Source organism: Nonomuraea sp. NPDC050680 (assembly GCF_040654555.1).
Lineage (GTDB): Bacteria > Actinomycetota > Actinomycetes > Streptosporangiales > Streptosporangiaceae > Nonomuraea.
On sequence record NZ_JBFAIF010000016.1, the window covers coordinates 1 to 198,556 of the forward strand.

211 protein-coding genes, 3 tRNA genes and 4 pseudogenes are annotated in these 198,556 nt (G+C 68.3%); 127 read left to right on the forward strand and 91 right to left on the reverse strand.

The window, feature by feature from the left end; genetic code table 11:
• Together AB0H88_RS37420 and AB0H88_RS37425 are read right to left on the reverse strand one after the other, a co-directional pair.
• A pseudogene (locus tag AB0H88_RS37420) lies at positions 1-293 on the reverse strand (ABC transporter permease); the annotation flags it as partial.
• 371 nt (positions 294-664) lie between these two features.
• The gene (locus AB0H88_RS37425) at positions 665-1,348 is read right to left on the reverse strand and encodes a carboxymuconolactone decarboxylase family protein (RefSeq protein ID WP_357653016.1); all 684 of its coding nucleotides are present in this window, start codon (positions 1,346-1,348) and stop codon (positions 665-667) included.
• Positions 1,349-1,422: 74 nt separating this feature from the next.
• Here AB0H88_RS37425 and AB0H88_RS37430 point away from each other — a divergent pair, with 74 nt between their 5' ends.
• Together AB0H88_RS37430 and AB0H88_RS37435 are read left to right on the forward strand one after the other, a co-directional pair.
• Positions 1,423-2,064 (forward strand): TetR/AcrR family transcriptional regulator, encoded by a 642-nt coding sequence (locus tag AB0H88_RS37430; protein WP_357653018.1) that lies wholly within the window; start codon positions 1,423-1,425, stop codon positions 2,062-2,064.
• Between the two features lie 115 nt (positions 2,065-2,179).
• The gene (locus AB0H88_RS37435; RefSeq protein ID WP_357653020.1) at positions 2,180-3,391 is read left to right on the forward strand and encodes an MFS transporter; all 1,212 of its coding nucleotides are present in this window, start codon (positions 2,180-2,182) and stop codon (positions 3,389-3,391) included.
• An 81-nt stretch (positions 3,392-3,472) separates the two neighbouring features.
• On the opposite strand, the gene AB0H88_RS37440 is transcribed toward AB0H88_RS37435, so the two are convergent.
• Complete coding sequence (locus AB0H88_RS37440; RefSeq protein WP_219534557.1) at positions 3,473-3,739, reverse strand: hypothetical protein; 267 nt, start codon at positions 3,737-3,739, stop codon at positions 3,473-3,475.
• A gap of 998 nt (positions 3,740-4,737) precedes the next feature.
• Between AB0H88_RS37440 and AB0H88_RS37445 the strand changes: the two genes are divergently transcribed.
• On the forward strand, positions 4,738-4,938 hold the full coding sequence (locus AB0H88_RS37445) for a metalloregulator ArsR/SmtB family transcription factor (protein ID WP_357653022.1): 201 nt from the start codon (positions 4,738-4,740) through the stop codon (positions 4,936-4,938).
• Positions 4,939-5,173: 235 nt separating this feature from the next.
• Positions 5,174-5,749: a dihydrofolate reductase family protein gene (locus tag AB0H88_RS37450; RefSeq protein WP_357653024.1), complete on the forward strand. Its 576-nt coding sequence runs from the start codon at positions 5,174-5,176 to the stop codon at positions 5,747-5,749.
• A gap of 211 nt (positions 5,750-5,960) precedes the next feature.
• Here the strand turns inward: AB0H88_RS37450 and AB0H88_RS37455 are convergent, their stop codons facing one another.
• Positions 5,961-6,989, reverse strand: a complete 1,029-nt coding sequence (locus tag AB0H88_RS37455) for a CU044_5270 family protein (protein ID WP_357653026.1) — start codon at positions 6,987-6,989, stop codon at positions 5,961-5,963.
• On the reverse strand, positions 6,986-7,558 hold the full coding sequence (locus tag AB0H88_RS37460; RefSeq protein WP_357653028.1) for an RNA polymerase sigma factor: 573 nt from the start codon (positions 7,556-7,558) through the stop codon (positions 6,986-6,988). Before AB0H88_RS37460 ends, AB0H88_RS37455 begins: the two co-directional genes overlap by 4 nt.
• Positions 7,559-8,016: 458 nt before the next feature.
• On the opposite strand from AB0H88_RS37460, the gene AB0H88_RS37465 reads away from it, so the two are divergent.
• Positions 8,017-8,184 (forward strand): hypothetical protein, encoded by a 168-nt coding sequence (locus tag AB0H88_RS37465; RefSeq protein WP_357653030.1) that lies wholly within the window; start codon positions 8,017-8,019, stop codon positions 8,182-8,184.
• On the opposite strand, the gene AB0H88_RS37470 is transcribed toward AB0H88_RS37465, so the two are convergent.
• The 3 genes from AB0H88_RS37470 to AB0H88_RS37480 all read right to left on the reverse strand — a co-directional run bounded on the left by AB0H88_RS37470 (position 8,178) and on the right by AB0H88_RS37480 (position 11,114).
• The gene (locus AB0H88_RS37470) at positions 8,178-9,074 is read right to left on the reverse strand and encodes an MBL fold metallo-hydrolase (RefSeq protein WP_357653032.1); all 897 of its coding nucleotides are present in this window, start codon (positions 9,072-9,074) and stop codon (positions 8,178-8,180) included. The genes AB0H88_RS37465 and AB0H88_RS37470 overlap by 7 nt on opposite strands.
• A complete protein-coding gene (locus tag AB0H88_RS37475; protein WP_357653034.1) occupies positions 9,067-9,996 on the reverse strand; it encodes a hypothetical protein in 930 nt (309 codons plus the stop codon). Before AB0H88_RS37475 ends, AB0H88_RS37470 begins: the two co-directional genes overlap by 8 nt.
• 71 nt (positions 9,997-10,067) lie before the next feature.
• Positions 10,068-11,114 carry a transposase gene (locus AB0H88_RS37480; protein WP_357653036.1) on the reverse strand — a complete coding sequence of 349 codons (1,047 nt, stop codon included), beginning with the start codon at positions 11,112-11,114 and terminating at the stop codon, positions 10,068-10,070.
• 166 nt (positions 11,115-11,280) lie between these two features.
• Here AB0H88_RS37480 and AB0H88_RS37485 point away from each other — a divergent pair, with 166 nt between their 5' ends.
• Entirely contained in the window at positions 11,281-11,730 is a 450-nt protein-coding gene (locus AB0H88_RS37485; protein ID WP_357653038.1) for a hypothetical protein, read from the forward strand.
• A 117-nt stretch (positions 11,731-11,847) separates the two neighbouring features.
• Here the strand turns inward: AB0H88_RS37485 and AB0H88_RS37490 are convergent, their stop codons facing one another.
• A complete protein-coding gene (locus tag AB0H88_RS37490; protein WP_357653427.1) occupies positions 11,848-12,156 on the reverse strand; it encodes a hypothetical protein in 309 nt (102 codons plus the stop codon).
• Between AB0H88_RS37490 and AB0H88_RS37495 the strand changes: the two genes are divergently transcribed.
• Positions 12,067-12,381, forward strand: coding sequence for a tyrosine-type recombinase/integrase (locus AB0H88_RS37495; protein ID WP_357653040.1), 315 nt, complete (start codon positions 12,067-12,069; stop codon positions 12,379-12,381). The genes AB0H88_RS37490 and AB0H88_RS37495 overlap by 90 nt on opposite strands.
• Before the next feature lie 301 nt (positions 12,382-12,682).
• Here the strand turns inward: AB0H88_RS37495 and AB0H88_RS37500 are convergent, their stop codons facing one another.
• Positions 12,683-13,351 (reverse strand): hypothetical protein, encoded by a 669-nt coding sequence (locus AB0H88_RS37500; RefSeq protein ID WP_357653042.1) that lies wholly within the window; start codon positions 13,349-13,351, stop codon positions 12,683-12,685.
• A 418-nt stretch (positions 13,352-13,769) separates the two neighbouring features.
• On the opposite strand from AB0H88_RS37500, the gene AB0H88_RS37505 reads away from it, so the two are divergent.
• The 3 genes from AB0H88_RS37505 (at position 13,770) to AB0H88_RS37515 (ending at position 18,664) form a co-directional block, all read left to right on the forward strand.
• On the forward strand, positions 13,770-14,495 hold the full coding sequence (locus AB0H88_RS37505; protein ID WP_357653044.1) for a dienelactone hydrolase family protein: 726 nt from the start codon (positions 13,770-13,772) through the stop codon (positions 14,493-14,495).
• A gap of 327 nt (positions 14,496-14,822) precedes the next feature.
• Positions 14,823-15,290 carry a tyrosine-type recombinase/integrase gene (locus AB0H88_RS37510; RefSeq protein ID WP_357653423.1) on the forward strand — a complete coding sequence of 156 codons (468 nt, stop codon included), beginning with the start codon at positions 14,823-14,825 and terminating at the stop codon, positions 15,288-15,290.
• Between the two features lie 548 nt (positions 15,291-15,838).
• Positions 15,839-18,664 (forward strand): BTAD domain-containing putative transcriptional regulator, encoded by a 2,826-nt coding sequence (locus AB0H88_RS37515; protein ID WP_357653045.1) that lies wholly within the window; start codon positions 15,839-15,841, stop codon positions 18,662-18,664.
• A 188-nt stretch (positions 18,665-18,852) separates the two neighbouring features.
• Here AB0H88_RS37515 and AB0H88_RS37520 read toward each other — a convergent pair whose 3' ends face one another.
• The gene (locus tag AB0H88_RS37520) at positions 18,853-19,092 is read right to left on the reverse strand and encodes a hypothetical protein (protein ID WP_357653047.1); all 240 of its coding nucleotides are present in this window, start codon (positions 19,090-19,092) and stop codon (positions 18,853-18,855) included.
• A gap of 429 nt (positions 19,093-19,521) precedes the next feature.
• Between AB0H88_RS37520 and AB0H88_RS37525 the strand changes: the two genes are divergently transcribed.
• The 6 genes from AB0H88_RS37525 to AB0H88_RS37550 all read left to right on the forward strand — a co-directional run bounded on the left by AB0H88_RS37525 (position 19,522) and on the right by AB0H88_RS37550 (position 25,740).
• Positions 19,522-19,713: a hypothetical protein gene (locus AB0H88_RS37525; protein ID WP_357653048.1), complete on the forward strand. Its 192-nt coding sequence runs from the start codon at positions 19,522-19,524 to the stop codon at positions 19,711-19,713.
• 287 nt (positions 19,714-20,000) lie between these two features.
• On the forward strand, positions 20,001-20,693 hold the full coding sequence (locus AB0H88_RS37530) for a hypothetical protein (protein WP_357653050.1): 693 nt from the start codon (positions 20,001-20,003) through the stop codon (positions 20,691-20,693).
• A 707-nt stretch (positions 20,694-21,400) separates the two neighbouring features.
• On the forward strand, positions 21,401-22,294 hold the full coding sequence (locus AB0H88_RS37535) for a DUF2637 domain-containing protein (RefSeq protein ID WP_357653052.1): 894 nt from the start codon (positions 21,401-21,403) through the stop codon (positions 22,292-22,294).
• A complete protein-coding gene (locus tag AB0H88_RS37540; RefSeq protein ID WP_357653054.1) occupies positions 22,294-22,593 on the forward strand; it encodes a hypothetical protein in 300 nt (99 codons plus the stop codon). The genes AB0H88_RS37535 and AB0H88_RS37540 overlap by 1 nt, the downstream gene beginning before the upstream one ends.
• A complete protein-coding gene (locus AB0H88_RS37545; protein WP_357653056.1) occupies positions 22,590-24,758 on the forward strand; it encodes an FtsK/SpoIIIE domain-containing protein in 2,169 nt (722 codons plus the stop codon). The genes AB0H88_RS37540 and AB0H88_RS37545 overlap by 4 nt, the downstream gene beginning before the upstream one ends.
• A 286-nt stretch (positions 24,759-25,044) precedes the next feature.
• Complete coding sequence (locus AB0H88_RS37550) at positions 25,045-25,740, forward strand: hypothetical protein (RefSeq protein WP_357653058.1); 696 nt, start codon at positions 25,045-25,047, stop codon at positions 25,738-25,740.
• A gap of 277 nt (positions 25,741-26,017) precedes the next feature.
• Here AB0H88_RS37550 and AB0H88_RS37555 read toward each other — a convergent pair whose 3' ends face one another.
• The 8 genes from AB0H88_RS37555 to AB0H88_RS37590 form a co-directional block, all read right to left on the reverse strand.
• Positions 26,018-27,895: an NAD-dependent epimerase/dehydratase family protein gene (locus AB0H88_RS37555; RefSeq protein ID WP_357653060.1), complete on the reverse strand. Its 1,878-nt coding sequence runs from the start codon at positions 27,893-27,895 to the stop codon at positions 26,018-26,020.
• Positions 27,892-28,539: a histidine phosphatase family protein gene (locus tag AB0H88_RS37560; protein ID WP_357653062.1), complete on the reverse strand. Its 648-nt coding sequence runs from the start codon at positions 28,537-28,539 to the stop codon at positions 27,892-27,894. Before AB0H88_RS37560 ends, AB0H88_RS37555 begins: the two co-directional genes overlap by 4 nt.
• Positions 28,536-29,288: a phosphotransferase gene (locus tag AB0H88_RS37565; RefSeq protein WP_357653064.1), complete on the reverse strand. Its 753-nt coding sequence runs from the start codon at positions 29,286-29,288 to the stop codon at positions 28,536-28,538. The genes AB0H88_RS37560 and AB0H88_RS37565 overlap by 4 nt, the downstream gene beginning before the upstream one ends.
• Positions 29,285-30,139 (reverse strand): class I SAM-dependent methyltransferase, encoded by an 855-nt coding sequence (locus AB0H88_RS37570; RefSeq protein WP_357653066.1) that lies wholly within the window; start codon positions 30,137-30,139, stop codon positions 29,285-29,287. Before AB0H88_RS37570 ends, AB0H88_RS37565 begins: the two co-directional genes overlap by 4 nt.
• A gap of 31 nt (positions 30,140-30,170) precedes the next feature.
• Entirely contained in the window at positions 30,171-30,683 is a 513-nt protein-coding gene (locus tag AB0H88_RS37575) for a topology modulation protein (RefSeq protein WP_357653068.1), read from the reverse strand.
• A gap of 78 nt (positions 30,684-30,761) precedes the next feature.
• Positions 30,762-31,817, reverse strand: a complete 1,056-nt coding sequence (locus tag AB0H88_RS37580; protein WP_357653070.1) for a hypothetical protein — start codon at positions 31,815-31,817, stop codon at positions 30,762-30,764.
• Entirely contained in the window at positions 31,814-33,529 is a 1,716-nt protein-coding gene (locus tag AB0H88_RS37585) for a carbamoyltransferase C-terminal domain-containing protein (protein WP_357653072.1), read from the reverse strand. Before AB0H88_RS37585 ends, AB0H88_RS37580 begins: the two co-directional genes overlap by 4 nt.
• 5 nt (positions 33,530-33,534) lie before the next feature.
• Positions 33,535-34,482, reverse strand: coding sequence for a thymidylate synthase (locus AB0H88_RS37590; protein ID WP_357653074.1), 948 nt, complete (start codon positions 34,480-34,482; stop codon positions 33,535-33,537).
• A 199-nt stretch (positions 34,483-34,681) separates the two neighbouring features.
• Here AB0H88_RS37590 and AB0H88_RS37595 point away from each other — a divergent pair, with 199 nt between their 5' ends.
• Positions 34,682-35,887, forward strand: coding sequence for a hypothetical protein (locus tag AB0H88_RS37595; protein WP_357653076.1), 1,206 nt, complete (start codon positions 34,682-34,684; stop codon positions 35,885-35,887).
• Positions 35,887-36,810: a dihydrofolate reductase family protein gene (locus AB0H88_RS37600; protein WP_357653079.1), complete on the forward strand. Its 924-nt coding sequence runs from the start codon at positions 35,887-35,889 to the stop codon at positions 36,808-36,810. The genes AB0H88_RS37595 and AB0H88_RS37600 overlap by 1 nt, the downstream gene beginning before the upstream one ends.
• A gap of 5 nt (positions 36,811-36,815) precedes the next feature.
• Here AB0H88_RS37600 and AB0H88_RS37605 read toward each other — a convergent pair whose 3' ends face one another.
• Entirely contained in the window at positions 36,816-37,241 is a 426-nt protein-coding gene (locus tag AB0H88_RS37605) for a hypothetical protein (protein WP_357653081.1), read from the reverse strand.
• Positions 37,242-38,075: 834 nt separating this feature from the next.
• Between AB0H88_RS37605 and AB0H88_RS37610 the strand changes: the two genes are divergently transcribed.
• The 20 genes and pseudogenes from AB0H88_RS37610 to AB0H88_RS37705 all read left to right on the forward strand — a co-directional run bounded on the left by AB0H88_RS37610 (position 38,076) and on the right by AB0H88_RS37705 (position 51,583).
• Positions 38,076-38,216, forward strand: a complete 141-nt coding sequence (locus AB0H88_RS37610; protein ID WP_357653083.1) for a hypothetical protein — start codon at positions 38,076-38,078, stop codon at positions 38,214-38,216.
• Positions 38,217-38,562: 346 nt separating this feature from the next.
• Complete coding sequence (locus AB0H88_RS37615) at positions 38,563-38,898, forward strand: metalloregulator ArsR/SmtB family transcription factor (RefSeq protein WP_357653086.1); 336 nt, start codon at positions 38,563-38,565, stop codon at positions 38,896-38,898.
• An 11-nt stretch (positions 38,899-38,909) separates the two neighbouring features.
• Positions 38,910-40,139 carry a GNAT family N-acetyltransferase gene (locus AB0H88_RS37620; RefSeq protein ID WP_357653088.1) on the forward strand — a complete coding sequence of 410 codons (1,230 nt, stop codon included), beginning with the start codon at positions 38,910-38,912 and terminating at the stop codon, positions 40,137-40,139.
• 337 nt (positions 40,140-40,476) lie between these two features.
• Entirely contained in the window at positions 40,477-40,704 is a 228-nt protein-coding gene (locus tag AB0H88_RS37625) for an SHOCT domain-containing protein (protein ID WP_357653090.1), read from the forward strand.
• Positions 40,705-40,715: 11 nt separating this feature from the next.
• On the forward strand, positions 40,716-41,087 hold the full coding sequence (locus AB0H88_RS37630; protein WP_357653092.1) for a BlaI/MecI/CopY family transcriptional regulator: 372 nt from the start codon (positions 40,716-40,718) through the stop codon (positions 41,085-41,087).
• Positions 41,084-42,034, forward strand: coding sequence for a M56 family metallopeptidase (locus AB0H88_RS37635; RefSeq protein WP_357653094.1), 951 nt, complete (start codon positions 41,084-41,086; stop codon positions 42,032-42,034). Before AB0H88_RS37630 ends, AB0H88_RS37635 begins: the two co-directional genes overlap by 4 nt.
• Before the next feature lie 423 nt (positions 42,035-42,457).
• Positions 42,458-43,033, forward strand: a complete 576-nt coding sequence (locus tag AB0H88_RS37640) for a hypothetical protein (RefSeq protein ID WP_357653095.1) — start codon at positions 42,458-42,460, stop codon at positions 43,031-43,033.
• Positions 43,034-43,140: 107 nt separating this feature from the next.
• Positions 43,141-43,413, forward strand: coding sequence for a hypothetical protein (locus tag AB0H88_RS37645; RefSeq protein ID WP_357653097.1), 273 nt, complete (start codon positions 43,141-43,143; stop codon positions 43,411-43,413).
• Between the two features lie 121 nt (positions 43,414-43,534).
• The gene (locus tag AB0H88_RS37650) at positions 43,535-43,996 is read left to right on the forward strand and encodes a metalloregulator ArsR/SmtB family transcription factor (RefSeq protein ID WP_357653099.1); all 462 of its coding nucleotides are present in this window, start codon (positions 43,535-43,537) and stop codon (positions 43,994-43,996) included.
• Positions 43,993-44,715, forward strand: a complete 723-nt coding sequence (locus AB0H88_RS37655; RefSeq protein ID WP_357653102.1) for a cation transporter — start codon at positions 43,993-43,995, stop codon at positions 44,713-44,715. Before AB0H88_RS37650 ends, AB0H88_RS37655 begins: the two co-directional genes overlap by 4 nt.
• The gene (locus AB0H88_RS37660) at positions 44,712-45,062 is read left to right on the forward strand and encodes a DUF3703 domain-containing protein (RefSeq protein WP_357653105.1); all 351 of its coding nucleotides are present in this window, start codon (positions 44,712-44,714) and stop codon (positions 45,060-45,062) included. Before AB0H88_RS37655 ends, AB0H88_RS37660 begins: the two co-directional genes overlap by 4 nt.
• A 22-nt stretch (positions 45,063-45,084) precedes the next feature.
• Complete coding sequence (locus AB0H88_RS37665; RefSeq protein WP_357653107.1) at positions 45,085-45,612, forward strand: hypothetical protein; 528 nt, start codon at positions 45,085-45,087, stop codon at positions 45,610-45,612.
• A 70-nt stretch (positions 45,613-45,682) separates the two neighbouring features.
• Positions 45,683-45,835: pseudogene (locus tag AB0H88_RS37670) on the forward strand (PEP-utilizing enzyme); the annotation flags it as partial.
• 155 nt (positions 45,836-45,990) lie between these two features.
• Positions 45,991-46,338, forward strand: a complete 348-nt coding sequence (locus tag AB0H88_RS37675; protein WP_357653109.1) for a metalloregulator ArsR/SmtB family transcription factor — start codon at positions 45,991-45,993, stop codon at positions 46,336-46,338.
• Positions 46,335-47,048: an MIP/aquaporin family protein gene (locus AB0H88_RS37680; protein WP_357653111.1), complete on the forward strand. Its 714-nt coding sequence runs from the start codon at positions 46,335-46,337 to the stop codon at positions 47,046-47,048. Before AB0H88_RS37675 ends, AB0H88_RS37680 begins: the two co-directional genes overlap by 4 nt.
• A 47-nt stretch (positions 47,049-47,095) precedes the next feature.
• Positions 47,096-47,776, forward strand: a complete 681-nt coding sequence (locus AB0H88_RS37685) for a MarR family transcriptional regulator (protein WP_357653113.1) — start codon at positions 47,096-47,098, stop codon at positions 47,774-47,776.
• A gap of 2 nt (positions 47,777-47,778) precedes the next feature.
• A complete protein-coding gene (locus tag AB0H88_RS37690) occupies positions 47,779-48,429 on the forward strand; it encodes an arsenate reductase ArsC (RefSeq protein WP_357653115.1) in 651 nt (216 codons plus the stop codon).
• A gap of 31 nt (positions 48,430-48,460) precedes the next feature.
• Complete coding sequence (locus AB0H88_RS37695) at positions 48,461-48,865, forward strand: arsenate reductase ArsC (RefSeq protein ID WP_357653117.1); 405 nt, start codon at positions 48,461-48,463, stop codon at positions 48,863-48,865.
• 78 nt (positions 48,866-48,943) lie between these two features.
• Positions 48,944-49,753: a hypothetical protein gene (locus tag AB0H88_RS37700; protein WP_357653119.1), complete on the forward strand. Its 810-nt coding sequence runs from the start codon at positions 48,944-48,946 to the stop codon at positions 49,751-49,753.
• A gap of 63 nt (positions 49,754-49,816) precedes the next feature.
• Complete coding sequence (locus AB0H88_RS37705; protein ID WP_357653121.1) at positions 49,817-51,583, forward strand: hypothetical protein; 1,767 nt, start codon at positions 49,817-49,819, stop codon at positions 51,581-51,583.
• 18 nt (positions 51,584-51,601) lie between these two features.
• Here the strand turns inward: AB0H88_RS37705 and AB0H88_RS37710 are convergent, their stop codons facing one another.
• The 4 genes from AB0H88_RS37710 to AB0H88_RS37725 form a co-directional block, all read right to left on the reverse strand.
• Positions 51,602-51,982, reverse strand: a complete 381-nt coding sequence (locus AB0H88_RS37710) for a metalloregulator ArsR/SmtB family transcription factor (protein ID WP_357653123.1) — start codon at positions 51,980-51,982, stop codon at positions 51,602-51,604.
• Positions 51,983-52,089: 107 nt separating this feature from the next.
• Complete coding sequence (locus tag AB0H88_RS37715) at positions 52,090-52,287, reverse strand: hypothetical protein (RefSeq protein WP_357653125.1); 198 nt, start codon at positions 52,285-52,287, stop codon at positions 52,090-52,092.
• A gap of 144 nt (positions 52,288-52,431) precedes the next feature.
• Positions 52,432-53,829 (reverse strand): FAD-dependent oxidoreductase, encoded by a 1,398-nt coding sequence (locus tag AB0H88_RS37720; protein WP_357653127.1) that lies wholly within the window; start codon positions 53,827-53,829, stop codon positions 52,432-52,434.
• 150 nt (positions 53,830-53,979) lie between these two features.
• Entirely contained in the window at positions 53,980-55,065 is a 1,086-nt protein-coding gene (locus AB0H88_RS37725; protein WP_357653129.1) for an NAD(P)/FAD-dependent oxidoreductase, read from the reverse strand.
• A 79-nt stretch (positions 55,066-55,144) separates the two neighbouring features.
• Here AB0H88_RS37725 and AB0H88_RS37730 point away from each other — a divergent pair, with 79 nt between their 5' ends.
• Entirely contained in the window at positions 55,145-55,480 is a 336-nt protein-coding gene (locus AB0H88_RS37730; RefSeq protein ID WP_357653131.1) for a metalloregulator ArsR/SmtB family transcription factor, read from the forward strand.
• Here AB0H88_RS37730 and AB0H88_RS37735 read toward each other — a convergent pair.
• From AB0H88_RS37735 to AB0H88_RS37750, 4 genes are all read right to left on the reverse strand, one after another.
• Entirely contained in the window at positions 55,477-55,800 is a 324-nt protein-coding gene (locus tag AB0H88_RS37735; protein WP_357653133.1) for a hypothetical protein, read from the reverse strand. The genes AB0H88_RS37730 and AB0H88_RS37735 overlap by 4 nt on opposite strands.
• Positions 55,801-56,185: 385 nt before the next feature.
• The gene (locus AB0H88_RS37740) at positions 56,186-57,589 is read right to left on the reverse strand and encodes a phage/plasmid primase, P4 family (protein ID WP_357653134.1); all 1,404 of its coding nucleotides are present in this window, start codon (positions 57,587-57,589) and stop codon (positions 56,186-56,188) included.
• Positions 57,586-58,593, reverse strand: a complete 1,008-nt coding sequence (locus tag AB0H88_RS37745) for a bifunctional DNA primase/polymerase (RefSeq protein ID WP_357653136.1) — start codon at positions 58,591-58,593, stop codon at positions 57,586-57,588. The genes AB0H88_RS37740 and AB0H88_RS37745 overlap by 4 nt, the downstream gene beginning before the upstream one ends.
• A 233-nt stretch (positions 58,594-58,826) precedes the next feature.
• Positions 58,827-59,093 (reverse strand): helix-turn-helix domain-containing protein, encoded by a 267-nt coding sequence (locus AB0H88_RS37750; RefSeq protein WP_357653138.1) that lies wholly within the window; start codon positions 59,091-59,093, stop codon positions 58,827-58,829.
• 522 nt (positions 59,094-59,615) lie between these two features.
• Here AB0H88_RS37750 and AB0H88_RS37755 point away from each other — a divergent pair.
• From AB0H88_RS37755 to AB0H88_RS37765, 3 genes are all read left to right on the forward strand, one after another.
• Entirely contained in the window at positions 59,616-60,164 is a 549-nt protein-coding gene (locus AB0H88_RS37755; protein ID WP_357653140.1) for a helix-turn-helix transcriptional regulator, read from the forward strand.
• Positions 60,161-61,429, forward strand: a complete 1,269-nt coding sequence (locus tag AB0H88_RS37760) for a tyrosine-type recombinase/integrase (RefSeq protein WP_357653142.1) — start codon at positions 60,161-60,163, stop codon at positions 61,427-61,429. The genes AB0H88_RS37755 and AB0H88_RS37760 overlap by 4 nt, the downstream gene beginning before the upstream one ends.
• 231 nt (positions 61,430-61,660) lie before the next feature.
• A complete protein-coding gene (locus AB0H88_RS37765) occupies positions 61,661-61,837 on the forward strand; it encodes a ribbon-helix-helix domain-containing protein (protein ID WP_357653145.1) in 177 nt (58 codons plus the stop codon).
• Positions 61,838-61,931: 94 nt separating this feature from the next.
• Here the strand turns inward: AB0H88_RS37765 and AB0H88_RS37770 are convergent.
• Together AB0H88_RS37770 and AB0H88_RS37775 are read right to left on the reverse strand one after the other, a co-directional pair.
• A tRNA-Arg gene (locus AB0H88_RS37770) sits at positions 61,932-62,004 on the reverse strand.
• A gap of 56 nt (positions 62,005-62,060) precedes the next feature.
• A complete protein-coding gene (locus AB0H88_RS37775; RefSeq protein ID WP_357653148.1) occupies positions 62,061-62,606 on the reverse strand; it encodes a hypothetical protein in 546 nt (181 codons plus the stop codon).
• Positions 62,607-62,739: 133 nt separating this feature from the next.
• Between AB0H88_RS37775 and AB0H88_RS37780 the strand changes: the two genes are divergently transcribed.
• Genes AB0H88_RS37780 through AB0H88_RS37790 form a run of 3 tightly spaced genes read left to right on the forward strand, consistent with a single transcriptional unit; the run spans position 62,740 to position 65,118 of the window.
• Positions 62,740-64,005 (forward strand): histidine kinase, encoded by a 1,266-nt coding sequence (locus tag AB0H88_RS37780; protein WP_357653150.1) that lies wholly within the window; start codon positions 62,740-62,742, stop codon positions 64,003-64,005.
• Entirely contained in the window at positions 64,002-64,628 is a 627-nt protein-coding gene (locus AB0H88_RS37785; protein WP_357653152.1) for a response regulator transcription factor, read from the forward strand. The genes AB0H88_RS37780 and AB0H88_RS37785 overlap by 4 nt, the downstream gene beginning before the upstream one ends.
• Positions 64,629-64,638: 10 nt before the next feature.
• A complete protein-coding gene (locus tag AB0H88_RS37790) occupies positions 64,639-65,118 on the forward strand; it encodes a hypothetical protein (RefSeq protein ID WP_357653153.1) in 480 nt (159 codons plus the stop codon).
• A gap of 107 nt (positions 65,119-65,225) precedes the next feature.
• Here the strand turns inward: AB0H88_RS37790 and AB0H88_RS37795 are convergent, their stop codons facing one another.
• The 3 genes from AB0H88_RS37795 to AB0H88_RS37805 are packed head-to-tail and all read right to left on the reverse strand — an operon-like array spanning position 65,226 to position 67,470.
• The gene (locus AB0H88_RS37795) at positions 65,226-65,684 is read right to left on the reverse strand and encodes a MaoC family dehydratase (protein ID WP_357653155.1); all 459 of its coding nucleotides are present in this window, start codon (positions 65,682-65,684) and stop codon (positions 65,226-65,228) included.
• 11 nt (positions 65,685-65,695) lie between these two features.
• Positions 65,696-66,970, reverse strand: a complete 1,275-nt coding sequence (locus tag AB0H88_RS37800; protein ID WP_357653157.1) for a hypothetical protein — start codon at positions 66,968-66,970, stop codon at positions 65,696-65,698.
• A gap of 14 nt (positions 66,971-66,984) precedes the next feature.
• Positions 66,985-67,470 carry a SigE family RNA polymerase sigma factor gene (locus AB0H88_RS37805; RefSeq protein WP_357653160.1) on the reverse strand — a complete coding sequence of 162 codons (486 nt, stop codon included), beginning with the start codon at positions 67,468-67,470 and terminating at the stop codon, positions 66,985-66,987.
• A gap of 218 nt (positions 67,471-67,688) precedes the next feature.
• Between AB0H88_RS37805 and AB0H88_RS37810 the strand changes: the two genes are divergently transcribed.
• A complete protein-coding gene (locus AB0H88_RS37810) occupies positions 67,689-68,870 on the forward strand; it encodes an ATP-binding protein (RefSeq protein WP_225301324.1) in 1,182 nt (393 codons plus the stop codon).
• Between the two features lie 99 nt (positions 68,871-68,969).
• Here the strand turns inward: AB0H88_RS37810 and AB0H88_RS37815 are convergent, their stop codons facing one another.
• A complete protein-coding gene (locus tag AB0H88_RS37815; RefSeq protein ID WP_357653162.1) occupies positions 68,970-69,761 on the reverse strand; it encodes a MauE/DoxX family redox-associated membrane protein in 792 nt (263 codons plus the stop codon).
• A 5-nt stretch (positions 69,762-69,766) separates the two neighbouring features.
• Entirely contained in the window at positions 69,767-70,708 is a 942-nt protein-coding gene (locus AB0H88_RS37820) for a hypothetical protein (RefSeq protein WP_357653164.1), read from the reverse strand.
• Positions 70,709-70,926: 218 nt separating this feature from the next.
• Between AB0H88_RS37820 and AB0H88_RS37825 the strand changes: the two genes are divergently transcribed.
• Positions 70,927-71,433: a SigE family RNA polymerase sigma factor gene (locus AB0H88_RS37825; RefSeq protein ID WP_357653166.1), complete on the forward strand. Its 507-nt coding sequence runs from the start codon at positions 70,927-70,929 to the stop codon at positions 71,431-71,433.
• Here AB0H88_RS37825 and AB0H88_RS37830 read toward each other — a convergent pair.
• Entirely contained in the window at positions 71,390-71,884 is a 495-nt protein-coding gene (locus AB0H88_RS37830) for a MarR family transcriptional regulator (RefSeq protein WP_357653168.1), read from the reverse strand. The two genes, AB0H88_RS37825 and AB0H88_RS37830, sit on opposite strands and share 44 nt — an antisense overlap.
• A gap of 99 nt (positions 71,885-71,983) precedes the next feature.
• Here AB0H88_RS37830 and AB0H88_RS37835 point away from each other — a divergent pair, with 99 nt between their 5' ends.
• On the forward strand, positions 71,984-72,547 hold the full coding sequence (locus AB0H88_RS37835) for a YceI family protein (RefSeq protein WP_357653171.1): 564 nt from the start codon (positions 71,984-71,986) through the stop codon (positions 72,545-72,547).
• 284 nt (positions 72,548-72,831) lie between these two features.
• A tRNA-Ser gene (locus AB0H88_RS37840) sits at positions 72,832-72,920 on the forward strand.
• A 148-nt stretch (positions 72,921-73,068) separates the two neighbouring features.
• Here AB0H88_RS37840 and AB0H88_RS37845 read toward each other — a convergent pair.
• Positions 73,069-73,212, reverse strand: a pseudogene (locus AB0H88_RS37845) (tyrosine-type recombinase/integrase); the annotation flags it as partial.
• Positions 73,213-73,625: 413 nt separating this feature from the next.
• Here AB0H88_RS37845 and AB0H88_RS37850 point away from each other — a divergent pair.
• Positions 73,626-74,588, forward strand: coding sequence for an NlpC/P60 family protein (locus AB0H88_RS37850; RefSeq protein ID WP_357653173.1), 963 nt, complete (start codon positions 73,626-73,628; stop codon positions 74,586-74,588).
• A gap of 296 nt (positions 74,589-74,884) precedes the next feature.
• On the opposite strand, the gene AB0H88_RS37855 is transcribed toward AB0H88_RS37850, so the two are convergent.
• Together AB0H88_RS37855 and AB0H88_RS37860 are read right to left on the reverse strand one after the other, a co-directional pair.
• A complete protein-coding gene (locus AB0H88_RS37855; RefSeq protein WP_357653176.1) occupies positions 74,885-75,325 on the reverse strand; it encodes a cupin domain-containing protein in 441 nt (146 codons plus the stop codon).
• A 42-nt stretch (positions 75,326-75,367) separates the two neighbouring features.
• Positions 75,368-75,523: a hypothetical protein gene (locus tag AB0H88_RS37860; protein WP_357653178.1), complete on the reverse strand. Its 156-nt coding sequence runs from the start codon at positions 75,521-75,523 to the stop codon at positions 75,368-75,370.
• Between the two features lie 73 nt (positions 75,524-75,596).
• Here AB0H88_RS37860 and AB0H88_RS37865 point away from each other — a divergent pair, with 73 nt between their 5' ends.
• The 9 genes from AB0H88_RS37865 to AB0H88_RS37905 all read left to right on the forward strand — a co-directional run bounded on the left by AB0H88_RS37865 (position 75,597) and on the right by AB0H88_RS37905 (position 84,999).
• Entirely contained in the window at positions 75,597-75,920 is a 324-nt protein-coding gene (locus tag AB0H88_RS37865; protein WP_357653180.1) for a hypothetical protein, read from the forward strand.
• A 65-nt stretch (positions 75,921-75,985) separates the two neighbouring features.
• Positions 75,986-77,605: a VanW family protein gene (locus AB0H88_RS37870; protein ID WP_357653182.1), complete on the forward strand. Its 1,620-nt coding sequence runs from the start codon at positions 75,986-75,988 to the stop codon at positions 77,603-77,605.
• A gap of 145 nt (positions 77,606-77,750) precedes the next feature.
• Positions 77,751-80,159 (forward strand): heavy metal translocating P-type ATPase, encoded by a 2,409-nt coding sequence (locus tag AB0H88_RS37875; RefSeq protein WP_357653183.1) that lies wholly within the window; start codon positions 77,751-77,753, stop codon positions 80,157-80,159.
• 220 nt (positions 80,160-80,379) lie between these two features.
• Positions 80,380-80,751, forward strand: coding sequence for a BlaI/MecI/CopY family transcriptional regulator (locus AB0H88_RS37880; RefSeq protein WP_357653185.1), 372 nt, complete (start codon positions 80,380-80,382; stop codon positions 80,749-80,751).
• Complete coding sequence (locus AB0H88_RS37885) at positions 80,748-81,716, forward strand: M56 family metallopeptidase (protein WP_357653187.1); 969 nt, start codon at positions 80,748-80,750, stop codon at positions 81,714-81,716. The genes AB0H88_RS37880 and AB0H88_RS37885 overlap by 4 nt, the downstream gene beginning before the upstream one ends.
• 108 nt (positions 81,717-81,824) lie before the next feature.
• Positions 81,825-81,995, forward strand: a complete 171-nt coding sequence (locus AB0H88_RS37890; RefSeq protein ID WP_357653189.1) for a hypothetical protein — start codon at positions 81,825-81,827, stop codon at positions 81,993-81,995.
• 84 nt (positions 81,996-82,079) lie between these two features.
• Positions 82,080-82,445, forward strand: a complete 366-nt coding sequence (locus AB0H88_RS37895) for a hypothetical protein (protein WP_357653191.1) — start codon at positions 82,080-82,082, stop codon at positions 82,443-82,445.
• Positions 82,446-82,518: 73 nt separating this feature from the next.
• Positions 82,519-84,069: a multicopper oxidase family protein gene (locus AB0H88_RS37900; protein ID WP_357653193.1), complete on the forward strand. Its 1,551-nt coding sequence runs from the start codon at positions 82,519-82,521 to the stop codon at positions 84,067-84,069.
• Positions 84,070-84,198: 129 nt separating this feature from the next.
• Positions 84,199-84,999, forward strand: a complete 801-nt coding sequence (locus AB0H88_RS37905) for an alpha/beta hydrolase (RefSeq protein WP_357653195.1) — start codon at positions 84,199-84,201, stop codon at positions 84,997-84,999.
• Between the two features lie 141 nt (positions 85,000-85,140).
• On the opposite strand, the gene AB0H88_RS37910 is transcribed toward AB0H88_RS37905, so the two are convergent.
• Positions 85,141-85,725 (reverse strand): DUF305 domain-containing protein, encoded by a 585-nt coding sequence (locus AB0H88_RS37910; RefSeq protein WP_357653197.1) that lies wholly within the window; start codon positions 85,723-85,725, stop codon positions 85,141-85,143.
• An 824-nt stretch (positions 85,726-86,549) separates the two neighbouring features.
• On the opposite strand from AB0H88_RS37910, the gene AB0H88_RS37915 reads away from it, so the two are divergent.
• Positions 86,550-87,137 carry a TetR/AcrR family transcriptional regulator gene (locus AB0H88_RS37915; protein ID WP_357653199.1) on the forward strand — a complete coding sequence of 196 codons (588 nt, stop codon included), beginning with the start codon at positions 86,550-86,552 and terminating at the stop codon, positions 87,135-87,137.
• Positions 87,138-87,194: 57 nt separating this feature from the next.
• On the opposite strand, the gene AB0H88_RS37920 is transcribed toward AB0H88_RS37915, so the two are convergent.
• Positions 87,195-87,824 carry a DUF2218 domain-containing protein gene (locus AB0H88_RS37920; protein WP_357653201.1) on the reverse strand — a complete coding sequence of 210 codons (630 nt, stop codon included), beginning with the start codon at positions 87,822-87,824 and terminating at the stop codon, positions 87,195-87,197.
• 37 nt (positions 87,825-87,861) lie between these two features.
• On the reverse strand, positions 87,862-88,482 hold the full coding sequence (locus AB0H88_RS37925) for a class I SAM-dependent methyltransferase (protein ID WP_357653203.1): 621 nt from the start codon (positions 88,480-88,482) through the stop codon (positions 87,862-87,864).
• A 346-nt stretch (positions 88,483-88,828) separates the two neighbouring features.
• Between AB0H88_RS37925 and AB0H88_RS37930 the strand changes: the two genes are divergently transcribed.
• Complete coding sequence (locus AB0H88_RS37930; protein WP_357653205.1) at positions 88,829-89,662, forward strand: alpha/beta hydrolase; 834 nt, start codon at positions 88,829-88,831, stop codon at positions 89,660-89,662.
• Positions 89,663-89,730: 68 nt separating this feature from the next.
• On the opposite strand, the gene AB0H88_RS37935 is transcribed toward AB0H88_RS37930, so the two are convergent.
• Positions 89,731-90,138 (reverse strand): MerR family transcriptional regulator, encoded by a 408-nt coding sequence (locus tag AB0H88_RS37935; RefSeq protein ID WP_357653207.1) that lies wholly within the window; start codon positions 90,136-90,138, stop codon positions 89,731-89,733.
• Between the two features lie 40 nt (positions 90,139-90,178).
• Between AB0H88_RS37935 and AB0H88_RS37940 the strand changes: the two genes are divergently transcribed.
• Positions 90,179-90,934, forward strand: coding sequence for a methyltransferase domain-containing protein (locus AB0H88_RS37940; protein ID WP_357653209.1), 756 nt, complete (start codon positions 90,179-90,181; stop codon positions 90,932-90,934).
• A 115-nt stretch (positions 90,935-91,049) separates the two neighbouring features.
• Complete coding sequence (locus tag AB0H88_RS37945; protein ID WP_357653211.1) at positions 91,050-91,370, forward strand: hypothetical protein; 321 nt, start codon at positions 91,050-91,052, stop codon at positions 91,368-91,370.
• A gap of 185 nt (positions 91,371-91,555) precedes the next feature.
• Here AB0H88_RS37945 and AB0H88_RS37950 read toward each other — a convergent pair whose 3' ends face one another.
• From AB0H88_RS37950 to AB0H88_RS37960, 3 genes are all read right to left on the reverse strand, one after another.
• Positions 91,556-91,990 (reverse strand): GNAT family N-acetyltransferase, encoded by a 435-nt coding sequence (locus AB0H88_RS37950; RefSeq protein WP_357653213.1) that lies wholly within the window; start codon positions 91,988-91,990, stop codon positions 91,556-91,558.
• Positions 91,991-92,190: 200 nt separating this feature from the next.
• A complete protein-coding gene (locus AB0H88_RS37955; RefSeq protein ID WP_357653216.1) occupies positions 92,191-93,750 on the reverse strand; it encodes an MFS transporter in 1,560 nt (519 codons plus the stop codon).
• A gap of 111 nt (positions 93,751-93,861) precedes the next feature.
• Entirely contained in the window at positions 93,862-96,579 is a 2,718-nt protein-coding gene (locus tag AB0H88_RS37960) for an AAA family ATPase (protein ID WP_357653218.1), read from the reverse strand.
• A gap of 225 nt (positions 96,580-96,804) precedes the next feature.
• On the opposite strand from AB0H88_RS37960, the gene AB0H88_RS37965 reads away from it, so the two are divergent.
• Together AB0H88_RS37965 and AB0H88_RS37970 are read left to right on the forward strand one after the other, a co-directional pair.
• On the forward strand, positions 96,805-96,984 hold the full coding sequence (locus tag AB0H88_RS37965; protein WP_357653221.1) for a hypothetical protein: 180 nt from the start codon (positions 96,805-96,807) through the stop codon (positions 96,982-96,984).
• Positions 96,985-97,020: 36 nt separating this feature from the next.
• On the forward strand, positions 97,021-97,623 hold the full coding sequence (locus AB0H88_RS37970; RefSeq protein WP_357653223.1) for a hypothetical protein: 603 nt from the start codon (positions 97,021-97,023) through the stop codon (positions 97,621-97,623).
• Positions 97,624-97,720: 97 nt separating this feature from the next.
• Here AB0H88_RS37970 and AB0H88_RS37975 read toward each other — a convergent pair whose 3' ends face one another.
• Complete coding sequence (locus AB0H88_RS37975) at positions 97,721-98,623, reverse strand: hypothetical protein (protein ID WP_357653226.1); 903 nt, start codon at positions 98,621-98,623, stop codon at positions 97,721-97,723.
• Positions 98,620-99,162, reverse strand: coding sequence for a sigma-70 family RNA polymerase sigma factor (locus AB0H88_RS37980; RefSeq protein ID WP_357653228.1), 543 nt, complete (start codon positions 99,160-99,162; stop codon positions 98,620-98,622). The genes AB0H88_RS37975 and AB0H88_RS37980 overlap by 4 nt, the downstream gene beginning before the upstream one ends.
• 398 nt (positions 99,163-99,560) lie before the next feature.
• Here AB0H88_RS37980 and AB0H88_RS37985 point away from each other — a divergent pair, with 398 nt between their 5' ends.
• The 3 genes from AB0H88_RS37985 to AB0H88_RS37995 all read left to right on the forward strand — a co-directional run bounded on the left by AB0H88_RS37985 (position 99,561) and on the right by AB0H88_RS37995 (position 102,086).
• A complete protein-coding gene (locus AB0H88_RS37985) occupies positions 99,561-99,839 on the forward strand; it encodes a hypothetical protein (protein ID WP_357653230.1) in 279 nt (92 codons plus the stop codon).
• Positions 99,830-100,225: a type II toxin-antitoxin system VapC family toxin gene (locus tag AB0H88_RS37990; RefSeq protein WP_357653232.1), complete on the forward strand. Its 396-nt coding sequence runs from the start codon at positions 99,830-99,832 to the stop codon at positions 100,223-100,225. The genes AB0H88_RS37985 and AB0H88_RS37990 overlap by 10 nt, the downstream gene beginning before the upstream one ends.
• A gap of 259 nt (positions 100,226-100,484) precedes the next feature.
• Positions 100,485-102,086 carry a serine/threonine-protein kinase gene (locus AB0H88_RS37995; RefSeq protein WP_357653234.1) on the forward strand — a complete coding sequence of 534 codons (1,602 nt, stop codon included), beginning with the start codon at positions 100,485-100,487 and terminating at the stop codon, positions 102,084-102,086.
• A gap of 189 nt (positions 102,087-102,275) precedes the next feature.
• Here AB0H88_RS37995 and AB0H88_RS38000 read toward each other — a convergent pair whose 3' ends face one another.
• From AB0H88_RS38000 to AB0H88_RS38025, 6 genes are all read right to left on the reverse strand, one after another.
• The gene (locus AB0H88_RS38000) at positions 102,276-102,662 is read right to left on the reverse strand and encodes a hypothetical protein (RefSeq protein ID WP_357653237.1); all 387 of its coding nucleotides are present in this window, start codon (positions 102,660-102,662) and stop codon (positions 102,276-102,278) included.
• 194 nt (positions 102,663-102,856) lie between these two features.
• Positions 102,857-103,186, reverse strand: coding sequence for a hypothetical protein (locus AB0H88_RS38005; protein ID WP_357653239.1), 330 nt, complete (start codon positions 103,184-103,186; stop codon positions 102,857-102,859).
• Between the two features lie 177 nt (positions 103,187-103,363).
• Positions 103,364-104,116 (reverse strand): AraC family transcriptional regulator, encoded by a 753-nt coding sequence (locus AB0H88_RS38010; RefSeq protein ID WP_357653241.1) that lies wholly within the window; start codon positions 104,114-104,116, stop codon positions 103,364-103,366.
• A 66-nt stretch (positions 104,117-104,182) separates the two neighbouring features.
• A complete protein-coding gene (locus AB0H88_RS38015) occupies positions 104,183-104,485 on the reverse strand; it encodes an antibiotic biosynthesis monooxygenase family protein (RefSeq protein WP_357653244.1) in 303 nt (100 codons plus the stop codon).
• Positions 104,486-104,619: 134 nt separating this feature from the next.
• Entirely contained in the window at positions 104,620-105,225 is a 606-nt protein-coding gene (locus AB0H88_RS38020; RefSeq protein WP_357653246.1) for a TetR family transcriptional regulator, read from the reverse strand.
• Positions 105,222-106,604, reverse strand: a complete 1,383-nt coding sequence (locus AB0H88_RS38025; protein ID WP_357653248.1) for a hypothetical protein — start codon at positions 106,602-106,604, stop codon at positions 105,222-105,224. The genes AB0H88_RS38020 and AB0H88_RS38025 overlap by 4 nt, the downstream gene beginning before the upstream one ends.
• 260 nt (positions 106,605-106,864) lie before the next feature.
• Between AB0H88_RS38025 and AB0H88_RS38030 the strand changes: the two genes are divergently transcribed.
• From AB0H88_RS38030 to AB0H88_RS38045, 4 genes are all read left to right on the forward strand, one after another.
• Positions 106,865-107,416: an RNA polymerase sigma factor gene (locus tag AB0H88_RS38030; protein WP_357653250.1), complete on the forward strand. Its 552-nt coding sequence runs from the start codon at positions 106,865-106,867 to the stop codon at positions 107,414-107,416.
• Positions 107,413-108,279: a hypothetical protein gene (locus tag AB0H88_RS38035; protein WP_357653252.1), complete on the forward strand. Its 867-nt coding sequence runs from the start codon at positions 107,413-107,415 to the stop codon at positions 108,277-108,279. Before AB0H88_RS38030 ends, AB0H88_RS38035 begins: the two co-directional genes overlap by 4 nt.
• A 199-nt stretch (positions 108,280-108,478) precedes the next feature.
• Entirely contained in the window at positions 108,479-108,652 is a 174-nt protein-coding gene (locus AB0H88_RS38040) for a hypothetical protein (RefSeq protein WP_357653254.1), read from the forward strand.
• On the forward strand, positions 108,649-109,173 hold the full coding sequence (locus tag AB0H88_RS38045) for a hypothetical protein (protein WP_357653256.1): 525 nt from the start codon (positions 108,649-108,651) through the stop codon (positions 109,171-109,173). The genes AB0H88_RS38040 and AB0H88_RS38045 overlap by 4 nt, the downstream gene beginning before the upstream one ends.
• Here AB0H88_RS38045 and AB0H88_RS38050 read toward each other — a convergent pair.
• Positions 109,170-109,652, reverse strand: a complete 483-nt coding sequence (locus AB0H88_RS38050) for a Pycsar system effector family protein (protein ID WP_357653258.1) — start codon at positions 109,650-109,652, stop codon at positions 109,170-109,172. The two genes, AB0H88_RS38045 and AB0H88_RS38050, sit on opposite strands and share 4 nt — an antisense overlap.
• A 292-nt stretch (positions 109,653-109,944) precedes the next feature.
• Complete coding sequence (locus tag AB0H88_RS38055) at positions 109,945-110,529, reverse strand: hypothetical protein (RefSeq protein ID WP_357653259.1); 585 nt, start codon at positions 110,527-110,529, stop codon at positions 109,945-109,947.
• Between the two features lie 59 nt (positions 110,530-110,588).
• On the opposite strand from AB0H88_RS38055, the gene AB0H88_RS38060 reads away from it, so the two are divergent.
• The 5 genes from AB0H88_RS38060 to AB0H88_RS38080 all read left to right on the forward strand — a co-directional run bounded on the left by AB0H88_RS38060 (position 110,589) and on the right by AB0H88_RS38080 (position 116,126).
• On the forward strand, positions 110,589-112,055 hold the full coding sequence (locus AB0H88_RS38060) for a hypothetical protein (protein WP_357653261.1): 1,467 nt from the start codon (positions 110,589-110,591) through the stop codon (positions 112,053-112,055).
• A gap of 286 nt (positions 112,056-112,341) precedes the next feature.
• Entirely contained in the window at positions 112,342-114,720 is a 2,379-nt protein-coding gene (locus AB0H88_RS38065; RefSeq protein WP_357653263.1) for a nitrate- and nitrite sensing domain-containing protein, read from the forward strand.
• Complete coding sequence (locus tag AB0H88_RS38070; RefSeq protein WP_357653265.1) at positions 114,717-115,148, forward strand: roadblock/LC7 domain-containing protein; 432 nt, start codon at positions 114,717-114,719, stop codon at positions 115,146-115,148. The genes AB0H88_RS38065 and AB0H88_RS38070 overlap by 4 nt, the downstream gene beginning before the upstream one ends.
• Complete coding sequence (locus tag AB0H88_RS38075; RefSeq protein ID WP_357653267.1) at positions 115,145-115,546, forward strand: DUF742 domain-containing protein; 402 nt, start codon at positions 115,145-115,147, stop codon at positions 115,544-115,546. Before AB0H88_RS38070 ends, AB0H88_RS38075 begins: the two co-directional genes overlap by 4 nt.
• Positions 115,527-116,126, forward strand: a complete 600-nt coding sequence (locus AB0H88_RS38080; RefSeq protein ID WP_357653269.1) for an ATP/GTP-binding protein — start codon at positions 115,527-115,529, stop codon at positions 116,124-116,126. Before AB0H88_RS38075 ends, AB0H88_RS38080 begins: the two co-directional genes overlap by 20 nt.
• 52 nt (positions 116,127-116,178) lie before the next feature.
• Here AB0H88_RS38080 and AB0H88_RS38085 read toward each other — a convergent pair whose 3' ends face one another.
• From AB0H88_RS38085 to AB0H88_RS38115, 7 genes are all read right to left on the reverse strand, one after another.
• On the reverse strand, positions 116,179-117,225 hold the full coding sequence (locus AB0H88_RS38085; RefSeq protein ID WP_357653271.1) for a hypothetical protein: 1,047 nt from the start codon (positions 117,223-117,225) through the stop codon (positions 116,179-116,181).
• The gene (locus tag AB0H88_RS38090; protein ID WP_357653273.1) at positions 117,222-118,895 is read right to left on the reverse strand and encodes a hypothetical protein; all 1,674 of its coding nucleotides are present in this window, start codon (positions 118,893-118,895) and stop codon (positions 117,222-117,224) included. Before AB0H88_RS38090 ends, AB0H88_RS38085 begins: the two co-directional genes overlap by 4 nt.
• A 217-nt stretch (positions 118,896-119,112) precedes the next feature.
• Complete coding sequence (locus AB0H88_RS38095; protein WP_357653275.1) at positions 119,113-119,541, reverse strand: VOC family protein; 429 nt, start codon at positions 119,539-119,541, stop codon at positions 119,113-119,115.
• 39 nt (positions 119,542-119,580) lie between these two features.
• Positions 119,581-120,027 (reverse strand): AraC family transcriptional regulator, encoded by a 447-nt coding sequence (locus tag AB0H88_RS38100; RefSeq protein ID WP_357653277.1) that lies wholly within the window; start codon positions 120,025-120,027, stop codon positions 119,581-119,583.
• Between the two features lie 30 nt (positions 120,028-120,057).
• A complete protein-coding gene (locus AB0H88_RS38105) occupies positions 120,058-121,005 on the reverse strand; it encodes a DUF3800 domain-containing protein (RefSeq protein WP_357653279.1) in 948 nt (315 codons plus the stop codon).
• A gap of 53 nt (positions 121,006-121,058) precedes the next feature.
• Positions 121,059-121,844, reverse strand: a complete 786-nt coding sequence (locus tag AB0H88_RS38110; RefSeq protein WP_357653281.1) for an SDR family oxidoreductase — start codon at positions 121,842-121,844, stop codon at positions 121,059-121,061.
• Between the two features lie 42 nt (positions 121,845-121,886).
• Positions 121,887-122,459 carry a TetR family transcriptional regulator gene (locus AB0H88_RS38115; protein ID WP_357653282.1) on the reverse strand — a complete coding sequence of 191 codons (573 nt, stop codon included), beginning with the start codon at positions 122,457-122,459 and terminating at the stop codon, positions 121,887-121,889.
• 95 nt (positions 122,460-122,554) lie between these two features.
• Between AB0H88_RS38115 and AB0H88_RS38120 the strand changes: the two genes are divergently transcribed.
• The 6 genes from AB0H88_RS38120 (at position 122,555) to AB0H88_RS38145 (ending at position 127,225) form a co-directional block, all read left to right on the forward strand.
• Positions 122,555-124,360 (forward strand): MDR family MFS transporter, encoded by a 1,806-nt coding sequence (locus AB0H88_RS38120; RefSeq protein WP_357653284.1) that lies wholly within the window; start codon positions 122,555-122,557, stop codon positions 124,358-124,360.
• Positions 124,357-124,782, forward strand: a complete 426-nt coding sequence (locus tag AB0H88_RS38125) for a hypothetical protein (RefSeq protein WP_357653286.1) — start codon at positions 124,357-124,359, stop codon at positions 124,780-124,782. Before AB0H88_RS38120 ends, AB0H88_RS38125 begins: the two co-directional genes overlap by 4 nt.
• Positions 124,779-125,018: a hypothetical protein gene (locus AB0H88_RS38130; protein ID WP_357653288.1), complete on the forward strand. Its 240-nt coding sequence runs from the start codon at positions 124,779-124,781 to the stop codon at positions 125,016-125,018. Before AB0H88_RS38125 ends, AB0H88_RS38130 begins: the two co-directional genes overlap by 4 nt.
• Before the next feature lie 15 nt (positions 125,019-125,033).
• Positions 125,034-125,519 (forward strand): universal stress protein, encoded by a 486-nt coding sequence (locus tag AB0H88_RS38135; protein WP_357653290.1) that lies wholly within the window; start codon positions 125,034-125,036, stop codon positions 125,517-125,519.
• 65 nt (positions 125,520-125,584) lie between these two features.
• The gene (locus AB0H88_RS38140) at positions 125,585-126,343 is read left to right on the forward strand and encodes a M15 family metallopeptidase (RefSeq protein WP_357653292.1); all 759 of its coding nucleotides are present in this window, start codon (positions 125,585-125,587) and stop codon (positions 126,341-126,343) included.
• A gap of 36 nt (positions 126,344-126,379) precedes the next feature.
• Positions 126,380-127,225: an NUDIX domain-containing protein gene (locus tag AB0H88_RS38145; RefSeq protein ID WP_357653294.1), complete on the forward strand. Its 846-nt coding sequence runs from the start codon at positions 126,380-126,382 to the stop codon at positions 127,223-127,225.
• On the opposite strand, the gene AB0H88_RS38150 is transcribed toward AB0H88_RS38145, so the two are convergent.
• Positions 127,222-127,551, reverse strand: a complete 330-nt coding sequence (locus tag AB0H88_RS38150) for an STAS domain-containing protein (protein WP_357653296.1) — start codon at positions 127,549-127,551, stop codon at positions 127,222-127,224. The genes AB0H88_RS38145 and AB0H88_RS38150 overlap by 4 nt on opposite strands.
• A 51-nt stretch (positions 127,552-127,602) precedes the next feature.
• Here AB0H88_RS38150 and AB0H88_RS38155 point away from each other — a divergent pair.
• The 3 genes from AB0H88_RS38155 (at position 127,603) to AB0H88_RS38165 (ending at position 131,790) form a co-directional block, all read left to right on the forward strand.
• Positions 127,603-127,692, forward strand: a tRNA-Ser gene (locus AB0H88_RS38155).
• A gap of 145 nt (positions 127,693-127,837) precedes the next feature.
• Positions 127,838-129,436: an AAA family ATPase gene (locus AB0H88_RS38160; RefSeq protein ID WP_357653297.1), complete on the forward strand. Its 1,599-nt coding sequence runs from the start codon at positions 127,838-127,840 to the stop codon at positions 129,434-129,436.
• 755 nt (positions 129,437-130,191) lie between these two features.
• On the forward strand, positions 130,192-131,790 hold the full coding sequence (locus tag AB0H88_RS38165) for an AAA family ATPase (protein ID WP_357653299.1): 1,599 nt from the start codon (positions 130,192-130,194) through the stop codon (positions 131,788-131,790).
• A 22-nt stretch (positions 131,791-131,812) separates the two neighbouring features.
• On the opposite strand, the gene AB0H88_RS38170 is transcribed toward AB0H88_RS38165, so the two are convergent.
• Entirely contained in the window at positions 131,813-134,146 is a 2,334-nt protein-coding gene (locus tag AB0H88_RS38170; RefSeq protein ID WP_357653301.1) for an AAA family ATPase, read from the reverse strand.
• A gap of 113 nt (positions 134,147-134,259) precedes the next feature.
• Between AB0H88_RS38170 and AB0H88_RS38175 the strand changes: the two genes are divergently transcribed.
• Both AB0H88_RS38175 and AB0H88_RS38180 read left to right on the forward strand, forming a co-directional pair.
• On the forward strand, positions 134,260-135,216 hold the full coding sequence (locus AB0H88_RS38175) for an NAD(P)H-quinone oxidoreductase (protein WP_357653303.1): 957 nt from the start codon (positions 134,260-134,262) through the stop codon (positions 135,214-135,216).
• A gap of 5 nt (positions 135,217-135,221) precedes the next feature.
• Complete coding sequence (locus tag AB0H88_RS38180; RefSeq protein ID WP_225301362.1) at positions 135,222-135,737, forward strand: bacterial proteasome activator family protein; 516 nt, start codon at positions 135,222-135,224, stop codon at positions 135,735-135,737.
• A gap of 5 nt (positions 135,738-135,742) precedes the next feature.
• Here the strand turns inward: AB0H88_RS38180 and AB0H88_RS38185 are convergent, their stop codons facing one another.
• The gene (locus AB0H88_RS38185; RefSeq protein WP_357653304.1) at positions 135,743-136,549 is read right to left on the reverse strand and encodes an HAD family hydrolase; all 807 of its coding nucleotides are present in this window, start codon (positions 136,547-136,549) and stop codon (positions 135,743-135,745) included.
• Positions 136,550-136,772: 223 nt separating this feature from the next.
• On the opposite strand from AB0H88_RS38185, the gene AB0H88_RS38190 reads away from it, so the two are divergent.
• Complete coding sequence (locus AB0H88_RS38190) at positions 136,773-136,976, forward strand: cold-shock protein (protein ID WP_043619750.1); 204 nt, start codon at positions 136,773-136,775, stop codon at positions 136,974-136,976.
• Between the two features lie 429 nt (positions 136,977-137,405).
• Positions 137,406-138,368 carry a hypothetical protein gene (locus AB0H88_RS38195; RefSeq protein ID WP_357653306.1) on the forward strand — a complete coding sequence of 321 codons (963 nt, stop codon included), beginning with the start codon at positions 137,406-137,408 and terminating at the stop codon, positions 138,366-138,368.
• Positions 138,369-138,480: 112 nt separating this feature from the next.
• Here AB0H88_RS38195 and serS read toward each other — a convergent pair whose 3' ends face one another.
• The 4 genes from serS to AB0H88_RS38215 are packed head-to-tail and all read right to left on the reverse strand — an operon-like array spanning position 138,481 to position 142,377.
• The gene (gene serS / locus AB0H88_RS38200) at positions 138,481-139,743 is read right to left on the reverse strand and encodes a serine--tRNA ligase (RefSeq protein ID WP_357653308.1); all 1,263 of its coding nucleotides are present in this window, start codon (positions 139,741-139,743) and stop codon (positions 138,481-138,483) included.
• A gap of 41 nt (positions 139,744-139,784) precedes the next feature.
• The gene (gene pheA, locus AB0H88_RS38205) at positions 139,785-140,705 is read right to left on the reverse strand and encodes a prephenate dehydratase (protein WP_357653310.1); all 921 of its coding nucleotides are present in this window, start codon (positions 140,703-140,705) and stop codon (positions 139,785-139,787) included.
• Between the two features lie 49 nt (positions 140,706-140,754).
• Positions 140,755-141,171 carry a DUF4446 family protein gene (locus AB0H88_RS38210; protein ID WP_357653312.1) on the reverse strand — a complete coding sequence of 139 codons (417 nt, stop codon included), beginning with the start codon at positions 141,169-141,171 and terminating at the stop codon, positions 140,755-140,757.
• A 21-nt stretch (positions 141,172-141,192) separates the two neighbouring features.
• Complete coding sequence (locus AB0H88_RS38215; protein ID WP_357653314.1) at positions 141,193-142,377, reverse strand: glycosyltransferase 87 family protein; 1,185 nt, start codon at positions 142,375-142,377, stop codon at positions 141,193-141,195.
• A gap of 390 nt (positions 142,378-142,767) precedes the next feature.
• On the opposite strand from AB0H88_RS38215, the gene AB0H88_RS38220 reads away from it, so the two are divergent.
• Entirely contained in the window at positions 142,768-145,110 is a 2,343-nt protein-coding gene (locus AB0H88_RS38220) for a hypothetical protein (protein ID WP_357653316.1), read from the forward strand.
• On the opposite strand, the gene mptB is transcribed toward AB0H88_RS38220, so the two are convergent.
• Both mptB and AB0H88_RS38230 read right to left on the reverse strand, forming a co-directional pair.
• The gene (gene mptB, locus AB0H88_RS38225) at positions 144,992-146,638 is read right to left on the reverse strand and encodes a polyprenol phosphomannose-dependent alpha 1,6 mannosyltransferase MptB (protein ID WP_357653318.1); all 1,647 of its coding nucleotides are present in this window, start codon (positions 146,636-146,638) and stop codon (positions 144,992-144,994) included. The two genes, AB0H88_RS38220 and mptB, sit on opposite strands and share 119 nt — an antisense overlap.
• Positions 146,639-146,742: 104 nt before the next feature.
• Positions 146,743-147,642 carry an NmrA/HSCARG family protein gene (locus AB0H88_RS38230; RefSeq protein ID WP_357653320.1) on the reverse strand — a complete coding sequence of 300 codons (900 nt, stop codon included), beginning with the start codon at positions 147,640-147,642 and terminating at the stop codon, positions 146,743-146,745.
• Between the two features lie 118 nt (positions 147,643-147,760).
• Between AB0H88_RS38230 and AB0H88_RS38235 the strand changes: the two genes are divergently transcribed.
• A complete protein-coding gene (locus AB0H88_RS38235) occupies positions 147,761-148,474 on the forward strand; it encodes a helix-turn-helix domain-containing protein (RefSeq protein WP_357653322.1) in 714 nt (237 codons plus the stop codon).
• 45 nt (positions 148,475-148,519) lie between these two features.
• Here AB0H88_RS38235 and AB0H88_RS38240 read toward each other — a convergent pair whose 3' ends face one another.
• From AB0H88_RS38240 to AB0H88_RS38255, 4 genes are all read right to left on the reverse strand, one after another.
• Positions 148,520-148,981, reverse strand: a complete 462-nt coding sequence (locus tag AB0H88_RS38240; RefSeq protein WP_357653324.1) for an STAS domain-containing protein — start codon at positions 148,979-148,981, stop codon at positions 148,520-148,522.
• Between the two features lie 140 nt (positions 148,982-149,121).
• The gene (locus AB0H88_RS38245; protein ID WP_357653326.1) at positions 149,122-150,627 is read right to left on the reverse strand and encodes a PH domain-containing protein; all 1,506 of its coding nucleotides are present in this window, start codon (positions 150,625-150,627) and stop codon (positions 149,122-149,124) included.
• The gene (locus tag AB0H88_RS38250; RefSeq protein WP_357653328.1) at positions 150,624-151,127 is read right to left on the reverse strand and encodes a PH domain-containing protein; all 504 of its coding nucleotides are present in this window, start codon (positions 151,125-151,127) and stop codon (positions 150,624-150,626) included. Before AB0H88_RS38250 ends, AB0H88_RS38245 begins: the two co-directional genes overlap by 4 nt.
• A gap of 61 nt (positions 151,128-151,188) precedes the next feature.
• Entirely contained in the window at positions 151,189-151,785 is a 597-nt protein-coding gene (locus AB0H88_RS38255) for a TetR/AcrR family transcriptional regulator (RefSeq protein ID WP_357653330.1), read from the reverse strand.
• 131 nt (positions 151,786-151,916) lie between these two features.
• Between AB0H88_RS38255 and AB0H88_RS38260 the strand changes: the two genes are divergently transcribed.
• The 5 genes and pseudogenes from AB0H88_RS38260 to AB0H88_RS38280 all read left to right on the forward strand — a co-directional run.
• Positions 151,917-152,516, forward strand: coding sequence for a molybdopterin-dependent oxidoreductase (locus tag AB0H88_RS38260; RefSeq protein ID WP_357653332.1), 600 nt, complete (start codon positions 151,917-151,919; stop codon positions 152,514-152,516).
• A complete protein-coding gene (locus AB0H88_RS38265) occupies positions 152,517-153,242 on the forward strand; it encodes a ferredoxin reductase (RefSeq protein WP_357653334.1) in 726 nt (241 codons plus the stop codon).
• Positions 153,243-153,381: 139 nt separating this feature from the next.
• A complete protein-coding gene (locus AB0H88_RS38270) occupies positions 153,382-153,648 on the forward strand; it encodes a DUF6510 family protein (protein ID WP_357653336.1) in 267 nt (88 codons plus the stop codon).
• Positions 153,649-153,762: 114 nt separating this feature from the next.
• The gene (locus AB0H88_RS38275; protein ID WP_357653338.1) at positions 153,763-155,169 is read left to right on the forward strand and encodes an LCP family protein; all 1,407 of its coding nucleotides are present in this window, start codon (positions 153,763-153,765) and stop codon (positions 155,167-155,169) included.
• Positions 155,170-155,200: 31 nt separating this feature from the next.
• A pseudogene (locus AB0H88_RS38280) lies at positions 155,201-155,452 on the forward strand (cytochrome P450); the annotation flags it as partial.
• Here AB0H88_RS38280 and AB0H88_RS38285 read toward each other — a convergent pair.
• On the reverse strand, positions 155,415-155,585 hold the full coding sequence (locus tag AB0H88_RS38285) for a DUF3073 domain-containing protein (protein ID WP_357653340.1): 171 nt from the start codon (positions 155,583-155,585) through the stop codon (positions 155,415-155,417). The pseudogene AB0H88_RS38280 and the gene AB0H88_RS38285 overlap by 38 nt on opposite strands.
• Positions 155,586-155,671: 86 nt before the next feature.
• Here AB0H88_RS38285 and AB0H88_RS38290 point away from each other — a divergent pair, with 86 nt between their 5' ends.
• A complete protein-coding gene (locus AB0H88_RS38290; RefSeq protein ID WP_225301381.1) occupies positions 155,672-156,004 on the forward strand; it encodes a metalloregulator ArsR/SmtB family transcription factor in 333 nt (110 codons plus the stop codon).
• 201 nt (positions 156,005-156,205) lie between these two features.
• Positions 156,206-157,408 (forward strand): alpha/beta hydrolase, encoded by a 1,203-nt coding sequence (locus AB0H88_RS38295; protein WP_357653342.1) that lies wholly within the window; start codon positions 156,206-156,208, stop codon positions 157,406-157,408.
• A 52-nt stretch (positions 157,409-157,460) separates the two neighbouring features.
• On the opposite strand, the gene AB0H88_RS38300 is transcribed toward AB0H88_RS38295, so the two are convergent.
• On the reverse strand, positions 157,461-158,045 hold the full coding sequence (locus AB0H88_RS38300; RefSeq protein ID WP_357653344.1) for a hypothetical protein: 585 nt from the start codon (positions 158,043-158,045) through the stop codon (positions 157,461-157,463).
• Between the two features lie 76 nt (positions 158,046-158,121).
• Here AB0H88_RS38300 and AB0H88_RS38305 point away from each other — a divergent pair, with 76 nt between their 5' ends.
• The 8 genes from AB0H88_RS38305 (at position 158,122) to AB0H88_RS38340 (ending at position 165,063) form a co-directional block, all read left to right on the forward strand.
• Positions 158,122-158,634: a PadR family transcriptional regulator gene (locus tag AB0H88_RS38305; protein WP_357653346.1), complete on the forward strand. Its 513-nt coding sequence runs from the start codon at positions 158,122-158,124 to the stop codon at positions 158,632-158,634.
• Positions 158,635-158,643: 9 nt separating this feature from the next.
• A complete protein-coding gene (locus tag AB0H88_RS38310; RefSeq protein ID WP_357653348.1) occupies positions 158,644-159,522 on the forward strand; it encodes a 1,4-dihydroxy-2-naphthoyl-CoA synthase in 879 nt (292 codons plus the stop codon).
• A 69-nt stretch (positions 159,523-159,591) separates the two neighbouring features.
• Positions 159,592-160,863, forward strand: coding sequence for a hypothetical protein (locus AB0H88_RS38315; RefSeq protein ID WP_357653350.1), 1,272 nt, complete (start codon positions 159,592-159,594; stop codon positions 160,861-160,863).
• Between the two features lie 101 nt (positions 160,864-160,964).
• Positions 160,965-161,357 carry a hypothetical protein gene (locus tag AB0H88_RS38320; protein ID WP_357653352.1) on the forward strand — a complete coding sequence of 131 codons (393 nt, stop codon included), beginning with the start codon at positions 160,965-160,967 and terminating at the stop codon, positions 161,355-161,357.
• A gap of 161 nt (positions 161,358-161,518) precedes the next feature.
• Positions 161,519-162,535 (forward strand): MBL fold metallo-hydrolase, encoded by a 1,017-nt coding sequence (locus tag AB0H88_RS38325; protein ID WP_357653354.1) that lies wholly within the window; start codon positions 161,519-161,521, stop codon positions 162,533-162,535.
• A gap of 349 nt (positions 162,536-162,884) precedes the next feature.
• Positions 162,885-163,067 (forward strand): hypothetical protein, encoded by a 183-nt coding sequence (locus AB0H88_RS38330; protein ID WP_357653355.1) that lies wholly within the window; start codon positions 162,885-162,887, stop codon positions 163,065-163,067.
• A 211-nt stretch (positions 163,068-163,278) separates the two neighbouring features.
• A complete protein-coding gene (locus AB0H88_RS38335; RefSeq protein WP_357653357.1) occupies positions 163,279-163,827 on the forward strand; it encodes a hypothetical protein in 549 nt (182 codons plus the stop codon).
• A gap of 321 nt (positions 163,828-164,148) precedes the next feature.
• Positions 164,149-165,063 (forward strand): aminoglycoside phosphotransferase family protein, encoded by a 915-nt coding sequence (locus tag AB0H88_RS38340; protein ID WP_357653359.1) that lies wholly within the window; start codon positions 164,149-164,151, stop codon positions 165,061-165,063.
• 97 nt (positions 165,064-165,160) lie between these two features.
• Here AB0H88_RS38340 and AB0H88_RS38345 read toward each other — a convergent pair whose 3' ends face one another.
• Positions 165,161-166,021, reverse strand: coding sequence for an alpha/beta hydrolase (locus AB0H88_RS38345; RefSeq protein WP_357653361.1), 861 nt, complete (start codon positions 166,019-166,021; stop codon positions 165,161-165,163).
• 124 nt (positions 166,022-166,145) lie between these two features.
• Between AB0H88_RS38345 and AB0H88_RS38350 the strand changes: the two genes are divergently transcribed.
• Positions 166,146-166,664 carry a CGNR zinc finger domain-containing protein gene (locus AB0H88_RS38350; protein ID WP_357653363.1) on the forward strand — a complete coding sequence of 173 codons (519 nt, stop codon included), beginning with the start codon at positions 166,146-166,148 and terminating at the stop codon, positions 166,662-166,664.
• An 82-nt stretch (positions 166,665-166,746) separates the two neighbouring features.
• On the opposite strand, the gene AB0H88_RS38355 is transcribed toward AB0H88_RS38350, so the two are convergent.
• Complete coding sequence (locus AB0H88_RS38355) at positions 166,747-167,601, reverse strand: NADP-dependent oxidoreductase (RefSeq protein WP_357653425.1); 855 nt, start codon at positions 167,599-167,601, stop codon at positions 166,747-166,749.
• Between the two features lie 198 nt (positions 167,602-167,799).
• Here AB0H88_RS38355 and AB0H88_RS38360 point away from each other — a divergent pair, with 198 nt between their 5' ends.
• The 3 genes from AB0H88_RS38360 to AB0H88_RS38370 are packed head-to-tail and all read left to right on the forward strand — an operon-like array spanning position 167,800 to position 175,352.
• Positions 167,800-168,354, forward strand: a complete 555-nt coding sequence (locus tag AB0H88_RS38360; protein WP_357653365.1) for a hypothetical protein — start codon at positions 167,800-167,802, stop codon at positions 168,352-168,354.
• Entirely contained in the window at positions 168,354-170,450 is a 2,097-nt protein-coding gene (locus AB0H88_RS38365) for a flotillin family protein (RefSeq protein WP_357653367.1), read from the forward strand. The genes AB0H88_RS38360 and AB0H88_RS38365 overlap by 1 nt, the downstream gene beginning before the upstream one ends.
• 6 nt (positions 170,451-170,456) lie before the next feature.
• Entirely contained in the window at positions 170,457-175,352 is a 4,896-nt protein-coding gene (locus tag AB0H88_RS38370) for a DNA repair ATPase (protein WP_357653369.1), read from the forward strand.
• Between the two features lie 53 nt (positions 175,353-175,405).
• On the opposite strand, the gene AB0H88_RS38375 is transcribed toward AB0H88_RS38370, so the two are convergent.
• Positions 175,406-175,882, reverse strand: coding sequence for a MarR family transcriptional regulator (locus AB0H88_RS38375; protein WP_357653371.1), 477 nt, complete (start codon positions 175,880-175,882; stop codon positions 175,406-175,408).
• Positions 175,883-175,933: 51 nt separating this feature from the next.
• On the opposite strand from AB0H88_RS38375, the gene AB0H88_RS38380 reads away from it, so the two are divergent.
• Positions 175,934-177,079 (forward strand): FAD-dependent monooxygenase, encoded by a 1,146-nt coding sequence (locus AB0H88_RS38380; protein WP_357653373.1) that lies wholly within the window; start codon positions 175,934-175,936, stop codon positions 177,077-177,079.
• 14 nt (positions 177,080-177,093) lie between these two features.
• Here AB0H88_RS38380 and dapA read toward each other — a convergent pair whose 3' ends face one another.
• The gene (gene dapA / locus AB0H88_RS38385) at positions 177,094-177,969 is read right to left on the reverse strand and encodes a 4-hydroxy-tetrahydrodipicolinate synthase (protein WP_357653375.1); all 876 of its coding nucleotides are present in this window, start codon (positions 177,967-177,969) and stop codon (positions 177,094-177,096) included.
• Between the two features lie 71 nt (positions 177,970-178,040).
• On the opposite strand from dapA, the gene AB0H88_RS38390 reads away from it, so the two are divergent.
• Entirely contained in the window at positions 178,041-178,910 is an 870-nt protein-coding gene (locus tag AB0H88_RS38390) for a LysR substrate-binding domain-containing protein (protein WP_357653377.1), read from the forward strand.
• Between the two features lie 124 nt (positions 178,911-179,034).
• Here AB0H88_RS38390 and AB0H88_RS38395 read toward each other — a convergent pair whose 3' ends face one another.
• Positions 179,035-179,649 (reverse strand): helix-turn-helix domain-containing protein, encoded by a 615-nt coding sequence (locus tag AB0H88_RS38395; RefSeq protein ID WP_357653379.1) that lies wholly within the window; start codon positions 179,647-179,649, stop codon positions 179,035-179,037.
• Positions 179,650-179,732: 83 nt separating this feature from the next.
• Between AB0H88_RS38395 and AB0H88_RS38400 the strand changes: the two genes are divergently transcribed.
• A complete protein-coding gene (locus tag AB0H88_RS38400; RefSeq protein WP_357653381.1) occupies positions 179,733-180,692 on the forward strand; it encodes a zinc-binding dehydrogenase in 960 nt (319 codons plus the stop codon).
• Between the two features lie 3 nt (positions 180,693-180,695).
• Here AB0H88_RS38400 and AB0H88_RS38405 read toward each other — a convergent pair whose 3' ends face one another.
• Together AB0H88_RS38405 and AB0H88_RS38410 are read right to left on the reverse strand one after the other, a co-directional pair.
• Complete coding sequence (locus tag AB0H88_RS38405) at positions 180,696-181,649, reverse strand: serine hydrolase domain-containing protein (protein ID WP_357653383.1); 954 nt, start codon at positions 181,647-181,649, stop codon at positions 180,696-180,698.
• Positions 181,650-182,042: 393 nt separating this feature from the next.
• Complete coding sequence (locus AB0H88_RS38410) at positions 182,043-182,372, reverse strand: hypothetical protein (protein ID WP_357653385.1); 330 nt, start codon at positions 182,370-182,372, stop codon at positions 182,043-182,045.
• A 43-nt stretch (positions 182,373-182,415) separates the two neighbouring features.
• On the opposite strand from AB0H88_RS38410, the gene AB0H88_RS38415 reads away from it, so the two are divergent.
• From AB0H88_RS38415 to AB0H88_RS38440, 6 genes are all read left to right on the forward strand, one after another.
• Positions 182,416-182,580, forward strand: coding sequence for a hypothetical protein (locus tag AB0H88_RS38415; protein WP_357653387.1), 165 nt, complete (start codon positions 182,416-182,418; stop codon positions 182,578-182,580).
• Between the two features lie 63 nt (positions 182,581-182,643).
• Positions 182,644-183,039 (forward strand): hypothetical protein, encoded by a 396-nt coding sequence (locus AB0H88_RS38420; RefSeq protein WP_357653389.1) that lies wholly within the window; start codon positions 182,644-182,646, stop codon positions 183,037-183,039.
• Between the two features lie 445 nt (positions 183,040-183,484).
• Positions 183,485-184,465 (forward strand): polyprenyl synthetase family protein, encoded by a 981-nt coding sequence (locus AB0H88_RS38425; protein WP_357653391.1) that lies wholly within the window; start codon positions 183,485-183,487, stop codon positions 184,463-184,465.
• A 197-nt stretch (positions 184,466-184,662) separates the two neighbouring features.
• Entirely contained in the window at positions 184,663-185,613 is a 951-nt protein-coding gene (locus tag AB0H88_RS38430; RefSeq protein WP_357653393.1) for a ketoacyl-ACP synthase III, read from the forward strand.
• On the forward strand, positions 185,610-186,776 hold the full coding sequence (locus AB0H88_RS38435; RefSeq protein WP_357653395.1) for a cytochrome P450: 1,167 nt from the start codon (positions 185,610-185,612) through the stop codon (positions 186,774-186,776). The genes AB0H88_RS38430 and AB0H88_RS38435 overlap by 4 nt, the downstream gene beginning before the upstream one ends.
• Positions 186,773-187,675, forward strand: coding sequence for an NAD(P)-dependent oxidoreductase (locus tag AB0H88_RS38440; protein ID WP_357653397.1), 903 nt, complete (start codon positions 186,773-186,775; stop codon positions 187,673-187,675). The genes AB0H88_RS38435 and AB0H88_RS38440 overlap by 4 nt, the downstream gene beginning before the upstream one ends.
• Here the strand turns inward: AB0H88_RS38440 and AB0H88_RS38445 are convergent.
• Positions 187,630-188,499 carry a class I SAM-dependent methyltransferase gene (locus AB0H88_RS38445; protein WP_357653399.1) on the reverse strand — a complete coding sequence of 290 codons (870 nt, stop codon included), beginning with the start codon at positions 188,497-188,499 and terminating at the stop codon, positions 187,630-187,632. The genes AB0H88_RS38440 and AB0H88_RS38445 overlap by 46 nt on opposite strands.
• A gap of 126 nt (positions 188,500-188,625) precedes the next feature.
• Between AB0H88_RS38445 and AB0H88_RS38450 the strand changes: the two genes are divergently transcribed.
• Entirely contained in the window at positions 188,626-189,993 is a 1,368-nt protein-coding gene (locus tag AB0H88_RS38450; protein WP_357653401.1) for an LCP family protein, read from the forward strand.
• A 52-nt stretch (positions 189,994-190,045) separates the two neighbouring features.
• Here AB0H88_RS38450 and AB0H88_RS38455 read toward each other — a convergent pair whose 3' ends face one another.
• Positions 190,046-190,816, reverse strand: coding sequence for a class I SAM-dependent methyltransferase (locus tag AB0H88_RS38455; protein WP_357653403.1), 771 nt, complete (start codon positions 190,814-190,816; stop codon positions 190,046-190,048).
• Positions 190,817-190,921: 105 nt separating this feature from the next.
• Between AB0H88_RS38455 and AB0H88_RS38460 the strand changes: the two genes are divergently transcribed.
• The 4 genes from AB0H88_RS38460 to AB0H88_RS38475 all read left to right on the forward strand — a co-directional run bounded on the left by AB0H88_RS38460 (position 190,922) and on the right by AB0H88_RS38475 (position 194,125).
• The gene (locus tag AB0H88_RS38460; RefSeq protein WP_357653405.1) at positions 190,922-191,953 is read left to right on the forward strand and encodes an ABC transporter substrate-binding protein; all 1,032 of its coding nucleotides are present in this window, start codon (positions 190,922-190,924) and stop codon (positions 191,951-191,953) included.
• Between the two features lie 5 nt (positions 191,954-191,958).
• On the forward strand, positions 191,959-192,783 hold the full coding sequence (locus tag AB0H88_RS38465) for an ABC transporter ATP-binding protein (RefSeq protein ID WP_357653407.1): 825 nt from the start codon (positions 191,959-191,961) through the stop codon (positions 192,781-192,783).
• A 92-nt stretch (positions 192,784-192,875) separates the two neighbouring features.
• Complete coding sequence (locus tag AB0H88_RS38470; RefSeq protein ID WP_357653409.1) at positions 192,876-193,730, forward strand: ABC transporter permease; 855 nt, start codon at positions 192,876-192,878, stop codon at positions 193,728-193,730.
• Complete coding sequence (locus AB0H88_RS38475) at positions 193,730-194,125, forward strand: Rrf2 family transcriptional regulator (protein WP_225301412.1); 396 nt, start codon at positions 193,730-193,732, stop codon at positions 194,123-194,125. The genes AB0H88_RS38470 and AB0H88_RS38475 overlap by 1 nt, the downstream gene beginning before the upstream one ends.
• 477 nt (positions 194,126-194,602) lie before the next feature.
• On the opposite strand, the gene AB0H88_RS38480 is transcribed toward AB0H88_RS38475, so the two are convergent.
• Together AB0H88_RS38480 and AB0H88_RS38485 are read right to left on the reverse strand one after the other, a co-directional pair.
• A complete protein-coding gene (locus tag AB0H88_RS38480; RefSeq protein WP_357653411.1) occupies positions 194,603-195,430 on the reverse strand; it encodes a hypothetical protein in 828 nt (275 codons plus the stop codon).
• A gap of 133 nt (positions 195,431-195,563) precedes the next feature.
• Positions 195,564-196,091, reverse strand: a complete 528-nt coding sequence (locus AB0H88_RS38485) for a tetratricopeptide repeat protein (RefSeq protein WP_357653413.1) — start codon at positions 196,089-196,091, stop codon at positions 195,564-195,566.
• A gap of 72 nt (positions 196,092-196,163) precedes the next feature.
• On the opposite strand from AB0H88_RS38485, the gene AB0H88_RS38490 reads away from it, so the two are divergent.
• Both AB0H88_RS38490 and AB0H88_RS38495 read left to right on the forward strand, forming a co-directional pair.
• The gene (locus AB0H88_RS38490) at positions 196,164-197,105 is read left to right on the forward strand and encodes an ArsA-related P-loop ATPase (RefSeq protein ID WP_357653415.1); all 942 of its coding nucleotides are present in this window, start codon (positions 196,164-196,166) and stop codon (positions 197,103-197,105) included.
• 77 nt (positions 197,106-197,182) lie between these two features.
• Positions 197,183-197,569, forward strand: coding sequence for an SCO5389 family protein (locus AB0H88_RS38495; RefSeq protein WP_357653417.1), 387 nt, complete (start codon positions 197,183-197,185; stop codon positions 197,567-197,569).
• A gap of 318 nt (positions 197,570-197,887) precedes the next feature.
• Here the strand turns inward: AB0H88_RS38495 and AB0H88_RS38500 are convergent, their stop codons facing one another.
• Both AB0H88_RS38500 and AB0H88_RS38505 read right to left on the reverse strand, forming a co-directional pair.
• Complete coding sequence (locus AB0H88_RS38500; protein ID WP_357653419.1) at positions 197,888-198,166, reverse strand: hypothetical protein; 279 nt, start codon at positions 198,164-198,166, stop codon at positions 197,888-197,890.
• On the reverse strand, positions 198,163-198,556 hold a 394-nt coding region (locus AB0H88_RS38505; RefSeq protein WP_357653421.1), incomplete at its 5' end, for a hypothetical protein. The genes AB0H88_RS38505 and AB0H88_RS38500, both read right to left, overlap by 4 nt.

The window sequence follows — 198,556 nt, forward strand, 5'->3', positions numbered from 1 at the left end:
GTGAGGAACCGCGTGTCCTCGGTGAACATCTTCGCGTAGTTGTCGAGCCCGATCCACTTGGCTGTTTCCAGCATGTTGAAGTCGGTGAACGACAGATAGAGCGACGCCAGGATCGGACCGACCGTGATCACGAACAGGCCGAGGAACCATGGCGCCAGGAAGAGGTAGGCCGTACGGGCCTCTCGCCGCTTGTGGGCGTTCACCCGCTGGGCGCGCCCCGCACCCGGCGGCTTGGCGTGGGCTCGCCGGGGAGCGAGCGCCCGTTCAGGGGTTACCGCGATCGAATCGGACATAGACGCATGCGTCCCTCATTCCTGGCCGTCCGGCACGGCGGGATCGGATAGCGCTTTCCTATAGGTGCACCAAAAGTTTCGTCAACCCTTTGCAGGCGTTACGTAGACGTTACCGATATATCGTGATCTATGTTTTGCCAGCTCATGTGCCTATCTGACTACCTGGCGCCCAGCTAAAATTTTCGACGAACTACAACCGGTTGCACCTTTGTCTCCGCGCTCAGTTCCGCTGCTCTACAGCCGTTGCTCTACAGCCGTTGCTCTACAGCCGGCCCCTAGAAGCAACTCAGGGAGTCCCTTGAGATCAAGGAACTCCCTGGTGGTGCGCTGCCGTACAGCCCTCCCCCTGAGCTGCGACATAACCTCTCACATCAGACCCGGGCGGCGCCGAGTTCGGCGAGCAGGGCATCGAGCACGTGCATGGCGCGCCATGCCTTGGTCAGGCCGAACTGCGCGGAGAACCGTACGACGGCACGGGCCTCCTCCGCTGTGGCGCCGGCGGCGAGGGCGCGCGTCAGGTGGGCGCGGAAGCTCTCTTGCAGGGTCTGGAAGAGCACGTCGACGGTCATCGTGATGAACGCGCGCTCACGGACCGACAGCAACCGCATGTCGGCGCGCATCCGCGACTGCAGATCCATGTAGATGCCGAACGGTGCGTCGAGGGCGGCCACGGCCTGCCGCATCGGCTCGGGGATCGGGCTGCCCGTGCCGTTGGCGTTCACCTCGTGGCCCTGGCCGGTGGGGGCGGGCAGGGCGTGCTCCCGCTCCAGGTCGGCCAGGCGGGCGAGCGCCGCCAGAGCGGCGGGGTAGCCGCTGTCGTAGGCGACGAAGCGGAGCACTTCGCGCAGGTCGTCGGCCGACAGGCCGCAGTCTGCCGCCATCGTCACATGCTGTTGGAAGGGCAGGCCGAGGGTCTGCTGGCAGACGTCGGCTGTGAGGCACAGCAGGACCTTCTCGCGCGTGGTCAGCTCCGGGCTCTCGTCCCAGAGCAGGCGGTCAGTGGCGGCGCTCATCTCGGCGAACACCGAGTCCAGCGCCTTTACCTGGTGATTCATAGAAATCCTCCATATGTGAACAGCTGTAGCGTTACGACTGTAGCGCTAAAGTCGTTCGCCTACAATGGCCCACCATGGACACGACCCACTCGGCTCCGGCCAGCCCTTCTGGCGGCAGGCGGGGCCGCAACCCGCGCGGCCAGGGCGAGCGGCTGCGCGAGGACATCGTCGACGCCGCCCTGCGACTGCTGGACGAACACGGCGACGATCAGGCCCTGTCCATGCGCGCGGTGGCCCGGGAGGTCGGCGTCGCGGCAACCTCTGTCTACATTCACTTCGCCGACCGGGACGCGCTCGTACTGGCCGCTCTGGAGAGGTTCCATCGCGAACTCTTGGAGACCGTTGATCAGGCCGAGACCGGTGCCGCCGATCCGGCGGGGAAGCTGCGTGCCCGCGTCCTGCTGCTGGGCAGGTGGGTCCAACGGCACCCCGGCCTGTACAAGGTGCTGCACGAGAGCACGCTCAACCAGCGGGCGGCCATGTCGTTCAAGCAGGAGATGGCCGAGCGCACCACCGCCGCGGTGCAGCGGTGCATCGACGCCGGGCTCGCCCCGGCCGACGATGCCGCAGTGGTCTCACTGGACCTGAGGGCGGCGGTTCACGGGGCCGTGTCGATGCGGGTCAATCAGCCCGACCTGCCGTGGCCGCCGCTGGAGGAGCAGGTCGATCGTTTCCTGGCCAAGCTTGTCGGCCTCCCACCCGCCATCGGCCGCTGACCGGAACGACCGCGGCCGAAACCCGGTCGAGCTTGGTGACCCGCGATCTGGTCGCCTTCGCGGAGCGACGAGGGGCGCCTTGTCGTGTTCGGCGACCGAGCACCATGATCTGTGCGTGAACATCCGACAGGACAGGAACGCGCAGCGGATGCCCGCCGGGTTGGTCGCGCTCGCGCTCGGCAGCTTCGGGATCGGCCTGACCGAGTTCGTGATCGCGGGCTTACTGCCCCAGGTGAGCGACAGCCTGGACGTTTCCGAGGCCGCGGCCGGATGGCTCATCTCGGGATATGCCCTGAGCGTCGCGATCGGCGCGATCCTGCTGACCGCCGCTACCACCCGCATCCACCGCAAGGCCGTCCTCGTCGCTTTGGTGGCGTTGTTCGTCCTCGGCAACCTGCTGTCCGCCGTCGCGCCCAGCTACGCCGTGGCGCTGCTCGGCCGCGTCATCGCCGCCCTGTGCCACGGCTCCTTCTTCGGCATCGGCTCGCTCGTCGCCCGCCGGATGGTCCCGCCGGAGCGGGCCTCGCAGGCGGTCGCCGTGATGTTCGCCGGGCTGACGATCGCCAACGTGCTGGGCGTACCGTTCGGCGCTCTGGTCGGCGAACACTGGGGCTGGCGCGCCACGTTCTGGGCCATCACCGGGATCGGCGTGCTGGCCCTGGCGGCCATCGCCGTATGGGTCCCGGCCTGGGCGGGCGCCGTGCACGAGGCCCACCGGCCGGCCGGTCTGCGCCCTCAACTGCGCGCCTTCCGCTCCTGGCAGGTCTGGCTGACCCTGGCCGCCACCGCCCTCAGCTACGGCGGCATGTTCGGCGCGTTCAGCTACATCGCGTACACCTTTACCGAGGTCACCGGCTTCACCACCGCGGACGTCGCCTGGCTGCTCGTCGTCTACGGCAGCGGCCTGGTGATCGGCAACGTCGCCGGTGGCCGGGCGGCCGACCGCAACCGCGACCGCACGCTGATCGTGTCCCTGGCCGGACTCGCCGCCACGCTCGCCGCGTTCGGGCTGCTGGCCGACGGGCGGGTCGCGTCAGTGGTCCTGGTCTTCCTGATGGGCGTCTTCGGGTTCGCCAGCGTCCCCGGCATGATCACCCGCGTCACGGACGCCGCGGGCGGCGCGCCACTCGCCGCCAGCGCCAACGTCGCGGCCTCCAACGTGGGCAACGCCCTGGGCGCCTGGCTCGGCGGCCTCGCGATCAGCGCGGGCCTGGGTTACACCGCGCCGCTGTACGTGGGCGCCGCGGTCGTGGCGCTCGGCCTCGCCGTGATGGTGGTCACCGCGCGCACCGGGCGTGGCCGCCTCATCACCGCCGGCCGGCCCTGACCAGGCGACTGGTCGCGCCTGGCTGAAGCGCACCAGGCCACCGAGCGGTCAGCAGAATCAGGCGGCGCGTCGCCTATCACCTCACCATTGGTGACGACGAAACACGCACACGAAAAGGGGACGATCCCCAGTCATCTTGTCTACTTTTAGGGTGTTCACGGTGTCGAGCTTCCACCCCTGGGCTTCAACTACCTCGATGCCACGGCCGAGCTTCTCGATCTCACCGGAAACGTTGAGATGCCCGATCTCACTGATGATCTGAGCCGTGAACACCGTACGTCCCTCAGCTGCGGCGTTTCGGGCACTGGCCGCCAATGCGTCGTTCGTGGCCTGCTTGAAGATCCCCATGCCTACTCCCCTCTCCGCTGGATCCCACAAGGGATCATGGGCATGCCCCAGCGACCCAGACAGCGCAAATTCGTTCAACGCATTGGACGCGCCTCTCCTCCAAACGGTTGAGAGGGTCCGGCGATTGCTCTGCCGTCCACGGTTCATCTCACCGGAAGTCGCGTGCGTGGTCGAGTACCCATTCATCGAATGTGATCGCAGAGCGGCTCGGGACTTCCTCGACAGTGGGCGCCGCCGGGCTGCATGTAGTCCAGGGCTCCTTGCGCTCGACGGCCTGTCATACGCATGAACCCGTATGACGGCGTTGCTGTACCGGTCGCTGTCGTCACTCATTTTTGTCACCCGAGGGACTCGGCAGCATGCCTGGAAACAATCCAGAACACGTACATGTCATGATCTTATGGGTCGATGTCGAACGTGCGAGTCATCATCTTGGCGGTAATTGTGGCGTTGTTCGTCGCGCCAAGCCTGTCCGCGCTCCTGGCAACGATCGGTAGCCTCGAACCCGCTGGCGTGCTGACTGGCCTGGCGGCGGGCTTCCTTCTGCGAAGGCAGCCCTCGATGGCGGCGCTGGCGACCCTATACGGCAGCGCGTCAGCAGTCCTGATCGGCGAACTCTTCGCGCAGGACCTCCTCGACGAGACGGGCTTCGCCGACGCGATGGCGGGCTGGCCGGGCTGGGTGTTGGGAGCTGTCCTCGCCTACCTGATCGCGGCCCAGGGGCTGCCCAGAGGAAAGGCCGGCGAAGTGAAGCCCGCCGTACTCCCGATGGGTGTCGCCGCGTTGATCGCCGCGGTGCTCTCCTGCGGGCAGATCGTCGCGGGCAAGGCGTTCGGGATGACGCAGTGGGTCGACTATCACCCCTACGACGGCCCGGGCTGGTATCGCGATCTCACCAGCGCCACCTGGTATCCCGCGGCTTCGGTCGTGCTCGCTGCGGTGATCGCGAGCAGGATGCCCGGTGGGCGTGAACGGTTCGTCGTACTGCCACTCGCCGCATGGTTCGGCTGTGCGGTGACGGCTGGGCCGCTGCAGTTCCCACCCGGCGCCAGATCCTCGAAGACCTGCGTGACGGCGAGCTCTCGGCCGGGCAGATCACCAGCCGGTTCTCCATCAGCGGGCCGTCCATCTCCCGTCACCTCGGAATCCTCAAGGGCGCCGGCCTGGTCACCGAGCGCCGCGACGGGGAAGAAGCGTGAGGCAACCCGCCTGCCCAGCGTCGTGAACCGAGCGATGCCCGCAACCTCGCCAACTACATCGCAAGATCACTACTCGAGGCCGGCGGGTTCAGACCACAACTACACACTCGGATCGGATGAGCCCGGAAAGTCGTGAAAGAAATCCGGGACGCGTGTCGGATCGGGGCGGTGGTGTTCGTAGCAGGGGTGAGGTCGCCACAAGGGGCGCGCGACCGACTTCCCGCAAGGAGACACCATGACCGCCACGTACACCTTCGACATCTTCTCCACGCTCGACGGCTTCGCCAACCACAACGGCGACTGGGGCGGCTACTGGGGCAAGCAGGGCCCCGAATTCCTCGCCTATCGCGCCGCTGCCTACCGCGACCCGCTGCGCATGGTACTCGGGGCCAAGACCTACTCCTCGAACGCTCCGTTCCTTAACCCAGGCTTCGACCGCAGCCTGTTCGACGGGTGGATCACGCGCATGTTCGACTCCCCGGTCACGGTGCTCTCCAGCCGGCTGACCGAGCCGCTCGAGTGGCCGGACACGACCATCGAGTCCGGCGATCCCGTCGAGGTGGTCACGCGCCTCAAGGCCGAATCCGATGTGCCGCTGCGCTCCCACGGCAGCCTGACGCTCAACCGGGCACTGCTGAACGCCGGCCTGATCGACACCATCGAGGTGACGGTCTTCCCCGTGATCTCCGGGACGACCGGCGTGGACCGGATCTTCGACGGTGCGGACGACTTCGACCTCGAACTGCTCCAGGCCCGGACCTTCGACGGCCACACGCAGGTGCTGACCTATCGGCCGACCCGACACAGTTGATCGGCGACGGGGCGCTCCGCCCTGAGCTTCCGCAACCTCACCGGCTGAGCCGCCCGGTCACTGCTCGAGACCGGCGGATTCAGATCCCGGTTACACCCTCGATCATGAAGACCCGGCAAAGCACGTAGGCGACGGATCTCGGCCAGCGGACGCGGGACGTCGGACCGCGCTTGGGCGTGAAAGCGCGTTCTCATCCCAGCGATCGTCGGGACTAGGTGGCAGTGCACCATTTTCCGCCCTTGAACTTGTCGTCAACCTTGATCTTGGGCGCCGAGTCGGCGACCGAGATCTCGAGTTGCGCAGTGGCAGCCACCAGGGCGCCGGCCGGCGCCTTGGCCGCCTTGGCGTCGACCACCACGCTCCGGTCGCCGAGCAGCGCGTAGGTGTCCCTGTCGAAGATCAGTTCCCAGCGCACCCCGTCCGGGCTCACGAAGCCCACACCTACGCCCTTGCGGCCTGCGGCATCCTGCACCTCCTCATCGATGGTGATGCCGGGGAACGTACTCAGGGCCTGGTACAGCGCACTGCGCTGCGCGGCCGGCAAGTACGTCTGCCACAGCAACCGGCGGGCGGCGAGGTAAGCGAGGAACGGTGTCAGCTTTTCCGCCTTGGGCTTCCACATGGCGTCAAGGTGGGCGCGCATGCCCTCCACGTCGGTCGGCAGGCTTTTGATCGTCGGGTAGTCGTTCTTGGCGTCCTTGCAGTAGACGATGGGGTTAACCGTGGTTCCCATTTTCTTGTAGGCGGACTTCGGAATCGGTTGGCCGGCATAGGCCAGGGGCTCAATGATCGTCTGCTCGTGTACCCCGTCGGCGAACTGCCCCCGCTGCCTTTCGCCCGCCCGCAGCCAGACGGTGTCCTTGAAGCGCAAGTAGTAGTGCTCCTGGGACTTGTCGTAGGGCACCAGTGAGTAGTCGGTGGTCTGCAGGGTTTTCACCACGATGTACTGGTCGTCGCGCGGCTCTATCTCGTCATCAGCGGCCCTCGCCGCGCGGTGGAGTACTTCGGCGGCCGACAGCAGCTTCATCTCGTGAGGCGGGTTCGAGGCGGGCGGGACCTTCACCATGACCAAGCCAACGGCCAGCGCCAGCCCTCCGGCGACGGCGAAGGTGTACGGCTTGCGCCAAGACCAGCGGGACCTGCCGGCCGTGAGAAGCCGATCCCTGGCCATGGCCTTGGTGCCGGGGTCGTAGGGCGCCACTTCGGGCCGGACCTCGTTGATCAGGTCGAACTCGTTCATCGGATGTCCTCCAGGACGTTGCGAATCTTGGCCCGGACCCGGGACAAGCGGGAACGGACGGTGCCCACCGGGATGTCGAACGCCTGAGCCGCCTGCTCATAGGACAGCTCGGCCCACGTGACCAGGAAGAGCAGCTCACGTTCCGCCGAAGAGAGCCTCGCCAGCGCATCGGCCAGGCGGGGACCGAGCCGCTGGGCGTCGATCCGGTCAATGCTGCGCTGTTCGAAAGGGTTGTCGTCGTGACTCGGAACCCTGGCCAGAGCGCGCAGCTTACGCAGCTCGGTACGGCGGTGCTTGGCGATCAGGTTGGAGGCGATGCCGTACAACCAGGGCGCGGCGTCCGGTCTGGACAGGTCGTAGCGGGAACGCTTACGGAACGCCGCCAGGAACGTCTCCGCCGTCACGTCGTCGGCCGTGGAGAAGTTCTCCTGGCCGAGGCGCCTGGTGGCATATCGATGGATCTCATCCGCGTACCTGTCGAAGAGGCTCGCAAAGCGTTCGGGGTCGGCCAGCGACTCCTCGATGAGGGCGGCGTCGGTGATGGCCGCCACTGGGGTGAGTCCTCTCATAGGGGGAAGTCCTTCCGCAGGGCGCGTTCGCACCCTTCACCCCTAACTCACCCGCACCAGCCCTCCAGTTCCCACCGATCTCCCTCGAACTCGGCCAGAAGTGCCCGAAGTGCTCTGGGCGTACTCGGCGTCCGTGGACGCGACGATCCGGCATGCGATTCCCAGCAGCAAGTTGCGGACCTGGAGAAACTCGGTGAGGCCGTCGTCGGAAAGGTCCCGGGCGGCCACACTGCCGCCCCGGGACCGCTCATCGCCGGACGTGGGCCACCGCCTCTAGGATCGTGTTGAGCATCACGAACGTCTGATCCCCGCGCTGGGAGACTTCTATTACGGCGGCCTGAGCCTTGCCTGCGTGGCCGACGTCAGCGCAGCCGCGCGCATGATCGTGCATGGCGGCGTCGCTATACCCGGCTCCTGTACACCGCCCCGGCCAAGGCCCCGCCCGCCATGCGGACGGCGTGGTTCATCGTCAGACGGCCGTCTGCCCGATCTACCTCGAGTTCGCCACGATGATCGAGGAGATCGAGCGGGTGGTCGTCACCCGGGTCGGTCAGGCCAAGAGTGAGGGCCGCACTCGCCGCATCGTCAGCCTCGTCGTCCTGCCGGACGGACGGCGCGGTCAGTAGCGGCTGAAGGGCGCCCACTCCCTGACGGTGTAGGACTCGGCGCGCCGCTCGATCTCCAGCGCGGATCGGCCGCTGAAGTGGGCGGGCAGGACCAGCGCGATGGTGTCGGCGGCCCAGTCGAGCAGGCGGCGCCTGGTCGCGCGGGCCTGGACCGGGTCCTCGCAGAAGCAACTGCCGTGGTGGTGGTGACGCAGTTGCAGCGGCGTGTGGATGATGTCGGCAGCGAACAATGCCCGGTCGCCGCCGGATTCCAGCTTGATCACCGCGTGGCCGGGTGTGTGTCCGGGAGCGGCCTCCAGACGCAGGTTGCCGTCGATGACGTGAGAGTCCTCCCACAGGTGCACCTGTCCGGCCGCGTGCACCGGGGCGATGCTGTCCTCGAAGGCGTACTCGTTAATGCTGCCGGGGATGCCCGGATTGTTGTCCGGATTCCAGTGGTGGAAGTCGGCGGCCGGCATCAGATACGTGGCGTTCGGGAAGGTCGGCACCCACTCGTCGTCGACCAGACGGGTGTTCCAGCCGACGTGGTCGAGATGGAGATGAGTGTTGACGACCAGGTCGACGTCCTCGGGCCGGACTCCGGCCACCGCGAGCCGACCGAGATAGTCCAGTTGCTGCCGGTGCCAGGGTTCGACCGCGGGGCGGTTCTTGCCGTTGCCGATCCCAGTGTCGATCAGGATGGTACTGCCCTCGCTGCGCAGCACCCAGGTCTGCATGGCGACGTGCACCAGGTCGTCGTCGGCGCTCAGGTGATCCGGGACGAGCAGGTCGCGGTGCTCCCTCCAGGCTTCCTCCGGCATGGTCGGGAAGAAGTCCCGGGTCGGCATGATCGGGCCGTGGGTCTCCTCGACGCGGGTGACGGTGACGTCGCCGAGCTTGATCTCATGCATGGGATTCTCCAATGGTGGCCAGGGTCAGGTTGGGGTCGGTGGCGGTGAGGTAGGCGGCGTTGAGCACGTAGAGGGTCCGGTCGCGTACCGCCACCGAGGTGGGGTTCTGAAGTTCGGCGGTGAGAAGGGTCACGGCACGGCCGTCCGTGTCGATGCGCACCACCTTGTTCGGGGCGTTGAGGGCCGCGATGACCTGGTCGTCCCCGTCGCCGGTGAAGGCGATGTCATCGATGCCGACCAGGCCAGTGGCCTTGACCTGTACAGGTCCGGGGCGGCGCTGTCTGATCGGAATTCGAAGCAGGGTCCCCCGGTCGAGATTCGTGGCCCAGATCGCGCCGTGCCGTACCTTGATGCCGTTGGCGCCGAGGAATCCGGCCGCGGCGAGTTCCGGTGCCGACGACCAGACCCGGGCGTGGCCGCCGTGCAGGGGCACCGTGGAGATGGAGCCGAGGACCGAGTCAGTGAGGTAGAAGGTCTTCGCCGGTTCGTCGTAGGCCAGGCCGTTGGGCAGGCCGTTCGCTGGGAGCGCGGCGATGCGCTGAGGTTTCCCCCCTGGACGCAGCCGGTAAAGGCCGGTGGTCGCGGGGTCGCCGCTGGCGTACAGGAAATAGAGCGTGCCGTCGGCGGTGCGGACGATGCCGGCGGTCAGGGCGAACCCGAGGGCCGGTGCACCGCCTTCAGCCGGGGCAGGGAGGGTCGCCAAGATCCGGATCGTGCCTTTGGGGCTGATCTCGGCGACCTGGCGGGCGGTGGCGAAGGTGACATAGGCCGTTCCGTCCGGGGAGAGGGCGATGTTCTCCGGCTGCTGGCCCTTCGTCAGGTCGAAATGCACTGCTATCCGGGACGTCGCCGCGTTCGATGGGGATACGGTCGTCAGGCCGATTCCGACGGCGATTGCGAGGGTGAGCAATCTGGTGCGCATACCTGGTCCTGTCTGAATGAGGGCGTGCGGCATCGGGCGCTCCGGCCGGAGCGCCTGGGGAATGTGCGGGGTCAGTTGGAGATTCGGGTACGCCGCGACGCCTGTCCTGCCAGCACGCTGTGGACGAGCAGCGTCATCGCGGAGTGCGAGGGCGAGCCGGGTTCGGTGGTGGCGACGACCACCGCCTGGTCATCGGTGGTCCACAGGGTCTGCTGGGTCACCCGCATGGCGCCCACCAGCGGGTGTCGCATCTCGTAGGCCGTGTCGCCGCCGGTCTTGACGCGGTGGTCGGCCCACATCGTGGCGAACTCCGGGCTCTTGACCGTCAGTTCTCCGACCAGCGCGGTCAGTAGCGGGTCGTCCGGATGGCGGCCGGAGGCCATGCGCAGGGTCGCCACGACGCCTCGGGCCTTCGCGGGCCAGTCGGCGTACAGGTCTCGGCGTGATCGAGCCAGGCCGCGCGGTGTGTCAGCCGAGGATGAAGCCGGTCCCAGGCGCGCGCCTCGGCCTTGCTGTAGTGGGTGGTGTCGGTCGCGGTGCTCACCGCTGCTTCGGACCAGGTGGCAGGGTCGGCCAGGGTGAACTCTGAACTCTCCGCCGTGCTTGGGCGGACGCCCATTGGTACCCGGCAGCCGTGGTGGAGCGGGCAGGCGCAACACCCGGTCAGAACGGATTCGCCCCAGCAGTTCGACGGGCAGGTCGCGCAGGACGTAGGCCGGGCGGGTGATGTCGTAACCGGCGTCGGTCACGATGAGCATGTCCGGGTCGCCGCTGCTCCACTGCCCGGCGGCGATCAGGCGCTCGACCACGCCGCGTAACTGGGCGGCGGTGATGGCGGTGATGGCGGTGGCGTCGTCGGCCGGCCCCAGCCGCACCACATCCAGCAGCGCCGTCCACGAACTGCGGCCCATCTCCAACGCCGCCACGAACGAGTACGGCCAGCCCGGGATGAACTGCGAGGCGCTCTTGGCCCGGCCATAGACGTGGCAGAACAGGCGTTCGGCCGAGCAGGGCGCGTCCGAGCGCAGCCACGGGGACACATCCACCGCCAGGACGATCCGCCCGTCCGGCCAGCGCGGTAACGGCAGTTCGGCCAGCACTTCACGCAACCGTTCCACGTCGATCCGGCCGTGGTTGAGTCCGGCTCCTCCCCACCGTCCGCGTCCGCCGCTGGCCTGAAGCGGCCGTGAAGCCGATCTATATCGCCGGGAGCTACCGTCAGGTCCCGATGACTGGCAGCAGTACGTGACGCCGTACCGCGTGAATCGGAGAGGCAAGCCCACCATGTTGAGAAGCGCCATAGCCGCCCTGGCCGCCGCCGTCCTGTCCCTGGCCTGGCTGTCTGCGCCATCGTCCGCGCAGGCCGCCTCCCCTGAGTGGGACTGCGCGAAGGAGTTCTGGCAGAACGACGGCGATAGCGGCGGATCCTCGGGCAACGTCAACATCTACCTATCGGGAGCGACGGACCATGAGGCCATTGCCACCTTCAAGGCCGCGGGCGAGACGGTCTCGCTGAACAACGCCTGGGGCAGCGGGGCGAGGGCGAGCGCGGCGCTCTACCGAACGACCACCAACGGCAACATCAGGGTAAGCCGCTACCTCACCGCCAACGGCGGTTCGTCCGATTTCGAGGATCTCAGCCTGGGCGAGGGCCTGAAGGTCTTCGTCGAGCTGAAGATGTCCGACAGCACCGGCCAGTGGGCCACCTGCCGCAGCAGCGTGTTCACTAGCTGACCGGTGGCGTCGGGCTCCGCGTAACGCAGAAGCCCTGGTAATCGCAGCAATAACCAGGACTTTCCGTGATCGCGATCGAGCCCCGCTGTCCCGTAACGTCCGGCTACGACCGACCGTCTACGAATGATCCTTCCCAATCGGCGATGGCAAGCAACTCACCATCACCGGCTCGGCGGCCTTCATCGACGGCGAGCGCATCGAGGGCACCACGAAGAGCGGCCGGAAGCGCATCGTCAGCATCGACGAGCAGACGGCCCAGGTCCTCAGCAACCAGCGAAAGATGCAGGCAGAGGACAAGCTGAAGGTCGCCCTGAGTGGCGAGGCGCCGGCGCGTACGTGTTCACGACCGGCTGGGGCGAGCCGATCCACCCGGACACCGTCAGCTCGCTCTTCCCGATCCTGATCAAGCGCCACAATGCCCACCACCCGAAGGACCCGCTACCCCATGCCCGACTCCACGACCTCCGCCACATCCACGCGACCACCCTGCTCCTGGCGGGCGTCCCGGTCCACGTCGTCGCGGCCCGGCTCGGCCACGCAGACCCCCTCAATCACTCTTCGGGTCTATGCCCACGTGATCCGTGCAGCGGAAGCGTCGGCGGCGGAGATCTTCGCCCAGGCGATCAACGAGTGAGCACGCCTCGGTGTTAGCAAGATCGCGAGATTGTCCTGACAAACACAAAGGCCTGCTCCAGGTTTTCCCTGGTAACGGGCCTTGATGCTGTGTGCGGCCGGAGGTACTCGAAACCCCAACCTTCTGATCCGTAGGGAAGGGCAGACGCCTCGTTCGCGCGCTGCTGCCCTGCTGAGGCGGTGGATAGAGGTCGAAGCCATGAGATCGCGTGAGGCGGGGTTGCTGTACGCGCTGCTGTACAGCACGCTGCCGACGCGCCTCAGCGCTGCTGCCACCCAGCTCGCGCAGGAAAAGAGTCGTGTTGACCTTCCTGGTTTCTCAGCCGGCAACGGACGGATATCGGGCTGCCACAAGATCGTCGGCGAGGTCATGCAGGGAAAGGTCGGCGTTCAGCGCGGCGACCATCGTCTGCGTCAGCGGCCGAAGGGCATAGACGTGCCGCACCGCATCGAGATCCACGGGCACCTCGTAGTAGTCCTCCGCGAACCGCTGGAACGCCTCCGGAGACGGATCGACCAGCCGCGCGAACAGATACGCCGCCCCATCGGGATCGGTGACGCCGTCCGGGTAGTCGATCTCACCCACCCGCCAACAGCCATCACCGACCGCGCGCCACAAGCAGGCGGTCACGACCGGCATGCCGTCCTCGTCGCAGAACGCCGCCTCCCGCATACACCGGCGGAACACCTCAGGGACGGAGTCGAGCAGCCCCGGCCACGGCCCGTCGTTGCCGTACGGGCTCATCACCGCCTCGTGGGCGAAGCCGCGGATGTACGCACCCGCCGCGGAGAAGACGATCGAGTATTCGTCCCCCGAGCCGTTGCTCATCGAGGCCATCTCCTCCCCAGGCCCCCAGCCGGCGTCGTAGGAGTGGTAGCGGCTGGACCAGTCCGGACTCAGGATGGCCTCCAGCACCGCCATGGACCGGCACAGATCACGAAGCACCGGGATATCAGGCAGCAGCCGGGCCACATCGTGAGCAGTCATGAGCCTCATCCAATCGGATGCCAGCGACATCCTCTGTGTCCTTCCGAACAGCATGGGACTATGGCTATGAGGGTGGATCCGAGAGCCTTGTGTCGGTCGGTTTGAGAGCCACGTACTGATCAACTGCCTTGAGTGTTGGTGAAAACGAGAGCCATGCCCGTGGGTCTGGGGCATGGCTCTCGTGACGCTGTGTGAGGGGTGGGCCGGAATATGCCAGAAACCTGCCGCGAGGTCAGTCTCCAGCACCGTGGCCAGGGCAGATGATCCGATAACGCTGCCGCGAGAACGGGGTTTGTGACGGAGCTTGTGAGCCATCGCCGCATTTCAGAGGCACACCCGCGCTGTTCTGCCAGCGGTGAACTCTGCCAGCGGTGAACACCGGCCCGACCGGACTCGACGATCACTACAGTCCAGTCTCATGACGACAGTGACAACCCGCACGGTCGAGTACCCCGCCGACGGCCTGACGATGATCGGGCACCTTGCGCTGCCCTCCGGCACCGGGCGCCGCCCCGCGGTGTTGCTCGGACCAGAGGGCCCAGGGCTCAGCGACGTGGAGCGCCGCCGAGCCGACGCGCTCGCCGAGCTGGGATATGTGGCGCTGGCCTTCGACCTCCACGGCGGGCGCTTGCTCACCGACCCCGAGGAGATGCTGGCCCGTTGCATGCCGCTGCTCGCCGACCCCGACCGGATGCGGGGCATCGGCCACGCGGCGCTCGACGTGCTGCGCGCCGAACCGCGGACCGACCCCGACCGGATCGCCGCCGTCGGCTACGGCACCGGGGGCGCCATCGGGCTGGAGCTCGGGCGCGACGGCGTCGACCTCCGCGCGATCGGGACAGTAAACGCACTGACGACGGGCCGACCGGGCGAGGCGGCGCGCATTCGCTGCCCGGTGTGGGCCGGGGTCGGGTCGGAAGACCCGATCATGCCGCCCGCGCAACGGGACGCGTTCACCGCCGAGATGCAGGCCGCGGGCGTCGACTGGCGCCTCGTGGTCTACGGCGGCGCCTTGCACGCCTTCCACCACCCGCCGGTCGACCACACCGTGGTCCCCGGCGTCGGCTACCACCCACGGCACGCGCAGCGAGCCTGGCGCGACGTCGTCGACCTGCTCGCCGAGTGCCTGCCCGTGACGGAGTGATCTGGTCAGTCCAAGCTCGGCCACCCGCTGACCAGCGCTTACCGGTCACCACGGCAGGTTTCTGGCGTATTCCGGTCCCACCCCTGTGAGTGTGGTCAGCTGACTTGTTCGGCGCCGGCTCGGGTTTGGGCAAGGCGGTAACGCTTCGGGGCATCTTGGCTGGTCAGATGAGGTGGTCAGGGGCGGTCGAACCGCCGACCTTCCGCATTTCAGGCGGAGCAATCACCCTGCTCGGCTGATGGAGACCGTAGTCAGGGGCGTGTGGACGGTGGCGCGGATGTGTCGCCGTGTGAGGACGTTGCTGTCAGCGCTGCTGTCGCCTCAGCCATGGTTACTCGGTGTCGGGGTCCGGGGAAGGAGGGCCTCGGCGTCGATCGCCCCGATGCCCTTGGCCGCGTGTACGTGTTCACGACCGGCTGGGGTGAGCCGGTCCACCCGGACACCGTCAGCTCACTGTTCCCGATCCTGATCAAGCGCAACAACGCTCAGAATCCGAACACCCCACTGCCCAGAGCTCGCCTCCACGATCTCCGCCACATTCACGCGACGACCCTGCTCCTGGCGGGCGTTCCCGTCCACATCGTCGCGGCCCGGCTCGGCCACGCCGGCCCCTCAATCACTCACTCTCCGGGTCTACGCCCACGTGATCCGCGCAGCAGAAGCCTCCGCAGCCGACGTCTTCGCCCAAGCGATCAACGAGTGAGGGCCCTGTTAGCAGAGGTGTTAGCAAGATCCCGAGATTGTCAGGACAAACACAAAGGCCCGTTCCAGGTTTTCCCTGGTAACGGGCCTTGATGCTGTGTGCGGCCGGAGGTACTCGACACCCCAACCTTCTGATCCGTAGGGAAGGGCAGATGACCTGTCAACCTGCGACCGTCCTGCTCAAGAGGTGATCGCGGAGAGTCCGCATGCGTTCGAGTAAGGCGGCGTTGCTGTACGTTCTGCTGTATAGCTCGCGCATCTCGGCAGTGCAGAATGTCGGTCGCCTAGCCTCAGCGCCTGTTCAGTCCCCGCAGTACTGGCAGCCCCGCGCCGGAGTCAAGCACGAGGCGGTCCCCGAGCGGTCCCGTGGCCACTTCGGTTACGGCGCGCAGCGCCACCAAGGCCCGCCACCTTGCCGCCCGCCCCGCCGCCGGCGGGGCAGTCCTGCCGTGGTCTCTCCGGGTGATCGGTAGCCTGGCGAGTCTGATGCAAGTCACATGTAAGCCTGCACGTCTAGACATGCACATGTGAACTAAGACGCCGGAATCCGCACGAAGACGGCGTTCCATCCGTCATCGCCGCGAATGAGCCCGATCATCTCGTTACAATGCCGACTTCGTTGAAGGATGGGAGCGCTCTGCATGGCGCTGGAGATCAGGTTCCTCGGCCCGTGGCAGGTCCTGGCCGGTGACGAACCGGTCAGGTTCGCCGGGCAACGACGAATCGGCGTGCTGGCCAGACTCGCCCTGGACTCCGGGCAGGCCGTACACACCGAGCGGATCCTCACCGACATATGGGGAGACAGCTCCGCGGTGACCATAACCAAACAACTCCACATCGTGATCTCCAAACTCCGCGAAACCCTCGGACCCCACACCACCGAAGAGATCATCCAGACCATGCCCGGCGGCTACCGGCTCGCGCTCGAACCCGACCACATCGACGCCCACCTGTTCATCCGCCTGGCCAAACGCGCCCGCACCGCCCAGGCGCAGGGGGCCAGGGCCGCCGCAGACGCCCTGTTCCGCAGAGCCCTGCAGTTGTGGCGAGGCGAACCACTGGCCGAACTGACCGCCCCCTGGGCACGGATCGAAGCCACCCGCCTGGGAGAAGAACACCTCACCCTCCTGGAAGACCACACCGATCTCCGCATCGCCGTCGGCGACCACCACGCCGTGGCCGCCGACCTGGCCGCACACGTGCGGGCCCACCCACTGCGCGAACGCCCCGCCGCCCAACTCATGCTCGCCCTGCACCGTGCCGGCCGCCCATCCGAAGCGCTCGCCGTCTACCAGAACGCCCGCCGGGTCATGGTCTCCGAACTCGGCATCGACCCCGGCGCCGAACTACGCCGCCTGCACCAGGCTGTCCTGGTCAAGGATCCCGTCCTCGACCTGACCACCCCGGCCCAACAGGTCACGGTCAGCGAGCCGTACATCCCGGCCGAACTGCCCTTCGACACCCACGCCTTCACCGCTCGCGCCACCGAGATCCACCGCCTACGCACCGCACTCGGCCCCGCCGACGGATCCACCCACGGGCCCACCATCACCGTGATCGACGGACCCGGCGGCATCGGCAAATCCGCCCTGGCCGTTCACGTCGCCCACGCCATGGCCACCCGATTCACCGACGGCGTCATCTACCTCAACCTGCACGGATCAACCCCCGGACTCGACCCGCTGACCCCGACCCAAGCTCTGCACCACCTGCTGCGCTCCCTCGGCCTGGACGGCGCCGCCGCTTCCGCCGACCCCGGTGAGGCCGCCGCCCGCTACCGCTCCCTGACCGCGACGTGCAACCTGCTGGTCATCCTGGACAACGCCCGCGACGTCCGCCAGATCCGCCCGCTCATCCCCGCCGGCCTCGGCTGCCGGGTCCTGATCACCTGCCGGGACCCGCTGGCCACCCTGGACAACGCCCGCCACCTCCACCTGGGCGCCCTGGATGTCGCCGACGCCGCCGCGCTACTGTCCCGCCTGGCCGGACCCGACCGGGTACGCGCCGAACCGCAGGCGGCCGAGCGGATCGTCCATCTGTGCGGCGGCTTCCCCCTCGCCCTGCGGATCGTCGGCGCCCGCCTGGCCGCCCGCCCCGACTGGACCCTGTCCGACCTGGAAGGACGGCTGACCGACGCCACCCGCCGCCTGGACGTGCTGGAGTACGCCGACCTGGCCGTACGCGCCAGCATCGCGGTCAGCCACCACCACCTGCGAGAAGAACCCGCCGGTCGTGACGCCGCCCGCCTGCTACCCCTGCTCGGCATGCTCGACCTGCCCACGCACACCCCCGCCGCCACCGCTGCCCTGACCGGCTGGCCCCACCACCGCGCCGAAGCCGCTTTGGAACGCCTGCAGGACGCCCGCCTCCTCGAGGCCGCCGGGCCCGACCGCTACCAGTTCCACGACCTGGTCGGTCTTTATGCCCGCGAACGGGCGCACCAGGATCTGCCGGAGGAGGAACGCACCGCCGCCGTCCGGCGCGCGTTCCACCACTACCTGACCACCCTCTGGATGGCAAACACCCTCCTCAACAAGGATCCCGTAGTGCGATGCCCCATTGAGTTGCCCGACATCACCTTCAAGGAACCGGCCGAGGTGAGCCGATGGGTCCAGGATGAGCGGGACAATCTGCTCGCCGCCGCGCAGCAGGCGTTGGCCGGCCCCGACCCGGCGACCGCCATCGGCCTGGCCATCGGACTCCACTGGCCCTTCTGCTACCAGGGCTGGCACACGCAACTGGCCGACATCTACACGTACGCCATCGAGGTGGCCGATCGCATCGTGGCATGCGAGGACAAGGCCCAGCTCCGCAGCTTCCTGGGTTGGGTCTACCGGGACCAGGGCCGCTACGATGCCGCGATCGCGCAACTGAAGACGGCTCTCACCGACTGGGATCGCGCGCAACTGCCCCGAAGGAAGGTGGGAGCCCTCAGCAACCTCGGTGTCATCCACACGATCGTGGGCCGTCTCGACGACGCGCTCGCTTACCTGGAGTCGGCTCTGACGCTCAACGACGATGCCGAACGCCCTGGGGCCCCGGCTGTGCTCCGCAACAACAGGGTGCATGTCTACTACCGGCAGGGGCGCTTTGACGAGGCGATCGCGGAAGCACGCCAATTGGTGGAGCTGTGGCCGAAGACGGACCCGCTCGCCGGCGCAGGCTCGGCACACGACTCGCTGGGCGACATCTACCTCCATGCCGGTCAGCTGACCGAGGCGGTGGACAGCTACACGACGGCCGTGCGACTGCTCCGCGAATCGGGATACCACCTGAAGGAAGCCAGGTCACGCTGGTGGCTCGGCACCGCCCTGCACGACCTCGAACGGCACGACGAAGCACGGAAACAGTGGGAGGAGTCCGTCAGCCTCCTGCGCGACGCCCGCCTGCTCACGGCCCGGGAGGTGACCGAGATCCTCGCCCAGCCCGTGCCGGAAACACCCCAGCCGATCAAGAACATGCTCTGACCCTCATCCCGGCACATATCCCCACACTGGTCGACTTTGTCCACTTATGTGCGGATTCTTGTTGATGACGGCCGGGCCACGGAGATACCTGGCCGCATGAGAGTGGCTCCATGTCCTTGGCGATGGCCACGATGGACTCGGCGTCGAGCGGTCAGGTCCCGTAGGCGCAGCGTTGCACGGATGCCAGATCAGACGAGGGAGCCGAAGGCGGCGAGGTCTGGGTTGAGGTTGGCGGGGAGGTGCAGGGGTTCGAGGGCACCGGTTCGGGCGTCGAGGGAGAAGTAGCCGTAGCGGACCTCCTGGGAGGCGGCGATGTGGATGAGGAGATGATTGTTGTCCACCCAGCCGAGCAGATCGGTGAAGGTCTTCCCCCATGGCATCTTCGGCTCGTGGGTGGCCACGATGTCCCCGGTGGCCGCGTCGGCCACCCTGATCGGGCCCTCGAAGTCGTCGGCGCGGACGAGAGGGCGACGACCCGCTCTATGCGGCCTACATACTGATCCTCGTCCTGGGCCTGCGCCGCGGGGAGGTACTTGGATTGGCTTGGGACTGCGTGGACTTGGGCGGCGAACAGCTCTGGATCTCTCGCCAGCTCACCAGGGTCGGTCGCCGGCTTCTGCACCGCGAAACGACCAAGACCGAGGACTCGACGGCTTCCCTCCCGCTGTTCGGCCTGTGCGTCTCGGCGCTCCGGCACCGTCACCGCGTCCAGGAGGAAGCACGCAAGGCGGCCGGGACCAAGTGGAAGCCCTCGGACCTGACGTTCACCACTCGGACCGGCACGCCGATCGAACCCAGGAACTTCAATCGGGCCTTCGAGACCCCACTGCCGCAACGCAGGCGTCCCACGCATCCGCGTGCACGACACCCGCCACACGTGCGCCTCACTCCTGGCCGCCCTCGACGTCCACCCGCGCGTGGCCATGCGCATCCTGCGTCACTCGCAGATCTCGATGACCATGGACGTCTGCACCCAGATCCCCAGCCCGGAAACCCGCAGGGCACTCGACCGGCTCGATCAGAGCCTCGACCGCTCAAGCGAGACATAACAAATTTTCCGCTACCGCAAAGCCCCTTTGGGATCACCCTAAAGGGGCTTTGTTCATTCTCGACCTCTTCTCATAGCCGAATAGGCATGCCGGACTGACTACGGCGACCATTTCACTTGTCGGCGTATGTGGTTCAAAGGAATAGGGCTTCCAGCGAGTCGCCAGTTCACATTTCCAAACGTAGCGGAGGGCGAATGACGCACCCTGTGAGTTGCGAACGGGCCAAAGGGCATCAATGCGGATGTTCCGCGTGCGGCGGGGCACAGCATGGCTGGACCCACAGCCTCTTGCTGGCTCGTGACCCCTCTCCCGTGGCTCGTCAAGAGGCGAGAGACGACAGCAACTGCAGATGGGCGGCGGCCCCACCTCCCATCGGACGACGACAGCCATCCAGCCGGAGAAAGGCAGCCGCCACCGATAGCGCCACAGCCGATCTCGTCGACTGGCTAGCCGAAAACCCTGACACGATCGAACGCATCCAGACAGTCGGAGACGTCCTAACCGGCCCCGTAATCGAGGAACTCGATAAGAGGTTCGGCGGCAGCAAGCCACGAGAGGCCAGAAGACGACTTGCCGATCACTTCTGGTGCGACCTCCTCGCCACCCTGGCCGAGGCCATCGAGAAGTTCTCGAAAACCATGGACCAAATACCGGAGTACGTGACGACGGCCATCATGCAGTCCCGAAAGACCGATCGACGCAGCCCTCTCCTCGAACCGCTGGTGGGGCTTGCCGTACGGACGGCGTGGGAGCCCATCAAGAGCATGATCCAAGCCACCGGGATCGAGGATCTGCAACGGACATGCCGGATCCTCGCCGTCCTGATCTGTCCGGCCCCCGAGAATCACAAGGCCGTTCAGGACGGCGCTCTCCTTCCGTTGGCGAAGGAGGGGATGTTGGAGATCAGCAGAGAGCGGCTTGAGCAGGTCTTCCCCGCGGAGTGGGTTCACCGCCTCCGGGAAGGCCTCGGCGGCGCCTGAGCAAGGTCGTCGGCGCCACCTCTGGGGGTTAGAGCACAGGGGCCTGCTGATGCGCGCAGGAATCCGGCTGCATGGGGCGACGTTGCTGTACAACGCTGCTGTACGGCCACGAAAAAGGCCCTCCGGGATCATCCCGGAGGGCCTTTCACCTGCTGTGCGGCCGGAGGTACTCGAAACCCCAACCTTCTGATCCGTAGTCTCGGGCAGGGGGTTTGCCCAGGTATGCGGGGCTTTGTTTCCCCTGGATACGGCGTGGTGTGGACTCCGGCGAACTGGGGTGGACTCCCGCCGGTTGCTACAGCCGTTGCTGCAGCAGGAGCTACAGCGGATTCGCGCCCTACCAGGGAAAGAGCGCCATCCCAGCCGTCACCTCGAACCCCTCGGCATGCCGCCGAGGGCCACGGAGGCGGTTCAGCAAGCCTTCGCGGTCCGGCGGCCCGTGCGTCCGCTCTAGCGGCCTTCCAGTTGCCTGCAGCGCCTCAAAACTCCTTTGGAGCCCATCAGCGTCGCCGCTCGCTCCCCTGTGGGGGATGACCTCACGCGCACGCGCGTAAACGGGGCCGAGAAGTCCGGAAACTTCCGGAGCGCAGCCCGACGGACGACCCCACTGGCCCGCAGCCAGTAGCAGTAAGGCGGCCGAGGCCCGGTGAGCCAACACCGAGCCCCGGCCCACGACCCAGCAACCTGATTGACCCAGGAGCCAGGCCATGAGCCACCCTTCCACACGCCCCACCGCCGAGATAGCGAATCCCGCTGATGCGGCTCCCCCCAAGCGCTCCCGACGCTTCGGTATCAACCTGTTCCGCCCTCGCGGCGCTGCCGCCGTGCCGGTGGCTGCACACCCCGCCAGCGCTGGCACAGGCCACATCGGAGACCGAGCCATTCTCGGTTTCGCGGTGGCCGTTCTTCTGGCCGTTGCCGCGGCTGCGGCCTATGTCTCGTACCACCACTTCTACGGCCTGGCGATCGCTCTCGGGGAGCGGCACGACATGGCCGTGCTCTACCCGGCGATGTCCGACGGCGTGATCGTCATGGCCTCGTTGGTGATGGTCTACTGCTCGCGCCGCAAGGTTCGTGTGCCAGTCCTGGCATGGGTCGCGCTCAGCCTCGGAGGCGCGGTGACCCTGGCTGCGAACGTGGCGCACGGCTGGTCGGGCGGCCTCGGATCGCGCCTGGTCAGCGCCCTGGCGCCTCTCGCATTCGCTGGCGCCTACGAACTCCTGATGTGGATCGTGCGAAACACCCGGCAGCCCGTCAACGAGGTTGCCGAGCCGGTCGCTGAGGAGCACATGTGCCAGCCCGTCGAGACCGTCGTCGAGGTGGAACGGACCGTGCCGGTGCTCCCAGTGGACCGCTTCGAGGCGGCACGCCTCACCTACGAGGACAGCCTGCAGCCCGACTCGAAAAGGGTCGGCCGCAGGGCCCTCGCGAACCGGTGGGGCATCGAGGTCCGCGAGGCGGAGGAGATCATCGCTGAGGTGGATCGGGAGCGCTCTGCGGCCGCCGAGCCGGACGTCCCGGCACGGATCGTTGCGGAGGTCGCCGTGCCGCCGATGGATGCCACTCAGCCGACCGAAACGAGCGAGGCGGAGGCTGCGTGATGACCACCATTCTGATCCCCGCCATCGGTATGTCCTTGTTCCTCCTCTGCGCCACCCGCGAAGCGACTCCGGACTCCCGGAGCGTCGGGCAGATGTGCGCGGCCATCCGCCGCGCCGGTTGGGGCCGCACGGCCTTCACGGTGGCTCGCGTCGCCGTGGTGGTCGTACTGCTGATCCTTTCGGACGTGTGCCGCCTCGTCGGCCAGACGGTGATGGCGGTACGGATCGTGGCCGAGGCGCTCGCCGTGCACGCCGAGATCCTCGGGGCGCTGGTCACTCGGACGGAGGTGAGGGCGTGACCACGACGAAGGAGATGCACGACGGCCTGGTGATCACCCTCGGAGACGGCTCTACGCCGCTCGCCCCCGGGCCCGCCATAAGGAAGCCAACGCAGGAGGTTCCGGAAGGGAACGACGTCCTTGAGGGCAAGGTCGTCCTGGTCGATCAGCCGCATGAGCTTGGCCCGGTGGACCTGCTCGCCGAGTTGGCCGCGCGCCGTGAGGAGCGGTCGCCGCTTGTCCCGGTGTGGTTGAAGTCGCGGGCCGATGCCTTGCGGGTGGTCAAGTGGCAGGCCGAGCACACCGGGTACGTGCTGGCGTACCACGCGCTGCGCACGCCGAAGTATGCGGCCAAACTCGCGGCCCGCTCCCCCGCCGGCGCCTGGCGGCTGCTTGTCGAGCTGGTCCGCTGGCTGTTCGACCTGGAAGGCCGTCCGGTCCGCCGGGCGGCGGCGTCAAAGGAAGAGGCCGCGGAGTATCTGGCGCTGTCCCGGCACCGCGACGGCCGGGTCAAGGCACGGCTGTGGACGGTCCTCATAGGCACGATCACGCTGGTCCTAGTGGGCCTCTTCGTCGCGGTGGCCACGCCGACGTGGGCGCACTGGGCGATGCTCGGCGTGCTCGTCGCTGCGGCGGGTCTGATCGGGTCGTCCGCCGACAAGCCACTGCTGGACCGAGCGGTCGTCCCCAACCACGTGCGGAAGCTCACCAGTGACCAGGTACTGGACGCGCTCGGCTCGCTCGGCATCTCGGCCATCAACCAGGCGCTCGGCAAAACCGGGCGCGGCATCACCTTCCCGGCCCCGATCATGCGGGACGGCCCAGGCTGGCGGGCCGAGGTCGATCTCCCTCTCGGCGTGACTGTGGCGGAGGTGCTGGAGAAGCGCGACAAGCTCGCCTCCGGCCTGCGCCGCGCGCTGGGCTGTGTGTGGCCCGAGCCGGTGTCGGAGGAGCACCCCGGCCGTCTGGTGCTGTGGGTAGGCGATCAGGAGATGCGCAAGGCCAGGCAGCCCGCCTGGCCGCTGCTGAAGTCGGGCCAGGTCAGCCTGTTCGATCCGATCCCGTACGGCAACGACCAGCGCGGGCGCCCGGTGCCGATCCTGCTCATGTTCGCCAACGTGCTCATCGGCTCGATGCCGCGCTACGGCAAGACGTTCGCGCTACGTGTGCTGCTGCTGGCCTGCGCGCTCGACCCGCTGGCCGAGCTTCGGCTGTTCGAGCTGAAGGGCACCGGAGACCTGTCGGCGCTGGAGAAGGTGGCCCACCACTACGCCAAGGGCGCCACCGACTCCGCGAAGGCAGCGTGCGTCGCCTCGCTGGCCGAGGTGTACGCCGAGCTGGACCGGCGAGCCGAGGTTATCGATGGCCTGCCCCGTCACCAGGCGCCCGAGTTCAAGGTCACCCCCGAACTGGCCGCACGGCGAGACCTCGGCCTGCACCCGATGGTGGTCGCGATCGACGAGTGCCAGGAACTGTTCGCCGACGACGAGTACGGCGAGGAGGCCGCCAAATACGCCACGGCCATCATCAAGCGCGGCCCTGCCCTCGGGATCATCCTCATCCTCGCCACCCAGCGCCCGGACAAAGACAGCCTGCCCAAGGCCATCTCGGCGAATGCGGGCATCCGGATCTGCCTGCGGGTGATGGGCTGGCAGGAGAACGACATGATCCTCGGCACGGGCCTGCACCAGGCCGGGGTCAAGGCCACCATGTTCACCCTGAACGACAAGGGCATCTCCTGGGCTGTTGGCATCGCCGAAGACCCGCTGATCGTCCGGTCGGCCTACCTGGACGGCCCCACCTCCGAGGTGATCGCTGAGCGCGCCTACCAGCTCCGTCAGGAGACCGGGACGCTGTCCGGGCAGGCGATCGGCCAGGAGGGGCCTCAGCGGGTCTCCTACGACCTGCTGGCCGACATCCTGACCGTGACGACGGCCAAGGAAGAGAAGGTCTGGAACAGCATCGTCGTGGACCGACTGGCCGACTTCCGGCCGGACGCCTACGGCCAGTGGGCGGACCTGGAGGACGACGCCAAGACCGCTGCCCTGACCGCTCGCCTGAAGGAGTACGGGGTCCAGACGGAGGACACTTGGGGCCGCGACGCCGCCGGTAAGGGCCGCAACCGCAAGGGCTTCAACCGGTCCGACGTCGCCGACGCGTACGGCAAGCGGAAGGCCCAGCCCTAGCACCCAGATCACCTCACCGATCGCCCCTGGAGCCGCTTCCAGGGGCGTTCGCATGGGGCCGCTAGAGCGCTAGATCCCAGCTCAGGACGAGGTTGCACCGCTAGCCAAGCCGCTAGACCTCGCGGCTGCACCCGCTAGAGCCGCGCGTTGGAAAACCCAGTGGTAGCCAGTCAGGCCAGGGCCGACGGCGGTGACCCCCCGGGTCCAGACCCAAGGCCACCCGCCGTCCGGAAGGGCTCCTCTAACAGGTGCTCAGAAGGGGGCGCAAAGCGGGATCATTAACAGCATGACGGACCCGACCACCGCGGCGGTGTTGCCACTTCTGGCGGCGCTTGGCCCTGGCCAGAGCGATCTCTTGATTCATTTCTGTGGTCGCCGACCAGGCTCGAAGTTCACTCCCACCGTCCCAGCGGACATCAAGGCGATGGCCCCTCACCAACGCCTGGACGCCATCCTCAGGACGCAGACTCTCCGTGCTTTCGTTCCTTTCCGCGCCAGCGTTCCGGCCGTCTGCCTGTCGGAGAGTCCCGGGCCTCACCTGCTTCACATGCTCACCGAGCGTGGCATGCCCCCGTGGGGAGTCTTCCTCCATCGACGCAGCGTGATCGCCGCTGGCGGTGGCGCCATCGCCTACCCACCGGAAGCCGTTCACCAACAATGGCCCGCCGAGATCCAGGTCTGGGGCAATCCCATCCGCACCAATGGGCAAAGCGTCATGGACTTCACCTGGGAACGAGAGTGGCGCATCCCCCTGCCTTATGGATCGATCTCCTTGTTACTCGGTGCCGTCGCGGCGGTCCTGATTGGCGACCCCAACTGGACGCCCACGCCGGTGGCCACCGCCTGGGTCAACGGCCAAACGGGCGCGCCCTTGCCTGGTCCCGCCATTCCCGAGGCCATCCCAGTGCCTCAATACCCGGAGGCATGGACCCAGGCCCCACACTTTTATTGGGACGGTTCCACTCTGCAGCACATTCCGTAAGGCGCTGGGATCCAGCGTCAGGCCGTTGAGATCTTTCCCACGCGTCGGCCTCGGTTGGTTGGACGTTCAACCGCCGGGGCTTCGCCATACCGGCTCGTGATCATCGCCTACGGCGCGTTCCTGCTCTCGCCACCAAACCCCCGAAGTGGGCGCGGTTGTCGCCGACTTACTGGGTGGAGCCCCGCTTCGGCCCGCGGTGTGGACGCCAGGTTGGACGGCGCGGGCCGCCTGAGCGTGATCGTGGGCTGGCTTGCCCGCGCCGTGGCTTCTGGGGGCGTTAGACGGCCTCCGCCGCGACGGGAGAAGAGCTGTGGTTGGAGGCCATCCAGTCGAGCTGCGCGGTCATGCCGGTGATCAGGTCGGTGGTCGGAGTCCAGCCGAGCAGCCGACGGGCGGAGGACACGTCCGCGAAGGTGGCGGAGACATCGCCGCTTCGAGCGCTGGTCGAACGGACGTTGACCGGCCGACCGGTGAGCTGGTGGGCCCGATCTACGACGTCGTTGAGACAGGTGGTCCGGCCGGCCCCGATGTTGATCACGCTGTTGGGCAGGTAGACGGTGCCGGCCGCGATGGTCGCGGCGATGGCGTCGTCGATAAAGGTGAAGTCGCGGCGCTGCTTGCCGTCCCCGTAGATCTGGAGGGTCAGACCAGTTGAGGCGGCGGTCAGGAGGCGCTGGACGAACATGTCCTCCCGCTGGCGGGGGCCGTAGACGGTGAAGTACCGCAAGGCCACCACAGTGGTGTCGCAGTCCGATCGGGCCGCGTGGGCGAGGCAGAGCTGTTCCTCCGCGAGCTTGGTCACCGCGTACGGCGATGCGGGGTGCGGGTGATCGGTCTCGGCGCTGGGGCGGTCCCCGTCGGTTGTGCCGTAGACGCTGGAGGAGGAGGCGACGACCAGGCGTGGGATGCGCAGCCTTGTGACCGCGTGCATGAGCCGCTGGGTGGCCGAGATGTTGGAGGCGACGTAGTCGTCGAAGTCGGCGCCCCATGAGGGTTGGACGCCCGGGACGCCGGCCAGGTGGAAGACGACATCGGCGTCGAGGAGCAGGGGCTCGATGGCGCAGGTTCGCAGGTCGCCGGTGGCGAAGATGAAGCCTAGGTGGTCACGGATGTCGGCCAGTTTCTGCGCGGTGCTGTAGTTCTTGGTGGGGTCGCGGCGGTCGACGCCGATGACGGTCACGCCCTGTTCGAGTAGCGCTTGGCATAGGTGCGAGCCGATGAATCCGGCTGCGCCGGTGACGACGGCCCGACGGGGAAGCCTGGTGGGTGCGTTGTTCGAGAAGGCCGGGGCGGTCATGGTGGTCCTTCGCGGTCGGCGGAGATCGGTGATGAGCGTGCGGCCATGGGCGAGCAGCTCCGCGTTGCCTGCTTCGTGGCCGCGTACCAGTGCGGTGATGGCTTCCAGGGCGCTGAAGCGCTCCAGGAGTTCCTGCTCGGCGGGGTCGAGAGGGCGCCCGTAGCCGTCGAGAAACGCTGCACGAAGGTGGGGAGCGCGCTGCCAGTAGCGGTGTTCGAGGCGGCTGAAGTCGCGGATGCGGGCGTCGAGGCGGGTGTGCTCGAAGTCCAGGACGCCGACCTCGCCGGTTGTCCTGACGACCCAGTTGCGCGGCTGGTAGTCCAGGTGGCAGATGGTGGTTTCGAGGGTCTCAGCGGCCATCTGGTCGGCCCAGGTGTGCAGGATGCGGAGGTCGGAGGGGGTGATGAGGGCGGCCAGTTGGGCGCGGGCGGCCCACCAGCGCATGCGTTCAGCCAGGTAGGCGGACACGCCGGTGCTGGGGTGCGGGTCGGGTGAGGCTTGGTGCAACAGCCGGAGTACGCGGCCCGCGGCGCGGTGGGTCTGTCGTTCGGCGGGGGAACCCTCCGGGAGCTGTGCGGCGCGTTGTCCTGGCAGGACAGTCAGCAGCAGGGACAGGCTGTCGGGGTCGGCGTGAACCAAGTGCGGGGCGTGTTCGCCCAGGGACGGCACCCAGGTGGCATAGGCGCGGGCTTCGGTGTGGAACCGGTCAGGGCTGTCGTGGTGCTTGAGGATGTAGCGGTTGCCGTCGTCTGCCGCCAGGAGAAGCAGGTGCGGCGGAAGGTCGAGGCGTGGCAGCCGCGTGACGGGGCCGAGATGGCGGCGGGCCATGGCTAAGAGGTCGTTCTCGCCGGCGTTCACGAGCTGGCCAGCGGGGTCAGATGGGAGGTGTCGTTGTGGCGCAGCAACATCCAGCGTTCGTCGTCGAACCGATTGCGGTGCAGTTGCCAGTGGGTGATGGAGGCGTGGTCGACGGTGAAGCTGGTCATCAGGCCGGCGCGCAGGTCGAGCAGCAGGGCGTGGGTGGCGAGCACGGTTTCGCCGTGGGCGGCGAATAGGACGCGCGCCCCTTGGTGGTTGTGGATGAGGTCGGCGAGGACCTCGCCGGCGAGCTTGAGGTAGCCGTTCCAGGTGTCGGAGCCTGGTGCCCATGGCTGATCGGGGTGGGCGTGTGGGCCGCCGCGGAAGGACGTCTTCACTTCGTGCCAGGGCTTGCCGTCGGCTTCTCCGTGTACGGGGCCGTCGAGCGTGTTGCTGATGGTCAGTGGCACGTCGAGGGTGTCGGCGAGGATCCGGCCGCTCTCAATGAGCCGCCGCCGGGGCCCGGAGTACAGGTGGGTGAAGGGGTTGGCCTCATGCTCGGAGACAAGGCGGGCGGCGGTCAGGGTCATCTGTCGGCGGCCGAGGTCGGTCAGTCCCGTGCAGGTACGGGGTCCGCCGACGACCCCGTCAACGTTGCACTGGGCCTGGCCGTGCCGGACGAAGGTCAGTTCGGTGGCGATCACTTCAGATCCTCCGGAGTGGGGCGGACGGTCGACCATGGGTGCCGGTATCCGCCTTTGCCGAGGTAGGGCAGGGTGAGCAGGTGGTGCAGTTCCGCGTAGCCGAGGAACTCGTCGATGGACACGGGTGTCAGCCCGGCGTCGGTGAGCGGCAGGTTGTAGCAGCTCAGCGCGGCGGTATAGGTCTCGGGCGGGAGCGGTCCGCCGGTCATGGCGAGGGCGACCAGTAGCTTGGCCAGGTCGTAGCCGAATGGCGCCAGGGTGAGATCGTCAAGGTCCACCATGACCGGCCCGCCGCTGGTGATGAGGACGTTGCGCGGGTTGGTGTCCTTGTAGAAGGCGGCTGGCGTGGCAGGGTGCGGGGCCAGGAGCGATTGGACGGCGGTTATCTGACGCACGCTGATCAACCCGGCCTCGCAACGCTTGCGAAGCGCCGCTATCCGCGGCGAGGCGAAGTCGGCCAGTTCGTGGCCCCCGGACATCGGATGCGCGTGGGTGAGCAGGGCGCGATGCAGGTCGCTCGCCCAGACGTCGGCGTGGGCCTGGCCGAGAGTGACGGCCACCGCGGGCACGTCGGCGACCACAGCGTGACGGCCGTCGACGAAGCCCAGTTCGAGGCGGTTGGCGTGCACGGCCACAAGGGGCGGCAGTTGCAGTGACTTGGCGTGTTCAGCGAGCCACGTGTGGTGGGCGACGGCCCGCTCGAGGTCCTTGCGCGTGGAGTACGGCTTGCTGAAGGTGTTGAGGGTCATGGCATGTCGCCTCGCGTGGCGATCAGGTACGTGATGGTGGAGGTGGCCGCTACCGGCCCGTCCTCGATCCGGGCGCGCAACGCCGTGGCGATCGTGTCCGGATCGGCGGCCATGCCGGGCGGTAGCTCGTACTTGGGACTGGTGGCCAGGTAAGCAGCGACGTGGTCCAAGCCGGTGAAGGCGAACCGGTGCTCCTCGTGCTCCGCGCGGATGACCGTCAGGCTCGGCGCGATGAGGGCCTCCAGGTTGCCGCCGTGCGCCGTCTCATACAGGCTCGGCCGCTGCTCCGCGCGGGGGTCTATGCCGGCGGCGGCGACCAGGCGATCGAGCGAGCGGTAACTGTCAGCGGACTTGGTGACCAGGATGGCCATCCCGTCCGGGGCGAGGATGCGGGCGATCTCGGCGATGACAGGACGCGGGTCGGGCGCGTGGTAGAGGCAGAACGCGGCCACTACCAAGGCACAAGAGGTGTTCGCGACCGGCAGCCGGTGAAAGTCGGCCCGTACATACGTGATCGCCGTGGAATCGTCGGCGAGCTGCGCACATCCGATCTGGGCGCGGGCGGCGGCCAGCATCGCCGCTGAGGCGTCGATGGCCAGGAGTCGCTTCGGGCGTAGACGCTCCGCCAGAATCCGGGTGCTGGTGCCGCGGCCACAGCCGATGTCGGCGACGATCGCCTGCCGTGGATCAGTCAACTGGTCGGCGGCCAGGTCGGCGATGACCTCGGCGACGGGCCGTCCCTGAACCTTGGCCCGGTGCAACGCTGAGGTACGAGCGGCCAGGCGGGATCCGTCCCGGTAGAGATCGGAGGTGACGGTTGGGTGGGTGAAGGCGTTGCCTGCCGACGTCACGGGCGCCACCCGTCCATGCCACCAGGACGGGTCAGCGGCTGGCGGCTACCTGCTCCAGCCAGCGGCGCGTTTCGGCGCGGCTGGTGAGGAAGACCACGCGCTTGCCCGCCGCCAGGTCGTTGATCTTTGCGAGCACTTTGGGCCGCATGCGTCTCCGATAGGTGGCCACATAGGTGAGCACGCCCCAGTGGATGCGGTTGTAGACGCCGGAGGTGTGCTGGCCGGCGCCATGCCGGAGCTGGCGGGACAAGATCCCCCGCAGGGCGGCCCAGGTGGGCACGTCCATCATCACCACGGTGTCGCACGCCTGGAGCCGAACGTGCAGGGAGGAGTTGTAGTTGCCGTCGATGACCCAGCGCGGGGCCGCGACCAGCTCTTGCTGGGCGGCCTCGAACTTCTCCGGAGGGAGCGGGTTCCACTCGTCGTCGAAGTACACCGCGTCCAGATGGGTAACCGGTGAATCCAGCAGCCGGCCGAGTTCGCGGGCCACGTGGGACTTGCCGCTCCCACCTGACCCGACGATGGCGACTCGGTTCATCTGCATGGCGCTCCACGATAGCCGGGACGGACGTGACCAGCGATGCAATGGCGAGCGGGTCGAGAAGGGCCCGCGGGGCCGTGCTCATCGGCGTGCCCCGATCGTCTGAGGACGGAGAGGGGCGAGTTCGGCCAGGATCGCCTGCAGCGTCTGCATTTGGCGGCTGAGACGGAACACCTCCAGCTTGGCCAGGCACGCCGCGATCAGGTCGGCGTGCTCGGTGGTTCCAGCGATGGACCACAGCCGATGCACCGCGGTGACCACCTCGGCTCCGTCCTTGACGATCAGCTCGTCGGGGACGAACCGCGCTGCGTGGGCGATCGTGGCGGGCGCGAGGGGCAGACATCCGGCCAGCACCGCCTCGAAGATCCGCTGGGTCATCTGGCCCACGGCGGCATACCGGTCTGGCAGCAGCAGAACTGTGGCCAGGCTCTCGCCGTACATACGGGACACTTCGCGGAACGGCACCCTGCCGACGAAGGTGACGTGGGGCCACTGGCGGGTGTCGCGCCATTTGCCGGCCACCCAGTGCGGCAGGCGGGCCGCTGCGGGCGCGAAGAAGCGGTGGAACGCCTCGTCGCGGTCGTACTGGTTGCCGATGTAGCTCAGCGGGAACGGCCGAGCCTGAGCGGCGAGCGCTACCGGGTCTGCCGCATCCAGAAGGGCGTCGTCCAGCGGGAACAGCAGCGAGCGGGCGCCCGCCGAGGGGGTCATCGCGGCTTCGCACACCACAACGTCCCTATGGCTGCGCAACGGGTCGCTCAGCGGGAGCTGGCGGTCCTTGTCCCAGATGATCGTGGGCAGACCGAATCCGTCGGTGTAGTGGTCGAGGAGTTCGGCTTGCCGATGCAGGTCGCAGGTATGCCCCTGGGCGCCGCAGGCGGTGGTGTTGCGGCCGGGGATGGGCCAGCGCCATTCGGTGAACAGCACGTCGAGATCGGGCAGGCCCGAGTCGAACCGGTAGGGGGCCGCGATGTGGTCCCCGGCTTCGACCAGGTCACGGTCCGGCTGAAGAAACACCACCTGATGGCCAGCGGCCTGGATGGCATCGATGAAAGGACGCCGGTGGCTGCGCCCACCGTCCGGAGAATCGGTGATGCCCGCACCCAGAAAGCCCCAGAAGCTATAGCCGATCTTCATGATGTGATCCACCGGCCTTCCAGTAGCAGGGCGTCCAGGCCGCTGTTGGCCAGGCAGTCCAGCGCCATGGTCGGAGTGCCGCAGATCGGGCGGCCCTTGACGTTGAGGGAGGTATTGATCAGAATCGGGACGCCCGTACGGCGGGCGAACGCGGTCAGCACATCGTGCATGAACGGGTTGCCGTCCTTGGTGACGGTCTGCACGCGTGCGGTGTCGTTGGCGTGCACGACGGCAGGGATCTGCTCGCGGGCTAGCTCGGTCACGCCCGAGGCCATCGACATGAACGGTGCCTCCTGGCCGAGCGTGAAGTACTCGGCAGCGCGCTCAGCCGTCACCATGGGCGCGAACGGGCGGAACGGCTCTCGGAACTTCACCGTGTCGTTCAGCCGCGCGACCACGCCAAGGATCAGCGGGGAGGCCAGGATGGAGCGGTTGCCGAGCGCCCGAGGACCTGCCTCGACACGCCCTTGGAACAGGCCGACGATCTGACCGTCGGCGAGGTGTTCCGCCAGGAATTCGGCGGGATCGCCGTGAACCTGGTGCGCCGTCAGCCCCGGCCAGACTGCGAGGTCAAGCGGATGGTCGGGGAAGGCGGGTCCGAGGTAACACGCGCCCGCGATGCCGGCCAGAGGCCTCGCGCTTCCTTCCAGGTGTACGGCGGCGGCTGCGCCGATCGCAGTACCGGCGTCCCCCGGAGCGGGCGGCACGAACACCTCCGAGAAAAGCCCCGACTCGATGATCTTGCCGACGGACACGCAGTTGGTGGCGACGCCTCCGCCGAGGCACAACCGCTTCATCCCGGTACGTGTCCTGGCCAGGCAGGCCAGATACAGCATCACCTGCTCCGTGCGCTCCTGGAGCGCGGCGGCCAGGTCCCGATGGGCCTCGGTGATCGGCGCGTCCGGGGCTCGGCGTGGGCAGGTCTCAGCGGTGAAGCGGGGAGTCAGGCGAGTGTAGGACGACGAGAGCACTCTGGGCGCGAAGTGGTCCGGGTTCAGGGCGAACCCGGATTCGGTGATCGGGATCGCTTGGGCGAAGAGGGTACGGAAGCGAGCCGGGTCGCCCAGCGCGGCCAGAGCCATCACGGTGCCTTCCTCGTCACCGCGCCGCCAGCCCAGGTGCTCGGTGACCGCGCCGTAGGCGTAGCCGAGTGAGGCCGGGTCGGACAGCGCGTGAAGTGGGTGCACCACCGGTCGGCCCGGCTCGGACTGGCGTCCGATCGCGAGCGTGGTGGTCTGGGCCTCGCCGAGGCTGTCCACGACCAGGACGGCCGCGCTCTCCCACCCGGACGCGGCGAAGGCGTACATCTGGTGAGTTCGGTGGTGCAGCAGCGGGTGGATACGAGCACGTGGAAACCGGCGGCTCAAGCCCTGGGCTCGGCGAACGGTGCGCAGTCCGACCTTGGCGAAGCTGGCCGCGCGCATCAATGCACGCTCGCGGGTCGCGGGGTCCATGAGCATGCCGAAGGCCGTCGGAACGACCCTCAGGTAGTGGAGGCCGTGGAAGTTGTAGGCGACCGCGTTCACCTGGTCGGCGGTGATGCCCGCCTCGCTCATCAGCCAGGCGACCGCGTGCTCGGGATAGGCGCGAGTGTGCTTGGCCCCGGACAGACGTTCTTCCTCGACGAACCCGACCAGCTCGCCGTCGACCAAGAGGGCCGCAGCCGAGTCGTGCGTGTAGGAGCACAGGCCCAAGACGACAAATGGCGGCATCGCAATCACCGCGCCGACAGCGCGGATTCGCCCCGGCTCTGCAGGGCCGCGTACCAGGCACGCAGCCCTTCGCCGAGCGGGCCACCGATGCCCTCAGCGCTGCCTACGGCGACTTCGCGGTGGCCACGCTTCCATTGCTGGTAGCTGGCCAGGACTGCGGCCATGGTGTCCCATCCGGAGTGGTGAACCTGCCGGCCTGACCGAACATCGGCCAGCAGGGCGTCGAATCCCTCCCAAGGCGTCTCCAGCGAGGGGAGCTTCCCGGACGCCGTATCCGGCTGGAGGACGGCGACCGCCTTGTCCAGGTCGCGCTCGTACAAGTGGAGGGAGTCGACATGATGGTGGTAGTCGCCCAGCTCGGCACCCAGCCAACCGGCCATCAGCTCGTGCAGGGTGGTGGCGGCGAAGATGTCGTAGGGCAGGCCGGTCCACAGGTCCTGGCTCCGCATGGTGGTGGCCATGTGCAGGCGGCCCTGACGCAGATGGAAGCGGTAGCCCAGCGTGCAGGGCACGTCCCGATGCCCGCCGGCGTCGCGGGCGGGGTCGTAGAGCTGGATGACCGCCCGCCGGGAGTCGGGGTCGCCCTGGAGGGTGGCCAGCGCATGGGCGAGCTGGTCGACGTGGCCGTCCCAGCAGCGCATCCGCGGCCCGTAGGCGCCTCGTAAGATGCCGTCGTCCTCGGCGTACTGCCGGAGTTGACTGTTGAACTCGTAGATCCAGGGCGCATCGGATCCGGACAGGATCCAGACGGTCTCGGCGACGGCGAAGGCGGTGTTCAAGACGCGGCCAGGAGGAGCGTAGAGCAGACGCGCGCGAGGGTCACCGAGCAGCAGGCGCACGTCGAGTAGCTCACGCGTGTCCATGCCGCGCGGACTGGCCTTCTCCCCGTCGATGGTCAGTCTCACCGCACTGGCGAACAGCTCGGTGATCGTGCCACCGGAAATGGTCGTCACTGATGTCCCCTTCTTGGGCAGGTGTCGGGCGATAAGGAGTCCCCGAACCGAGCAGCCTGGCCGGAACGTGACTCCGGTGCCGGACAGGAACAGATCCATCACAGCCTGGTGAGGCACCATGGCGGGAGGGGAGACTGAGGGAAGCACGAGGAAGGCTTTCCGCCCCCTTCCCTCCCTCTTCGCGGTGAGGTGCATACGGATGGATGATCAGGTGACGCCCGAGTGGGCCATACGGCTCCGCCAGGCCAGGCTGGACCGGCTCCTCAGCCAGAAGGGCCTGGTACGGCGCATGCGCCAGGCCGCCGGGGACGACATGCCGCTCGCGAAGACCGCGAGCCTGTGCCGGAACATCCGCTACTGGGAGGCAGGCACCTACAAACCCAACGCCATCGACCGCATGCTGCTCTGCAAGGCCCTCGACATGAGCGAGCCTGAGCTGTTCGGCGGCCAGGCCCCGAAGACCGCGACGCCGCTTCGACGCAACGCACGAGCCTCGATACCCGCCGGGAAGCAGTTCGGCGACGTCCTGGATCACCTACGCGAGCAGTGGCACCTGCTGGTGCAGCGCGACAACCTACTGGGCCCCCGGCACACGATCCCGGCGGTCTGCGAGCAGATCACCGTCCTGGAGGAACTGCTCGTCCCCGCCCGCGGAAGCGACCGCGTCGAGGTACTCCGGTTGGCAACTCGGTATGCCGAATCGGCGGCATGGCTGCATGAGGACGCCGGAGACATGGAGCAGGCCGAACGCTGGACCGACCGGGCGGCCACCTGGGCCTACGAGATCGGCGATGACCAGATGATCGCGTGGACCATGTTCCGGGGCAGCCAGCAGGCGATGAGCGACCGACGAGCCGGTGACGTACTCGGCCTGGCCACCTCCGCGCTCCGGCAGACTGATCTGCCCGCGCCCATGCAAGCGGCGATCATCCAGCAACAAGCCCAAGGACACGCACTCGACGGAGAGGAACGCCCCTGCCAGCGGAAGCTGGACCAGGCGCACACGCTAGCCTCCTCGGTGCACGATGACGGCGACGCCCGAGGCGGACACGGGTCGTTCTGTACGCCCGCCTACGTCGAGATCCAGCGCGCCGGCTGCTGGCTGGAGCTGAAGCAGCCCGCCCGCGCGGTCGCCACCTACGAGAGCGCCCTACCTGACTTGCCTGCGGTTTACCGGCGAGACCGCGGAATGGCCCTGGCCGGTATGGCTGCGGCCTATGCCGGTCAGGGAGAGCCCGAATACGCCGCCACCACCGCCGGGGAAGCTCTCGACATCGCTCGGGCCGCCGGTTCGGTGAGGATCATCAACGTGCTGACCTCGGTCGAGCGCACGTTGAGCATCCATCGCCGACTCCCGTCCGTGGCCGCGTTCCGGCTGGCCCTCGCTGACGCGGTGGCCAACTGATGGCCTCCAGCCTCGAACTCCAGGCCATGCGGCGAGCCATCGCCCTGTCCGCCCATGGACTCAGCTCCACGAGCCCCAACCCGCCGGTCGGCTGCGTGATCCTCGACGCGGTCGGCCAGCCGATCGGCGAGGGCTACCACGCCCGCAAGGGCGAAGCGCACGCCGAGGGGAACGCTCTGCTGGCCGCCGGCGCCGCGGCAAAGGGCGGGACAGCCGTGGTGACCCTGGAGCCCTGCAACCACGCCGGCCACACACCCGCCTGCCGCCAGCTCCTGATCGACGCCGGGATCGCCCGCGTGGTCATCGCTCTGATAGACCCCACCTCTAGAGGGGCAGGCGGGGTGAACGAGCTGCTGAGGGCCGGGGTCAGCGTGGAAACCCACGTGCTAGCTGAGGAAGCCATACTCGTGCTCGGTCAATGGCGCACCTCGCTGGCCCTGAGCCGCCCCGTCCTCACCTGGGTCTTCGCCGAGGGCTCAGAAGGGCGGACCGGAGCGCTCAAGCGCATCCCTTCCTCCCGCGAGTTGCTCCTAGCCGCCGATGCCGTCCTGGACGCCGATGGACGCCTGGACGAGGCAACGCCGCGCAGCCATGGGCCAGGCATGATCCGACTGCCGGCCGACCCCCATCAGTTCGATCATCGAGAGCTCCTGGAGGCGCTCCACGCGGGCGGAGTCCGGCACCTTCTGCTCGACGGTGGCGCGGAGTTGGTCGCGCCCTTTCTGGCGGACGATCTAGTGGATCATGTCGTCGCCTACCTTCCGGATCGAGGCCCGTCCGCCTCCTCGGGGCCCGGTGTCCAGGAACTGATGATGCCGGATGGCTTCCATCTCACGGGCGTTAGTCGCCTCCCGCGGTACGTGAAGGTGAGCGCAACCAGGAGGGACAGAGCAGAGCAAGATCACGTCTCTTCTTCCCCCTAGCCGCATCAAACTCTGTGCCCGCCGATGGCTTGAACGGCTCTCCCGGGCCCCGGTGGACGAGTCTTCTGGCCCCGGTTCGGAAAGCCGACCTGCCAGACCGAGGAGGCAATCGCGGTGGCCGCGCCGAGCACTGCGGTGGTGGTGTAGCCACCGACTGCGACGGTGCGCCGTCGATGCGGGTCATCCGCCAGCGCGCCGCCAGCAAAGCGCGCCGCGCCAGCCAGGCCCTCGACGACGCCGAGGGCTGCGGCGGGCGCGCCGAGAGTGGAGGTGAGCAGGGAAGACAGCAGCGCGGTAGGGATCTCGTGCCCGACCTCAGCCAGGAAGCTGCCCGAGCCGATCCCGGCAACGCCGCGGTTCATCCACCTGCCGTCAGGGCTGGCGGGCGTGACGGTCAGCGTGTCGAAAACGTGTCGCCAGGCGCTGTCCAATGTGTCGAAACGAGCTGCCTGACCTGGTACAACGCTCGAATGCGTGTCGCCAGGCCTGGCGCAACGTGTCGAGAACGTGTCGCCAGGCGCTGTCCAACGTGTCGGCGCACGCCCGCTGGTGCAACACCTTAGTCACTGTTAAACGTTTTTACTATGAGCAGCGCTATGGCCATCTTGTGGGCTAGCGCTACGGCTATCTTTAACGCCGCGCCGCATGGTCGAGTAATACGACTAGCGGCGACACCTGGGCTCTAAGAGCGTCATCCGGCTAATCAGACCCCATAACTAATCCCCTTCTAATGCCCTGACTTACGATGCGGCTTAAACACATCATCACAATACGCGCGAGCCCATCATCTCCATCATGCTGTTCCCCGTCATGTCCATCATGAAGTCCCCCGTCATGTCCATCATGAAGTCCCCCGACATGGCCATCATGAAGTCCCCGGGCTACTACAGCGGTGACAAGTGCCAGAACTAGCCGCGCCAGAACTCCGAGAACTAGCAACGGGGCTGCCGCGAGCAACGCGCGAACGGGTGTCCTACTGCTGCACGCTTTGGGTGGCCTGCCGCATTTGAAGCACCGTGCTTCAACCGTCTGGCCAGCCCGATCAGGAATGGCGGGGAATGGCGCCAGGAAGGGAGGCGTGAGGGTATATTGAGGCGCAGGTACAGAAAGCGCCCGACCCCCTGGCAGGGGTCGGGCGCTACGACGTACCAGCCAGGGTTCGACCCCGACACGATGCGGTCGTCATGTTCTTCAAGCATCATGATACCGCGAACGTCGCAGGTCGGGCCCCTTTCCCTATAGGTACGGGCCCTGGAGGACCTGCAATGAAGCGCATCCGCATAACGATCAACGTGCCCTTTTGGGTGCTTCACCTGGCGTGGGTCGCGGCCGTGGCAACGGCCGCCACGGTCATCCTGGTGAAGTCCGGCGCGGACATCGGCTTCACCATCAGCGGCCGCCGCTAGCTCCGACTGGCCTGCACGATGTAGGCGGTCGCTCCGTCGCGGGCGGCCGCCTCTGCAGCGTTTATGTGTCTCGTGCCCCCTCCGAGCTTCATTTGATCGGCCTGTCCGGTTGCTCGTTCTCCGGCGCGGCGTCGGTGGCAATACCGCGATGACAGCCCCCACTGCCGCAGCGCGATCTTCGGCATCCTCAGCCCCGACGGCGGCGCCTTCAGCCTCACGCTCGCCAGTAGCGGCCCCGTGTCTGCCTGGTGATCCGTGCCGACGGCAGCCCCGACTATCGATGCTCATGCGAGGACCAGGCAAGGGGGTTCCGCCTCGCGTATTCATCGACTATCGTCGATTTTCGATGGATAGTGACAAGGAACCTCTGGCGCGGGCCGAAGCAGAGGAGTACGCGAGTTGGTTCAAGGCGCTGGCCGACGCCACTCGGATCCAGATCGTGTCGTTGCTGGCTCGGCGCCGGACACCGATGAACGTGGGCGAGATCGTGGCTGCCTCCGGCGTGGGTCAGTCCACCGTGTCTCACCATCTGAAGATCTTGGCGGAGGTGCGCTTCGTGCTGGTCGAGAAGCAGGGCACCTCGAGCCTGTATCGGATCAACGAAGCCTGCGTGAGTTGCTTCCCGACCGCCGCCGACGTGGTCATGGGCAAACCCGTTCCGGCCGCGCCTACCTGTGAGTGAAGGAGACCGCCATGGCGCACGACGAGATCGTGGACCACTACTCCCAGTTGGCCAGGGCCGCGGCCGCCGGCCGGGTTATCGCGGACTGCGGTCCGGGCGCCTTCGAGCAGGGCTGCTTCGGTGCCGCCGGATACGACGACACCAGCGCGCTGCCCGAGGCAGCGGTACGGGCCAGCCTGGGGTGCGGAAACCCGGTCGCTGTGGCCGAGTTGCGCGCTGGTGAATCCGTCCTGGATCTGGGCTCGGGCGGCGGCATCGACGTGCTGCTCTCGGCCCGCCGGGTCGGCCCGCACGGGAAGGCGTACGGCTTGGACGCCAGCCCCGACATGCTCACGCTGGCCCGCGGCATCGCCGAGCAGGCGGGAGTGCACAATGTGGAGTTCCTGCGCGGCGCCATCGAGGCGATCCCGCTGCCGGATCACGCGGTCGACATCGTCATCTCCAACTGCGTGATCAACCTGTCCGATGACAAGGCCGCCGTGCTGGCCGAGGCGTTTCGGGTGCTTCGGCCGGGCGGTCGGCTCGGGGTGAGCGATGTGGTCACCGACAGCGTCCTCGACCCCACGCGGTGCGCGGCGGTGAAGCAGCGGATCGGCTGCGTGGCCGGCGCCCTGTCAGTGGATGAGTACCGCCGACTAATGGGTCGGGCGGGTTTCGTTGGCATCCACATCACGCTGACCGGCGATCACGGCGACGGCGTGCATTCGGCCATCGTGCAAGCCGTCAAGCCCGCCATCGGGCCTGGACTGGAGATTCGGCCGATGCGTGAGGCGGACGCCGCCCAGGTACTGGCCATCTATCAGGCCGGGCTGGACACCGGGCAGGCCAGCTTCGAGACCGTCGCGCCGAGTTGGGAAGGGTTCACCGCCGGCAAGTTGCCGCACCTGCGTTTTGTGGCCGCCGACACCGAGACAGGCGAGATCGTTGGCTGGGTGGCGGCCTCGTCGGTCTCGGCCAGACCGGTGTACGCGGGCGTTGTGGAGCACAGCGTGTACGTTCACCCGGGCTGCCAGGCGCACGGCATCGGCCGGGCGCTGCTGTCGGCGTTCATCGCGGCCGGCGAGGACGCCGGGGTGTGGACCATCCAGTCGGGGATCTTCCCGGAGAACACCGCCAGTCTGTCGCTGCACCAGGGGTTGGGCTTCCGCGTGGTCGGCACCCGCGAGCGGATCGGCCGCCACCACGGCGTCTGGCGCGACGTCATCTTCATCGAACGCCGAAGCACTGCCGCTGGGAACTAAAGGCGATCCCAGATGCGGCGGGGCTAGCGGGTAAGACCCGCGTGCAGTCCCCGGATCATGGCCAGGACGCGGATCAGGCTCGCGGTCGCAGCTGCCGCGATGGCCAGTTGAGGGCGGCGGGTCCCATCATCATGAGAATGGCCAAGATCATCACCAGGCCCGCGTTGTAGAGCAGCCTGCCCAGCGTCGGGATCGGCCAGGGCTGCGAGGAAGGCGCTCGCCCAGGCAGCCCCCAAAAGCGAGCCGGTGGCGAGCAGGGCGATGGCCGAGGGATAGATTGGCCTATAGAGCTTAGGCGAAAGTGTGACGCAGGCTCGAGGTGACCATGATGTGCGATATGAGTGCCATGGGGGCCGCCATGCTCTTGTGGGTTGTGGGTGCTTTGGCGGTACTAGCGCTGATGGTGGCCGCAACGGTGTGGCTGGTGCGCTCCATGACCGCCAAGGCCGGGGGAAACCAGCAGCTGCAGGTCGACACCGCGCAGGAGGAGTTGCGCCACCGGTATGTGGCCGGGGAGATCGAGCGCGAGGAATTCCTGCAGCGCAAGGTGGACCTGGAAGGTTGAGGAGAGGCGCGGTGCGCAGATTCGGTGAGCTGGAGGCCGCGATCATGGATGTGGTGTGGGCGGCCGACGGGCCGCTGCCGGTGCGGGAGGTCCTGGCCCGGCTCAGCCCTGACCGGGAGCCGGCCTTCACCACCGTGCAGACGGTGATGGACATCCTGTATCGCAAGGGGTGGGTGGAGCGCCAGCTTCAGGGGCGGCGCTATGACTACTGGGCCAAGGCCAGCCGAGAAGACTACGTCGCCGGCCTGATGGCTACCGCCCTGCAGACCAGCCCGGACCGCGGAGCCGCCCTCGCGCGCTTCGTCGAGCAGATGGATCAGGCCGAAATCGACGAGCTGCGAGCCGCGCTGGAGGCAGCCAGGTCCAGCGAGCCGGCGCCATGAACACCGCCGTGGCGCTGGCGGCCTATGCGGTCATGCTGGCCGCGGTGGGGCCATCGCTGCTGCGGCGGGTCTCATGGGCGGAGCGGGCACCGCGGCTGGCCATCGCGGCCTGGCAGTCGCTGACGGTCGCGGTGATCGGCGCGGCGATGCTGGCCGGGCTGACGGTGGTTGTGCCCGCCAGCGCGTTCGGTGCCGGTCTGGCGCAGGCGCTGAACGCGTGCGTGATGATGCTGCGCGACTCCTACGCCACTCCGCAAGGCGCTCTGGTCGTCACTGCCGCTCTGGTGGCCTCTATCGCGATCACGGCGCGGCTGATGTACAGCCTCGGCGCGGAGCTGATGTTCGCCTGGTGGGAGCGGCACCGGCATCTGACCGTCCTGCAGATGGTCGCCCGCCGTGACGCCCGGCTCGGCGTGCTCGTCGTGGATCACGACGCGGCCCTCGCCTATTGCCTGCCCGGCCGTGGCGGCCCGATCGTGCTGACCACCTCGGCACTGGCCGCTCTGGATGACCGGCAGTTGGCGGCGGTGCTCGCCCACGAGCGGGCGCACCTTCGCGGGCGTCACCATCTGCTCACCGCCACCGCCCGAGGGTTGAGACGGGCGTTCCCGTTCATCGCCCTGTTCGCTACGGCCGAGCAGGAGATTGATCGGCTGGCCGAGCTGGCGGCCGACGACGCCGCTGTCCAAGCGTCCGACCGGCTGACCGTCGCCGACGCTCTGCTCACGCTGGCCAGCGACCAGAGGACGCCTGCCCCGGCGCTGGCGGCGGCTACCCATCACACGGGGCAGCGGGTGCGCCGGCTGCTGGCTCACTCACCGCCGCTCCGCACGACCGCCACCCTCGCCATCGGCATCCTGGCCCGCGCGGCAATGGCGGCACCCCTGGTGATCGCGGCCGTACCGGCCGTCGTCGCGATCGGCATGAACTGCTGTTTCATGCGCTGATCCAGGCGCCAACGAGGACGGCGGCGCCAAGCGGCGCCCCGACGTGCGGTCAGGCCCTCGTGGCCTGTACCCCGCTCCCCTGCCGCGTGGTGAAGCGAAACACCGATTAAGCGTCTTCTGGCAGGTCCGCCAGGGCGCCGAACGGGGAACCGGCACCGGGATGATCCGGAGGGTCGGCATTCACCCTGCGGCGATATGCGCCCGTGGCGCCGTCGCCCCTGGGCGAACGGCGGAGTCCAGCGGGTCCCCGACGAAGTGAGCTCACACTGTTCGCCTAAGATGGTTAGGTGTAACTAAGGCACATAGGCGTGCGTCAGGGGGAGGTGCCCGATGTCTCTGAACCAGGCTGACCAGGTCCAGCAGTACCTGACACCAGTGCGCGCACACCAGCGGCGTCGCCGCATGTTGACTACCGTGATTGTCTTGATCGTCGCGACGGTGGTCCTGGCGGGATGCGCCTACGGCCTCGTGCCGGACAGGCAGAGCACGGCCACAACCGTGGCCGTGACGCCATCGGACGGCGGTTCGCCGCCGTGGCCGGCTCCCGCCGATCCCTATCCAGGAGTCAAGGCGGCGGGCCTGAGCATCGGCCCGATGGGTATGGCCGAGCATTACCACGCCCACCTCGACGTCTTCGTTGACGGCAAGCCGGTTCCCGTGGCCGCCGACATCGGGATCGACCCTCAGACGGGACAGATGACGGCCCTGCACACCCATGACCCCAACGGGGTGATCCATATCGAGGCCGACAAGAAGGGCGACACCTACACCCTGGGCCAGATCTTCAAGGAGTGGAGCGTCACGCTGACGCCCAGTCAGATCGGCGCGCTCAAGGCCGGAGGCGGCAAGACGCTCGCCGCCTACGTCAACGGCAAGCAGACCAGCGGCGACCCGGCCGCGATCGTGCTGAAGCCCCACATGCAGATCGCCCTGGTGTACGGCAAGCCCGACCCTTCCTTCACACCTCCGGCGACCTACCAGTTCCAGCCTGGCGAGTAACACCGAGCCGACGCTGACCGCCGTACGCGTCGCAGAAGGGCAAGCGGTACAGGCCAGGGGGAGCGCGACGACTTCGCCGTGACACTGGCCGACGGCTCGACGCGGCGGTGCTGTGCACCGGCGGTGGCGCGCCGCCCTCGGCCGAGCAGCAGGCGATACTGACCGAACGGGGCATCGCCGTGCGGCCCGAGCCGATCGAGCGACTGGAAGGACCGGGAGCCTCGCTGGAGCGCATCGTCTTGCCCAGCGTGCTGGCCGCAGGAGACATGGCCCGCCGCCCGGCCATGCCGCTGTCCGGGTCCCTGGCCGTCATCGCCGCCGCCGGCCTGCTGGCCGCCGTCCTCATCGACCAGGGCCTCCTCTACGCCGCCCGCCCCTGACCCCACACCTGATCGCTTCCACCTCGGGGCGGCATCCGGGCGCAAGCCGCCAGAAGATCGTGAAAATCGGATGTCGCCCCACTCTTGCCATGACATAGCGATATCGGACTATCATCGTCATATGACGATTGATAGTGATGCTGGCCCCTGCGTCAGCGCCGACATCGCCGCCGGCATCCCCCCGGCGGCCGCACTGTTCCACTCCCTGGCCGACGAAACCCGGCTGCGCATCGTGGCCCGGCTGGCCCGCGGCGAGGCCCGCGTGGTCGACCTGACCGCCGAACTCGGGCTGGCCCAGTCCACGGTGTCCAAGCACCTGGCCTGCCTGCGTGACTGCGACCTGGTGGACTACCGCGCCGAAGGGCGGCAGTCGTTCTACTCCCTGACCCGGCCCGAGCTGATGGATCTGCTGGCCTCCGCCGAGCAGCTGCTGGCCGCCACCGGCCACGCCGTGACGCTGTGTCCGGAGCCCAGCACTAAGCCGACCGGCGCGACCGCCACTCCCAGTGGTCTGGCGGCCGAGCTCGACCACGACCTCGGCCAGCTGACCGGTCGGCAGGTCGAAGGGGATGCAGTGTCGTGACCACGCTGAACCTGCCCGCCCCGGACCGGCGGACCTTACTGCAGCGCCGGATCCGGCTGCTGGTGACCGCCACCATCACCTACAACGTGATCGAAGCGGCGGTGGCCATCACCGCCGGCACCATCGCCTCCTCAGCCGCCCTCATCGGCTTCGGCCTCGACTCCATCGTCGAGGTCGCTTCCGCCGCCGCGGTCGCCTGGCAGTTCTCCGCCACCGACCACGAGGCACGGGAGAAGACCGCGCTGCGCGTCATCGCGATCTCCTTCTTCGCTCTGGCCGCCTACGTCACCGTCGACGCCGTACGCGCGCTGCTGGGCGCCGGCGAGGCCGAACACTCCACCCCCGGACTGATCCTGGCCGCCCTGAGCCTGGTCATCATGCCGTTCCTGTCGCACGCCCAACGCCGCGCCGGCCGCGAACTCGGCTCCGCCTCCGCGGTCGCCGACTCCAAGCAAACCCTGCTGTGCACCTACCTGTCCGGCGTGCTACTCGTCGGGCTGGCACTCAACAGCCTGTTCGGCTGGTCCTGGGCCGACCCGATCGCCGCCCTGGTCATCGCCGCCGTCGCGGTCAAGGAAGGCCGCGAAACCTGGCGCGGAGACGCCTGCTGCGCCGTTCCCACCGCCACCCTGCCCGAGCCCGTGTCCGGCGGCACGCTCTCCGAAGCTGACGGCTGCGCGGACGGCTGCTGCTCATCCGCCCAGAAGGACAAGCGATGATCGGCCGCCCGATGCCCGCGCGGGTGCGGGCCGCCTACCAGGCCGAGATGCACACCGCCCGCACCGCCACCACGGCGCAGGCGCGGTGGTATCACCTGGAACGCGCCCACATCCTGTCCCAGCCCTGGCCCTGGCCGCACACAGCCAACCACATCGCGATGTTCACCCTCGCCGTCCGCCAACGCGACCGCCGCGAGGCGCTCGGCCAGGTGATCCGCATCATCGTCGCGGCGCCCGGCTCCGCGCTGGGCCGATACCCCGAGGGCAACACCGGCCGCGCCACCGTCGGCCTCACCCAGCCCATGCCCGTCCCCGACGATCTGGCAGCCATGCTGCAGGCCGCCTGAACCTGAGCAAGGGAGTACGCCTGTGGAACAGGCAACCCCGTGGGCGGCGCTGACAGGCTGGGCGCTCACCTACGGACTGGCGGTCAGCGCGCTGTTCACCGCCGTCTTGTTCGGCGGGGCGCTGGCCGCCCGCGACTTCATGGTGCAGGACTACCCGCCCGCCATCCGCGACCGCTATGGCCCGAAAAGCCCACGCGGGCAGCGGGTGGCCCGCCTGTCCGGTCTCATCGTCGCCATCGGCGTGGTGGCCATCCTCGCCATCGCACTGACGCACCTGGCCAGGCTCGCCCCCGGCGCCGGAGTGCTGGTCGCCTTCGTCTACGCCTGGATCATCCTGCAGACCTTCAACCTGTTCGACCTGATCGTGCTCGACTGGCTCGTGGTAGTCACCTGGCGGCCCGCCCTGGTCGTACTGCCCGGCACCGAAAACATGCCCGACTGCCGCGACCTCGGCTTCCACCTGCGCGGCTTCGCCAAGGGCATCATCGTCTGCTCCGTCGGCGCGGCCATCGCCGCCGGCTTGTTCGCCGTGCTGAGGGCGCTCAGCTGACGTGAGCCGCGCCGTCTGTTGGCCGGCCTCAGAGGAGTAGTCCTGAGAGGAGCTCGGCGTTGCCGCCGTCGGGACCGACGGTGGCACACTGGTCGCCCTCGCCTCGCTGATCGTCCGCGAGTACGGCATCCCCGCCGTCGTCGCCGCAGGAGACGCCACCGTACGACTACCCGACGGACAAGTAGTGACGGTCGACGGGGGCCGAGGCGTCGTAGAGATGTGATCCCGACACGACACAGGTATCTGTCTATGTATCGATGCCGCACGGCGACCGGCTCGGCATCGTGAACGGTCACAGGGACAACATGAAGACGCGTCCATCTGGCGTTCATCCTGGCGTCACGCTACCGATATCCATGTCCATCAATATTGATGTCCATGGATGCGTTGAAGATCCTGGACTGCTGCTCGCCGCTGGCGCGCGAGCCGCTCGGCGAGGATCAGGCGTTGGGGCTGGCGCGGGCGTTCAAGGCGCTGGGAGATCCGGTACGGCTACGCATCGTGTCGATCGTGGCCAGCCACCAAGGTGGCGAAGCGTGCGTATGCGACCTGACGGCCAGCTTCGACCTGTCCCAGCCGACGATCAGCCACCACCTCAAGGTGCTCAAGGACGTTGGCCTGCTCACCAGTGAGCGGCGGGCTTCCTGGGTGTATTACCGGATCGTGCCTGAACGGCTCGCCGAGCTGTCGGCACTGCTGGCGGCGCCTGCCGAGGTGAACGGGTGAAGCGCCGTCTACTGGCCGAGTCTCTCGGCACCGCGTTGCTGGTGACCGTGGTGGTGGGGTCGGGCATCATGGCCCAGACGTTGTCCCCGCGCGACGTGGGCCTGCAACTGCTGGAGAACTCCACCGCGACCGTCTTCGGCCTGGCCGTGCTCATCGTCGTACTGGGGCCGGTCTCCGGCGCGCACTTCAACCCAGTGGTGTCGCTGGCCGACTGGTGGCAGGGACGGCGTACCGGGGTCGGCCTGTCGGTGGGCGAGCTCGGCGGCTACGTCGTCGCCCAGGTGCTGGGCGGGATCGGCGGTGCGGTGCTGGCCAACGCGATGTTCGACAAGCCCGCGATCACCTGGTCGAGCACGCAACGGTCAAGCGCGCACCTGTGGCTGGGCGAGCTCGTGGCGACCGCGGGCCTGGTGCTGGTGATCTTCTGCCTGACCAGGTCGGGCCGCACGGCCGTGGCGCCGCTGGCAGTGGGCGGCTACATCGGGGCGGCCTACTGGTTCACGTCCTCCACCAGCTTCGCCAACCCGGCCGTCACCATCGGCCGCGCCTTCTCCGACACCTTCGCTGGCATCGCTCCCGCCTCGCTGCCCGGCTTCGTCGCGGCCCAGCTGGTTGGCGGCGTTATCGGGTTGGCACTGGTGCACGGTCTGTTCGGCAGTCCTGCAGCGGGTACCGCAGAGCCGGTCATTCCCCATCAAGACGGGCGCTGAGCACCGGCCACTTGACGCGAAGGGATAGCTCAATAATCATTGACTCAATGAACATTGACGCTTCTTCCACGCTGGAGGGCCGGGCACGAGTACACGCCGCGCTCGGCGACCCGGGCCGGCTGTCCATCGTGGACCGGCTCCTGCTGGGCGACGCGTCCCCAGGCGAGCTCGGCCAGGTGCTCGGCCTGCCCACCAACCTGCTCGCCCACCACCTGAAACAGTTGCAGGAGGCGGGCGTGATCGAGCGCCGCCGCTCTGAAGGCGACCGCAGACGCACCTACCTGCGCCTGGTCCCGCAATCCCTGTCCGGCCTGGTGCCCGCCGCGGTCCGACGCGCTCCGCGCATCGTGTTCGTCTGCACCCACAACTCCGCCCGCTCCCAACTGGCCGCCGCCCTGTGGAGCCACACCAGCGCCGTACCCGCCACCTCCGCAGGGACCCAGCCCGCCCCACACGTCCATCCCCGGACGGTCGCGCTGGCCCACCGTCACGGACTTGATCTGGGACGGGCCGCAACCCGCCACGTCGAGCAGACGGTGCGACCCGACGACCTGGTCGTGGCCGTCTGCGACACCGCCCACGAACAGCTCACCGGCGTCGATCGGCTGCACTGGTCCATCCCCGACCCGGTCCGCGCCGGAAGCGACGACGACTTCGAACGGGCCTACACCGACATCGCCGACCGCGTCGAACGGCTGGCACACGCCGTACATCCCCCCAGGGAGTAGCCATGCCCCAGACCTACCGCCACCCAGACCTATCCATCGACCAGCAGCATGCCCTGCTCACCGCCGCCCGGCGCCTGGCAGAGGAATTCACCGGCACCTTCGGCACCGAGACCATCGAACGGTTCCTCCACACCAGCTACGACCAGTTCGCCGTGCATGGGAAGATCCCCAACTATCTGCCGCTCCTGGCCGAACGCTTCGCCCGCCAGCGCCTGCACGCCCTAGCCAAGGTCGAGGGGCACAGCGACGGACGGCCCGTCGTGCTGTTCCTGTGCGTTCACAACGCCGGACGCTCCCAGATGGCGATGGGCTTCTTCCAGCACCTGGCCGGCGAGCGCGCGGTGGCCTGGTCCGGCGGCTCGGAGTTCGCTAGCGAGATCAACCCCGCCGCAGTGGCATCCATGGCCGAGCGGGACATCGACATCTCCCGCGAGTTCCCCAAGCCCTGGACCGAGGAGGTCATCCGCGCCGCCGACGTCGTCGTCACGATGGGCTGTGGCGACGCCTGCCCCGTCTACCCGGGCAAGCGCTACCTGGACTGGGAACTGGACGACCCGGCGGGCAGAAGCGTGCAGGATGTGCGGCCCATCCGTGACGAGATCGAACGCCGCGTCCGCCACCTCCTCGACGACCTTGAAGTCCCCGCGACCTGAAGCCAGACCACCCCAAGGAAGGTATCCACCCGTGAGCGACACCCCCAGCGTCCTGTTCGTCTGCGTCCACAATGCCGGCCGCTCCCAGATGGCCGCCGGCTGGCTCCGCCATCTCGCCGGGGATCGCATCGAGGTCCGATCGGCGGGCTCGGCGCCCGCCGATCACATCAACCCGGTTGCGGTCGAGGCCATGCGCGAAGTCGGCATCGACATCACCGACCAGCAGCCCAAGATCCTCACCGTCGACGCCGTAGAAGCCTCGGACGCGGTCATCACCATGGGCTGCGGCGACGCCTGCCCCATCTTCCCCGGTAAGCGATATGAGGACTGGAAGCTCGACGACCCGGCCGGGCAGGGCATCGACGCCGTCCGGGCGATCCGAGACCAGATCAAGGAACGCGTCGGCAAGCTGACAGCCGACCTGCTACCCGCCTGACGACCGGCCCGCCTATCGGCCGCAGGACCGGGGAAAACGTCTCGCACCGCGGGCGGGGGGCCGCGTACCGTCCCAGAGGTGGATACCATCGAACAGCGGGATCTGCGCCGGCTGATCAGCTGGCTGGAGCGCATCGAGCCGTGGCAGCAGCTCACCGGTGAGGACTCGCGTGCCTGGCAGGCCGACCCTCGGAGCTCTCTGGCCGGCGACGATGCCAAGACCGACCCCTTTCAGGTGTCCCACGCCGTCTGGCACGCGCTGACCGTGTCGGTGGATCATCTGGGCTGTCTGCGCTCGTCGCTTCTGGGTAATCTGCATGGCGAGCACCGCGAGGTGCGTATCCACACGCACGCCCAGTCCTCGCTGCTGCGCGGGGCGATCGAGAACGCGGCCCGTGCGGTCTGGCTGCTGGGTCCGAAGGACCGGCTGACTCGGGTGAGCCGCCGCCTGGGATTACAGGCCAAGGAGACCAAGGACTCCTTTCGCATGCGGGCCCTGACCCAGCAACCCGCATCGCAGACTCAGCAGGAGCGGCTGCAGCGACTGACCGATCTGCTCGTCGCGGCGGGCCTGACCGAGGAACAGGCCAGGGCCACGGTGAAGACGACGCCCAGCTACACCGAGATCGTGCGCGGCGCGGGCGAGCAGACCACGCTGGGAGCCGACCTGACGCAGCTGGTCTGGAGCGGCTGCAGCGCGCTGGCCCACGGCGACGCCTACGGCACGCTGGCGATGCTGGATAAGGACATCGTGGCGCGCAACCAGGACGTGGCGCTCGTGCGCGTCACCGGTTCGATCAGCGGCCTGTACTGGTGCACCGTCGCGGCCGTGCTCATGGTGAAGCAGGGATTCGAGCTGCTGCAGGCACGCGGCATCTCCTATCGCTGAACCCCCACGCTGGCCCGCCGCAGCGCCGGACGAGTGTCGGTGATGGGTGGTTTGCTGGGGTGCATGACGCTGGTGAACTGGGAGCGCTTACCGGGCGAGACGGTGGAGGAGTTCGTCGCGGCGATGCTGCTGCTGCGGCATCCGCACGGCAATCGCATTACTCCCTCACGCGGGGATCGCGGGGTAGATATCCGGGTCGCCAACCCGGACGGTTACGACATCTATCAGGTCAAGCGCTTCTGCCGGCCGCTGACCTCGCGGCAGGTGACCGACGTTGAGGAGTCCTGGCAGCGCTTCGTGGACGAGACGCTGCCGGTGCTACCGGTCCGCTCGTGGACGCTGGTCACGCCGTGGAATCCCACCCACGAACGGCTGGAGTGGCTGGAGCGGCTGACCGCGGGCAGCGGCCTGCGCGTCGGCTGGATGGATCGCGACCATCTCGACGGCATGGCGGCCGACCATCCCGCGCTGATCGCGTACTACTTCGGCGACGGCGGCGAGCGGATCCAGCACCTGATGGCGCAGGCATTGCAGGGCGGACGGGACATGCCCGACCCGGCGCGCGCTCCGGCGGAGAATCTGCTGACGACCGCGATCGAACGCTATGAGGGCCTGGCCGCAGCGTTGACCGACGTCGACCCGTTCTACCGCTACGAGTTCGAGGTGCGCGAAGGTCGGATGGCCGAGCAGCCCTGGGACGCCGACATGCACCGCGAGGACCTGACCGCCTTCGTCCGCTACCTGCAGCTCAATGAGCGGCACTACCTGGTGATGCGGCTGGTGGCGCGAGCGGTGGAGTCGTTTCAGCTTCGCCCGATCACCGGCTCGTTCAGCCTGCAGGTCCCCGTCGATTCGGCCGAGCAACAGGCGGTGGAGGAGTTCCTCCAGTACGGCGCCCCCTTCGCCGACATCGACGGCGCGATCACCCAGACCTCAGGACCGCCCGGATTGCCCAGCGAGTCGGGCCCTGGCCGGCTGAGCTTCATCGTCCACGCCGGCGCGGCCGGCGATCGCCCTGACCTGGAGGTCCGCCTGATCGCCGCGGACGGTGCCGTCCTGCACGCGCTGGACCTGGTCGGCGTGCGCGCCTCGCGCGGCGTGGACGGCCCCGGCACCTGGCTGGCCGGCCACGACCCCAGCGGCTTGCTACAGCTGCACTTCCTGGTCAACGCTGGCGACCACGACACCTTCCGCCTGCACGTGGACCTGGATGATCTGGCCGGGAAGACACCTGCCGACGTGCTGCCGGCGATGCGCCTGCTCACGGATTTCGTCCCGGAGAACACAGTCCTGCTGGCCGTGCGCGGCGGACCGGCGTATGCGCCCCGCTGGCAGCCCGAGGAGTCCGGGCTGGCGGTGCAGGCCCGCCGGCAGGTCCGGATCCTGGAGGCGTTGCAGGTGATTCAGGCCCACAGCTACCAGCGCATCGTGATCCCGGAGCCGGGCCGCACCTCCGATGAAGAACTCAGGCAGCTCGTGCATTTGGCCCGGCTGCTGCGGGGTCCTCAGATCGAGGCGACATGGACGTATGCGGACTTCCCGATTCCCGCTGATGTCGGACTGCCGCCCGCCGAGGGGGAGTTCCCGGTCGCCGTCATGCATGGGCTGCACGCGCAGGTGGGCGGCCGCCAGATCCCCTTGGGCATGTACCGGTGCGTGACCTACCTCGCCGCGCGGATCGCCGACCCCGCCGAAGCGGCGGCGGCCCAGGGCGGTGACAGCATCCGCTTGCTGCCGGGCTCCACCAACAGAGCCATCATCACCGCGGTCTCGGCCGCTGAGGCGATCGCCGCCCTCGCCGCGCGGGACGGCACGCCGCCGAGCGGATAAGGGGCAGGCGGCCGGGGCTCAGGCGTGCGTGGGCTCGGTCAGCGGGGTGAACAGTGCACCGAGCCGGGCCACCTGGGCCGGGATGATCCAGTAGTAGACCCAGGTACCGCGCCGTTCACTGCCGATCAACCCGGCGGTGCGCAGCACTTTCAGGTGGTGGCTGATAGTGGGCGCGGTCAGGTCGAAGACGTCGGTCAGGTCGCACACGCACGCCTCGCCACCGGGATGGGAGCCGATCATCGACAGCAGCCGCAGCCGGACGGGATCGGCCACAGCCTTAAGCAGCGCGGCCAGCTCGGCCGCGTCGTCTTCGGTAAGTGGCTCGCGGGCGATGGGCGCGCAGCATGGCCCGGCCTGCACGTCCTTGCTCGGGGCGAGGGGCAGGGTGGTGGGGGTCATGCGAGAGCCTCCGGTCCGGGGGTGGTTCGATATCTGTCTAAATGATAGGCGGTGGGAGGCGGCCAGTGACGCGGCGGCGATCAGACAGGTGAGCGTGGCGGCAGCCATCACCACCCCGTACCGGCGGTCTGGGCCATGGTCATGGCGGCTGGGGTGCTGGCCTTGGTGGTCTGGGTGATGGCCTGCGCCGCCACCAGCCGCCACCCCTCGCCAGGGGGCGCGGACTGGGCGGGGCGACGGCGCCTTGCCCGTTGCTCGATGGCGCAGCGGTGACCGGATCGGCACCGGTGACGCTCACGAGGCATCCAGACAGTCCAGCAAGCAGGCGGTCAGCCGGTCGCCGGGCCTCGCCATCTGGAAAGCCCCGGCCAGACCCGACGCCTGCCGGGGTGCGGCGGGCATGACATACCTCCGTCAAACGGGTACGGCTGTCGCGTGCTGGGGACGGGTCAGCCGCAGCAGCCGCCGCCCTGAGACGCACCGACGGTCGCCAGCGGCAGCGGGGTGCCCAACAGACCGCCGCTGATCCCGGTGGCCAGGCCAACCCGCTGCTCCTGGGCTTCGGCCAGGCTGGAGGAGCACACCCCGGTCTCGGGCAGGTCCAGTTGCACGTCCCGGGCGGCCTCCCAGTCGCCGGCTAGGGCTGCGACGACCGAGCGCGCCTGCTCGTAGCCGGTGGCCAGCAGGAAGGTGGGGGCGCGGCCGTAGCTCTTGACCCCCACCGCGTAGTAGCCGGGTTCGGGGTGGGCCAGTTCGTCGGCGCCGTGCGGCGGGACGGTGCCACAAGAATGTGCGTTGGGGTCGATCAGCGGGGCCAGCGTGCGGGTAGAGCCGAGGACCGCATCGAGGTCGAGGCGGAGTTCGTCGGCGATGGCGTGGTCGGGCCGGTAGCCGGTGGCAGCCACGATGCGCTCAGCGGTGATGGTCTGCTCGGCGCCGGACGGGTCGCGGCTGATCACCCGCACTTGGCCGCCATTGCGCTCGATGGCATGGGTGAAGAAGCCGGTCACCAGGCGGATGCGGCCGCTTTCGACGTGGGCGTGCAGGCGAGTGCCGAGCGCTCCGCGGGCGGGTAACGCGTCAGCGTCGCCGCCGCCGTAGGTGCGGCTGGCGTTGCCCGCGCGGATAGCCCAGGTGATCGGAGTGTCGTCGAGCTGGGCGAGGGCGAGCAGGGTGGTGGCGGCCGAGTGGCCGGCGCCGACGACCAGGACATGCCGGCCCGCGTACTGGTCGCGGTCGGCGCCGAGCACGTCGGGCAGCGCGTGGTCGACCAGGTCTGCCGCGTCCGTCTCGCCGTAGGCGGGCAGGCCGCTCGCGCCCAGCACACTCGGGGTGGCGTAGGTGCCGGAGGCGTCGATGACGGCGCGGGCGTGCAGCTCGGTTCCGTCTGTCAGGCGGATCAGGAACGGCGCCGCCTCACGGCCGGTGGTGCGGACCCGGTCGAGACCGAGCCTGCTGATCGCGCTCACCTGCGCGCCCAGGCGGACCCTGTCGCCGAACAGCTTGGCCAGCGGCGCCAGGTAGTCATCGATCAGCTCGGCGCCGGTCGGCAGCCATTCGGGGTCGGGTGCGCTCCAGCCGTCGGCCTCCAGCAGGCGGCGGGCCGCGGAGTCGATGTTGTACTTCCACGGGCTGAACACCCGTACGTGGCTCCACTTGGCCACCGACGCGCCCGCCTGCCCTCCCGCCTCCAGCACCACGAAGTCGAGACCCCGCTCGGTCAGGTGGGCCGCCGCCGCCAGCCCGACTGGGCCCGCGCCTATGACCACGATGGGCAGGTCATCGGGCCGTGCGGCCTGACGGCTGGGCTCCAGTTCGACAGCGGTGGGACCGCAGCATCCGCTCATGGCGCATCTCCTCATCGGTTCTCGCGAGCCCCGCGACCCGCGCTGTTTTGAAGTGTGTCTAAGTAAGCTCGTTGGCAGGATGCCCGACAACTTAGATCTATGTCAAATTAGAGACATGTCTAATCAAGCGACCAAAGGAAGCGCGGCAGCTCAGGCGCGGACATGCTCCCGGTGGCCACGCAGGTGCCGGCCTAGAGCGGCCACGACGCGCCGAGCGTCGGCGCCGACTCCGCGCAGCGTGTTGGAGGAGGGGGTGCGCTGCCACTCCAAGCCCAGGTATCCCAGGCCGCCATGCGTGAGGGACAGGCCCCGGCGCTGGCGTGGGTGGCCATCGGTGGTCAGTGCGCCCAGCCCGGCCAGATAGGGCAGATCCGGCTGGTAGCCGGTGGCCAGCAGCACCGCATCGACGCGTTCACGCCCGCCGTCGGGCCAGGTCACCTGATCACCGTCCAGGCGCGTGAACATCGCTCGGCGCCGATAGCGGTCCTCGCGCAGCGCCTGGCGGTAGCGACCGTCGTCCAGCACGGGCGAGGCGGGCGGATGCTCCGCGCGGGCCAGCGGCAGCCGGTCGAACCCGGTCACGCGGAACCAGAAATGCAGGTCCCGCCCCAGCGGGCGCTGCTGTACGAACCGGATCGGCGTTCGGCTGGCGAGCGTCACCCGGCGCTGGCCGGCCAGCTCGTAGGCGACCTGGACCGCCGAGTTGCCCGCCCCGACCACGATGACATGCTCACCGGGTAGCGAGGCCGGAGAGCGGTAGTCGGCAACATGCAAGACCTGGCCGGTGAAGGCGCCCAGACCGGGCAGGGCAGGCCGGTGCGGGCGGCCGAAAGAACCGCTGGCCGCGATCAGGATGCCGGCGCTCAGCTGTTCGCCGCCCTCCAGCCGCACGGCGAACCCCTCCTCACCGGCTTCGGCCGTGCCCACACGGGCGTGGGTGCGCAGCTCGGCGCCGCGCTCGATCAGGGCGGCGGCATAGCGCTCCAGATAGGAGACCACTTCGTCGCGGCGCGGGTAGCGCTCGGGATCCCCGTCGAAGCCCATGCCGGGCAGGCTGCTGTAGCGAGCGGGCGAGAACAGGGCGAGGCTGTCGTAGTAGCGCGGCCAGGACCCGGCCGCCCGGCCGGAGGCTTCCAGCAGCACGGGTCGTAGCCCCTGCTCAAGGGCGGCGTGCGCGGCGGCGAGGCCGGACTGGCCGGCCCCGACGATCAGGGCGCGGTCGTTGTCGGTAGGCATGCCGCAGAACGTACCTTCATTTTCTAATATGTCAATAAGCTGAAATGAGCGTAGGGTGCCTGGGCAGGAGGGAGCATCCATGGCCGAGACCACAACATCACCAGCCGCCGCGACGAGCGCCACGTGCGCGCCGCAGATGCCGCAGGCCGCCCAAGACTTCCTCAAGGCCCTCGCCAACCCCGGACGCCAGCAGATCATGTTGCTGTTCGCCCAGGGCGCCGAGCTGTCGGTCAACCAGGTCGCCGAGCGGGCCCGCATCAGTCAGTCCGCCGCCTCCCAACAGCTCGCTCTACTACGGCGCGGTGGCATCGTGACCTCTCGCCGCTATGGGAAAGAGGTGCTCTACCGGGGAGACCGCGAGAGCGTGGCGCGCATACTCGGCGACCTGCAGGACTACCTGCAATTCTGCTGCTAGTCGGCGATCGGTCCGCTTGGTAGCTGCCCCTGAGGTGAGTTTTGAGCCTGGCGGCGTTTCCGCACCTCGGCGATGCGCTTGACGATGCCCTCGATGACGGCCGCGTTAGGGCCGATCTCGACTGCGCCCCCTTGATGACCCGAGACCTCCACGGCTTTCACCGGCCGCCAGTCTTCCGGGTACATCCTGGCAAGCAGTTCGAGGGCGACCCTGCCGTTGGGGGGCGTCCATGCGCGTTCTCGGGTTCCGTCCGGCCGGACGACCTCACGGATCAAGGTGCCACCCTTGGCATCGGCAAAGGCGGCCGATACGAGATCCACAGATGCCCGCGCGCGTGCGCGCGTAAGGGCCTCCCGAAACTCCCGGTACTCGGGAGCTGCCCCTCCTCCTCTCCCAGGGCCATCCACCTGTGGACCGTGGAACGACCGACCCCGCACAGGTCGGCGGCGGTGCCGAGGAAGTGGCCCGCCTCCAGGTGCTTACAGAGCTCGTCGCACAGTTCGGGGGTCAGCTTGGAGGGGCGCCCCATCACTCACACTCCGGGCGTCGGGCGGCGAGGAGCCGACGGGCCTCGGCGGCTCCCCGATGCGCGATGCTAGCCAGGGCCCGTCGAGCGTTCGCGATGGCGGCGGCGGTGGTGCTCCTGCGGCTCAAGTCTCGATCCTCCGTTCTCGGCGATGTGGTCAGGGGGAGATCGTCGCTGGACTACGCCACGGCGGCGAGCGCGATGCCGCGGTAGACCTGTCCGGACGAGGCACGCTTCTTCTCGTGGCCGCGCTTGGCCATGGAGTCGGCGAACGTCACCTCCGACCCCGCCTCCTCCCCGGCCGTGCCGCACCACTTCGACCAAGCCGCGAACAGGTGCCGGGCGCCGACGTGGTAGCTGCTGGCTTGGATGGTCTCGTCCTTCAGAAACCGTCCGAGCGGGTCGGACTCGATCTGGTATCTGTCGGTGCGCTCGGCGATGACGTGGGGCAGGACAAGACCACTCTCCTCGTAGTCCCGGTATCCCCGAAACGCCCAGGCGAGCATGGCAGGCAGTTCTTCGGCGAGCCGCTCTGGCAGCCTGCGGTCAGGCTTGGCGACGACCACGTCGAAGGGCACTACTCGGATTCGACGCCAGACCGCTGGGTCGTCTCCGGAAACCTTCGGCTTGTGGTTGGTGCAGAGGATCAGGACGTGGCTGGGGTCGAACTCGAAGAAGTTCTGACGCATCTTGCGGGCGCGGAGCCGTTCGCCACCAGTCAGGCGCTTCATCGTGGCCGAGGCGAGACTCCTGCCCTCGTCTGTCTCGCTGCACACGGCCAGGCGCGCCCCCTTCAAGTCGGCCAGGCCGGTCGGGTGCGCATTGTCCCGGGACACGAGAAGGTCGGGCTCAGCGTTGATGGCGTAGTCTCCGAACGCCTTACCCATCGCCTCCAGCAGCGTCGACTTCCCGTTCTGTCCGGTCCCTGTGAAGATCGGAAGTACGTGTTCGCGGACCAGCCCCAGCATCGAGTAACCGAAGATCCGCTGCACCCACGTCTGAAGCCCTGCGTGGCCGTCGTCGTTGGGCAAGATCTCGTTGATGAACCGGTCGAACAAGTCGCTTCGAGCGTCCATGTCCAGGTCGCACCCGGCCACCTTGGTCAGCATGTCGCTCGGGTCATGCCGCCGCTGTTCCCCCGTCCACAGGTCGAGGGTGCCGCTGGGGGTGTTGAACAGGTGTGGAGCTGCGTCGAGGACGTCGGGCGATACGGCGATGGGCTTCAGTGAGCTCGCGATCCGCATCATGCCTTCCAGACCTGACGCAGACTCGCATTTACGGACATCGGCGTACAGATCATCTCGGTCCTCTCTGCTGTCGAGGGTCGGGACTTCAGTGAGGGCGGCCTTGACCGTGGCCACGGCCGCGCGCATCGCGGCACGGTCCTTGTCCGGAACCCAGCGGGTCGAGTCCCACACATGCCAGCCCAGGTCGTGGGCGTACATGAGCCTTCCTGCGTGGAGCATGGCGAACCGCTCGGCCATGCGGAGCTGACCTCGGTGGATCTCTCCGGCGACTGACGATGCCGTGGGCCCGCCGGGGACGCCGGCCTCGTCGAGGATCTGTTCCGGCGTCTTCGTCACGATGCCCTCATTCCGCGACGCATGCCGCTCCCGATCGTGCCGCGCCCCAGGGCGGCGCCGAGCTCTGATTCCGTGAGTCCGATCTCCAGGCCAGACGCCCAGAGCACTTCGTAGGCGGTGGCCTCGTCGATCGCACCCTGCGCGACCATCTGCCCCGCACAGCACGCGGCCCAGTACAGGACCGCGTTCCGCTCGCCAGGGGTAGCTTTCAGGACGGTCCGGACGAGGCCGTTGAGGCGACCTCGCATACTCCCCGTCCTCGATTCTCGGGCGGCCTTGCGGGGCCGCGGCGGCTTCTCCCGCAGCCGTTCGAGCAGAGCGGGGTGCAGGGTGGCCAGAGGCAGCGCGAACCGGTCGTTCATCCACCGATAGGGCTGACCGGTCCGGGGGTGAAGCGAGGGAGCTACCACGATGTACCCGCCATCGGCCTTGACGTCGATCTGTGGTCCGGCCTTGCCCACACCGGAGGGGATGCGGACACCAGGGTGCCGGTAGACCAGATGCAGGCCGCCGGATCCAGTGGCGGCGGTGACCGTGCCGGGCAGTATGCCGCCCTCGTCGAGCTTGGCCATGGTCTTGAGGCCGCCGGGCGCGTCTACGTCGATGACGACGGTGCCGGAAGGGCCGCCAGTGCGGATCGCGACCAGGCCGCGCGGGACGCGGTGGTCCATGGCGCGGATGCGCTCCGGGTCGGTAGTGGCCGCGTAGAAGCCGTGGCAAGTCAAGCATGGGCAGGTTTCCATCTGCTCCGGGGTGACGTGCTCGTCACGGCACCGGTCACAGTTCCGTAGGGGTGCCTTGGAACTGGACAGGACGAACACCGGCCAGCCGTGAGCGGCGTAGCTGAGCATCGCCTGCAGCCGGGGATGACCGGGGCTTACGCAGAGATCCGGAGCGCCTTCGACCATGTCGGCACCCGGGCCGTGAGATCCGCGCAAGGGGTTGCCGCTGCTCAGCGTGTTACCGTGCTCATCAGCGGCCGGAAGACTCTTCTGGTCGTGCATGATCCTGTCCATCTCGGATGCATCGAGGGATGGGGTCGGGCGCCTAGGTGTGCGACCACCTGGGCGCCTTCTTGTACGTGGCGTTCGACTGGGTGACGGAACAGCGTCGTCGGCGGCTCGACATCAAGCCGCAGGCGCAGAGGCCGAGAAAGCCCCTGAGCCGCTACACGAGGCAGCGCTGATTCACCCAAGGCGGTGATTGGGGAAGCGTCCTCACCGCCAGGAGCGGCGTGTCAGGCCGCCGAGGCAGTTGCGCGGAGCCGCTGTACGTAGGTCAGGAGGGAATCCCTCGGAACGCGCCGGCTACGGCCGATGAGCACGGACTCCAGTTCACCCGACTTGATGAGCTGGAAGTAGACGCTGCGCCCGATCTGGAGCAGGTCGAGGACGTGCTCCTCCTTGAGAAGGAGCGGGAGGCACGCGCATGGCAGTGCCGTGGACGTCGGCTCACCAGCGAGCGGCACGTGGGTGTGGCGGCTGGTCAGAGGTTCTCCGACCATGCTCAGCCCCCTAGCATTGGACATGGTTCAGGTCCTTCGAATTGACGCGACTGGCTTGGGCGGCCCTCGGCGGGAAAGCGTGCGGTGTTCGGAGCGGGAACTCCGTCCATCAGCACCCCGCCGGGGGCTTATTGCTGTCCGGACCGTTACACCGAGTGGGTCCCCACCCGCAGTCCTCGGCCGTACGAAGATCACCGTAACCGTCCATGGCGGCCCGCGCAAGTTCGCGATCGCATATCGCTGCACGCGACGCAAGCGACGTTTTGTGATATGCGGCTGGGTCGGTTCTGGCGTCCAAAGGATGTCAGGGCCCTCTTTCATCGGAAGACTCCCGCTGCTACCTGGAAAAACTTCGTAGCCTACGCCGCGCTACCGCTAACGTCGGCTCTCGTTGCCGCTGGCTTCCGAACGTTGCTGGTGGGTGCAGTCCTTCGCCGATCATTGCTGAATGATCTTGCGGGTCACGCGTAGCATCATTAGAGTCGTAATGCGTTATCGGCATCAATCAAGGAGTCAAAATTCATGCCGGAGGAAAACGAGTTCTACGACTGGCTGTCGGCCACAGCCCGCGGACACGGGTACGCGTCAGACGCGGCTCTGGCCGAGGCGCTTGAGCTTCAGCAGTCGACAGTCTCGCGGTGGCGAAAGGGCACCCGTCCCCACATCACGCACCTGGTGAAGCTCGGCCGGCTGTTCCGCATGAGCATCGAGCCCATGCTTGTCCTGACCGGGCACGTACCACACGACCTCCTCGGCAACGCCGAACCGCCGGCACCGCCAACCTCACCGACCGTCCGCGAGATCCAGGAGGCGCCTCTTCCCGACAACATCAAGGGCGTCCTCCTGCAGTACTGGGATCAGCGACTGAACGAGGAGCAGGCGAGAGTGGGAGAACTGCTGGAGGTGTTCAAGTCGGCCGACGGTAGCGCGCTCACTCCCGCCGCGACCGCCGACGCCTTCGCCTTGGCCAGTTCCGACCTGCCGCAGCATTTTGCCGACGCCATGCGCGAGGCGGCTCACGTGCTGGAGTCGGTCGGCCGGCGGACGCGGAGAACGGGGGTGACCCGATGAGTGCCCCCAAGAAGCGCGCCCGCGGCAATGGCGAGGGCAGTTTCTACCAGCGAGCCGACGGCATATGGATCGGCGCCGTGACACTGCCGGGCGGTGAGCGAAAGACCGTCTCGTCCAAGGACAAGGCCAAGGCGCGGGAGGAGTGGCGCAAGCTGCTCCACCAGGTCGAGGAGGGCAAGCCGATCACCTCCGGCCGCGGCGTCACCCTGGAGCGCTACCTCAACCAGTGGGTCTCGCTCACGCTGGCCCAGCGGGTGGCCGCCGGGAAGGTGGCCGAGTCCACGATGATCTCCTACTCGGACAACATCAGGCTCCACGTCATCCCGCACATCGGAGGCGAGCCCCTGACGAAGCTGACCCCAGCACGGTTACGGGCATGGCTCCTGGAGCTACAGCGCAAGCCGGCGGCCCGGCAGAAGAAGGCAGTGGAGGGCGGAGACCCGCCGCCGGTGGTGCTCCTCTCCGACCGCACGGTCAACTACTGCCACGCCATTCTCCGGGCCGCGCTCAACGATGCGTTCAAGGACGAGCTGGTCGCGCGCAACGTGGCCATGCTGGTCGAGCCGCCATCGGGGAAGAGCAAGCGCGGGACAGCCCTGACCAGCGAGGAGGCCGACGGGCTCTTCGAAGCGGCGCATCGCCACCGGTGGGGCGTGTTGTGGCTGACGATCCTCGGTCTCGGCCTGCGCCGCGGTGAGGCGCTCTCGCTGCGCTGGGAGGACATCGACTTGGACAATGCGGTAATCAAGGTCGGTCCTTCGCTGCAGCGCCTGCGGGGCGAGCTCGACCAGGAGACCGGACGTCGGCGCGGCCGGCTGGCCGTGGTCCGCGCGAAGACCGAGGGGTCGGACGCGAAGCTGGCGATCCCCCGGGCCGTGGTCATGCTGCTGCGGCAGCACAAGGTGGACCAGGCCACCGAGCGGCTGGCGGCGAAGGTGTGGGCGGACCCGGGGCTGGTGTTCACCACTTCGGTGGGGACGCCAATTGAGCCGCGGAACGCCAACCGGGCATGGAACGCACTGTGCGACGAGGCGGGCATCACGCGGCCGGACGGCAAGCGGGTGAGGATTCACGACCTCCGGCACACCGCGGCGACCTGGCTGCATGGGGAAGGCGTGGACATGAAGACCATCCAGGGGACTCTTCGGCATAGCCGACTCGCCACGACCTCGGAGATCTATACGCACCTCACCGAGGACGTGCAGCGCCGGGCCGCGGACTCGATGGACGGGGCGCTGTCACGGTTCGGCCGCCTCGCTCAATGAACCCGCACGCTGCTGACCTGCGGAAATGTAGGGGCGTGTAGGGATCCAGGTATTGGCTCTGTATGTATAGGCGCGTAGGTGGAACAGGTAAACCCTGCACGGCCCTACACACAACCGCTGAAGTGCAGAAACACGAAGAGAAGCCCTACACGGTCGCGCCGATCCCAGTGCTTGCTAACCCTTCCAGAACCGGATGTAGTCAGATGTAGTCATCCGTATTATGATGTAGTCGTGTCGAACAAGCCGACCACCGTCCGACTGACGGACGAGCAGAAGGCGGGGCTCGACGCCATCGGCAAGCGGGAGGACCGGAGTCGATCGTGGCTCATCTCGAAGGCTGTGGACGAGTACATCGCCCGACATCTACGAAGTGAAAAGACGACTACGAACGGAGGTGAACCTCAGTGAACGAAACGGCCTTGCTACAGCCGTTGCTACAGTCGGCCCCTGGAAACGACTCAGGGAGTCCCTTGAGATCAAGGAACTCCCTGGTGATGCTGTGTGCGGCCGGAGGTACTCGAAACCCCAACCTTCTGATCCGTAGTCAGATGCTCTATCCATTGAGCTACGGCCGCTCGCTGCGTGACCAGCATAGCGGGTCTAGAGCCGTGCCTCGAACCAGATACCGCCCTCACGCCCCACTAGATTCCACCTTCTTCGGCCAAAGGGTGTAGCTCAGGGGCCAGAGCAGGGCGATCAGCGGCACCTTCAGCATGCCGTACATGAAATCGATCAGTGCGCCCGTGCGGGAGGGTTCGTTGACGAGCCAGGTCAGGCCGAGCAGGAGGGCACAGGCGATGGCGTACGCCAGGACGATGCGGAGCCAGAAGATCCACTCGTAGCGGGCGCGGGGCATGCCGCCCGCGGGTGGCTTCCAGGGAGGTGGGCCGTCGGCGAAGCGGTGGCGGAACTTGGCGTCGGCCCAGCGGATCGTGCTGTGGCCGAAGACGATGGAGTACGCCAGGTACGCGGCCGCTATGCCGTGCCTCAGGTCGGCCGTGGCGCCGCCGCGCATGTCCATGACGGCTGCCGCCAGGAGGATCACGTCCAGGAGCGGTACGCAGATGAGAAGGGCGGTGCTGAGTCGGCGGCGGTTCCAGAGGTAGCGGCTGGCGAGGCCGAGTCCGAGCAGGAGCCAGAAGCCGATTTCGCAGCCGATCAGGATGGCGACAATCACGTGTCCCATCCTTGGGGACTCCTCTGGCCGGCGCATCGTCAGTGAAGAGGAGCCTGTGGATACATCGAAGTGTTTATCCACAGGCAGACCCTCGAAGGAGGGAGCGGGGTCTGGACGGTGGTGGGATGGGGGCATGCAACGCGAGGCGTCGTGGGCCGGGCTGGCCTTCGTCGTAGGCCTGCTCCTGATCGTGGGCGGAGCCTACACTCATCGCGAGGTGCCCGAGGGGTGGCTCGCGGTGTCGCTGGCGTTCGTGTGTGCGGGAGTGGTGGTACGGCGGCGGGCGCCGTTGGTGGGGTTGGCCCTGGGCGCTGTGGGGGTCGGCGTTGATCTGTTCGTGGGGCCGTCGTTGCCGACTGTTCTGATATTTACCGACAACGTGTATGCGGCGGCGTTGTACGGGCCCGCGTGGTTCTCGCGGTGGCTACTGGGGGCCGCCACTGTGCTGGCGGTGTTGGCCGGGGGTGTGACAGGGGTCCTGTCGGGCGACTGGCGGCCACTGGCGGTCAACGGGATTCAGGCGGGGCTCGTGCTCGTTACGCCTGTGACCACGGCGATGGTGTTACGCCAGCACCGTGAGCAGGCCGCGGCCGAGCGTGCCAGGGCGGAACAGGTGGCGCGGCTGGCCGAGCTTGACCGGCAGGCGGCCATTGCGACGGAGCGTACGCGGATGGCCCGGGAGCTGCATGACATGATCGCCAACCACTTCAGCGCGATCGCCATCCAGTCGACGGGGGCATTGTCGCGTACGGACCTGGATGCGGTGGCCGTACGGAAGATCATCGAGTCTGTACGGGAGAACAGTCTGAGAGGGCTGGCCGAGATGCGGACCATGATCGGGCTGCTGCGGCAGGAGGGGGATGAGGCCGAAGCCACCCGACCGCGGCTGGCTGACGCGGAGAGTCTGGTCGAACGGTCGCGGCGGGCGGGGATAGCGGCCGATTTCCGCGTCGAGGGGGAGCCACGGGAGCTGTCTCCGGCGGTGGATCTGGCCGGCTATCGGATCTTGCAGGAGGCGCTGACCAATGCGCTCAAGCATGGCGGGCGGGCGGCTGTGGTCAAGGTCGTTTATGAGTCGGAGCAAGTGACAGTGGCTGTGGACAACCCTGTGGATAAGTCTGTGGGTAACCCAGGTAATCCTGTGGATGATGGACATACGGCTCGGCTTCTCGGGGCTGGAGAGGTTCAGGGGGCGGAGGTTCTTCCTGCGGAGGTTCTTCCTGCGGAGGTTCTACCTGCGGAGGCTCTTCCCGGGGCCGGGGCGGGGCTGGTGGGGATGAGGGAGCGGGCCGTGTTGGTCGGGGGGTCGTTCGAGGCCGGGATGGACGGGGGTTTGTGGCGGGTCAAGGCCGTGCTGCCCATGCCGAAGGACGGGAAGGGGCTGTGGGAGGCGGGATGACGATCAAAGTTCTGGTCGCGGACGATCACGCGGCTGTCAGGGCGGGGCTGGTGCTGATTCTCGGTGGGGCTCAGGACATCGCGGTCGTCGGGGAGGCGGCTGATGGGGAGCAGGCGGTGGAGTTGGCCCGCGAGACCCGGCCCGACGTGGTGTTGATGGATGTGCGGATGCCGAAGCTCGATGGCATCTCGGCGACCAGGGAGCTCGCCGGGGTGGCCGATGTGTTGATCTTGACGACGTTCGATGTGGATGAGTATGTCTTCGGGGCGTTGCGGGCGGGGGCGGCCGGGTTCCTGTTGAAGAACACCGACGCGGAGTCGCTGGTCGCGGCCGTACGGCTGGTGGCCAGGGGGGATGGGCTGATCTCGCCTACGGTCACGCGGCGGTTGATCTCTGCCTTCGCCGAGCAGCCGGTCCGTAAGGAGCAGCAGGTGGAGGGGCTGACGCCGCGTGAGCAGGAGGTGTTGGCCGGGATCGGTCGCGGGCTGTCCAATGCCGAGATCGCCAGGGAGCTCGCCATGGCTGAGGCGACCACGAAGACGCATGTGAGCCGGGTGTTGAACAAGCTGGGTCTCAAAAGCCGGGTCCAAGCGGCGATTTATTACTCAGAAGGCCCCCGCTAGTCTGATGGTCGTGTCCGTGCCACCGACGCCTCAGCCGCCGCCGCGCTCGACAACAAGCGCCCCGGGGCCAGGGGATGGGAGCGGCGAAGCGCTAGCCGGGCAAACCACTCCCCAGCCCTCCGGGCAAGCCAGCGTCCCGCCATCCGCCGACGGGCCGAAGCCGCCGCCGAATGGCAAGTCCAGGGGTAAGTCCGTCGGACTGATCATCGGCCTGGCGTTCGCCGGGCTGGTCGCCTACAGCATCGTCAACGCCATCCTGGGCATCGTGATCTTCGTCAGCACCCTCGATGAGAACGGCCCTAACTACCCCATCATCATCTCCTGCACGATCTTCCTCGCCCTCTTCGGCCTCGGTGCCGGGGCGGGGCTGCAACTCCTGCGCAAACCGTGGGCGACCGGCCTGGGCTTGGGGTTCCTTGTCGGCTGGGCGTTATGGTCCATCCTCTCCGCTGGGATCTGCACCGGAATCAGCCCGGACCTGTACGTCTGACATACCGCTGCAGTGGATCAGCGCATCGCCCAGGGCCCGGACGAAATCCTCGAAATCAGCCTCGTGGTCCACGATGCCAAGGATCACCGGGCGGGAGGCGAAAGGGATTACTCCACCGGGATGTACAGGCTGAGCGTCTCGGCGATGCAGGCCGGGCGCTTCTCGCCCTCGACCTCGACCGTCACCTTCAGGTTGGCCAGGTAGCCGGCGGGCGTGCCCTTGACGTCGCTCAGCTCGCCCAGCGCCCTGACCCGCGCGCCGACCGGCACCGGCCTGGGGAAACGCACCTTGTTGAGGCCGTAGTTGACGGCCATCTGGATGCTCTCGACGCGTACCAGCTCCATCATGAACGACGGCAGCAGCGACAGGCTCAGGTAACCGTGCGCGATCGTGCCGCCGAACGGTCCTTCCTTGGCCCTCTCCACGTCGATGTGGATCCACTGGTGGTCGTCGGTCGCGTCGGCGAAGAGATTGACCTGCTCCTGAGTGACTGTGCGCCACTCGGTCGGGCCGAACTTCTCGCCGACGGCCGCCTTGAGTTCCTGTACGTTCGCGAAGGTCCGCATGGCTCCGAACGCTATTGCGCGGGCGGGACGGCTGCCAAGTTGAGCACCCAGTATCTGTCGACCTTGCCCTTCGTGGTGCCCCCGTAGAGGATCGTGCTGGGCTCCGACGAGGTGCCGTTGCTGCTCCAGCCACCGGGGGTTTCGATGCGCGCCAGCCTGCCGGTGTTCAGGTCGTACACGTTTTCGGCCGATCGCAGGAAGCGATCGAGGATGGCATACATCCCGAAGCCCTTCGGGAGCTTCTTGACACCGGTCCCGTCGACGCGCTGGACGACGGAAGTGGTGCCCTGGCGGCCACGGCACCAGACCGGCCCGCACCGCATGTCCTTCATCCCGTCCTTGGTCACAACCTTGGTCACGGTCCCATCGGCCAAGTTGACGATCTTGGACTGGTTGTAGCCGAACTTCTCGAACTCTTCGTCGTCAGTGCTCGCATCGCCCGCCCATGGCCAGCTGATCAAGTGCAGCCCATCAGACTTTGGCACGCGATTGGGAGCACCGTTGGTGAACGGCTTCCGGTATACGCCGCCCTTCCGCGTCGACCAGACGACGCTTTCACCGTCCACGCCGATGGCTTCGACGGCCGCGCCACCGCCGGTCAACGTGACGGCCAGCTGGGCCTTGCCGCCGGACAGCGGGGCCCACCAGAGCTCGGCGACCGTGGTCCCGTCCTTCGAGGCGCTGGAGCACCAAACGACGTTCGTACCATCGGTCGAGACGGTTTGTGTGAAGTATTGCTTCAGTCCCCGAGTCCGGGGGATCTCTGTTACCACCCGGGACTTACCGGTCTTGGCGTCGTACACCTCGATCTTGCCGGCCTTGTCGGCCGAGGGCTCCGCGGCGAGCAGCACCTCGGTGGCGTTGAGGCTGGTGATAGGGCGGTAGCGCCAGCCGTCGGCGTTCTTGGCGGGCATCTGGAAGAGTGCCTGCGGCCAGAGCTTCGCGATCGGCATCCCCTTGATCTGCGCTTGCGGCTTAGCAGTCATGGTCGCTGTCACCGTGACTTTCGGACTGGGAGTCGGAGTCACTTTCTTCCTGGGACGCGGCCGAGCCTCGGTGGTCGCCGTCGTGTTCGGCTGGGCGGCCGTCTCTTCTCCGCCCCCGCTGGAGAAGGCGCCCTGGGCGACGACCGTACTTGTGCTCACCACCCCGGCCACCGCTGCCACCGCGGCCGCAGCGAGCAGTTGCGCACGGCGCCTGGTCCGCCGCCGCCTGCGGGCACCCACCCCGGCCAGCAGGTCGAGCTCGGGAGCCCGATCCGCCGCGTCGCGCAGCGCGCCGCTCAATTCGTCCTCTGTCCTCATGCCCGTCCCCTCTCCAGCACAGCAGGGCGGACCCGGAGCGTGGCGAGCGCCCGGAATGCCTGGCTGCGTACAGTTCCTCGGGAGATGCCGAGGATCGCGGCGATCTCCTCATCCGGCAGGTCCTCGTAGTAGCGCAGGACCAGCACGACCCGCTGCTTCCTGGGCAGCGTCGCGAGCTCCTTCCAGAGCTCGCCGAACGAATGCGTGTCGTGGTAGATGCCTTCGGGGACCTCATCGGTCACGTGCTCTCTGCGCCGCCTGCGCCACCAGCTGATGTGCTGGCGAGCCATGGTCGTGCGTACGTACGCCTCGGGGCTGTCCTTGTTGCGGACCCGGCTCCAGTTGTCGCTCAGCTTGAGCAGCGCCTCCTGGGCCAGATCCGCGGCGTCCTCGGCGTTGCCGGTGATCACGTAGCCGTATCTGACCAGCGCCGCGCCCCTGGCTCGGACGAAATCCTCGAACTCCACATCACCGGGACGCACGAGCCGCTCGCTCTGTTGCAAAGATCTTTACTCGAAACCATCGCGCACGTGTTCGAGTGCGCGCTACAGTTCTAGGGACCGACTCGAACAAGGGTTCGGCCTGGTGGGAGGGGGTGCGTCCGATGACAATACTGGCGACGGCCCCTGCTCGGACACGCCGTAGCGCTTTCTTCCCAAATCTAAGACGGCCGCTATATCCCGCAATAAAGTCCGAGAGCGTGGACCCTGTGCGCAATCCTTACGCCCCCGGAGCCGGACAGCGCCCGCCGGAGCTCGCCGGGCGCGACCGCGAGCTGCAGCAGTTCGAGGTCGTGCTGGAGCGGGTGGCCCGTGGCCGTCCCGAGCGCAGCATGGTCGTCACCGGTCTGCGCGGCGTCGGCAAGACCGTGCTCCTCAACACGTTCAAGTCCATGGCGATGCAGCGGCTGTGGGGCACGGGCAAGATCGAGGCCCGGCCCGACCAGTCGATCCGCCGTCCCGTCTCCGCCGCGCTGCACATGGCGATCCGCGAGCTGGCTCCCCGGCATCGCGCGCCGGAGCGCATCGAGGAGTTCCTGGGCGTGCTCAAGGCGTTCGCGATGCGCGATCCGGCCGCCGCCAAGGGCACCTCACACTGGTCGCCCGGCATCGAGGTGCCGGCCAGCCGTGGCCGGGCCGACTCCGGTGACCTCGAGATCGACCTCACCGAGCTGTTCGTCGACGCCGCGAGCGTGGCCACCGACCTGGGCGTCGGCATCGCGCTCTTCATCGACGAGATGCAGGACGTGCAGCCCGCCGACGTCTCGGCGCTCTGCGCCGCCTGCCATGAGCTGTCGCAGTCCGGCGGGCCGCTGATCGTGGTCGGCGCGGGCCTGCCGCACCTGCCGAGCGTGCTGTCGGCCAGCAAGAGCTACTCCGAGCGGCTCTTCCGCTACGCCCGCATCGACAAGCTCGACCGCGAGGCGGCCGACCTCGCGCTGATGCTGCCGGCGCGGGAGGAAGAGGTCGAGTTCACCCAGGACGCCCTCGACGCCCTTTACGAGGCGGCCGACGGTTACCCCTACTTCGTCCAGGCTTACGGCAAGGTCGCCTGGGATCTGGCGCCGCGCAGCCCGATCACTCTCGACGACGTCAAGGTGTCCGCGCCCGAGGCCGAGGAGGAGCTCGCAGTGGGCTTCTTCGGCAGCCGCTACGAGCGGGCCACCCCAGCGGAGCGCGACTACATGCATGCTATGGCGCAGATCGGCGACGAGCCGGTCGCCACCGCGGAGGTGGCCGACGCGCTGGGGCGCAAGCCGTCCAGCCTGTCACCCGCCCGCGACAGCCTCATCAAGAAGGGGCTCATCTACAGCGCTGAGCGCGGTCTGATCGCGTTCACCGTGCCGCATTTCGGGAGGTTCCTGCGTGCCCAACCGATCTAGGCGACACCCCTAGTCCTCTATTGGGCTGTCTAGTGGGGAAGCTAGATAGCCCAATAGAGTCATATCCTTTTGTCGAGGGTTCTATAGCGCTGTCTAGCGTCAGGCCGATACAGGCGTATAGACCGGCAGAGCGCCGCTGTCCTCGTGGTCGACCACGGCCACCCGTACGGCCGGACGCCGCCCACTGAGATAGACCGCGAACACGACATCGGCCCCATCCCGCCGCTCGAAGGCGAAGAAGCGCCAGCACAGCTCACGCCAGCTGTCGTACGGCTCGACCGCGGCGAGCTGCTCCCGGTGCTGCCGCCAGGGGCCGCTCGACCGGAGCCTGGCCAGCGTGGCCTCCACGGCCGGCCCGGGGCGCTGCTCGCACGGCGCGCGATAACGCAGCCGATCCACCATCTCCTCAAGCTCGGGCGACAGTACGAGGAGCACGACCACCCCGGCGGCCATGAACCACGACGGCTGCATGAAGACCTGCCAACCGGGTCCTTCACCCCATAGCGACAGTACGGCCATCCCGGTGAGCACCATGGTCCTGGCGATCGAGCGCAACCCGACGGGTGCCGCGCTCACCTCGCCGAAGCATCCGCACCCCGCGTCGGGCCGCCGCCGACGTACCTCCAGCAGGACATAGGTGCACATGGCGAAGAACGCGACCGCCATCCACCTGAAGATCGGGTACGTGCTCACCAGCAGCCCGGTCGCGATCACCAGCTCACCGACCGCGCAGACGAGCAGCACCGGAACCTCGATACGGGCGGGCACCAGCGCCGCCGGTCCCAGCCGGGCCAGCGTGCCCATCTCCCCGCCCGAACGCACGGTGGACACCTTCGCCACCGTCCCTAAAACGAGTATCACGATCAGCGCGGGCAGTTGCGATGCCAGCACGAGCGTCACCCCAATCCGATCTGCGCGTTGAAGCACCCTTTGACCAGGTCGCCGCCCAGCTCCACGTACGAGAAAGGCGACAGCTCGGCGATCCGCCCGCGAGGAGAGGTGTCGCACTCGACGCAGCGGTCGCAGAAGCGCCCGGCCACGCAACCGCAAGCCACGATCGGCACGTTAGCGGATCGATTAGTGCATAAGTTCCCGACCTGCAGCATCGATCCGAGGGCGAGGTACGGCAGGCCCGTGCACGACACCTCGGCGTCCGGGCAGTCCACGTCAGAGCGCTCCACCATGGGGTACGCGGCCCCCCGATCCTCCTCGTCGAAGATGTCCGACCAGGTGGCAGTCCCGGAGACGCGTGACTGCAGGCCCGCGTAGGCGGGCGGCGGAGCCGGCACGGCCCGCGCCGGATAGGCGGGCTGCGAGGTCGCGGGCAGCAGGGCCAGACTCGCCCCGCCCTTCCTGATACCGATCGCGTCGAACAGGAACCCCGGCTCGAACCGCGCATGTCGCACCATGATGCGACCGGTCGCACGGTATGGGATGACGATGGTCCGGCGCCCCCGGTGCGGCCCGCAGTCGAGCTGGACCGACAGGTCCTTGCGTCCCTCCACGGACAGAATGGTCCCGGTCAGTCGTGTGATGTCGGCCCAGAGGCGCTCGACCACCCGGCCGTCGCGCAGGGTACGCATGATGACCGTCGAGCCCACGGGCAGATCGCTCGGCGCCTGGTCGCCACCGTGCCAGGCGGTGGCCCAGGGCGCGATGACGAGCCGCTCCTCGGCGCCCTCGGGGGTCTCGATGGTGATCAGATGTGGGCTGATGTCGAGGATGTCCCCCATGATCGCGCGTAAGGGGTCCCCCTCGCCGGAGCCCGGGACTCCGGCCTCCCGGCCCAGCGCCGCGGCCGCGAGCACCCGGCGGCGTTCCACGCTCGGATACCCCATCAGTCCCTCCCTTGTCGCGCTAATAGGGTCACACGACTCCCGGGGCTGCTTCGCCGTACTCCTGCATTCGAGAGCAAAATACGCACCCCTCGGGTCAGAAGTTGACCCCCAGCGACGTACAAACCGCCACCGACCTTGACCTACCTTTGTCGTCGGCGGGCCGAATCCTGAATTCCGGTTACGCCCTATCTTGGCCTTTGGCTGCGATTCTGGCCACGATGCAGACCGCCAGATGGGAAGAGGAGTTCCGCGAGTACGTCGTTGCGCGCGGAGCTGCCCTGCTGCGCACCGCCCACCAGCTCACGGGACATCCGCTGGACGCGGAGGATCTCCTGCAGAACGCCCTGACCAAGACGTACCTCGCATGGGACCGCATCCAGGACAGAGCCGCGCTCGACGGATATGTACGGCGGGCGATGGTCAACATCAACATCTCGCAATGGCGGCGCCGCCGGCTGGAGGAGTACCCGTCGGAGGACCTGCCGGAGGTCGTCCCGGAGGCGGAAGCCAGCGGCGACCTGCACGATCTCCTGGAGCAGGCGCTGCGGCGGCTGCCCGACCGGATGCGGGCCGCGATCGTGCTGCGTTACTACGAGGACATGACCGAGCCGGAGATCGCCAGAACGCTGGGCATCAGCCTCGGCACGGTCAAGAGCACGATGTCACGTGCCATGGCCAAGCTCAGGGTTGAGCTGGGCATTCCCCCTCAACAGCTCCGGCCGTAGCGCAGGGCCGTACGACATCCCGGACCGTACGCAACGTGGTCAGGAAGGCTTCCAGCTCCTTCGCGCTGAGCAGGCTGGTCAGGCACTTGTCGATGTCCTCGAGGTGCCGAGGCAGCACGACTTCGAGCTTTTCCCGCCCCGCGTCGGTGAGCGTGGCGTACGAGGCCCGGCGGTCGACGGCGCAGGCCACCCTGGCCACCAGACCGTCGCGTTCGAGCCGGTCGACGACCCTGGTCACACCACTGGTGGACAGGCCGGTCTGCGCGGCCAGATCGCTCATCCGCAAGCTCTCCCGCGGCGAGCGCCCCAGCCGGAGCAGCGTCTCAAAATCGATCTCGGACAGCCCGGCAGCGCCGAACACCGGCTGCATCCTGGCCGCGAGACCTGCTTGAACCTCCGACAGCAGGCCCATGGCCGTCAACCGGGGGTCATCAATGTTGACCACGTTCATAGCTTATCCGACGATTGTTGACGGGAGGAATATTCCTCGTGTAGACATTTGTTGCCGAAGACATCCGCACAGCAACCATCTTCCGAGGAGAACCCCACCATGAGCACCCGCACTTGGGAAGGCCTGACCGTCCCCGCCGCCGGCACCTACAACCTCGACGCCGCTCACACCACGGTCGGTTTCGTGGTCAAGCACATGATGGTCAGCAAGGTGCGCGGCAGCTTCGGCGACTTCACCGGCTCCGTGACGATCGCCGACAACCCCCTCGAGTCGTCGGCCGAGCTCACGATCAAGACCGAAAGCCTCACCACCGGCGTCGCCGACCGTGACGGCCACCTGCGCAGCGACGACTTCCTGTCGGTCGAGAAGTACCCGACGATCACGTTCACGAGCACCCGCGTGGTGAGCCACTCGGGCGACGAGTTCACCGTGCTCGGCGACCTGACCGTCCGCGACGTCACCAAGGAGATCAAGCTCACGGTCGAGTACGGCGGCGCCGGCACGAACCCCTGGGGCCAGGCGGTATGGGGCTTCTCCATCACCAGCGAGTTCGACCGCGAGGACTTCGGGCTGACCTGGAACCAGGCCCTGGAGACGGGCGGCGTCCTGGTGGGCAAGAAGATCAAGGTCGAGATCGAGGGCGAAGCCAACCCGGCGGCCTGACTCGCTTGATGTCTTTGTTCCGCCCAGCGGCTTGACCTGCTTGACGTCGCGTCTTGCCCAGCGGCGCGACCTGCTTGACGTCGTGTTTTGTACGCCGGACCCGTGTGGCGGGTCCGTGCGCCGAGCCCGCCCCCACCGCGCCTTGGGGCGGGCTTGCTGTCCGGCCCGTTGTCCACAGGAGGTTATTCACAGGCAGTGGATAACCTTTGGACAAGGCTGGACGGGGAACCGCTTTGCCGCGTTGGCAGAAGGCCGGTACGCTGTCCTGAGCCGCGTGGCTACCAGGAGGATTCGCCTAGTCAGGTCTATGGCGCCGCACTGCTAATGCGGTTTGGTGGCAACACCATCCGGGGTTCAAATCCCCGATCCTCCGCACGTCGAAGGCCCTTCCCAGATTCTGGGGAAGGGCCTTTTTCGATCTCTGTGGGGCTCAGGGTTGCAATTGGCTTCCAGCCAGGGCCCCAGAGCGCCTCGTCCATGCGGTCGCTGGCGTCTCTCATCTGCATCGTTGCTACGTGGGTGTAGCGCTCTGTGGTCGTGACTCGGGTGTGGCCGGGGATCTCCTGAACCACCCGGATGTGTACGCCTTGCTCGATCAGCAGGCTCGCGGCGGTGTGCCGGGCGTCGTGGACTCTGGCGTCTGATCTGGGCGCGGGGCTGAGCATCTACCCCCACGCCCACCAGTTGTCGCAGTTGCCCTACGCCGTCAGCGCGGTGTCACTGCGATCCCCCTCCCGCCCCCGCGATCCGCAGAAAGTGGCTACTATCTTGCATCGCAATGGTGGCCGAATGAGCAAAAGAACCGCGGGCTCCCGCCGCCTGGGGATCGTAGCCCTGCGGTGCGCCCCGCGGACGCGGTCTGGCGCCACTGAACATCCAGAAGGTGGCGTGCGTATCTATTGTATGCGTCGCGTGATCATCGCTAGCAGGGTAGTACGTTGCCTCGCGCCCGCCCCCAGCGAGCAATCCCGGTGAACAGGCCAGCTGACCCTTTTACTTATGTACGATTTCGTCCCAGGTTGGAGACGTACGAGGAGGCATCGTAGTGGTCGTGCCGACAAGGCTCGGGAGGATTGCAGTGGCTGTGGCACTGGCGTTGGCCGCATTGACCGCCAACGCGGGGAGCGCCGTCGCCGAGCCTCGGCCTACCCCGCAGGCCAGAGCCAAGGCGAAGGCCAAACTGGTCAAGCTCAACGAGCGAGCCGACAAGGTGGTCGAGCAGTACAACCAGGCCACCGAGACCTACGCGAAGGCCAAGAAGAAGTACGACGCCCTCAACGCCGAGGTCGGCCGCAAGAGCGTACAAGCCGACGCCCTGCGCAGAGACCTCGCCGCGGTGGCGGTGAGCAACTACCAGTTCGGCGAATTCGCCGGCTGGCAGCGCTTCACCGTCGAGGGCACTCCCGAAACGACCCTGAGCGACATGGCCGCCCTCGACCAGATGGCCCAGATCAGAGCGGCGAAACTGCTCGCCTACGAGGCGACCACCAAGGACCTGCGCGGTCAGCGCGATGAGGCCAAGACCGTCCTGGCCGAGGCCGACGACGCGCGCGACAAGGTACGCGGGCAGAAGACGGAAGTCGAGAAACTGGTCGCCGCACAGACCAAGATCCTGCGCAAGCTGGGCGCCTTCCAAGCCGGCGACCCCAACAGCACCGGCATCAAGTACACCGGCCCAGCCTCCGGCAACGCCCGCATCGCGCTCCAGTTCGCCTTCGCCCAGGTCGGCAAGCCCTACCAATGGGGCGGCACAGGACCGAACTCCTTCGACTGCTCCGGCCTCACCCAGGCCGCCTGGCGTACCGCGGGGGTCGAGTTGACTCGCACGACCTACACCCAGTGGAGCTGGGGCGCCAGCCGTCGCGTATCCCTGGACGAACTGCAGCCCGGCGACCTGCTCTTCAGCAAAGGACTGGGACACATGGGCATGTACGCCGGTAACGGGAAGATGGTCCACGCGCCCCAGACCGGAGACGTCGTCAAGGTGGTCGACCTCGACGACTACTGGCGCAACCGCCTGCTCGGCGCGGTCCGCCCTTGACCCCACCAGAGCTTGACCCCACCAGAGGACGATGGCCGATGACGGGACGGGCCGAACATGTGGCGCTGTTCGTAGCCTCCTGATCGCCCTTCCTGCTCGCTCGGGGTTCCGTTTTTCGACCGGTCTCGAGGTCACTTACTGCAGAGCCCTCGCGGACAGACAGTCTGCTCACGCTTGCCCGTGAGGCCGACAGTGGTCGCAGCCACCACTGTCCAACACCCCGTGAGCCCTTCACCGCACTGCCCTGCCATGGACAGGTTGCGGCGCTCCAACGAGCGCGGCCAAGGAAACCTAGGTCATGACTGCGGCGCACGGCGGTCTCGCCGAGCTTCCAACTCCTCCGGGCTGACCGGGATCAGCATCGGCTGCCCGGGCACGCAGAACATCGTCACCACGAACGCCGACTCCTCGTCAGCGAGGTGGTTGCCGTCCTGGTAGTGGATCACGTCCCCGCCAGGCTCCGAGAACGTCTCACCAGCCCGGACGACCCGCACGGGCTCGCCTTCGAGCTCGAAGTTGATGGCCCCCTTGATCACGAACCCGTATGCGGGCCCGGAGTGCCGGTGCGGCGGCGCGCCAGGGCTGTTGGGGGGCAACGTGACCAGCATCGTCATCGCGTCGGCCCCCTCGGGTGCAGGCGGCGCCCCCGGGACGGTGCCGACCACGTCGATCTTCGGCGGCGGCCCGCTCTTGTCGGGGTTCTCGAGGTGGTGAGTGTGAGTTTGATCGGTGCTCATCGGGCTTCCTTCGCGGGACAGTGGCCGGCTCGATCCGACCGTTCACCAGCTCAGACAAGACAGCGCCCCGATGTGTGACACGCTGCCCGCGAGGCCGTTGCCGAGGAAGGGGTCGCGGCATCCGAGGAGAAGATCGCCCAGGGCGAGGGTGGGGTCGGCGAGATCCCGGCGCTGCCCGTCAGTTCGGCGGCTGTTCACGCCAAAGCCTACGATCTAACATAGTAGACTGCGCGGCATGCGAGGAATTCGTGCTGCCGCCGTAGGGGTACTGATGCTAGCCCTCGCATCCTGCGGGCAGTCCGGCGAGCCCATGCAGGCCAATGATCCAGGCATTGGGCACATCCACGGGCTGGGCGTGGATCCCGCCGACGGCGCGCTCTACCTGGCCGGGCACTACGGCTTGTTCAAGGTCACGTCCGTGGAGACGGCGCAGCGGGTGGCGGGACGCGTTCAGGACCACATGGGCTTCACCGTGATCGGCCCCAAGACGTTCCTGGCCAGCGGACATCCAGGCGAAGCCACCGCGGACACCCCGCCTCATCTCAGGAACGGCGGCACTGACTTCACCGTCGTCTACCGCCCGGCCCTAGGCTGATGCGTCGCGGCAAGCGCGTGGCGATGTTGAGGGGACGCCGTTTGGCGGCTGCTCTAGGTGGCTTGGTGCTCCTTGTCCTGCTCGCTTATGCCGTCCCAGCCATCGTCCTGGCGGGCAAGGTGCCGCCGGACACCCACGTCGGCGGAGTGGACATCGGCGGCCTTGCGGCCGGCGAAGCTCAGTCGCTGCTGGAGGAGCGTCTCGGCGCCAAGGCTTCGCGCCGGTTGACGGTGCAGGTCGCCAACAAGGCGATACGGCTGACACCGGATGAACTCGGCCTCTCGATTGACGCTAAGGCCACGATCGCCAAGGCGCTTGATGACGCCATGACGCCAGCCGGCATCGCCCGGTCCATCTTCGGCAGGCGTGACGTCGAACCGGTGGTCCATGTCGACGAGGGGCTCCTGGCCGAACGCGTCGCCGCCCTCGCCAAGACGTTGGACCGCAAGCCCAAGGAGGGCGCCGTACGCTACCGCGGCCTCGAACCGCAGGCCGTACTCTCCACGTTGGGCCAGGCCCTGGACCAAGTCCAAGCGGCACGTGCGCTGCGGACCCTTTACCAGACGCCGTCCGGTCCCATCGAGCTGCCCGTACGGCGGCTACCCGCCTCCGCGCCTGCCGAGGAGGTGCGCCGGATCGCGGGCTCGAAGGCTCGCGCCGTGGTGGCCAGGCCGTTCACGCTGACGCGCGGGAAGGAAAAGGTCACGCTCTCCGGCGCGGACCTCGCCGCTCACCTGCGCTTCGTCCCCGACGGCCGCGGTTCGCTGCGCCCTGACTTCGATGGCGGGAAGGTGGCCGCCGAGCTCGACAAGCAGCTCGTGGATGCGGAGCAACGGCCCAAGGACGCCTCATTCAAGATCGTTAACGGCAAGCCGCGGGTGATCCCCGCGCGCACCGGCCGGGGCATCGACGCCGCCGCCCTTGGCAAAACCATCTCCGCCACTCTGACCAAGGGCGGCAGGACCGCGGAGGTCCCCGTCAAGGAGACCCGACCCAGGGTCACCACGGAGCTGGCCGGGAAACTCGGCATCAAGGAGAAGATCAGCTCGTTCACCACCCGCCATCCGTGCTGCGCGCCACGTGTGACCAATATCCACCGCATCGCCGACATCGTCGACGGCTATGTCGTCAGGCCCGGCGAGACGTTCTCCCTCAACGACCTGGTCGGCAAACGGGACAAGGCCCGAGGCTTCGTCGAGGCGCCGATGATCCTTAACAACCGGTTCGTCGACGATGTCGGCGGCGGGATCTCGCAGTTCGCCACCACGGTATTCAACGCGGTGTTCTTCGGCGGTCTCCAGGACGTCCAGCACAGGCCGCACCAGTACTACATCTCCCGCTATCCGGCAGGCCGGGAGTCGACGGTGTCGTACCCGCAGCCGGACTTCCGCTTCCGCAACGACTCGCCGTACGGCGTACTGATCAAGGCGTCCTACACCAGCACGTCGATCACGGTGCAGTTCTGGAGCACCAAGCGGTACGAGATCGAAACGCAGAGTTCCGAACGCTACAACGTCAAGAGCTTCCCTACGCTGACCGAATCGGGACCGAAGTGCATCCCCATGGGCGGCGTGGAAGGCTTCACCATCGACGTGTGGCGGATCTTCAAACAGGACGGCAAGGCCGTGCGCAAGCAGAAGTTCACCACCGTCTACCAGCCGGAACCCCGCCTCACCTGCACCTGATCATTAGCGCAAGCGGGACTCGACGTTGGCCGGCCGCCTTCGAACGAGGGCAAGTCACCGACAGCTACGATGGACAGTAGTAGAGAAGGGTGCGAATTGACAAGAACGTCAATAGGCGCCCTCTGACCAGAACCGAGGAGGACTCGTGACCGAGCATCTCCACGCCCACCACGGCGCGAAGGAGCGCAGCACCGCGATTCTGGATGTCAGCGGGCTGCAGTGGGCCTCAGAGCAGAACGTCGTTGCGGCCCGGCTCGGCCGCCGCCCCGGCGTGCTGGAGGTGGAGGTCAATCCGGTCTCCCAGACCGCCACCGTGCAGTTCGATCCAGGTCTGACCTCGCTCGCCGAGCTGCGCGCGTGGGTGGTCGAATGCGGCTACCACTGCACCGGGCAGTCGGTGCCCGCCCACATCTGCGATCCGATGACCGAGCCCGACCCGCCGCCCTCCGGACACGCCGGACACGCCGGACACGCCGGACACGCTGGACACGCTGGACACGCCGGACACGCTGGACACGCTGGACACGCCAACATGATGGGGCACGGCGGGCACGCGGGCATGTCGATGGCCGCGATGGTGGCCGACATGCGCAACCGATTCCTGGTGGCGGCGCTGTTCTCCGTCCCGATCCTTGGGTGGTCGCCGATCGGCACCGAGGTACTCGGCCTGGACCTGCCGGTCCCGTTCGGGCTGCGCCAGGACGTGTGGGCGCTGCTGCTCAGCCTGCCGGTGATCCTCTACTCATGCTGGATCTTCTTCGACGGGGCGGTCCGGGCGCTGCGCGCCCGGACGCTGGACATGATGGTGCTGGTCGCGGTGGCGGTAGGCGCGGGCTGGCTGTACTCCCTGGTCGTCACTCTGACCGGCGGGGGCGAGGTGTTCTACGAGGCCGCCACCGTACTGGCCGCCTTCGTGTTGCTTGGTCACTGGTTCGAGATGCGCGCCCGCGGGGGCACCAACGACGCCATCCGCGCCCTGCTCGACCTGGCCCCACCCCGGGCGACGGTGATCCGTGACGGCGTGCCGGTCGAGGTGCCGACCGCCGAGGTCGTCGCCGACGACCTGCTGCTGGTCCGTCCTGGAGCGAAGATCCCGGTCGACGGGGTGGTCGAGGACGGCGAGAGCGAGGTGGACGAGTCCATGGTCACCGGTGAGAGCCTGCCGGTGCACAAGCAACCGGCCTCGATCGTCATCGGGGCCACCATCAACCGCAACGGCACGCTGCGGGTACGCGCCACCAAAGTGGGCGCCGACACCGCACTGGCGCAGATCGTCAAGCTCGTCCAGCAGGCCCAGAACTCCAAGGCTCCCGGGCAGCGACTGGCCGATCGGGCGGCCTTCTGGCTGGTGTTCGTCGCGTTGGTCGGCGGTGGGCTCACCTTCGCGACCTGGCTGCTGCTGGCCGGTCAGCCGTTCGGTGTCGCGATGCTGTTCGCCATCACCGTCGTGGTCGTCACCTGTCCGGACGCCCTCGGCCTGGCCACCCCGACGGCGATCATGGTAGGCACCGGGCTGGGCGCCAAGCGGGGCGTGCTGTTCAAGAACGCGATGGCGCTGGAGACCTCCGCACGGATCCAGGTCGTGGTGATGGATAAGACCGGCACTCTGACCAAGGGTGAACCGGAAGTCACCGACGTCGTCATCGCCGACGGCATGGCCGAAGATGAGCTGCTGGCTCTGGTGGCCGCGGTCGAGCGTGAGTCCGAACATCCGCTGGCCGAGGCGATCGTCCGCCACGCCGACGCCCGCGCTCTGGGCTCGCCGCGGGCCGGACGCTTCGAGAACGTACCCGGGCACGGGGCGATCGCCGAGGTGGCGGGACGCAGGGTGGCGGTGGGCAACCGGCGCCTACTGGAGCGCGAGGGCGTGGAGCTGGGCAAGCTGGGCATGCGCCGGGAGGAGGTGGCCGCCGGCGGCCGTACCGCGGTCATGGTCGCGGTCGACGGCGTGGCGGCCGCCGTGGTAGGCATCGCCGACGCACCGCGCGAGACCTCGGCGGCGGCCGTGGCCGCCCTGCACGAGCTGGGCGTGGAGGTGGTCATGCTCACCGGCGACAACGCCGCCACCGCCGAGCGGATCGCGCAGCGGCTGGGCATCGACACCGTCATCGCCGAGGTGCTGCCCGGCGACAAGGCGGCCAAAGTGGCCGAGCTGCAGGCCGGCGGTCGCAAGGTCGCCATGGTCGGCGACGGCGTCAACGACGCGCCCGCGCTCGCCCAGGCCGATTTGGGCATCGCGATCGGCGCCGGAACGGACGTGGCCATCGAAACCGCCGACGTTGTGCTCATGCGCTCCGACCCGCTGGACGTGCCCACTGCGCTGCGCATCGGCCGCGGCACCCTGCGCAAGATGCGGCAGAACCTCGGCTGGGCCATCGGCTACAACGCCCTGGCACTGCCCATCGCCGCGGGCGTGTTCGAACCCGCCTTCGGCCTGATGCTCCGCCCCGAGATCGCCGCCCTGTCCATGTCCGGCTCCAGCCTCATCGTCGCGGTCAACGCCCTGGCCCTCAAACGCCTCCACCTCCCCTCCTCCGCCGAGCAGATGTCCTGACCCTTTCCGTATGCGCGGTCGATCACCGCAGGAGCCAGGTCGATGATCTTGACCTTGGCGCGGTGGGGTGTTGCCAACGTAGATGAATAGTTTGTAGAGATCCATGCGATCGGCGTCAATCGTCCTGATACGGCCATCATCCTCCGGAAAGCTCCGTAGCTCGACGTCTACGAGCGCGAGTAGCATGAAGGCTCGACGCAGGTGGAAGGGCAGGCAACAGATGCGCACGCTCGGGGACTTGGAGGCGGCGATCATGGATCGTATGTGGTCCAGGCACCGTCCAGCCTCGGTGCGGGAGGTGCTCGAGGATCTGCGCACGGAGCGCGAGATCGCCTACACCACGGTGATGACCGTGATGGACAAGCTGTACAAGAAGGACCTGCTGAAGCGGCGGGCCGTGGGCAAGGCCTACGTGTACGAGACCGTGCTCAGCAAAGAGGCCTACACCGCCCAGCTGATGCGCGAGACACTCGCCGGCAGCGGCAACCAAGCGGCCACGCTCGTCCACTTCTTGGAGCGTTTGACCCCGGAGGAGTCCGCGGCGCTGGAGTCGGCGCTGCAGGTGTTCCCGCAACGCACCCGCAAGTCATGACCGTCGCCCTGATCCTTGCCTGCTATACCGTGGTCGCCGCCACGGTGCTGCCCCGGTTGCTGGCCAAGGCGGGCTGGGCAGACCGGGCGCCCCGGCTGGCGATCTGTATGTGGCTCGCGGCGAGCCTGTCCGCGGTCGGCTCGGCTGTACTTGCCGGGCTGAGCGCGGCGATCCCCGGGGACGTGGTCGGTCACGGGTTGGCTCGCCTGTTCGAGGTGTGCAAGATGCTACTCGGCGACGACTCCGGCATCCCGGTGGCCACAGCTGGTTTCCGCCTGGCGGTCCTGACGAGCGGGCTCATCACGGTTCGAGTGGCCTTCAGCATCTGCCGGGTGCTTTTCACCGCGCGTCGCGAGCGCACGCGGCACGCCGACATGCTGAGCATCCTCGGTCGCAGCGACAGCGAGCTCGGGGCGGTGGTCCTGGAGTACGGCGAGCCGCTGGTCTACTGCCTGCCCGGCCGGGAGGCGAAGGCTGTGATCACCACGGCCGCCCTGAAAGCACTGTCCCCCGAGCACGTGGCCGCGGTCCTCGCCCACGAGCGGGCGCACCTGCGGGGCCGTCATCACCTTGTGCTCGCTCTGGCCGAAGGATTGGCCCGGGCCTTCCCCGGAGTCTTGCTGGTCGCGACTGCCCGCACTGAGGTGGCCCGGCTGGTCGAGCTGCGCGCCGACGATGTGGCAGCCGGTCGGCATTCCCGGCTTCACCTAGCGGCCGCGCTGGTGAGCCTGGCCACGGGCAAGGTCCCCGCCTTCACGCTGGGCGCGGCCGGCGAGAACGCGCTGACCAGGGTGCGCCGCATGCTCAATCCCGCCGCGCCGCTCCACCGCCGCGAGCGGCTCGTGGGCCTTTCTGCCGTCGCCTTGTTCCTGACCGGACCAGCCGTTCTGGCGGCCGTACCGGGCGTGAGTGCCCTGGTGGCGCATCACTGCCACTCACTCTTGCTCCTTACCGGTCACGCGTAGAGAGCTCTTGGCCGAGCTCGGTGGCGTGATCGGCGCCCCTGTCTCGGGGCTGTTCCTCTACCTGGTCGCCGGATTCAACCTGGTCATCCTGGCCGGGATCTGGCGAGTGTGGCGGGAAGCCAACGCGAGCCCTGGGCGTCGATCAGCGCGCTGGATCTCAACACGATCGGCTTCTTCGTCGTCGGTATCTTCCTGGTGACCTGGCTCGGGAGCGTGGCGTACTGGAAGCTCGCCAAGATCGAGCAGCTCTACGGCGAAGCCGCTGCGGAAAAGGGATGAACGACCGTCGTATAGCCACTGATCAGTTTGTTTGGGCATCGCGTCCTACGATGAACCATAGGAGTCGTGCCTTATCCTGAGCTCATGAGACGAGCTGATCAGGTGGTCCCGCGCCTGGTGCTGCTCGTACTCCTCGCCTTTGGTGTGGTGGCGATGCACACGCTGGGCCATCTCGACGGGCAGGGCTCCTCAGCGGCGCCCATGGCCCACGAGGCTCCGCCGCACAGCGCGGACCGCCCTGCCGGAGATGCTCCCGTCGACCACAAAGCCGGCACTTGGGTGTGCCTGGCCATCCTCGGCATGGGCACTATCTGGATGCTCTTCCGCCTCCGCTCCATCGGCACCCTCGGCTCTGCCTCTGACGCGAGCCCCAGAATGCGGCCCTGGACGGTACTCCTTCGCGGGCCACCGTCTTCCTCGCCGATGCTCTCGGTCGTGCTCCGGATTTAGAGCCGCCCCTGGACCAAGCGGTCCGGGTTCGCAGCCATCCGTTAGCGCGACTCTTCAAGCGAGGCATCAACCTATGGACATCGATCGACGCACCCTGCTCAAAACCGGTATCGGCCTGCTGGGCGCTTCCGCTCTCACGGCTTGCAGTAGCGACCGCCGTACCCCGTCCCCCGCGTTCGTCACCCCGACCGGCGGGCAGGTGCGCGCCGCAGAGCAGGCGCGCCGTCCCGGTAAGGTGAGGGACTTCCGCCTGGTGGCCGCCGAGGGGCAGGTGGATCTGGGCGGTACGACCGTGCGGACCTGGTCCTACGACGGCCGGATCCCCGGCAGGCCCATCCGGGTCAACGCGGGCGAGGTGATCCGCACGCGACTGGTCAACCGGCTGCCCACCGACACCACCATCCACTGGCACGGCCTGGCGCTGCGCAACGACGCCGACGGCGTGCCCGGCGTCACCCAGCAGCCCGTCAAGACCGGATCGGAGTTCGTCTACGAGTTCACCGCGCCGCATCCTGGCACGTTCTGGTTCCACCCGCACTCCGGTACCCAACTGGACCGAGGCCTGTATGCGCCGCTGATCGTGGAGGACCCGCGTGAGCCTCTGGGCTATGACGAGGAGTGGGTCGTGGTCCTGGACGACTGGCTCGACGGCGTCACCGGCACTCCGGACGAGGTCCTGGCCGAGCTCTCCCACGGCATGGGCATGATGAACCCAAGCAGCGCGGCCTCGGACATGCCCGGCATGGACCACGGAGGCATGACCGGCACGTCCCCGACACCGTCGTCCGGCATGAGCCGGCACATGCTGATGGGCGCGACCAGTCCGCTGCTCGGTGGCGACGCTGGGGACGTGCGCTACCCGCACTTCCTGCTCAACGGCCGTATCCCCGCCCAGCCGCAGACCTTCCGCGCCAAGCCGGGCGCCCGGCTGCGGATCCGTCTCATCAATGCCGGCGGCGACACCGCCTTCCGCGTAGCCCTCGCCGGCCACCGGCTGACGGTCACGCACACCGACGGCTTCCCCGTACAGCCCGCGGAAACCGACGCGCTGCTCATCGGCATGGGCGAGCGCTACGACGTGTTCGTCACCCTCAAGGACGGCGTCTTCCCCCTGGTCGCCCTCGCCGAGGGCAAGAACGCGCTGGCCCGCGGCCTGATTCGCACCAGTGCCCAGCCCGCCGCGCCCAAGCCGGACCTACGTCCTCGGGAACTGGACGGTGACGTGATCCGCTACAGCAAGCTCCAACCCCACGATTCCGTACGACTTTCGCCGAAACGGACGGACCGCACCGTCAAGCTGGAACTGACCGGCGGCATGATGGCCTACGACTGGGCGATCAACGGCAGGAAGTACGATCCCAAGGTCATCTCACCTGTGCGCTCTGGGGAACGGGTACGGCTCTCGTTCGTCAACCGCACCACCATGTGGCACCCCATGCACCTCCACGGGCACACGTTCGCCCTGCCCAGCGGGATCCGCAAGGACACCGCGATCGTGCCGCCCAACGACACGCTGGAGGTCGACTTCGACGCCGACAACCCGGGCATCTGGATGATCCACTGCCACAACGTCTACCACGCCGAATCCGGGATGATGACGCTGCTCGGGTATCAGCAAGCCTGACCGAGTCATAACCCGTACACTATTGTACGAAATAGCGAGGGGCGGGCGCACCTCGATTCCATCTGCCTGCCCGGCAGCGGTCGCCAATCGCTGCGGGTAAGTATTTCGGACAAGGTGAGCTGACGCCAGATGAGCTATGCCGACACCCCTCAGGTCAGATTCCACTACGTGTGCGACGGCGCCGGTTCCCCTGTCCTGCTCATCCCGGGCAGCGGGGGCTGGCGTCTGACGTTCGACCGGATGCTCGGCGAACTGGCGAGCCGTCATACCGTCTACGCCCTCGATCCGCCCGGGCAGGGCGGTACACGCGTCCTCGACCCCGACTTCGACTACACCACTGATGGCATCGCCCGTTCAATCGGCGCGTTTCTCGACGCCGTGGGATTACCGGAGGCGGCCATTGTCGGCCACTCTTGGGGCGGCGGATTCGCGCTGCGCCTCGCCCAACTTCAGTCGGAACGCGTGACCCGGCTTGTACTGATGGCTCCCGGCGGGCTCGAGGGGGTGCACGACGTCTGGGAGTTTCGGATCCTCCGCCTCCCCATCCTGGGCGAACTGGCCAGCCGCTTCATATCGAAGAGCTCGGTGTTGCACATGTTGCGCAAGTCCTTCACCCGGCACGACCGTATCCCCGTGCACCTGCTGGACGAGGCGGTTCAAGCAATGAGGGCGCACCCCACCCGGGAGGCCATGCTGCGGGTGGAGCGCTCGGTCGGCTGGGCCGAGACGGAACACGATCTCCACCTCGTCCGCCTGCCCGTACTGCTGCTCTGGGGCGAGCGAGACCGTTACTTTCCGGTGAACCTCATCGATCGGTTCACGACCCGGCTCCCCCACGTCGAGTCACACATCCTGCCCGACGCAGGCCACTCGCTGCACGACGACTACCCCGAGCGGGCCTATGCGCTGTTGAAGCCGTTCCTGGCCTGAGCCCTAAGTAGCTGTCGGCCACGAACCCGTGAGCGCAGCGATCCGGGCCTGAATCTCTTCAGCGGTGCACTGTTGTGCAGGACCTTTACCCAACTTGAATCGCCCGGGCAGTCATCTGCCCGGGCGATCACGACCTCATCGCTACAGCCGGTCGAGAAGTTTCTGCATCTGGGCCACCTCGGTCTGCTGAGCGGATTCGATGGCCTTGGCCAGTTGCTTGGCCTCCGGGTTGGAGCCCTGCGTCTGCTCAGTACGCGCCATCTCGATCGCGCCATTGTGGTGAGCGATCATCAGCTGGGTGAACTGCTTGTCGAACGCCGCGCCCTTGGACGCCTCCAGCTTCTTCATGTCCTTCTCGGACATGATGCCGGGCATGCTGTGCCCCATGCCGCCGGACGGCGCGGGCTTGCCCCAAGCCTGAAGCCAGCCCTGCATGGTCTGGATCTCTGGGTCCTGTGCGGCCTTGATCTTGGCTGCCAGATCCTTGATCTCCTTGTCGGACGCGCGGGTGCCGGCCATGTCGGCCATCTCGACCGCCTGCTGGTGATGCGGGATCATCATCTGCGCGAACATCACGTCCGCGTCGTTGAACTGCGCCGCGGGCTGGCTGCTCGCCGTCGTCGCGGCTGGTGCGCTGCTGGACATGGTGGACGTGTCATGCCCGCCCGTGGTTCCGCCGTCCGAGCCGCCACAGGCGGTGAGCAGGGCAAGTGCCCCGGCAGTCACGGCACCACTCAAGATTCTCCGAATGAACATGATCGTCTTCCGTTGAGGTGAAGTACGCAGGACCGTTTCGCGAGAAGGCCCTTTTGGACCTGTTCGCGGATGGGTCGGCCTATAAGCGCATCACCGAGAGCCGCGCGAGGCTCGGAGTCAGGCGCCGCGGCGGTGGCCTGGCCACCTCGCCTGACCGGTCCGCCCGGGCTGACGGCCCGCCGGGCCACCGTCGCGATCCCGCCCACGCCACAGCCAGCAGAAGAAGGAGAAGCGACGCCAGTACAGCAAGGCAGACCGAGGTCGGGTCGAACCCGTGCGGCAGTCCAGTCCCAGAGGAGAAGAAAAGTGCGGCCTTGAAGGCAGACGCCGGCGCGACAGGCTCGGGGGGTAGCTTGCCTTGTGACCTGTCCTCGGAAGCCTGGGCCTGGCGCATGGCAATCATGGCGGGCGCGGGCGAAGCAGCGGCCTGCCCATGGCCTGGATTGACATGCCCAAGCGTGTGCATCCCGCAGATGCCGAGCGTGAGCACGACCGGCAGCATCCAGCGAAAGGCTCGGGACGACAGATGGACCGCCAGCCTGCCCATACGCCCCTCCCCCGTAGTACTTATCCCAGCATCATAAATGGATATGCCAGGTAGATGACCCCTTTCGGTAATTACTCAACGTAGTAGATGCCCGAGGAACCGCGCCCTGGCTGTAGCAGGGGCGTCGAGGCCATGAGCGCCTGGGGCTCCCGCTTGGCCGACGGCGCTCGCCTAGCCAACTTTTTCAAGACGAAATGTCACTGGCGAGACATAATGTTTCCATCTCGTCGTCCCGTACGATAGTTCGGTGCCGAAGCTGTGGAACGAGACGATTGAGGCGCACCGGCGTACGGTGCATGACGCGATCCTGGAGACCACCGCCGAACTGGTGGGCGAGCACGGCCTGCTGGCGGTGACGATGTCGCAGATCGCCGAGAAGACCGGCATCGGACGGGCGACCCTGTACAAGTACTTCCCCGATGTCGAAGCGATCGTTCTTGCCTGGCACAGCCGGCAGATCACCGGCCATCTCGAACAGCTCACGCAGGCTCGAGACCAGGCGGGCGACGCGGGGCAAAGACTCCAGACCATGCTGGAGACCTACGCCCTCATCCAGCAGCAGCAACACCGCGGTCAGCATGAGAACATCGGCGCCGGCCTCGTCGCGCTCCTGCACCGAGGTGAGCACGTCGCCCATGCCCATCGGCAACTCCACCACATGCTGCGCGACGTGCTGGCCGAAGCTGCCCAGGCCGGTCTCGTCCGGGGCGATGTCGCCCCCGACGAACTCGCCACCTACTGTGTGCATGCCCTCCAAGCGGCCGGCAGCCTACCGTCGAAGGCCGCCGCCCACCGACTCGCCATGGTCACCCTGGATGGGTTGCGACCCAGCTGACCCGGTCGCGAAACCGCATGGCCGCCCGCTCGTAGCGGGCGGATCGCGTTGCCGGCGTCAGCGGGACTTGGCGGCTTTGCGACGCCGGTAGAAGTGGGCGGCGATGAGAAGTCCCTTGACGGCAACGGCAGCCAGGACGAGGTCGGCGGTCAGGCCCGTCCATTGCGGAGCGGCCACCAGGCCTGCGGCCAGGGCCACGTGCGCGCCGATGGCGAGCGCGCCGGCCAGCACGAGAAATATCGCCTGGCGGCGTCCTCGCGGTGGCGCGGCTTTCGCTGTGGGCGCGGGCGCCGTGCTGCTGACCTCGCCGGACTGAACGCTGGGCGTTTCAGTCTGGTTCCAGTTCACGGTTACAGGGTCGCGTTTGGTGAACCTGGTGAGGTTCCTCGTGATGATCTCCTGGATTCGTCGCAAATTTTCCTCATCAGCGGCTTCGACGCGCACAAGCAGTGCGTCCTGCGTGGCCTCCACGGCACAAGTGCCCCAGTCGAAGCTGATGGTCCCCTGTGTTTCCGACCATTCAGCCTCGACGTGTGCCGGCCTCTCGGCCGGCGCCCGGTGGTCGCCGGTGAGGTGCGCGGGGATCTGATGGGTTCCGCGCTTGCCCATCTTGCTGGCATGTTGGCAGAGCTGGACGAGGTAGCGACTTGGGCGTTCGGTCTGGACCTGGGCTTCAGCGGTCAGCATCGCAGTCCTTTGTTAGAACGTGTCCGGCTTGGCAGGCTTAGATCCTGGTGAGCGTGGCCAGCCAGGCCAGGACACCGTCGGGAAGGTGGCTGTCGATGGTGCTGGGTTCGATCGAGTCGAGCTTCCAGCCATCGGCGAACGAGGCCGTGATTTCCTGTCGCGTCACCCGCCTGGGCCCCCACTGCCCCGCGCCCGACTGCTGATCACTGAAGCACAGCATGAAGTAGCGGCCACCTGGCCGCACCACGGATCGCAGGCTGTCGACGTAGGCGGCGCGGTCATCGTCGTCGAAGATGTGGAAGACCAGGGAGTCGAGCACAGTATCGAAGGACTCCCCGAGATCGGCCAAGCTCAGGGCGTCCTCGTGGAGGAACCGCGCGGTGAGTCCGCGCTCACGCGCCTTTTCCTCGGCGACCTTCAAGGCGATGGGGGCGAGATCGACACCTGTGGCGTCAAGGCCGAGGCCAGCGCACAGGAGCACGAGTTCGCCGGTCCCGCAGCCGACGTCCAGCACTCTGCCGCGGATGGCACCGCCGTGGGCGAGGTCGAGGAACGCCGGTTGGGGGCGACCGATGTCCCACGGCAACGGGGTGCTGTACAGCTCCTCCTGCGGCCCGTGCGGGGTAACCGGCTGCGGGTGGGTCGGCGAGTCAGCCATTTGAGCGTCCTTCCCTGGCGGGTGATCATCCATAACCTCATGGTCAGTGTCCCGGTGACGGCGTTTGTCGGACCAACCGTCCTGATTGCTCCAGAACGTCTCTGACAGTTGCAAAGTATCGATCAAGGATACACAGTGAGTCTATGGCGACATCAAGTACTTGTCCAATACAGTGTGTATCGTAAATTGTGGACCAGGTCACCTGAGACGCTGCAAACAGCCCTGGTACGGAACTGATGAGAGAGGCGAGCTGGGCACTGAGCCCTAGAACGGGGGATCGGCACCGCCCACCAGGGCGGTCTTGAAGCGCACGCCGTACAACAACACGTAAGGAGCTACGAAGCAGATGACCGTCCTTGAGGTTCCTGGGGCCTGTCTTTACTACGAGACCCACGGCAGCGGCCCACTCCTCATCCTGATCGCTGGAGCGTCTGGGACAGCCGACAGCTTCAGAATGCTGGCCGGCCATTTGACCGCGCACTACACCGTCGCCATCTACGATCGGCGCGGTTTCTCGCGCAGCCGGCTCGACGGCCCGCAGGACTATGAACGCCGTCTTGAGACCGACACCGACGATGTCCGGCGCCTGATCGAGCACCTGGGCGACGAACCGGCGACCGTCGTCGGCGTCAGCTCCGGAGCGGTCATCGCCCTGCAAGTGCTCACCCGCCACCCTGCCGTGGTTCGCCGGCTCGTTCCGTACGAACCGCCGGCCGTACGACAATTGCCCGACGGACAGAGGTGGGTGGACTTCTTCTTCGGCGTGTACGACCTCTACCAGCGATCCGGGATCGAGCCGGCGATGGCGCAGTTCCGCGAGGAGACGTTCGCGGAGTCAGATCGGCAGGCCATGGCCCACGCGCCCAAGAACGCCACCAACGCCGCCTACTGGTTCGAGCATGAGCTGCGCCAGTACCCGCTCGTCGACCTCGATCTCGACACGCTCACCGCGCATGCCGATCGGATCGTTCCAGCGTCCGGACGCGAATCGCCGGGATATCCGTGTTACGAGGTGAACGTGGAGCTGGGCAAGAAGCTCGCCCGGGATGTGATCGAACTGCCCGGTGGCCACATCGGAATCATCACCCAACCCGCTCAGTTCGCCACCGAACTCATCCACGCTCTCAGGCGGGCCGAACAGGAAGACGAGGTTGACATATCGCAAAGCCATGGCTCGTAGCACGGCCAGGGGACGCCGAGGGCACGACTAGGTACATCTGCGCGTGCCCGGACGTGCGCAGGCAAAGATCACACTCGGACGTGCGGTGACGGCGGAATCGCGGAGATCCGCTCGGCCACCATCTCCTGGAAGTGGGGGCAGCTCGGGAGGTCCTCGTGGTCGCAGTCCAGCGCGCAGTCCAGGAGTTCGAGCGACGCCTGCGCTTCGGCGATGCGCTGGGCGAGCTCGGCCCGGCGCCTTAGCAGGTGAGCCCGGCGTACGGCCGGGTCGGAGGTCACGATCATCTCGCGGATGTCGTCCAGGCTGAACCCCGCCTCCTTCGCGCGGAGGATCACCGCCACGCGGTAAAGGTCGTCGGGGCCGTAGCGGCGGCGTTCGCCTCCGATCCGGACAGGTGCCAGCAATCCCATCGACTCCCAGTGCCGCAGGACATGGGTGGCCAGGCCGAAGCGGTCCGCGATGTCACCGATGCTCATACTTGACTTCATGTCGACATTAAGTCGCATGCTTACTTCCATGTCTACGGAACACATGGAATCGCTCATCCGGCTGCTGGACGTCGCCGATGCCCTGCCGGGTGCGGTCAGGCTGCGCGCACGGTCGTACGAACTGCTGGATCTTCCGCGCGGCTCGGCCGTGGTGGACGTCGGCTGTGGCGCCGGGCGGGCGGTCGGCGAGCTGGCCGAGCGCGGCGCGCGGGCCATCGGCGTGGACGTCAGCGAGCAGATGCTCGCGGCGGCCCGCGGCAGGTGGCCGGAGGCCGACTTCAGGCTGGGCGACGCCTGCGACCTGCCGATCGCTGACGGCGAGGTGGCGGGGTACCGGGCCGAGAAGGTCTTCCACGAGATCGCCGACGCGGCCAAGGCGCTGGCGGAGGCACAGCGCGTCCTCGCTCCTGGCGGGCGGGTGGTGCTCATCGGGCAGGACTGGGACACCTTCGTCATCGACTCTGACGACCCGGCGCTCACACGGACCATCGTCCACGCACGCGCCGACCAGGTGACCAGCCCCCGGGCCGCTCGCTCTTATCGCAACCTGCTGCTCGACGCCGGGTTCGAGGACGTCGCACTGGAGGTGCACACGGGCGTCTTCACCGACGCGATGCTGCTGCCCATGCTCACCGGGATCGCGGAGGCCGCCCGTACGGCCGAAGCCATCACTCCCGCGCAGGAGGCGTCCTGGGTGGCCGAGCAGACGGCGCGCGCTCAGGCGGGGCGGATGTTCCTGGCGCTGCCGCTCTTCGTCGCCTCGGCAAAACGGCCTCAGGAATAGCGCGGGCTATGCGGGCTGCTGCGGGCCGCGACTACGCGAGGGCAGCAATACGACGATGAGCACGGCGCCGAGTGCCACGCAGACCGCACCCGCCGTGAGCCCGCCCGAATAGCCCATGCTGGCCAGCGCGGCCACCCCGATGGCGCCGCCGATCTGCTGGACGGAGGTGAACAGTCTGCTCGCCGACCACGCACCCGCCCGGTACCGCACCGAGGTCTTCGCGTGGCTCAACACCTTCATGTGGGCCGGCTACGGCCTGGGCACCGCCGTCGCCGGCCAGCTCACCGGCCCCCTCGACACCGGCACCACCGCCTTCGGCGCGGCCGCGGCCGCGGCAATCGCAGGTGCGATCCTGGCCACCGTCGCCGCCCGGTCCGCGCCGCCCCTGCCGGCTCAAGGTCAATCCCGTGAATCTGATCACGTAGATGACAACTGAGACCTCGATGGTGCAGCCGGCCGACGCGGCCGAAACACGATCTACCTCCAGCGGCGCAGGGACCGCACGGCCGCGTCAAGCTCTTCCGTCACCTACATGTGCCTTCATGCCGTCGGCGCTGCCCTCACGCGACCCTTCGCTTTTGGAGGCGACGCCGTTGGCGCCTGCGCGGGGCGTTGTGCAGATTACTTCGGCTGCCAGCGGCCGATCTTCTTGGAGACAAGGGCGGCGCCGATGCGCGTGTAGAACCGCTGCGCCGCTGCGTTGGACTCGGCCACTTCCCAGCGGATCACCTTGCCGTTGGCGGCTTCGGCTGCCGCGCGCATCAGCTGTTCACCCACACCGCGGCCGCGTTCGGCGGCGGAAACGTACAGGTCGTCCAGATGGAGATAGTCCTCGCCGGACCAGAAACTGATCCGCTCCAGCCAGGAGACGTATCCGATGGCCTGCCCGTCCCGCTCAGCGATCAGGTAAGCGATCTCCGGGCTGGTCAGCATCCGTTGGAGGGCGGGGACGCTGACGGTGATGGCCCATGCCTGGCCTTGGTGCTCGGCCAGCTCGTAGATGAGGCCGTGCACGGTGGAGGCATCATCGGGAGTGGCACGACGAATCGATATCACGGGGGTCCTCTCAGGAGGGGGTTCTGGTGTTGGGCCAGTGGTGACCACGGTGCGGCCTCGATAGAGAGAAGAGGCGGTCCTTGGAGTGATCGCACCGATTGGCCGCCTCCGGCCCTCCGGTGCGATCGACGTCCATGACATGACCAGGGCGAGCTGCCGCCGTACGGGGGTGAACAACCGGCTCTGGTCGGGTCGTAGGGTCATCCGGTGGATTGTTCGGCTTCGGCGGCACGGCCGGTCGCAGGGACGTGGCGGAGTTTGGCGATCGCCAGGATCGCCGCGCCGGCGGCGATGGCAGCGGCGGTGACGGCAGCGCTGTTGAGACCGCTGGTGAATGCCTCGCGGGCCGGGGTGAGCAGGGCGGCGCCCAGTTCGGTCGGCAACCCCTGCGCGGCCGAGACCGCGCCGTCCAGACTCTCGCGGCCGGCCGCGGTCGCCTCGGGCGGCAGGCCGGCGGGGAGCGTGGTAGCGGCCTGGGCGCGGTAGACGGCGGCGCCGATGCTGCCGATGATCGCGATACCGAGGGAGATGCCCAGGTCGCTGCAGGTGGTGGCCAGCCCGGAGGCCGCGCCCGCCTTCTGCGGCGGCACCGAGCCGACGACCAGGTTCGTGGTCAGGGCCATGGACGGCGCGACGGCGGGATAGAGCACCATGAAGCCCGCGACCAGGAGCGGCAGTCCGCCGGCGGCGTCGACCTGAGTGAGCATCAGGTAGCCGATCACCTGCACGGTCAGCCCGGCCGCGATCAGGTATCCGGGAGGGATGCGCCGTACCAGGACGGGCGAGAGGGTGGAGACGACCACCAGCAGGGCAGCGCCGGGCAGTACCCACAACCCGGCCCTCAATGGAGAGAGTCCCTCGACAAGCTGCAGGTACTGGGTGAACAACAGATACACGCCGCCGAGCGCGGTCGCGGCCAGCAAGAAGACGCCCAGCGCGCCGCTGACCGTGCGGTTCGCGAACAGGCGCACGTCCAGCAGCGGCTCGGGCAGGCGCAACTGCCGCAGCACGAACCATGCCCCGAACACCAGCCCGGCCACGATGCCGGCCAACGCCGTCAGCAGCGAGTCAGGCCTGGCCAATTCCTTGACGCCGTAGACGATCGGCAGCAGCGTGGCCAGCGACAGGACCACGCTGAACAGGTCCACCCGGCCGGCGGCCGGGTTGCGGGGGTTGGGCAGCAGCAGCGGAGCGCCGATCACCACGATCGCCATGATGGGCACCGCGACGAGAAAGCCCGCGCGCCAGGAGAACGCCTCCAGCAGCGCGCCGCCGATCACCGGGCCGAGGCCGGTGCCGACGGAGATACCACCCGACCAGATGCCGACCGCGATGCCACGTTGCCGTGGGTCGGTGAACGTGGAGAAGATCAGCCCGAGGGTGGCGGGCATCTGGGTGGCCGCCGCGATGCCCAGTACCGCCCGCCAGACGATCATCAGGGCAGGGTCAGAGGTGTTGGCGGCGATCACCGAGACGACGGCGAAGACGGCTGCGCCCGCGATCAGCAGCCGTCGATGGCCGATCCGGTCGCCCAGCGTGCCCATGGTGACCAGCAGGCCGGCCATCAGAAAGCCGTAGATATCGATGATCCACAGCGTTTGGGTACTGGTCGGCCGCAGTTCCGAGGTCAGCTGGGGGATGGCCAGGAACAAGATGGTGAGCATCATGAACAGCAACATGGCGGGCAGGACCAGCACCACCAGCCCGGCCCATTGCTTGAGGCCGGCGCGCTGGCCGGCGTCGATATCCGGGAATGACATGAGCGAGTTTCCTTAAGGGAGGTGACGCCGCCAACGTTAAGAACGCGCAGGTGATGGCCGAATCAGTGAACTCGCCAGTCTTAGCCGGTCTCAGCCGGTCTGATCCCCGTGTCAGGCTGAGCGCTCGGCCAGGACCAGCCGCATGAGCTCGGCACGCGAGGTGACGCCGGCCTTCTGGAAGACCTTGCGCAGGTGGTAGTCCACGGTCCGCGGGCTGAGGAACAGTTGCGCGGCGATCTCCCGGTTGGTCAGCCCTTCACCGACGGCCAGGGTGATGCGCAGCTCCTGTGGAGTTAGCGTGCTCAACACGCCTGCCTCTGGGGCCCCCGCCGATTCCCCAGTAGCGCGCAGCTCGCCCAGTGCGCGATCGGCCCAAGCGAGCGCGCCAATGCGGCGGAAGGTCTCCGCCGCGCTGCGCAAGTGTTGCCGGGCCTCCGAACGCCGCCTGTCGCGCCGCAGCCACTCGCCAAGCAGCAATTCGGTCCTGGCGTATTCCAGCGGGGAGTCGGAGCCGGCGTGCAGGCGTAGAGTCTCCGCATAGTGAGCGTCGACATCGCCATCAGCGCAGGTCAACGCCCGGCAGCGAGCCGCGAGGGCGGCCAGCTCCGGTGAGGCGGTGTACTTGGTCCACTGGACGTAGCGAGTCGTGGCCTCGGTGGCCCGATCGTGCTCACCGGCGCGCGCCAGGGCCTCGACGAGGTCGGGGACGATTCCCATGACCAGGCTCGCAGGCGGGTTGGTGTCCCAGCCACCGACCGCCTCGAAATGCCGCACGGCTTCGCGGTACCTGCCGGCGCCCAGCTCGATGAGGCCGAGTGCCCGCCGAGCGTACGACATGGCGTCGGCCAGCCTGCGGCTGCTCGCCTCCGCCAGCACCTCGGCGGCCAGCTCGCCGGCATCCGGACGGCCCCGAACGGCGGCGCACAAGGCGAGCAGCCCCCGGTTGCGGCAGGCCGTGCTCAGCTGGCCGACCTCCGCGGCGAACTGGCAGCCCTCCTCCGCGTACGCTTCGGCGAGCCCGATCCTGCCGCGTCCGATCTCGTCGGCGGCCTGGTACTCAAGATTCCACGCCAGCGCACCGAGCGATCCACTGCTGCGGGCAAGCCGGCCGGCGTTGCGGTAGAGGCGTCGGCTCAGCTCATGGTCACCGAGTCCGCGGGCGAGGGCCCCGGCCAGGGTCATCGTGATCGGATCGGTGAGCGACTCCAGCGCGGCGCCAGCCCGTACCGCGGATTGCGGGTCACGGCCGATGCGGGCCCGGCAGGCATCGCGCAGGAGCAGTAGCACCGCGTCACCCGGGTCGTCCGGCGCCAGCGCGACGTCCGCCAGCCAACCGGCGAGATCGGACCATGCCTGCGGCCGGTTGGCGCGGGTGCCGAGATCGCCGTACATCACGATGGTCGGAGTGAAGCGACGCCGGTCGAGCCGCAGGGCGCGCGGGATCCACGGTTTGATGAGGTCCATCGCGTCCTCGGCTGAGCCGGCGAACACGGCCAGGATGGCACGCATCACCACCAGAGGGATCCGGTCTTCCTCATCCAGATGAGGTTCATGCTCGGCTCGATCGAGCAGTTCCACGGCCTTCGCGGTGAACCCGCCGTGCGCGGCGGCATGGGCGGCGGTCCACAGCCGGCGTCCCCTGTGTGGACCTTCCGCGGTGAGCTCGGCCGCCCGGGACAGCGCGGCCATGGCCGCTGCCGGACCACCGCGCAGCGCTGCCTGTTCAGCCGAGTATTCGAGCTGCTCGGCGACCTGCTCGTCGGGGCCGGCGGCGGCCTGCCCGAGGTGCCAGGCACGGCGATGCTGGTCGGCCGGACCATCGAAGGCCGAGGCGAGGGCACGATGGATCGCGGTGCGCCTGTCGGCCGTGGCGCTGTGAAAGATCGCGGACCGGATCAGCGGGTGCCGGAACACCAGCCGGGTCCCGTCGTAGGTCAGGAGTTCGTCGAGCTCGGCGTGGTGCAGTGGGCCGGTGTCGATCCGCAGCGACGTGGCCGCCATCTCGATGATGTCGACGCTGCCCGAGCCGTTGGCGGCGATCAACTGGAGCAGCGGCAGCGATCCGGCGTGCCGCGACCGGACCCTGGCCAGAAACGACCGCTGCAGTTCGTCGGTCATGGCAAGCGGCTCCTGCGTTCCCTCCGGCGGCATCTCCCTGCCGGCGAGTTCGATCAGGGCCAGCGGGTTCCCGCCGGTGGTGGCCAGCAAGCGGTTCTGCTCGCTGTCGGTCAGCCGCCGCCCACCGAGGCGCTCGGCGAGCAATGCTTTGGCCGCTTCCCGATCGAGGCCCATGAGCGGGACGCGGCGCAGGTCGGGCAGATCGGCACCGTGGCCCTCGTCGGCCCGCGCCGCCAGCGCCAGCGCTACGGGCTCGTTGTCCAGACGACGGGCGACGAACGCCAAGGTTTTCAACGTCGGCTGGTCCGCCCAGTGGGCGTCGTCGACAACGCACAGCACCGGTTGCTCGACGGCCAGCACAGACAGCAGCGACAGGGTCGACAGCGCCACCAGGAACGGATCGGGCGGTGCTCCGTCCGCGCGCCCGAACAGGATGTTCAGGGCACGCGCCTGCGGACCCGGCAGACCGTCGACCCTGCCGAGCGCGGGAAGCAGGAGCTGGTGCAACGTCGCGTAGGCGAGATGAGACTCCGGCGCGACACCGACGGCGCGCAGCACCTGGAAGCCGACCGCCCGCTCCTCGGCGTAGGACAGCAGCGCGGTCTTGCCGATTCCTGGCTCCCCCTGCAGCATCACACCGCCGCCACGTCCCTCGACGGCGTGCCACAGCAACGACTCGAACAGGTCTGTCTCGTCGCCTCTCCCCAGCACACGCTGAGCATAGGAAGCACCGGCCTGCAGTGACAAAGCGGGCAAAATCCCGCGAGACCGGCGACAGGCGGCCCACCGAAGCGTTCTTCATGTTCGACGACGACGAGGAGGTGACCGTCGAACGACAGCGAAGCTCATCCGATCCCCCTGCTCGAATGGCTTTCCTATGCGGAGAGCAACGCAGCACTCAGCGTAGGCGGATGGGCCGATGGGGATGAGGGCCGCATGCCCATCTACGCCTACACCTGCGGCGATGGGAGCGAGGTTTCGCTGAGCTGGTACGAAGGTGCCATCACAATCAAGGGCCGTTTCGCCGGAGACCCCTACCGAGAGTTCGGAATCTTCGCTGTCGACCTGCAGGGCAATCTCCAGTGCGACGAAGGCGCGAGAACCGCCGATAACTGATCATGTTGAAGGGTGTGTGCCTTACACTCATCGCGCATGCGACTGAAGACGATCTTCGCGCTGTTCGCCGTCTACGCCGTCACAGCGGCGCCCGAGTTCCTGCCGGGCGAGTGGCGGGTGATCGTGCAACCCGCTACGGATGACGCGGTCGAGGTCTACTACCAACCCCTGTCCCCCGTGATGCTCAGGTCGTACGAGGGCATCGGACCGTTCCTGCGTGGTCTGGAGGCAGCCGAACGGCGGGCCAAGAATCACCCAGACGATCTTGCCCCACCGTACATCCTGCACGAGCCATACCGGCTCGTGGCCCCCTACGTCACCGCGCGGGGACGCGAGCTGGCCTTGCCCCCGATCTCGGGAGTGAATCCATCGGACGGAAGGTTCATCCCGTACACGGTCGTGCCCCAGGTGCGGCCTGCGAAGAACAGTCAAGCTGAGCTGACCGCGTTGATGGAGAGTGATGGCGGGCCGATCGACGAACCCGAAGTATTCAGCATGGGGATCGAGCCGGAGCTCAACCGAGTCGTACTCCGAACGAACGCCTTCGACCAGGACCTGCGCCGCAGGCTGGCCAAGCACTATGGCGGACTCATCGCCATCGAATGGGATCCTCTTCGCCAACAGGCGCACCTCGACTGATGGGGAAACAAGGGGAACAGCAGCGGACGCGATCAGTGCGCTGAGCTGTGTCCGGATCAAGCGAGGGACAGGCATTCCGGTTGCGAGACCACCACCGTCAACCAGGGTTGTGATCACCTTCTGAACCCTGGCCCTTGTGGCGAAGGTCGCGGAAGAACGAGTCGGACTCCGGGCCGACGAAGAGCGTCACGGAGTCGGAGCTGTAGGGCACAGCCTGCGAGACGATGTAGTCGTCCCCAATCCGGTCCGAGCTGACAGGTGTGCCGACACCGCTTCCATCGGGATTGGTCCGCATCAAGACGTATCGGACCTTGAGGCCGCGTCGGGCCAGTTCGGCCCTGACCTCCGCGACCGTCTTGCCGATCACCCGATAGCCGTCAACGGCTGTGGTGTCAATGGTTTCGTTAACGGTGGACACTCCGACATACGGCTCGCCGGGCGCCGCCTCGCGGCCGATGCTCACGGAGATCTTCCCGGTGAAGCCCGCAGGGAAGATCACTTCCCCGCACCACGCCGCCCCACAGGTGCGCTGAGGCTTGTACGTCACTCCCGTGCCCGGCGGAAACTTACCGTCTAGGTCCGGGCCGAACATCTTGCCCACCATCTGCGGCGGCACGGGGATCTTGGCCACAGTGGCGTCCAACCCGACGGCCCGGAACGCTTCCACGAAGGCCGCCGCATCGGCGGCAGGGTCATTGACAGCGATGGTGAGGTAGTCGTCGGTCATCTTCAGCGAGACGGCCGCGTTGGCGTACTCGGTGACGGGGCCGCCCTGGGGCAGCCCGACCCCGATGACCAGGGCGGCCGCCAGCCCGGCGGCAACCGCGCCCAGCGCCAAGCCGCGCCGTACCGGCAGATGCCAGCGCGGCCGCCTGGCCGGTTCCCGCTCCTCCGACATGATCGAGTCCATCAGCGCGCGCGCCCCGGCGCCCGATGCCTGCCCGGCCGGGTCCCGGGCCACGTCCTCGTTCCGCACCCGCGCGAGGTCGGCGATGTTCACAGCATGTTCCCTTCGACGGCGACGGAGCCCGAATAGTCGATCCCGGCCTTGGCCAGGCCGCGTGCGAAGCGCCTACGGGCGCGGTAGAGCCTGACGGTCGCGGCGTTGCGGGAGATGCCGAGGATGCGGGCGATCTCCCGCGCGTCGAAGTTCTCCCAGGCGACGAGGGTCAACAGTTCTCTGTCATCGTCAGACAGGCTTCGCAGGACCTTCCCGACCTGCGAGTAGTCCTCGACGGGTGGCTCGCCGAGCACGGGTGAGGCGGCCAACTGCTCGCGCAGCGCCGCTGTCCGCTGCTCGTGCCGCCGCTCACCGCGCCTGTGGTTGGCCAACACCCGCCGGGCCACACCGAACAGCCACAGCCGGGCATCCTCCCCGGAGGGCACCTCCTCGATCCGCCGCCACGCGACCATGAACGTCTCGGCCACCGCGTCAGCGGCGTCGTCAGGATCGGGGCAACGGCGCAGGGCGTACCCGAGTATGGGGCCGTAGGCGGATTCGTAGATCTCCACGAACCGGCGCTCGGGATCCCTTCCCATCCGGTCTCCTCACTTGAGCGGTCAACATCTACCCCTTGTCCGGAAATGCCGATCTATTACAGGCTCAGGAGCGCCGGTCCCGAACGGCGGCGGGCTCAGGGCCGTCCGCCGCACAGAGCGCCGGCCGACCGAAGTCGACCCGCCAACCCAGGGCACACCGTCGCCGGCCAACCGCCCTCACTGCGGATTAGGGTCCGTGCCGCGCATCTCGGATGACGGGCGCCAACTGTTGTCACCGCTGTCCGCGCACCGATGGTGACGCTGCTTGTCTGTCATCGGCGTGTCCAGTCGCTGCCGAAAGGCGCCATATGGTTTCTGGCTCCCGGTGGAATCGCCGCGATGGTCGCCGCGGCGGCAGATCCCGCACGGCGCTGAGCGTGTGCATGTAAAATGAAGGCATGCCAAGGAACATGCAGATCCGCGATGTTCCCGACGACATCGCCGACGCGATCGCCGCCCGAGCCCGTGCCAAGGGGCAGTCCGCGCAGGCCTACATGCTGGGCCTCCTGGCGGCGGATGCGCGCCGTTCCCACAACGTCGACCTCATCGCCCGGTTCGAGGGGCGTGACGACGGCATGCACAGCGCTCCAGGGCAGGCCGCGGAGCTCGTTCGCCAGGCACGAAACGAGCGGGAGGAGCAGCTCGCTGATACCACGGGAGACTGCCCATGCTCGTGATCGACGCCTCCGTCATGATCAATGCTCTGGCCGATGACGGAGAGGCCGGCCGTGCCGCACGCAAGGCCATCATGACCGATCCCGCCTGGATCGCGCCCGCACACATGCCCAGCGAAGTGGCCCACGTCGTCACCCGCCTCGTCAGGCAAGAACTGATCACACAGACGCGTGGGTGGAGCGCCTTCGAGGCGCTCACCCGGGCCGAGATCGAGTTGGCGGACATCCGGCCTCTCCTGCCTCGCATCTGGGAATTGCGTGGCAACATCAAGGCTTACGATGCTGCCTATGTGGCGCTGGCCGAGGCTGAAGGTTGCACCCTGATCACCGGTGATGCGAAGCTCGCCAACCTCCCGGTGGGGATCGGCTGCGACATTCGTCTGGTCTAGCGCCTGAAGATAGTTAAACCCCCGATCGCCTGGGGGCAGTGGAGATCTGTCAAGCGACGACGAGCTTACAAACAGACGATCAGCACCTCCGTCTCTGCCGTGTAACGCACGTCGCGAGCTCCCTTGGGTCGGGGATAGCCGGAGGTCAGCGAATCCGGACCCGTTCGCCGACCCGCGTCGCTAGACTCTGGCCGGGTATGAGATCGTTCGCGGAGATGGGCGTGGTCGAGCCGGTATGTACCCTGACGACCCTGCACCCGTGAGCGAACGACGGAGCCTAGCCGACGGCCGATACGTGCTGGAGAGCGAGCCGGTCGGCTCGGGCGGGATGGGCACCGTCTGGCGGGGATACGACCACAAGTTGCACCGCACGGTCGCGGTCAAGGAGCTCCACCTGCCGGCCGCCGGCCTCAGCGCGGAGGAGCAGGCCAGACCGCGGGCGCGGGCGATGCGCGAAGCCAGGGCGATCGCCCGCCTCGAGCATCCGGGCATCGTTGGGGTGTATGACGTCCTGGAGGAGGATGGCCGGCCGTGGATCGTCATGCGTTTCATCGCCGGGCGTTCGCTCGACCAAGAGGTCAAGGCCAACGGGCCGCTGGATCCTCGGCGGGCGGCCGAAATCGGCAGCCAGGTGCTCGACGCGCTGTCGGCGGCGCATGACGAAGGTGTCCTGCACCTGGACGTCAAGCCGCAGAACGTGTTGCTCGACGACAACGGCCGGGCGGTGCTCACCGACTTCGGGATCGCGTTGGTCGCCGACGCTACCGCGACCGTGACCGCGTCGCTCGTCGGTTCCGTCGGCTACATCGCGCCTGAACGGCTGGACGGTTCTCAGCCGGGCCCGGCGGCCGATCTGTGGTCTTTGGGTGCCACGCTCTACTTCGCCGTGGAGGGCCGGCCGGCGTACGCCGCCGACAATGTGGCGGCCGCGCTCGTGTCGGCCCTGACCCGCGCCCCCAAGCCGATGACGCGGGCGGGGGCGTTGGCACCGACAATTGCCGGTCTGCTGGAGCGTGATGCCGACGTGCGTCTCGACGCGGCCGATGCCGGCACGCAGCTGCGCGCGGTCGCCACCGCGACCCAGATCCTGCCACCCGATGGTCGCTCGCGGACGAAGGCGCTGCCTGCGGAAGTCCTGGACTCACCGTCCGGGGCGGTCTGGAAGCGGAGGACCGCGGTGGCGGCGATGGCGGCGATGGGGGTGGCGGTGGCGCTCCTCCTCACCGTGGTCGTTATCGCTCTTCCCTCCCTGATCTCCCATGACAGTGGAAATGCCGGACGGCAGCAGGGCACGACAGGCTCCCCGGCCGTAACCCGTACAACGCCGAGTGTCACCCCGTCCCCGATACCCACGGTGAGCCCGTCGCCGACGGCTGCCGTGCGCTACACCGTGCTGCCCGGCATTTGTACCAAGGTGGTGACCCGGGCGAGAAAGATCATTCCCAAGATGGATGGCGGCGAGGAAGATACGCCGGTTGAGAAGTTCGACGGCCTCGTGGAGTCGCGCGGATGTCGCTGGAGCACGGAGGGCTACTGGTACAAGCACCCCTGGGCTGCCGACGTCGTCGTCAAGCTGTTCCGGTTCTCGACCGATTCCAGCGCGTCGGCGGCCTTCGAAGAGGAGCGCATCGACTTCTACAAGAACGCCATACGGCTTGATGACTACGCGGATGAGTTGTGCCTGTCCCACCCGTCCGGCAAGGACTACGGGTACGCGCACGCGATGTTCCGCAAGGACAACCTGCTCGTACAGGTCTCCTACGAGATGCTGACCAAGGGTTCGCCTGCGCCGGCGGTGGCGAGACCGCGTGGCGGGGACCTGACGAAGTACGTCTATCGGCTGGTGAAGTCGGCCACGTAGCACCGTTCATCGGGATCTACCGGTTGGGCCGTACGCCTACCCCGGAGCTCACCCCGAAATCGAGGCCACCGCCGAACTGGAGTGTTGGTATAACTCCCGTCAATAGGTACAGGCGTTCAGGTTTGGCCTGGCGCGGTGACGGCGCGGACCTGCGGGTGGCTGACCTGCATGATCTCAAACCTGGAAGGGTTACGCCGGATATGTCTCGTCCGGATCTACAAGGTGTGACGTGTCATCGAGGTCGACCACCATCTCGCCGAGAAAGTAAGCACCACAACGACGGCATGCGGCTTCCTCTGCCGCACCGTCAACGACCACCGCTCCATGCGAGCCTGGGTGGCCGAGGTACCACTGTCCGCGCAGCATGACCATGAGTTGCGGCCACCGCGGCTCGCATGAACACACGGTGTTCTTAGGCTCACGCGCCCACTCGAACGGGGCAGCTGCTTCCGGGTCGATGACGAAGTTGCCCGGATACGTGGCGCCACACTCACCACATTGGGCCGATAGACCGCCTAAGGAGGTCAACAGGCTGCCGTGCTCGGCCGGCAAGCACGGCATGACATAGCCGTTCATCTCTGTCACAAGAACAGGCCACTGTGACCGGCACCGGCACGATGACCTACGAGACCTGAATAGCCCAGTCACTACGCCCTCCGTTCTGACCGTGACGCGATGAGCCTACGCAGGTTGTAGACCGTCGGCCACGACCTGAGCGCCGCCCCTATCATCTGGGGCATCCTGCGCGCGTCAACGACCTCCGGCGTGCGTCATCGAGACGCCTTCTCCGGTCTGATCCTGTGCGCCACCAACATCAGCCATACATAGCCGCCGAGGCATACCAGCTGAAGCGCGATCAGAGCCAGCCCCAGCCAGTGAGGAAAGTCGAATAGAGAAGTGCTCGTCATGGCAATCAGCAACGCCGCCATCAAGCAGCCGGCCTTGGCCATCAGGCGGCCCGCTCTGATTCCACCCGGGTGACGCTGCCATCGCGCATTCATCAAGTTAGTGTTCAGTGCCAGTAAACTGAACGCCCCGAGTGCGCAACCGATGCCGAACGCTGCCCAGTGAAGCACACCCATCCATGCGTTCCAGGTCATCTGGCGAGGCCTTCCCGATCAACTGGGTGCGAGGGCGTGAGCAGCTCACCCGATTGGGCATTTGTCGAATTGTCATTGTAGATCAAGGGCGCGCTTCGGCCGCGCACTGTCTGCGGCGGTCCGGGCGTTCGAGCTCGCGCGTCCTCTTCGCGCGTACGAGGCGCGAGCCTGCCCCGGTCAAGGTCGGAAGCTGGCTCGGTACTCCGTGGGTGTGCGGGCGGTCAGCTGTCGGAACGCGGCGTTGAACGCCGACAGTGAGGTGTAGCCGACCGTGAAGGCAATGTCGGTGATCGGCGTATCACCCGCAGCCAGTTCTTCGATCGCGCGTAGCACCCGCATCCGGCGCAGGACTGCCCGCCACGTCATGCCGGTCTCGTCCTCGAAGCGCCGGGCCAGCGATCGTGGCGCCAGGCCCACCTCATCCGCCACGTCCTCGAAGCGGATCTCGCCGCCGAGTCGCTGTTCGGTCAGCCGCAGGGCTCGGCGTAGTTCCGGTGACCGCCCCACCGGTACGACGACCGGGCTCGGCCGCTCGGCGAGCCGCCAGCTCACTGCGGCGAGTGCGGTGAAAAGCGTCTCGGCGTACGGCGTGAGAGGTTCGTCGCTCTCGCCCCAGGTGCCGCACTCGGTCACCAAGGCGCGCGCCAGAGGGCTGAGGTCGAATACGGTCAACGGCGCCGGCGGGGTCGCGGTGAATCCGGTGTCGAACAGCACCGACGCGGTCGTGACCGGCTGCGGGATGCTCACCTGGATCGCCTGGCCCGCCTCGATCAGGGCGGCCCGCGCCGGCGGTAGAAGCCACGCCTGGCCCTGCGCCTCGAGCCGGAGGGCACCCGTCGAGGCGCAGAGCAGGTAGTGGCGGTCCGTTTTGAGCGCGCGGGCGGGCTCTCGCGGGAAGGTACGAACGAAGCTGTACGCCTTCCGGGTCATCCACAGCCTCCCCGGGTCATCCACCGCCTCGCATGATCCAATCGTAGGGAGCCGCCATGACGCCGGTCAGGCGACGGTCTCCACCAGCTCCGCGCGGAAGCGACGGCTCACCGGCGACCCGTCCATCATCGGGCGAATCACCTGGCCGGAGCGCGCGAAGGAGTCCGACTTCTGGTAGCCGGCGAACGACTCCTCGTCGTCCCACTCGTGGATCACGGTCACCCGGGTCTCGTTCTCCCGGGAGGCGTACACCCGGTAGGCAACGTTACCCGGCATCGCGCGCACCTCGTCGCGTACGCTGTCGAGCTGGGCCAGGGCAGCCGTACGGTCAGCAGCGGCGGTGTCGAAGTCGAGAATGGCAATGAACACGAGGACCTCCTGTATCAGGGGCGGCGACTGCCGCGAGCGGATGTCCTGATCCTCACACCGAGCCGGCCCGGTCGGCTTCCGCGAGCCGGACGCGTTCACGCTTCTAACGGACACGCCCAATTCAGGCCCTGATCTCACCGATTGTCAGGAGTCCGAGAGCTCTCCAGATGGGCGAGCGCGCTGTCCAGCACCGCCGGGGCGTCCAGTTTCGGGTCCTTGGCCCAGTCCAGCCAGACCGACAGCAAAATGCCGAACACCGCGCCTGCGACGGCCCGCACTCGGTCGTCGTGTTGCGGACGATCGAGCCTGGCTGCGACCAGTTCGGTGAGCGTCTGCTTGGTCCTGGTGATGTTGGCGAGGCTGGCCGCCCACAGTGAGGGGACGCTGAGCACCAGCGCCTGGCGCTCCCGCTTCGCGGTGACGTCCGCGTCGGTCAGGTCGGTGAACACGGCCCGGAAGGCGTTGCGCAGCGCCGTCACCGGGCCGAGTTCCGGCGGCTGGGCCGCGCACGCCTCGGCGATGAGGGTGTCGTAGTCATCGAGGGTGACCAGCGCTTCCTTGGTCGGGAAGTAGCGGAACACCGTCCGGTGCGAGACATCGGCCGCTTGGGCGATCTGCTCGACGCTGGTGGCGTCGTAACCCTGCTCACGGAACAGGCGCAGCGCGTGCCGCTGAATGGCGGCGCGAGTGCCGGCCTTCTTGCGCTCCCGCAGTCCGGGCTGCTCGGAATCTGACATCATGCGAAATCCTTCAGCGGAATCACCGCCCGATACTTTCCGCCGGGGGATTGCTGCGGCGGCTCCTCAGCGCGTTCCAGGATGACATGGTCCAGCTTGTGGTCGGCGAGCAGGCCGCTGATCCCGTCACGCACCGCCCGCCACACTGTTTCCGAGTCCGCCCCGGGCGAGGGCCGCATCCGTATGCGCAGGGTCGCCGGGCTGGTTTGGACGATCTGGTACAGCTGTACGCCAGGCGTACGGTCCACCAGCGTGTTGAGCATCAGCGGCGCGATGACGACCTCGCCCCGCCCGGTGGCGAACGTGAGCACGTTGGCCACGCGTCCCTGTACCTGTATGGCCGGCAGGGGGTTGCCGCAGGGACACGGGTCAGGCCGTTGCAAGACACTGTCGCCGAGGTCGTAACGCAGGATCGGCTGTACGCGGTTGGCCAGATTGGTCACCAGAACGGTGTGGGATCGCCTGCCCGGCGGGGTCGGGGAGTAGTCGGCTTCGACCGGTTCGACCAGGGCCCAGTCGCTGTTGACGTGATACCAGCCGTACGCGCAGCCCTCGGTGAGGAAGGGACACTCGCTGGCGCCGTAGGTGTCGCGTACCTTGGCTTCGAAGGCGCGGGCCATCCGCTGGTAGTCACCGCTGGTCAGCGTCTCGCCGGCGGGTTCGACCACTACCGGCGCGATGCGCAGCCGTCCCGACTCTTGCTCGGCGGCGAGCATGTTGAGGACGCTGCCGTACCCGAGCAGGAGGGCCGGGCGGAACTGGTTGAGCGCCTCGACCAGGGCATCGAGAGGTGTGTGGACGGAGAAGAGGCGGATGGCCTTGCGCTGTAGCCGGTGTGCGCGCATGCGGGCGGCGCCGGCCGAGACCAGGAAGTGGCCGTTTGTCGCGGCCACGATGGCCATCCGTCCGCCGCCTGCCAGGATCCGGGTGATATCGGCGAGGTCCAGCCAGGAGCCCATCATCCGCATGCTGAGGGCGTAGTTGACGGCGATGTCCCGATCGTCCTTGACGAAGATCGCGGGGTTTCCTGTGGTGCCTGAGGTGGTGACCAGCAGGTATCGGTCGAGGAACCGTCCACCTGCCAGTTGCGGATCTGCGGCGAAAGCGCGCGCCCGTGCCAGCGTTACTTCGCGGTCGGTGGCCCATTGGTCGTAGTGCGCCATCAGCGCCTTCTTGTCGGTGACCGGCAGCTCGGTGACGGGCAGCGTCGCGGAGTCGTCGGCGCGGGGAGGCAGGCCGCTGTAGAGATCCCGGTAGTAGGGCGAGCGGGTGCGGGCGTACTCGACGATCTCGGCGAGCCGCCGTCGCTGGACTGTCGCCCACTCGTGGTGCCTTCTGGTGCGGCGTGCGTCTTGCAGCAGCCGTGGAACGCTCTCCTTCATGCCGGATATTCTGTCACATGAATGTCAAATGTTAGTCCTGTGACAGATTTTACTGCCCAGAGAGCCATGGGGAGGTCGAGTCCATGCTGTCGCCGATCGCTCCCAAGTGACGCCCAGCTGCGCGCCGAGCGCTATGTGGTGCGGGTCAAGAGCGCATGCAGCGTCTACTCGGGGTCAGGGTCCACGGACCAGCGCCTGAAACGCTCTGCCAGGTCCGGACATTTCCACAGATGACACTAACTGTCGGAAGGAACTGCTCTGTGGGACCCCCCGAAGCCAGGCAACGTTTCGAAGAGATCTACCTGGCTCACTACCAAGCCGTTTCCAGCTACGTGACCCGCCGCGCCTCCTCGCCGGACGAGATCGCGGACGTGATCGCCGAAGTTTTCCTGACCGCCTGGCGGCGGCTCGCCGACGTGCCCGCGGGCGATGAGGCCCGGCTGTGGTTGTACGGCGTGGCCAGACGCGTTCTCGCCAATCACCATCGCGCGGAGACCCGGCGGAACGCGCTGGCCGTGCGCCTTCGCGAGAACCTGATTCTCTGGGCTGAATCCGTTATCGACCAGCCGCACGACGAGGCCCGCGAGGCATTCTTACGGCTGTCGGGCGACGACAGGGAACTTCTGTCACTGGTCGGCTGGGAGGGGCTCAGCAACGCCGAGATCGCGAAGGTACTGGGGTGCTCCCGCGGCGCCGTACGCATCCGCCTGCACCGCGCCCGCAAAAGGCTGGCCGCCGAGCTGGCCGCCACCGAGCTTGATCTCACCAGGTACGGCACCCGCGCCGTCTCCCTCGCCAAGGAGTGCACATGACGAACGATCTTCACCGCATCGTCTCAGCGATCGCTCCCGATCCGGGCCCAGGTCTGGTGCCCGGCGCACGGGAACTGATGAACGCGATCATGGACACCGAGCCCGCGGCCGCCCCCGCACCCGTCCGCCGCCGCAGGTTGAGCTGGCGGATCGCGCTGCCCGCGGCGCCGGTGATCGTTGCCACGGTGACCGTCCTGGGCTGGACGACGGGGCTACCCGGCTTCGGCCCGCGGCCGGTGGCCGCGCTGGACATCAAGCAGGAGGACGGTTACTACGTTGTCCAGGTGAAGGACGTCTACGCCGATCCGGAGAACTACGAGGCGCAGCTCAGGGCCGTCGGCCTGGACGTCTCACTCCGGGTCATCCCGGCCACCCCCGGGCTCGTCGGCCGCATCCTGGCCACTGACGGCCAAGAGGTCGTCGACCAGATCAAGACGATCGATCGGCCTGGGCCGTGTGACAAGGTGGGCGGCTGCCCGATCGGACTGAAAATTCCCGTGGGCTACGCCGGATCGGCGTACATCAGTCTGGGGCGCGAGGCCAGGCCGGGCGAGAGCTTCCAGTCGGGCACCTCCATCTCCGCTCTCGGCGAACCTCTGCACTGTGTCCCTCACCTCAACAAGACCGTGGCCGAGGTCCGAGCGCTGCTCAAGGAGCGTGGCATCGCCATCCGGGGCTTTTACGTGGCCGATCCTCGACGCGGGTCGGGCGGCGAGGAGACCTCCTCGGTCCCCGACTCCTGGTACGTCCAGGGCGGCTACCTCGACATGCCCGGTAAAGCCACGATCTTCGCCTTCTCCGCACCGATGCCGGCCGACCATGTGGAGAACGTGAGAAAGGCCGAGGGCTGCCCCAATCTGTGATGCACCGCACGTCGAAGGCCCTTCCATCTCTTGTGGAAGGGCCTTGGCCGCTGCCCATCCGCTTCAGCCGATGCTTCTCCGTGAGCCGCATCGACCGTGAGCTGGACCAGGGTCGTGGTTCGCGCTGTGGGACAATTCCCTAGTCAGACAGCTTTGCCAGGCGCAGCCCGGACGCATTCGCCGCTGGGCTGGAGGCTTCATGAACGCGTTGCAGCTGGCGTTCAACGCAGTCGCCGTGATCTTCATCGCGGTCACCATGTTCGCCGCCGGTCTGGCGACCACGCTGCCGGCGCTGCGTAGCGTCGTCACCGACCTCCCGCTGCTCCTGCTGGCGCTGCTGGCCGCCGTGGCCGCCTTACCTTCGGCCCGATGAGCACCGCCATTCTCACCGCGGCCAAGGTCGGCGGAGGAATCTCCCTAGATGTCGGCGCGCTGGTGCGGACCGTGGCCATTCTGCAGCTCGTGCCGTTCGCCGTAGGGCTGGTGGTACGCCACTACGCGCGGCCTACGGCACTGTCGTGGCATCCGGTCGCCGACAGGGTGTCGAATGTGACGTTCATGATGGTCCTAGCGGGCATGCTTCTGGGCAGTTGGCGTGACGTCGTCGCGCTGCTCGGCTCACGTACGCTGCTCGCCGGGTTCGTCCTGTCCGTCCTCGCGTTCGCCGTCGGTACGCTGCTGGCCACCGGACCGCTCGCGCGCCGGACCACCATGGGAGGCATCGCTGCCGTGCGCAACGTGGGACCTCCGCTGGCCGCCATCGGGATCGCCTTCGGCGACGAGCAGGCCATTCTGGGGGCCCTTGCCGCAGTGCTGGTCAGCGGCCTGGCGGCGGCCCTGCCGATCGCCGCGGTGCTCGGCCGTGATCGAGGCGACGATCCTGGTCCTTGTTAGAGCAGGCGCTCCAGGAAGACCATGATCGTCATGACCATGATGCCGGTGACGATCAGGTTGACGGCCCAGCGCAGATTGCGGTGTTTGGTGCGCGCGATCCGCGCGATCCGCAGGGCATCGGTGGCCAGGAACAGCTCGTAGTCCCTGGTCTCGGCGTTCATCCGCTCGATCAAGGCTTCGGGCGTGGGCTCCTCGGCGTAGATGAGAATTCTCTGCCCGCCCTGTTGGGGCGACGGTGGGCGGATGGTGATCAGGATCAGCAGGACCGCCGCGGACAGCAGGATCAGCGCGAGGATGACGCCGAAGCGCCCGACTCCCGGGAATTGGGCCGGACCGGTGAGGATGAGGGTGACCATCACGCCGTACGCGACGCCCGCCCAGGACAGCAGGAGGCCGGCTCTCTTCTCGCTGGCGCTGATCAGCTCGGCGCGGGCCGCGGTGGTGGCGGCGTCGAGCCGATCCCTGAGGAACGGGGACATGGACGCATGCTGCGCACCACTGTCCTCTCCGGAGTGGCCGCCGGATGTAGCCGGTTCGTGGTTCATGGTGGGCGGGTCCTTTCCGTCGGGATCGTGTGCCGATGGGGCTGACCAGCGAGGCAGTCGACGCTTGAGACGTAGGCGGGTGTGAGTTCGACTACCTTCGACTGTAGGCGTGCGCCCAGGACAGGAACCGGTGCACCCGGACGTGTCGCGCGCTGGCCTGCTTGAGGATGGCCTTCCACCTCGGGGGTCGTCCTGCACGCAGACCGAGACCCGGCTAAAAGCAAAACTATGAGCAAATGCCGCGAATATGAATGGCCCGGTCCGGTTCTCCGATTCCTCGAACCTCAACCCATCCCTTTGGCGAGACGTACCCCCTTCGGGCAAGCCGCCATCTCAGACCCCAAGGAGCCAGCTCCTTGTTGAACATCTGGGAGAATCCTTCGGCGGTGTCGGCGAAAACGTACTCGTAGGCGTAGACCTGCCCGCGATTGGTCCACTCCCAGCGGTCGACAGGACGTTGCAGGACTGATTCGAACCAGTCGGCGGCCCGGTTGGCTATGACCTCGATCGGCCCCGTCGTCGTCATGGCGAGGCTCGTCGGTATCTCAGGAAGAATGCTGAGCTGATTGTGCAGCTCGTCGGCCTGCAGTGTGTTGCCTCGCAGGTGGACGCCAACAGAGAGCAGAGTCCGGTTCGCGCCCTCGTCGTCGATATCAAGCCCGGCAACCAGCCGACCGTCGCCGTTCCATGTCCCGAGCCAGGTGTCGTGATGTTCCGTCCAGTGCGCTGCTCGTGCACGGAGCGTCTCGGCAAAGACTAAATGCTCGCCTTCCAGCGATCGGGCCGCCTCAAACCACCCCAAACCTGCCATGATCTCAACATGGTACGGGGAGTCATTCCATTGCAGTATCGGGTTTATGCAGGTCATCCGTGAGCGAGGTGATCCTCACCGCTATTGCGGTGGTCGTGATGCTGGCCATTATCGCGGCGCTTGTGTGCGGCTCCGCGGTGCTCGCGGCGCAATCAGCCCCGAGCGGCCGCCACACCCGCGTGGCTCGGCCTTACCTGGTCTGGGGATCGGCTCTGTCGCTGATCGGTATCGTGATGATGGCGCTCGCCGCATGGTCCACGCACGAGGACCAGCACTATGACGACGCATTAGCCCTGATTGTCCTGGCAGCCATCATGGGCGGGGCATTGCTCATCCTCGGTTTGGGCCCGCTCACCTCATGGTTGCTGAATTTCCTCGGGCGGCACACTGTTCGGCTGCCGCCGCCGTTTCGGGTGGCGGCTCGCGAGGTGGCCGATGATGGTGCTCGTACGGCTCCCGCGCTCGCGGTAACGGTGATTGCGACGGCCATCGCGATCGCTCTCATGATCATCGCGGGCGCCACAACGGCACAGGCCAGGGCGGCATATTATCCCCGAGCCCGTCCCGGTGCCCTGCTCGTGGATGTGTACCTGGCAGGCGACTGGACGGCAACCGCATGTGCGGCCATCCAGCGTGAGTTGCCCGGAGTACCGATCGTTCAGAACAATCGTCAGCGCGAGGACAGGCACTTCAGCCTGGAGATCGAGAACGGGAACCTGCCGGACCCGGAAAGCGTCGCTCGGGCCGGTTTCATCGGTGACCGAGCACTCCTCCGCTATCTCACCGGAGACCCGGCGACGCCCTACGACGAGGGCACGGCCGTAGTCGTCACGGCCGACGGCGTAGAAGCCGACACGGTGACGATCTACTACGACCGCTCCGAGGACGACGACGAGCTATTGAGCAAGGTCATTCCGGCGATCGCCGCCAGATCAGCCGATCCTCGCGTGTATGGGACCTTCCTCCCGGCGAAGGTCGTCCAAGATCTCGGTTTTCGTCTGGAACCGGATGAACTGATCGTCGATCCCTCCCTCCATCAAACCTCGGCGCTCGAGCAGGAGCGGCTCGATCACCGGTTGGGTGAGACGGGAGCCGCCTACGTGGAGCGGGGTTTCCAGCCTTCAACCGGCTGGCGGCCCTTCGTCGCGGTGGCGGTCTTCGTCGCCCTTGGCGGCGCATGGGCCGCGACGGGCAGGGCCGCCACCCGTTCCCGGTCGAGACGCGTACGGCTGCGGGTCAGTGGCGGCTCGGCCGCAGCCCTACGGTTGTTCGCCGCGTGCCGTGCGGGATTCGGCGCGGTCTGCGGCACCGTGATGGGCGCGGCCGCCGGATGCGCCATCGGTCTGCTGCTGGTGTGGCCGATGACCGCCTCGGCCGACTGGGAGCCGATGCGCCGGGTGGCCTTCGACACCCCGTGGTCGGCGATCATCGCGCTGGTCCTCGGACTGCCCGTTCTCGCCGCGGTCATCGCCGGCCTCTCCCCACTAACAAAACAGACAAAGCAGATAAAGCAGACAGGGCACTGACGAAACAGCAGACGAATCGCGGGCCCGACGACCCTAGGCCGAACGTCCGGTCGTTGACGCCCATCAAGAGACGACTGACGTACAGGTCGGCCGATGGCCGTGGATCTTGCACTTCTTGTGGCACGGCCCCGCGAAGTAGGGGGCTTTCGACGCCAACTGCCCTATGGCTACTATCAGGCCACTAATCGCCTACTTTGGCGATTTTTGCGAAGGACGCACCGATCGGCAAGGAGAGTGCCCGCACGTGGCTGGTTTGGGCAGGGTCGGGCGGCGACGGACGGGAACCGTGGGCGATGGGGACGGGTCACCGGAGTCGACCAGCGGCCGGCCGCGGCGACTGGCCGGTGCCCGCCGACTGCCCCTGCGTACCGTACTGATCATTGTGGTCTTCGTACCGAGCATCACCTTTGCGCCGGTGCTGGCTTCGGGGATGTACCAGCTGTTCACGCAATGGCAGTCGGAGAAGGCCCAGATGGATCTGGCCACCACCACCGCCGGTAGGCCCGCGGCCAACCTGTTCTTCAATCTTGGGCAGGAGCGGCTGCTCACCGCGGAGGCGCAGGCCGACCCGCGGGGCGCCGCCCGCGACAAGCTGGCCAAGCAGCGCGTGCTGACCGACCAGGCGGTGAAGGCCTTCCGTCCGCTGGTGACCCTGGACACCAGCCATGGACAGGAGGGGATCACCCCGGCCGTCGCCCGCATCGAACGGGGGCTCGACCTCCTCGACCAGCAGCGCCGGGCGGTGGACGCCGGGTGGTCCAGCGAGCAGAAGGCGTTCGACTACTACACCGGCGTCCTTGAGTCGGACCTCGGCCTGCTGACCGTCCTCAGCCACACCGAGCACGGCGAGGTGAACACCAAGGCGCAGACGCTGGTCGACCTCTTCTGGGTCCTCGACATGCTCGGCCGCGAAGACGCCATTCTGGCCCGTGGCTGGGAGAAGGGGCGCCTGACGGCGGAGGAGCACGACCTGATCGCCGACGCCATCGGCACCAAGGAGCACCTCCTGCAGTCCCGGGTGGCCCCCAGTCTCCTGGAGAACGAGAGCCAGTACGGAAAGCTGACAGCCGGCAAGGCGTGGCAGACCATGGTCGCGCTGGAGGAGCGGCTGGTCACCTCCGGGACCGGCGAGAGCAGCCAGGTGGCGCTCCGCGAGGTCAGCGCGTCGTGGCGCTCCTCGGTGGACGCGATCACCCCGCAGCTGGTGCAACTCCTGCAAGTCCGGCTCAAGAACGTCGCCACGATCGGCTACACCCACGCCGGCACCCTCTTCATCATCTTCCTCAGCGTCAGCGCCGTGGGCGTGCTCGCCTTGGGCCTGGTCATCTTCACCAGCTGGCGCCTCACCAGCATCCTGCGCCGGCGCATCCTCCATCTCCGCGAGGAGGCCCAGGAGCTCCAGGAGCGGCTGCCCGACGTGGTCGCCCGGCTGGAGCGCGGCGAGGAGGTCGACGTGGACGCGGAAGTGCACATGGTCGAGCCCACCCCCGACGAGCTCGGCGAGCTCGGGCATGCCCTCAACCTGGCCAGCCGCAGCGCGGTCTACACCGCCGTACGCCAGGCCGAACAGCACCGTGGCTTCCAGCGCATGCTCCAGCGCATCGCCCGCCGTACCCAGATCCTCATCGGCCTTCAGCTGAAGAAACTGGACGAGCTGGAACGCAAGCACGAGGACCCCGAGGTGCTGGAGGGCCTGTTCGACCTCGACCACCTCACCGCCCGGCTGCGCCGCTACGAGGAGAACCTGGTGATCCTCGGCGGCGGCCAGCCGCAGCGCCGCTGGCGCAAGCCGGTACGCCTGCTCGACGTCCTGCGCGCCGCCCAGGGCGAGGTCCAGGACTACCGGCGGATCTCGATCGAGGTCGAGGGCGATCCCTGGGTGGCCGAGCGGGCGGTGGGGCCGCTGGTCCACGTCCTGGCGGAGCTGATGGAGAACGCCACCGCCTTCTCCAAGCCGATGACCCCTGTCGAAGTGCGGGCCGCGCTGGTCAGCCGGGGTCTCGCCGTGGAGATCGAGGACCGCGGCCTGGGCATGGAACCCGCGCAGTACGCCGCCGCCAACGCCCTGCTGAAGTCGCCGCCGCAGCTCGACGTGATGACCCACGCCGACGATGTGCGTCTCGGCCTGTACGTGGTCGCTCGGCTCGCCATGAGCCTAGGACTCCAGGTGGAGCTGCGGCCGTCCGCCTTCGGCGGCACCCGGGTCATCGTCCTGCTCCCGGAACCGCTCGTGGTGGATCGCCCCCGCCCGATGCCCGGGCCGACCGCGCTCCCCAAGGAGGCTCCCCCCGCGCCGCGGCCCCGTCCCCAGGAAGTCCCGCCCCAGGAGGACGACGCACCGTTGCCGACCCGCTCCAGGGGACGCGCGATGGCCTACGTCACAGCACCGGATCGAGACGAGGCGCCCCCGTCCGCCGAGCGTCCGCCGCTGCCCCAGCGGGTGCGCCAGGCCAATCTGGTCACCGAGTTGAAGGCCCCGGCGGACAGGGATGAAGATACCGACCAGGAAACCTGGGCAGTACGCGAGCAGCCCAGCCGATCCAGTGCCACGATCGGTGCGTTCCAGAGGCAGTCTCGCCGGCGCCGGACCGGTGATGACGCCTTCCAGCCCCGGCCGGACGGATCCCCCGAGCCCGGCTCCCCTACGACGGAAGACCGAAGATGACGCAGCGAACCACCGCCACCGACGCAGACCTGGACTGGCTCCTGGACGGCCTGGTCAGTCAGGTCGCGGGCACGCGGCACGCCATCGTGCTGTCCGACGACGGCCTGGTGGTCAGCCGCTCCCGGACCATCGAGCGCTCGGACGCCGAACGCCTCGCCGCGATCGCCACCGGCCAGCAGAGCCTGGCCCGCGGTGTCGGACAGCTCTTCAGCGGCGGCCCGGTCCACCAGGTCATCATCGAGATGGCCGACCTGTGGCTGTTCGTCACAGCGGCGGGCCGCGGCACCCATCTGGCCGTGGTCGCCTCCCAGGAGGTCGACGCGGAGCTGATGAGCGTCGCGATGCACACCCTGGTCCAGCAGGTCGGCCAGAAACTGGGCACCGACACGCGCGCCCCGGAAACCGATGACGCGGGGAGACACGGATGAGGCATTGGACGGAGAGCTTCGACGACGATGCCGCCGATGAGCCCCTTGTCCGTCCCTATACAATCACCGGCGGACGAACCACCCCCGAGCGGGACGACCTTACGCTGATCACCCTGGTGACGGCGCTGTCCGACGCGGCCTCTTCGGAGAGCGGGCACGGCATGCGGAGAATGCAGCCGGAGCACCGCACCATCCTCGCTCTGTGCACGCGCCCCCTGGCGGTGGCCGAAGTCGCCTCCGCGCTGAACCTCCCGGTGTCAGTGACCAAGATCCTCATCGGCGACCTGATCGAGGCCGGTCAGCTGCGGGCCCGGCCGCCACTGGCCTTCGCGCAGGCGGGCGGCCTGCCCGGTATGACAATCCTTGAGGCGGTGCGGGATGGGCTACGCAATCTCTGACCAGAAGGACACCGCTCCCCTGGCAGTGAAGATCCTTATCGCCGGTGGTTTCGGCGTCGGCAAGACGACCCTGGTCGGCGCGGTGAGCGAGGTCGCCCCCCTGCGTACCGAGGAGTACCTGACCCATGCCAGCGTCGGCGTGGACGATCTGGAAGGAGTGGGCGGCAAGACCACCACGACCGTCGCCCTGGACTTCGGACGCATCACCATCAACCGCGACATCGTGCTCTACCTGTTCGGCACGCCTGGGCAGGAACGCTTCTGGTTCATGTGGAACGACCTCGTCAACGGCGCGATGGGCGCCGTCGTCCTGGTCGACACCCGCCGGCTGGAGGTGAGCTTCGCCTCGATCGACTTCTTCGAGAGCCGCGGCATCCCCTTCATCGTCGGCGTCAACTGCTTCCACGGTGTCAAGGACCGGACGCAGGAGGAGATCCGCAAGGCCCTCGACCTCGATCCGCAGGTGCCGCTGGTGCTCTGTGACGCCCGCGACCGGACGGCGGGCCGCGACGTACTACTGGCGCTCGTCGAGCACCTGATGGCCACCCAGTCCCGCGCGGCGACTCACCCCGTGGCCTGACCGGTCACCCCGCCCGTGGCCTGACCGGCCACCCCGCCCGTGGCCGGCCCGGTCACCTCGTGGCCTGACCGGGCCGGTCCGGCGTCCAGGTCGTGGACAGCAGGCTGGGCACGGCACCGTTCTGGGCCGTGACGACGACGAGGATCGGTGCGTTCGTGGGCGCCGGGAGCCGGAGCTCGGTGATGGCGCCGCTCGTGGACTGGATCGGCGCCGCCAGGTCGCCGTCCTGAACGCTCACGATCTGTCGTACGGTCGGCGCGGCCGCTTTGAGCGCCCAGCCGTTGCCCCCGGGCCGGGCCTTCCGGATCAGTGCGCGTAGTCGCCGGCCGGCGGTGCCGCCCGCCCGGCCGCTGAGGCGAATGGTCAGCTCGCCCCCCGAGCCAAAGACGCCCGGGGGTACGGGGTTGACGATGAACAGGCCGGAGCGGAGAGAGCGGGTGCCCTGGCGGCCGGCGAAGCCACCGCAGCTGATCAGGGACGAGGTCTCGCTGCGCACGCCATCTCGCGTCTGCTCGGCGGCGGCCGTGACCTGCTCCCCAGCCGGACTCACGATGAAGTCCACGCTGTCGATGCGCAGCCCGGCCACGCCATCGTGCATGACGGATCCCGCCACGCTTTCGCGGAGTACGCCGGAAATGCCGCGCCCCTCCATGATGTCCAGCGCCTCGATGCAGATCAGACCGTCGTCCGGCATCTCCTCGGGCAGCAGGTCGAAGACGGCCACGCTCTTCTTGAGGTGGCCGCCGCCCTTCAGCAGCACGCATTGGCGCAACCGCCCCTGGGAGCGAATCTGGATGAGCCGCGGCATGCCCTTGCCGGCCTCCGCCGGCTGCTCCGGCTCCCCCCCGTGCCAACCGCGTACCGAGGCGGCGTCCACCGACAGCGAGACCGTCACCCGCAGCCGGCGGCCCGCGGCGGCCACCTTGAATCCGGCCAGTCCCGAGCGCTCGAACCGGCCCACGATCTGTACGCCACGATGCACCTGGTCGGTCACCTGCAGCGCCGCGTCGTGACCGCTGATGATCCCGATCGGCGCCTCGGCGGGGATGGCGAGCCGGTCGAAGTCGGTGCCCGTGCCGGCGGTCAGCAAGTCGCTCATGACGCGCTCCCCGAAGCCGTCAGCGCCGCAGCATCGCTCCTCGAAGCGGTCAGGGCCGTGGTGAGCCCGTCGGGATCCCGGAAGTCGAACCGGCACAGCAACGGGTCGCGCCGCTCCCACATCCTGCGTACCGCGCAGTGGAGCGGATCGCCGTCGCGCTCCACGTGCCGCAGACCGGCGACGAGCGTGTGCAGGTACTCGTTGCCCTGCCCGACCTCCCAGTGCGGCACCACCGGCGAGGGTACGTCGGCCCCGCTGCGGTAGAGCCACAGCCACAGCCGGGCCCGCTCCCGCTGCTCGTTCCCCAAGATGGACTCCCCCTTCGCGTGCTTGGCGACGGCCTCGCCGAGCAGCCGCCAATAGTCGTCCCGCGTACGGGCGACGTGCGACAGTCCGCATTCGCTCCACTCGGACCAACCGGCCTGGATGACGGGGATACCGAAGGCGGGCAACTCGTTGGAGACGCTCCCGCGCACGGTAACCCCCACGTCGGTCATGCTCCACAGCGCGTTCTTCGACAGCGCCAGGCTGGGCATGAAGGCCATGTGGTCATGCGCTGAATGGCGGGCAGCCACCGCCGCGAAATGGCCGGTCGTGTCATACCGGAACTGGCTCGGATGATCCAGGAAGAGCCAGCTCACGCGGTCGTTCGTGGCGGCGAAATCCGCGGTCTCCTCGAACCAGCGGGCCAGATCGTCGAACAGCTCCCTGTTGGCGCCGACGGCGTCGGAGACGGCGTGGTGGAAGACGGTGAAGACCGGCCGGTCCGGGTCGATCCCGAGACGTTCGCAGGCGTGCTGGCGGAGCTGGCGGCGTTCCGTCTCGGTGCGCACTTCGAAATCGCTCACGTTGCCGGCCCGCCACCAGCTCGGCCGGCCCAGGTTGACCTTCGCTCGCCAGGCCACGAGCTCCGCGTTCGGCTTGATGAGGTCCCGGTGCGGCCAGACGTAGTTCTCGAAGAACTCGCCGATCTGGCAGGTCAGCTCCTCCCGGAAGGTGGCGAGCCCCCTGCGCCGCTCCGGGAAGAGCGCGTACGCCTTCAGGGCCCCGGTGCTCTGTACGTGCACGACCGGGATCTCCCGGCGCATGGCCGTGTCGACCGCCAGCCCCCACTGGTCGTAGTCGACATGGCTGGTGACCAGCGCGGCGGGCGACCGCTCCGCGAACAACCGGTCGTAGACGGCGGAGAAGGCCCGGGTACGGTCGCGCCGCGACTGATGCCAAGGCTCTTCGCTGTCCGGCAGCCGCGGCATTCTGCCCAGCCGGATCAGCGTCGCCTTCTCCACGGCAGCCAGAGTCTCGGAGTCGCTCGCCTCCACAGGGCTGTCACCTCGGTCGGCCAGCCGGCGATCCACGAGACCGTGCACGTCGAGCACCTCGGCGGCACCGAACGCCTCGGCCAGCCGCCGGACCCGCTGAATGTCGAACTCCTGCCAAAGCGTCTCGCGCCAGCCCGGGTCCGTGCCGGTGAGCACGACCAGCCGGGCCGACAACAGATCGCAGATAGCGTTCGCCACCAGAAGGTTGCGCACGATGACCCTGATGTCCTCATGGAACGCCTCTGCAACGACCAGCGGCCCGCTGTCATCCCGAGGAGGGCGATGTCCCCAATAAGCTTTCGCAGCGATCAGCAGGCGATCGAACTGCTCGTCCTCCGCAACAAGGTTCATGCCGTCTCCGCCCGTTCTCGTCGTCTGATCAGCATGGCCGCGTCGACCCTGCCAGATCTGAAAACCAGGCGGCCCGGCCTTTGCCGCACCATCGCGTGATCCTTGCCGCGAAATAGCTCCGCGAAGGCCGTCGTCGACGTGGCCCGCTTCGGCCGGGCGACTCCGCTGCGGTCAGCGCCGCCCTGGAAGCCGGTCACGGCGGCCGTGTGGCCATCGATCAGGAGAAGTTCTTGGGGGCGAACTCCTTGGGCTCGACGAGGACCAGCCAGTTGCCCGTGTTGTCGCGCATGACGGCTTCGACGCCGTACGGCCGGTCGGACGGCTCCTGCAGGAAGGTCACGCCCTTGGCGCTCAGCTCCTGATAGGTCTTGCGGCAGTCATCGACCCGCAGGCCAAGGCCGCCCAGTTGGCCCTTTTCCAGCTGTCGCCGGATGAAGTCGGCGGCGTCGGCATCGAGCGGCGGCCCGGGAGTCATCAAGGTGACCTGGAGCTCGGGCTGATTGGGGTGGATGATGGTGACCCAGCGAAACCCCTCGCCCATGGAGACGTCGGCTTGGGCCTTGAAGCCCAGGTGTTCGACGTAGAAGTCTCGTGTCTTGTCCTGGTCGAGGCAGTAGACGGTGACCAGGGAGATGTTGGTAATCATGTGAGCACGGTACGCGGCGTCCGGCGGCACGAGCTTCTCTCAGATTGCGCCATCTGGTCCCGCCGTCTCACTGGGGTCGAACACCCCGCGCATGAACAGGTAACACCCGGGGACATGCGGGCCGCCGCGAACGGCCCACCGATCACGGTAGGCCGTGGGGCTTTCGCCCACCAGCTGCGTGAAGCGGGACGAGAACGAACCGAGGCTGGCGAAGCCCACCGTCATGCAGACCTCAGTGACGGTGAGGTTCGCGCCGCGCAGCAGGTCCTGTGCGCGCTCGATGCGGCGTCGGGTTAGGTAGCGAATCGGTGTCTCGCCGTACGCCGCCTCGAAGCTGCGGACGAAGTGGAACTTGGACACCCCGGCGACGGCCGCCAGCTGGTCGAGATCCAGCGCCGCATGGTAGTGACGGTCGATATGGTCGTGCGCCCGGCGAAGGTGAGGAAGCAGCTCCACGGTCACGGTTCGGGTCATCGTGCCTGCCACGCTCACGAGGCTACGTGACGGAGGACACGATCACGTGCGGGCCGGCGGAGTGGCGGCGATCGGTGCGAGCAGGGACCAGCTTCGCTCGTCGCCCCAGATGGAGAACGCGTCCACGTACGGTCGTAGCAATGCGGTGAGTTCGGCGTCGCCTTGGTGGGTGAGCTCGTCCTCCGCGATCATCCGCGCCGCACCGGCGAGAAGGTCGGCCACCTGGACTCGGGGGTCCAAGCGTGAGTCGACGAGTCGCAGGCCGGCCAATCGGCCTTTCGCGGAACGCGTCTCCTTCAGCTCGTCGATACGCGCTTGCGTCAGGAGGGTTTGCCGGTCGTGCACGACTGACACGGGCTTTCCGGCGTCGCCCCAGTAGAGGGCGGCCTGAATGATGGCCGGGAACAACGGGTTCAGCTGCGCTCGGAAAGAGTCCAGGTGGGATCGGGACCCCCAGAGCAGGTTCATTATTTCGCCGGCCCGGCTTCCTGGGGCGGTGCGGCGAAAGGTGTCGACCATGGTGAAGACCGAGTCGGCGGAAGCGACCGGACCCCGGCCGTTCTTGGTGCGCATCAGGTCGTTGAAGGAATCCAGGAAGGCGTGCCACTTGTCGGGGCCGAACGTCTGCCCGCCCTCTCGGTAGAGGGTGTCGGCCATCACCTGACGGTCGTGTTCTGGAAGCAGATCGACGAGTCTGCTTATCGCGAAGAAGGTCTTGTCGATGAGATAGACGTGGGCGTTGCCGAGGAGCGGCGCCGATGGGCCGAGCAGCCACTTGAGGGCGTTCAGGTGTTTCTTACGGCGGATGACGTCCGACTTGTACTCCGTGGTGGGAGAGGGGGCTCTGCTCCGTACTTGCTGGATGCAGTCCGCCGCCGACTCGACGTCCAGTCGTACGCTCGCGTGGGCGAATACGGCGGTATTTCCGCCAATGAGCTTCTCCCCTTCTGAGCCGGACTCGTCACAGGCGATTTCGAAGGGTTGTGCCACGGTCAAGTCTCTCAAATCGCCCATTGCGCCTTCAACGGGATTTCGGACCAGGTTCAGAGGTCGGGTAGCCCGAGGTCGAGGTTGGGCTGGTCGATGCCGCCGTCGACCTCCAGCACCTTTCCGGTCAGATAGCGCCCGGCCGGCGAGACCAGGTAGAGCACCGTGGCCGCCACGTCCTCCGGCTCGCCGATCCGCTTCAAGGGGGTGGCCTGCTCCATCTGGGTACGCAGGTTCTCGTCGGTCATGACGATGTCGAGGGCGGAGGTGGCGACCGCGCCGACGGCTACCGCGTTGACCCGCACCTTGGGCGCCAGGTCGCGCGCGGCCAGCCGCGTGTAGTGCGTGAGCGCCGCCTTGGCGCTGCCGTACGCCAGATAGCCCCGGCCCGCCGTCCGGCCGACGGCGGAGGAGATGTTCACCACCGAGCCACCGGTCTCCAGCAGGTGCGGTACGGCCGCCCGCGTCAGCTCGTGCGCGAGTCCGACATTGAACTGGAACGCGTTCTCAAGGTGTTTCCGCGTGGTGTCGAGGAAGGCGCGGGGCATCGCCCCGCCCACATTGTTGACGATCGCGTCCAGGCGGCCGAAGGCGTCGGCGGCCTGCTCCGCGAGCGCCTCCATGGCGCCCGGCACGCTCAGGTCGGCGGGCACGATCAGTGCCCGTCTGCCCGCCTCCTCGATCTGAGCTGCGACGGCGCGCAGCTGCTCCGCCGTACGGGCGGAGATCGCGACGTCCGCGCCCGCCTGAGCGAGGGCGATCGCGGTCGCCGCGCCGATGCCCCGGCCCGCGCCGGTGACGATCGCGGCGTGGCCGGTGACGCGGAAGCGGTCCAGGATCATGTCATGACCCTACGGGCGAAGTGAAACCTGTTTCAATACGTGCTAGGGGCGGGTCTCCAGACCCAGGCAGAGTTCGAACACCGCCGTGAGCCGGTCGACGTCGGCGGGTGACGGCGTCTCGGGGCCGATGAGGCGGCGGACCGAGCCGATGCCCAGGAAGACCGCCGTCGCCATCCGGGCCCGCGTGTGCGCGTCCGGGCCGCCCAGGAGCGCCGCGATGGGCTCCAGTACGGCGGTGTGCAGGCGCTCGCGTACAAGGGCCTGGATCTCGGGATCGCCCGCCGACCGTTCGAGCGAGCGCAGGATTGGGGTCTCCGGGTCGTGGCTCATGCGTCCGGCGGCGTACTCGGCCAGTCGTCTGGGCAGGCCCGCCCGGTCGCCCTCGACCACGGCGCGGACCGTCGGCTCGCCCGCCAGCACCTCGCCGAACAGGCCCGACTTGGAGCCGAAGTAGCGGCCCACCAGGGCGATGTTGGCGTCCGCCGCCGAGGCGATCATGCGGACCGTCACCTGCTCATAGCCGTATTCGCCGAACAGCATGCGCGCCGCCTCCAGCAGCCGCTGGCGGGTGGCCGCGCGATCTCGCGGCCGGGCGTCAGTCACCTGCGCTTCCATGCCCGAACTCTACTCAGGAGACCCCACTTGCCGCGCGGCTAGTAAACGGACGTATACTCGCCGAGGAGAAAACGGTAAGAAGGGGATGTGGTGTCTTGGTAGCCCAGACACAGGCCGCGGCCCCCGCGAGGCGGCATTACACCCACCGCGAAATCCTCGAGGTCATGTCCGGGCTCATGCTCGCCATGCTCACCTCGATGATCTCGACCTCGGTGGTTGGCACGGCACTGCCGACGATCGTGGGGGAACTCGGCGGCCAGGACCAGTATTCGTGGGTGGCGTCGGCGACCATGCTGACGATGACGGTCTCCACGCCGTTGTGGGGCAAGCTGTCCGACCTCTGGGGCCGGAAGCTGCTGTTCCAGAGCGCCTTGGGACTGTTCGTCGCGGCGTCGCTCGTGGCCGGTCTGTCGCAGAACATCGGGCAGCTCATCGCGGCGCGCGCCATTCAGGGCCTGGGTGTGGGCGGTCTGTCGGCCCTCGCTCAGGTGATCCTCGGCGACATCGTGGCGCCGAGGGAGCGCGGCCGCTACTCGGGGTACATGGGGGCCGTCTTCGGCATCTCCACGGTCGCGGGGCCGCTGCTCGGCGGGTTCATCGTGGACACCGACTGGCTCGGCTGGCGGTGGTGCTTCTACGTGGTCGTCCCGTTCGCGGTGATCGCGTTCGCGGTGATCCAGCGGGTGCTGAAGCTGCCCAAGGTCCGGCGCAACACCTCCATCGACATCTGGGGCGCCACCACCATCACGGCCAGCGCGAGCGGATTGATGCTGCTGCTGACGCTGGGTGGCACGGAGTTCGAGTGGAACTCCTTCTGGACGTACGCCCTGGGGGCTTTCAGCCTGCTCATGCTGGCCCTGGCGGTGCTGTCCGAGCGTACGGCCCGGAATCCGATTCTGCCGCCCAGGCTGTTCAGGAACCCGACGTTCGTGCTGACCAGCATCGCCTCGCTGTTCGTCGGCATGGCGATGTTCGGCGCGATGATCTACCTGCCGCAGTATCTGCAGATCGTCAAGGGGCTGAGCCCCACCGAGTCGGGGCTGATGACGCTGCCCATGGTGGTGGCGTTGTTCCTGGCCGGTGTGATCTCCGGGAAGATCGTCACTCAGACCGGCCGGTGGAAGATCTTCCCGGTGGCGGGCCTGCTGATCGTGGCCGTGGGACTGTTCCTGCTGTCGCGGCTGCACGTGGAGTCGAGTCAGTGGCTCATCGGGTTCGACGTGGGCGTGCTGGGCATCGGGCTCGGCCTGTCGATGCAGATGCTCATCCTGGCCGCGCAGAACGGTTCCGAGCTGCGTGACATGGCCTCCACCACGACGGGCGTCTCCTTCTTCCGCTCACTCGGCGGCGCCGTGGGCGTGGCCGCGTTCGGCGCGATCCTCACCAACCGCCTCAAGAGCGAGATGGCCGACATGCTGCGGGCCGCGCACATCACGCTGCCCGGCGGCTCCTCGCCCAAGCTGGGCAGCCCCAGCTCCATCCAGGCACTGCCCGAGCCGATCAAGCACATCGTGCTCGAGGCCTTCACCCGCGGCCTGGAGACCGTCTTCATCGTCGGCGTGCCGATCGCGCTGCTCGGCTTCGTGGCGACGCTCTTCCTCAAGGAGCTGCCGCTCAGAGGCGGCGCGGCGCCCGCGCCGGAGCCCAGGCCGCTCAGCAAGGACGACCTGGTCCTGGCCGGGCTGCTGCTGGAGCTCATCGCCCAGCGGATCGAGCGGGCCACCGACCAGTCGTCCGCGCTGCTGTCCGCGGTCGCCAGGATGGCGCCGCCCGATGACCGTACAGAACGGGAGCGCGCCAGATCGGTCGCGCAGAGCGTGCTGCGTCCCACCTCGCGCGCGCTGATCGCGCAGGCCGCGCCGCCGCGGAAAGACCTCGTCACAGGAGGAGTGTCATCATGATTCGCAAGTTCGTGGGCGCCGTCGCCGCCGCCCTGGCCCTCATGGCCGGGCTCTGGCTGATGATCGCCCCGTTCGCCCTCGGCACCCAGCCGGAGAACACCGACTGGACCGACCCGACCACATCCGAGTTCTTCACCGGCCTGGGCGTCGCCGTCGTCGGGCTCATCGGCGTGGCCGCCTTCGCCGCCGCCATCTACGAGGAGCTCGTGGTGCGCGGCCTGGTGGCCGTACGGCAGAAGCAGGCCGAGCCGGAGCCCGAGCCGGTGGTGGCCGCGCCGCAGGCGTCGTCCGCCGAGCTGGCGAGCCTGCTCGCCCCGCTCGTCGAGGCGCTGCGTGAGGACCTGAACACCGCCGGACGCGGCGGCGGCGAGCACCGCCAGAACGGCAAGACCGCCCTGGTGGGAGTGGAGGACAACCGATGAAGGCCAAACTGGGCGTGTCCGCCCTCATTCTGCTGTTCCTCGCCGGCGTGTGGCTGATCGCGGCGCCGTTCGCGGTGGGCTACCAGCCCAGGGGCGCGCTCTACGCCGACGCGACGGTCAACGACCTGTGGGTCGGCGGCGCGCTGGCCGGCCTCTCGTTCGTCGCCCTCGTCATCTACGCGGCCGACGCGCTGCGCGAGCTCGCCGGCCGCGGCAAGCACGTCGCCGACAGCTGACGTGCGAGGCATGCCGTGTTCGGCGAGAGCACAGACGACCGGTGGGAGCCCCTGCTAGGCAAGCTCCCCAGCGGGCAGTTCGAGATCGGCAAGGACGGCACCGGGCTGCTGGTGGTCGGCTTCGACGGATCGGGCCCGAGCCGCAACGCGCTCGCGTACGCGGCCGGGCTCGCCCGGCGGGACAACGCCGCGCTGCTCATCGCGTTCGTGGAGACGCTCACCAGTGCCACCTTGTGGTTCTTCGCGGGCGCGCCGATCATCCCCGACTCGGCCGGGGACCTGACCGAGGATCTGCGGACGGAGCTGAGCGGGGTCGGGGTTCCGTGGCGGTTCGTCTCGGTGCGGGGGGACACCGCGCGGGAGCTGGAGACGCTCGCCGCCTCCTGCATGGCCGACGCCATCGTGGTGGGCCGGTCCCGCTCCCCGTGGCACACCTTCGGCGGCTCGGTGGCCGTGGGGCTGGCCAAGCGGGCTCGCCGTACTGTGCTGATCGTGCCCTGACCTGGTAGGACGCCTTGACCTCGTAGGACGCCTTGACCTCGTAGGACGTCGCGTAGGGTGGCCGCATGAAACGTACTGCCGCTGCCTTTGTGGTGTTCGCGTCAGTTTCGTGCGGCGGGCAGGCGCCGGTCGCCTCACAGGCGCAACCCCAGCAGCCCCCGGCCGACGCTCAGGCCGCCCGGGCGCAGACCCAGCCGCCCGTGCCCGCGACGCGCACCCCGACGGCGAAGACCGCCTCGCCCAAGCCCGCGGAGCCGCCCAGGTTCAGTGCCAAGGTCACCAAGGTCTCGCGCAGCCGGCTGCCCTACTCGTGGAAGCCCGGCTGCCCGGTCTCCTACCAGGACCTGCGCCTGATCACGATGACCTACTGGGGCTTCGACGACAAGCCGCACACCGGCGAGCTGGTCGTGCGCAAGACGGTCACCGACGACGTCGTCAAGGTCTTCGGGAAGCTGTACGCCATGCGCTACCCGATCAAGCAGATGCGGCTCGTGGACGTCTACAAGGGCGACGACTACGACTCCATCGACGCCGACAACACCTCGGCCTTCAACTGCCGCGCGGCCACCGGGTCCAGCAACTGGTCCAACCATGCCTTCGGCGAGGCGATCGACCTCAACCCGCGCGAGAACCCCTACGTCACCGCGAGCGGCAGCACCGCCCACCCGAACGCCAAGAAGTTCGCCAAGCGCCCCGCGAAGGGCGAAGGCGTGATCAACTCCGGCGACCGGGTGGTCCGGGCCTTCGCCTCGGTGGGCTGGGGCTGGGGCGGCGAGTGGTCGGGCACCAGGGACTACCAGCACTTCAGCCGCAACGGCCGGTGACAGCCGGTACGGGCATCGGGCTGACAGAATCAGGTCATGGCGGCTAAGGACGGCGACGGTTGGACCCAGTGCGCCCGGGGGCACCGGCACTGGGGGCTGCACGGGGCTTCGGGGCTCCTGGCCGTACACCATGACGAGCGCGGCGTTCCGTACGTGCTCATGCAGAAGCGCTCATGGTGGAGCCACCACGGCGGCACGTGGGGGCTGCCGGGAGGCGCGCGCGACAGTCACGAGGACGCCGTGGCGACCGCGCTGCGCGAGGCGCACGAAGAGGCGGCCGTAGTCGGCGACGGCCTGCGCGTACAGGGTGTCTACCTGGACGATCACGGCGGGTGGGCGTTCGAGACCGTGATCGCCGAGTCGGCCGAGCTGCTTGCGGCGGCGCCCGCCAACAGCGAGAGCACCGAGCTGCGCTGGGTGCCGCTGCCCGAGGTCCCGGGCAGGAAGCTGCACCCCGGCTTCGCCGAGTCGTGGGACAAGATCCAGCCGGAGCTCACCCCCGAGACGCTGGTGCTCGACGTCGCCAACATCGTCGGCGCCCGAGCCGAGCACGGCTGGTGGAAGGACCGGCTCGGTGCGGCGACGCGGCTGCTGACCGAGGTGGCGACGCTGCGGCTGCGGCATCAGGTGCTCGCGCAGTGGTACCCACGGATCGTGGCGGTCGTGGAGGGCGCCGCGAAGAAGGCGCCGGACGTGCCCGGCATCGAGGTGGTGGCGGCGACGGACAGCGGAGACGACGCGATCGTGGACGTCGTACGGCGGGCGCGGCCGTGGGAGCGGGTGGTCGTGGTGACGGCGGACAGAGGGCTCAAGGAGCGCGTCAGCGAGCTGGGAGCCAGGACCGTGGGCCCCAAGTGGCTGCTGTCACAACTGGACGACTAGGACGCCGCCGATAACTGGACGCTGTCGAAGACGGCCCTCAGGCCGGTCACGTCGAGCACCCGGCGCAGCACCCCCTGCACGCCCGTAAGGCCAAATGACCCGCCGCGCTCGCCAACCTCGCGCTGGTGCTCGACCAGCACCCACAAGCCGCTGGAGTCGCAGAACGCCAGCGCGGCCGTGTCGATGACGATCGAGACATGACCGGCGGCGATCAGCTCGCCGAGGATCTTCTTGAGCCGGGGCGCGGTCAGCTTGTCGAGGTCACCGTCAAGGCGCACGCTCGCGCTGCCCTCGGCCCGGTCCACCTCAATGCTGAGATCCGCCACCTCCCGAACGTACACCGCCGTCACCACAGCCGCTATCGTGGTGTGCGCACTGGAGGGTTCGCATAGTGGACGAGTGCAGCCGCCTTGAAAGCGGCCAGGTCAGCGATGGCCTCGTGGGTTCGAATCCCACACCCTCCGCCATACTTCACGGCAAGGCCGGGTAGTTACGGGGATTTGGGTTCTTGTCAATCGGTTGAGACAGATAGCGAAGATCATCTGAAGAGTGGAGCCTGGTCGCGTTCCGACTGACCGGACGCGAGTGACCAGGCGATGGCAGAATGTGACCATGCGGCCACCCCGAGCGAGATCTTTCAACACCACCGGCCCATGCGACCCGCGGCGCCATTACATGCTGCCCCCCACGCCACGACTCCCCGAGGCACGGGTGCTCATCGAGATGGATCGCTATTTCGTGCTGCACGCGCCCCGGCAGACCGGGAAGACGACCGCGCTGCGCACCCTGGCCTCCGAGCTGACCGCCGAGGGCGACATCGCCGCCCTGATGTTCTCCTGTGAGCGCGCCAAGTCGGCCGGTGACGACTTCGCCCTCGCGGAATCACTTCTGCTGGACTCCCTCCGCGCGGCTGCGAAGCGGTCGGGCTGGCCCGGCGCGCTCCTGCCGCCGGAGCCATGGCCGCAAGTCACACCGGGAAGCCGGTTCGTTGAGGCACTGAGCGAGTGGTGCCACCACTGCCCGCGCCGGGTGGTGCTGTTCATGGATGAAATCGACGCCCTGCAGGGCAACAGCCTGGTCAGCATCCTCAGCCAGCTGCGCGACGGCCACAACGCGCGGCCAGAGGGCTATCCGTTCCCCGTCTCCGTAGCGCTGTGCGGGTTGCGCGACCTGCGTGACTACAAGGTCGCCTCAGGCGGCGAACCCGGCCGGTCCAACCCGGCCAGCCCGTTCAACATCGTCGCCGAGTCGCTACGCCTGGGCGACTTCACCACCGACCAGATCGCCGAGCTGTACCACCAGCACACACAGGCGACCGGCCAGGAGTTCACCAAGGACGCGGTGGACCGGGTCTTCGAGCTGACCCAGGGACAACCGTGGCTGGTCAACGCCCTCGCCAACGAGGTCATCATAAAGATGAAGGTGAACGGCACCATCACCACCGCCCAAGTGGACGAGGCCAAGGAGCGGCTGATCCGAGCGCGTGCCACCCATCTGGACACGCTCGTGGCCCGCCTGCACGAACCGCGGGTCAAGCGGGTGATGGAGCCTGTGCTGGCCGGGACCTTCCCCAACATCGACCACACCTTCTCCGATGACCTGTCCTACGCCACCGATCTGGGCCTGGTCAAGCAGAAACCTCCGCTGGAGGTGGCGAACCCGATCTATCGGGAGGTCATCCTGCGGGTCCTGGGTGACTCCTCGGCACAGTACGTGACGGCCGACCCTCGCAGCTTCGTACTGCCGGACGGCCGTTTCGACCTGCCGCGCCTGCTGGAGGAGTTCGTCGTGTTCTGGCGCGAGCACGGCGAAGTCCTCATCCGGCAGGAGGGCTACCACGAGGCCGCCTGCCAGATCATCCTCATGGCCTTCCTGCACCGGCTGGTCAACGGCGGAGGCCAACTCGACCGGGAGTACGCCGCCGGCACCAAACGCCTGGACGTACTGGTCCGCTGGCCCTACACCGGCCCCGAAGGCGAACGACTGGTGCAACGGGAAGCCATGGAGCTGAAGGTCTGGCGCGCGAGCGGAGACGACCCTAAGCCCGACGGCCTCGCGCAGCTCGACCGGTACCTGGACCGCCTCACCCTCTCCACCGGCGTGCTGGTGATCTTCGACCGGCGCCCCGAAGCCCCACCCTGGAAGGAACGAGGCGGTTTCGAGCAGGCGACCACACCGTCCGGCCGCCAGGTCACCGTTCTGCGCGTGTGACGGGCGGCGGCCGGCCCCGCACTCATTCCCCCTGAGCGGCGAATCCGTCGCCGACGCTGGCGGCCAGCGCCCAACTCGTCGACCTGGTGGCGGACGGCTGGGAGGGGTCTGACTGTTCCTGCCTGGCACACCAGGCAGGACCGTTCGCGTGAGGTCTTGTTCAGCTCGGCATACGCAGCGCGGAGCCCGGATTGTCCAGCCAGAACCGCTGCCCCTCCGCTACCGCGCTCCGGGTTGACCACCCATACCCGGTGGATCCCGTCCTCTTCCTCGGTCTCTAGGTGCAGCCCAGTGAGAGCGGCTATGGCGAGCGTGGCGCCAGGCGGGGCGTCGGCGATGACACGGGGGTCAACCCTGGTGAAGGACTGGACGGGCTCCGTGTCGTCTTCCTGCGGGAGATACTGTGCGCTGAGCGCGGATCGGCATATAGGCGGCGCCGGTGCGTTTCGCTGTCGACGAGCACGCCGTCGCAGTCAAAGATGACGAGTTCAATTGGAGTGCTCATCTGGACAGGCTAGAGAGGAGCGGTAGTTCGTGTCAGGGGCGTGATCCGATGACCGGCGCGCGGGGTGCCGGGAGCCGGGCGACGCGAGCCGAAGCATCGGCGATGCCGTCTTCGAACTTAACGGGATTTGGTTCTTGTTAATCGGTTGAGACAGACGACAGGACTCTCGGTGAAGATCATCTGAAGAGATGCAGTCCCGTTGCATTCCGGTTGACCGGCGCGAGCGACAGGGCAGTGGCAGAATGTGATCATGCGGCCACCCCGAGCAAGGACTTTCAACACCGCCGGCCCGTGCGGCCCGCAGCACCACTACATGCTGCCCCCCACACAGCGGCTCCCCCAGGCGCGCGAGCTCATCGAGATGGATCGCTACTTCGTGCTGCACGCACCCCGGCAGACCGGGAAGACGACCGCGCTGCGCACCCTGGCCACCGAGCTGGCCGCCGAAGGCGACACCGCCGCCCTGATGTTCTCCTGCGAGCGCGCCAAGTCGGCCGGCGACGACGTCGACTGGGCGGAGTCGCTGCTACTGAATTCCCTCCGTGAAGCCGCCGCGCGCTCGGGATGGCCAGAGGAGCTCCTGCCGCCGGATCCCTGGCCGCAGGTCACGCCGGGCAGCCGCTTCGGTTCGGCGCTGAGCGAGTGGTGCCGCCGCTGCCCGCGCCGGGTGGTGCTGTTCCTCGACGAGATCGACGCCCTACAGGGCAACAGCATGGTCAGCATCCTCAGCCAGCTCCGCGACGGCCACAACGCACGGCACGAGGGCCATCCGTTCCCCTCGTCCGTGGTGCTGTGCGGGTTGCGCGACCTGCGTGACTACAAGGTCGCCTCAGGCGGCGAACCCGGCCGGTCGAACCCGGCCAGCCCGTTCAACATCATCACCGATTCGCTACGCCTGGGCGACTTCACCGCCGACGAGATCGCCGAACTGTACGACCAGCACACTCAAGCGACCGGCCAGGAGTTCACCAAGGACGCGCTGGACCGGGTCTTCGAGCTGACCCAGGGACAGCCATGGCTGGTCAACGCCCTCGCCTTCGAGATCACCTTCAAGATGAAAGTGACCGGCACCATCACCGCCGGACAGGCGGAAGACGCCAAGGAGCGGCTGATCCGAGCCCGCGCCATCCATCTGGACGCGCTTGTGGCTCGGCTGCACGAGCCCCGGGTCAAGCGAGTGATCGAACCGATCGTGGCCGGCACGGCGACGAGTATGGACTCTGCTATTGACGACGACATCTCCTACGTCCACGATCTGGGCCTCATCCGCGGGACCATGGACCTGGAGATCGCCAACCCCATCTACCGGGAAGTCCTGCTCCGGGTGCTGGGCGATCGTACGGCGCGGTTGGTCAAGACCGATCCGCATAGTTTCGTGCTCCCCGATGGCCGTTTCGACCTGCCCCGGCTGCTGCAAGAGTTCGTCGTGTTCTGGCGCGAACACGGCGAAGTCCTCATCCAGCAGGAGGGCTACCACGAGGCCGCCTGCCAGATCATCCTCATGGCCTTCCTGCACCGCCTCGTCAACGGCGGCGGCTACCTCGACCGCGAATACGCCGCCGGCACCAAACGCCTGGACGTACTGGTCCGCTGGCCGTACACCGGCCCGGACGGCGAACGCCTGATGCAACGCGAGGCCATGGAGCTGAAGGTCTGGCGACCCAGCGCAGAGGATCCGATGCCCGAGGGTCTCGCCCAGCTCGACCGATATCTGGACCGGCTCACCCTGACCACCGGCGTGCTGGTGATCTTCGACCGGCGCCCCGAAGCCCCACCCTGGAAGGAACGAGGCGGATTCGAGCAGGCGACCACACCGTCCGGCCGCCAGGTCACCGTTCTGCGCGTGTGACGGGCGGCGGCCGGCCCCGCACTCATTCCCCCTGAGCGGCGAATCCGTCGCCGACGCTGGCGGCCAGCTGCAGGTAGGCCTCCCTGGTCGGTTCCTGGAGGCGTTCGAGGTCGATCTCGGCGCCTTCCTCCAGATGCGGGTCGTACGGCACGCGGATCACCGCGCGGCACCGCGCCGCGAAGTGGGCTTCCAGCTTGGAGATGTCGACCGCCGACTTCGAGCGCGGCCGGACGCTGCAGAGCACCACGGTCGCCTCCCGGACCAGGTTGCCGTAGTGGTGCGCCTCCAGCCAGTCGAGCGTCGCCGACGCGGCCCTGGCGCCGTCCACGGACGGGGAGCTGACCAGCACGATCTGGTCGGCGAGGCCGAGTACGCCGCCCATGGCCGAGTGGAGCAGGCCGGTGCCGCAGTCGGTGATGCAGATCGAGTAGAAGTTCTCCAGCACCTGTGAGACGGCCTGGTAATCAGCGCCGCTGAACGCCTCGGACACCGACGGGTCACGGTCCGACGCGAGCACCTCCAGCCGCGAAGGCGCCTGCGAGGTGAACGCCCTGATGTCCACGTACCTCTTGACCTGGTCGCTCTCATTGAGCAGGTCGCGTACGGTCGCCGAGGTCTCCAGGGTGAGCTTGTCGGACAGCGTCCCGCGGTCGGGGTTCGCGTCGACCGCGATCACCCGGTCGCCGCGCATCGCGGCGAGGGTGGCGCCCAGGCCGACCGTGGTCGTGGTCTTGCCCACACCGCCCTTGAGACTCAGTACGGCCACGCGGTGGTGGCCGGTGGCGACCGGGGTGCGGGCCCTGGTCAGCAGCTCACGGCGGCGGCGGACCTCTGGCGGCTCGCCCGGCTTGATCCAGCCGCCCGACGCCTTGTAGATCAGCCGGCGCCAGCCCTTGGAGGGGGCGTTGCGGCGGCCGCGCAGGAGCGACTCGGGGTCGAGGCTGTCGGCCGTGGGCCTGCCGGTGATCGGGGGGCGAGGCGGGGCGTTGAAGACCGGTACGGGGGCGGGGCGGCGGCGCGGAGCGGGGGGCTCTGGCTCTTCGAAGGTGCGCGGCTGCTCGTAGGCGCGGTCCTGTTCGTAGGAGCGCGGCTGGTCCCACGAGCGGTCCTGCTCGTGGGAACGGTCCTGCTCAAAGGAACGCTCAGGCTCATAGGAGCGGTCCTGCTCATAGGAGCGGTCCTGCTCATAGGAGCGGTCCTGCTCGTAGGCGCGGTCCTGCTCGTACGGCTTCGGCTCGTCGAATGGCCGGGACGGCGGCTTCGGCTCGTCGAACAGCCGCGGCTTCGGCTCGTCGAAGGCGCGGGAGGGCGGCTCGTCGAGGGTCCGCGACTCCTCGAAGGCGCGCGGCTCCTCGAAGGTGCGCGGCTGCGACGGCTGGTCGAGGGCCGACGGCTTGTCCAGGGCCGACGGCTTGTCCAGGGCCGACGGCTTGTCCAGGGCCGACGGCTTGCCGAAGGCGGACGGCTGGTCGACGGCCGGAGACTTCTCGGCGGCCGGCGGCTTGTCGAAGGTCAGCGGCAGATCGAAGCTCAGCGGCTTGTCGAAGCCGGGCTTGTTGAAGAGGGGCTTCTCGGACGCGGGCTTGTCGAAGGCCGGCGGGTCGAAGGCGGGCGGCGTGTCGAAGTTCAGCGACTTGTCGAAGGTCAGCGGGACCTCCAGCCGTGGCTCCGTGGCGTCCTCCGGAGGCGGCGGCTCGAAGGTGCCCGGAGGGGGCTCCTCGGCCTTGTCGACCTTGTCGGCCTTCTCCGCCGGGCGCGGCTCGTCGAACGTCTCGGCCGGGCGCGACCACTCCGGCGGCACGGGCCAGGCGGACTTCGTCTCCTCCTCCGGCTCCTCGGCGACCGGCTTCTTCGCCGGCTCCGGGAACGACAGCAGCGAGTAGGAGTCGGTGTCGTCGGGCCGGGGCAGCGGCTTGAGCGGCGCAAGGAACGCGTCGTCGGACTTGCCCAGGCTCACCGGCGGCGAGACGGGCTGGGCCTCGTCCTTCGCGCCGATGTCCTTCTTGTCGAAGTCTCGCGTACCGAGATCCCGCGTACCGAGATCCCGCGTACCGAGATCCCGCGTACCGAGATCCCGCGTACCGAGGTCCTTCGTGCCGGACGGCGAGCTCCCCCCGTCGGTGAGCTCCTCCGCGGGCGCCGTGCCGTACACGGAATCGACCGCGGCCCTGAACAGCGGCGTCGGCGTCTCGTGTTGGCTCGGCACCGAGAGCCAAGGGTCCTGGGGGTACGGCGAAGCGACGGAGTCCTCCGAGGCAGAGGCGCTGACCGAGATCGGAGCCTCTTCCGTCTCCTTGATCGCGTCCAGCCAGGCCAGCTGTTCCTCGAGAGATTCCTCTCGATCGTGTCTTGCCACCGTGTTCTCCCCCTGGTGGGTGTAAAGGGGCAGCAAACTTATTGCAGGTTAACGCCATGACTCGCGGCAGTGGTCGCCAACCTATAACTTCCTTGCCCGGCTACGGTGATTGCATGCGAGCCATCGAGATCACCAGGCCCGGACCACCAGAGGTTCTGGAGTGGCGGGAGGTGCCTGATCCACGTCCTGACCGGGGGGAAGTCCTGATCGACGTGGTGGCCGCCGGGGTCAACCGGGCCGACCTGCTTCAACGCCAGGGATTTTACGATCCGCCGCCGGGCGCGCCGCCGTACCCGGGGCTGGAGGTCTCCGGCGTGGTGGCCGAGATCGGCGAGGACGTGGAGCACGTCACGCCGGGCGACGAGGTGTGCGCGCTGCTGGCCGGGGGCGGCTACGCCGAGCGGGTGGCCGTGCCGTGGCAGCAGGTGATGCCCGCGCCCGAGGGTGTGCGGCTGGTCGAGGTGGCTGGGCTGCCCGAGGTGGCGTGCACGGTGTGGTCCAACGTGTTCATGGCCGCCCGGCTGCGGCGCAGCGAGACGCTGCTGGTGCACGGCGGGGCGAGCGGGATCGGGACGTTCGCGATCCAGCTGGCCAAGGCGTTCGGGTCGCGGGTGGCCGCGACGGCCGGGTCGGCGGCGAAGCTGGACCGCCTCAAGGAGCTGGGCGCTGACGAGACGGTCGACTACCACGAGGAGGACTTCGCCGAGCGGGTGGCGGCCGACGTGATCCTCGACATCGTGGGTGCCAAATACCTGTCCAGAAATATCCGGACACTCCGTACGGGCGGCCGGCTGGTGATCATCGGACTGCAGGGCGGCGCCAAGGCCGAGATCGACCTGGGCGCCCTGATGGCCAAGCGAGCGACCGTCTACGGCTCCACGTTGCGCGCCCGCCCGGCCGACGAGAAGGGCGTCATCGTGCGCGGCGTCGTCGACAACGTGTGGCCGCTGATCAGCGCGGGCGCCGTACGCCCCGTGGTGTACGCGGAGGTGCCCATGGCGGAGGCGGCGGAGGCTCACCGAATGATGGAATCGGGAGAGCACATCGGCAAAATCCTGCTAGTACGGTGAGTGTTATGAATGCTGAGGACAACAACACCCCCCACATCGTGGTGGTGGGCCCGGACTTCCAGGGTCAGGGCGATAACGGCGAGGATGAGCGCTCGGTGACGAACCTCGTCGAGCAGCCCGCCAAGGTGATGCGCATCGGCAGCATGATCCGGCAGCTTCTCGAAGAGGTCCGGGCGGCTCCTCTCGACGAGGCCAGCCGTAAGCGGTTGAAGGAGATCCACGAGTCCTCCATCAAGGAGCTCGAGGACGGCCTGGCCCCCGAGCTGGTCGACGAGCTGGAGCGGCTGTCACTGCCCTTCACCGACGAGAACGGCACGCCGCCCAGCGAGGCCGAGCTGCGCATCGCGCACGCCCAGCTCGTCGGCTGGCTCGAAGGCTTGTTCCACGGCATCCAGACGACGCTGTTCGCGCAGCAGATGGCGGCGCGCGCCCAGTTGGAGCAGATGCGCAGGGCGTTGCCCGGCGTGCCCCACGGTGACGACTCGCAGCGGCCGCACGGCGGCTCGGGCCCCTACCTGTAAAGCTCTTACCTGTAAAGCTCTTCGAGTACGAGCGCGACACCGTCGTCGTTGTTGGCCGCCGTCACATGGTCCACGGCGGCCAGCACGTCAGGGTGCGCGTTGGCGACCGCGTAGGACGTACCGGCCCAGCCCAGCATGGGCAGGTCGTTCGGCATGTCACCGAACGCCACTACTTGTGATGGCGTAATCCCGTGCTGCCCGGCGAGCGCGGCCAGGGCCGTGGCCTTCGTCACACCGTGGGCGCTCATCTCGATCAGCCCTCGGCCGCTGGAGTGCGTGGGGGTCACCAGGTGTCCCACGAGCCCGCACACGGCCTCGTGCAGCGGGTCGGGAGCCATGTCCGGGTGCAGGGCCAGCAGCTTGGCGCAGGGTCGTGAGGTCAGCGTCGCCGCGCCGACACGGAGGCCGCCAATGGCCTTGCTGTCCCACCCGCCGAGTGGGAAATCGGACTCATGCGCAAAACCCCCTTCATACTCGACCGAAAATGCGAGTTCGGGCACGTTCGCTCTTAGCTGAGCGACGACTTGCTCCAGTACGTCGACCGTGATGAGGTGAGATTCCACTATCTGTTCGGTATGCAGATCGTAGATCAACGCACCGTTTGCACAGATTGCCAACCCTCGGTGACGCACCGCACCCGCCACACTGCTCATCCATCTAGGCGGGCGACCCGTGACGAACACGAGCACGGCACCAGTTTCTTCGACTCTCGCGAACGCCGCTGCCGTACGGGGAGAGACGGTTCCGTCGGTCCGCAGAGCGGTTCCGTCGAGGTCGGTGGCCACAAGACGCGGCGTTGCAAGGCTTCGCATAACAGGTTCCAGTTTGCCCGGTCATGCCGCCGGCCAGAAATCTTCCTAGGGAGGGGAACACCAACGCGCCAGAATGGTGTTAGATGTGATGGCGTTGTATTAGCTGATCCCGTTGTGAAAACCAGCATGACTTTGTCTGAGCCACCCCGGGTGCTTGCTGTACGACACACCGGGACTCGCGAGGTGCGGGTCCCATAGATTCACATCCTGAGGGAGAGCTTTTATGGCTCAGGGAACCGTCAAATGGTTCAACGCCGAGAAGGGCTTCGGCTTCATCGCCCCGGACGGCGGTGCGCCGGACGTGTTCGTGCACTTCTCCGAGATCGTCGGCAACGGCTACCGCAGCCTTGAAGACGGCCAGCGGGTCGAGTTCGAGATCACGCAGGGACAGAAGGGGCCCCAGGCCTCGCAGGTCCGTGCCATCTGACCTGTAGCAGCGAGACAGACCGGGGTTCGCTTCCAGCGGGCCTCGGTCTTTCGCGTTCCTGGGCCCTGTTCCGACCCGTGTGACAGCCCGGTCACAGGTGTGACTCAACTCACACAACGGCCGAACCACTGATGCTTCACCGCCATCGGCCCATATATGAGGTACGCGTGGCTATGTCACCGAGCGACCTTGGTCGCCGTGTTCGTGCTGCTACTCAACGACCGTCTGTTCAAGCACCTCTGGCCTGGGCCGGCCTGGCGTGCTCGCCGGAGGAGCCTCCGGGAGCGCTCACAGCGGCTGGGAGGGCCCTCAGAGCGCCTGACAGCGCCGCTGGAGCGTCGAGCGGATCACTGGGGGCTTCTGAGGCTCTCGGAGCGCCTGAGGGGGTTTCCCGAGCTGCTGAAGGGACTCCCGGAGCGGTGGCGGGCGATGGCCATTGTGCCGTTGGCCGTGTTCGCCGTCGCAGCGGCCGCTGAACCGCCTTCCGTGGCGGACTCCGTACAGGTGGACGGGGATCAGATCGTCGTGCTGATCGCCGGCCGCGATCAGGGCTCCATCACCGGGATCTCCTCCCTGGACGGCGGGGCCACCTGGTCCGACTACTACGGCAGGCCGGTACGGCCGCCGCAGACCGCCGCCTGCGTACCCGGACAGCCGCAGCGGTGCTACCGGGTGCTTCCCGGGCGGCCGGCGGTCGCCGAGTCCGACGACGGGGGCAAGACGTGGCGGCCCTCCTGGAGCCTGCCGGACGATCAGTACGACCGGTTGGCCAGGCGGTACGACCCGAGCTCCACGACCGGGCCCAGGTCCCTGGCGCTGGCCGTACAGGCTCGGCCCGAAGGCCATGTCGTGGTCGTCGCCAACGGAGTCGACGGCGTGCTCGTACGGGACGTCACCGGAACGTGGCGGCGGGAGGGATGGCCGGAGCCGCTCGCGTCCCTCGGCGACGAGACGGCGAACCTGGATCCCGAGCAGCGCGTGGCGCTGGTCCTCGCCGCCCTGATGCTGCTCGGCGCCGTCGGGACGGGGATGCGGCGGCTCAGCGGTGTCTACGCCGCGTCCGCGCTGGTGGTGTGCGTGGGGCTGTACGCCGCGCTCGGCGCGGACGGCGATCCGGCGGCGCTGGCGACCGGCATGACGCTGCTCGGAGTCATGGTGTGCCTCGTCGCCGCCATCGCCGGGCCGGCCAGTGGTGTGGCGGTGGCCGTCGGGTTCGGGGCGGCGCCGCTGGTGTACGCGGCCGTGTACGTGCCCTTCTATGGCTGGGCCCACGGGATGCCGGACTCGTACGCCGTGGCGGTGGGGGCCGCTGTCGTCATGACGGCGGGGGTGGTGGCGGCGAGCGGCGCGCTCATCAGGCGCGACATCCACCGTCGAACAGCCACCTACTGACCGCTTGAACCGGCTCGGGCCCGGACCCCTTGAGCTCAGACCAGGACCGCTTGAGCTCAGACCAGGACCCGCTAAGCCGGCTCAGACGCGGACCGCCCGAGCCGGCAGGGGTTTACTTGGACGGCTCCAGGACGTCGAGGCCGACATACGGGCGCAGTGCCTCGGGCACCACGACCGAGCCGTCGGCCTGCTGGTGGTTCTCCAGGATCGCGACCATCCAGCGGGTGGTCGCCAGCGTGCCGTTGAGCGTGGCCAGGTGCTGGGGCTTGCCGTCCTTGTCGCGGTAACGGACGCCCAGCCGACGGGCCTGGAACTCGGTGCAGTTGGACGTCGAGGTCAGCTCGCGGTAGCGCCCCTGGGTGGGGATCCATGCCTCGCAGTCGAACTTGCGGGCCGCCGACATCCCCAGGTCTCCGGCCGCCGTGTCGATGATGCGGTAGGGCACCTCGATCTTGGCGAGCATGTCCCGCTCCCAGGCCAGCAGCCGCTGGTGCTCCTCGCGCGCCTCCTCAGGGCGTACGTAGGAGAACATCTCCACCTTGTCGAACTGGTGGACACGGATGATCCCGCGAGTGTCCTTGCCATAGGAGCCGGCCTCCCGGCGGAAGCACGACGACCAGCCCGCGTAGCGAAGCGGCAGCTCGTCGCCGCCCAGGATCTCCTGGGCGTGGTAGCCCGCCATCGCCACCTCCGAGGTGCCGACCAGGTAGAGGTCGTCCTCGGGGAGGCGGTAGATCTCCTTGTCGTGGGCCACGTGGAAGCCGGTGCCCTGCATGGTCTCCGGCTTGACCAGCACCGGAGTGATCATCGGGATGAACCCGTTGGCGATCGCCTGCTGCATGGCCATGTTGAGCAGCCCCAGCTGCAGGCGCGCGCCGACGCCCTTGAGGAAGAAGAACCGCGAGCCGGACACCTTGGCGCCCCGCTCCATGTCGATGGCGCCGAGCAGCTCGCCCAGCTCCAGGTGGTCCTTCGGCTCGAAGTCGAACACGCGGGGCTCGCCATGGGTCTCGAGCACGACGTAGTCGTCCTCGCCGCCGTGGGGGGCGTCCTCCTCGACGATGTTGGGCACCGACTGGACGAGCTCGTCGAGCTCGGCGCCCAGCGTCTCGGCCTCCGCCTCGGCGGCCTTGACCTGGCCGGCCAGGTCCTTGGCCCGCTGCAGCAGCGCGGCCTTGTCGTCCCCCTGCGCCTTGGAGACCGACTTGCCCAGACTCTTCTGCTCGGCGCGCAGGGACTCGAACGAGGTCAGCGCGGCGCGGCGGCGCTCGTCGAGGTCGAGCAGCGTGTCGACGATCGAGTCGTCCTCGCCGCGGGCACGCTGCGAGGCCCGTAGCCGGTCGGGATGCTCACGAAGGGTACGCAGGTCAATCACGGATAAAGGCTACCGGCGCCCGGCTACCGCCCGCCTCAGGATTAGACGCGTCCGGCGCGGATTCGCGCCAGCCACTCTCCCGCCTCGGCGAACTCCGGGTCGGCCGTGCCCTTCTTGATCTGCGGCGCGACACCGTCGGCACGCGGGTAGCTGCCCAGGAAGCGCACCTCGCCGCAGATGCGGTGCAGGCCAGAGATCGCCTCGCCCACGCGCGCGTCGGCGACGTGCCCCTCGAAGTCGAAGTGGAAGAAATAGCGGCCGATGCCGCCGCCGGTGGGCCGCGACTCGATGCGGGTCAGGTTGACCCCGCGTACGGAGAACTCCGTCAGCATCTCCAGCAGCGCGCCCGGGTGGTCGTCGGCGAGGAACACGACGAGCGTGGTGCGGTCGTAGCCGGTCGGCGCGGGCAGCTCTCCCCCACGGCTCACCCGTACGAACCTGGTCACGGTGTCGTTGCGGTCGCCGATGTCGTCGGCGAGCTCCACCAGCCCGTAGTGCTCGCCCGCGATGCGCGCGGCGATGGCCGCGTCGTACGGCGAGCCGGGCAGCGCGACCTCCTGAGCCGCGGCGGCCGTCGAAGGCGCCGCCACCACGACCGCGTCGGGCAACTCCCGGGCGCAGAACGCGCGGCACTGCGTGATGGCCGCAGGATGCGTGTAGACCCGCTTGATGTGCACGATCTCGGTGTCGGGCCGGGCCAGCAGCGAGAAACGCACCGGCAGCAGCAGCTCCGCCGTGATCAGCAGCGGCTCGCCCCAGGCGAACTCGTCGAGCGTCGTGGTGATCGCGCCCTCGATCGAGTTCTCCAGCGGGACGACCGCGCCGTCGGCCTCGCCGTTACGGACGGCGGTCAGGGCGGCGCTGACGGTGGCGCGGGGCAGACGCTCGGCTTCGGGCGCGAGGAGCCGCAGGGCCTCTTCGGTGAAGGTGCCTTCCGGTCCGAGATAGGCGAGTCTGGGCATGCTTACAGAGTATCCGCAGGTAGTCGGGTAGTGCGGACCTTTCTTCCCTTTACCATCGGCCCGCCTGCACGTCGATCAGCGGGCCATGGCCGAGCCGGGCGGCTCGCACCGCCTGCTCCTCCTCCGGAGACAGCGGTTCCTCTCCCTTGCCGCTCACCACCGGTCGTACATAGGTACGAGTCTCGGACCGTCCGTTGATCGAGGTCAGCACGATGCCGTCGCCCAATCCGTTGATCATCGCGATCGAGAACGACAACCGCCCGCTCATCTCCTCGAGCGCGTCGTAACGGCACACGGCGACGTCCCGGATGGCCTTGAGATCGCCCTTGCCCTCGCTCGTCTGCATGACCAGCGTCTCCCGGCACTCGTCGAGGGCGGCCCTGGCCTGCTTGAGCGCTCTGTAGCCGATGGTCACGCCACTCACCCCGGCAACCAGGCCCACCAAGACCCATACGGTAGTCAGCACGTAACAGAGAGTAATCGGTCGTCAGGCCAGGTCGCGCCGTTTCGGCAACCAGGAGACCAGCAACCAGACCAGACCCAGCGCTCCCAGCCCGTAGCCGTTCTGCACGATCTTGTCGAGCACCGGCACCCCCGCCACCTTCAACGCCACGCCCCACCAAGGGATGGGCAGCACGTAGTACAGCCACACCCCCACGGCCACCCGCACCCTCACCGGATCGCGGCCGTCGCCCACGATCGCCCCGAGCACCACGACCACCCACGCGAGATGGTGGATCCAGGCGACCGGGGACAGCAGCACGGCCATGAGCCCGACCAGCGCGACGGCGGTGATCGGGTCCTTCGCCTGGTACGCGGCGCGCGCCCCGCGGAAGCCGTACCAGCCCACGACCGCCACCAGGGCGATCCAGATCACGGACGTCACCGCGTCGGGCAGGTACAGGCGGATCAGCATGCCGCGGATCGACTGGTTGGTGGTGGCGGCGTTCGCGCCGAGCCGGTTGGGATCGAACAGCGCGGAGAACCAGAAGTCGGCCGCGTCGTGCGGAATCACCACGAACGGTAGCAACGTGAGCAGCGCCGCGGCGAACGCCGCCATGAAGAACGTCCGCCACTGCCGCGTCACCAGCAGGTAGATCAGGAAGACACCCGGCGTGAGCTTCACCGCCGTGGCCAGCCCGATCAGGAACCCCCGCGGCCACCACGGCCTCCTGGCCACACAGTCGGCCAGGCACAACGCGACCAGCAGAATGTCCACCTGCCCGAACCGGACCTGGTCGCGGATCGGCATCAAGTATGCGCAGGCCACCATGAGGAAGGCGAAGAGCCACGGCGCGTACCGCGCCCACCCCAGCACCCCTCTGAAGGAGTACGCCACCACGACGGCCAGCGACACGAAGACCCCGGCGGTCCACACCCACTGGGCGGTATCCCAGGACATCTTGGCCAGCAGGACCGCCAGCATCGCCGCGACCGGCGGATAGGTGAACGGCAGCAACTGAGGCGCGGGCGTGGCGAACTCGTAGACGGCCCGACCATCGAGGATCATCTGCCCGCCGGTCCGGTACACATCCAGATCGACGAGTCGCTGATCGTCGGGATTGGTCAGCCACTGTTGCACCAGCGGTGCGACGGCCACCGCGATGAGCAGGGCGGCAATCGCCCACGCCCACCACTGCCGCCGGATCGTCGTCGCCCTGCCACCTGTCACGGTGTGGCACGTTACCGTGGCTGTTGTTGATCGAGCGCGTCGATACCGGGGGTTCCGCACATGCCGCACGCCACCTTCAGCGCGGCCTCCCCCACCTCGGACCGCCCTCCCATGCCGCCAGAAACCCCCGCCTGGCTGCGTCAAGCATCCCCTGCCCGGCGCGGCCATCGCCCGGCCGTCCTGGTCTTCGTCGCGATGCTCCTCGCCACCGTTCTGGCGCCCCTCATCGGCGCCGGCCCGGCCGCCGCAGCCTCGGAATCCGGTTCGGGTTCCGCCTCCGGTCCGCGTTCGGGTTCCGCCTCCGCCTCCGGTCCGCGTTCGGGTCCCGCATCCGCATCCGCCTCGGGGTCCGGTTCGGGTTCCGCCTGGGCATCATCCGCGCGCGGTCGTGTGGCGCTCATCGGAGTGCCGGGACTCCAGTGGAGCGACCTGGACGAAACCCGTACCCCCAACCTGTGGAAGCTGGTCGCCCACGGCGGCTCCGCGTCCCTGTCCACACGCGCCGTGCCACCGCCTGACCGCGGCATCACCTGCCCGATGGCCGGGTGGCTGACCGTGTCGGCGGGCCAGCGGGCGGGGACGGCCGGACGTGGGTGCCCCGCTGTCCCGGCGCCCGAGGTCATCGGCGAGGGCGCCACGGTCCCGGGCTGGCCGGCGCTGGCCGCGTACCAGGCCGAGACCGGGTACGACGCGCGGCTCGGCACCCTGGGCCGGCTCGTGACGTCCTCGGGCGGTCATGTCGCCGCCATCGGGCCAGGCGCCGCGGTGGCCGCCGCCGACGCGAACGGAAAAGTCGCCACATACGTCGACACGCCGGAGGCTCTCGGCGACCCGACTCCCTACAACCTGATCGTCATGGACGCCGCCGACCTGGCCGACGCCTGGGCCCGCCGGCCGCTCGACGAGTACGGCGTGCAGGCCCCTCTCCCCACCGCGACGCGGCAGGCCGCCACCGCGCAGGCGGATCACCGCATCGGCGACCTGCTCCGCCGGCTGCCGGGCGACACGACCGTCCTGGTGGCGGGCGTCTCCGACATCACCCCGAACCCCCACCTCCACATCGCCATCGCCACCGGCCCCTCCCCGAGCGGCCGGCCGTACCAGCACGGCTATCTGACGGCGACCTCCACCCGGCAGGACGCCCTGGTCACGATCACCGACCTGACCGCCACCGCGATCCAGCTGCTGGGCCTGGAGGCGCCGCGCGAAGTGGTCGGGCGCGCCTGGCAGACCGACGGTACGGCGGCCGCGGCCACGCCCGTCGACACGGTCAACGAGCTGTCGGACAGCGATCTGGCCAGTCAGGTGCTTCGGGAGGTCCGCGGGCCGTTCTTCGCGGTGTTCGTGACGGTACAGCTGCTCTTCTACGCCTTCGCCGCCCTGGCCCTCCGCCGCCGTCGCCGCTCCGCCGCCGCAGGGGAAACCACCACCGACTCCGCGTCTGCGGGAGTCCCGCCTGGTGAGGCGACGCCTGCTGAGGCCAGGGCCGCCGAAGCCGGGACCGCTGAGGCCGAGGCCGCTGAGGCCGAGGCCGGATCCGCTGAAACCGCGTCCGCTGAGGCTGGGTCCGCGGAACCCACCACCGTGGGGACTCACGGCGACGCCGGAGGGCCGTCGGCGGAGTCGGCGGGGGCTCTGCCGGGGCACGAGGCGGCGAGTGCTTCTCGGCTGCTGGCCGTCGTGCAGGTGGTGGCCGTGGTCAGTGGGTCCATCGCCGTCTCGACGTTCCTCGCGCAGCTGGTGCCGTGGTGGGCCCTCCCCCTGCCGATGCTCGGCGTCATCGTGACCATCCTCGCCTTCGCCGCGGTGATCACGGGGCTGGCCTTCGCCGGGCCGTGGCGGGCGCACGTGCTCGGGCCCCTGACCGTGGTCGCCGGCATCACCTCCGTCGCCCTGCTCGTCGACGTGATGACCGGCTCGACATTGCAGGTCAACGCGGTGACCGGCTACGAGCCTGTCACCGGGGGGCGGTTCTACGGGTTCTCCAACATCGCCTTCGCCGTGTACGCGACGGGGACCGTGCTCGCGCTGGCCGGAGTCGCTCAGTGGCTGCTCCGGAGGGGAGTGTCAAGGTTTGTGACGGTGCTGGTGTGCGGGGCTTATGGGGGGTTGGCGGTGTTCGCCGATGGGTGGCCGTCGTGGGGGGCGGACTTCGGCGGGGTTCCGGCCTTCGTGATCGGGCTGGCCGTCTTCCTCATCCTGCTCGCCGGGCGGCGGGTCTCGATCGTGAAGCTGCTGCTGGTCGGGGTGGCGGGAGCGGTACTCATCGGGGGCATCTCGCTCTTCGACTGGCTGCGGCCGGTGGCGCAGCGCACCCATCTGGGCAATTTCGTCCAGCAGATCATCGACGGTCAGGCGTGGACGGTGGTCGGGCGCAAGTTCGGCGCGATGATCGGCGTCACCGTCGGGAACTGGTCTCTCACGCTGCTCACGCTGGTCGCGCTCGCGTTCCTCTTCCGGGTGCTCAACCGGCCGTCACGCTGGGGTGCTCCGGCGCTCGGTCAGGCGTACGCGCTCGCGCCGACGCTCCGGGCAGGCCTGTTCGGGGCGCTCACATGCGCGTTCATCGGGTTTCTCATCAACGACTCGGGCATCGCCATCCCCGCCATGGCGCTCACGGTGGCGGTGCCGTTGACGCTCGCGGCGTCCGTACGCGCCCTGCGGCTCGCCACGCCCACCACACCAGAGCCGCCGTCAGCGCGAACAGGGCCCACGGAGCGATCCGCGACCTGACCACCGTACGGAGCCAGTCGAGGTCCTGCGGCATGACGTCGTTGTCGAGGACGCGGGCGGGCAGGTAGGCCAGGGACAGCACGAGCAGGTGCGTGAGCAGCAGCCCGTCGAGCGCCGACGCACCGATCAGGGCGAGCATCCCGAACGCCAGGCCGTCGTACCAGGGCAGGATGTACGGCGTCGCGAACAGGTAGGCGATGACGATCACGGCGGAGACGACAGGGGCACTCAGCCCCGCCGGCCCGTGGGCGTCCGCATAGCCCTGATAGCCGTCGCGCCTGGACACCAGGCGGAACAGTGACCACGCCACCAGAGCGAGCACCAGCAGCGAGCCGATCTGGATCTCGCCCCGGTAGGCGCTGCCCGCGCCGACGATCGACTGCAACCAGCCCTGGACGAGTTTCCAGAACGAGGCCAGCGAGATCGACTTGCTGGTGCGGGTCATCGGGCCGATCGCCTCGGTCCCGACGACCACGTAGCCGACGACCACCACGGCCAGAGCGGTGCCCGCCATCAGAGCCAGGCGGCCGGGGCGCCGACGCAGCTCCCAGGCAGGGCCGAGCGCCACGAGGCCCGCGTTGATCTTCACCGCCACGCCGAGGCCGAGCAGGACCCCGGAGCCGACCGGGCGGCTCCGCGCCAAGAGGGCGGCGACCATGCAGGCGATGGCCAGAGTGTCGATGTGCATACCGGCGACCAACTGGTAGAGCAGCAGCGGGTTGGCGGTCCAGAGCAGGGCCGCCCGCAGCCGTCTGGCGGGATCGTCCCGGGTGAGACGGTCGATCAGCAGGCCCGTCGCGATGAACGCGGCCGCGTTGACCAGGGCAAGCACGAAGATGGTCAGCCGGAGCGAGTCGCCGCCGATCCAGCTCGCCAGGGCCTGCACGGCCGTCGCCATCGGGCCGTAGACGCTCGGCTCCTCACGCCAGGGGGCTTCCACCGCGCGGGCGATGGGGTCGGTGGGCAGATCGACGGCTCCGTGCGTGTACGGGTTGACGCCCAACGTCACCATGCGTCCGTAGGCGGCGTAGTTGAGGTGGTCGCCGGAGCCGGATGGAGGCAGGAACGCCAGCAGCGCGGCGGCCAGGCAACCGAGGCGCACCAGCAGCCGAGGGTCCGGCAGCCACTGACCACCGCCGAATGACATGAATCCGCCGGTGGCGGGCGGTGAGGTGCCGGGCAGCGGGCTGGAGGGCGGCGAGGTGCCGGGCAGCGGGCTGTAGGGCGGCGGGGTTCCGGGCAGGTTGGCGGGCAGGGAGGAGGCGCGGGAGAGGGCGAGGAGGAGGCCCAGCGAGCCGAGCGCGCCGAGCACGATCGCGGCCGTGCCGAGCCCCACGACGAGGTGGGGGGCGGGATGCACGTTCATGGAGTAGGGCGGCTGCCAGGCGGGACCGCTCAGGGCGGGGACCATGACGGACGGGCCGAGGAGGCCGATGGCGATCGTCAGCAGGACCGAGGCGCCGATCGCCGCCGTGGCCGACTGGGCGAGCCGGCCTGGCGCCTTTCCGCGCCGCGTCTCCGAAGTCACCCGCAAATTCCAGCACACTCGCCGGAACGCTCAGGCCCGAGCACGCGGTCGGGCCGACAGCTCCCGCTCAGGCCCGCATCTCCCGGTCAGGCCGTACCTCCCGGTCAGGCCGGCAGGGAGTCCAGTTGCGCCAGGAGCCGTGCCTTGCCCGATCGGTCCAGCCAGGTGCTGAAGTCCGTGAGGGCGGCGTTGGCCTTGCGCAGGGGCTCGAGGTCGGTGTCGTAGTAGGTCTCGTTCGCCCAGGTGAAGACCTTCGCCACCTCGGGGTCGTGCTCCCAGAGGACGTCCAGCGGAACCTGGGTGTGCGGAATCCGGCGACCGGCCGCCGTGCTGAGCGCGTCGGCGATCTGCGGGGCGGTCAGCCGGTCGCCGGTGATCTCCATCGCCTGCCCCAGGTACGTGTCCGGATCCGCGAAGGCCAGCGCGGCGAAGGCGCCGGTGTCATCGATGGCGATGAGCTGCATGACCAGGTCGTCGTGCCAGGGCACGTTGAGCGAGCCGTTCTGGAAGAACCGCGCCGGGCTGGTGAAGTCCTCCATGAACCCGGCCGGGCGCAGAATCGTCGCGGGCACGCCCAGCTCGCGGATGCGTTGCTCGATCTGCCACTTGTCGATGGCGCCCCAGCCGTGCGCCACGTAGAAGCTGTTCTGGCTCTCGACGCCGCCGACCGAGGAGTAGACCAGGTGCCGCACGTCCGCGGCCTTGGCGGCGTCCGCGACGTTCTTGCCTTGGGCGATCTCGTTGTCGTTGGCGGACTGGACGCTGTAGATGCCGTGCACCCCGCGGGCCGCCGCGTCGATGGAGGCGCGGTCGTCCAGGTCGCCGCGGACGAGCTCGGCGCCGGCGGCGGCGAGTGCGACGGCCACGGGGGCGGTCTCGTCCCGGACGAGGGCGCGGACCCGCCACCCGTCGGCGAGCAGGTGGCGGGCGGTGGCGCCGCCCTGGTTCCCGGTGGCGCCGGTGACCAGGACGGTCTTGCCGCGGGTGCCGATGGTGCTGTTCATGACTCGCTCCAGTCGCAGGTGTTGCCGCTGTCGAGGTGACTGTATGACGAGATTTGAAAGTTAGTCAATCGACAAATATGAGTTGACCAGATCTCGTATGGGGTCATACGGTCCCTACGTGAGCGCCAACGCCGAACGACTCCGAGACCCGCGCCAGCGCGCCGAACGGGCCACCCGCATCCTCGACGTGGCAGCCGACCTGCTGCTGCGCCACGGCTATCGGCGGGTGACCATCGACGACGTGGCCGAGGGAGCCGGCATCGGCAAGGGCACCGTCTACTTGCACTGGAAGACCCGCGAGCAGCTGTTCAGCGTGGTCTTCGCCCGTGAGGTGCTCTACGCCATGGACGAGCTACGGCAGGCGCTGCGGCAGGAGCCGGAGACATGCCTGCTGCGTAACTTCGCGCGCGCCTACTTCCTGGCCATCACCGACCGCCCGCTGCTGCGCGGGTTCCTCTTGGCCGACCCCCACCTGCTCGGCAAACTGACCAGTTCGCCCGATACCGCCCGCGACGAGCGGCACGGCACCATGGCGCGTGACTACCTCAACCTGCTCACCGAGTACGGACTACTCCGCGACGACATGCGCGCCGACGAGATCGGCTACGCCTACCAGGCCACGTTCGAGGGCTTCCTGCGCGCCGAGGGCGATGCCCCCACCGGTGGTCCGGAGCAACGGGCGGACCTGCTCGCGCGGACGGTTCAACGTGCCTTCGAGAGCGAGGCGGCCATCCCCGACGCCAGGCTGCGCGACCTCGCCGCCGCCACCGTCACCCTGCTCAGCGGCCTGATCGACGCCGATCGCGCAGAGTCCGGCATCCCAGAGGCCTGACGTCCGCCGAGTCCTGCATCCCCGGGGTCTGACGTCTAAGGACACTTACCGCAGATACGGCAGGACGGTTCGAAAGTCCTGCGCATCGCGGCCCTCTTCGACGGGCCCGCCGCCGGAGCCTGCCCTACGCTGCCGCTCCCGCTCCCGCTCGATCATGATCTCCGCCACCGTCTCCTGGACGCCGTCGCGGATCTCCACGTACTGCAGCAGACCAGTACGTTCCAGAGCGGTGAGCAGCCGGTCGGGAGGGCTGGCCAGGATGATGCGGCCGCTGCGCGTGGCCCGCACGCGCTGCAACGCCACCGCCAGCGCCCCGATCAGGGAAGAGTCGTAAAACATCACGGCAGTCAGGTCAAACACCAGGATGGGCCCATCAGACCAGTCCCATACCTCCTGGATACGCGCACTCAGGCGCGCCCGGCCGACGTGATCCAGCTCGCCGCTCGCTCGAAGGACTGTGCAATGAACGTGTCGGATAGTGTCGATTCGCACCGCGCACGCGCTCATGGTTCGCACTCACTTCCAGTAGCGTCACCCTTCTTTCTGCCCGGGAAAAGCCGCATTCAACGGCTCGGGCAGCGTGAAGGCCATCACACGCCGCGAACCTCGGCCCTCCATCCAGTTGTGCCTGAATGCCCGTGAGTGCCCTAGACCAGGAATTCGGTGAGGATGCCCGGCGCGGCCCCCTCCGCCAGCGTGGGAGCGTCGCCCGCGGCGAGGTCGGGGATGCGGTAGCCCTGCTCGCCCGCCGCCACCGCGGCCGTCAGCGTCACGACACCGGCCCGCCTGCCGAACGGCGAGGAGGTGAAGGTCCAGGCGACGATGCCAGTACGGCGCAGCGCGAGCGTGTCGCGGCTGAACGTGCCGGACCGCGCCACCAGATAGTCGCCATCGACGGCGTGGCCCAGGTTGCGGTAGGCGTCCCGGGCCAGCCACCAGACGATCGGCGTCGCCACGACCAGGAAGATCCCCGCGACGAGCGGCAGACCGAGTACGGCCAGGGCGACGACCACGGGCAGGACGACCAGCGTCAGACCGCGCAGAACGCGGCGCCGCAGCGCGACGCGAGGATGGCGGAGCATGGGCCGGTCGGCCGCCTTGCCGGTGAGTCGCTCGACGACGCGCAGGGCCTCGGCGCGGGGCGCGGGCGGCAGCAGCGAGCTGCGGCGCCGGTTCTCCTCGTCGTCGCCGAGCCCGCTGGCCACGGCGGTGACCTTGGCGCCGCCACCGGCCCGGAGCAGCAGCGGCTCGCGCAGGAGTACGCCACGCAGCCGCTCGCGGTCCATCGACACCGATCGGGTCGTGAACAGGCCGCGGCGCACCGCGAGCGTGCCGGAGCCCGCCCATTCCAGGCGGTAGTTCCACCAGTTCTCGGCGTACAGCGCGGTCGCCCCCAGGCTGCCGACGACCACGAACGCCAGGAACGTCAGCGGGATCGTCACCCAGACCGCGCCGGCCGCGAGGTCGCGCAGGAAGCCGAGGCGCCACGGCTCGATCCCGATGCCGTCCAGGATCCGGTAGGCGGTGCCGAGGACCACGAACACGCCGCCGATCGTCCAGAACGTCAGCGGCGCGTAACGCAGCCACCGCCGATCGAACATGGCCAGCACCGGCTCGGCGCTCTCCCGTGTATCGGCCCGCCGCAGCAGCTCACCGCGCAGCCGGGCCGCGTCCTGCCGGGCCAGGGCCTCCAGCCGGAGTTCGTCGCGGTCGGCGGTGCCCGCGCGCACGACGGCGAGGCCGAGGAGACGGTGCACCGGGTTCGCGGTCAGGTCGACGTTGCGGATCCGGCTCAGCGGCACCGAGCGGAGCCTGCGGACGAACAGCCCCGAGCGCACCTCGAAGTGCTCGCCGGTGACCCGGTATCGGGTGCGCAGCCAGCGCGCCAGGCCGTTCGCGCTGATGGCGGCGAAGGTCACGGCGATCGAGCCGAGCGTGATCCAGGCCCGCGGGTCGAACCGGCCGCCGGTGGCGAGCGCGGTCAGCCCGAGCGACACCAGCGGCGCGACCAGCCAGAAGCAGTGCGCCGCGATGACGCGCCCATCGAGCCGCCGCCACTGCCCGTCCGCCCACGCCTCCGATCCGTCCACTCGCGGGCCCGGCTCGTCCGCCCGTACGTCCGGCCCGTTCACGCGCTCCTCCGGCCCGTTCACGCGGCATCACCCGGTACGGCCTGCGCCGCGGCGCCGATGCGGCGGGCGAGCTCCTCGGCGTCGGCGTCGGCCAGGCCGGCGATCTTCACGTTGCCGGCCGTCGAGGCGGTGGTCACGGTCACCGTGGCCAGCCCGAGCGACTGCTGGATCGGGCCGCGCACGGTGTCGACGGTCTGTACCCGGGACAGCGGCGCGATCCGGCGCTTCTGCCAGAACCACCCGCTGGCCGAGTAGACGGCGAGCTCACCCAGCTCCCACGCGTGCACCCGGTAGCGCCAGCGCGGCATGACCACCAGATAGACGACCGCGGGCAGTACCAGGACGACCAGCAGCAGCGGCCCCAGCCAGACCAGCGCCCTGGGGAAGAACAGCAGCGACAGCACGAACAGGCACAGCGCCGTCAGCAGCGCCGGCCCCGACAGGACCACCAGCGCCTGGAGCGTCCACCATCGTCTGGCCCTGGGATCGACCCTGTGCAGCGGAGGGCGGAGGTTGTTCACGCGGCGCGTCCTTTCCAAGTCAGCTGTATTACTTCGACCATAGCAAGACAGCTGACTTGGATCAACCGCCGAAAAGCCGGTCCAGCTGCCCGTCCATCAGCGCCACCGTCTCCTCGGCGGTGTGCACGCCCAGGTGGAAGTTGGCGCGCAGCCCGTCGGCCAGGCTGACCAGCAGTGCCGCCTCGGCCGCCGGATCGCGGGACATGTCGACGTCGCCCGCCCGCATGGCCAGCGCGATCTGGCCCTCCAGCACGCCACGCAGCGCGAGCGCGCGCTTGCGGGCGTAGTCGCGCAGCGGCTCGCTGCGCGCGGCCTCCAGCAGGAAGCTGATGTTGATCAGGCTGCCCGCCTCCGCCGCCCGGTCGACGGGGAGCATCTCCAGGACGATGGCCCGGAGCCTGGCCCGCGGCGACTGCGATCCGGCGGCCAGCATGCGCTCGGCCACGCGCTCGACGTTCTTCCTGTTCATGAACTCGACCGCGAAGACCATCATGTCCTCACGGTTGGTGAAATAGTGCTGGAGCTGGCCGAGCGACATGTCCGCCGCCGCGGCGACCTCTCTCAGACTCACCCGGTCGAGCCCGCGGGCCTGCGCCACCCGCCACAGCGCCTTGGCGATCTGGGTACGCCGGGCCTCGTGGTCCACCTGCTTGGGCACCCGTGCTCCTCTCTTTTTACGTCCCCCAACGGTACTCAATACGTATGACTTGGCATAACCACAGCGCGGAGAAGTGCACCGCGTACCCGAACGTGCGAACGTGATCTGGTGCATCGCTGAAGGGAGTGCCGGTGGGCATCATTTCGCGCGGCTTCCAGGGTCGGCGCCGAGGCGACGACGACCGGTTGCCGCCTGGCCAATACCTGGTCGACGATTTCCCGGTGCTGTCGGCGGGGCCGACGCCGCGGATCCCGCTGGAGCGGTGGGAGTTCGCCATCGACACCGAGGCCGGGCAGACCCACCGGTGGACCTGGCCGGAGCTGATGGCGCTGCCGCAGGAGACGCCGACGGTCGACATCCACTGCGTGACCAAGTGGTCCAAGCTCGGCACCGGCTGGCAGGGCGTCTCGCTGGACACGCTGTTCGAGAACGTCGAGTCGGCCGCCGAGTACGCGCTGGCCTACTCCTACGGCGGCTACACCACGAACCTCCCCCTGGAGGACCTGCTCGACGGCAAGGCGTGGATCGTCCACAAGTTCGACGGCGAGGAGCTCGAACCCCGGCACGGCGGGCCTGCCCGGCTGCTGGTGCCGCACCTGTACCTGTGGAAGTCGGCCAAGTGGATACACGGCATCCGGCTGCTCGACGAGGACTGGCCGGGCTTCTGGGAGACCGCCGGCTATCACAACTACGGCGACCCGTGGCGCGAGCAGCGCTACGAGGGCGACTAGGTGCGCCGCCTGACCTGGCTACCCGCCAGGCTGACCGCGCTGCGCGACGAGACCGACAGCGCCCGCACGCTGGTCTTCCAGGTGCCGGGGTGGCCGGGACACCTGGCCGGCCAGCACGTGGACGTACGGCTGACCGCCGACGACGGCTACAGTGCCCAGCGCAGTTACTCGGTGGCCGCCCCGGCCGACGGCGACACGGTCGAGCTCACCGTCGAACGCGTACCCGACGGGGAGGTCTCGCCGTACCTCACGGAGGTCATAGAGCCCGGTGACCAGGTGGAGATCCGGGGGCCGGTCGGCGGCTGGTTCGTCTGGCGGCCCGAGAGCACGTCGCCGGTGCTGCTGGTCGGCGGCGGTTCGGGCATCGTCCCGCTGATGGCCATGATCCGCGCACGTCGCCGGGCGGGCAGCCGCGTGCCGTTCCGGCTGCTGTACTCACTGCGCGAGCCCGGCAGCCGCTACTACGCCGAAGAGCTGCGCCGTCCCGATGCCGGGCTCGACGTGGGCTACATCTACACGCGGGCCGTGCCGGACGGCTGGCCCCGCCCGGCCGGTCGCATCCTGCTGGACGACCTGGCGGAGGGCGGCTGGCCCGCCGGCTTCGAGCCGGAGTGCTACGTCTGCGGCCCGACGGGGTTCGTCGAGGCGACCGCCGACCTGCTGCTCGCACTCGGGCACGCGCCTGAGCGCATCAGAACCGAACGCTTCGGCCCGACCGGAGACTGACCTGACGACCGAACGCTTCGGCCCGACCGGAGACTGACCTGACGACCGAAGGCTTCGGCCCGAGACTGACCTGACCACCCAAGGCTTCGACCCGAGACTTACATGACCGCCGAGCATTTCGCCCCGACCGGAGGCTGACATGACCGCCGAACACCTGGACGGCAACGCCCTCGCCGGCCCGCTGAGCGAGATCTTCGCCGTGGACGTCACCGCGGCCGTCGGACGGTGCGCGAGCTGCGGGCTGACCGGCCCCGTAGCCGAACTCCGCGTGTATGGCCCCGAACCGGGGCTGGTCGCCCGCTGCCCCGGCTGCGACGAGGTCGTGCTGCGCCTGGTACGGGGGCCGGGCGCGGCGTGGCTCGACCTGCGCGGCGCCGTGTCGTTGCGCGTGCGACTGCCGGAATAGCGGATCTCAATCGATCCGGCTTAGTACACTCGGGCACGTCCAACCGGCCGAGATCTGTACGGCGGAGGTCTTGGCCATGGGCGGCGGCCCGCGGCCCTGTCCCATGGGAGTCATGTGAACAGCGGACTGCTGGACGCGCCACCATCCCCCCAAGCGCCGACCCGCGGCCGCAAACGCTGGCTGCGGTGGACGATCGCGATCGTGATGACGATCGTGCTGGTGATCGCGGGCGTCGCGGTCGGCGTCTACCTCAAGTTGTACGGCAACGTGAAGCACGACGCCGTCACGGACGAGGACCTCGGCGCGAGCCGTCCGCCCAAGGTGGCGGACACCGCGATGAACGTGCTCATCGTCGGCTCCGACCAGCGCGACGGCAAGAACGCCAAGTACGGCCGCCGCGTCGCGGGTGAGCGTACCGACACGATCATGCTGGCGCACATCTCCTCGAAGCGGGACAACGCCATGGTCGTCAGCTTCCCGCGCGACTCGCTGGTGCAGCTGCCAGCCTGCCGCGCCAAGGCCGGACTGACCGGGCAGCAGCCGCACCTGGGCATGATCAACGAGTCGTTCAACTCCGGCGGCATCGCCTGCACCTGGAAGACGATCGAGTCGCTCACCGGCATCCACATCGACCACTTCGTCAAGGTCGACTTCACCGGCTTCAAGAGCATGGTCGACGCGGTGGGCGGCGTGGAGATCTGCCTGCCCGAGGCGGTCAACGACAAGAAGGCGCTGCTCCATCTGGCCGCCGGGCGGCAGACGGTCAACGGCGAGCAGGCGCTCGGCTACGTCCGTGCCCGTTACAGCATGGGCGACGGCTCCGACATCGGGCGGATCCAGCGCCAGCAGATGTTCATCGCGTCGATGGTGAAGAAGGTCATGAGCGGGCAGACGCTCACCGACCCGGGCAAGCTCTTCAACTTCCTCGACGCCGGCACCAAGGCCGTCACCACCGACCCCGACCTCACCCCCGGCGTGATGAAGGACCTGGCGACCAGCCTGCAGGGTCTCAACGCGGGACAGATCCGCTTCATCACCACGCCGTGGCACTACTCACTCACCCAGCCGGGCCGGGTGGAGTGGGTTCAGCCGCAGGCCGGGAAGCTGTTCCAGATCGTGTCCAAGGACGAGAGCGTGCAGGGCGTCAAGGGCGGGCAGACCAAGGTGCCCAGGTCCAAGGTGCAGATCGAGCTGCGTAACGGCACCTACCGCACCGGCCTCGGCACGCAGGTGGCCGCCGCGTTGGAGCAGCGGGGCTACCACATCACCAAGATCGGCGACACGCCCCGCAAGCCGAACGCCAAGACGACGATCTTCTACGGGCCCAACGGCGAGACGAGCGTCCCGACCCTGACCAAGGACCTGCTCACGTCCACGACGCGGTTGGTGGCGGGAGCGCAGACGAGCCGGTTGGTGCTGGTGATCGGCGACGACTGGAAGGGCACCAAGCCCCTGCGCACCGACGACACCGAGGCGCTGAAGGGCTTCGACGCGACACACGACACCTGCGCGGCGTCCTGATCGCGCCGCTCACGACGCGTACGCGTCCGAACGCTTCCTGGACGGCGCGGACGCCGCACACGGCAAGGCGTGGATGCCCTTCGGCGGCGGCCGGCGCTTCTGCGTCGGCGCCCTACTCGCCCTCCTGGAGATGCGCGTCATCCTCCGAGAGGTGCTGGGCCGCCTGGAGCTCTCCGCACCGGATCCGGCGCCGGAGGCCAGGCGGCTCAAGCTCGTCACCCTTGCCCCTGCGAAGCTGACACGCGTCAGCGCGCGTGCTCGGACCCCTGCTCGGACGCCGTAGGCGGGTGCATCTCGTCATGCGGCGAGTCTGCGCCCAGCTCCTTGCGAAGCCGGTCGTAGTCGATGTTGTGATCGGTGTACTTAAGCTGGCGAGCGACCTTTGTCTGCTTCGCCTTAGCTCTTCCTCGGCCCATGGCTACTCCCTAGTCCCCGCTGTCATCCTAGCCAACAACGTTACGACTTGAAGAATTATGCAAGTGCGCTGGATTAGTCTGACACTATGCACGTGGAGGTCTACCAGGCCAAGGCCGATTTCTTCCGAACTCTCGGCCACCCCGCTCGCATCAGAGTGTTGGAGCTACTCCAGGAAGGCCCGCTCCCCGTCCGGGAACTCCTGGCCCAGATCGACATCGAGCCGTCGAGCCTCTCCCAGCAGCTGGCCGTGCTGCGAAGAGCCGGGATCGTGAGCGCCATCCGCGAGGGCAGCACCGTCGTCTACACGCTGGCCACCCCCGAGCTGGCCGACCTGCTCGGGGCCGCCCGCCGCATCCTCACCGACATGCTCGCCGACCAGGGCGAGCTGCTCGCGGAACTACGAGCCGAGGTCCCCTGACCGAGATCCCCTGACCGAGGGACGACACCCGTACGGGCACGCCGCCGGGGGCGAGGTCCTCCGGAGTCGGGAGCCGAGTCTCCTGATCGGGATCCACCCGCACGGGTCACCGTCACCGCACCGTCAACCCGACGAAAGTAGGAGCAGGAGCTGGTCGTTCGGCAGTGTCGGGCGCCTCGGGATCTTTTTACGCTCCTACCCATGATCAGAACTCGCCGCACCGCCGTGGCCGTCCTCCTCACTCTGACGCTGCCCCTGTCGGTCGCGACGGCCGTCTCGATGTCGCTCCCGGCCGCCGCGGCCTCCTCTACGAACCGTTCCGACGTGCGCCTGGCGATCCCTCACCCCAGCGGTCAGTACGACGTCGGGCGCGACACCCTGCATCTCGTCGACGGCAAGCGCCGCGACCCGTGGGTGCCACGTGCGGGCGCGCGTGAGCTGATGGTGTCCATGTACTACCCGGCCGGCACCGGCGGGAGCGCCGCTCCGTACATGACCATGGACGAGGCCCGGCTCCTTCTCAAGGGGCAGAAGCTGGACACCCTCTTCAAAGCCGAACTGCTCGCCGACACGCGCACGAACGCACGCGACGGCGCCCGTCCCGTCGGCGGCAGGCACCCCTTGGTGGTGCTCTCCCCGGGCTTCACTCTCAACCGCGCCACCTTGACCACGCTCGCCGAGGAGCTCGCCTCCAAGGGCTACGTCGTCGCACTCGTCGATCACGCCTACGAGTCGTACGGCACCACGTTCCCAGGCGGCCGCACCCTGACCTGCGTCGCATGCGAGACGGTGGAGCAGGCTCCCTCCGATGAGGAGGAGAAGCAGCTGCTGGGCAAGGCCGCCGCCGGCCGGGCAGCCGATATTTCATTCGTCATCGACCAACTGACCCGCACCGGCGGACAGGCACCCGTCTGGAAGCGCTGGAAGATGATCGATCCGCAGCGAATCGGCGCCGCCGGTCACTCGCTCGGCGGCAACGCCGCGGCGAGCGTCATGGCCGCGGACCGCCGTGTTCGCGCCGGGGTGAACCTGGACGGCACGTTCTTCGCGCCGGTTCCGAACGCCGGCCTCGGCAAACGGCCGTTCCTCATGCTCGGCACCAAGGCCCAGCACTCGCCCGACTCCACTGACACGAGCTGGCCGCGAGACTGGCGGCGCCTGGACGGCTGGAAGCGTTGGCTGACCGTGACCGGCTCCGGCCACTTCACCTTCATCGACCTGCCCATCCTGGGCGGGCAGGCAGGGATCACCGACCCCACCGCGCCGCTCCCCGGAACGCGGTCGGGCGAGATCACCACAGCGTACGTGGGCGCCTTCTTCGACCAGCACCTACGTGGCGAACACCAGCAACTGCTGGACGGCCCGTCCACCGCCAACCCCGAGGTCCTTTTCCAGAACCCCTAGAAACCTGACGGCGAGGACGCTCCTGCTTTTCCCTACTCGTCCCTACTTGTCCCTACTTGTCGGCAGCGGTGCCGGCGTCGGCCGCGCGGCGGGCGCGGGCCTGGACGATCTTGGGGTAGCGGGCGGTGAAGACGGCCGGGGCGGCGAACGTGACCACCTTGATGGCGATGACCACGGCCGTCGCGTGCGGCGCGGCGGCCAGCACGAAGGTCAGCGACACGGCGGCGACGGTGAACGCGCTCGCCCAGACCGTGGTGATGACCGCGTTGACCCGGTAGAAGGCCGGGGTGTTCCAGACCTCCTTGGGCGCCATGGTCCGCGCGATGCCGAGCGTGAAGGGCCGGCGGATGGCCAGCGAGCCCCAGGCGGTGCCCGCGAGCCAGACGTTGACCAGCGCCGGGCCGTACGGCGTGAGGAACGAATGCGGATCGATCAGCGAGAAGACCGTGAGGCAGGCGAAGAAGACCGCGGCGCTCGACTCGATCACCATCTCGTCCCACGCCCGCCCCGCTCGGCGGTCCACGACGACGAGGACCAGCGCGATGATGAGGCCGGTGATGGCGCCCCAGCGCCACTCGTCGCCGGTGGCGATGATCGCGTAGAGGATCCAGGGGGCGAATCCCAGCAGACCGCGCATTTCAAGCTCCCTACGACGTTCCTATGTAGACATGTCGAAGGTAGAACTTGCGGCATCGATATGTCAATATAGGAATATGAGTCTTCGACACGCCGCGCTCGGCCTGCTTTCCGAAGGACCGGCGAGCGGCTATGACCTGATGAAGATGTTCGAGGTCTCCCTCGCGAACGTCTGGCCGGCCACGCAGAGCCAGCTTTACGCCGAGCTCGGCAAGCTGGCCGACGCCGGGTTGGTGAGCGTGGCGGCCGAGGGGCCGCGCGGCCGCAAGGAGTATGCCATCACCGAAGAGGGCCTGGCCGAGCTGCGCCACTGGATCACCGATGTGGAACCGGTCAGGACCATGCGCAGCGAGATGCTGCTGCGCGTGTTCTTCCTGGCCCAGGTGGATCCGCAGCAGGCCAAGGAATATCTGCGGCGGCAGTCCGAGATCGCGGCCAAGAGTCTGGAACAGATGGAGAGCATCAAGGACTTCGTGGAGAGCGGGCAGGACAACCTGTCGGTGTTCGGAAGGCTGGCGCTGGAGTACGGCCTGCGCGTCGGCACCACGCAACGCCAGTGGGCCGAATGGGCGGAAGGACAGATCCGTTAGGCTCGCCCCATGGTCTCCGAACTGTTCGATCCGAAGGCATGGCAGGTGGTCGAGGGATTCGACTTCACCGACATCACTTATCATCGGGCGGTCGACCAGGGCACCGTACGGATCGCCTTCGACCGCCCCGAGGTACGCAACGCGTTCCGGCCGCAGACGGTCGATGAGCTCTATCGCGCGCTCGACCACGCCAGGCAGACCACGGACGTGGGATGCGTGCTGCTCACCGGCAACGGCCCCTCGCCCAAGGACGGCGGCTGGGCCTTCTGCTCGGGCGGCGACCAGCGGATCAGGGGCAAGGACGGCTACCAGTACGCCGACGGCTCGGCGTCCACCGGCCGGCTGCACATCCTGGAGGTGCAGCGGCTGATCCGCTTCATGCCCAAGATCGTCATCTGCGTGGTGCCCGGCTGGGCCGCGGGCGGCGGGCACAGCCTGCACGTCGTGTCGGACCTCACGCTGGCCAGCGAGGAGCACGCCCGCTTCAAGCAGACGGACGCCGACGTGGCCAGCTTCGACGGCGGCTTCGGGTCGGCGTACCTGGCCCGGCAGGTGGGGCAGAAGTTCGCCCGCGAGATCTTCTTCCTCGGCGACACCTACTCCGCCGCCGACGCGCACCGGATGGGGATGGTGAACGCCGTCGTCCCCCATGCCGAGCTGGAGAAGAGGGCGTTGGAGTGGGGCCGCAAGATCAATGGCAAGTCGCCCACGGCCCAGCGGATGTTGAAATATGCCTTCAACATGGTCGATGACGGGTTGGTGGGGCAGCAGGTGTTCGCTGGTGAGGCGACGCGGTTGGCGTACATGACGGACGAGGCCGCCGAGGGCCGCGACTCGTTCCTGGAGAAGCGCTCACCCGACTGGTCTCCCTTCCCCTGGCATTACTGACCACCTCCACCCAATCGTGACCATGGGCTGGAATTCTGATACGTCCTGTGGTCCCTGCATGGGATGGAGATGAGACAGTTGCCGGCATCCACGGTGTGGCGCCGCTTTCTCAGGCACACGTCCGCTCTGTGGCTCGTCGGCGCGGTGATCGCGTTATGCCTGCCAGCTCCCGCGCAAGCGATGGCCGACAAGACCCTCACTCTGTCCTACACCTGTACAGGCGGCCCGTTCAGCGACACAACGCTCAGCGTGCCGCTCACCATGCCGGATACGGCGACTGGCACGTTCGACGTCAAGTGGCGCATTCCCGCTCTGACGCTGCGCACGGCACCGACCACCACCACGCAGGTCCACGTCGCCGGAAAACTCATGGTGACCGGCGGAACGCACACGGATCTCAGCAAGACCGGGGCGAGCGTCACCTCCGGATTGACCTCCGTGCTGGCCGGACAGGTGACGAGTACGGTGTCGGTGACCGCCACGACGGGTGGCGAGGTGACGGTCCAGGGCTCCACCGAGCAGGGCAGCCTGAAGCTGAGCCTGGCCAGCGCGCCGTCGGAGGTGACCTCGTGCACGACCACGAGCACGACCAGCGTGGTGATCACGGTCGGCCAGGGCGGCACCGGGACCGGGACCGGTGACGTGGTGACCTACTCCTGCAAGACCGGCACGGAGGCCACCCCGCAGACCGTCAAGGTCAAGGTCACGCTGACGATGCCGACGAGCGCCCCCAAGACCGGCGAACAGTTCTCGATCGGCTGGGCGGGCACCTATGAGACAGGTTACGAACTCGAGGCCCCGTCCACCGGGCTGCCCGCCGGCAGCAAGCTGTACGCCTACGCCTCGATCTCCGGCATCACCGAGCTGACCTCCGCGACCGGAGTAGCCGACCTGACAACGGTCACCGACGGTGACCCCATCACGCTGCCCACCAGCGTCGACATGAAGACCACCTCGAAGAACTCGGGCTCGGCGACGGTGAAACCGGCCGCCATCAACATCGGCACCTCACCGACCGCCTCCGTCATCGAGTGCGAGGTTCAGGACGCCACCAGCCTCAAGACGTACCCCCTCACCATCGGGGCAGGCAGCGGCAGCAGCCCCACACCGACCCCAACAAAGTCCAAGTCCCCGACGCCCAAGTCCCCAACGCCCAAGTCATCGTCCAAGACCTCCTTCAAGACAGAGCCTTCCGCCACCCCGAAGGCGGGAGCCGACACGGGCGCGGGCGGCGACGCCGGTCCGGACGGCCGCCTGTTCGTACTGACGGGCTCCGCCCTGATAGCAGCGGCGGGCGCAGGCGGCCTCCTCATGCGCCGCCGCTCCACGACCAGGCCCTGAACGGGGCCAACCTCAGAAGCAGCCGAGATCGCGATTCTGTCGGCCACCGCTGTTATTAATTACGCCATAATCCGATACTTCGCAGGGAAGCGTGGTTTTCGATGGCGTTGGTGACGTTTCGCGATGAGACGGCGGCAGGACGGGCGTTAGAGGAGTTCTCCCTGCCGGACCTGCCCGAGCGGATCTCGGCCCGCGAGCTGGTACGGCTGCGCGTACGCGAGGAGGTGGCCCGATACAACGCCGCCCCCTCCCACCATTTTCACGGCCTGGTCAAGCCGAGCGACGCCGAGGCTGAGCTGAACGGCTACCGGATGCGAACCGCGCGCAAGCTGAACTGGGAGCGTCAGGCCGACGCCGCCGAGGCCGCGTTCGCCCGCAACGGCTTCCTGCTGCTGGTCGGCGACCGCCAGATCGAGGACCTGGACACCGAGATCGACCTGATCGCCGACCCCGTCGTCTCCTTCGTCAAGCTCGTCCCGCTGGTCGGCGGCTGACTTGCGCCTGATCAGCCTTGATATCTACTTCCTTATCGATGGACGATAGATACCAATATTGGACGCAAGGAGATCGATTCTGGTCTGCTAAGCGGGCATTGACGTCCATCGGGGTCGTGATCGCGTTGAGGTCCCTGGCCCGTGAAAGCAGGTGTTCGCCCATGTCCTTCGGGCAGTCCAGCCCGTCCCGCCGTGCGTTGCTGGCCGCCGCGGCCCTCCTGCCGCTGGTGGGACGCGAGGCCGAAGCATCGGCCGCCGCCCCCAAGAGCGCACAGCACTACTACGACCGCGCGGCCAAGCTGGCCGGCGACGACCCGGTGCTACGGGCCCTGGTCAAAGCGCTCACGCCGGGCCTCACGATGCCGCCCGTGCAGCCCCTCGCGCCACTGAGGATCTTCGACGACGTCGCGGTGCTGGGCACCAGCTTCGTCCAGGCCACGGCCCTGCTCACCTCCCAGGGCGTCATCCTCATCGACGCGCTGGGATCACCGGACGACGCCGAAAAGATCATCGTTCCTGGGCTGCGCTCTGTGGGAGTGGATCCAGCGAAGATCAAGTACGTGGTGGTCGCCCACGGCCACAGCGATCATTTCGGCGGCGCCCAGTTCCTCGCCGACCAGTACGGCGCCCGAGTCATGATGAGCCGAGCCGACTGGAACCTCCTCGCCGCCGATCGCCCGGCCAATGCGCCCAAGCGAGACCTGGAGATCTCCGACGGACAGCGGCTCACCCTCGGCGACACCACAGTCGCGTTCCACCACACGCCAGGCCACACGCCGGGCACCGTCTCGCCGATCTTCCCGGTGCGCTGGAAGGGGCTACGACACACCGCGATGTTGTGGGGCGGGACCGCGCCACCCGCCGCGACCACGGACAAGCGCACCCTTCTCTCCTCCGCGCTCGCCTTCGCCTCCAGGATGAGGCAGGCAGGAGTGGACGTCGAGCTGAACAATCACGGGGGCGCCGACAACAGCCGGGCGCGCATGGAGGAGTTGCGGGCCGGGTCCACGGGAGCGGCGAATCCGTTCGTCATCGGCCGTTCCAGGACGCAGCGCTTCATGAAGGTCATGGAGATCATGCTGCGCGGCCGCATCGTCCAAGACCAAGAGGCGAGCGCCGGCACGTCTCCAGCCGCTGCGGCGGCCTCAGCCAGGCGATCGGCCCACGCCTGCTGCTGACAGACGACCGGGAGCCCGGGAACGCCACGCATGCCGCGCGGGCGCTGTCCATGTTCCATGCGGGGTGAGCGGCGGGCAGCGAGGCGGCATCGCGTTCCGCCGCCAGGGAGCCGACGGTGACGGCATGATCTCTATCGAGTGAGTCGACGTGGTGGGCGATCACGTACGGCAGGCCCTGCGGGCGTTTGGGGCCAGCCCATGCGTACCTTCTCGAAGGATCCCATCTCCTCACGCGGGTACAAGTACCATTGGGTACCGGAGGGATGTCATGGCTGCATCGAATGTCGCACCGCTCAAAGTCGATTCTGAGACCGACCAACTGATCTCGCATGGAGCGCATTTCCTTCACGTGACCAAGAAGGAGTTCGTCGCGCAGGCTGTACGGGTCTATCTCCAGGTCCGCCAGGCGGAGTTGCACGCGGCCATGCAGGAGGCGATGGCTCAACTGGACGGGACACACGCGGCGCGGGTCGCACTCGTCGCCGGGCTGACCGAGGAGCAGATCGAGGAGCTGGGAGGGGTGTCCGGGTGATGAATCCGACTCGTCCGACCATCCGCTGCCTGCGCGAAGACCTCGGCTTCTCCAAGCTCCCGCCCGCACGGGTGGCACTGAACGAGCTGGAACATCCCTTGCTCCGTAAGGCCTCCGCCCAGTTCTCCGGAGACGGCCCCAGGGAACGGATCGCGTCGGTCGACGACAGCGTCCTGTTCAAGGTCAAGATTCAGCGATGGAGAGGAGCAGTGTGGGCCGACAATCGCTGTCCCTGGCGGTGGCGGCGGGCAGGCGGGAAGACGGCAGCCCGGACGACTTCTATGCAGCCCTCGTCGAGCGAGGACGACACGCTCGCAAGCTCTATAACAGCGGCAACTCTCCGGCGCTGACGACCGATACCCACACCGACGGCTTGCTGCCCGATCTCCTCGACGAGGCGCGCCTACGACTCGAAGACGTCGAGCGCCATATGCTTCGGATGGAGAGCTGCGTTCACAGGCTGGTCGTCAACTCACTGCTCAACGGGCGCGAAGAGCGCGAGGATCTCAGCGGCTACACACTCGCCGTTCTCGTACGTTCTCGGGAAGACCACGAGACTTATGTGGGCATCCGCATCATCGGTAGTGTCACCATCGCCGAGCAGGCAGCTGTCCTCGACGCCGTTCCCGGGTGCGAACGTGACAGCTGGTATCCCGACGTCATGCCCCACCGCGAAACCGATGCAGGTGAGGTGATCTGGTCCAACCTCATGGATCCGCACGCGGCCGCCTCGCTTCTGGCCAATGGCGCACTGGACTAGGGTTCCATCCGGCCGGGATTAGCGTCCAACCTGTAGCACTCGGCGTGGTGCGGTTCTTCGGCTCGCCGACACAAGGCTGCTGTACCGCATTCAGGTACGGACTGGTGGTGCTCGTGGCGTTCATAGCGGCCCGCGTACAACCTCATCCGGTCGCGTGGCGAACGAGAACGCTCCCGCTTTCGCTCGTGGAGCTCTCATGTCTTTGGCGGGCCAGTCGGTGAGGGGTGCGTGGTCGAGGACCAGGCCGGTGTCCAGAAGGCGCACGGCTACTGCATACGTTCCTGGGTATGGCTGGGCCGGTGCTTGCGGCAGACTGGGTGGGTGGAGATCGTTGTGCCTGCCGCGTTGACCGAGTTTCACGTGAAGCACGAGGGAGAGGCTGGGCGGGCCTGGTCGGCGGGATTACCGGCGCTGGCCGAGCGGTATCTCGAGCAATGGGACCTGCGGCTGGATGGTGCGCCCGCGCACGGGATGGTGTCGCTGGTGCTGCCCGTGGTGCGGGCCGATGGGACGCGGGCGGCGCTCAAGTTGCAGCCCGTGAGCCACGAGAACGTCGGCGAGGGGCCCGGGCTGCGGGCCTGGGCGGGTGACGGGTCGGTGTTGCTGATCGATGAGGATCCTGCCACCGGCACTCTGCTGCTCGAACGGCTCGACGTCGAGCGGCCCTTGTCGTCCGTGCCCGATGTCATGAAGGCGCTGGAGATCCTCACCGAACTGCTTCGGCGGCTGGTGGTGCTGCCCGCTCCCCAGGGGATGCGCCGGTTGGGGGATATCGCGGGTGGCATGCTCGAGCGTGTTTCCGACGCGGTGGCGGTGCTGCCCGGGGAGCGGGATCGGCACTGGTTGGAGGTCTGCGCGGGGGCGGTACGCGAGCTGGTGGGTGAGCCGGGCGATCGGTTGCTGCACTGGGATCTGCACTACGACAACGTGCTGGCCGGGGTACGGGAGCCGTGGCTGGCCATCGATCCCAAGCCGCTCGCCGGGGATCCCGGATTCGACCTGATGCCCGCACTGTGGAACCGGTGGGAGGAGGTCGTGGCGACGGGGGATGTACGGCGGGCGGTGTTGCGGCGGTTCGACTTCATGGTGGACGGGCTCGGGCTGGATCGGCGGCGGGCCGCGGGGTGGACGCTCGGCCGGGTGCTGCAGAACTCGCTCTGGGAGGTGGCTGACGGCGAGCGGGAGCTCAACGAGATCCAGCTCGCCGTGGCCGAAGCGGTCCATCACCGCCTGTAGATATCGGTCCTCGAGGTCCCCGTCCGGAGAGGGCTCGTGGTCAGTCGGACAGGCCATGGTCAGTCGGACAGGCCATGGTCAGTCGGACAGGCCATGGTCAGTCGGACAGGCCATGGAGGAAAGCGCGGACGAGGGCGGCGATCTGGGGGCGGCGGGTTTCCAGGGCGAAGTGGCCGGCGTCCAAGAGGTGGACCTGGGCGTTCCGCACGTCGCGGGCGAACGCCCTCGCGCCCTCAGGCCCGAAGATCTCGTCGTTGCGACCCCAGACGGCGAGCAGCGGCGGCTGGTGCGTGCGTAGGTAGTCCTGCCAGCGCGGGTACGCGGCCACATTGGTGGCGTAGTCCAGGAACAGCGCGAGCTGGATCTCGTCAACGCCCGGCCGGTCGAGCAGGGCCTGGTCGAGAGCCTCCTTGTCCGGATTGACCAGGGAGACGTCGGGGACACCGTGTGTGTACTGCCAGTGCGTGGCCTCACGTGTGTACTGGGCGCGCAGCGCTGCGAGGTTGGCTTCGGAGGGATTCGCCCAGATCTCGCGGAGGTCCTTCCAGAAGGGCGTCAGTCCATCCTCGTAGGCGTTGCCGTTCTGGCTGATGACGCCGGTGATCCGCTCGGGATGGCGCAGAGCCAGGCGGAAGCCGACGGGGGAGCCGTAGTCGTGGACGTAGATGGCGTACCTGGTCACGCCGAGCCCGTCCAGCAGCCGGTCGACGATATCGGCGAGATGGTCGAAGGTGTAGTCCCACTCCGAGACGGCCGGGGCCGAGCTGTGCCCGAAACCGGGGTAGTCAGGGGCGATCAGGTGGAACTCATCCGCCAGGTCGGCGATCAGCTCCTGGTAGGCGATCGAGGAGGTGGGGAAGCCGTGGAGCAGTACGAGCGTGGGGGCCGACGGGTCGCCTGCCTCGCGGTAGAAGACGTCCAGGCCGTCGATGACGGTGGTGCGGTAGCGGGTGGTCATAGCGACTCCTCTTAACCGTCTAAATAAGCTTTGATGGTTAAGTGATAGCATGAGGCCCACTAACCGGTCAAACTGATTTAAGAGGTTAAAGCCTGTGAGAGTGCGGCCGCTTCGTGGGGAGTCTGTGGCGTTCGATCTGGTGAACACCGCGTGGTCGGAGCATGGGGTGCCGGTCGATCAGTTCGACGACCTCGATGGCGTGCGGGCCTGGCTCGACGATCACGGGCTGCCGGGTGGCGACGAGCTGGAGTGCGTACGGGATCGGCTGGTGGAGGCGCGTGCCGCCCTGCGGGCCGTGCTGGACGGCCGCGGGCCCAAGCGGCTCAACGCCGTGCTCGGCCACGGCAGCCGCCGCCCACTGATCCGCGCCGCCGACCCGCACCAGCCACATGAGCCGCCTGAGCCGTACGAGCTGGTCGTCGTGGACGAGGCGGCGTGGCATGCGGCGTGGGTGGCGGCGGCGGACCTGGTGCGGATCCTCCGCGAGCGGCCCGAGCGCGTGCGCAAGTGCGCGAACCCGGAGTGTGTGCTGTGGTTCCTCGACACGAGCAAGAACGGCAGCCGCCGCTGGTGCTCGATGGAAGCGTGCGGCAACCGGGCGAAGGTGGGCCGGTTCAACCAACGCCAGCGCACCGCAGGCTGACCCAGCCCAGCCAGCCCAGGAAGACCGGTCGACCCCCTGCCGAGCACGATGGGCTGACCGGCCCGAAGGATCGGCGTGCGGGTCAGATGAGGAGGGCGAGCTTGCCGCGGCCGTGGCGGGTCTCGATCTCGCGGTGCGCGTCCGCCACCTCCTCCAGCCGGTACGTCCGGCGGATCAGGAACTTCAGCTCCCCCTTCGCGCAAAGGGCGGCATACCGGGCAAGACGCTCAGCCGTGCGGACGCCCTTCGTGACCATGATGCCCAGCTCGGCCGCCCTGTCGTGGTCGACCATGGTCAGTACGCGGCCACGGTTCGGGACCAGCTCCAGGGAGACCTCCAGCGCCGCGCCACCCGCTCCGTCCAGGGCCGCGTCCACCCCGCCGGGCGCGAGTGCGCGCACCCGGGGGGCGAGGCCGTCCCCGTAGGTGACGGGGATGGCGCCCAGATCGCGTAGGTAGGCGTGGTTCTCCTCGCGAGCGGTGCCGATCACGGTGGCGCCCCTACGGACGGCGAGCTGGACGGCGACCGAGCCGACCGCTCCGGCGGCTGCGTGGATGAGGAGCGTCTCGCCCGTGGCCGGGTTCAGCTGGTCGATGGCGATGTCGGCGGTCTGCACCGCGGCGGTCAGCGCGCCGGCCACCTCCCAGGGGAGGTCCGGGGGCTTGGGGGTCACATCGGTGGCGGGGACCACGATGTACTCGGCGTAGCTGTTCAGCAGCGAGAAGCCGAGCACCTCGGCGCCAACCTCGAGGCTCACACCCGGCCCCACCTGGTCGATCACGCCCGCGAACTCGTTGCCGGGGATCCGCGGCAACGGATCGGTGAAACCAGGCGGCGTCCAACCGGCCCGCACCGCCGTGTCGAAGGGCTGCATCCCGGCGGCCTTGATCCGTACCCGGACCTGGCCCGGCCCGGCCTCCGGCATGGGCCGGGACATCACGCTGAGGACCTCAGGTCCCCCGAACTCAGCAAACGCCGCCGCTTTCATGAAATTTCCACTCATGGGGACGACTCTGCATCCTCAACTGCACTTGAGGTCAAGTCAGATCGCATTTCGGGAACTTTCGGCTTTAGTCCCGCTTTATCTGTATATAGTCCGACGGACATCACAGGGGGACGGGGTATCCGGGGTTCGATGACCGAGTTCTTACATGTCGTGCTGAGCTTCCCGACGGTGGTATTCACCTTCCTTCTCGTCGTGGTCGCCGCCTACTGGTTCATTGTCATAACCGGCCTCTTCGACGTCGAAGACGGCGAGGCGCCCTGGCTGGGATTGGGCGGGGTGCCCGCCGGGATCGCCCTCTCACTACTGATCGCCTTCGCGTGGCTGCTCACCTTGATCGGCAGCCAGGTGGCACCGGGTATCGCGCTCCCGGCCGTACCCATCCTTGCTCTGCTCGGGGCCTGGCTGGGCACGCGGGCGCTGCTCAGCCCGCTGCGGCGGCTCCTCCCCGACGCTCGGCGCCCGTCGCGCGGTGACTTCGTCGGCCAGATGTGCGTGATCCGCACCGGCCAGGCGAGCGCCGACTTCGGCCAGGCCGAGGTCACCGCGCCCGACGGCTCCTCGGCCGTCGTCCAGGTCAGGACGACGGGCCAGGACCGGCTCGCGCGCGGCGACAACGCGCTCATCTTCGAATACGACACCAACGGCGAATTCTTCTGGGTCATGCCTTACGAAAGCGAGCATTGATGGACGTCATCTCCACCGGGTTCGGCATATTCCTCGCTGTCGTGCTGGTCATCGTGATCGGCTTACTCGCCGCCATCAGCCGCCTTTTCCGGAAGGTCGAGCAGGGCAAGGCACTGATCATCTCGAAGGTCAACAAGGTCGACGTGACGTTCACCGGGGCCACTGTGCTCCCTGTCTTTCACAAGGCCGAGATCATGGACATCTCGGTGAAGACCATCGAGATCGAACGGACCGGCCGCGAGGGGCTGATCTGCCGGGACAACATCAGGGCCGACATCAAGATCACCTTCTTCGTACGCGTCAACAAGACCGCCGAGGACGTCATCAAGGTCGCCCAGGCCATCGGCACCGTCCGGGCCAGCGACGAGTCGACCCTGCAGGCGCTGTTCAACGCGAAGTTCTCGGAGGCGCTCAAGACCGCCGGCAAGCAGCTCGACTTCGTCGATCTCTACACCAAGCGTGACGAGTTCCGTGACCAGATCATCCGGCTCATCGGCACCGACCTCAACGGCTACAGCCTGGAGGACGCGGCCATCGACTACCTGGAGCAGACCTCGCTGGCCGCGCTGGACAAGAGCAACATCCTCGACGCCCAGGGCATCCGCAAGATCACCGAGCTGACGGCGATCGAGCACGTACGGACCAACGAGTTCCAGCGCCGCGAGGAGAAGGAGATCACCCGCCAGAACGTGGACGCCCGCGAGGCGATCCTGGAGCTGCAGCGCCGGCAGGCCGACGCCGAGGTCAAGCAGCGGCGCGAGATCGAGACGATGAAGGCCCGCGAGGAGGCGGAGATCGCCCGCGTGGCGGCCGAGGAGCGGCTGAAGTCGCAGTCGGCCAACATCAAGACCGACGAGCAGCTCGGCGTACAGCACGAGAACCGGGCCCGTGAGGTCGCCGTCGCGGAGAAGAACCGCGAGCGGGTGATCGCGATCGAGACCGAGCGGATCGAGAAGGACCGCATGCTGGAGATCATCGCCCGCGAGCGGGAGACCGAGCTGTCACGCATCGCCAAGGACAAAGAGGTCGAGACCGAGAAGCGGTCGATCGCCGAGGTGGTACGCGAGCGGATCGCCGTCGACAAGACGGTGGCCGAGCAGGAGGAGAGCATCAAGCGGCTGCGCGTGGTCGAGGAGGCCGAGCGCACCCGCCAGAGCGTGATCATCGCCGCCGAGGCCGAGGCGCAGGAGAACCTGGTCAAGGGCATCAAGGCGGCCGAGGCCGCGGAGGCTGCCTCGAAGTTCAAGGCCCGCGAGGAGCTGACGCTGGCCGAGGCCAGGCAGCAGGCCGCCGAGCTCGACACCCGAGCCAAGATCAGGCTGGCCGAGGGTATCCAAGCCGAGTCGGCGGCGGCCGGACTGGCCGATGTCCAGGTCAAGGAGCGTGACGCGGAGGCGATCGAGAAGGTCGGCCGCGCGGAGGCGGCGGTCCTGGCCGAGAGGCTGCGGGCCGAGGCGGAGGGCGCCAGGTCCATGGCCATGGTCGAGGGCGATCGGCTCAAGGCGCGGGCCGAGGGCGAGCAGGCGATGGCCCTGGCCGCCGCGACGGCGGTGGGCGAGAAGCTCAAGGCCGAGGCCGAGGGCCTGACCGAGAAGGCCGCCGCGATGGCCGCGCTCGACGACGCGAGCCGGGGGCACGAGGAGTTCCGCCTGCGGTTGGAGGCCGACAAGGACGTACGCCTCAAGCAGATCGACGTCACGCGGCAGGTGGCGGAGTCGCAGGCGAGCGTGCTGGCCGCCGGTCTGGCCAAGGCGAACATCGACATCGTCGGCGGCGACACGATGTTCTTCGACAAGGTCGTGGGCTCGATCACCGCGGGCAAGGTGGTGGACGGGTTCGTGGAGCACTCGCAGGTCGCCGGCACGCTGGCGGCGCCGTACCTCAACGGGTCGGCCAGCCTCGCGGGGGACCTCAGCGCGCTGGTCAACGGCGTGAGCACCGAGGACCTGAAGAACCTGACCGTGTCGGCGCTGCTGCTCCGGCTCATCCAGAACGGCGGGCCCGACTCGGGGCCGCTCGGCGAGCTCCTGGAGACGGCCCGCCGCCTGGGTGTGGCCGACTCCCCGGTGGCCGCGCTCACCGCCGCGAAGGTCTGATCGCGCGTGACCGACGACGTACAGACGGCGGAGCCTGGAACCAGCGGGCTTGAGGCCGGGACCTACGAGGTGCTCAAGTCCCGGCTGGAAGCCCAGGCCAAGTCCCTGGCCAGTGCCGCCGAAGGGGTCAACGCCCAGCGCCTGACCGTCTTCGGTGGCACGGAGCTCCGCCTGCTCGGCACCGAGCGCATCCGTACGGACAACAACTGCGTCCCCCGGGACATCGTCTCGCTGGGCGGCGTCATGCTGTTCGGCTACAACGTCTTCATCGGCCTGAAGCCGGAGACCACGGTCGCCGACGTCTTCTCCGTGCACCGCTTCACCAGGGACGGCGACGCTTTCAGGTTCGACCCCGACCGCCTCCCCGCCCTGGAGGATCCGGCGTTCCAGAAGGACTTCGCCGAGCTGTACCGCTACTACAAGGAGTCCAGGCTCCACCACCTCAGACGCGTCGAGGGCAAGCTGCTGGCCGTCTTCCAGACCGGCCCGGCCGACACCCGGGTCTTCAGATGGACGGTCGACCCCCAAGGAGTCACGAAATATCAGGACAACAGGGGTGAGCGGGACCATGCCTTCCCGCCCTCGCACGACTTCGCGTGGATCCCGGCCACCCGCGACGACCACGTGCTCGGCCGCCACCCGCACATCTCCATCCGCGACGAGGTGTTCGTCGAAACGGTCGGCGGCGACCTCACCATCAAGATCGAGAACAACACCGAGACCGGCGAGGGCATCTACGCCGAGCCCGTGGCCGAACCCCTCCAGAGCCTGGCCGACGCCGACGTCGAGCACGCCGTCATCGGCCCGCTCATCCTGATCAGGATCCGGCCGTACAAGGAGACCGACTGGCGCCACCTGGTCTTCAACACCCGCACCAAGGCCGTGACCAGGCTCGACGGTATCGGCCAGGCCTGCCAGCGCCTCCCCGAGGACCAGGGGCTGATCTTCCCCGGTGGCTACTACCTGGCCACCGGGGTCAGCAAGACGTTCGACACAGACGTCACGGACCTGGAGTTCGACCGGGTGGTCCGCTCCCCCAACGGCGAGGACGTCCTGTACGTCTTCCACGCCAGGGGCGACGGCCGCTCCCTGCTCCTGCCCTACAACGTCATCAGGAAGGAGGTGGCCAACCCCATCGTCTGCCACGGCTACTCCCTGTTCGACGACGGCACGATGGTGGTCTTCCGCGCCACCTCCGAGGAGCCGACACGGGTCCACCCCATGCAGGTCTGGCAGACGCCGTACGTCTCCGACACCTACGCCGCCGCCCAGCCCACCGGCACCGGTCCGCTGGAGCGCATCGGCAACGCCGAGCTGGTGCGCGGTATCTCCGACTGCCTGTCGGTGGCCCGCATGATCGGCGAGATGGCGCCGTCGGCCGCCACGTTCGAGGCGCTGATCGCCGCCTGTACGCGGGCCTTCGACCACTACCACTGGCTCGGCGAGCAGGGCCTGCGCGCCCCGCTCTCCGAGGTACGGGCCACCGCCGAGCAGGTACTCGACGAGTACGAGCACGTGGAGGCGCTCACCCGCCAGGCCGCCCGTACCCTAGCCGAGGCCACGGAGGAGACCACCCGGCTCGTCCGGCAGGCCCGGGGCGACACCCCCGCCACCGCCGACGCCTGGGTGACGCTGCTGGCCACGTTGCGCCGGGCCCAGGGCCGCCTGGTGACGCTGCGCGAGGTCCGCTACCTCGACCTCGCCCAGCTGGACAAGCTGGCCGGATCGCTGGCCGACGAGCTGGTCTCCGTGGGGCAGCGGGCCGTGGTGTTCCTCCAGGGGGCCGACGCGTTCACCGGCTACCACGAGGCGGTCGAGCGGCTGGCCGCAGAGGCCGCCGCGATCACCACCGTCGCCGAGGCCGAGCCCGTCACGGAACGCCTGGCCACCCAGTCCGAAGGGCTGGAGGTCGTCACCGAGGTCGTGGGCTCGCTCGAGATCGCCGACGCCACCGTACGCACCTCCATCCTGGAGCGCATCGCCGAGGTGCTCGGCGGCGTGAACCGGGCGCGGGCCCTCCTGGACGGCCGCCGGCGGGAGCTGCTCGGGGCCGAGGGGCGGGCGGCGTTCGCGGCCGAGTTCGCGCTGCTCGGGCAGGCCATCACCGGCGCGCTGGCGGTGGCGGACACGCCGGAACGGTGCGACGAGCAGCTCGGCAGGCTGATGCTGCGGCTGGAGGCGCTGGAGACGCGCTTCGGCGAGTTCGACGACTTCGCCGCCCGGCTCGCGGCCAAGCGGGACGACGTCTACGAGGCGTTCTCGGCCCGCAAGCAGACGCAGCTGGACGAGCTCGCCCGCCGGGCCGACCGGATCTTCGCCTCGGCCGAGCGCATCCTGGGCAGCATCACCAGGCGGCTGCCGTCGCTGGGCTCGCTCGACGACGTCAACACCTTCTTCGCCACCGACCCGATGGTGGCCAAGCTCCGCTCGGTCGCCGCCGAGCTGCGCGGGCTCGGCGACGCGGTACGGGCCGAGGAGCTCGACGGCAGAGTCAAGGCCGCGCAGCAGGAGGCCGGCCGGGCCCTGCGCGACCGGCTCGACCTGTTCTCCGACGGCGGCGAGACGCTGCGCCTGGGCCGGCACCGGTTCGCGGTCAACACCCAGCCGATCGACCTCACGCTGGTGCCGCACGACGGTGACATGCACTTCGCCATCACCGGGACCGACTACCGCTCCCCCGCGCCCGCCGCGTTCGCCGACACCCGTCCCTTCTGGGACCAACTGCTCGCCTCGGAGACCCCGGAGGTCTACCGCGCCGAGCACCTGGCCGCCTCGCTGCTCGACGTGGCGGTGCCGGGCGGGCCGCTCCAGGACCTCGTACGGCAGGCGGCCGAACAGCGCTACGACGAGGGGTACGAACGCGGCGTCCACGACCACGACGCGGCCGCCATCCTCGACACGCTGCTGCGGCTCCGGGAGGGAGCCGGGCTGCTGCGGTATCCGCCGGACGCTCGGGCGGCGGCGCAGCTGTACTGGGCGTTCGGGGTGGACGAGGTTTCACGTAAAACATTGGCCACACGGGCCGTGTCGCTGGTGCGCGCCCGCACGGTCTTCGGCCCCACACCGGAGATTGCCGCTCTGGCAACGGAACTGGGCTCGCACATCGCCGCATTCCACTCAGGGTCCGGCTCAGGGCCCGGCTCATGGCCCGGCTCATGGCCCGGCTCACGGCCCGACTCACGGCCCGACTCACGGCCCGGCGAGACGGCCTCGCTCGCCGGGGAGTACCTCGTCGAAGAGCTCGCCACCCAGCCCACCGGCTTCGTGACCAGCGCGGCGGCCCGCTCCCTCCTCCAGGGCTTCCACCAGGCGCTCGGCCCGGCCAGGTCACGCGAGTTCGAGGACGATCTCAAGGCCGTGGCACTGCCCGAGCGGCTGGAGCTGGCTCGGGCCTGGATCGGCGCCTTCGGCAAGGGCCCCGAGGTGCCCGAGTCCATCGCCGTACAGCTCTGCGACCTGCCCCACCACGACTCCAGCGCCACACTGACCGCCACGGTGGAGGGCCTGCTGGGCACCCACCCGCGCGTCGCCGACCGCAAGCTGGAGCTGCGTCTGGACGAGACCCTGGCCAGGACCCGCCGCTTCCGTACCGAACGCGTCCCCGCCTACCGGGCCTACCAGAAGCGGCGCACCGAGCTGGTGACCGCCGAGCGGGCCCGGTTGCGGCTGGAGGAGTACCGCCCCAAGGTCATGAGCGCGTTCGTCCGCAACCGGCTGCTCGACGAGGTGTACCTGCCGCTGATCGGCGACAACCTGGCCAAGCAGCTGGGCGCCGCCGGCGGGGACAAGCGGACCGACCAGATGGGCCTGCTGCTGCTCATCTCGCCGCCGGGCTACGGCAAGACGACGCTGATGGAGTACGTCGCCAGCCGGCTCGGCCTGGTCTTCGTCAAGGTGAACGGCCCGGCGCTCGGCCACGCCGTCACCTCGCTCGACCCGGCGGAGGCGCCCGACGCGACGGCCAGGCAGGAGGTCGAGAAGATCTCCTTCGCCCTGGAGACCGGCAACAACACGCTGCTGTACCTGGACGACATCCAGCACACCTCGCCCGAGCTGCTGCAGAAGTTCATCTCGCTCTGCGACGCCCAGCGCCGGATCGAGGGCGTCTGGAACGGCCGCACCCGCACCTACGACCTGCGCGGCAAACGGTTCGCGGTGTGCATGGCGGGCAATCCGTACACCGAGTCGGGCCGGCGCTTCCGCATCCCCGACATGCTCGCCAACCGCGCCGACGTGTGGAACCTCGGCGACGTGCTGTCGGGCAAGGACGAGCTGTTCGCGCTGAGCTACATCGACAACGCACTCACCTCCAACCCGGTGCTCGCGCCGCTCTCCGCCCGTGACCGGGCCGACGTCGAGCTCCTGGTACGGCTGGCGCGCGGCGACCAGAGCGCCCGGCCGGACCAGCTCCGGCACCCCTACGCCAAGACCGAGCTGGACCAGATCCTCAGCGTGCTGCGCAAACTGGTGCGGGTGCAGGAGGTCGTGCTGGCCAACAACCAGGCCTACATCGCCTCGGCCGGACAGTCCGACGCCGCCCGCACCGAGCCGCCGTTCCGCCTGCAGGGCTCGTACCGGAACATGAACAAGCTGGCCGAGCGGATCGTGCCCGCCATGAACGAGGCCGAGCTGGAGGCGGTCATCGACGACCACTACCTCGGCGAGGCGCAGACCCTGACGAGCGACGCGGAGGCCAACCTGCTCAAGCTCGCCGAGCTGCGCGGCCGGCTCACCCCCGCCCAGGCCGCCCGCTGGCGCGATCTCAAGGCGGCCTACCTGCGCGCCAAGGCGCTCGGCGGCGCCGAGGACGACCCGATGACCAGGGCCGTGGGTGCCCTCGGCCTGCTCGCCGACCGGGTTGGCGAGGTCGGCACGGCCATCAGGGAGAACACAGCGGACTGACGCGCGTCACCTCGGGTCACCGCGGCGAGGGCCGGACGTCGCGGACCGAGGCGTCACCGCGGCGAGGTCAGCTGCGTCGTGCACTGTCGCTGGATGGCCGTGGCCCGGGTGAGGAAGTCGAGGATCAGCTCCAGCTGCTCGTCCGAGTAGCCGGCGTAGAGCTCGGACAGCCCGGTCACGAGCGGCTCGAAGACCTCGGCGCCGCCGGCCAGCGCCTCGTGGTTGACCTCGACGATCACCCGCCGCCGGTCCTTGGTGTCGCGGGTGCGGCGCACCAGCCACTTGCTCTCCAACCGGTCGATCAGCCCGCTCACCGAGGCGGGCGCGAGGCCGGTGTGCTGCGCCAGCTCCCCCGCCGTCAGCGGGCCCAGCCGTTGCAGCAGGTCGAGAGCCTTCTCCTCGGTCATCCCCACCCCCAGCAGCTCGCCGACGGCGCTGTGAAACATCACGGCGGCGTTGCTGTTGTCCCGCCCGGCCATGAACAGGGCTTCGAGCAAATTCTTTCGGTGTTCCGAAATATCCGTGGACACGGCCCTCCTTCCCGGCATATATTTCGTTCGACCGAACGAAAGGTTATCACCATGAAAGCTCTGATCATAGGATGCGGCATCGGCGGCCCCGCCACCGCGATGGCCCTGCGCAAGGCCGGCATCGACGCCGAGATTTTCGAGGCCTACCCGGACACGGCCGAGGGTGTCGGCTCGTTTCTCAATGTCGCTTCGAACGGCTTGGACGCCCTGCGCGTACTGGGCGCGCACCGCCGAGTGCTGAGCGCGGGCATCCCCACCCCGCGGATGGTCATGTGGAGCGGCTCCGGCAAGCGCCTCGGCGAGGTGGCCAACGGCCTGGCCCTGGACGACGGCACGGTGAGCCACACGATCCTGCGCGCCGACCTCTACCGCATCGTCCGCGACGAGACCCTCTCCCGTGGCATCAAGATCTCGTACGGCAAGCGCCTGATCTCCTTCGACGACACGGGCGACCAGGTGGCGGCCCGGTTCGAGGACGGCACGGAGGAGACGGGCGACATACTGATCGCCGCCGACGGCGTCCACTCGCGGACCCGCGCTCTGCTCGACCCGAGCGCCCCGAAGCCGCGTTACAGCGGCCTCTACAGCTTCGGCGGGCTCGTCCACGACCGGAAGTTCACCGGCGAGCCGGGCGTCTACAACATGGTCTTCGGCAAGCGCGCCTTCTTCGGCTACACCGTGGCCGCCTCCGGCGAGACCTGGTGGTTCGCCAACCTGCCCCGCGAGCTGGGCGACGTTCCCGCGGACTGGAAGCCGGTCCTGATGGCGGCGTTCCGGGACGACGCGAACTTCTCCGCCGAGGTGATCGAGCGGAGCGAGGTGGCGCTGGCGCTGCCGATCCACGACCTGCCGCCCCTGCCGACCTGGCACAAGGGACGAGTGGTGCTCACCGGCGACGCCGCGCACGCCACCTCGCCGAGCGCCGGGCAGGGCGCCTCGCTGGCCATCGAGGACGCCGTCGTGCTGGCCAGGTGCCTGCGTGAGGCGACGGACCATCGGGCGGCGTTCAAGCGGTTCGAGAGCGAGCGGCGCGGGCGGGTGGAGAAGGTCGTCGCCTATTCGCGGACAATCAGCAACAACAAGGCCGCGGGCCCGGTCGCCCGGGTGTTCCGCGACCTGATGATGCCGATCTTCCTGAAGAAACTGGCCAGCCAGGAGTCACTGTCCTGGATGTACCGCCACCAGGTCAGCCTGTGACACCGGCCACCAGGTCAGCCCGTGACGCCAGCCACCAGGTCAGCCTGTGACACCGCCTCCGCCCTCGCGGGGAGCAGCGGCAGGCGCACGTCGGGGGTCGGGATCAGGCCCCTGGCGTGCAGGACCCCCTTGACGACTGTCGGGTTCGGCTCGGCGAACAGCGCGGCCGACAGCCGGGCGAGCCGATGACCCAGCGCCCGAGCCCTGGCCACGTCACCCGCGCGCCACGCCGCGGCCAGCTCCACGAACCGGTCGGTGGCCAGGTGCGCCGAGGCCAGGATGCCGCCCGCGGCGCCCAGCGCCAGCAGCGGCGAGATGAACAGGTCGTCGCCGCCGAGCACCTCGAACCCCTCGGGCAGATCCCCGAGCAGATCCACGGCGTCCTGGTCGATCCCGCCCGTCGCGTACTTCACTCCGGCGATCATCGGGTGCCCGCCCAGATGACGCAGGGTCGCGGCACTGACGGCCTGCCCGGTCCGATAGGGAATGTGGTAGATCACCAGCGGCACCGGCGTCTCCTCCGCCAGCGCCTCGAAGTGCGCGACGACACCGCGCTCCGAAGGACGCAGGAAGTACGGCACGGTCAGCAGCGCTGCGGAGACCCCCGAAGGCAACTCCTTCAGCGCCGCGGCCGTCGAACGCGTGTCGTTGCCGGTGAGGCCCACGGTCAGCGGCACCTCGCGTTCCGCGCAGACCGCGACGCAAACCTCGATCACCCGAGCCCGCTCGGCGGGCGTCAGCGCCGCGACCTCTCCGGTGGTGCCCAGCGCGACCAGCCCGGCGGCGCCCTGGTCGAGAACGTGGCGGGCGAGCTTGTCGATCGCCTCGACGGCCACCTCGCCCTCCTGGGTGAACGGGGTGATCAGCGGCACATGGATTCCGGTCAGCATGCTTTCAGCCTGACGCGGCACAATACGTTAGGTCCAGCGCGGATTTCTGCTGACGAGCTTAAGCTTGTCTGATGCTCGACCCTCGCAAGCTCCACCTCCTGCGCGAACTCGCCCAGCGCGGCACCATCGCCGCCGTCGCCGAGGCGCTCAGTTTCACCCCGTCGGCGATCTCCCAGCAGCTCAGCGCCCTGGAACGGGAGGCGGGCGTACCACTGCTGGAGCGTACGGGCCGGACGGTCACCCTGACGCCCGCCGGCCACCTGCTCGTCGAGCACGCGCAGGACGTACTCGAACAGCTGGAAAGGGCGTCCGCGGCGCTCGCCGCGGTGCGGAGCGGCCCGTCGGGGCCGCTGCGGGTCGGCGCGTTCCCCACGGCGGCCCGCGTGCTGCTGCCGCCCGCGCTCGCCGAGCTGTCCCGCGCGCATCCGGGGCTGCGGCCGATGGTCTCCGAGATCGACCCCGCCGACGTCTCCGCCGCGCTGCGGGCGGGTGAGCTGGATGTCGCGCTCGTGCACGAGTACGACTTCGTGCCGCCGGTCACCGACGCGTCGCTGGAGACGGAGCCGCTGTTCGGGGAGCAGATGTACCTCACGGACCGGGCCACGATCGCCGACGCGCGCGATGACGCCTGGATCGTCGGCAAGCCGGGGACCCTGTGCCACGCGATGGCGATCCGGGCCTGCCAGGCGGCCGGTTTCGAACCTCGGGTCCGTCACCGGATCGACGACTTCGACACCGTGCTCGCCTTCGTCGCCGCCGGTCAGGGCGTGGCGCTCGTCCCACGTCTGGCCGCGCTCGCGCCACCGCGCGGGGTGACGCTGACCGGACTGCCGCTCAGCCGCCGCACTTTGGCCGCCTTTCGCAGGGGGTACGGGGAGCATCCCGCGATCAAGGCGGCCGTCGCGGCCTTCCACACAGCGATCACCCACCTCCCGCTCTGAGCGGCCGTCGCGGTTGTCCGCCCCGCGATCACCCACCTCCCGCTCTGAGCGGCCGTCGCGGTTGTCCGCCCCGCGATCACCCACCTCCCGCTCTGAGCGGCCGTCGCGGTTGTCCGCTCCACCATCACCCGCCTCCCGCTTTGAGCGGACCTCCTGCGTCGCCGAGTAGACCCCTGGCCAGGTCGCCCAGGGTGGCGGCGACCCTGGCCGACTCCCCGGCGTGCAGCAGGCTGCTGATCGGCTCCGTGTGCAGTGTGCCGAGCAGGACGTGTCCGGCCAGCTCGGCATCGACATCCGGCCGCGCCTCGGCGATCAGGGCCGAGACGTGCCGGTGCCACGACACGTAGATCGGATTGGCCAGCCGCGTCCCGCCCCCTGCCTTCTGGGTCAGCCGGGCGTGCTCGTGCGCGGCGATCAGTCCCGCGCTTCGGGTGGCCATCGCGACCACCGCGTCGAGGAAGGCCACCAGCCGTTCCCGAGCCGGGGCGCCCGGCCCCAGCGGCGGTGGCCCTTCCACGACGGCCTGCTCCAACGTGTGCGCCCGCTCCGACATCAGCTCCTGCATGAGCCCGACCCGGCTGCCGAACCGGTGGAACACCGTCCCCTTGCCCACCCCCGCCGCGAGGGCGACCCGCTCGACGGAGACCTCCTCCGGCGGATGCTCCCGCAGCAGTTCCTCGGCGGCCGCCAGGATCGCCCGCCTGTTGCGTGCCGCGTCGGCCCGCTCCCGCCGTTCCATCGGATCATTGTCCCCCATAGACAAACTTGACCGCCGGTCCATATATTAACTGGACCACAGGTTCACTTAGAGGAGTGTGTCCCATGCGCGCGATCGTTGTCCATGAACTGGGCGGTCCCGAGGTGCTCAAGGCCGAGGACTGGCCCGAGCCGAAGGCAGGGGAAGGGCAGCTGGTCATCCGTACGCGGGCCATCGGCGTCAGCTACGCGGAGACCCAGCTGCGGGCGGGCACGATGCCGTTCCCGATGCCGGTGCCGCTGCCCGCGGTGTTCGGCGCCGAGGTGGCCGGGGTGGTCACCGAGGTCGGGGCCGGAGTAGACGAGGCCCTGCTGGGCACCACGGTCGCCGCCGTGACCGGCGGGGTCGGCTCCTACGCCGAGTACGCGGCGGTGCAGGCGTCACTGAGCTGCCCGGTGCCCGACGGCGTGTCGCCGGTCGACGCCGTCGCCGCCGCCGCGCCGGGCGCCATCGCGCTGGCGCTGCTGCACCGGGCCGGGCTCAAGGGCGGGGAGACCGTGCTGGTGGAGGCCGGGGCGAGCTCCGTCGGGACGTACTTGCTGCGCCACGCCAAGGAGTTCGGCGCGGAACGGGTGATCGCCACCGCGGGCGCCGCGCCGAAGCGGGAGCGAGCCCGGCAGATGGGGGCCGACGAGGTCGTCGACCACCGGGCGCCGGACTGGCCCGGCCAGTTGCCCGACGTGAACGTGGTCTTCGACTCGATCGGCGGCCCGTCGGCCAGGCAGGTCCTCGATCACCTCACGCCCGGCTCTGGGCGCATGCTCTGCTACGGCTCGCTGAGCGGCGAACCCGCCGCGGTGGGCGCCGCCGATCTGTGGGCTCGCGGCGTGACCATCATCGGGTGCGGCGGGCCCGCGTGGGGAGCGAAGGTGTTCGGCGTCCACTACCCGGAGATGCTCGCCAGGGTGGCCGACGGACGCAGCCACGCGTACGTCGACACCACGCTGCCGCTGGAGTCAGCCGCCGAGGCCCACCGCCGCCTGGAAGGCCGCACCGCGCTGGGCAGAGTGATCCTGACGCCCTGACGGTCATGCCCCTTGGAGGACCGCGTCGAGCACGGCCGGGGCGCTGAGCTGTCCGAGGTTGTACTCGCCCGCCGTCACAGCCACGACCAGCCCGCGCTCGGGTGCCACGTGGATTGTCTGGCCCCCGTTGCCATGCGCGGCGATCGAGGGGCGCTCGCCGGTGCCGACGTACCACTGGTAGCCGTACGCGGAGCCGTCGTCGATCTTCACCCGAGGTCGCGACAGCTCCTCGATCCAGCTCCGCGGCACGATCCCGCGCCCGCCATCGAGCAGGACCGTGCCGATGGCGGCCAGGTCGCGCGGCGTCAGCCGCAGCCCCGAGGCCGCCATCTCTTCCCCGTCGTCACCCTGGGACCACTCGAACGCGCCGATGCCCAGCGGCTCGAACAGCGCGCTCCTGGCGAACTCGGCCAGCGAGCGGCCGGTCCCCTTGACGACGAGCCGCCCGATCAGCGCCGTCGCGCCGCCGGAGTACACCCGCCGCTGCCCCGGCTCCTCCACGACGGGCCGCTCCAGCACGAAGCGGTAGCGATCGGGCGCGTACTCCATCGCGAGCTCGCTGTTGGCGGTGCTGGTGTACGGCGCGCTCTCGTCCCACTCCAACCCGAGCGTCATCGTCAGGGCATGCTCGATGGTGAGGCGGGCCCGCTGGGGATCAGCCGCCAGATCCGGATATTCCGGGAATTGCGCGAGTAATCCCTCCTCCGGAGGCGCCACCAGCTTCTCGGCCAGCGCGATGCCGTACAGGAGCGAGACCACGCTCTTGGTGACGGACCGGACGTCGTGCAGCGTGTCCGGCCCGAACGTGACGTGCCCGAGGGGGTTGTTGAGCTGGAAGTCCTGGCCGGCGCCGTACCGTTCGAGAATGATCTGCCCGTTCTCGACGACCACGAGCCCGTGCAGATTCGGCGCCTTACCCTCACGTAGGACAGAGTCCACTCGATCCGCCAATGCCATGACGACCTCCTCTTCGCTGGGACTTCCTGGTCTATGACCTGACACCGTGTGAGGGTCAACCGCGCTCATGGTGCCAGACCGCCCAGGACCTCACTCCCAAAGAGCCGTCCTGTCGCACTCGGAAACTATGATCGAGTCATAGTTTGATCGGATCATAGTTGGCGCTCTGTGATCGTTCCGGGCTGCCGTACGTCGTTTTCCCAGCGGCTTGATGCCAGGCACCTTCGAACGCCGTCGAGCCGTCTGCTCACTCAGCGGAGAGCAGACGGCTCGAGAAAGCAGGAGCCGGAACCGCGCCAGGCGTCAGGTCAGGCCCGGAGCGGTTCCGATGGGTCGCGGGTCGGACCGTCGCCAGGGACGATGGACCCGCGCCCGTGCTCATCTCAGGGCGAGTTACCTCGTGGCGATCGCCCATGCGCGCTCGGAGCCGCGCGCCGAGTCGCGCTCCGACGATGCCATCCAACCGCTCCAGCCGGCGGTACGGATGCCGTTCCAGGCGTAGGACTGGGACGGAGAGGAGGACTGGACCGGCCTGCAGTCCTCGGCGCGGCCGGTGTTCGCCGCGATGGCGACGGTGGGCCGGACCGCGGTCGACACGGAAGCCCAGGCCGTACCCACGATGGACGGACGGACGGTGATCGCGTTGGCGGTCCAGGCCGTACCCACGATGGCGGGGCGGACCGTGGCCGTCGTGTTGGCGGCCCAGGTCGTGCTCACGTTCACGGGGCGAACCGTGGTCGTGTTGGCGGCCCAGAGGGTGCCCACGATGACAGGGCGGACCGTGGTCGTCGTGTTGGCAGCCCAGGTCGTGCTCACGTTCACCGGACGGACGGTGGTCGTGCTGGAGGGGCAGGCCATGGTCACCACGGCGGGGCACGCCGAGCTCACGCCGGTCGGCCGGACCGGAGCCTGCAGAACCGGGGCCGGCTGAACCGGAGCCGGCTGGACCGGAGCCGGCTGGACCGGAGCCGGCTGGACCGGAGCCGGCTGGACGGTGGTCACCGCGGCAGGGCAGGCCGTGCTGCTCGTGGCAGTCGGCCGGACCGTGGTCACCGTGGCGGAGCAGGGCGAGCTGGTCGTTACGGAGGGCCGGACCGTGGTCACCTCGACCGGGCGGACCGTGGTCACCTCCACCGGACGGACGGTGCTCACCGCGGCGGCGCAGGGCGAGCCGGTCGTAGCGATGGGCCGGACGGTGCTCACCGCGGCGGCGCAGGGCGAGCTGGTCGTAGCGGACGGCCGGACCGTGGTCACCGCGTCGGGGCAGGCCACGCTCACCTTGGCGGGGCAGGCCCCGTTCGCGGTGGAGACGGTGGTGGGGGCGGTGCGGACGCCGGTCAGGCCGGAGCGGCTGAGGTCGAACGTGCCGGCCTGGACACCATGCCAGTAGTCGGTGGCGAAGAAGTGGCCTTCTGCCTTGTCGTTCCGCGCCCCGATCGCACTGCTCGGGGAGCTGGTGAAGCCGCTGTCGAACTCGTCGTCGGCGGCCGCTGGCCCCGCTGCCAGCAGCAGGCCGGAAGCGGTTAGAGCTAGAGCGGTGATGGCGTGCTTGTACAAGGTCTGTCCCCCAGAAATGGATGCGCTGTTGTTGCGGCCCGCTGGAGCTTACCCCCCAACAATGGAGCATCTATCTCCCAGAACGATCTGGATTTCTTTACACTCGAGGATTTTAACCAGTCGGACGCTCTGCCATTTCCCGCAATTACTTTTAGATCCCAGATCTTTCTCCAAGTCACCGCACTTACGAGTAATCGACGGCAATTCGGGCAGTCGGCTGAGAATTTCCTCAGCGTTTCTCAGGGATGGCTCAGCCGCCGCGGAGCAGGCTGGTGACCATGGAACGACTGCTGAACACCCCCGCCATCGCCCAAGGACTGCGCAAGGTCGAAGCCAGGATCCGCCGTCTGAGCGGATCGTCCACGCTGCCGGGCATCAACGCGGGCGCCGAGCGGATCATCAGCGCCGGCGGGAAGCGGCTGCGCCCCGCGATGACCCTGGCCACGGCGATCGCCCTGGGCAAGCAGCCCGACCGCCGGGTGATCACCGCCGCGGCGTGTGTGGAGTTGATTCACGCCGGATCCCTTGTACACGACGATCTGATGGACAACGCCACCGAACGGCGCGGCACCACGACGCTGAACGCCGAGCTCGGCGACGGCAAGGCCCTGGTGATCGGCGACTTCATGCTGGCCAGGGCGGGTTTGGCGGCCATCACCGCCGTGTCGAGACCGGTGGCCGAGGTGCTGGCCGCGACCGTCGTCGAGCTGGTGGAGGGCCAGTACCTGGAGACCACCGACCTGTTCGACCCGCACCGGACCGTGGAGAGCGCGCTGCGATCCGTCACCGGTAAGACCGCCGCGCTGTTCCGGGCCGGGTGCCTGGTGGCCGCCGTGTGCGCGGGCGCCTCACCTGAGGACCGGGCCAGGATGGCGGCGTACGGCGAGCGGTTCGGGCTGATCTTCCAGGTGCTCGACGACCTGCTCGACCTGACCGCCTCCAGCCGGGAGCTCGGCAAACCCGCGGGCAACGATCTGCGCCAGGGCGTCTACAGCCTGCCCCTGCTGATGGCCGGCGAGGACGTGTCGGAATTGCTGGGCAGGAATATGACCGACGACCAGGTGGCGGAAGTCCTGCGTCGCCTGCGCGCCGGCGACATGGTGCACAAAACTCTGGACTACTGCCGCGGTCTGGCCGCCGACGCGCTCGCCGCCCTGCCGGTGATTCATGATTCCGAAACAGCCGGCATCCTGTACGCATTGCCCACGGCATACATCGAGCAGGTTTCGCAAATAACTCTCCTGGCCACCGTTAATTGAGATTCATTGAAATGATTAGTGGTCCCTCATAGGGTCGCTCACCGGCACGCTGCGACGCCCGGCGACCGGGCCCGGTGAACAGCCCGGCTGACAGGCTGGCTGGCAGGCTGGCTGGCTGGCTGGCTGGCAGGCTGGCTGGCAGGCCCGGTGAACGGCTCGCAAACGTTCTGCAAGGCCGACCCGCTAGGTTGCGGCAGATGAAGGCCCGCATCACCCAGATCTCCACGTACCTTCCCGCAGCCACGCTGACCAGCGACGAGGTCGAGCGACGCATCGAGGGCTACCGACCGCCGACCGGGATCATCGAGCGGATGACCGGCATCAGGCGCCGCCATGTGGCCGCCGACGATCAGCAGGCCTCGGACCTGGCCGTCGAGGCCGCCAAGGGGCTGGCGACCGGCGTCGACCTGCTCATCTTCGCCTCGGCGTCGCAGGACCTGGTCGAGCCCGCGACCGCGCACATCGTGGCCGCCAAGCTCGGCTTGTCGTGCCCGGTGTTCGACGTCAAGAACGCCTGCAACAGTCTGCTCAACGGGATCCAGGTGGCCGAGGGCCTGATCGTCTCCGGGTCGTACCGCAGGGTGCTGGTGTGCTCGGGCGAGACGCCGTCGCGGGCGATTCGCTGGCGGGTGCGGGATCGGGCCCAGTTCGTGGACGCGTTCGCGGGATACACGCTGTCGGACGCGGGCGCGGCGGTGCTCGTGGAGGCCGACCCCCTCCGCGGCATCTTTTATCGCGATTTTTCGGCGGATAGTACGGCGTGGGGTATCGGCACCCTTCCGGGTGGTGGGTCCATGTATCCGCGCGACCCGGAGTACTCCTACTTCCGCGGCGACGGCCGCCGGCTGAAGGAGGCGTTCCAGCTCGTCGGCCCCGACCTCTTCCTCAACGCGCTCAAACGCACCGGCCTGACCTGGGATGATTTCGCGGTGATCGCGGTGCACCAGGTGGCGTTGCCGTACCTGAACGTACTGTCGCGAGCGCTCGACCTCCCCGAGGACCGGCTGGTGATCACGCTGCCCGAGCACGGAAACTGCGCGTCGGTCACGCTCCCGCTCCAACTCGCCCACGCTCGCAGGGGCGACCGCGTGGCGCTGCTCGGCCTCGGCGGCGGCATCAGCCTGGGCATCATGCTGGCGGATTTGTGAACAGCCGCGACGATCCGCCCGAGCGGCATATCCGGCGTGGGCGGTGGCACGAGACGCGGCTCTACCTCGCCGCTCACCCCTTCGCCTACCCGCTGATGCGCCTGCTGGCCCGGCTGGGCCCGGCGGTGCGGGTGCCGGGTCTCGGCGTGGTGGTGAACGACGCGGCCCTGGCCCGGCGCGTGCTCATGGACGGTCGCTTCCGGAAGGACGGCCCCGGCTCGCCCGGCGACCTGTGGACGCCCGTGCTCGGCCCGTCGGTGCTGCTCAACATGGAGGGCGAGCCGCACGCCGCGCTCCGCGCCAAACTGGCGCCGCTGTTCACGCCGTCGTCCGTCGCCACGCTGGTCGCCGACGTGCTGGCCGGCCCGCTGGACGATCTCCGCGTACGCCTGGCGAAAGGCGACACGGTCGACCTGGTGGACGAGATGCGACTACTGGCCGGGGCGGTGATCTGCCGGGTGATCGGACTCGGCGAGGTGCCGTCGGCCAGGGCCAGGCGGCTGTTCGCCGATGGGGAGCGGGTGGTGTCGATGGTCTCGCTACGTACCCGGGGGCTGAACGCCCGCCAGCTCACCGTGGCCCGCGAGGTGCTCGACGGGATCGGCGACATAGCGCAGGCCGCCTACGACGCGGGGGACCCCACCACGGTGATGGGCCGGATGCGCGAGCTCGGGCTGTCGGCCGCGGAGGCCCGGGGGGCGGCCGGGGCGTTCTTCCTCACCGGTACGGAGACGGTCGCCACGTTCGTCCCCAGGCTGGTCGCGTTGCTGCACGACCACGACGTCTTCGGCGCCGACCTGGATCTGGCGATCGAGGAGGCGATGCGGGTCACCACGCCGACCCCGGTGATGCTGCGTTCCGTCGCCGAGCCCGTACGCCTGGGCAAGGTCCTGGCCCGGCATGGCGACCGCGTGGTGATCGTGACGCACAACTGCGCCCGCGCGTACGGCCCGTTCGATCCGTCCCGGCCGCACCCGCCGGAGCTGCGCCGCCTGTGGTTCGGCGCCGGGCCACACTTCTGCATCGGCTACCCGCTGGCGCTGGCCGAGATCCGCGCGGTGGCCGGGGTCGTGCTCGCCCGCCCGGTCAAGGTGGTGGGGCGGCGGGCCGCCAGGGGCGTACTCCTGCCGACCTACAAGCACCTGCTGATCAGGGTCACATGAGGGTCGGGGTCACCGGGGCGTCCGGTTTCGTGGGTGGCGCGGTCTGCCGGGCGGCCGTGGCCAGGGGCTGGCAGGTGTACGGTTTCGGGCGCCGGGCCACCGAAATCCCCGGCGTGACGTACCGCATCTGGGACCTGACCGGCGACGAGCGCCCAGAGCTGGACCTCGACGCGCTGATCCACTGCGCGGGGAGCGTCACCGACTGGGGCCCACCGGCCGAAATCTGGCGGGCCAATCACACCGGGACCGCGAACGCCATGGCCGCCTTCCCGTACGCCCGTTTCGTACACGTCAGCACGGCCAGCGTGTACGACCCGCGACGGCCGACGGTCATGGCCCGCGAGCACGAGGCCCCGGTGAGCCGCTACGTCAACGCCTACGGCGCGTCCAAGGCGGCGGCCGAACGCCTGGTCGAGGGGCGGGCGGTGATCCTTCGCCCGCACGCCGTCCACGGGCCGGGCGACACCACGCTGCTCCCTCGGGTGCTGCGGGCGGTCAGAGGCCGCAGGCTGATCGCGGTCGGCGACGGGCGGCAGCGTGTCAGCCTGACGTCGGTGTCCAACCTCGCCCAGGCCTGCCTGCTGGCCGTCACGGGTCCGCTCGGGACATACAACGTGACCGACGCCGAGCCGGTCGTGCTGGACGACGCGCTCCGGGCCGTACTGAGGGAGAAGGGCATCGACGCGACCCCGCTCTACCTGCCCCGACATCTCGCCCACGGCCTAGCGGTGATCTCCGAGACGCTCGCCCACGCTCTGGCGACGATCTCTGAGCCGCGCCTGACCCGCTACGCCGTCGGCCACCTGGCCGTCGAGCGCACGCTGGACATCACCGCGGCCCGCGAGCGACTCGGCTACGCGCCGTCGCCCACGTCTTTCAGGGGCGCCGCCTCCTGGTGAACCCGCCCCACTTCCGGCACCGCCGCGCCAGAGAGCCTTTCACCACCATCCGGACTCTCGGCTGAGCGCACCTCACTATCGGCCAAGCGGGACTCAACACCGTTTGGACCTGGTTTGCGAGCCTCCAGCATCTCCGACTTGAACCACGGCCCGCCGTACCAGAACCGCCACCCCAGGTCCCGCCTGCGCACATCGACCACGCCGAGCTCACGCAGCACGTCCTCGTAGCACGGCGTATGCCGGAAATCGGCGATCAGCATCAACCCGCCCGGACGCAGCACCCGATGCGCCTCCTTGACGGCCTGGTCGCGTCCTTCGGCGGTCGGGATGTTGTGAATGGCCAGGCTGGATACGATCACGTCGAACTGCCCGTCCTCGAACGGCAACTCGCGCATATCCCCCGTGACCAGATCGACCCGGTCCGACACCCCTTCGGCCTTGGCGTTGGCCTTGGTGACGCTCTCCGCGTTGCCCGACTGGTCCTTGCCGCTCCACAGGTCGATGCCGGTGGCCCGGCCGCCGCGCAGCCGCTGGGCCGCGAGCAGCAGCACCATCCCACGCCCGCAGCCGAGGTCGAGCACCTGCTCGTCGCCCTCGATCCGGCCGAGCTCCTCGCCCCACACGACGAACTTCCCCCGGCGGGTCGTGTAGAGGTAACTGCCCGCGCTGGCCAGCGTGTAGAGCGCACCGAGCAGGAACGCGATCCCAGCCGCCGGTACGTCGAAGGCGAACGAGACCGCGACCAACGCCAGCTGCGCCACCGCCCCGAAGAAGAGTCCGGCGAGGGCCCATGGCGCGTCGAATCCGTAGCTTCCGCGTCTCACACACACGTTATATCTCAAGATGGACTTCACCGAAACTTGCCGCGACACTGCCTTTTCACCAAATCACCCGCCTCCAAACCGTTACTAACCTTGGGCATAGTTCGTAGAACGAGGGGTTGACCAGGGATGACAGTCAGAACACGCGGGTTCGGCCTCGGCTTCAGCATCGCGCTCACCCTGGCCTCAGCTCTGTTGTGGGGTGTGGCTCACCTGGCCGCCGACCGGCGGAGGACCGGCATCGCCCTCATGGTGACGTACGTGCTGATGCTCGCCTCGATCCTCACCGTGCTCACCGTGTTCAGCAGCAGGCTGCTCTCGCTGGCCGTCCAGCCCGCCTGGCTCACCGCCCTCACCATCATGGTGGCCACGCTCGGGGTCGTCTGGACGGGCGTGATCATCTGGTCGTACCTGCTGGTCCGGCCGGCGCCCGCGAACCGCGTGGGCCGCGCGCTGACCACCGTCCTGACCATCGCCCTGTGCGGGCTCATCCTGGCCCCGGCCGTCTACGCGGCACGCGTGGCCTATGTGTCGCGGGACGTGGTCAACACCCTGTTCACCGCCAACGTCTCCCCCATCGTGTCGCAGGACCCGTGGAACGGCGCGAGGCGGATCAACCTCCTGCTCCTCGGCGGTGACGCCGCCCCCGGCCGTCCCGGTGTGCGCACCGACAGCATGACCGTGGCCAGCGTCGACGTCGCCACTGGAGCGACGACCCTGCTCGGCCTGCCGCGCAACCTGCAGCGAGTACGACTGCCGCAAGGCCCGCCCAGGGAACGCTTCCCTGACGGCTTCACCGGCGCCGGCCCCGACACTCCCGGCCTGCTCAACGAGGTCTTCCAGTACGCCGAGGACTATCCCGAGATGGAGCCGGGCGTACGCAAGGGACAGCGCGGCCCGACCCTGCTCAAGAAGACGATCAGCGACATCCTCGGCATCCCCATCACTTACTACGCCCTGGTCGACATGAGGGGCTTCGCGCAGATCATCGATGCGATGGGCGGTGTTACGGTCACCATCAGGGAGCCGATCGTCTACGGCAAGTACCGCGAGGGCCTGTTGAGCCCCGGCACTCGCAAGCTCTCGGGCGAGGAAGCGCTCTGGTTCGGCCGCTCGCGTACGGACAGCGACGACTACGTACGCATGGGCCGCCAGAAATGCCTGCTCAACGCCGTCGCCAAGCAGGCCGACCCGGTGACCGTGCTGAACAGCTTCGAGAAGCTGGCCGCGGCGACGAAGCGCGCCATCTCCACTGACATCCCGCAGAACGTCCTGCCCGACCTGGTGGATCTGGCGCAGAAGGTGAAGGACCACAAGATCAGGAGCCTGAACTTCGTACCGCCGCTGATCGACACCGTCTACCCCGACTGGACCCTGATCAGGCACAAGGTCTCCCAGGCCCTGTCCGAGCAGAGCTCGGCCACCCAGCACCCGCAGGCCGCCCCGCAGACGGGGAGCCCCGAGAGCCCGATCACCCTGGACTCGGCCTGCCGTTAGCCGACTTCCGCCACGCGCCTTCCGTCAGGCGCCTTCCGTCACGCGCCTTCCGTCAGACGCCTTCCGTCACGCGCCTTCCGTCAGGCGCGTCTGAGCAGCAGCGTCTGAGCAGCAGTGTCACGAACCCGAGCAGGTCACGGTATCCATCGAGCCACATCTTCCGGTGCTCCAGCGCCGCGGCCATCGCGGCGTCACCGTCGTCGCCGGGATGCCGCAGCGCCCAGTCGATGAGCGTCCCGGTCCATGACCACTCGTAGTCGTACCACTCGCCCCGCTCGCTGACGTGGGCGTACACGGTGTGGTACCCGGCCGACTCGGCCTGTGCCACGGTGCCCGGCAGGTCCGCGTACTCGCCGATCTCCGCCTCGATCTCCCTGCCCGGCGGCCGCTCCCAGAACCCCTCACCCACCAGCGCCAGCCCACCGGGAGCGAGCAGGCCGCCGATCGCCTCCATCGACGGCGTCAGCCCACCGAACGCGTGCGTGGCACCGACACACAGCACCAGGTCGTACGGCTCAGCTGCGGTAAAGGTGGTCGCGGAGCCATGATGCAAGGTCAGCCGGTCCGCGACCCCGGCCTCGGCCGCCATCCGGCGGGCGTCGGCGAAGCCCGCGTCCGACAGGTCCACACCGTCGGCGGTGGCGTCGCCGTACAGCTCCAGAAGCCGAACGCTCCAGACCGCCGCGCCGCACCCCAGGTCCAGGATCCGCGCGCCGCTCGGCAGCTTGGCCCGGCGCAGCAGGCGGAGCAGGTTCGCCTCGCTGATCGGGGAGGCGATCGGGTGGTCGGCGTGCGCGATGTGGCTGATCAGCTGTCTCTCCATATGGACAGATCCTAGTTATCCCCCTATACCAACTTGACGTGTAGGGATTCGGAGAGTTTCATATGCACATAGCCGACTTATTAAGTAGGAAATAGGGAGTAGGGCATGAACGCTCGCAGGGTGCTAGCCGCTCTGGCCGCAACCGCACTCACCGCGCTCGTGGCGGCCTGCGGGAGCAGCGCCTCTCCCAGCGGCGCGGCGAAAGAGCTGCGCCTCGGCTACTTCCCGAACATCACCCACGCCACCGCCCTGGTCGGCGTCGAGAAGGGCTTCTACGCCAAGCACCTCGGCGTACCGGTGAAGACCAGCACGTTCAACGCCGGCCCGGCCGCGATCGAGGCGGTCTTCTCCGGCGCGGTCGACGCCACCTACATCGGCCCGAACCCGGCGATCAACGCCTGGGAGAAGTCCAAGGGCAAGGCCATCAACATCGTCGCGGGCGCCGCGTCCGGCGGTGTGTACCTGGTCGTCAAGCCCGGCATCAACTCGGCCGCGGACCTCAAGGGCAAGAAGATCGCCACGCCGCAGCTCGGCAACACCCAGGACGTCGCGCTGCGCTACTGGCTGGAGAGCAAGGGGATCAAGACCGACACCAAGGGCGGCGGCGACGTCCACATCGTGCCCCAGGAGAACGCGCAGACGCTGCAGACGTTCGCGACCGGCGACATCGACGGCGCCTGGGTGCCCGAGCCGTTCGCCAGCCGCCTGGTCATCGAGAGCAAGGGCAAGATCCTTCAGGACGAGCGCGACCTCTGGCCGAACAAGCAGTTCGTGATCACCCACCTCATCGTCCGGCAGGACTGGGCCAAGGCCAACCCCGATCTGCTCAAGAAGCTGATCGAGGCGCACGTCGAGGCCACCAAGTACCTCAACGACGACCCCGCCGCGGCCGCGCAGACCGTCAACGCCGCGATCCAGAAGCTCACCCAGAAGCCGCTCAAGCCCGAGGTGTTGCAGAGCGCGTTCAAGAACATCACGTTCACGAACGACCCCATCGCCTCCTCGCTCACCGGCAGCGCGGACCACGCCGTCAAGGTCGGGCTGCTCAAGCCGGTGGACCTGAACGGCATCTACAACCTGAAGCCACTCAACGAGGTGCTGGCCGCGCAGGGCCAGCAGTCGATTTCGGACAGGTGACGCACATGACGACGCAGGTGGTCGATCGTACGGCGGCGGTCCGGCTGGAGGCCGTCTCCAAGGTCTACGGTCACGGCGGCAACGGGCTGCTCGCCCTCGACAAGGTCTCGCTGTCGGTACGGCCCGGCGAGTTCGTCTGCCTCCTGGGCGCCTCCGGCTGTGGCAAGAGCACGCTGCTCTCGCTGGTCGCCGGGCTCGACCGGCCGACACAGGGAGAGATCTCCACGGCCGGGCGACAGGTCGCGATGATGTTCCAGGAGCCGGCGCTGTTCCCGTGGCTCACGGTGTCGGCCAACGTCGAGATGGCCTTCCGCGGCGAGGGTCTGGCCAAGCACGAGCGTCGGTCCAGGGCGGCCGAGTTCCTCGAGCTCGTGCACCTGGGCGGATTCGGGAAGAAGCGCCCGCACGAGCTGTCCGGCGGCATGCGCCAGCGCGTCGCCCTGGCCCGCGCGCTCGCCCAGTCCTCCTCATCCTCATCCTCATCCTCATCCTCGTCCTCGTCCTCGTCCTCGTCGGAGGCGGGCTCGGTGCTGCTCATGGACGAGCCGTTCGGCGCGCTCGACGCGATGACCCGCGACCTGCTGCACGACGAGCTCGAACGGATCTGGCGGGAGCGGGCGCTGTCCGTCCTGTTCGTGACGCACAACGTCCGCGAGGCCGTCCGGCTCGGCGACAGGGTCGTGCTGCTCAGCAGCCGTCCCGGCAGCGTGGTCGAGGAGTTCCCGGTCGAGCTCGCCCGGCCCCGCCGCACCGACTCCGCGGAGGTCGCCGGGCTCGCCGCGACGATCACCGACCGCCTGAAGGAAGAGGTGTTGCGCCATGGCCACTGACGGAACAGCGGTGCACGGGCCGGCCACACACGAGTCGGCCTCGCACGGAATGGCCTCGCACGGAATGGCCTCGCACAGATCGGAGGCGAGCGATGGCCGTTGACACGCACGCGCGCCAGATGGCCGGGCTCGACGCGCTGGAGCTGGCCGGTGAGCAGCGCGCCGGAGTGGCGTCCCGGTTCTGGGCAAGACTGTGGCCGATGCTGACCGCGGTCGCGCTGGTGCTGGTCGCCTGGGAGCTGGTCGTGCTGAGCGGCCGCTGGCCCGAGTACGTCTTCGCCGGGCCGATCACCACCTTCCAGGACCTCGGGCGCCGCCTCGGCGACCCCGAGTTCTACCAGGCCGTGGCGACCACCATGCGCCGGGCCGTCACCGGCTTCGCGCTGGCCATGCTCGTGGGCCTGGTCGTCGGCGCGGCCGTGTCGCGGGTGAAGGTGCTGCGGGCCGCCTTCGGCGCGCTGATCACCGGCCTGCAGACCATGCCGTCGATCGCCTGGTTCCCGTTCGCGATCCTGCTGTTCGGGCTGACCGAGAGCGCCATCATGTTCGTGGTGATCCTGGGCGCCGCCCCGTCGATCGCCAACGGCCTGATCACCGGTGTCGACTACACGCCTCCGCTGCTGCTAAGGGCCGGGCACGTGCTCGGGTTCCGGCGATTGCAGCTCTACCGGCACGTGATCCTGCCCGCGTCGCTGCCGTCGTTCCTGGCGGGGCTGAAGCAGGGGTGGGCGTTCGCCTGGCGTTCGCTGATGGCCGGCGAGCTGCTCGTGATCATCGCGTACCAGTCGTCGCTCGGCGAGCAGCTGGCGATCTCACGGGAACTGTCCGACTCGCCGGGACTGATCGGCACGATGATCGTGATCCTGGTGATCGGCATCGTGATCGACATGCTGTTCGAGGCCGCCGACAGCGCCCTACGGCGGCGCTGGGGCCTTAATCCGGTGTGATGCGGGTCTCCGCGCGAACCGATTACGCGCTGCGGGCGGTCACCGAATTAGCCGCAGCACCGCCGGGGCCGGTGCCGGCCGAACGCATCGCCTCGGCCCAGAACATCCCGCGCCGCTTCCTCGACAACATCCTGCTGCAACTCCGGCGGGCCGGGCTCATCCACAGCCTGCGCGGCCCTGAGGGCGGCTACTGGCTGGCGCGCCCAGCGGACGACATCACGCTCGCCGACGTGATCGCGGTCATCGAGGGCAAGCCCGAGTATCCCGCGCACGGCGGCTACCCGGGCGTCGCGGGCCCGCTGGCCGACGTCTGGAGCGCGCTGCGCGAACACGAGGAACGCCTGCTCACGGAGGTCACCTTCGCTCAGATCGTCTCGTCCAAGTTCTCGACGTAGCGCTCAGACGCAGCGGCTGGGTACGGCGTACGCAGCCTGGTCGTGGACCCGCACCCCGGCGTCTATCCGCTCCCCCCGCGCCGGCCTTGGCGACCGCTGCCGGCAGGCGTTCAATGCGCGGCCTCGCCGAGAACGGCCACTGCCTGCGCCGCGTATGGTCCAGTTCCTTCGGCGATCGTCCGCAGCATGGTGCGCGCCGGTTCCCGGTGGCCTCTGGCCATGATCCAGCGGGCGTAGTGGTAGGCGGCGCACGTCTCGGCTCCGGGCGCGATCGAACTGCCGTCCCGCCAGCACCGTTCCGAACCGCGCCACCGCGGCGGACCCGCAGGAATCGGCGAGTGCCCGCAGCGCGGCATCCTGATCCGCTTCCCGGAGGGCGCGGCAAGTTCGCTCGGCCCAGGTTTCCGTGCCGACCAACCGGCGGGCCTCCCGGACCAGGTCGATGTCGCCCAACTGTTCGGCGAGCGTGAACGCGGCCTACGCCTGCACCTCCGCACCGCCCCCCTGCAGGAGGGCGCCTAGCCTGAGGGCCGCCCGGGAAACATGCCGCCTGTCCCCGCTCCGTGAGGGGCCCTGGCAGGCGACGGCCTCCTCGTACGCCGCGCGGGCCGCCTGCGAGTCGCCCTGCTCAGCGCGCAGATTCCCGAGGTAGAGCAGCGCTTTCGCCCGTTCCTCCAGGTCCTGCGTGCCGGCCGCCTGCCGGTAGGCCGCGGCCGCGCCCGCGACGTCGCCCGCTTCCTGGCGGAACCAGCCGAGCATGAACGCGGAGCGCGTGTCCCCACCCGCGGCCAGAGCGGCGTGCTCCGTCTCGACGTCGACCGCCTCCACGGCCTTGGTCTCGTAGGACGTGGTGCCCCAGCTCTGGCCGAGACGCAGCGGGGCCAGGCAGCGAGGATCGGCGACCTCGACGTCATAGTCGCCCTGAGCGAGCAGGTTCTCGTCCTGCCAGCCTCCGTCACGCTCGTAATAGAACATCGCCAGGCGGTTCCAGGCGTCGCCGTCGAGAGGGTGGTTGCGGGTGGTCACGCGTTCCACGCCCGCGACGAACAGATGGGTGTGGCGGTCGACCCACGCCTCGTCGAGGAACTCATCGAGCCCGACCAGATCGGCCAGCAGTCCGCCATTGCGGCCATGGATGTCGTCCGCGCCCTCCCACAGCACCCGGAAGAAGAAGCTCGGGTCGTTCGGCAGCAGGTCGTCCGTTCCCCAGGACGGCTCGTAGTAGACGACGAAGACCCGGAAGCGCACCCGTCGCCGCTCGTGGTCGAGATCCAGGACGCGTACGCCGAACAGATCGGTAGACATCAAGGCCCTTCCTGGCTGCTGTCGCGGTACGTCGTGACGGTTGGTTCGCGGTCATGAAGGTGATCGAACTCGGCGGCCTGCTTCCCGGCCGTTTGCACGCCCTGTGACACCGGCGAAAAGCTGGGCACGGTGCTCAGATCGTCTCGTCCAAGTTCTCGGCATAGTAGGAGATGGCCCTGGCGTAGCCGCCCGCCCGGTCTGATTCGGCGACGACCGTGAGCAGCGTACTGACGGCCTCGCGCGCCCGGCCGGAGCTGTAGAGCGCCATGGCGTTGAACGTCCGCAACCCCGCGTCGCCAGGGAACTCCGCCAGCCCGCGCTCGAACGTCTCCAGCGACTCCGCCACCCGCCCCAGCACCCGGTAGGTGCTGCCCAGCCCGAGGAAGGCGCCCAGCCGGTCCTCGGCGCTCAGCCCGTCACCCGCCAGCGCGCGTACGTAGAACGGCACCGCCTCGGCCTCAAGCCCGAGCGCGTCGTGCACCCATGCGGTCTGGTAGGCCACCTCCGCGTCATCGGGATACCGCGCGGCCAGGGCCACCAGCAGTTCGCGGGCCTCGTCCCGCTTACCCTCCGCACGCAGCCCCACGGCCCGCGCCAGCTCGTCGTCCCGCTTGCCCGCCGCACGCAACCCCGCGGCCTGGCCCGATTCATCGTCATGCACGCGCTCAGTGTGGCATGATGAGCGCGACCTGAAACGGTAACGGTTTTCATAATCATCATCTGGAGGGTGCTTATGAGAGTGGCGTTCGTCGGCAAGGGCGGCAGCGGCAAGACGACGATGTCTGCGCTGTTCGCGAGGTATCTGGCGAGCCAGGGCGGCCCGGTGGTCATCGTGGACGCCGACATCAACCAGCACTTGGCGCTGGTGCTCGGCGTCGAGGACCCGCCGGAGCCGCTGGGCTCCCGGCTCACCGAGATCAAGGAGCTGCTGCGCGGCGACAACCCGCGCATCCCCTCGGCCCAGGCCATGGTCAAGACGACCCCACCGGGCCGCGGCTCCCGGTTGCTGACCTTCAAGGACCTGGCGACCAGCGAGTTCGCAATCACCACGCCCGAGGGCCTGCGGCTGATGGCCACCGGCCCCTTCAGCGAGGACGACCTGGGCGTGGCCTGCTACCACTCCAAGGTCGGAGCCGTCGAGCTGCTGCTCAACCACCTGGTGGACGGCGCGGGCGAATACGTGGTGGTCGACATGACCGCCGGGGCCGACTCCTTCGCCTCCGGCCTGTTCACCCGCTTCGACCTGACGTTCCTCGTCGCGGAGCCGACCAGGCAGGGCGTCAGCGTCTACCGGCAATACCGCGACTACGCCGCCGACTACGACGTGCCGCTGGCCGTGATCGGCAACAAGGTGCACAGCCCGTCCGACATCGACTTCCTGCACAGCCAGGTGGGCGACGACCTGCTCACGTGGATGGAGCACTCCTCCGCCGTACGCGCGATGGAGCAGGGCCACCGCTTCTCCCTCGACGACCTCGAGCCCACCAACGCCGACGCGCTGGCCATCCTGCGCAAGCACCTCGACGCGCAGGCCAAGGACTGGGCCCGCTTCGGCCGCCAGACCGAGGAGTTCCACCTGCGCAACGCCCGCTCCTGGGCCAACGCCAAGACCGGCCTCGACCTGGCCGACCAGATCGACCCGGAGTTCGTCTACGGCGGCCGGCCCACCACATGACTGTCCCCTTCGGTCATCTGGAAGCCCTCACCGAGCCCGCCTAGCGTTCCCATCAATCCCCGTTGAGAGGAGACAGCATGTCGCTGACCGTTCCGAACGATCTACTCGATCAGGCCAGAGCCGGCGAGGTCGACGACGCGGCGTTCATCGCCTGCGTCCGCGAATCCCTGCCGTACGCCTGGTCGGTGATCAGCGAGCTGGTCCAGCAGCGCGACAGGACCGGCGCCGACTTCGCCGACAACCAGGTACCACCGCCGAGCGAGGAGGCCCGGGGCCAGCTCCTGCGCTGCCTGGCCAGCGACTCGATGCGCGGCGCGCTGGAGCGCCACTTCAGCGTCCGCCTGGCCTTCCAGAACTGCCACCGGGTGGCGGTGTTCGCTCCGTCGGCCTCCGACGCCTTGCGGGAGTTCGTCACTCCGCGCGCACAGATCCTCAACCAGAAGCCGGAGCTGGTGGACTGCTGATTCCCCTTGTGGCGGGCCGGTCCTCCCGGCCCGCCGCTGACATGCTGGTCAACGTCTCCGCGTACGGCATTCTCGCTGCGCCTAGAACGCGTGGAGCCGTACATCGGCTGAGTCCACGGCGACCCGCCTCCGTTGGCTCGCGATCACGCTTCCTCGCTCAAGCTTGACTTACAAGCCCTTTGGGAACCCCCTCGGGCTGGTCACCGCACTGCGTGCCGTTGGCCCGCTGGGCTCGCCGTATGCCGGGTACAGACCAGTACAGACGTGACCCCGCCTCCGGCGGGGCTCAGTCTCCGGCACCGGGCGGCTTTGGGTGTGTCAGTTGCCAACGGGGCTGAGGCTGATTTCGCCCGTCGCTTTGTCTCGGCGGATGCGCAGGACTACCGGCCCGTAGATGTAAGACGGTTGACGCGCGTAGCGGTCGAGATGGACCACGTTCATGGAACCGACCGCGTCGCCCTCCAGAGCGCTGATCGCGTCGTACAGCTGTGAAGCGGCTTTCAGACCAGTCCCGGTGACTCCACCTGAGCCGCGCCCGTGGCCGTCCGTGGCAGCCCACACGAAGAAGCCGTCCTCATCCGCGCCCCAGATATTCACCGGGCCACCAGCTTGAGAAGCCGTTCCGCCGAAACCGCCACGTCTTCCAAAACTGGCATTCGGCACCAAGGCATCCAACCCCACGCGAAGACCCGCTCGCCTTTGTATAGCTTCGCTCGCACTCGCAGCGGAAACGGCTGATAAATCACCAACAGCACGGGACACTTCCCGCGCCGAAGGTCGACGGCGACGTTCTCGCCGAGATCCGTCAGCCCCAACCCAAGCTGCCACAGCCGAACGAACTGCTCTTGCGCATCGAACAAGACACCGTCCACAGATAACCGCCGCATCTCTGACCCGCGTTCCGCAGCTAATTCATGATCCAGGGCATGTTCGGGTCTGAACTCGCAGGTCGGCGCGGTGTGGCCTGGTGGAAACGGCGGAAAGCCC

Bases quoted from the DNA above. Each gene is read 5' to 3' on its own strand.
- AB0H88_RS38395 (WP_357653379.1), bottom strand. From the start codon at position 179,649: ATGGAACGGCGGGAGCGGGCCGACGCGGCACGCAACAGGCGGGCGATC.
- AB0H88_RS37635 (WP_357653094.1), top strand. From the start codon at position 41,084: ATGAACACCGCCGTGGCGCTGGCGGCCTATGCGGTCATGCTGGCCGCG.
- AB0H88_RS37485 (WP_357653038.1), top strand. From the start codon at position 11,281: ATGTTGAGAAGCGCCATAGCCGCCCTGGCCGCCGCCGTCCTGTCCCTG.
- AB0H88_RS37825 (WP_357653166.1), top strand. From the start codon at position 70,927: ATGCAGACCGCCAGATGGGAAGAGGAGTTCCGCGAGTACGTCGTTGCG.
- AB0H88_RS37930 (WP_357653205.1), top strand. From the start codon at position 88,829: ATGACCGTCCTTGAGGTTCCTGGGGCCTGTCTTTACTACGAGACCCAC.
- AB0H88_RS37440 (WP_219534557.1), bottom strand. From the start codon at position 3,739: ATGGGGATCTTCAAGCAGGCCACGAACGACGCATTGGCGGCCAGTGCC.
- AB0H88_RS38000 (WP_357653237.1), bottom strand. From the start codon at position 102,662: ATGAACGGCTATGTCATGCCGTGCTTGCCGGCCGAGCACGGCAGCCTG.
- AB0H88_RS38045 (WP_357653256.1), top strand. From the start codon at position 108,649: ATGAGCACCGCCATTCTCACCGCGGCCAAGGTCGGCGGAGGAATCTCC.
- AB0H88_RS38415 (WP_357653387.1), top strand. From the start codon at position 182,416: ATGACAGGGCGGACCGTGGTCGTCGTGTTGGCAGCCCAGGTCGTGCTC.
- AB0H88_RS38305 (WP_357653346.1), top strand. From the start codon at position 158,122: ATGAGTCTTCGACACGCCGCGCTCGGCCTGCTTTCCGAAGGACCGGCG.
- AB0H88_RS38165 (WP_357653299.1), top strand. From the start codon at position 130,192: ATGCGGCCACCCCGAGCAAGGACTTTCAACACCGCCGGCCCGTGCGGC.
- AB0H88_RS37620 (WP_357653088.1), top strand. From the start codon at position 38,910: ATGGCGCACGACGAGATCGTGGACCACTACTCCCAGTTGGCCAGGGCC.
- AB0H88_RS37820 (WP_357653164.1), bottom strand. From the start codon at position 70,708: ATGGGGTATCCGAGCGTGGAACGCCGCCGGGTGCTCGCGGCCGCGGCG.
- AB0H88_RS37470 (WP_357653032.1), bottom strand. From the start codon at position 9,074: ATGCATGAGATCAAGCTCGGCGACGTCACCGTCACCCGCGTCGAGGAG.
- AB0H88_RS38110 (WP_357653281.1), bottom strand. From the start codon at position 121,844: ATGATCCTGGACCGCTTCCGCGTCACCGGCCACGCCGCGATCGTCACC.
- AB0H88_RS37580 (WP_357653070.1), bottom strand. From the start codon at position 31,817: ATGAAGATCGGCTATAGCTTCTGGGGCTTTCTGGGTGCGGGCATCACC.
- AB0H88_RS38085 (WP_357653271.1), bottom strand. From the start codon at position 117,225: ATGAGCGACTTGCTGACCGCCGGCACGGGCACCGACTTCGACCGGCTC.
- AB0H88_RS38345 (WP_357653361.1), bottom strand. From the start codon at position 166,021: ATGACCACCCGCTACCGCACCACCGTCATCGACGGCCTGGACGTCTTC.
- AB0H88_RS37425 (WP_357653016.1), bottom strand. From the start codon at position 1,348: ATGAATCACCAGGTAAAGGCGCTGGACTCGGTGTTCGCCGAGATGAGC.
- AB0H88_RS37935 (WP_357653207.1), bottom strand. From the start codon at position 90,138: ATGAGCATCGGTGACATCGCGGACCGCTTCGGCCTGGCCACCCATGTC.
- AB0H88_RS37980 (WP_357653228.1), bottom strand. From the start codon at position 99,162: ATGGGAAGGGATCCCGAGCGCCGGTTCGTGGAGATCTACGAATCCGCC.
- AB0H88_RS37585 (WP_357653072.1), bottom strand. From the start codon at position 33,529: ATGCCGCCATTTGTCGTCTTGGGCCTGTGCTCCTACACGCACGACTCG.
- AB0H88_RS37600 (WP_357653079.1), top strand. From the start codon at position 35,887: ATGGCCTCCAGCCTCGAACTCCAGGCCATGCGGCGAGCCATCGCCCTG.
- AB0H88_RS37730 (WP_357653131.1), top strand. From the start codon at position 55,145: ATGGCCGAGACCACAACATCACCAGCCGCCGCGACGAGCGCCACGTGC.
- AB0H88_RS37725 (WP_357653129.1), bottom strand. From the start codon at position 55,065: ATGCCTACCGACAACGACCGCGCCCTGATCGTCGGGGCCGGCCAGTCC.
- AB0H88_RS38180 (WP_225301362.1), top strand. From the start codon at position 135,222: ATGAATGCTGAGGACAACAACACCCCCCACATCGTGGTGGTGGGCCCG.
- AB0H88_RS38310 (WP_357653348.1), top strand. From the start codon at position 158,644: ATGGTCTCCGAACTGTTCGATCCGAAGGCATGGCAGGTGGTCGAGGGA.
- AB0H88_RS37755 (WP_357653140.1), top strand. From the start codon at position 59,616: ATGCCGGAGGAAAACGAGTTCTACGACTGGCTGTCGGCCACAGCCCGC.
- AB0H88_RS37535 (WP_357653052.1), top strand. From the start codon at position 21,401: ATGAGCCACCCTTCCACACGCCCCACCGCCGAGATAGCGAATCCCGCT.
- AB0H88_RS38025 (WP_357653248.1), bottom strand. From the start codon at position 106,604: ATGAAGGAGAGCGTTCCACGGCTGCTGCAAGACGCACGCCGCACCAGA.
- AB0H88_RS38005 (WP_357653239.1), bottom strand. From the start codon at position 103,186: ATGACCTGGAACGCATGGATGGGTGTGCTTCACTGGGCAGCGTTCGGC.
- AB0H88_RS37705 (WP_357653121.1), top strand. From the start codon at position 49,817: ATGACGCTGGTGAACTGGGAGCGCTTACCGGGCGAGACGGTGGAGGAG.
- pheA (WP_357653310.1), bottom strand. From the start codon at position 140,705: ATGCCCAGACTCGCCTATCTCGGACCGGAAGGCACCTTCACCGAAGAG.
- AB0H88_RS38090 (WP_357653273.1), bottom strand. From the start codon at position 118,895: ATGAACCTTGTTGCGGAGGACGAGCAGTTCGATCGCCTGCTGATCGCT.
- AB0H88_RS37885 (WP_357653187.1), top strand. From the start codon at position 80,748: ATGACCGTCGCCCTGATCCTTGCCTGCTATACCGTGGTCGCCGCCACG.
- AB0H88_RS37865 (WP_357653180.1), top strand. From the start codon at position 75,597: ATGCTAGCCCTCGCATCCTGCGGGCAGTCCGGCGAGCCCATGCAGGCC.
- AB0H88_RS38470 (WP_357653409.1), top strand. From the start codon at position 192,876: ATGGCCGTTGACACGCACGCGCGCCAGATGGCCGGGCTCGACGCGCTG.
- AB0H88_RS38365 (WP_357653367.1), top strand. From the start codon at position 168,354: ATGGACGTCATCTCCACCGGGTTCGGCATATTCCTCGCTGTCGTGCTG.
- AB0H88_RS38125 (WP_357653286.1), top strand. From the start codon at position 124,357: ATGATTCGCAAGTTCGTGGGCGCCGTCGCCGCCGCCCTGGCCCTCATG.
- AB0H88_RS37750 (WP_357653138.1), bottom strand. From the start codon at position 59,093: ATGGTCGGAGAACCTCTGACCAGCCGCCACACCCACGTGCCGCTCGCT.
- AB0H88_RS37795 (WP_357653155.1), bottom strand. From the start codon at position 65,684: ATGCGGACCTTCGCGAACGTACAGGAACTCAAGGCGGCCGTCGGCGAG.
- AB0H88_RS37450 (WP_357653024.1), top strand. From the start codon at position 5,174: ATGACCGCCACGTACACCTTCGACATCTTCTCCACGCTCGACGGCTTC.
- AB0H88_RS37430 (WP_357653018.1), top strand. From the start codon at position 1,423: ATGGACACGACCCACTCGGCTCCGGCCAGCCCTTCTGGCGGCAGGCGG.
- AB0H88_RS38070 (WP_357653265.1), top strand. From the start codon at position 114,717: ATGACGCAGCGAACCACCGCCACCGACGCAGACCTGGACTGGCTCCTG.
- AB0H88_RS37855 (WP_357653176.1), bottom strand. From the start codon at position 75,325: ATGAGCACCGATCAAACTCACACTCACCACCTCGAGAACCCCGACAAG.
- AB0H88_RS37575 (WP_357653068.1), bottom strand. From the start codon at position 30,683: ATGCAGATGAACCGAGTCGCCATCGTCGGGTCAGGTGGGAGCGGCAAG.
- AB0H88_RS37785 (WP_357653152.1), top strand. From the start codon at position 64,002: ATGACGATCAAAGTTCTGGTCGCGGACGATCACGCGGCTGTCAGGGCG.
- AB0H88_RS38195 (WP_357653306.1), top strand. From the start codon at position 137,406: ATGGCCATTGTGCCGTTGGCCGTGTTCGCCGTCGCAGCGGCCGCTGAA.
- AB0H88_RS38055 (WP_357653259.1), bottom strand. From the start codon at position 110,529: ATGGCAGGTTTGGGGTGGTTTGAGGCGGCCCGATCGCTGGAAGGCGAG.
- AB0H88_RS38460 (WP_357653405.1), top strand. From the start codon at position 190,922: ATGAACGCTCGCAGGGTGCTAGCCGCTCTGGCCGCAACCGCACTCACC.
- AB0H88_RS37985 (WP_357653230.1), top strand. From the start codon at position 99,561: ATGCCAAGGAACATGCAGATCCGCGATGTTCCCGACGACATCGCCGAC.
- AB0H88_RS38295 (WP_357653342.1), top strand. From the start codon at position 156,206: ATGATCAGAACTCGCCGCACCGCCGTGGCCGTCCTCCTCACTCTGACG.
- AB0H88_RS38160 (WP_357653297.1), top strand. From the start codon at position 127,838: ATGCGGCCACCCCGAGCGAGATCTTTCAACACCACCGGCCCATGCGAC.
- AB0H88_RS38080 (WP_357653269.1), top strand. From the start codon at position 115,527: ATGGGCTACGCAATCTCTGACCAGAAGGACACCGCTCCCCTGGCAGTG.
- AB0H88_RS37550 (WP_357653058.1), top strand. From the start codon at position 25,045: ATGACGGACCCGACCACCGCGGCGGTGTTGCCACTTCTGGCGGCGCTT.
- AB0H88_RS37945 (WP_357653211.1), top strand. From the start codon at position 91,050: ATGCTGGCCAGCGCGGCCACCCCGATGGCGCCGCCGATCTGCTGGACG.
- AB0H88_RS38320 (WP_357653352.1), top strand. From the start codon at position 160,965: ATGGCGTTGGTGACGTTTCGCGATGAGACGGCGGCAGGACGGGCGTTA.
- AB0H88_RS37925 (WP_357653203.1), bottom strand. From the start codon at position 88,482: ATGGCTGACTCGCCGACCCACCCGCAGCCGGTTACCCCGCACGGGCCG.
- AB0H88_RS38240 (WP_357653324.1), bottom strand. From the start codon at position 148,981: ATGAGCGCGTGCGCGGTGCGAATCGACACTATCCGACACGTTCATTGC.
- AB0H88_RS38455 (WP_357653403.1), bottom strand. From the start codon at position 190,816: ATGGAGAGACAGCTGATCAGCCACATCGCGCACGCCGACCACCCGATC.
- AB0H88_RS37920 (WP_357653201.1), bottom strand. From the start codon at position 87,824: ATGCTGACCGCTGAAGCCCAGGTCCAGACCGAACGCCCAAGTCGCTAC.
- AB0H88_RS37500 (WP_357653042.1), bottom strand. From the start codon at position 13,351: ATGACTGCTCACGATGTGGCCCGGCTGCTGCCTGATATCCCGGTGCTT.
- AB0H88_RS37615 (WP_357653086.1), top strand. From the start codon at position 38,563: ATGGATAGTGACAAGGAACCTCTGGCGCGGGCCGAAGCAGAGGAGTAC.
- AB0H88_RS38140 (WP_357653292.1), top strand. From the start codon at position 125,585: ATGAAACGTACTGCCGCTGCCTTTGTGGTGTTCGCGTCAGTTTCGTGC.
- dapA (WP_357653375.1), bottom strand. From the start codon at position 177,969: ATGCTGACCGGAATCCATGTGCCGCTGATCACCCCGTTCACCCAGGAG.
- AB0H88_RS37760 (WP_357653142.1), top strand. From the start codon at position 60,161: ATGAGTGCCCCCAAGAAGCGCGCCCGCGGCAATGGCGAGGGCAGTTTC.
- AB0H88_RS38380 (WP_357653373.1), top strand. From the start codon at position 175,934: ATGAAAGCTCTGATCATAGGATGCGGCATCGGCGGCCCCGCCACCGCG.
- AB0H88_RS37625 (WP_357653090.1), top strand. From the start codon at position 40,477: ATGAGTGCCATGGGGGCCGCCATGCTCTTGTGGGTTGTGGGTGCTTTG.
- AB0H88_RS38425 (WP_357653391.1), top strand. From the start codon at position 183,485: ATGGAACGACTGCTGAACACCCCCGCCATCGCCCAAGGACTGCGCAAG.
- AB0H88_RS38185 (WP_357653304.1), bottom strand. From the start codon at position 136,549: ATGCGAAGCCTTGCAACGCCGCGTCTTGTGGCCACCGACCTCGACGGA.
- AB0H88_RS38400 (WP_357653381.1), top strand. From the start codon at position 179,733: ATGCGCGCGATCGTTGTCCATGAACTGGGCGGTCCCGAGGTGCTCAAG.
- AB0H88_RS37505 (WP_357653044.1), top strand. From the start codon at position 13,770: ATGACGACAGTGACAACCCGCACGGTCGAGTACCCCGCCGACGGCCTG.
- AB0H88_RS38355 (WP_357653425.1), bottom strand. From the start codon at position 167,601: ATGTCCCGGCCCATGCCGGAGGCCGGGCCGGGCCAGGTCCGGGTACGG.
- AB0H88_RS37970 (WP_357653223.1), top strand. From the start codon at position 97,021: ATGCGACTGAAGACGATCTTCGCGCTGTTCGCCGTCTACGCCGTCACA.
- AB0H88_RS38270 (WP_357653336.1), top strand. From the start codon at position 153,382: ATGACCGCCGAACACCTGGACGGCAACGCCCTCGCCGGCCCGCTGAGC.
- AB0H88_RS37895 (WP_357653191.1), top strand. From the start codon at position 82,080: ATGAGACGAGCTGATCAGGTGGTCCCGCGCCTGGTGCTGCTCGTACTC.
- AB0H88_RS38020 (WP_357653246.1), bottom strand. From the start codon at position 105,225: ATGATGTCAGATTCCGAGCAGCCCGGACTGCGGGAGCGCAAGAAGGCC.
- AB0H88_RS38450 (WP_357653401.1), top strand. From the start codon at position 188,626: ATGACAGTCAGAACACGCGGGTTCGGCCTCGGCTTCAGCATCGCGCTC.
- AB0H88_RS38495 (WP_357653417.1), top strand. From the start codon at position 197,183: ATGTCGCTGACCGTTCCGAACGATCTACTCGATCAGGCCAGAGCCGGC.
- AB0H88_RS38390 (WP_357653377.1), top strand. From the start codon at position 178,041: ATGCTCGACCCTCGCAAGCTCCACCTCCTGCGCGAACTCGCCCAGCGC.
- AB0H88_RS37595 (WP_357653076.1), top strand. From the start codon at position 34,682: ATGGATGATCAGGTGACGCCCGAGTGGGCCATACGGCTCCGCCAGGCC.
- AB0H88_RS37565 (WP_357653064.1), bottom strand. From the start codon at position 29,288: ATGACCCTCAACACCTTCAGCAAGCCGTACTCCACGCGCAAGGACCTC.
- AB0H88_RS37745 (WP_357653136.1), bottom strand. From the start codon at position 58,593: ATGCACGACCAGAAGAGTCTTCCGGCCGCTGATGAGCACGGTAACACG.
- AB0H88_RS38360 (WP_357653365.1), top strand. From the start codon at position 167,800: ATGACCGAGTTCTTACATGTCGTGCTGAGCTTCCCGACGGTGGTATTC.
- AB0H88_RS37830 (WP_357653168.1), bottom strand. From the start codon at position 71,884: ATGAACGTGGTCAACATTGATGACCCCCGGTTGACGGCCATGGGCCTG.
- AB0H88_RS38115 (WP_357653282.1), bottom strand. From the start codon at position 122,459: ATGGAAGCGCAGGTGACTGACGCCCGGCCGCGAGATCGCGCGGCCACC.
- AB0H88_RS37650 (WP_357653099.1), top strand. From the start codon at position 43,535: ATGACGATTGATAGTGATGCTGGCCCCTGCGTCAGCGCCGACATCGCC.
- AB0H88_RS37880 (WP_357653185.1), top strand. From the start codon at position 80,380: ATGCGCACGCTCGGGGACTTGGAGGCGGCGATCATGGATCGTATGTGG.
- AB0H88_RS38315 (WP_357653350.1), top strand. From the start codon at position 159,592: ATGAGACAGTTGCCGGCATCCACGGTGTGGCGCCGCTTTCTCAGGCAC.
- AB0H88_RS37965 (WP_357653221.1), top strand. From the start codon at position 96,805: ATGCCCATCTACGCCTACACCTGCGGCGATGGGAGCGAGGTTTCGCTG.
- AB0H88_RS37455 (WP_357653026.1), bottom strand. From the start codon at position 6,989: ATGAACGAGTTCGACCTGATCAACGAGGTCCGGCCCGAAGTGGCGCCC.
- AB0H88_RS37685 (WP_357653113.1), top strand. From the start codon at position 47,096: ATGAACATTGACGCTTCTTCCACGCTGGAGGGCCGGGCACGAGTACAC.
- AB0H88_RS37835 (WP_357653171.1), top strand. From the start codon at position 71,984: ATGAGCACCCGCACTTGGGAAGGCCTGACCGTCCCCGCCGCCGGCACC.
- AB0H88_RS38430 (WP_357653393.1), top strand. From the start codon at position 184,663: ATGAAGGCCCGCATCACCCAGATCTCCACGTACCTTCCCGCAGCCACG.
- AB0H88_RS38300 (WP_357653344.1), bottom strand. From the start codon at position 158,045: ATGCGCGGTCTGCTGGGATTCGCCCCCTGGATCCTCTACGCGATCATC.
- AB0H88_RS37905 (WP_357653195.1), top strand. From the start codon at position 84,199: ATGAGCTATGCCGACACCCCTCAGGTCAGATTCCACTACGTGTGCGAC.
- AB0H88_RS38075 (WP_357653267.1), top strand. From the start codon at position 115,145: ATGAGGCATTGGACGGAGAGCTTCGACGACGATGCCGCCGATGAGCCC.
- AB0H88_RS37475 (WP_357653034.1), bottom strand. From the start codon at position 9,996: ATGCGCACCAGATTGCTCACCCTCGCAATCGCCGTCGGAATCGGCCTG.
- AB0H88_RS37900 (WP_357653193.1), top strand. From the start codon at position 82,519: ATGGACATCGATCGACGCACCCTGCTCAAAACCGGTATCGGCCTGCTG.
- AB0H88_RS38010 (WP_357653241.1), bottom strand. From the start codon at position 104,116: ATGACCCGGAAGGCGTACAGCTTCGTTCGTACCTTCCCGCGAGAGCCC.
- AB0H88_RS38440 (WP_357653397.1), top strand. From the start codon at position 186,773: ATGAGGGTCGGGGTCACCGGGGCGTCCGGTTTCGTGGGTGGCGCGGTC.
- AB0H88_RS38175 (WP_357653303.1), top strand. From the start codon at position 134,260: ATGCGAGCCATCGAGATCACCAGGCCCGGACCACCAGAGGTTCTGGAG.
- AB0H88_RS37690 (WP_357653115.1), top strand. From the start codon at position 47,779: ATGCCCCAGACCTACCGCCACCCAGACCTATCCATCGACCAGCAGCAT.
- AB0H88_RS37780 (WP_357653150.1), top strand. From the start codon at position 62,740: ATGCAACGCGAGGCGTCGTGGGCCGGGCTGGCCTTCGTCGTAGGCCTG.
- AB0H88_RS38290 (WP_225301381.1), top strand. From the start codon at position 155,672: ATGCACGTGGAGGTCTACCAGGCCAAGGCCGATTTCTTCCGAACTCTC.
- AB0H88_RS38050 (WP_357653258.1), bottom strand. From the start codon at position 109,652: ATGTCCCCGTTCCTCAGGGATCGGCTCGACGCCGCCACCACCGCGGCC.
- AB0H88_RS37715 (WP_357653125.1), bottom strand. From the start codon at position 52,287: ATGCCTCGTGAGCGTCACCGGTGCCGATCCGGTCACCGCTGCGCCATC.
- AB0H88_RS38130 (WP_357653288.1), top strand. From the start codon at position 124,779: ATGAAGGCCAAACTGGGCGTGTCCGCCCTCATTCTGCTGTTCCTCGCC.
- AB0H88_RS37445 (WP_357653022.1), top strand. From the start codon at position 4,738: ATGGTTCGGCTGTGCGGTGACGGCTGGGCCGCTGCAGTTCCCACCCGG.
- AB0H88_RS37720 (WP_357653127.1), bottom strand. From the start codon at position 53,829: ATGAGCGGATGCTGCGGTCCCACCGCTGTCGAACTGGAGCCCAGCCGT.
- AB0H88_RS37955 (WP_357653216.1), bottom strand. From the start codon at position 93,750: ATGTCATTCCCGGATATCGACGCCGGCCAGCGCGCCGGCCTCAAGCAA.
- AB0H88_RS37660 (WP_357653105.1), top strand. From the start codon at position 44,712: ATGATCGGCCGCCCGATGCCCGCGCGGGTGCGGGCCGCCTACCAGGCC.
- AB0H88_RS37990 (WP_357653232.1), top strand. From the start codon at position 99,830: ATGCTCGTGATCGACGCCTCCGTCATGATCAATGCTCTGGCCGATGAC.
- AB0H88_RS37610 (WP_357653083.1), top strand. From the start codon at position 38,076: ATGAAGCGCATCCGCATAACGATCAACGTGCCCTTTTGGGTGCTTCAC.
- AB0H88_RS38040 (WP_357653254.1), top strand. From the start codon at position 108,479: ATGAACGCGTTGCAGCTGGCGTTCAACGCAGTCGCCGTGATCTTCATC.
- AB0H88_RS38465 (WP_357653407.1), top strand. From the start codon at position 191,959: ATGACGACGCAGGTGGTCGATCGTACGGCGGCGGTCCGGCTGGAGGCC.
- AB0H88_RS37515 (WP_357653045.1), top strand. From the start codon at position 15,839: ATGGCGCTGGAGATCAGGTTCCTCGGCCCGTGGCAGGTCCTGGCCGGT.
- AB0H88_RS37540 (WP_357653054.1), top strand. From the start codon at position 22,294: ATGACCACCATTCTGATCCCCGCCATCGGTATGTCCTTGTTCCTCCTC.
- AB0H88_RS38480 (WP_357653411.1), bottom strand. From the start codon at position 195,430: ATGTCTACCGATCTGTTCGGCGTACGCGTCCTGGATCTCGACCACGAG.
- AB0H88_RS37940 (WP_357653209.1), top strand. From the start codon at position 90,179: ATGTCTACGGAACACATGGAATCGCTCATCCGGCTGCTGGACGTCGCC.
- AB0H88_RS38405 (WP_357653383.1), bottom strand. From the start codon at position 181,649: ATGGCATTGGCGGATCGAGTGGACTCTGTCCTACGTGAGGGTAAGGCG.
- AB0H88_RS37710 (WP_357653123.1), bottom strand. From the start codon at position 51,982: ATGACCCCCACCACCCTGCCCCTCGCCCCGAGCAAGGACGTGCAGGCC.
- AB0H88_RS38095 (WP_357653275.1), bottom strand. From the start codon at position 119,541: ATGATTACCAACATCTCCCTGGTCACCGTCTACTGCCTCGACCAGGAC.
- AB0H88_RS37460 (WP_357653028.1), bottom strand. From the start codon at position 7,558: ATGAGAGGACTCACCCCAGTGGCGGCCATCACCGACGCCGCCCTCATC.
- AB0H88_RS38325 (WP_357653354.1), top strand. From the start codon at position 161,519: ATGTCCTTCGGGCAGTCCAGCCCGTCCCGCCGTGCGTTGCTGGCCGCC.
- AB0H88_RS37675 (WP_357653109.1), top strand. From the start codon at position 45,991: ATGGATGCGTTGAAGATCCTGGACTGCTGCTCGCCGCTGGCGCGCGAG.
- AB0H88_RS38475 (WP_225301412.1), top strand. From the start codon at position 193,730: ATGCGGGTCTCCGCGCGAACCGATTACGCGCTGCGGGCGGTCACCGAA.
- AB0H88_RS38230 (WP_357653320.1), bottom strand. From the start codon at position 147,642: ATGAACAGCACCATCGGCACCCGCGGCAAGACCGTCCTGGTCACCGGC.
- AB0H88_RS38285 (WP_357653340.1), bottom strand. From the start codon at position 155,585: ATGGGCCGAGGAAGAGCTAAGGCGAAGCAGACAAAGGTCGCTCGCCAG.
- AB0H88_RS38190 (WP_043619750.1), top strand. From the start codon at position 136,773: ATGGCTCAGGGAACCGTCAAATGGTTCAACGCCGAGAAGGGCTTCGGC.
- AB0H88_RS38145 (WP_357653294.1), top strand. From the start codon at position 126,380: ATGGCGGCTAAGGACGGCGACGGTTGGACCCAGTGCGCCCGGGGGCAC.
- AB0H88_RS38035 (WP_357653252.1), top strand. From the start codon at position 107,413: ATGACGAACGATCTTCACCGCATCGTCTCAGCGATCGCTCCCGATCCG.
- AB0H88_RS37510 (WP_357653423.1), top strand. From the start codon at position 14,823: ATGGTTACTCGGTGTCGGGGTCCGGGGAAGGAGGGCCTCGGCGTCGAT.
- AB0H88_RS38490 (WP_357653415.1), top strand. From the start codon at position 196,164: ATGAGAGTGGCGTTCGTCGGCAAGGGCGGCAGCGGCAAGACGACGATG.